The organism is Streptomyces griseus, assembly GCF_900460065.1.
Classification (GTDB): domain Bacteria; phylum Actinomycetota; class Actinomycetes; order Streptomycetales; family Streptomycetaceae; genus Streptomyces; species Streptomyces griseus.
Map to the genome: position 1 here is coordinate 56,945 of NZ_UAVD01000039.1, position 224,246 is coordinate 281,190.

Sequence of the window (224,246 nt, forward strand, 5' to 3'; positions counted from 1 at the left end):
GAGGACGTCGTCGTCGTACGCCGTGCCCGGGGCCTTCATCGAGCGCAGCGCGTCGCCGCTGACCCGGGGCGCCAGGAGTCCTGCCCCGATCAGCCAGTCGGCCTGCTCCGCGCTCTGGCCCAGCGAGAACTGCTTCACCAGTGCGCCGAAGACGTCGGACACCGACTCGTTGAGTGCGCCCGACTGGCCCTCGTAGCGCAGGTTGGCGGTGTGCTGCGTCAGCCCGTGGGCCAGCTCGTGGGCGATCACGTCGACCGCGACGGTGAAGTCGAGGAAGATCTCGCCGTCGCCGTCCCCGAAGACCATCTGCTCGCCGTCGAAGAACGCGTTGTTGTACTCCTCGCCGTAGTGCACGGAGCCGATCAGCGGCAGCCCCTTGCCGTCGATCGAGCTGCGCCCGTACGCCGAGAGGAGCAGGTCGAAGGTGGCGCCGAGGCCGGCGTAGGCACGGTTGACGCTGGCGTCGGAGGTGGGCTTGTCGCCCTCCTCGCGGACCTTGTGGCCGGGCAGGGTGGTGCCGTTCCCGCAGTCGTACAGGATGCGGTGGGGCTTGCTGGGGACCGCGCCCACGCCGTGGACGGCCGGGACGGCGGCGAGGGCCGTCGCCCGGCGGCGGTCACGGCGCAGGCCGTCGGCCGCCAGGGTGCGGCGGGCCGGATCCGCGAGCCGCGCGTCGGCGGACCGGGACAGGTGATCGAGGACGTGGGGCGGAACGATGGTGCAGAAGACGGGGTGGAGATCGCCGTCGGTTCGAAGGTGCATAGAACGACTGTGGCACTCCGTCACGGCGCTGTCACTGGTTGCGACGGTGATTGACGAAATGGAGTGATGAGTCACTGTTTACCCGTCATCGATGCCCGGTCCCGCATACTGATACGGACCGACACCACGGGCCACACTCGGTTACGCTCGTCGCATCATGCGTTTCGGGCTGCTTCTCCTTAGCTGCCGCGGCGAGGGCCTGTAGTCGTAGGCCGACCCCCTCCCCGCGGAGTCTGGTGCTGCAGCGACACAGTCGGCCGATCCCCGCTGGACCGAGGAGCCCTACGCCATGACCACCGTGAATCCTGCCGGTAGCACCGTGAATCCCTCTGCTGATTCCGTCGGCCGCCCCACCCCGATCACCAACGCGACGCAACTCCAGAAGACGTCCGGGATGCCGGTTCACAAGTACCGCGGTTACGAGGCCGTGGACATCGCCGACCGCACCTGGCCCGACAACCGGATCACCGTCGCGCCCCGCTGGCTCTCCACCGATCTGCGCGACGGCAACCAGGCGCTGATCGACCCGATGTCCCCGGCCCGCAAGCGCGAGATGTTCGACCTGCTCGTGAAGATGGGCTACAAGGAGATCGAGGTCGGCTTCCCGTCCTCCGGCGAGACCGACTTCGCGTTCGTACGCTCCATCATCGAAGAGGGCGCGATCCCCGAGGACGTGACGATCTCCGTCCTGACGCAGGCCCGCGAGGAGCTGATCGAGCGCACCGTGGAGTCGCTGGTCGGCGCCCGCCGGGCCACCGTCCACCTGTACAACGCCACCGCCCCCACCTTCCGCCGCGTCGTCTTCCGCGGTTCGCGCGAGGAGGTCAAGCAGATCGCGGTGGACGGCACCCGGCTGGTCATGGAGTACGCCGAGAAGATCCTGGGCCCCGAGACGATCTTCGGCTACCAGTACAGCCCGGAGATCTTCACCGACACCGAGCTGGACTTCGCCCTGGAGGTCTGCGAGGCCGTCTGCGACGTGTGGCAGCCGGAGGAGGGGCGCGAGATCATCCTCAACCTGCCCGCCACCGTGGAGCGTTCGACGCCCTCCACCCACGCGGACCGCTTCGAGTGGATGTCCCGCAACCTGACCCGCCGGGAGTTCGTCTGCCTGTCGGTCCACCCGCACAACGACCGGGGCACCGCCGTCGCCGCCGCCGAGCTGGCCGTCATGGCCGGCGCCGACCGCATCGAGGGCTGCCTGTTCGGCCAGGGCGAGCGCACCGGCAACGTCGACCTGGTCACCCTGGGCATGAACCTCTTCTCCCAGGGCGTCGACCCGCAGATCGACTTCTCGCAGATCGACGAGATCCGTCGCACCAGCGAGTACTGCAACCAGATGGAGATCCACCCGCGCCACCCCTACGCGGGCGATCTGGTCTACACCGCCTTCTCCGGCTCCCACCAGGACGCCATCAAGAAGGGCTTCGACGCCATGGAGGCCGACGCCGCCGCGCAGGGCAGGACGGTCGACGAGATCGAGTGGGCCGTGCCGTACCTGCCGATCGACCCGAAGGACGTGGGCCGCTCCTACGAGGCCGTCATCCGGGTCAACTCCCAGTCCGGCAAGGGCGGTATCGCCTACGTCCTGAAGAACGACCACAAGCTGGACCTGCCGCGCCGGATGCAGATCGAGTTCTCCCGGATCATTCAGGCCAAGACCGACGCCGAGGGCGGCGAGGTCACCCCGGCCCAGATCTGGACCACCTTCCAGGACGAGTACCTGCCGAACACCGGCAACGCCTGGGGGCGCGTCCAGCTCCGCTCCGGCCAGACCACCACCGACACCGACGGCCGGGACACACTGACCGTCGAGGCCACCGTCGACGGCGCGGACACCGTGCTGAGCGGCACGGGCAACGGGCCGATCTCCGCGTTCTTCGAGGCGCTCCAGGCCATCGGCATCGACGCCCGGCTGCTGGACTACACCGAGCACACGATGAGCGAGGGCGCCAGCGCCCAGGCCGCCTCGTACATCGAGTGCGCGATCGACGGCAAGGTCCTGTGGGGCATCGGCATCGACGCCAACACCACCCGCGCCTCGCTCAAGGCGGTCGTCTCCGCCGTCAACCGCGCGGCCCGCTGACCCGTCCGGCCCCCTGCGTCGCCCTCTTCGTACGGACGTCCGGTTCGACCCCGTACGACGGCAATGACGGACCCCGACCGCCCGCTCCGGGTGGTCGGGGTTCGGCCATATCCGGGGGTTGTGACGTCCCAGAGGCTGACGCCGCAACGCGCGTGTGGCTAACATCACGTCCAACACACGGCAATGTTGCCGGAGCGTTACGGAGGTGTGCGACGTGCGGTCAGCCAAAGGACAACGCGCTCTGAGGCCGGTCCTCTGCGGCGTTCGCACCATCTGGAACGCCGTCGGCGACGGCGCCTTCTTCTGCCCCGGCTGCGGGGGAGACCGCAACTACCGCCGGCTCACCGGCCGCCGCCGTCTCACCGTCCTCGGCGTCCCGCTGGTCGGCCGGGGCGAGACCGAGCCCGTCGTCGAGTGCGCCGCCTGCCTCACCCACTACGCCCCCGAGGCGCTGGACCACCCCACCACGACCCGGTTCTCGGCGATGCTCCGCGAGGCCGTCCACACCGTCACCCTGGCCGTCCTCGCCGCCGGGGGCACCACCTCCCGCACGGTCTTGGAGGCCGCCGTCGCCACCGTGCGCGACGCCGGGCTCGACGACTGCACCCAGGAGCAGCTGTACACCGTCGTCGAGGTGCTGGCCGCCGACACCGGGCGGGGCTCCGGTTCCGACCCGGCCGCCGAGGCCTGCGGACCGACCCTCGCCATCGAGCTGCACGAGGTGCTGGCCCCGCTCGCCCCGCACCTGGCCACCGCCGGCCGTGAGTCCGTCCTCCTCCAGGGCGCCCGGATCGCGCTGGCCGACGGGCCCTACTGCGCCGCCGAGCGCCAGGTCCTGACCACGGTCGGCACCGCCCTCCGGCTCCCCGCCGACGACACCGCCCGCCTGCTGGCCGCAGCCGCCCGTACGCCCTCGTAGCGGCCTTCTCCGGGCCGCCCCCGCCCCGGGCGCCGGGTGGGCGACAATGGGCCCATGAGCTTGTTCCGGGACGACGGCATCGTGCTGCGTACGCAGAAACTGGGCGAGGCCGACCGGATCATCACGATCCTGACCCGCGGCCACGGCCGGGTGCGGGCCGTCGCGCGCGGGGTGCGCCGCACCAAGTCCAAGTTCGGCGCCCGCCTGGAGCCCTTCTCCCACGTCGACGTGCAGTTCTTCGCGCGCGGCGGCGAGCTGGTCGGCCGCGGGCTGCCGCTCTGCACCCAGAGCGAGACGATCGCCCCGTACGGCGGCGGGATCGTCGCCGACTACGCCCGCTACACGGCGGGCACCGCGATGCTGGAGACCGCCGAGCGGTTCACCGACCACGAGGGCGAGCCGGCCGTCCAGCAGTACCTGCTGCTCGTCGGCGGTCTGCGCACCCTCGCCCGGGGCGAGCACGCCCCCCATCTGATCCTGGACGCGTTCCTGCTGCGCTCGCTCGCGGTGAACGGCTACGCGCCCAGCTTCGAGGACTGCGCCAAGTGCGGAATGCCCGGTCCCAACCGGTTCTTCTCCGTCGCGGCGGGGGGCGTCATATGCGGTGACTGCCGGGTCCCCGGCAGCGTCGTACCCTCGGCACAGGCCCTGACCCTGCTGAGCGCGCTGCTCAGCGGCGACTGGGCGACGGCGGACGCGTGCGAGGCGCGTCATGTCAGGGAGGGGAGCGGGCTGGTGTCCGCCTATCTGCACTGGCATCTGGAGCGCGGACTGCGCTCGCTGCGGTACGTCGAGAAGTGACGCAGCACGTGGAGAAGTGACGCGGTGCGTCGGGCAGACGACGCGGTGCGTGGAGAAGTGACACAGGGAGACTGAGAAGCTCATGGCAGTACGCGGGATCCTCGGCGGCCGCAACCGGCGCACGTACAAGACCCCCGAGCCGCACCCCACGGGCGCGAGGCCTCCGAAGATCCCCGGCGAGCTGGTGCCCCAGCACGTCGCCGTCGTGATGGACGGCAACGGCCGCTGGGCCAAGGAGCGGGGTCTGCCGCGCACCGAGGGCCACAAGGTCGGTGAGGGCGTCGTCATGGACGTGCTCAAGGGCTGTATCGAGATGGGCGTCAAGAACCTCTCGCTCTACGCCTTCTCCACGGAGAACTGGAAGCGCTCGCCGGACGAGGTGAAGTTCCTGATGAACTTCAACCGCGACGTGATCCGCCGCCGCCGCGACGAGATGGACGAGCTCGGCATCCGCATCCGCTGGGTGGGCCGGATGCCCAAGCTGTGGAAGTCCGTCGTCCAGGAGCTCCAGGTCGCCCAGGAGCAGACCAAGGACAACGACAGGATGACGCTGTACTTCTGCGTCAACTACGGCGGTCGCGCCGAGATCGCCGATGCCGCGCAGCGCATCGCCCAGGACGTGGCGGCGGGGAGGCTCGACCCGTCCAAGGTCAACGAGAAGACCTTCGCGAAGTACACCTACTACCCGGACATGCCGGACGTGGACCTCTTCGTGCGCCCCAGCGGCGAGCAGCGCACCTCGAACTACCTGATCTGGCAGAGCGCGTACGCCGAGATGGTCTTCCAGGACGTTCTGTGGCCGGATTTCGACCGTCGGGACCTGTGGCGTGCCTGCCTGGAGTACGCCCAGCGCGACCGTCGCTTCGGCGGGGCGGAGGCGGTCGAGGCGGCGAAGGCGGCCGAGACGGCGAAGGCGGCCGAGACGGCCGAGGCTGCCGAGAAGTGACGCGGGAGCCGCGCGGAAAGTGGCGGGAAAAGTGACGTGAATGAGGCGGGCCCGGGACGTTGGACACGTCCCGGGCCCGCCTTTCGCGTTCGTTTCGCTCGTTACGCCTTGCTCGCGGCGCACTCCGCGCAGGTGCCGAACACCTCGACGGTGTGCGCGACGTTCACATAGCCGTGCTGGGCGGCGATCATCTCGGCCCACTGCTCGACGGCCGGGCCCTCGACCTCCACCGCCTTGCCGCAGAGCCGGCAGACCAGGTGGTGGTGATGGTCGCCGGTGGAGCACCGCCGGTAGACGGACTCGCCCTCGGCGGTGCGCAGGACGTCGACCTCACCCGCGTCGGCGAGTGACTGCAAGGTCCGGTAGACGGTCGTCAGGCCCACGGAATCGCCGCGGTGCTTGAGGACGTCGTGCAGCTCCTGGGCGCTGCGGAACTCGTCGACCTCGTCGAGCGCCGCCGCCACCGCCGCCCGCTGCCGGGTGGACCGGCCGCGTACCGGCGCTGCGTTCGTGCCACTGATCGGCGCCGTGGCCACAGCTGCCTCCTCGTGTCGCCCGTACATGTGTCGGGCCATTGTGCCAGCCCGACCGGGCGCCACCGGCGAACACGTACGGTACGACTCGGTCACACGCACCGCTGTCACACCCGTACGTCGTCCCGCTCCCGGCGGGCCCCCGGTACTTCCAGGGTGCACTCGGCGCCCTTCGTCTCGCTCGCCCGTGCCCGCCGTCTCGCGAGCGGGGCGGCGAGGGCGGTCAGCGCGACGAACACCGCGATGGCCAGCAGCACGATCGTCGCGCCGGGCGGGACGTCCTGGTAGTACGAGGTCACGGTGCCGGTGAGGGTGACGGCCGTGCCGATCACCACGGCCAGCACGAAGGTGACCTTGAAGGACTTGGTGATCTGCTGGGCGGCTGCCACGGGCACCACCATCAGCGCGCTGACCAGCAGCAGGCCGACGACCCGCATCGCGACGGTCACGGTCACGGCGGCGGTCACCGCGATCAGCAGGTTCAGCACCCGCACCGGCAGCCCGGAGACCCGGGCGAACTCCTCGTCCTGGCTGACGGCGAACAACTGCCGCCGCAGCCCCACCGTGACCAGCACCACGAACGCGGCCAGTACGCAGATCGCGATGACGTCCGACTCGGAGACGGTGGCCAGCGAGCCGAAGAGGTACGAGGTCAGGTTGGCGTTGGAGCCGGTGTCGGACAGGTTGATCAGCATGACGCCGCCCGCCATGCCGCCGTAGAACAGCATCGCCAGGGCGAGGTCGCCGCGCGTGTGCCCGTACCAGCGGATCAGCTCCATCACGACCGCGCCGGCGACGGCGACGGCGGTGGCCATCCAGACGGGGCTGGTGGAGAGCAGGAAGCCGAGGCCGACGCCGGTCATGGCGATGTGCCCGATGCCGTCGCCCATCAGGGCCTGCCGGCGCTGCACCAGGTAGATGCCGATGGCGGGCGCGGTGATGCCGACCAGCACGGCCGCGATGAGCGCCCGCTGCATGAAGGGAGGGTTCAGGAATTCGAAGATCATCAGGTCAGCAGTCCCGTTCGGAGGGGCTCGGCGGCCGCGTGGGGGTGTACGTGGTCGTGGCCGGGCAGCGCGTGCTGGCCGAGCGCCTCGGGCGGCGGCCCGTCGTGCGTCACGCAGCCGTCGCGCAGGACGACGGCCCGGTCGATCAGCGGCTCCAGCGGTCCCAGCTCGTGCAGCACGAGCAGTACGGAGGTGCCGAGCGCCACCTGCTCGCGCAGGGTCGAGGCGAGGATCTCCTGGCTGGCCAGGTCGACCCCGGCCATCGGCTCGTCCATGATCAGCAGTTCCGGCTCGGAGGCCAGGGCGCGGGCGATGAGCACCCGCTGGTGCTGGCCCCCGGACAGGGCGCTCACGGAGTCCTTGGCGCGGTCGGCGAGGCCCACCAGTTCGATGGCCCGTTCCACGGCCGCCCGGTCCGCCTTCCCGGGCCACCGCAGCCCCGTACGGGACAGCCGGCCGGAGGCGACGACCTCGCGGATCGTGGCGGGCACCCCGCCCGCGGCCGTGGTGCGCTGCGGGACGTACCCGATCCGGCCCCACCGGCGGAAGCGGCGCAGCTCGGTGCCGAACAGCTCGACGGTGCCGCCGGTCAGCGGGACCTGCCCGATGACGGACCGCACGGCGGTGGACTTGCCGGAACCGTTGGCGCCCAGCAGCGCGACGACCTCGCCGCGGTGCACCGTCAGGTCCACCCCGCGCAGCACGGGGCGCGCGCCGAGGGTGGCGGTGGCCCCGCGCAGGGCGATGACGGCCTCGTGGCCGGCCACGGGCTCGCGGGTGGTGCTCTCACGCTCCGGCATGAGTGCCTCCGATCCAGGGGTGATGCGGGTGGTACGGGTCACTTCGCGCCGAGCGCCTTCTGCAGCGCGGCGAGGTTGGACTCCATGACCTCGATGTAGTCAGCGCCCCGGGACTTGTCCGTGATTCCCTCCAGCGGGTCCAGGACGCCGGTCCTCAGCCCGGTGTCCTTCGCGAGGGTCTTCGCGGTCCGGTCGCTGGCGAGGGTCTCGAAGAAGACCGTGGTGGCCTTCTCCTTCTCCGCGATGGTGTGGATCTCCTGGATCCGGGCGGGGCTCGGCTCGGCCTCGGGGTCGATGCCCGCGATGCCCTGCTGGGTGAGCCCGTAGCGCTCGGCGAGGTAGCCGAAGGCGGAGTGGGTGGTGATGAAGGTCTTGGTGGCGGTGTTCTTCAGCCCGGTCTCGTACGCCGTGTTCAGCTCGCCCAGCTCGGCGACGAGGGCGTCGGTGTTCTTCTTGTAGTCGGCGGCGTGGTCGGGGTCGGCCTTCTCCAGCGACGTGCCGACGCCCTTGGCGACCTCGGCGTACTTCACCGGGTCCAGCCAGATGTGCGGGTCGGCGCCGCCCTCCTCGCCGTGGTTGTGGCCGTCGCCCTCGGAGTGCTCCTCGTGGGCTTCCTCGCCCTCGTGGCCGTGCTCGTCGCCCTCTTCGCCGTGGTCGTGGCCGCTGACCTCGGAACCGTGGTTCTCCAGCGTGGTGAGGGTCGCGGCGTCGACGGTGTTCTTCACACCGGACTGCTTGATCGCGTCGTCCACGGCGGGCTGGATGCCCTTGAGGTACAGCACGTAGTCGGACTCGCTGATGGAGCCGATCTGGCGGGGGGTGAGCTCCAGGTCGTGGGGTTCCACGCCCGGCTTGGTGAGGCTGGTGACCGCGACGTGCTCGCCGCCGATCTTCTCGGCCAGGAACTGCATCGGGTAGAACGACGCCGTCACCTTCAGCTTGTCGCCGTTGCCCCCGTCCGCTGCGTCGGAGGTGGAGCAGGCCGAGAGAGCGGTCAGGCCGAGGACGACTGCTCCGGCGACGGCGGTGCTGGGTATGAGGCGGCGTACGTTCATGACACTCATTTTCAACTAAAGTGGAAACGATTGTCAACAAGGCGGATGAGATGCCCGGAAGATCACGAGGTGGTGGCACGGGCCGTCCACGGGCGCCCACCGATTTGATTCGAGGGGTGCGCGCGCCGGTAACCTGAGCTATTCGCCGTTCGTCATCGTCGTATGAAGAGAGCACCGTGGCCGCCGACAAGATCGACACCATCGTCAGCCTGAGCAAGCGCCGTGGCTTCGTCTACCCCTGCAGTGAGATCTACGGTGGTCAGCGCGCCGCCTGGGACTACGGGCCGCTGGGCGTCGAGATGAAGGAGAACCTGAAGCGCCAGTGGTGGCGCTACATGGTCACCGCGCGCGAGGACGTGGTCGGTCTCGACTCGTCGGTCATCCTTGCCCCGGACGTCTGGGTCGCCTCCGGACACGTCGCCACCTTCTCGGACCCGCTCACCGAGTGCACCTCCTGTCACAAGCGCTACCGCGCCGACCACCTGGAGGAGGCGTACGAGGAGAAGCACGGCAAGCCGCCGGTCAACGGCCTCGCCGACCTCAACTGCCCCAACTGCGGCAACAAGGGCACCTTCACGGAGCCCAAGGAGTTCTCGGGCCTGCTCTCCACCCACCTCGGCCCGACCCAGGACTCCGGCTCGGTCGCCTACCTGCGCCCCGAGACCGCGCAGGGCATCTTCACCAACTTCGGCCAGGTGCTGCAGACCTCGCGCAAGAAGCCGCCGTTCGGCATCGCGCAGATGGGCAAGTCCTTCCGGAACGAGATCACTCCGGGCAACTTCATCTTCCGGACCCGCGAGTTCGAGCAGATGGAGATGGAGTTCTTCGTCAAGCCGGGCGAGGACGAGGAGTGGCAGCAGTACTGGATGGACCAGCGCTGGAACTGGTACACGGACCTCGGCATGCGCGAGGAGAACATGCGCTGGTTCGAGCACCCGAAGGAGAAGCTCTCCCACTACTCCAAGCGCACCGCCGACATCGAGTACCGCTTCCGCTTCGGCGGCAGCGAGTGGGGCGAGCTGGAGGGCGTGGCCAACCGCACCGACTACGACCTCAAGGCGCACTCCGAGGCGTCGGGCACCGACCTCCAGTTCTACGACCAGGAGGCCAACGAGCGCTGGACGCCGTACGTCATCGAGCCCGCGGCCGGTGTCGGCCGCGCGATGCTGGCGTTCCTCCTCGACGCCTACGTCGAGGACGAGGCCCCCAACGCCAAGGGCGTCATGGAGAAGCGCACCGTGATGCGCCTCGACCACCGCCTGGCCCCGGTCAAGGTCGCGGTGCTGCCGCTCTCCCGCAACCCGCAGCTCTCGCCGAAGGCCAAGGGCCTCGCCGCCGACCTGCGCAAGAACTGGAACATCGAGTTCGACGACGCCGGCGCCATCGGCCGCCGCTACCGCCGTCAGGACGAGATCGGCACCCCGTTCTGCGTCACCGTCGACTTCGACACCCTCGACGACAACGCGGTGACCGTGCGCGAGCGCGACACCATGAAGCAGGAGCGCGTCTCCCTGGACCAGATCCAGGCGTACCTCGGCTCGCGTCTGCTCGGCTGCTGACACCCGCACGTGTGCGTGAGGCCCCCGGTTCCGGGTACGGAACCGGGGGCTTCGTCGTACGGTCCACCGGAGCCCCCGCCGCCGTTCCGGGAGGTACGCGATGCCGTCCATCACCACCAGCAAGGTCAGCAGATGGGACCAGCACGGCCGTGAACACGTCGTGCGGGTGCGGAAGTCGGGCGTGACGCGCCAGCTGAGCTGCTCCACCTGCGCCTGGCGTCGCTCGGCGCAGTTCCTGCCCTGGCTGAAGGCCGAGGAGCACCTGGCCGAGGCCCATCAGGCGACGGTCGACCCGACGGCCTGAGACCCGCGCGGCCGGAGGCCGTGGACGGCTGCCGCCCACGGACGGCCCGTGTTCCGGGGCGGCTGACGCTCCGGGCGGCGGGAAAACCGGGTGCGGGGCGCTCCGGGGGCGCGGTACGGTCTCCGTATGTCTTCGTTCTTCCAGATCTACGAGTGAGAGCGCGGCGGGTGCGCACACCCCGCCGCAGCCCGGGACCGGCGCGACCGGCCCCGATCACGTTCACCTGATTCACTTCACACGTCACATGGGAGAACACCATGGCCAAGAGCCGCAACAACCTCCTCGGTGTCGGCGGACAGCGCAAGAAGCTGTCCCGCGCCGAACAGCAGGGCGCGGGTTCCGCGCGAGGCGCCGACCGCAAGGCCGCCGAGGACAAGAAGCAGGAGCTGGTGCGCAAGATGCGTGAGCGCGCCGAGGCCCAGGCGGCCACGACCGCCGCCGAGCCCGGCGAGCAGGACGCGTCGCCCGCGCAGAGCTGACGCCCGAGTATCGCGCCGTGACAGCGCCGTGGGCCCGGATCATCCGTGATCCGGGCCCACGGCCGTTATCCGGGCCGATCACCCGCCCGTACGTCCGCGCGTCCGCGCGCGGTGCGTCACCGCCGGAACAGATGCGGGTGGCTGCGGGCCAGTTCCCGCGTGATCGCCTCGTCGGTGGGGTCGGTCACCTCCCAGTCGTGCCCCGGCGGATGCCCGGCGAACAGGCCGCAGGCCGCGTCCGCGTTCCGGGGGTCGCGCACCGCGCACCAGGGGAGTGGCAGCAGCCGTACCCGACCGGCCCGCCACCGCGCCCAGACGGCGCTTCCCGGCCGCCCGCCCTCGTCCCACAGCATCGACGCGTGCGCCGCGTCGTGGCCCTCCCCGAGTTCGCAGAGCAGATGCCCGGCCTCCGGGCGGCGACCCGGGGCCGAGAGGGCGAGCACATGCTTGGGGGGCGGCAGTAACGCGACGGCGGTGCACTGGTGCATGGGTACGGGTCACCCTTCGGGGGAGTCGTCCGGTACGAGCCGCTCCGCGACCAGGTCGCCGAGCGGGTCGTCCACGTCCCAGGAGTGGGGCGCGGTGTGGTGGTCGAAGAAGGAGCACTGCCGCACGACGTCGGTGCTGAGCCGACGTAGGAGCGCGGGACACCAGGGCGCCCGGTCGATCCGGTGGGCGCGTTCCGTTCCGTCGCCGGTCCAGAAGAACCACTGGGCCGCCGAGTCGGGCGTCCGGCCCGGTCGGAGGAAGGCGGCGTGTTCGGTGTGGGGGCCGTCGTGCTCGCCGAGTTCGCACAGGACGTACGGCTCCGGATCGCCGGAGTCGTCCACCCCGGCGGAGGGGAGCAGGAGCAGGGCTTCGGGAGGGAGGAGCGTGACGGCGGTGCACTGGAGCAAGGAGTTCAACTCCGGTTCGTTCGGCGGGATTACCGGTCGGCCGGGTGGCCGCGCCACCCGGCGAGCGTGAGGCTCAGCCCGACGGCGGGATCGAGGACGGTGAACAACGCGGGGAACCCCGCCTCCAGGGCCCGTATCGCGTGGTCCTGGTGCGCGCCGTCCGTGGCCCAGCGACGCAACTCCTCGGGCGCGTCCGCGCCGTGGAAGCGGACCGGGAGGACATCGCGGGTCGGCGGCGTCACGGATTCGGCCACGGGGGGCAGCCCGTGGCCGCGGGCCAGCCGGAGCGCCTGCCGCCGGAGCCAGAGGAGGACGAGCCGACGGTTCCGCACGACGACCCCGCCGAGCGAGGCGAACCGCTCCCCGTCGGACAGGGTGACCTCGGCCGCGTAGACCGCCGCGCGCGCCACGCGCACCGGCGGGGTCCGCCGGGCGGCCGGCGCGACGTTCACAGGACCTCGCCCCGGCTACGGGCGTTGAGGCGGGCGGTACGGGCGCGGAGCTGCTCTATCAGGACCGCGGGCCGCACATGGCCGGGCTCGGCCTCCCACTCCGCGCCGCCCCCGACCGGCCGCAGCGACCAGTAGGGGCCGGCGACCCCTCGGAACTCCCCCACGCGGTCGGCGCGGCTGGTGTCGACCAGGAGGGTTCCGAGGGCGGGGACAGGGGTGTTGGAGGGCGTGGGTGTATTCGGGCGTACGTTCTCGCCGTACATCGATCGCTCCTCTCCGTAGCCGTTCGGCTACCGGGGCGATTCAGCGTGACCTAGGGTCGGTCTGTCTTCAACCTGCGCATTTCGCTCAGAGAGTTAGGGCTTCGGCATGGTGAATCGCAAGCAGCTCGACCCCGAAGACCCCGACGTTTCCTTCGGCTTGCAGTTGAGGCAGGCCAGAGACGCGCGGGGCTGGACACAGGATGAGTTAGCCGGACGGATGGGGTGCTCCGGAACCCATATTTCGGCCGTGGAAACTGGTCGGCGCCCTCCGACTCCCCGTTTCGCGAGAAGTGTTGACAGAGCGTTGGGGACCGGCGACAAGTTCGGCCGCATGGTCCAGGCGATGAAGGACCTGACCCTGCTGGAGGGCTTCCCGGAGTACGTGCGCTACGAGGGCCGGGCGGTGGAGATCAGGTTGTACCAAGTCGGGATCGTCCCCGGGCTGTTGCAGACGCCGGAGTACGCGCGGGTCCTGGCCGACAGTGCCGTACGGAGGGGAGCGATCACACCGGAGCAGGCCGACGATCGCGTGTCTTTCCTTGCGGAGCGCCAAGCGGCTCTGGCACGGCCGAATCCGCCCATGCTCTTCGTGACCATGGACGAAAGCTGCATTCGCCGTCCGGTCGGAGGCCCCACTGTCATGAACGCCCAGCTGGAGCAGCTGCTGGAGTTCGCCGAACTGCCCAACACCCTGCTTCAGGTGGCTCCGTACGAGATCGGTGAACAGCGGACGTTCGACCTGCCGGTCAACATTCTGACGCTGCCGGACCGGTCGGTGATCTGCTACGCCGAGTCGCAGACGCTTGGGCATCTAGACCGAGAAAGCTCCTTCGTGCTGCCCATACTGACGGCCTACCATCAACTTCAGGGCGCGTCGCTGTCGCAGACGGCGTCGGTGGCCAAGATCAGCCAGTTGCGAAAGGGCACCCTGTGACGACCGAATCCCCCCGATGGTTCAAGTCCTCGTACAGCAACAACGGCGGCGACTGCATCGAGGTCGCCGCGAATCTCGCCGCCTCGCGCGGCATCGTCCCCGTCCGTGACTCCAAGGTCGCGGGCGGCCCGGTGGTCGCCGTCCCCGCTACCGCCTTCGCGGCGTTCGTCGCGGGCGTTCGCGGTGGGACGTTCGACACCGTCTGAGGAACCGAGCAGCAGGAACCGAGCAACCGGATGCCCCACCGTGTACGGCGCGGTGGGGCATTTGGCGTTCGCGAGAGGGTGGGTCGGGTCAGAGACCCAGTGCCTCCGCAGCCAGGGCGGTGCCCCTGACCCGTGCGTCGATCTTGGCGAAAGCGAGGTCGCGTGAGGTGGAGGCGTCGTCGGCGAAGGGGGCGAAGCCGCAGTCGTCGCAGGTGCCCAGCCGGTCCACCGGGATGTATTGCGCGGCCAGGAGCACCCGGTCACGTACCTGCTCGGGTGTTTCGACCGAAGGGTCGATGGGGTCGGTCACCCCGATGAACACCCGGGCGGTCGGGGGCAGGTGCTCCTGGATGACGGCCAGGACCCGCTCGGGGTCCGCCTCGCTGGCCAGTTGGAGATAGAAGTTGCCCGCCTTGAGCTGGAAGAGCTTGGGCAGCAGCTCCGCGTAGTCGATGTCGAGGCTGTGGGTCGAGTCCTGGTCGCCGCCGGGACAGGTGTGCACCCCGATACGGGTGCGTTCCTCGGGACCGAACCGTCCCAGGACCTCGTTGTTGAGGGCGATGAAGTCGTCCAGCACGGAACCACTGGGGTCGAGCTTCAGCGACAGCCTCCCTTCGGTGAAGTCGAGTTGGACGACGTGCGCGCCGGCGTCCAGACACCCGCGGATGTCGGCCTCCGCCTCGTCGGCGAGATCACGCAGGAAGTCCTCGCGGGAGTATCCGTCGATGGGCGCCGCCGGGTACAGCAGGCTGAGGGCGGACGGGGCGATGACGGCCTGCTTCACCGGTTTGTCGGTGAGCTGCCGCGCGGCGCGCAAGTAGGTCTCGGCCCGTACCTGGTAGCGGAAGGGGCCTTCGGTGATGCAGGGGAGTTGGCGGGTGTGTCCGTCGGCGAACGGGATGAGCACGCCGTCCGGGGACAGCGTGCTCAGGCCGGCCAGCGGGTAGGTGGCGAAGCTGGGCTTGCCCTGTTCGCCGTCGACCAGGACGGGGCTGCCCGTCCCTTCCAACTGCGCCAGGGTGTCGGCGACGGCCTGTTCCTGCCGCTTGGCGAGGTCGCTGTCGTCCAACTGGCCGCTCGCGTGGGCGGTGAGGGCTTGGCCGAGCGCGGAGGAACGCGGAAGGCTGCCGATGGGCTCCGTGGGGATGGTCATGCTCGGTAGCGTAGGGAAGCTTTGGTTCCGATATCGGCAGAACCCTGGATGTCCCACCTCACGGGCGACTTGGGCGAAAACAGGGATGACTGACGAAGTGTCAGAGGACACTCGGGGGCCCGGGTGCGTCGAACCGGTCCTCGGTCCGTGCCGACCGCAACGTGATGCGGGTGACCTGTCCGCCCGCCGTGCTGATCTCGATCGTGGCGAAGGGGTGCCCGCCCGGGGCGATCACGTACATCGGCCTGCCGTCGACGGTGAGGCGGCAGGCCGCCCGGATGCGATCGCGGAACTGCGCGGTCTCGGCGGCGATGTCGGCCGCGCCGGTCACGGTGGTGCGACCGCCCCGAGGCAGGAGCGCCGCCTCGGCGTCACGGACGCAGTCCGGTGCGAGCAGCGCGATCATTCCGCTCGTGTCCCCGGTCCGTGCCGCCGCCATGAAGGCGTCCACGATCTCCTGGTCCGCCCGGCCCGCCTCCTCGGCCTCCGGTCGGCCGGGGGCCAGACGCCGGCGTGCTCGGCTGGCGTGCTGCTTGGCGTTGGGCACGGTCGTGCCCAGTACCTCCGCGATCCGGTCGAACGGTGTGGAGAACAGGTCGTGCAGCACATACGCGACCCGTTGGGGCGGGGTCAGCCGGTCCAGCAGGACCATCAGCGCCCGGGAGACGTCCTCGGCGCGGAGGAACGCCTCGTCCGCGGCCGGGTCCGTCGCCGGGACGGCGTCCGCGAGCAACGGCGCTTCGTCGCGCCGGCGTCGGGCACGCAGTTCGTCCAGGCAGACCCGGGCCGTGACGGTCGTGAGCCAGGCCGGCGGGTTCTCGATCGCCGCGGAGCTGCGGGTGGTGGCGGCCCGTACCCATGCGCTCTGGACGGCGTCCTGCGCGTCCTGGGCCGAGCCCAGCATGCGGTGGGCGACCGACAGCAGCCGTGGTCGGGCGGTCTCGAACTCCTCGGCCGTGATCGGCATGGGTGTCACCTTCCGGGGCGGGCGGACGTCAGGACGGGTGGTCGACCCCTTTTCCCGTACGCCTTCCAGCCCGCGCCTTCCCGCGCGGCTCCCGAGGAGATGAGAATGCCATGTGCCGACAGCCGGTGAGGACATGACCACCGTACTGCTCATCGCCACCCTGCTCTGCGCCGTCGCGAACGCGTCCGACGCGGTCGCGAACTACGTCCGGGCGCCCTTCGTGCTGGCCAACTCCGCGGAGGTACGTGTTCCGCCGAGGGCGTTGCCGTATCTGGCGACGCTCAAACTCGCGGGTGCGGCGGGCCTCGTCGTCGGTCTGCTGGGTGTCCACCGGCTGGGCCTGGCGGCGGCGGTCGGCCTGACCGCGTTCTTCGTCGGAGCGGTGGTGGTCCACGTCCGGACGCACGTCCTCCACAACATCGCCTTCCCGGGGGTCTACCTGCTGCTCGCCGTCGCCAGCACCGGCTTCTTCGCGGGCGGCGGGTGAGGACCGCCGCCCCCCGGTGCGTGCCTTCGCACCGGAGGGCGGTCGCCTTCGCCGCACCCGGGCGGACGGGGCAGGCGCGGGACGACCCCCGTGGCTCCGGCACGTACGGGTGATCGCCGCGTGACCTGACGGGACGGTCCGCGTTCATCAGCCATGCGAAAGATCATCACGTGCGGCCTGCTGGCCGCCGCAGCCCTGTCCGCCTCCACCGCCGCGCCCGCCTTCGCCGACAACGACAGCAACTTCGGCAGTGGCGTCAACGCGGCGAACAACTGGAACTTCACGGCCGCGGACGTGTGCGTCCAGGAACTCGCCGTGGTCCCCGCCCTGTCCGACTGGACCGGCAACCACCGGAACAACTGCAGCAACGGCAATGTCATCGACCACTCCGGCACCGCGGCGCGGCCCGGCCACTGAACCGCCGGCCGGGGAAACACCGGATGACGGGCCCGTGCGGCGGTCGCGCGGGCCCTTCGCCGGTTTCGAGCCGCGCCCCGGGGGCAACCGGCCGCCATGGACACCAACGCGCACACCGAAGAAGTGGCCCCGACCCAGGGGGACGAGCACCACGTCCTCCTCAGCGCCGACACCAACGGTGACGGCAAGCCCGATGTGTGGATGACGGACACCACCGGTGACGGGAGAGCGGACCTCTACCAGTTCGACACCACCGGCGACGGCGTGATCGATGTGACGGTGGTCGAGGGGGCGGACGAGCCGGGCACGGACCGGCTCGTCATCGAGGGCGACGGCGGCCACCCCCAGCAGGCCTGAGGCCACGACGTTGCCGTGCGGGGGAAAGGCGGGGGCATGACCACTTCGGCCGGAGAAGCACACGACGGTGCGGGACGCTGGAGCCTGGCCGGACCCCTCCTCGCCGTCCTGCTGGTGGCGGCGGTGGGGGGCTTCCTGGCGGGGGCGGTCCCCGGCGAGGGCGAGACGGACGTGCCGCGGGGGCTGTTCCTCGCCGCGGCCTTCGTCCTGATCGGCGCGGGCACGTACGCCGGAAGCTGGTGGTGGCACCGGCGCCGGGCGGCGAAGTTCGGGATCAGCGCGCGCCGCTACCTGCGGGTGGGCCGTCTGATCCGGCGCGGCCAGGCGCCGGACGATCCCGCCGAGCGCGCGGCCGCGATCGACATCACCGTACGCACGCGGCGTGCGCTGGGCTCCTCCTCACGCCGGTGGGTGTGGTGGCTCCTGGGAGGGGGTGCGCTGCTGTGGTTCGTCAGCGCCGTGTTCCTCGTCGTCGACGGCAACTACGGACGTGCCTCCTACAACCTCGTCATGGCGTGCCTGCTCCTCGTCAACCCGCTGACCATGCGCCGTCGCCGCCGCCGGATGGAGGCCGCGGAGCGGGCCCTGGGCATCGCCCCACCCACCTGACGCCGCCCCGCACCCCGGCCCCGGTCCGCCATCGCGGCGCTCCGCGTCGCGTGGCCCGGGCCGAGGCCGCCGCCGCACCTCAAGGCGGCCTCCCGCTACCCGCCCGGGCGGCGTCGTCCCTTCGGGCGGTAGGTCCGGCCGAAGCTGCGCGGACTGTCCGGGTAGATGTCGACCAGCTCCCAGTCGACCCGGCGACCGCCCGGGACATCGAGGATCCGGGTTCCCATGTGCCCTCCTCCTGGGCCGACCCGGCACGGGACGCCGGCGAGGGCCGCTTCGGTGACCCCGCAGTCTAGATCCCGTGAGCGGTGAGGTGAGGCCGAGGAGCTCCGTGACGGCCGGGGTACGGGTGTTCTCCGACCGTCCGGCCCGCCGGGGGACGAGCCCGGGAACGGCCCGCCGGGGAGCCGGTGGCCGGAGTCAGCCGTGACGGCCCGTCACCTGTCGTATCCAGCCCGCGTGGGCGGGCGCGCTGCTGTAGAGCCCCGGCCCCTCGCTGCAGCGCACACCCGGCGCGCCGGGACCCGAGGTGACGCCCATGAGCTCCCAGCGTCCCTTCCGGTCCCGCTGGAGCTGCGGGCCGCCCGAGTCGCCGTTGCACGCCATGGCCCCGGGCACCTGGCTGAGGGTGCACAGGCGCGTGCTGTTCGCGTAGCCCGGCGCGCAGTCCGCCACCGCCCCCCGGCGGGTGGCGAGTTCCTGGAGCCGGTCGGGGAAGGCCCAGGGCGCTTCGGGCGCGTCGTCGGTCCTGCCGAAGCCCAGGATCCGGGTCGGGGTGCCGGGCGGCCCCGGACGGTCCGCCACCCGGACGGGCTTCTCCGCGACCGGGCGGTTCAGACGGATCAGGGCCATGTCGTCGCGGTTGGGGCCGCTGTTCTCGCCGTTCCGGTAGCCGGGGTGGGACACCGTCCTCGCGACGGACCGGACCGTGCCCCCGGTGTTCTTCCACTCGCTGCCGATGCGGACGGTGCCGTCCAGCGTGACGAGCCTCGGGTCCACACAGTGGGCGGCCGTGAGCACCCATCGCGGGTCGATCAACGACCCCCCGCAGACGCCCTTGAACGTCGGGTCGTCCGCACCCGTCACCGGGATCGACACCATGAACGCGTAACTCCGTGGGGAATCCTCCCCGTTGACGATCGCTCCGGCGCTCCCGGTCATCGTGGCGGCGCACGCCGCCCCGGCGAGGACGACTGCGGCGGCGCGCGCCACCGTACGGCGTGAGGACGTCAAGCGGAACACGGGTTCTCCGATCGGCTGAGCGGGTTCGACCTGCTCAGCGTCCGTGATCAGGAGAAACGGGTCCATCCGGTCAGCAGGTCCGTCCGAGGTGGTGCCCACCGCACCGTGCGGGTGGGGAGCCCCCCCGGCGAGGTGGGGCGTTCACGCCCGGTGTCCCGTCCGGACGGTCCGAACCGTCGGCGTGGGTGGGCCGCCCGATCGTCCGGGCGCGCCAGTGGCGGGCGGCCCGCTGCGCGCCTCGTGACGCGCCCGGCCCTCTATCCTGCGGGGGTGATCCGACCGATCGAACTCGTCATATTCGACTGCGACGGCGTGCTCGTCGACAGCGAACGCATCGCGGTGCGCGTGGACGCCGTCGTCCTGGCCCGGATGGGGTGGGAACTCACCGAAGCCGAGATCATCGACCGGTTCATGGGCCGATCCCACCGGTCGATGACGCGGCAGATGGAGGAACACCTCGGCCGCAGCCTGCCGGCCGACTGGGAGGAGGAGTTCGAGCCCCTCTACCGCGATGCGCTCGCCGCCGAACTCGCGCCCGTCGACGGCATCGTCGAGGCACTCGACGCGCTCACGCACCTCTCCACCTGCGTGGCGTCCAGCGGGAGCCACGACAAGATGCGCTTCACCCTGGGGATCACCGATCTCCACCCGCGCTTCGAGGGACGCATCTACAGCGCCACCGAGGTCGAGCACGGCAAACCGGCCCCGGACCTGTTCCTCCACGCCGCGCGACGGATGGGGGTCGCGCCCGAGGCGTGTGCCGTGGTCGAGGACAGCCAGTACGGCCTTCAGGCAGCCCGGGCCGCGGGCATGCGCGCATTCGCCTACGACGGGGGAATGACCCCCGCGGCCCGGCTCGAAGGGCCCGGCACCGTCGTCTTCGACGACATGCGCAGACTGCCCGGTCTCCTCGCGGATCAGTGACCAGCACCTGATCGCTCGGCGCCGTCCTCCCCAGGAGCGGACAGCTCCACGATCACCAACGTGCCCCGGCCCCCGGGGCGGACCGCGTGTGCGGCCCCCGCCGGCTTGCCGCCGGGACCGGGGCCGGGGCGAAGCCGCCCCCGCCGTCCCCGGCCGCCACCGGGGGCGCGTCTCCGCCACGCGACGGGCGACCGCATCTGACGCCGTGCGCCGAGCCGTCAGGAATCGCGGGACAGCCCTTCAGCGTGCTTCGGCGCGGAGATAGCGGGTCAGGATCAGCCGCAGGGTGGGGAGTTGCTCGGCGGGCTTGAACGCCGGGTCGGTGGCGGCGCCGGTGTAGAGCGAGGCGATCAGGGTCACGACCCAGGAAGCCGTGGCGTCGGGGTCCAGCTCCGGATCGATCAGGCCGGCCGCGGCCGCCCTGCGGAGGAGGACGGCGACCGTCTTCTGCTCGTCGGCGGTGTCGCGGCTCAGCGCCGCCTCGACCTCCGGGTCCCGGTACGCCTGGACCATGGCCTCCATCACCAGGGCGGGGGCCAGCGGCTCCCGCGCCGGCGCCGCGAGCAGGTCGACGACCTCCAGCAGGGCGCTCCACGGGTCCTCGGCGACCTCCGCCGCCGCCATCCGCGCCGCCTTGTCGCTGTTCTCGTCCTCGAAGACGGCGAGGAAGATCGCCCGCTTGTTGGCGAAGTAGTGGAACAGATTCCCCGCGCTCATCCCGGCGGCCCCGCAGATCTCCGCCGTGGTGGTGCGCTCGAAGCCCTTCGTGGCGAACAACCGCGCCGCCGCGTCCACGATGTGCTGCCGCCGGGCCCTGTGCCGGGCCGGGTTGACCGTCCTCATGTCGTCGTCACCTCTCCGGCGTGCCGCCCTGTTCCTGGTGTGCCCCCATGGTGTCTCACTCAATAATAGACCGAGCACTCGGTTTATGATTTCATTCGGGCTCACCTGACCCGAAGGAGCACCGATGACGGCTGATCAGGCGCCCATACCGGCGCGCACCCGGATCGGAGCGGCGGTCGGACTGCTGCTCCTGTCGCCGATCTGTGCCGAGTACCTGATCGGCTACGACCAGATCATCAGCAACCCGCTGGACATGCTGACCGGGCTGCTGGTGCTCGGCCCGCTGTACGGCACGGTCGCGGTGCTGATCCGTGAGGCCGCTCGGCGGACCGGGCGCGGGTGGCCGACGATGCTGCTGCTGAGCGCGGCGTTCGGACTGGTCCAGGCGGGCGTGGTCGACCAGAGCCTGTTCAACCCGGACTTCGTGGACGAGGCTTCCTGGGACGACGACCGGTTGCCCACCTTCGTCGCCGGACTCGGGGTCAGCGTCAAACACGTGGTGGGCTTCGTCGGCGGCCACGTCATCTGGAGCTTCTGCGCACCGATCGGCGTCGTGGAGTCCTGTGTCCCGCGCATCGCGGACCGGCCGTGGCTGGGGCGGGCCGGCATCACCGTGATGGTCGTCCTGTACGGGCTGGGCGCGCTGGTCATCTTCAAGGAGCACAGCAAGCACTTCCTGGCGACGCCCGCGCAGTTCGGCACCGTCGCCCTGTTCGCTCTCGGACTCGCCGTGGCCGCCTTCGCGCTGCCGCGGCGGCGTCCCGGCGGGGGCGACGGCAGTGGGGGCCGGGGGAGCGGGGGCCGGGTGCCGCCGCCGTGGGCGGTCGGCTGCGGGGCCGTGGTGCTCATGGGCGCGCACCAACTCTCTTCGCCGGGCTGGGGCGGGGTCGCGCTCAACGTCGCGGCGTGGGCCCTGGCGGGCGGCGCGCTCCTGTGGTGGTCGGGACGCCAGGACTGGGGACCCGTGCACGTCCTCGCCGTGTGCGGTGCGGCCCTGGTGGTCAACGCGGCCCTGTCCTTCGTCGTCGAGCCGCTCGGCGACGCGTCTCCCGTGCTCAAGTACGGGGCCAACGCCGTGCTCATGATCGTCGTTTTGCTCCTGCTCGGGTGGGCCCGGCGACGGGTGCGGTCCACCGCCGCTCCCCGGCCGCTCGAAGGGGCCCGTTCGGCCTGAGGCGGAAGGGGCCCCTTCGGCCTGAGGCGGGGGCGGCGTCAGACTGGGGGCCGGCCCGCTTCCGGCTCCGCCCGGCGGGCCTCCTCGCTCCTCTCGCCGTCAGGAATCGCCGTGTCCCACCCCTCCGCCGCCCCTCGGGCGGGCAGTGCCGCTCCGCCCGCCGGAGCGCACCGCTTCAGCTCCGTCATCAGCCGCATCGCGGAGGAGATGGGCGCACTCGCCGACCACGGCACTCCCGCCGACTACATCCCGATGCTCGCCGGCGCCGACCCCCGGCGCTTCGGCATGGCCGTCGCCGAGCCCGACGGAACCGTCTACGGCGTCGGTGACTGGCGGCAGCCGTTCTCGACCCAGTCCATATCCAAGGTGTTCGCCCTGGCCCTGGCCCTCTCCCTGGACGGCGAGCGGATATGGCGGGGAGTGGGCCGGGAGCCCTCGGGCAACCCGTTCAACTCCCTGGTGCAGTTGGAGTACGAGAACGGCATCCCCCGCAACCCCTTCATCAACGCCGGCGCCCTGGTGGTGACCGACCGGCTGCAGGCACTGACCGGGGACGCCGCAGGCCGGGTGCGGGAGCTGCTGCGCTCGGAGAGCGGCAACCCCGCCATCGACTTCGTGCCGGAGGTCGCCGCCTCCGAGGCGGCCTTCGGCGACCGCAACGCCGCGCTGGCCCACTTCATGGCCTCCTACGACAACATCACGCTCCCGGTCCCCGAACTGCTCGCCGCCTACTTCCGCCAGTGCTCGATCGAGGCGTCCTGCGCGGACCTGGCCCTCTCGGCGGGGTTCCTCGCCCGGGGCGGGACCCTGGCCGACGGGTCCGCGCTGCTGACCCGCAGCCAGGCGAAGCAGGTCAACGCGGTCATGCTCACCTGCGGGACGTACGACGCGGCCGGAGAGTTCGCCTACCGGGTGGGGCTGCCGGGCAAGAGCGGGGTCGGCGGGGGGATCATCGCGATCGTGCCCGGCGAGTGCACCCTGTGCGTATGGAGCCCGGGGCTCGACCGGCGCGGCAACTCGGTGGCGGGCGTGTCGGCGCTCGCCCGCTTCACCACGCTGACCGGGCTGTCCGTCTTCTGACGCGGCCGGGCTACCGGTCGTCCGGCCCGGTCCAGAACTGGCGCGGCGCGAAGCCCTCGCGCCGCAGCCAGTGCTCCGTGTAGACGATCCGCTCGGCCTCGACCACGACGAGGGGGCCCGACGGAGGTTCGTCGAGCGAACGCGACCGCTCCACATGGTCGGACTGCCAGCGGAAGGCCGGCCAGTAGTGCGCGAAGTCGGGGTCGTCCTCGGACAGCACGCGAGCCCGCCCGAAGATCTGGGCCCCCCGGCTGCTGGCCTGCCCGACCAGCGGTGCGAAGACGCCCACCGACACCCGGGGGTCGGCGGCGAGGTTCCGCATCTTCGGGGAACCGGCCGCCGTGCTGAACAGGATCGCGAAGCCGAGGGGGAAGTACCGCACGGGTGTCGCGAGGGGCCCGTCCGGGCCGGCGGTCGCGAGCACGCACATGTTCTGCGTCGACAGCAGGTTGAGGATGCGTTCCTCCAGCCGCTCGCGATCGAGCCGCTTCTCGGGCGAGGGGCCGGCCAGCCACGGGTTGGTCACAGGCATGGTCGAGTCTCCCACGCCCCGCCGCCCGCGGTGCGGGCGCCTGGGCCCTGCGGCTCCCAACCGCCCGCGGGGCGTCATGACGTGAGGGCGACGAGGTGGTAGAGCGGGTCCGGGCGGGGCACGTCCTGGTCCGGCAGCGCGGCGAGCCGCCGGCACACGTCGGCCACCTCGTCCCGGGGCGCGTGGGTGCACCAGGAGATGCTGCCCGCCTCGATCACCTCGCGCCAGCTCCGGGGGCTGCGGCCCTGCCCCGTGCCGGGGAACCGCGTCCGACCGGCGGCCTCCAGTCCCCGTTCCGCCGCCAGCCGGAGCAACCGGTCGGACCGGTCGGGCACCCGGGGCGCGTACCGGCGGCGCAGGTCGGCCGTGACCTCGGCGATGTCGCTGTCCTCGGCGAAGTACGCGTCGTTCTTGTCGACGGTGGTGACCAGCACCCCACCGGGGCGCAGCACCCGGACCGCCTCGGACAGCACGGGCACGGGGTCCGGCAGCAGGTGCAGCAGCCAGACGATCACCACGGCGTCCACCGCGTCCGAGGCGAAGGGCAGCCGTGCGCCGTCGCCCCGCACGACGCCGCCCGGCACCCGCCGCGCGGCGAGGCCCAGCATCCCGGGCGAACGGTCCACGCCCAGCACCGTCCGCCCAGGACGCCGGAGCCGCTCCGTCACGATGCCCGTGCCGCACGCGAGATCCAGGACCGTGCAAGGCCCGTGCGGCAGGAGCCGCTCCAGCGCCTCCGCCGCCGCCCGGGCCCTCGGTTCACCACCCCGCGACGCGTCGTAGTGCCGGGCCTCGTCGTCGTAGTCGAGCACGTTCGTCCCCTGTTCCCTGCCGGCCGTGGTGTGGGCACCCTAGGGCCTGCCGCCCGCTCAGACGATCAGCACCCGGCGGCCCCGCGTGTGCCCCGCCCGGCTGTCGATGTGCGCGGCGGCGGCCTCGGCGAGCGGGTAGGACTTCTCCACCGGGATGTGCAGCCTGCCGCGTGAGATCAGCGCCACCGCCTCGGCCAGCGCGTCCGGCACGCTCCCCGCCACGCCGGAGAAGCGGACGCCGAACTCCGGTGCGCCCAGGTCCGCGATGGTGACCACCTTCCGCGGGTCGCCGGTCAGTTCGACCAGTTCGCCGAGCACGCCCGAGCCCGCCAGATCGAGCGCGGCGTCGACGCGGCCGAGCTGCCGCACCCGCTCGACCCAGCCCTCGCCGTACGTCGTGGCGAGCGCGCCCAGGCCGCGGAGGTACTCCAGGTTGGCGGCGCCCGCCGTGCCGATGACCGTGACGCCCCGGTCGCGGGCGATCTGGAGCACCGCCGAACCGACGCCGCCGGACGCGCCGTTGACCAGCAGCGTCTCACCGGGGCGGACCCCGACCTCCCGGATGACGCGGAGCGCGGTCTCCACCACGGACGGGTAGCCCGCCGCCTCCTCGAACGTCAGGCCCTGCGGCATCCGGGCCCACGCCGACAGCACGGCGAACTCCGCGTACGTGTCGGAGCCCTCGCCGAACACGTGGTCGCCGATCGCTACTCCCTCGACGCCCTCGCCCACCTCGTCCACCACTCCGGCGGCGTCGAGGCCCACCCCTGACGGCAGTTCGACCGGATGCGCTCCCAGGACCTGGCCCTCACGGATGCGCCAGTCGACCGGGTTCACTCCGGCCGCGCGGACGCGGACGCGTATCCGGCCCGGGCCCGCGTGGGGCTCCTCGGCGGCGATGAGGCGCAGGACATCCGGGCCGCCGAACGCGGCGAAGCTCACTTTCTTCATGCGGCAGACCGTAGCACTAACGGTTAGCTTTATGTATCTGTTGTTGTTTTGTATTTGGTAGCGTTCGCGCATGAACGAGCCCGCCGGGCGCCGCGAGCGCAAGAAGGCCGCGACCCGCCAGAAGATCGCCGACACCGCCTTGCGACTCTTCCTGGAACGCGGCTACGGCGCCGTGGGCATCCGTGACGTGGCGGCCGAGGCGGACGTGGCCGTCACCACGCTGTTCTCCCACTTCGCCTCGAAAGAGGCGTTGGTGTTCGAGCAGGACCAGGGCTTCGAGCAGGGCCTCGTCCGGGCGGTCGCCGACCGGACTCCGGACGATCCGCTGATTCCCGCGCTGCGCCGCGAGATCCACGCCCAGGTACGCCACTGCGCGGCGCCGGGGGCCGCCCCGGTCCGGAACATGATCGACTCCTCGCCGTCCCTGCGGGAGTACGAGGAGTCGATGCGCCTGCGCCACGCCGAGTCGCTGGCCGCCGCCATCGCGGCCGATCTCGGCGTACCGGAGACGTCCACGGCCTGCCGGACGATCGCGAGGTTCGCGACCGACGCCTACGCGCTGGCCCGCGAGGCGGCCGATCCGCAGGCCGCCGTGGACGAGATCTTCCGGATGATCGAGGCGGCCTGGGAGGCCTCCCGCCTCGGCTGAGACGCGGTCGGGGCACGGCGGCCCGGCTCAGAAGTCTTGTTCAAAGGCCGGGCGCTCAGAGGCCGGGCCCAGGTGTTCGGGCTGAGGCGCCCGAGCGGCGAGCCCGCCGCGAGGGCCGTGCCAGTCGAGGCACAGGACGGTCGCGTCGTCCTTCGGCGGCCGGCCGCCGAAGGCGTCGGCCACCGCGGCGACCAGGGTGCGGACGACCTCGCGCGGACGCTCGGCCGAGGTCCGCAGCAGGAGGCCGGGCAGGTCGACCGTCTCCGCTTCGCGCTCCTGCATGCCGTCGGTGAACAACAGGAGCCGGTCACCCGGGCGCAGGTCGATGTCCTGCACCTCGTAGGAGCCCTGCGCGGTGAAGCCGAACGGCATGTTGACGGCCAGACCCACCTCCTCGACCGCGCCCCCGCGCAGCCGGAGCGGCCCCGGGTGCCCCGCGTTGACCAACTGCGCGCCGCTTCCGTCGAGCGCGATACGGAGCAACTGGCCCGTGGCGTAGGCGTGGCGCCCGTGGTCGAGGAGGGCCTGATGCATGTGCCGGGCCTGGTCGGCGAGGTCCGCTCCGGCGCGGCGGGCGCCGCGGGAGGCGTTCACCACCAGGGTGGCGGTCAGGGAGGCGTCGACGTCGTGGCCCATGGCGTCGGTGACGGACAGGTGCAGGGTGTCGTTGTCGAGGCTGTAGTCGTAGGTGTCCCCGGCGATGTCGGAGGCCGGGACCAGTGCGCCGGCGAGGGAGAACTCGGCCGCGTCGCAGGACGGGGCGGAGGGAAGGAGCTGCCGCTGGATCTCCGCCGCCAGGCTCACCGTCGTGGTGCGGTTCCCCCAGTGGTAGAGGTCGGTGAAGCGGCGGTCGGTGACGATGATGTACGCCAGCGCGTGCGCGGCCTCCTCGACCTGTTCCAGCACGCTCTCGGTCACGACGTCGAGGAACAGCTCCAGCACACCGATGGTGTCGCCGCGGTTGGTGACCGGCGCGAGCACGCGCTGCCCGAGCCCGTCCTCCTCCGCCAGCACCGTCCTCTGGGCGCGCAGGACCTTGTCGTAGACGCCGCTCCCGGCCAGCGGCACGCGCCCGGTCCGGTGCTCCTGGCGGGTGCCGGCCGGGTCCGCGCCCGCCCGGCGGTCGTCGGCCGTGTCGTTGACCCGCAGGAGGCGGCTGCCCACCACGTCGACGAAGAGGAACGACACGTACCGCGCCCCGAACCGGGTGCGCAGATTCTGGGCCACGACATCGATCGAGTGCACCGGGGCCGCGCTCTCCGCCGCCGCCAGCACCTCGGCCAGTCCCATCCGGTCACGTCTCATCTCAGCCTCCCCGAGTGTGAGACTGCTTCTGCCCGCTGACGTCTTTCTCATGGGCCCGGTCGAGCAATCCTGCGGTGGCGGGGACCGAATCCGACCGGGCGCCCGGCGTGGTCTCCCCGTAGGTCCTGTCGCCGGACTGCCGACCGCGGCACCCGGACCGACGGACCGAGGGGCCGCACCGCACGGAGCCGTACCCCGGCGCGCGGCCGAACAGCCGTGTACGCAACGGAGTTCGGGGCACCCGATCGACAGGCCGGTCCGCTTCGGGACCGGACTCGGCGCGATCGTCCCGAAGGAGCGACAGATGGCTACGCAGTACGACAACCAGACGACCGGTCAAGGGCATCACGGTACGCCGCGGCGAGGCGCCGAAGGCAACGTCTTCAGCATCATCGCGATGGTGCTCGGCGTGATCGGGCTGATATTCCTGCCGATCGTCTTCGCCCTGGGCGGGCTGGTCATGGCCATCATCGCCAAGACCGTCCGGCACGAGCGGCTCGCCACGGTCGCCATCGTGATCAGCGCCGTCGGACTGGTCGGCGGAATGGTCCTCGGCGCCATCTTCGCCAGCATGTGAGCGAGCCGGGCGGGCCGGGAGCCCGAGGCGGATCCCGCCTCGGGCTCCCGGCCCGCCCGGTGCCCCACGAGGGCGTCGGAGGAGCTCGCCGCCCCGCCTTTTTGCAGGCGGGCGCCGTTCTCCGGACACGGTCGAGCGCGCTGCCGCTCCCGTCGCGCCGGTGTGAGGCGGTCACCTCTTCGGCGTACGCGACAATGGAGCCATGACCACGCTCGCCCCCGCCCTCCCGCACCTCAGCATCGGCCCGCACACCGTGCGGCCGCCGGTCGTGCTGGCCCCGATGGCCGGCATCACCAACGCCCCGTTCCGGACGCTGTGCCGGGAGTTCTCCGGCGGCAAGGGGCTGTTCGTCAGCGAGATGATCACCACGCGAGCGCTGGTCGAGCGCAACGAGAAGACCATGCAGCTCATCCACTTCGACGCGACCGAGACCCCGCGCTCGATCCAGCTGTACGGAGTGGACCCGGTCACCGTCGGCAAGGCCGTCCGGATGATCGTCGACGAGGACCTGGCCGACCACATCGACCTGAACTTCGGCTGCCCGGTCCCCAAGGTCACCCGCAAGGGCGGCGGCTCCGCGCTCCCGTACAAGCGGCCCCTGCTGCGGGCCATCCTCAGGGAAGCCGTGTCCAACGCCGGGGACCTCCCCGTCACCATCAAGATGCGCAAGGGCATCGACGACGACCACCTCACCTTCCTCGACGCCGGCCGCATCGCCGTCGAGGAAGGCGTCACCGCCGTCGCCCTGCACGGGCGCACCACCGCCCAGCACTACGGGGGCACCGCCGACTGGGACGCCATCGCCCGGCTCAAGGAGCACGTCCCGGAGATCCCCGTGCTCGGCAACGGCGACATCTGGTGCGCGGACGACGCCCTGCGGATGATGCGCGAGACCGGCTGCGACGGGGTCGTCGTCGGGCGCGGCTGCCTGGGGCGGCCGTGGATCTTCGCCGACCTCGTGAACGCCATGGAGGGCCGCGAGGCCCGGCACGCGCCCGCCCTGCGCGAGGTCGCGGACGTCATGGTGCGCCACGCGACGCTGCTGGGGGAGTGGATCGGCGACGAGGCCCGCGGCGTGATCGACTTCCGCAAGCACGTGGCCTGGTATCTCAAGGGCTTCGCGGTCGGCTCGGAGATGCGCAAGAAGCTGGCGGTCACCTCCTCGCTGGAGGAGCTGAGCGGCCAACTGCACGAGCTGGACCTCGACCAGCCCTGGCCGGACGGCGCCGACGGGCCGCGCGGCCGTACCTCGGGCAACAACCGGGTCGTCCTGCCGGACGGCTGGCTGAAGGACCCGTACGACTGCGCGGGCATCAGCGCCGACGCGGAGCTGGACACCTCCGGCGGCTGATCCCGGCCCGGGCCCCCGCGGACCCGGTCCACCGGGCCCCGTGCCCGGACCGACCCGCCCTCGTACGCCACCTCACCCCCTCATGACCACGTCCGGCGCGGCGTGGCGCTCCGGCATGGGCCGGGACCGGCCGGTGGTGGCAGCCCGCGCGGGGGCGGCCCTTCGCCCGTAGCCTGGAAGAGGCCGCCCCGGGGTGCTCAGCGACTGCCCGAGGCGTCCGGATCCTGAAATCCGGGGTCCGAAGCGGGCGTGATTCGCGCCACCCTTGATCGGGGTTGCGCTCAGATGAGCACTTTCAAGGTGGCTGCACTTCTGGAAGGCGTGGCACTCAGTGCCACCTCGCCGCGTTCGACAAGTGAACTCACCTGGTGGATGACCCGCTCATGTGAGCGTGTGGGGTCAAGTTTCGGCCATGCCGCATTCAGGAGGTGAAGGCGGAGCGTCAGATGCTTCGGCCGGGCGAGCCTTTCGATCTGCTGGCGGACGGGTGGTTGCGGCCGTATGACGACCAAGTGGACGTACCCATCCACCTTCGATCTGGGTATGTTCCTCGCCGTCAGGGCAGCCACCGCGTCCTCGAGGAGTCGAGACCCGTGTCGGAAAACAAAGATCCCCAGAAGTTCGTCTACGACTTCACCGAGGGCAACAAGGATCTGAAGGATCTTCTGGGCGGCAAGGGTGCGAACCTCGCCGAGATGACCAACCTCGGGTTGCCCGTCCCTCCGGGCTTCACGATCACCACCGAGGCCTGCAAGGTCTACCTGGACAGCGGCGACGCGCCGACCGCCCTGCGCGACGAGGTGAGTGCGCACCTCCAGGCGCTGGAGGAGCGCATGGGCAAGCGGCTCGGCCAGACCGACGACCCGCTGCTGGTCTCCGTCCGCTCCGGCGCCAAGTTCTCCATGCCGGGCATGATGGACACGGTCCTGAACATCGGCCTCTCCGACGACTCGGTGGCCGGTCTCGCCACCCAGTCGGGCGACGAGCGCTTCGCCTGGGACTCCTACCGCCGGCTCATCCAGATGTTCGGCAAGACCGTCCTCGGGGTCGACGGCGACCTCTTCGAGGAGGCGCTGGAGGCGGCCAAGCACGCCAAGAACGTCACGGTCGACACCGACCTCGCCGCCGCCGACCTCAAGAAGCTCGTCAAGCAGTTCAAGAAGATCGTCGAGTCCGAGGCCGGACGCGCGTTCCCGCAGGACGCCCGCGAGCAGATGGACCTGGCCATAAACGCGGTCTTCGACTCGTGGAACACCGACCGGGCCAAGCTCTACCGCCGCCAGGAGCGCATCCCCGGCGACCTCGGCACGGCCGTCAACGTCTGCTCGATGGTCTTCGGCAACCTGGGCCCCGACTCCGGTACCGGCGTCGCCTTCACCCGCGACCCGGCCAGCGGCCACCAGGGCGTCTACGGCGACTACCTCCAGAACGCGCAGGGCGAGGACGTCGTCGCCGGTATCCGCAACACGGTGCCGCTCGCCGACCTGGAGTCGATCGACAAGAAGTCGTACGACCAGCTCATGCAGATCATGGAGACCCTGGAGAACCACTACAAGGACCTCTGCGACATCGAGTTCACCATCGAGCGCGGCCGGCTCTGGATGCTCCAGACCCGGGTCGGCAAGCGCACCGCCGGCGCCGCCTTCCGCATCGCCACCCAGCTCGTGGACCAGGGCCTGATCGACGAGGCCGAGGCCCTCCAGCGCGTCAACGGCGCCCAGCTCGCCCAGCTGATGTTCCCGCGCTTCGACGACGAGGCGAAGACCGAGCTGCTCGGCCGGGGCATCGCCGCGTCCCCGGGCGCCGCCGTCGGCAAGGCCGTCTTCGACTCGTACACCGCGATCAAGTGGTCCCGCTCCGGCGAGAAGGTCATCCTGATCCGCCGCGAGACCAACCCCGACGACCTCGAAGGCATGATCGCCGCCGAGGGCATCCTCACCTCGCGCGGCGGCAAGACCTCGCACGCGGCGGTCGTGGCGCGCGGCATGGGCAAGACCTGTGTCTGCGGCGCCGAGGACCTGGAGGTCGACACCAAGCGCCGCCGGATGACGGTCGGCGGCATCGTGATCGAGGAGGGCGACCTCGTCTCGATCGACGGCTCCACCGGAAAGGTCTACCGGGGCGAGGTGCCCGTCGTGCCGTCCCCGGTCGTCGAGTACTTCGAGGGCCGGATGCACGCCGGGGCCGACGACGCCGACGAACTGGTCGCCGCCGTGCACCGGATCATGGCGTACGCGGACCGGGTGCGCCGGCTGCGCGTGCGGGCCAACGCCGACAACGCCGAGGACGCCCTGCGCGCCCGTCGCTTCGGCGCCCAGGGCATCGGCCTGTGCCGCACCGAGCACATGTTCCTCGGCGAGCGCCGCGAGATGGTCGAGAAGCTGATCCTCGCGGACACCGACGACGAGCGCGAGAGCGCGCTGGCCGCGCTGCTCCCGCTCCAGAAGGCCGACTTCATCGAGCTGTTCGAGTCGATGGACGGACTGCCGGTCACCGTACGGCTGCTGGACCCGCCGCTGCACGAGTTCCTGCCGGACATCACCGAACTGTCGGTGCGCGTCGCGCTCGCCGAGTCCCGCAAGGACGCCAACGAGAACGACCTGCGGCTCCTCCAGGCCGTGCACAAGCTGCACGAGCAGAACCCGATGCTGGGCCTGCGCGGCGTGCGCCTGGGCCTCGTCATCCCCGGCCTGTTCGCCATGCAGGTGCGGGCCATCGCCGAGGCCGCCGCCCACCGCAAGAACGCCAAGGGCGACCCGCGCGCCGAGATCATGATCCCGCTCGTCGGGACGGTCCAGGAGCTGGAGATCGTCCGCGAGGAGGCCGACCGGGTCATCGAGGAGGTCCAGGCGGCCACCGGCACCGACCTCAAGCTGACCATCGGCACCATGATCGAGCTGCCGCGCGCCGCGCTGACGGCGGGCCAGATCGCCGAGGCCGCGCAGTTCTTCTCCTTCGGCACGAACGACCTGACGCAGACGGTGTGGGGCTTCTCCCGCGACGACGTGGAGGCCTCGTTCTTCACCGCGTACCTGGAGAAGGGCATCTTCGGGGTCTCCCCGTTCGAGACGATCGACAAGGACGGCGTCGGCGCGCTGGTCCGCAGCGCCGCCGAGGCAGGCCGGGCCACCCGCCCGGACCTCAAGCTCGGTGTCTGCGGCGAGCACGGCGGCGACCCCGAGTCCGTGCACTTCTTCCACGAGGTGGGCCTGGACTACGTGTCCTGCTCGCCGTTCCGGATCCCGGTCGCCCGTCTTGAGGCCGGCCGGGCCGCAGCCGAGTCCCGGGGCAGTGACAGCCGCTGACCCGGACTCACCGGGTCGGGGCCGCAGGGACGGCCCGGACCCACCGGTCGGGGCTGCGCGAACAGCCTCCGGCCTCCTGGGCAGGGCTGCACGAACAGCCCTGCCCACCGACCAGGGCCTCGAAGGCCCCGCCGAGAAGCGGCGGCACCCTGTGCGGGGGTGCCGCCGCTTCGCCGTGCGCCGACGACCGGACGTGACCGGCTGACCGGGCCCACCGGCCCACCGCCGTGCGACGGCCGACCGGACGTGACCGGCTGACGGGGCCCACCTGCTGACCGGATGTGCCCGACGGTACGCAAGTGGCGTGTGCGGAAATGACCGGCGATACCGGGAAGTCGTCAGAACCGTGCACCGAATGCCGCGCGAGGAATGTGGCGCAGAGCACATTGCGTCGTTTAATGCGCAAAGAAATTCGGGTGACCGGCCGGGGACCGGGGTGCGGTCCATGGATCCCCACCCATGGACCGCACCCGGCTTACCCCCGTCGGGTACGGAGCCGCACCGTCGCCCACCGCCGCCGAACACACAAAGCCCCCCACGGCCTTCACGTGCTCATCCGGTGGGCACCGGATGCGTACCCGACGCCGTACAGCTTTTCGGGTGGAGCGGAGCGGGGCGAGACCTTTCACTTCTGGCCGAAACCCCGTGGTGACCTCCTGTGACGGTCCGCATACCCTTTGGTGGGGGCAATTGCGGATGCAACAGGTGGGGGAGTAGTGCTGCGTATCCATGTGTCCAGGCTGGACCTTTCGCGGGTGCGGATGGCCACGAGGCCGGACGCGCTCTGGGAAACCATTCTCAGTTTTCACCGGATCAGGGACCGGCGCGCTTCGACGGTGTTCGGTAAATGGCGTTCGGAATCCCGGGCGCGGTTGAATGGTGAAGCACAGCTGCTGGCGGCGGTCGTCCCGCCCCGCGGCTATTTCCCGGATTTCCTGACGCCCTCCCAGGAGGGCGCCGAACCTTTCGGGCTCGACGTCGGAATGGAGGCGCTGCGCGACACCCCCGCCGACCGGGTCCACGCGGAGCTGGAGCTGCTGGCGGCCGGGCGGATACGGCAGCGGGCCGGCCTCTCCGCCGGCCCGCGTCAGGGGGACCCCGGAGCGGGGAGAGCGAGCGCGGCGCTGCCCGCCGCACTCATGGAGGGCCGTGCCGAGCCGCTCGCCCGGCTCATCGGAGCCCTCCGCAGCTACCACCGCGCGGCCGTGGAGCCCTACTGGCCGCACATCCGGGCCAGCATCGAGGCGGACCGGGCCGTCCGCGGCCGGGCCCTGCTGGACGGCGGGACGGACGGGCTCCTGGCCGCGCTGCCGCCGATGATCCGGTGGCGTTCGCCCGTACTGGAGGCGGACTACCCGTTCGACCGCGACCTCCACCTGGACGGGCGCGGGCTGCTGCTCCAGCCGTCCTTCTTCTGCCGGGGCACTCCCGTGGTCTACCGCGACCCGTCGCTCCCACCGGTGCTCGTCTACCCGGTGGCCAACCCCGGAGCCCCGGTCTTCGCCGAGCCGGGGCCCTGGCTCGGCCGGCTCGTCGGACACACCCGCTCCGCCGTCCTCTCCTCCATCGGCAGCGGCTGCACCACCAGCGAACTGGCCCGCCGGGCCGGAGTGTCGCTGGCCTCCGCGAGCCAGCACGCCTCCGTGCTGCGCGAGGCGGGCCTGGTCCTGACGCTGCGCCACGGCAGCTCGGTCCTGCACACACTGACCCCGCTCGGCGGCTCCCTGCTGCGCGGCGGCGCCCCGCTCGCCCTGCCCGGCGGAGCCTGACGGGTCCGCGTGGTCCCGGCGGCCCCGACGGAGTGGCCCCCGCGGACCCGAAAGACCCCTGTCCGAGAGCCGCTGTCCGAGGGCCGTTGTCAGTGGGCCGTGCAAATCTTCTGCCGTACGCCGATGAGTTCCGCGCGGCCCCGCCGTCTCAACCATCGACAGCGCCGGACGGACCACCGCGGGCGCCACGGGACAGAGGAAGAGGAAACGACCATGGCTCAGATGATCTTCGTGAACCTGCCGGTGAAGGACCTGGAGACGACCGTGGGTTTCTTCGGGAAGCTCGGCTTCACGACCAACCCGGCGTTCAGCGACGACAGGACCGCGTGTCTGGTCATCAGCGACACGATCTTCGCCATGCTGATGACGGAGGAGCGCTTCAAGGACTTCACCAAGAAGGACGTCGTCGACGCGTCGAAGGCGACCGAGGTCATCCTGGCCCTCAGCGCCGACAGCCGCGAGAAGGTCGACGAGATCGCCGACGCGGCGCTGGCCTCGGGCGGGTTCCCCGCGGGCGAGACGCAGGACATGGGCTTCATGTACGGCCGCTCGTTCCAGGACCCCGACCACCACATCTGGGAGGTCATGTGGATGGACGAGGCCGCCGCCCAGGGCTGAGCGGTCCGGCCCGCAAGGGCGTGCGCCGGGGGCACGGGGGAGCCCCGGCGCACGCGGGCGTCCGCGTCAGCCGCGGAACGGCCCCTTCACCTCGTACGTGATGCCGCCGGATGAGCTGCCGCTCGTCCCGCGCTGCGAGGAGAAGTAGAGGCGGCTGCCGTCCGGGGAGAACGCGGGACCGGTGATCTCCGAGCCGGACTGGCCGGTGATCCGCAGGAACGGGGCCACCGTGTCGTCCGGCGTGATCAGGCAGATCTCCATGTTCCCGCCGTCCTCCGCGATGTAGAGGTCGCCGGAAGCCGACCGGGTGACGTTGTCCACCCCGGTCAGCGGGGCGGAGCCGCCCGTCACCAGCGAGTCGTCGTAGGCGAGCGAGATCGACGAGGTGGTGGCGTCGTACGCCCACACCCGGTTGTCGCCCTTGGTGGTGAACCAGCAGGTGCCCGCCGCGTAGAAGCAGCCCTCGCCGCCGTTGAACACCTTCGCCCCGGACACCTGGTGCCGGGTCTGGGTGGAGGAGGCAGCCGGATCCGGTACGTTCGCCCAGCTCACCGGTCCGGAGGTGCCGGAACCCGCGACCAGCACCTGCAACGTACCGCTCGACAGATTCCCCCAGGTCGTGGGCCGGAAGCGGTAGAAGCGGCCGTCGCTCTCGTCCTCGGTGAGATAGACGTAGCCGTGGTCCGGGTCGGCCGCCGCGGCCTCGTGCTTGAAGCGGCCCATCGCCGGGCGCCGCACCGCCGCGTTCACGCCCCACGGGTCGGTCTCGTAGACGTACCCCCGGGTGACCTCCTCGCAGGACAGCCAGGTCTTCCACGGGGTCGCGCCGCCCGCGCAGTTGTTGTTCGTGTCGCCCAGGATCCGGTACGCGGCGGTCACCGTCCCCGAGGAGTCGAACCGCACCGCGCTCGCGCCGCCCCCGCTGCTCGGGGACACCTCGGCGTTGGAGACGTAGATCCAGCCCGAGCCGTCGGCGTACGTAGCCCCGCCGTCGGGTGCGCTGTGCCAGCGGTAGGAGGTGCCGGGCACGGTCTGCCCGGAGCGGGCGACGATGCGGCTGGTGAAGCCGCTGGGCAACTGGATGCCGTTGCCGTTGGCCGCCTGGAGCGCGCCGTACGGGCCGGGGGCCGGCTGGGCCGGGTCGGCGAAGGCGGCGCCCCGCCACAGCGTGCCGCCGAAGGCGGCCGCCGAGCTGCCGATCACCGCGGTGCGCAAGAAGGTCCGACGTTCCACGATCACTCCACGGATGAGTGTGGGCCCGCCGCCCCGGACGGGTCGGCGGGTCGCGCGTCAGGACTGTAGGAGACCGGAGTTGACGGAGCGTCAAGCCTGGGTGAACGGTCGGCGGAGGAGTTGTACGGGCCGTGCCCCGCGCCCCGCACCCCGAGGCCCGTCAGTCCGCCCGTACGGCGAACACCGGCACCGCCGCCCCCTCGTCGTCCAGGCACACGCCCGTCGCCAGGTCGAAGCGCTGCTTCAGCAGCGGCGAGGCCACGAACGGCCGCCCGCCCGCCGAGCCGAGCAGGCCGCGCGAGAGGACGTACGCCCCGGTGAACGGGTCCCGGTTGCCGATCGCGTACACCCGGCCCGCCCGGTCCGTGAAGACGGCCGCCTGGTCCCCGTCCGGCAGCAGCACCGCCACCCCCCGCCCGGGGGTCAGCAGGGCCCGGTCGCAGACCGACAGCCAGTCCTCCCCGTGGGCGAGCCGGACGCGTCCGGTACCGGTGCCCCGCCCTGTCGTGAACGTCGCGGTGGTCATCAGGACGCGGTCCCTTCGAGGGTGCGGACGGCGAGCACGGGTCCCGCGAGCAACTCCAGATCCGGCTTGATCTGGTCCCGCTCCGGAACGAACCTCACCGAGGGGTCGGGGGCGTCGGGGGCGTTGACGAAGGTGACGAAGCGCCGCAGCCGGTCCGGGTCGTTGATGGTCTCCGCCCACTCGTCGCGGTAGCCGGCCACGTGGTCGGCCATCAGCCGCTCCAACTCCTCGCAGAGCCCCAGCGAGTCGTGGACCACCACGTCCCGGACGTGCTCCAGGCCGCCGTCGATCCGCTCCAGCCAGGCCGAGGTGCGCTCCAGCCGGTCGGCGGTGCGGATGTAGAACATCAGGAACCGGTCGATCAGCCGCACCAGTTCGGCATCCGAGAGATCCTGGGCCAGCAGGTCCGCGTGGCGCGGCGTGGCCCCGCCGTTCCCGCCGACGTACAGATTCCAGCCCTGGGCGGTGGCGATGATCCCGAAGTCCTTGCCCCGGGCCTCCGCGCACTCGCGGGCGCACCCGGAGACCGCCGACTTCAGCTTGTGCGGGGAGCGCAGACCCCGGTAGCGCAGCTCCAGGCCGATCGCCATCCTCACCGAGTCCTGCACGCCGTAGCGGCACCAGGTCCGCCCCACACAGGACTTGACCGTGCGCAGCGACTTCCCGTACGCGTGCCCCGACTCGAAGCCCGCGTCCACGAGACGGGTCCAGATCAGGGGGAGCTGGTCGACCCGGGCGCCGAAGAGGTCGATGCGCTGGCCGCCGGTGATCTTCGTGTAGAGGCCGAAGTCGCGGGCCACCTCGCCGATGACGATGAGCTTCTCCGGGGTGATCTCACCGCCCGGGATGCGCGGCACGACCGAGTACGACCCGTTGCGCTGGAGGTTGGCCAGGAAGTGGTCGTTGGTGTCCTGGAGCGCCGCCTGTTCACCGTCCAGCACATAGCCGCTCGCGCCGACCGTGGGCGCCAGCGAGGCGATGACCGAGCCGACCGTCGGCTTGCAGACCTCACACCCGTCCCCGCCGCGCGCCTCCTCGCGGCCGTGCGAGTCGAGCAACTCCGCGAACGAGGTGACCTCCAGGGTGCGGACGATCTCGTACAGCTCGCTGCGGCTGTACGGGAAGCAGCCGCACAGCCCCGCGTCCGCCGGCGGCGGCATCAGCTGCCCGATCACCTTCAGGCAACTGCCGCAGCCCGTGCCGGCCTTGGTGCACTTCTTCACCTCGGGCAGCGCGGTGTGCTCGCAGATCGCGCCCTTGGTCACGTTGTGGCAGGAGCAGATCACCGCCTCGTCCGGCAGCGCGGAGGGGCCGAGCGCCACCGGCCCGCCGCCCGACCCGGCCGGCAGCACCAGCTGCTCGGGGGCGACCGGCAGCACCGCGCCCGTCATCGGCCGCAGCGTGCCGTACTGGTCCGCGTCCCCGACCAGCACCCCGCCCAGCAGCGTCCCGTCCCGGCCGATCACCAGCTTCTTGTAGACCCCCGCCCGGGCGTCGGAGTACACGACGTCGAGCGCCCCCTCGGCGCTCCCGTGCGCGTCGCCGAACGAGGCCACGTCCACCCCGAGCAGCTTCAGCTTCGTCGACAGGTCCGCCCCCGTGAACGCGGACCGGCCGCCCGCGATCACCTCGGCCGCCGCCCGCGCCATCTCGTAGCCCGGCGCGACCAGCCCGTACACCCGGCCGTCGGCGGCCAGCGCGCACTCGCCGATCGCGAACACCGCCGGGTCCGACGTCCGGCACTCCTCGTCCACGACGATCCCGCCACGCTCCCCGACCGCGAGGCCGCACTCCCGGGCCAACTGGTCCCGGGGCCGCACGCCCGCCGAGAAGACCACCAGATCGACGGCGAGCGAGGACCCGTCGGAGAGCGCCATCCCCGTCACCGCCCCGTCCCCGCCCACGGTGACCTCCTGCGTGGCGACCCCCGTGTGCACGGTCAGCCCCAGGTCCTGGACCGTCCGCAGCAGCGCCGCGCCCCCGCCCTCGTCCACCTGGACCGGCATCAGGCGGGGAGCGAACTCCACCACATGGGTGGCGAGCCCGAGCCCCTTCAGCGCCCCGGCCGCCTCCAGACCGAGCAGCCCCCCGCCGACCACCGCACCGGTGGCCGCGCCCTTCGCGTACTCCTCGATCGCGAGCAGGTCCTCGATGGTCCGGTAGACGAAGCAGCCCCGGGCGCCCTTCCCCGGCACCGGCGGCACGAAGGGGTACGACCCCGTCGCCAGCACCAGCGTGTCGTAGGCGAACACCGCCCCGGACCGCGCCGTCACCGTCCGCCCCGCCCGGTCGACGCCCGTCGCCGGGTCGCCGAGGTGCAGCTCGATGCCGTGCCGGTCCATGAAGTCCGCCTCCACCAGGGAGAGGTCCTCGGGGCTCTGACCGGCGAAGTACGAGGTGAGCCGCACCCGGTCGTAGGCGGGGCGGGGCTCCTCGCAGAGCACGACCACGCGGGCGGCGCCGGCCGCCGGGGTCAGCCCGCGGTCGGCGAGGGCCTCCAGGAACCGCTGGCCGACCATGCCGTGCCCGACGACCACGATGGTCGGAACGGCGCTGTGCGCGTGGGCGTTCCGGGTGGCTTCCCGGGCGGCGGCCGTGGTGGCGCTCGGGTCGAACGTGGGCTCCGGCATCTCAGTGGCCTCCGTCGGTTGTCCTCATGCCCCGAGCGTGTGCGGCAGGTGTTACCCGGCCGCATCCCGCCTGTTTCCCGGGCGGAACCTTGCGCTCAGCGACGGCGCGGGGGCCCTGTGAGGCCCGGGAGGAAGGGCCGGAGCCAGGAGGAAGGGGCAGGCGGAAGAGGCCCGGCGACAGGCGTCTAATGTCGGGTCGTGCCTGACATAACCCTGACCACGCTGGTGCTCCTCTGCCTCGCCGCTGCCGCCGCGGGCTGGATCGACGCGGTGGTGGGCGGCGGCGGACTGCTGCTCCTGCCCGCACTGCTGCTCGGCCTGCCGAACGTCCCGGCGGCCCATGTGCTCGGCACCAACAAGGCCGTCGCGATCGTGGGCACCTCGGGCGCGGCCGTCACCTTCCTGCGCAAAGCCCCGGTACGGGTGGGACTCGCGGTGCGGGTCGGGCTGATGGCGCTCGCCGGGTCGATGGCCGGGGCGTTCTTCGCCGCCGGGATCAGCAGCGAGGTGCTCCGCCCGGTGATCATGGTCGTGCTGCTGGGGGTCGCGGCCTTCGTGCTGCTGCGCCCGTCCTTCGGCACGGCCCCGGCCGACGACGGCGCCGCACGGCCGATGGCCCGGTCCCGGATCGTCACGGCGATCGTGCTGGTCGGCGGCGGGATCGGCTTCTACGACGGGCTGTTCGGGCCGGGCACCGGCACCTTCCTGGTGCTGGCCCTGAGCGCCGTGCTCCACCTGGACCTGGTGACCGCGTCGGCCACCGCGAAGATCGTCAACGTGTGCACCAACGCGGGGGCGCTGGCCATGTTCGCGTACCAGGGCACCGTGCTGTGGCAGCTCGCGGCCGTGATGGCGGTCTTCAACCTGGCGGGCGGGATGATCGGGGCCAGGATGGCGCTGAGCCGGGGCAGCGGCTTCGTCCGGGCGGTACTGCTGACCGTGGTGTTCTCGCTGGTCGCCAAGTTGGGCTTCGACCAGTGGAACGCGTGAGGGCGACAGGGGCTCTCAGCGCACCTCGGTGAGGTGTGCGTACGCCACCACGTTGCCCTGGTAGCCGGTCTCCTTCGAGAAGCCGCCGCCGCAGGTGATCAGCCGGAGCGACGCGTGCGGCGAGTCGCCATAGACCCGCTGGTCGGGGAAGTCGTCGTTGTCGTAGACCTCGATGGCGTCGATCGAGAACACGGCCGTGCGCCGGTCCCTGCGGTCCACCTCGACCCGGGTCCCCTTGGTCAGGGCGCCCAGGGCGTAGAAGACGGACGGGCCGTCCGCGTTGTCCACGTGCCCGGCGACGATCGCGGTGCCGCGCGCGCCGGGCGGGACGCCGCCCTCGTACCAGCCCGCGAGGTTGGGGTCCTCGTCCGGCGGTACGTCGAGGCTGCCGTCGGCGGCCAGGCCCAGCCCGGTCATCGGCGCGTCGACCTCGATGCTCGGGATGCGGATGCGGACCGGCTCGGAGGGGTTCATCGGCTCGGCGACCGGGGAGCCGGGCTGGAGCTGGGGCCCGGCGGCGAAGGCCTGGGCGCTGGAGGGCTGCGGCGGGATCAGCTGGCCGCCGGGGCCGTTCTGGACGAGCCAGATGCCGCACAGCACGGCGATGCCCACCAGCCAGCCCTTGGCCTTCTGCGCGCTCGGTGACACGGCGTCGTCCTCGGTCGTGGTCCGGGGCGGGCGGGACGCGCTCGGGGACGCGCCCCGCCCGGTCAGGGGGGAAGCGGGGGCTCAGCTTCCGTCAGCACCTGCGGAGCGGGCGGGGTCTCAGCTTCCGCCGGCGCCCTCGGTGCGGCGGCGCAGCAGCCACAGTCCGCCGACGGCGGCCAGGCCGATCACGCCGACGCCGAGCGCGACCTGCGTGGAGTTCGGTTCGACGCTGCCGCCGACCCCGGTCCGCACATGGCCGGACGGGCGGTCGTGGATGGGCTTCTCGTGCTTGCCGCCGCCGATCACTTCCAGATCGCCGACCGCGTCCTTGCCGTTGTCGCAGGAGACGATGATCTCGTAGGTGCCGGGCCGGGTGTCGTGCGGCACGGTGAACGTGCCGACCACGACCTCCTTGTGGGTGCCGGGGCGCATCTCGAAGTCCCCGGCGTCCAGGGAGTTCGCGTCGCCGATGCCCGAGCCCTTCTTGCCGCAGGCGGTGGTGTTCACGGTGACAGTGGCACCGGGTGCCGCGGTCGACGGGGTGATCTCCAGCCGGCCGAAGTCGCCCGCGTACGCGGACGGAGCGGCGGCGGTGAGACCGAACGCGATGACGGTGAACGCGGCACCCACGGTGCCGGTCACGAGGCGGGCAGGACTGCGCATGGGGATCCTCCGGGCAGACGGCGCGAGCGGGTGTGTCCTGCCCCGAGCCAACGGGGGCCGGGCCCGCCACGCCTTCTGACGCGGGGTCAGCTTTCACCCGTACGGACCGGCGCGGCACTCTTGCCGGAATGGATCACCGCAGGTCGTGGCGGTGCGGCTGGGCCGTTCGGTCCGTGCTGGCGGTCCGGGTGCCGATCGGGTGAGGCGTGGAGGTGGAGTGTGATGTAGGTCACATGAATGACCTCGTGGGCCCCGGGCACACGTATGACACCCCCACGGGACGGATCCCCGCCCCCCACGGCACCCGCCCTCTTCGGTTCACCCCCCCCTTGAACCGGAGGGGGCGGTGTCGGATCCGCCTCCGGCGGCCCCCGAAGCCCGGAAGCTGCCGTCCCCTCGGCCCTGCGGCCTCTCGATCCTTCGGCCTGATCGAGCCCGATCGGCGTTAGCGACGCTCGTGATCAATGCAGGAACTAGGCCCTGTCTGCTTCGCCCGTGGCGCTCCAGGTGATGTGCGGCGGACGCACCCGGGCGCACAGGGGTTGCCCCTTGGGGTCGGTCAGCCCGAGCCGCCCGGTGAGGTGCCCGGTGCGGGCGGCGGCTTCGAGGACGGCCGGGTCGATGTCGTCGAACATCAGTTTGGCGCGGCGGAACATGGTGAAGACCCCGGCTTCGTCCACCGTGCCCCACGACAGGTAGACGAACCGGCCGCCCAGCCGGTTCTGGACGTACGGCCCCGACACCTCGATCCCGTCCGCCGTCGCCCTGGCCGTGCAGTCGAGCACCCACGAGGCGGAGGGGGCGTCCCCGGGGTGCGGGTCGAGCAGTTCGCCCGGCCGGTCCTTGCGCTGGACGCCGACGTGGATGTTCGCGTAGCCGGGGAAGTCGCTGTCCGGTCCGCAGTCGCGCCCGGGGAGGGCCGACGCCTCGATATGGATCTGCATGCCCCCATGGTCCGCCACAGTCGCAGCCGTCGTCCCGTCCTCCCGTGCGGGGAGTCTCACACGGTGTCCTCCGGGGCGCCGTCGTACACCGCGCCCAACTCCCTCATCAGCTCGTCGTCGACGGCGAACGCGGTGTCGTCGATCCGTCGCACCGGGGCGAGGCCCTGCGAGTTGCAGACGAAGGCGGCGGGATAGCGGCCCACCCCGTCCGGGCCCTCCAGTGTCACCGGGCGCCGCTCCGACGGCCGTCCGGCCCGCTCCAGCTCCTGCTCCAGCAGTGTCATCGTGATGCCGGCGAGCGCCGGCGCGTCGGGCCACACCACCGAACCGCCGTCCCAGAAGCCGATGTTGGTGATCGCGCCCTCGGTCACCACGCCGCCCGGCGCGGTCAGCAACGCCTCGTCGAACCCCGCCCGTCCCGCCAGGATCCCGTAGTACGTCTGTCCGAACTCGCCCGGCCGCTTGATGTGCGGTGCCGTGCGCGCGTACGGCACCGACATCAGAGCCCGCGCCCCGGCCGGCCGCGCGGCGGGCTCCCGGACCGTCACCATCAGGGTCGTGCGGCTCGCGCCGGGCGGCAGATAGCCGTTCACCCGCACCGAGGCGTCGCGCAGCCCCGCCCCGTCCAGGGCGTGCCGGATCAGCTCCCGCACCCGGTCGCCGTCGAGCGGCAGGTCGAACAGTTCCCGGTTCGCGGCGTCCAGCCGGGCGAGATGGAGGCCGAGGCCCCGCACCCTGCCGTCCCGCACCTGCAGGGCGGTGAAGTGGCCGTAGCCGTACAGCACGGGAATCCGCAGGTCCTCCTCGGTGGCCGGGCGGCCGTCGAACTCGATGTGGGGGAGGGGCGTGTCCGGTCGGTGCGTCGTCATGCGGCCACCGTAGGCGGGCCGCCCGGGCGCCCGGGGGCGGGTCCTACCGGCCCGGGGGCCGCCCGGCCCGGGGGCCGGCCTGGCCCGGGCCGACCCGGGCGGCTCCGACCGTGCGCGCTTGACCTCAACCATGGTTGAGGGAGAAAGCTCGACGTCATGGACATCACAGCCGTATCCACGTCATCCACCCTGCCCGCAGCCGAGACCGCCCCCCTCAAGGTGGCCGTCATCCTCGGCAGCAACCGGGACGGCCGCTTCGGCCCCGTCGTCGCCGACTGGTTCCTGGCCCGCGCGGCGAAGCACCCCGGCATCGCGACCGACCTGATCGACGTCGCCGAGGCCGATCTGCCGACCGCGATCACCTTCAGCCCCCGGCCCGAGGAGGCGGCCCGGCTCGGCGCGGTCTCCGCCCGGCTCGCGGCGGCCGACGCCTTCGTCGTCCTCACCCCCGAGTACAACCACTCGTTCCCCGCACCGCTGAAAACGCTCATCGACTGGCACAGCGCCGAATGGCAGGCCAAACCCGTCGCCTTCGTCGGCTACGGCGGCATCTCCGGCGGGCTGCGGGCCGTCGAACAGCTCCGGCAGGTCTTCGCCGAACTGCACGCCGTCACCGTCCGCGACACCGTGTCCTTCCACAACGCCGGCGCCCTCTTCGACGACGAGGGGCGCCATCTGGACCCGGAGCCCGCCGACGCGGCGGCCAAGACCCTGCTGGACCAACTGGTGTGGTGGGGCACCGCCCTGCGCGACGCCCGGAATCTCCGTCCGTACGGCGCCTGACCCGCCGTGGGCCGACAATCGCATCGAAGGCCCACGGGCGAGGAGCCCGCCGTACTCCGAGGAGACCGACGATGACAGCGCCGCCGGCATGGCTGACCGTACTGACCACGACCGACAGCGAGGACAAGGCCGACGCCCTGGCCCGGTCGGCGGTGGAGGCCAGGCTGGCGGCCTGCGCGCAGATCTCCGCCCCCGTCACCTCCGTCTACCGGTGGCGCAACGCCATCGAGACGACCGAGGAGTGGCAGGTGGTCTTCAAGACGACGGCGGAACGCTACGACGAACTGGAGGAGCACATCCAGCGGGAGCACGACTACGACACGCCGGAGATCATCGCCCTGCCGGTGGTCCGGGGCAGTGCCCGCTACCTCGGCTGGGTGACGGCGGAGACGGCCCCTCCGGCAGCCCTGTGACGGCGGCGGTCATGACCACCTCCGACCCGGGCGGTGGCCCCGGCGCCGCCGAACTGCCCTTCTTCGTGTACGGGACGCTGCTGCCGGGCGAACCCAACCACGACCTGTTCCTCCGGGGCCGCACGGCGGGGGAGCGGCCGGCCGTGCTGCCCAGGGCCCTCCTCTACGAAGGCCCCGGCTACCCGTACGCCATCGAGGGCCACGGCCGCGTCCACGGCATGCTGCTCGTCGCCGCGCCCGGGGTGTACGGGGAACTGCTCGGGCTGCTGGACCATCTGGAGGAGTACCTCGGCCCCGGCCACCCGCGCAACCTGTACGAACGGGTCGTCCGCGAGGTCGAGCTGCCGGCGCGGGGGGCGGCGGAGCCGGCGGAGCCGGGGGAGCCTCTAGCGCCCAGGGAGTCCGGGCCGGGGGAGCATCTAGCGCCCCGGGAGGCCGGGGAGTCCGCAGCGGCGGGGCAGCCCGGAGCGCCCGTGCGGGCCTGGGTCTACCTCGCCGCGACCGCCGTCACCCGCTCGCTGCGGACCGGCGGCGTCCTCATCCCCGAGGGGCGGTGGACCACCGGACGCGCGCCGGGCGGCTCCTAGGCCCTGTCGCCATACTGCCGCCGGGCTCACCCGCCGGGCGCGTGCCGGGCGACGGGTTCCGCGCTCGGGGCGGGCCCGTTCAGCGCGTCCCCGCCGCCAGCGCCTCGCTCACGCCCCGCTCCTCCGGCCCCAGGAAACGCGGGTCGGGCCGGAGCAGGGCGTCCAGCGCGGCCTTGCCCGAGGCCGCCAGCTCCCGGGCGCCGCCGTAGTACCAGGTGGCGTCCCGCGGCTCGTCGACCCCGACGCCGTACGCGTCGATCCCGGCCGACCGGCACAGGGTGACCGCCCGGTGGATGTGGAAGCCCTGGCTCACCAGCACCGCCCGGTCGACCCCGAAGATCTTCTTGGCCCGGACGCAGGAGTCCCAGGAGTCGAAACCGGCGTAGTCGCTCACGATCCGCTCGTCCGGCACCCCGCGCCCGGTGAGATAGGTGCGCATCGCGTCCGGCTCGTCGTACTCCACCCGGCTGTTGTCCCCCGTGACCAGGACGACCTTCACCTTCCCCGTGCGGTACAGCTCGGCCGCCGCGTCCAGCCGGTGCGCGAGGTACGGGGTGGGCCGGCCCTTCCACAGCCCGGCGCCGAACACCACGGCGACCTCCCGCGCCGGGGCCTCGGCCGTCGTGCCCACCCGGTCGCCGGCCTCAAGACGCATCCAGGTCGCGGGCACCAGGGCCAGCACACAGGCGGCCACCACCCCCTGCACCAGCCGCCGTTGCACCCGCCGGGTGCGCGGCAGCCGCAGGGCGAACCGCCCCGGCGCCCGCAGGCGCAACCGCTCCGGCAGCCGCAGGGCGAACCGGCCCGGCGACAGCGGGTCGTCGGGCCGTGCCGACTGCCGCCCGGCGGACCGCGGCGACAGCCGGAGCCCCTTCGGCCACCGCCCGCGCGGGGCCGGTCTCTCCCGCGCCGCCCCGTTCCCGCCGTTCTCTCCGCGCACCAGAACCCCCCTGTCGTTCCTCTGTCCGTCGCGCGTCCGCGCCACCCGCCCCCACCCCACCTGACGACCGGGATGACGCAAAGGTTCGCCGGACGCCCCGGTTTGTGGCGTCCGACACCGCCGAGGGAGCGGACCGCGCCCGCCGTACGCACACCGTCCCCGCCCCCACCGTGAGGCGGTGGAAAACGCCCGTGACCCCGCGCGCAACGGCCCGGCAACCTCCGCCCGGCACCATCGGTCCATGACGGAGCAGCCCCTCGAACAGCCCCACCGGCCGCCGGCGGCGGCGGGCGACGGCACCGCGCACCTGTCCGCCCGTGTCACCGACCGGCTCGGCCTCGCCCCCCGCATCGGCGCCGGCGGGCCCGTCCGCCGCACCCGGCACTCCGACCGCCCCGCGACGGGGCGGCGCGGAGCCGCCGCCGCCCCGTCCCTGGTCGCCGTGGCGCACGGCAGCCGCGACCCGGAGGCCCTGCGCACCGTGCTGGCCCTCCTCGACCGGGTGCGCGACCTGCGCCCCGGCCTCGACGTCCGGCTCGGCCACATCGAGCTGAACGCGCCGCTGCTCCCGGACACCCTGGACGGGCTGCGCGGGGCCGACGCCGTCCTCGTACCGCTGCTCCTGGGGCGCGGCCACCACGTCAAGCACGACCTGCCCGCGGCGACGGCAGCCGCCCCCGGCGTACGCACCCGGATCGCCGCGCCGCTGGGCCCCCACCCCCTGCTCGTCGAGGCGCTGTACGGGCGGCTCGTCGAGGCCGGCTGGGACGTCGCCGACCAGGACGGCCGCCACGCCGCCGTGGTCCTCGCCGCCGCCGGATCCCGCGACCCCGACTCCGCCCGGGACACCCGGCACACCGCCCGCGTGCTCGGCGAACGCCTCGGCGTGCCCGTCGTCCCCGCGTACGCCTCCGCCGCCACGCCCACCGTCCCGGCCGCCCTGCGCGCGCTCGCCGCCCGGGGCCGCCACCGGACCTTCGTCGCCTCGTACTTCACCGCCCCCGGCCGCTTCGCGAGCACCTGCGCCGACGCCGTACCGCACCGGGCGGCCGGCCCGCTCGGCGCCCACCCGGCGATGGCCCGCCTCGTCCTGCACCGCTACGACCGGGCGCGGTCCGCCCCCCTGGGCGGCCCGGCCTCCGCCGACGCCGTGAGCTTGCTCGCTTCCGCCTGACATCCCGGCCCGCTCACGCCCGCTGTCCGTCCAGGTCGCTACTGTCGGGACCATGGACGGCACACAGGGCGCACACGGGGCAGAACCGGCACACGGCACGCACGGCGCACGAAGCGCACCGAGCGGTACGGGCGCGAGCCCCTACGGCCCCGCCGACACCGAGCGCTTCGACACCGAGGAGGACAAGCGGCCCGGCCGCACCGCCTTCCAGCGGGACCGCGCCCGGGTCCTGCACTCCGCCGCCCTCCGCAGGCTCGCCGGGAAGACCCAGGTCGTCACCCCCGGCACCCGCTCCCACCAGTGGGACGCCAGCCCCCGCACCCGGCTCACCCACTCCCTGGAGTGCGCCCAGGTCGGCCGCGAGCTCGGCGCGGTCCTCGGCTGCGACCCCGACCTGGTGGAGACGGCCTGCCTCTCGCACGACATGGGCCACCCGCCGTTCGGCCACAACGGCGAACAGGCCCTCAACGACTTCGCCTCCGACTGCGGCGGCTTCGAGGGCAACGCCCAGTCGCTGCGCCTGCTGACCCGCCTGGAGCCCAAGCGCTTCGTCCACGACCCGCGCACCGGCGAGCTGGTCAGCGTCGGCCTCAACCTCACCCGGGCCGCCCTCGACGCCGCCACCAAATACCCCTGGCCGCGCGGCGCCCACCCCACCGACCCGCACTCGGTGAAGTTCGGGGTGTACGCCGACGACCTCCCGGTCTTCGCCTGGGCCCGCGAGGGAGCCCCCGAGGACCGCACCTGCTTCGAGGCCCAGGTCATGGACTGGTCCGACGACGTGGCCTACAGCGTCCACGACTTCGAGGACGGGCTGCACGCCGGGCACATCGACCCCAACTGCCTCTACGCCGAGCCGGAGCGCGAGGAGATCTGGGCGGTCGCCATCGGCCGCTACGTCCCCGCGGGCACCGACCCCCAGGAGCTGTCGGAGGCCCTGGACCGGCTGATCGACCAGGACTGGTGGCCGCACGGCTACGACGGCTCCGCCGTCGCCCAGGCCCGCCTGAAGGACGCCACCAGCCAGCTCATCGGCCGCTTCTGCACCGAGGCCGAGACCGCCACCCGCGCGGTGTACGGCCCCGGCCGCCTCGGCCGGTACGGCGCCGAACTGGTCGTCCCGCGCGCGGTGCGCCACGAGTGCGCGGTGCTCAAGGCGGTCGCCGACCGGTACGTCATGCAGCGCGCCGAGCAGGAGGCCATCCGCGCCGACCAGCGCGTCGTCATCGCCGAACTGGCCGCCGCCCTCACCGCCCGCGCCCCCGAAGGCCTGGAACCGCACTTCCGCGCCCTGTTCGACCAGGCGCCCGACGACCACGCCCGCAAGCGGGTCCTCGTCGACCAGATCGCCGCCCTCACCGACGCCTCCGCACGATCCCTGCACGCCGCGCTCACCGCCCGCCGCGGCTGACCGGCAGACTGGAAGGGGCCGGACATCTGACCACTGGGTGTGACCTGTCCGGGGCACACCCTCTTTCGCCATCACGCTGCGTGCGGGACGCTCGCAGCTGGGGGCGCCGCGCAGCACAGCACTGAGGAGGCATCAAGTGGTCGACGCACACCAGACGTTCGTCATCGTCGGAGCAGGACTCGCAGGGGCGAAGGCGGCCGAGACACTGCGCGCCGAAGGGTTCACCGGCCGGGTGATCCTCATCGGCGACGAGCGCGACCACCCCTACGAACGGCCGCCGCTCTCCAAGGGCTACCTGGACGGCAAGGCCGAGCGCGACAGCGTCTTCACCCACGAACGCGCCTGGTACGCGGGCGCCGACATCGAACTCCACCTCGGCCAGCCGGTCACCGCGCTCGACCGGTACGCCAGGACCGTGCAGCTCGGCGACAACACCGTCATCCACTACGACAAGCTGCTCCTGGCCACCGGCTCCGAACCGCGCCGCCTGGACGTCCCCGGCACCGACCTGGCCGGCGTCCACCACCTGCGCCGCCTCGCCCACGCCGACCGGCTGCGCAACGTGCTCGCGGCCCTCGGCCGCGACAACGGCCACCTGGTCATCGCCGGAGCCGGCTGGATCGGCCTGGAGGTCGCCGCCGCCGCCCGCGGCTACGGCGCCGAGGTCACCGTCGTCGAGGCCGAGCCCACCCCGCTGCACCAGGTCATCGGCCCCGAGCTGGGCCAGATCTTCACCGAGCTGCACAGCTCGCACGGCGTCCGCTTCCACTTCGGCGCCCGCCTCACCGAGATCACCGGCCAGGACGGCATGGTGTTCGCCGTCCGCACCGACGACGGCGAGGAGCACCCGGCCCACGACGTGCTCGCCGCGATCGGCGCCGCCCCGCGCTCCGCCCTCGCCGAGGCCGCCGGGCTGGAGATGGCCGACCGCGCCCGCGGCGGCGGCATCGCCGTGGACGCCTCCCTGCGCACCTCCGACCCGCACATCTACGCCGCCGGGGACGTCGCCGCCGCCGCCCACCCGCTGCTCGGCACCCGGCTGCGCGTCGAGCACTGGGCCAACGCCCTGAACGGCGGACCGGCCGCCGCCCGCGCCATGCTCGGCCAGGACGTGAGTTACGACCGCGTCCCGTACTTCTTCTCCGACCAGTACGACCTGGGCCTCGAATACTCCGGCTGGGCCCCGCCCGGCTCCTACGACGAGGTGATCATCCGGGGCGACGCCGGGAAGCGGGAGTTCATCGCGTTCTGGCTGAAGGACCGCCGCGTCCTCGCCGGGATGAACGTCAATGTGTGGGACGTCACCGAAACGATCCAGGAGCTCATCCGCGCACGCCGGCAGCACGACCCGGAGGCCCTCGCCGACCCGACGGTCCCGCTGGACTCCCTGCTCTGAGACGTACGGCCGGGGCACGGGCCACGCCGCCCGCACCCCGGCCGCCCGCCCTCCGGGGCCCGGGCTGTCCGAGCCCACCCGTAGACTTCACACGTGGCGGGCAGGATCAATGACGACGACGTGAAGGCGGTACGGGACGCGGTCCCGATCGACGCCGTCGTGTCCGAGTACCTCCAGCTGCGCAACGCGGGCGGCGGGAATCTCAAGGGCCTCTGCCCCTTCCACGACGAGAAGTCCCCCTCCTTCCAGGTCAGCCCCGGCAAGGGCCTGTTCCACTGCTTCGGCTGCCAGGAGGGCGGCGACACGATCGCCTTCGTGATGAAGATCGACCACCTCTCCTTCTCGGAGACGGTCGAGCGCCTCGCCGCCAAGGCGGGCATCACCCTGCGCTACGAGGAGGGCGGCTACAACCCCTCCCACCAGCGCGGCGAACGCATCCGGCTGATCGAGGCCCACCAGGCCGCCGCCGAGTTCTACGTCCGCGCGCTGGAGAGCCCCGAGGCCGAGATCGGCCGCGCGTTCCTCGCCGAGCGCGGCTTCGACCAGGACGCCGCCGCCCACTTCCGCGTCGGCTACAGCCCGGCCGGCTGGGACCACCTCACCCGCTATCTGCGCGGCAAGGGCTTCAGCGACAAGGAGCTGATCACCTCCGGCCTCTCCCAGGACGGCCGGCGCGGCCCCATCGACCGCTTCCGCGGCCGGCTCATGTGGCCCATCAGCGACACCGCGGGCGACATCGTCGGCTTCGGCGCCCGCAAGCTCCGCGACGACGACAACGGCCCGAAGTACCTGAACACCCCCGAGACCCCGATCTACAAGAAGTCCCAGGTGCTGTACGGCATCGACCTGGCCAAGAAGGACATCGCCAAGGCCAGCCGCGCCGTCGTCGTCGAGGGCTACACCGACGTCATGGCCTGCCACCTCGCCGGGGTCACCACCGCCATCGCCACCTGCGGCACCGCCTTCGGCAACGACCACATCAAGATCCTGCGCCGCCTCCTCATGGACAACGGCAGCGCCCGCGTCATCTTCACCTTCGACGGCGACGCGGCCGGCCAGAAGGCCGCCCTGCGCGCCTTCGAGGACGACCAGAAGTTCGCCGCCGAGACCTACATCGCCATCGCCCCGGACGGCATGGACCCCTGCGACCTGCGGCTCGCCAAGGGCGACGACTCCGTGCGCGACCTGGTCGAGCCGCGCACCCCGCTCTTCGAGTTCGCCCTGCGCCAGATCGTCGGCCGGTACGACCTGGAGACCCCGGCCGGCCGCGCCGCCGCCCTCGACGAGGCCGCCGCCGTCGTCGCCAAGATCAAGACGAGCAGTGTGCAGCGCGAGGTGGCCGTCCAGCTCGCCGGACTCGTCGGCATCCTCGACCAGGAGTTCGTCGTCCACCGCGTCGCCCAGCTCGCCCACTGGGCCCGCAGCAAGGGCGGCGACCACGGGGACCGCGGCGGCCGGGGCGGACCCCAGGGCCGGGGCTCGCGCGGCGGCGCCCCGCAGCAGCCCGCGCCCGCGCCCGCCCCCGGCTTCTCCGGCCCCGCGCTCAACCTCCGCAGCCCCGCCCACCGCACCGAACGCGAACTGCTCAAACTCGCCCTCCAGAAGCCCGCCCTGGTCTCCCCGGCCTTCGACGCCTACGGCGTGGACGAGTTCACCGCCCCGCCCTACGCCGCCGTGCGCCAGTGCATCGAGGAGGCCGGCGGCGCCGAACAGGGGATCGCCGACAACCGCGAGTATCTGGTCGCCGTCATGGACGCCGCCCCCGACAACACCGTCCGCAACCTCGTCACCGAGCTCGCCGTCGAGGTCTTCCACGGCCGGATCATCGACGAGACGTACGCGGGCATGCAGCTCGTCCACGTCCGGCTGCGCGCCGTGGACCGCCGCATCGACGACGTCCAGGGCAGCCTCGTCCGCCTCGGCAGCCACGTGGCCCCCCAGGACCTGGCCGCCGCGCAGAACGAGGTCTGGGTCCTCCAGCAGTACGCCCAGACCCTGCGCGCCCACGGCGCCGCCGCGCTGTGAGGCCCCACCGATCCACCGGGCCGGTAACCGCCCGGTGACGGACCGGAACCAGAAAGTCCCCGCACGCCCCTCGTGACAGTCGTGTGTCGTACCCCACACTGGGGAATGTCTGAGTCATCGGAGCACGCCGGCCCGCAGGGGAGCATCTCGGGGCCGGACCGGCCTCCACCCCCCTGTCATCCGGCAGCGATCACCTGGAGGTCGCCCCCGTGCAGACCCGGACCGTGACGACCACGACCGAGACCATCGCGGCCATCCCGGCGCAGAGCAGGTCCCTGCACCACCCGGAGACCACCGCCGGCCCGCCCGGACACGCACCCGAGGCAGTCATGGTGGAAGCCACGCACCTCCCCGACCCGCCGGAGCCGCGGAACCGGGCGGACTCCGGCGGCGCCACCTCCGACCTCTTCCGGCAGTATCTGCGCGAGATCGGCCGCATCCCGCTGCTCACCGCCGCCGAGGAGGTCGAACTCGCCCGCCGCGTCGAGGCCGGCCTCTTCGCCGAGGAACGCCTCGCGGGCACCCCGGACCTCGACTCCCGCCTCGCCGGCGACCTGGACCGGCTGGTCGTGATGGGCCGCACGGCCAAACGCCGCCTCATCGAGGCCAACCTCCGCCTCGTCGTCTCCGTCGCCAAGCGCTACGTCGGCCGCGGCCTGACCATGCTCGACCTGGTCCAGGAGGGGAACCTCGGACTGATCCGGGCCGTGGAGAAGTTCGACTACGCCCGGGGCTACAAGTTCTCCACGTACGCGACCTGGTGGATCCGCCAGGCCATGTCCCGCGCCCTGGCCGACCAGGCCCGCACCATCCGCGTCCCCGTCCACGTCGTGGAACTGATCAACCGCGTGGTGCGGGTCCAGCGCCGCCTCCTCCAGGAACGCGGCGTCGAACCGACCGCCGAGGACATCGCCGTCGACCTCGACCTGACACCCGAGCGGGTCACCGACATACTCCGCCTGGCCCAGGAGCCCGTCTCCCTGCACGCCCCCGTCGGCGAGGAGGACGACGTCTCCTTCGGCGACCTCATCGAGGACGGCGACGCCGCCTCGCCCGTCGAGTCCGCCGCCTTCCTCCTGCTGCGCGAACACCTGGAGGCGGTGCTCTCCACCCTCGGCGAGCGCGAGCGCAAGGTCGTGCAACTGCGGTACGGCCTGGAGGACGGGCGGCCCCGCACCCTGGAGGAGATCGGCCGGATCTTCGGCGTGACGCGCGAACGCATCCGCCAGATCGAGTCCAAGACCCTCAGCAGGCTGCGGGACCACGCCTTCGCCGACCAACTCCGCGGCTACCTCGACTGATCCGGACGCTCCCCAGAACCTAGTCCACCTCGGCCAGCGCCTCCGCGAACTGGGCCGCGTACAGCCGGGCGTAGGCGCCCCCGGCCGTCAACAGCTCCTCGTGCGTCCCCTGTTCGACGATCGACCCGTTCTCCATCACCAGGATCACGTCCGCGTCCCGGATCGTGGAGAGCCGGTGCGCGATCACGAACGACGTACGCCCGTGGGCGAGGCGCGCCATCGCCTTCTGGATCAGCACCTCGGTCCGGGTGTCCACCGAGCTGGTCGCCTCGTCGAGGACCAGGATCACCGGATCGGACAGGAACGCCCGAGCGATGGTGATCAGCTGCTTCTCGCCCGCGCTGACCCCGGACCCCTCGTCGTCGATCACCGAGTCGTACCCGTCGGGCAGCGTCCGGACGAACCGGTCCGCGTGCGCCGCCCGGGCCGCCTCCTCGATCTCCTCCCGGGTGACCTCGCGCGAAGCGCCGTACGCGATGTTCTCCGCGATCGTGCCGCCGAACAGCCAGGTGTCCTGGAGCACCATGCCGATGGAGGACCGCAGATCGTCCCGCGACATCTTCGCCACGTCGACGCCGTCGAGCGCGATCCGCCCACCGGTCACCTCGTAGAACCGCATCAGCAGGTTGACCAGCGTCGTCTTGCCGGCCCCGGTCGGACCGACGATCGCGACGGTCTGCCCCGGCTCCACACTCAGCGACAGATCCTCGATCAGCGGCTTCTCCGGCTCGTAGCGGAAGGCCACCTTCTCCAGCGAGACCCGGCCCTCCAACCGCTCCGGCCGCTCCCCGTGCTCCGGATCCGCGTCCTGCTCCCCGGCGTCCAGCAGCTCGAAGACCCGCTCCGCCGAAGCGATGCCCGACTGCACCAGATTGGCCATCGACGCGACCTGCGTCAACGGCATCGAGAACTGCCGCGAGTACTGGATGAACGCCTGCACATCGCCGATCGACAGCGTGCCCGAGGCGACCCGGAGCCCGCCGACCACCGCGACCAGCACATAGTTGATGTTCGAGATGAAGAACATCAGCGGCTGCATGAGCCCGCTGGCGAACTGGGCCTTGAACCCCGCCTCGTACAGCGCCTCGTTCTGCTCGGCGAAGTCCCGCGCGGACTCCTCCTGCCGGCCGAAGACCTTCACCAGGGTGTGCCCGGTGTACATCTCCTCGATGTGGGCGTTGAGCGTCCCCGTCACCCGCCACTGCTGCACGAACTGCGGCTGCGACCGCTTGCCGACCTGCGTCGCCACGACCACCGACAGCGGCACCGTCACCAGCGCGACCAGGGCCAGCAGCGGCGAGATCCAGAACATCACGACCAGCACGCCGACGATCGTCAGCAGCGAGTTGATGAGCTGCCCCAACGTCTGCTGGAGGGTCTGCGAGATGTTGTCGATGTCGTTCGTCGCCCGGCTCAGCACGTCACCGCGCTTGGCCCGGTCGAAGTACGACAGCGGCAGCCGCGCCAGCTTCGTCTGGAGGTCCTCACGCAGCTGGAACACGATCCGGTTGATGATCCGGATGGACAGCCGCGTCGCCACCAGCATCAGCAGCCCGGCCCCGACGTAGACCAGCAGGGCCACCAGCAGGACGTTCCCCACCGCGCCGAAGTCGATGCCCTCGCCCGGGGTGAAGTCCACCCCCGACAGCATGTCGGCCATCGACCCCCGGCCGTCCTCCCGCAGCCCCTCGATCGCCTGCGCCTTCGTCGTCCCCTCGGGCATCCCGCGGCCGACGACACCGCCGAAGATCAGGTCGGTCGCCATGCCGAGGATCTTCGGCCCGGCCACCGAGAGCGCGACGCTCACCGCCACCGCGCCCAGCATCAGCCACAGCGAGGCCTTCTCCCGGCCGAACCGCCTCAGCAGCCGCTTGCTCGACCCCTTGAAATCCATCGACCGGTCGGTGGGCGCGCCCCCGGCCATCATCCGTCCGCCCGGACCGGCCATTACGCGGCCTCCGCTTCCGTCAGCTGGGAGAGCACGATCTCCCGGTACGTTTCATTGCCGTCCATCAGCTCGTGATGGGTGCCGGTCCCCACGACCCGGCCCTCGTCCAGCACCAGGATCCGGTCCGCGTCGCGGATGGTCGCCACCCGCTGCGCCACGATCACCACGGTCGCCCCGGCGGTCTCCCGCCCCAGCGCGGCCCGCAGCGCGGCGTCCGTCGCGTAGTCCAGCGCGGAGAACGAGTCGTCGAACAGATAGATCTCCGGGCGCTGCACCAGCGTCCGGGCGATGGCCAGCCGCTGTCGCTGCCCGCCGGACACGTTGGTGCCGCCCTGGGCGATCGGCGCGTCGAGCCCGTGCTCCAGCGCCTCGACGAACTCCTTCGCCTGCGCCACCTCCAGCGCGTGCCACAACTCCTCGTCGGTGGCGTCCGGATTCCCGTACCGCAGGTTCGTCGCCACGGTCCCCGAGAAGAGGTACGGCTTCTGCGGCACCAGCGACACCGTCCTCGCCAGCAGCGCCGGATCCAGCGTCCGCACGTCCTCGCCGTCGACCAGCACCGCGCCGTCCGTCGCATCGAACAGCCGGGGTACGAGCCCGAGCAGCGTGGACTTCCCGCTGCCCGTCGACCCGATCACCGCGGTCGTCTCCCCGGGCCGCGCCACCAGATCCACCGCCCGCAGCACCGGCTCCTCCGCACCCGGGTAGCGGAACTCCGCGCCCCGCACCTCCAGATGCCCGTGCCGCCGCAGCTCGGTCACCGGAGCGACGGGCGGCACGACACTCGACTCGGTCCCGAGGACCTCCTCGACGCGCTCCGCGCACACCTCGGCGCGCGGCACCATCATGAACATGAACGTGGCCATCATCACGGCCATCACGATCTGCATCAGGTAGGCGAGGAACGCGGTCAGCGCACCGATCTGCATCCCGCCGCTGTCGATCCGGTGCGCGCCGAACCACACCACCGCGATCGACGACAGGTTGACCACCGTCATCACGGTCGGGAACATCAGCGCCATCAGCCGGCCGGTCGCCACCGACACATCGGTCAGCTCGGTGTTCGCCCCCCGGAAGCGCTTCTCCTCGTACCGGTCCCGGACGAAGGCGCGGATGACCCGGTTGCCGGTGATCTGCTCGCGCAGCACCCGGTTCACGCCGTCCAGCCGCTCCTGCATGGTGCGGAACAGCGGACCCATCTTCCGCACGATGAGGCCGACCGAGACACCGAGCACCGGCACGACCGCCAGCAGCACGGCGGAGAGCGGCACATCCAGGCCGAGCGCCATGATGATGCCGCCGACGCACATGATCGGGGCCGACACCATCAGGGTGAACGCCAGCAGCACCAGCATCTGGATCTGCTGGACGTCGTTGGTGGTCCGGGTGATCAGCGAGGGCGCCCCGAAGCGCCCCAGCTCACGGGCCGAGAAGGACTGCACCCGGTCGAAGACGGCGGCCCGCACGTCGCGGCCGAGGGCGGAGGCGGTCCGGGCCCCGTAGTACACGGCGCCCACGTTGCAGAGAACCTGGACGACACTGACGGCGATCATGAAACCGCCGAACTCCAGGATGTAACCGGTGTCGCCCGCGACGACACCGTTGTCGATGATGTCGGCGTTGAGGCTGGGCAGATACAGCGTGGCGCAGGTCTGGAGGAGCTGGAGGAGCACCAGCAGCACGATGGGTTTCTTGTACGGGCCCAGATGGGCCCGCAGGAGTTTTATGAGCACGCGGATCTCTCGGAATCGGCGGAAGGCAGCAGCGCCCCAGTTTCGCGTACGCCGTACTCCGCGGGCGAACCCTTTTCGCCAAGCCCAGGTCAAACCTGGAGCGCGCGCGGGAGCCCCCCGCACTCCGGAATCACGGACTCACTCCGGGTGCGCGCCGCCGAAGGCCCCGGGGTGGATCTGGTCCCGGGTCGCCGCGTACTGCTGACGCACCGCACCGCCGACCGCCAGCTCGTCCCCGGGCTCCAGCACCTGGGCCGCGGCCCCCTGCCAGGCCGGGGGAGTACGCGGATCGAGGGAGCCCTGCGAGACCCCCAGCGCCCACGCCGCCTGCCGGGCCGCGCCGATCGCCGCGTACTGGGCGGGCTGCGGCACCACGACCTGGGTGCCGAACACCGCCGGAGCCAGGGCCTGCACGGCGGGCAGCTCGGCGGCGGCGCCGAGCAGGAAGACGCGCCGCACCTCCACCCCCCGCCCCCGCAGTACGTCGAGGGCGTCGGCCAGCGAGCACAGCATCCCCTCGAACGCAGCCCGCGCCAGATGCTCCGGCTTCATCGACTCGCGCCGCAGCCCGCTCAGGGTCCCCGCGGTGTGCGGCAGCTGGGGGGTGCGCTCACCCTCCAGATACGGCAGCAGCACCAGTCCGGAGGCCCCCGGCGTCGACTTCAGCGCCAGCGCGGACAGCTCCTCCAGCCCCTCCACGCCCAGCATCTCGGCGGTCCCGCGCAGCGCGCGCACGGCGTTGGAGAGGTGGACGACCGGCAGATGCATCCCGGTGGCGTCGGCGAACGAGGTGATCATGCCGTTCTGATCGGCGAGCGCCTCGTGGTGCACGGCCATCACGGACCCGGAGGCCCCCAGCGACACCACCGCGTCGCCCACCGCGACCCCGAGCCCGAAGGCCGCGGCCATGGTCTCGCCGGTGCCCGCGGAGATCAGGAGCCCCTCGGGCGTCATCCCGGCGGAGTCGGCGGGCCCGAGGACCTCGGGCAGCGCGGCGGAGTGCCCGAGGGCGATCTCCACCAGATCGGGCCGGTAGGAGGCGGACCCGGCCGACCAGTACCCGGTGCCCGAGGCCGCGCCCCGGTCCGTGGTCCGCCGGGCGGGCCGGCCCAGCAACTGCCACACGAGCCAGTCGTGCGGCTGGAGCACCGCGGCCACCCGCTGGGCGTTCTCCGGCTCGGTCCGCGCCAGCCAGCGCAGCTTCGCCACCGGCTGCGCTGCCCCGGGCACGGCCCCGACGGCTTCCGCCCAGGCCCCCCGCCCGCCGAGCGCGTCGACGAGATCGGCCGCGGCGACCTGGGCCCGCCGGTCGTTGCCGAGCAGGGCCGGACGCACGAGGTTGCCCTGCTGGTCCAGCGGCACCAGCCCGTGCTGCTGCGCCGAGACCCCGATGGCCTGCACGCCTTCGAGCAGCCCGCCGGAGGCCGCCTCGCCGAGCGAGAGCAGCCAGGCCTGCGGATCGACCTCGGTGGCCTTGGCCTCGACCGGATGGGCGGCGTACCCCTCCCGGAGCACGGCGCCCGAGTCCGTGTCACAGACCACGATGTGTGTGTAGGCGGAAGAACTGTCCAACCCCGCGACTATGCCCATGGGGAGATTCTGCCGCACCCCGCGACTTACCGGTAACCGCCGCCGTGGGCGAGGCGCCCCGGCCCGTGACCGCGTCCGCGTGGCCCCGTCGCGTACCGGACGGGACCACGCGGACACGGCCGTGGGCCGCGGACACGGCCTCAGGTATTGGTGGTCCCCCAGTCGTCCTCGAAGCCGTTCTGGCTGCTGCGGTCCCGCAGCGACCGGACCCGCTCGGCGACGGACGCGGGCACCTTGTCCCCGACCTTGTCGCTGACCGAGTGGTACGCCTTGCCCGCGATGTCCCGCCCGCTGTGGGCGGCGCTCTCGGCGGCGTTGCGCACGGCGGGGTTCTCCGTGAACTGCCGGGCCGACTTCTTCAACTGCTCGTAACGCTCGCGCCCGGCTCGCGTGCCGAGCACGTAACCGAGGGCCACTCCGGCGATGAACGTGAGCCGGTACCGCATGGCTGCCACCCTTCCTACGCTTGGTGCGACGTGTGCAGCCCGCCTACCCGCGAGCACCCGAGATCACCCCGGGCGATACCGATTGGCGGAGCACCCCCCTGCTTGCGCTAATGTATGTGTCGCAGCGAACGCGCGCCGCCCGGCAGCCGCCAGGCAGGTAAGATTTCGCAGCGACGCAGCAATCCCCTGTAGCTCAATTGGCAGAGCAGCCGGCTGTTAACCGGCAGGTTACTGGTTCGAGTCCAGTCGGGGGAGCGCGATCCCCTGTAGCTCAATTGGCAGAGCATTCGGCTGTTAACCGGAGGGTTACTGGTTCGAGTCCAGTCGGGGGAGCGGTACGGAAGAGGACCCTTCGGGGTCCTTTTTCGCGTGCCCGGCCGACACCTCCCCGGGGGCTCCGAGGGGGCCCCGGAGTGACTCTTTCGGGTCTTCTTGATCTCCCCCGCAACCGGGCAGCACGCAGCGCCGTCCTCAAGATCAGGTGAAGTCGGCCATCCGAAGCGAGAGATCGTATGACCGGCTATGCTGCGGCAGACGGTGCGCACACTTGTACGCGCCACGCCGAAACGGGGCGGTAGCTCAGCCGGTTAGAGCAGCGGACTCATAATCCGTCGGCCGTGGGTTCGAGTCCCACCCGCCCCACCGTTGCGGTGACTGGCAGGAACGTTCCTACCAGCATCGAAGCGCCCCGACCGGTGATGACCGGGTCGGGGCGCTTCGGCGTTTCGGGCCTCCCGCGCGAGAGGTGCGCGAGCGGCGGTGCCGGAGACCCCGAACGGCCGTCACGGGCGGCAACGAACGACTCGGCTCATCGGTCCGGGGCCAGGACGCGGGACCCACCGGCCGGCATCACGTGACCGGAGATCCTCGACCGCACCCCCCGATGCCGTCCCTCGACGAAGGGGACGATCCGGCGTACCGAGGAGTTCCCCGGCAGCCGCACGGCCACACCCGGCGCGCACGGTGAGTCGTCGTCGAGGACCGACACCCTTCGGCGGCGCGCGGCGAGTGTCGGGGGAATTGCCGGACCCGGTCTCCGGGGCGCGCCGATTGCGTAGAATTTGGTTCTTCGGTAGTGCGGCTGATCATCGGGGGCGGGACCTTGGCCGGAACACCTCAGTTGCTCTTCATTCACGGCATCGGCTCGGCGCGGACCACGGACGTGGAGTTGCGGGAATGGTCCACGTCCCTGGCGAACGGTGCCCGGGCGGCGGGCCACGCCGACCTGGTCTCGGGGCTGACCAAGTCCTGGGCCGCGGAGACCCGTTTCGCCAACTACAGCGACCTCTTCTACACGGCGGGCGCCCAAGGGGCCGGCGGCGACCTGGCCGAGGAGGACTGGCCCCTGCTGCTGAGCCTCCTGGACGAGATGGCCCAAGAGCTCCAACATCAGGCGGAGTTGGCCGGCGACCTCCGGTCCACGCGGGTCATCACGAGCGCGCGCGCTCAGATCCGGGCCGCGATCGATCCGGACACGGCCCAGGCCCAAGGAGTGTTCGCGGTGGCGCGGCGGGCGGGCAACGCGCTGACGACCCTTCTCCAGCTCCCCGGCCTGCGGCAGGCGGCGCAGTGGGCCAGCGGAGTCCAGTTGCTGCCGGTCCTCTCGCAGGTGGGCCGGTACCTGGCTCGCAAGGAGCCCGACGGCACGGGGCTCGGTCTCGACGCCCGCATCCGTGAGCGCGTCCTCTCCGGTCTCGACCCCTCCCGGCCGCTGATCGTGGTCTCGCACTCGCTCGGGACGGTCGTCGCGTACGAGGCGCTGCACTCGTACGGGGGCCGCGTCCCGCTGTGGATCACTCTGGGATCGCCTCTCGCCATGGGTGCTCTGGTGCTTCAGCGGCTGGTACCTCGACCGCCGCGGACGCCGCCCGGGGTGGAGAGCTGGCTCAACTTCTGGGACCGCGACGACATCGTGGTGGCACGGCCCCGCGTGGAACGCTGGATGGAGCCCAACGCCGCGGGTGTGGTGCCGGTGACCGAACGCGCGGACACGAACGGGCTCTGGACCCACACGGCGACGAAGTACCTCGCGCACAAAGCGGTCGCGGGGCCTGTCGCCGAGATCCTGAAGAAGCTCTGACGGGCGCCGCAGTGGCCCGTCACGCGATCGTGGTCGCCTCCCAGTGCGCCGAGATGCCTCACCTCGCGAACCTGGAGTCGGCCGCCAAAGGCCTCCGCTCCGTTCTGACCGATCCGGACCTGGGCGGGGCCCAGCAGGATGACGCGGACTCGCTCCTGCTGGACCCGCAGACGCCCGAGGACGTAGTACGTGCCGTCCTCGCGGCGGCCGGCCGCGCCCGGCGGGACGGCGGAGTGCTGATCGTGGCCCTGCTCGGCCACGGGTTCACCGCCCCGCAACTGCGCTTCATGGTCCGCGGTTCCACACAGGCCTCCGCGGCATCGGCCGTGGACGTCCCCGGGCTCCTCGGGGAGGTGGCCAACGAGACCGATGGAGTCATCGCGCTCGTCGACACCTGCCACGCCGGCGCCGCCCCTCCCTCTCCCGACGTTCTGGCCAACGGGGTCAGGGCCGGGCAGCTCCGGCTCGCCGTCGTCATGGCCGCGGCGAGCGGCCAGGACGCGTACGGGATGAACCTCTCCCTCGCCCTGGCCGCGGTACTGCGGCGCGGGCTGGACGACCGGGGCCCGCACCTTCTGGTGGACGACGACTTGATGAGCACCGTCCGCGCGGAGGTGTTGCGCCAAGGCAGCGGCCAGTCCATCGGCCGCTCCGTCTTCGACCAGTCCGACTTCGCCGAAGGCCCGCTCTGGCTGGCCCACAACGCGCGCGCCTCGCACGCCACCGGTGCCGAACTCGGACCGGTGGCCGTCAGCCTGCTGAACGAGGCCACCCAGGAGTGGTCCAACAAGCCGGCCCGCTGGAGCCACCTCTCCCTGACGGCCCTCCTCGACTCCGGCGGTACCGATCAGACACCGGCCCAGAGGATCCGGGTCGAGGAGATCAAGGCCGAATTGCAGGAGTGCAAGAAGACCGTCCGCTTCCTCCGGGAGCAGCTGCCCGAGGCGATGCACACGGAGGTGCTCCGCAAGGCGGCCAGGAGGGCGGGCTTTCCCGCGTCTCTGGTCAGCGATCCCCAACTGCGCGATCTGGTCGAGTACGCGATCCTCGAAGGCAGTCCCTATGTGCGCTCCGCGCACTCCTCGCTCGGGAGGCTGGTCGCCGCACTCCTGGTCGAGTCCGGCGTCGCGGCTCCGCCGGAACTGGACCAATGGATCGCCACCCACAGGGACGTCGTGTCGTTCAAGGACTCCCACAAGGAATTCCAGCAGGCTGACCAGTCCGCCCGCACCCGTCTCGTGCTGGGCATCCCCTCCATCCCGGAGAAACAGGACAAGGGCGGTGACCGCCCGGCCGAATGGCCGAGGCAGTTGCACGCATGGGTGCTCCAGGGCGGCAAGACCCTGGGATCCAGCGAATTCGACGCCCCCAGCCGCGACGAAGCCGGAATGACCGCCGCCATCAAGGAGGCGATCGCCTGGGCCCGCGGCTGTCTTCCCGCGGGCGAACGCCCGCAGCACGTGGACGTCGCCGCCTGCGGGCGGGCACTGGCACGGTGGCACCCGGAACAGGCCCCGACCGGACTGCAGAGGCTGGGGATCGCGCACCGGGTCACGCTGCGGTGGAACAGTTCGATCGTGCGGAACAACTCCGCCGATTCGGGGGCCCTTGAGGTGAACGACCTCGCGGAGCAGGTGCTCGACGCGCTCGACGCGGGCGGCGCGGAGCTCTCCTGGCTGGGGCCGGCCGACATGGCGGACCTGGACGATCTGGTGGACCGGCTGGCCTCCGAACCCCCTCGCCCTCTGGCGCTGGAGCAGCGTCCCGCCGGGTGCGACGAAAAGCTGAGTGCCCTTGCCGCCTACGCCCCTATCCTGATCTGGCCCCAGGGAACCGACGACACCCCCGGAGAGTTCCGGGCCATTGTGGACGGGCTGTGGAACAAGATCCAGAACGAGCAGGAGTGGCATGCCGGCCGTGTGATCAAGCGCGTCGAAGGCGTGCCGGCCGGCTTGTCTGAGGTGCGCAGGGTGTGGCACGACCGCCAATGGCTCGCGTTCTGCCGATTGTTCGAAACACGCCTGAGCAGCCCCGAAGAGGAGACCGCATGACCTGGAGTCCGTACTACCGGGGCGACGGCATCGCGCGCGAGCCGGAGCTTCCACCGCCGCCGCCCTGGCGCACGCCGGGGCAGGACGTGCCCGCGACAGTGCCGTACCGGCCCGACTCCGGACTGGTCGACGCCATCAACGCGGCGCTCCTGCTGCACCGCCCCCTTCTGCTCACCGGACCGGCCGGCTCCGGAAAGTCCACGCTGATCAAACACGTCGCCCATGAAGTGGGTCTCGGACGCGAGCTCCACTGGCACATCACGTCGCGCAGCACCCTGTCCGACGCGCTGTACCGTTACGACGCTCTCGGCCGTATCCACGCGCAGAACCTGCGCAGAGCGGCGGGAAACCCGGACGCCAAGTCGATCAGGCAGAGCCGGCGACAACGCGGTGACGACATCGCGCCCTTCCTCAGGCTCGGTCCCCTGGGAACCGCCTTCGCGGCGGTCGACCGGCCACGCGCCCTGCTGATCGACGAGATCGACAAGAGCGACCTCGACCTGCCGAGCGACCTCCTGGACATCCTGGAGCGCGGACGGTTCGAGATTCCCGAACTCTCCCGCCACCACCGGAAACGCGTGTCGGTGCGGCTGCACGAGGACACCGCGACCGTGGACGTGGTGGACGGCGTCGTCTCCTGCACCCTCTTCCCCCTGATCGTCATGACCAGCAACGGCGAACGCGACTTCCCGCCGCCCTTCCGCCGGCGGTGCATCCGGTACTCGATGCCCGTACTGACGGAGGAGAGTCTCACCGGGATCGTCAACGCCCATCTGCATCCCGCCGGCGAGGAGGAAGCAGAGCTGACGACGGACGTCCGGGAGCTGATCTCCGGATTCGCCGGACGGCTGGCCAACGGGGAGCACCTGGCCGTCGACCAGCTCCTCAACGCGGTCCACCTCATCAAGCAGCCCATCCACGAACAGCAGAGGAAGGAGCTGACCGAGCTCCTGCTCCAGGGCTTGGGCCGTGACTGAACTGCCGGAGCAGCTCAAGCGGCTCGGCGCGCTCGCCGGCCGGCTCGGCATGACGGCCGAGGAACTGGCGGACGCCGTACTGCTTGCCGCGGCGGGCTACAAACGGGATGCCGCCGCATCCGTGTTACCGGAGGACGACGCCGGCCCCGAAAGCGGGCTCCCGGGGCCCCAGCACCAGGATGCCCAGGAGAAAGCCGTCCCCCCGCGCGAGCAGACGGCAACGGGCGGACATCAGGTTTCCGCCTATGGCCCGGCCGGAGGAGGCACCACACAGCCGGGCGTGCGACTGACCCTGGGGCAAGCCGCGGCACTGCCTCAGGCCCTTGCCATCGGCCGGGCGCTGCGACCGCTACGGCGTCGCTGGCAGCACGGGCACCGGACCGATCTGCACATCGACGCGACCGTCGAGGACTACGCACGCACAGGTCTGCTCGTGCCCCACCTCGTGCCGATGCCGGAACGATGGCTGGACGTCACCGTCGTTCTGGACCGGAGCAGCAGCATGGGCGTCTGGGACCCGGCGGTGGACGGACTGAACAAGATCCTGCGCTCCCTCGGCGCGCTCCGTACGCTGAACACCTGGCATCTCACCTGGAGCGGCACCGACCCGGTTCTGCGCGACCAGCGCGGCGCGCTGGTCCCCGTCGGCGAGGCCGGGCGTCGTGAGGGGCAGCCGGGCCGGCGGCTCGTGCTGGTCGTCAGCGACTGCGCCGCACCGGGGTGGCGCGGCGCAACCCTGTGGAAACACCTTCACGGTTGGAGCCGGACGACAAGTCTCGCCCTCTTCAACCCGCTCCCGCCCCGGCTTTGGCACCGGACCGGCCTGGACCTGCCGCTCACGGTCACGACAGCTCCGGAGCCAGTGGCTCCCAGCGGCAGCTGGGAGTACGCACCGGGGCCACCACGTCGCTGGCGCCGGGACAGTGGCATCCGCTCCTGGCACGCCGTCCCCGTTCTCGGTACCGACCCGGAAGAACTCCGGCGGTGGGCCCGGGCGTTGATGCGCAGCGATCCGGAAGGCTGCACGGCGGTCCTGATCCCCGACACGGGCCGGCCGCCACGACGAGCACCTCGTCGGACCCCCGCCGCACGCGCGGTCGCGCCCGCTCCCGACCCGGGCGCGAGGGCTGAGGCCTTTCTGCGGACCGCCCGGACGCCGGCCACTCGACTGGCCGTCCATGCCGCGGCCCTCGACACCTTCACGCTCCCGATCCTCCACGCGCTGCGGGAACAGGCGGTCCCCGAGGCTCGCCTGGACGATCTCGCCGAGCTCCTCACGGCCGATCTCTGCACCGTCCGGCGCAACCCGGAAGCAGATGACTTCTACACCTTCCGGCCCAAAGCCCTGGCCCACCTCCGCCAGAGCCTGACCCGCCAGACCGCATGGCGAACCCACCAGGCCCTCACCCGGCACATCGCGAGCCGCCCCTGGACACCGGACGGCCTCACCGCCGTCCTGCACACCGCCACGGGCGCCCCTCTGCCCACGGCTCTGGTTCCCTTCGCGGAGGCGGCGGACTCGGTGCTTCGGCAACTGGGCGTCGTTATTCCGACGGCATCCGAACCGCCGACGGCATCCGAACCGCCGACGGCATCCGAACCGTCGACGGCATCCGAACCGTCGGCATCCGCACCGTCGACGGCATCCGCGGAGCCGCCGTCCTCCGCTCCTTCGCCGTCCTCCGCAGCGCCTCCGTCCTCCAGTCCTGCCCCGACCGAACCGGCTCCCGATGTCGTCGACGATCTGCTGGAGCGTCTGGAGCGCGCGCTGGAGGTGCCCCCGCAGGACTGGCTGGTCAAGATCCACCTTCTGGAGTCACTCGCCGCTGACTGCGCCCGGCTCCTGGGAGAACGCCACCCCGACACGCTGGCGGTGCGCTCCGGTCTCGCGACGTCGTACGACCGGGCGGGTCGGGTCAGGGAGGCCATGGCCCTGCGCGAGTCGGTGCTGGCCCACCATGAGGAGATTCTCGGGGAGCGGCATCCGGATACGCTTTCCGCGCGTGCCAGTGTCGCTGTCTCTTTGTACGGGGTGGGCCGGGTGGAGGAGGCCATCGCCCTGGAGACGCGGGTGCTGGCCGATCGCGAGGAGGTTCTGGGGGAGCGGCATCCCGACACGCTCACCGCGCGTGCCAATCTCGCTTCCTCCTTCTACACGGCGGGCCGGGTGGAGGAGGCCATCGCCCTGGAGACACGGGTGCTCGCCGACAGCGAGGAGGTTCTCGGGGAGCGGCATCCCGATACGCTCTCCGCGCGTGCCAACCTCGCTGCCTCCTTCTACGTGGCGGGTCGGGTCGGGGAGGCCATGGACCTGCGTGAGCGGGTGCTGGCCGACTGCGAGGAGGTTCTGGGGGAGCGGCATCCGGATACGCTTTCCGCGCGTGCCAGTGTCGCTGCCTCTTTGTATGCGGTGGGTCGGGTGGAGGAGGCCATGGCCCTGTACGAGCGGGTGCTGGCCGACTGCGAGGAGGTTCTGGGGGAGCGGCATCCGGATACGCTTTCCGCGCGCGCCAGTCTTGCGACGTCCTACGGCCGGGCGGGTCGGGTAGGGGAGGCCATGGCCCTGCGCGAGGCGGTGCTGGCCGATCGTGAGGAGGTTCTGGGGGAGCGGCACCCGGATACGCTTTCCGCGCGCGCCAACCTCGCTGCCTCCTTCTACGCGGCGGGTCGGGTGGAGGACGCCATCGCCCTGGAGACGCGGGTGCTGGCCGACAGCGAGGAAGTTCTGGGGGAGCGGCATCCCGACACGTTCTCGGCGCGCGCCAGTCTTGCGACGTCCTACAGCCGGGCGGGTCGGGTAGGGGAGGCCATGGCCCTGCGTGAGCGGGTGCTGGCCGACTGCGAGGAGGTTCTCGGGGGGCGGCATCCGGATACGCTTTCCGCGCGGGTCAACCTCGCTGCCTCTTTGTATGTCGTGGGTCGGGTGGAGGAGGCCATCGCCCTGGAGACGCGGGTGCTGGCCGATCGCGAGGAGATTCTCGGAGCGCGTAACCCCGACACCCTTTCCGTGCGTTCCAATCTTGCCTTCTCGTTCCACGCCATCGGCCGGGTGGAGGAGGCCATGGCCCTGCGCGAGGCGGTGCTGGCCGATCGTGAGGAGGTTCTCGGGGGGCGGCATCCGGATACGCTTTCCGCGCGGGTCAACCTCGCTGCCTCTTTGTATGCGGTGGGTCGGCTGGAGGAGGCCGAGGCCCTGCGTGTGCAGGTGCTGGCCGACTGCGAGGAGGTTCTCGGGGAGCGGCATCCCGACACGCTCACAGCGCGTGCCAGTCTCGCAGGCTCTTTGTATGCGGTAGGCCGGGTGGAGGAGGCCATCGTCCTGGAGACGCGGGTGCTGGCCGATCGGGAGGAGGTTCTCGGGGAGCGGCATCCCGACACGCTCACAGCGCGTGCCAGCCTTGCCTTCTCGTTCCACGCGGTGGGTCGGGTGGAGGAGGCCATTGCCCTGCGCGAGCGGGTGCTGGCCGACAGCGAGGAGGTTCTCGGGGGGCGCCACCCCGATACGATCTCCGCGCGTGCCGGCCTCGCCTTCTCGTTCCACGCGGCCGGCCGTACGGAGGCGGCCATGGCCCTGTACGAGCGGGTGCTGGCCGACAGCGAGGAGGTTCTCGGGGAGCGGCATCCCGATACACTCGCCGCCCGCGCCAACCTCGCCGACTCCTACGAGCAGGCAGGCCGCATCGAAGAGGCCGCAGCCCTTCGCGGGCGTGCGTCGATCGACAGCGAGGCCGTCGGCGAGGTGCCGGCCGACAACCCGTCGGCGACGAGCGCGGCGAACGGCCCTGTGGAACCGGAGCCCGGCCCTGGAGAGCGGGCGGCCAGGGACGCGGAGCGTTCCACCTCCGCCGTCCCGGCCCGACGAAGAGGCAGAACCCGCCACGGCCAGTCCCCCTATTTCTTCCTGAGCTACGCGCACACACCAGGAGATGGCCGCTCACGGGACCCGGACTTCTCGGTCGAGCGCTTCTTCCGCGACGTGAGCGGCCATGTGCTGGCCATGACGGATCTGCCCGCCGGCGCTCCCGCCGGATTCATGGACCGGCTGATGGAGCCCGGCGCCATCTGGTCGGAGCAGCTGAGTGAAAGGCTCGCCGATTGCCGGGTCTTCGTTCCCCTGTTCTCACCGCGCTACTTCGCCAGCGAGGTGTGCGGAAGGGAATGGCACGCCTTCGAGCGGCGGGTCGACCACCACCGTGCACGGTCCCATCAGCCTGTGGACGCGATCGTGCCCGCGCTCTGGGTGCCAGTCCCTCCCGGTCAACTGCCGGACGCGGCGTCGCGTTTGCAGTTCGATCATCGACACTTCGGAGAACGCTACGTCAGCGACGGGCTCTACGGTCTGATGAAGTTCGAGGCCTACGCCCAGGAGTACGAGCGTGCGGTGTACGAACTGGCCAAACGCATCGTCATCGTCGCGGAAAACGTACGGCTGGAACCCGGCAGCCCCCTCGACCTGCGCCTGGCGCGCAATGCCTTCGAACGGTCGGACGGTGATCCGGAGGACCGCGGGCCCGTCCGGAGATCGCGGTAGCCGCACCCACGCGTCGCCGTCCGCCCGCAGGGGAGGTGGACGAGGACGGCGCCGCGGGTGCCGTCCTCGTCCGTGGGTTCAGACGACCGTCCTCAAGTGCGGTGCCGCGTGCGGGGTGTCCGTACGCGCGGCACGGGCCCCGGCCTGGGGTGCCGCGTGGGCGTTCGCGTCGATGTCGGCGTCCGTCGACTCGGAGCGGCGGTGTTCGCCCGACCCTGCCTCGGTCTCGAAGGTGCGCAGCAGATCCGCCGCGACGCTCACGGCGATGGTCGCGGGGTCCTTGCCGCCGATGCCGGACAGCCCGATGGGGGTCTTGATCCGGTCGATCGCCGCCTCGTCGTGACCCCCCTCCGTGAGAAGGCGTTTGCGGAACCGGACCCACTTGGCCGCCGACCCGATCAGCCCGATCGAGCCGAGGTGGGGTGTCCGCAGGGCGGCGTCGCAGAGAGCGGCGTCCTCGGCGTGGTCATGGGTCATGATCAGGACGTGGGTGCCCCCCGGCAGCTTTTCGAGCACCTCCTCGGGCAGCAGTGGCGTGTGGTGGACCCGCACCGCCGCCACCGCGTCCGCGAGGACGGCGAGCCGCTCCTCGGCGAGGATGTCCGAGCGGCTGTCGATCAGATGGAGGTCGAGGTCCTGCCGTGCCAGGACGCGCGCCAGCTCCATCCCGACGTGCCCGACGCCGAAGATCGCCACCGCCCGTACCACCGGGAGCGGTTCGAGCAGCACCGAGACCGTGCCGCCGCAGCACTGGACGCCGTGCCGGTTGGTCACCTTGTCGTTCAGGGCGAAGTCCAACAGCTCCGGTTCGGCCGCGGACCCGGCGATCAGCTCCCGGGCCCGGTCGATCGCGACCGCTTCGACGTTGCCGCCACCGATCGAGCCCCAGGCCCCGTTCCGCCCCACGACGAGTTTCGCGCCGGCGTTCCGGGGGGCGTGGCCGCGCACGGTCGCGACGGTCACCAGCACGCCGGGCTCCCGGCGTGCTCGCAGCCGGGCGACCGCGGCGAACCAGGTCATGTCAGGCACCGCTCAGCGCTTCCGCCTCGGCCCGCGTTCCGGCCCCGGCGGTGGACGGCTCGCCGGGGTGGCCGTCGGGGGAGGTGGCGGCGGCCGTACGGCTCGCCTCGACCGCCCAGTACACCGCCTCCGGTGTGGCGGGCGAGGCGAGTTCCACGCTCACCCCGGCGGGCCCGAACGCCGCGGCGGCCTGCCGCAGCGCCTCCCGCACCGAGAAGGCCAGCATCAGCGGAGGCTCGCCCACGGCCTTGGATCCGTAGACCGCGCCCTCCTCGGTGGCGTTCTCCAGCAGCCGTACGTGGAACTCCTGCGGCATCTCCGAGAAGCTGGGCAGCTTGTACGTGCTCGCCGCCTGGGTGAGCAGCCGGCCGCGGCCCGGCCCGTCGCCGGTGTCCCAGCGCATGTCCTCCAGCGTCAGCCAGCCCGCGCCCTGCACGAAACCGCCCTCGACCTGGCCGACGTCGATCATCGGGGAGAGGCTGTCGCCGACGTCGTGCACGATGTCCACCCGCCGCACGCGGTACGCGCCGGTGAAGCCGTCCACCTCCACCTCGGCCGCGGCGGCCCCGTAGGAGAAGTACTTGAAGGGGGAGCCCTGGAACGCCTTCGCGTCCCAGTGGAGCCCCTCCGTCCGGTAGAAGCCCGACGCCGACAACTGCACGCGTTGGAGGTACGCGGTGCGCACCAGGTCGTCCCAGGCCAGTTCCTCGTCGCTGCCGAGGGCACGGGCGACGCCCTCGACGATGCGTACGTCCGAGGCGTTCGCCCCCAGCCGGCCGCCGGCCACCCGGAGCAGCCGCTCGCGGATCTGCTCACAGGCGTTCTTGACCGCGGCGCCGTTGAGGTCGGCCCCCGCGCTGGCCGCGGTGGCGGAGGTGTTGGGCACCTTGTCGGTCCGCGTGGGGGCGAGGCGCACCTTGTGCAGCCCGATGCCCAGCGTCGTCGCCGCCACCTGGAGCATCTTGGTGTGCAGGCCCTGACCCATCTCGGTGCCACCGTGGTTGATGAGGACCGAGCCGTCCTTGTAGACCAGGACGAGTGCGCCGCCCTGGTTGAAGGCGGTGAGGTTGAACGAGATGCCGAACTTGATCCCGGTGACCGCGAGTCCCCGCTTGGTGTTCGGATGTGCCGCGTTGAACGCCGCGATCTCCCGCCGCCGGTCGGCGACGCGGCCGTCGGCGCACACCTGCTGCCAGACGGTCGAGATCCGTTCGGGGTGCGTGACCACCTGCCCGTACGGTGTCGTCCGTCCCTGCCCCGGCCGGTAGAAGTTGCGCTCCCGCAGCTCCATCGGGTCCAGGCCGAGGAGCGGCGCGCACCGGCCCATGATGTCCTCGATCACCAGCATGCCCTGCGGCCCGCCGAAGCCGCGGAAGGCGGTGTTGGAGACCTTGTTGGTCTTCGCGATCCGGCCCGCGACCCGTGCGTGGGGGATCCAGTAGGTGTTGTCGATGTGGCACAGTGCGCGGGCGACCACCGGCTCGGACAGGTCGAGGCTCCAACCGCCGTCCGCGGTCAGGGTGGCGTCCAGCGCCTGGATCCGGCCTTCGGCGTCGAAGCCGATCCGCCACTGGGCGTGGAACCCGTGGCGTTTGCCGGACATCGTCAGGTCCTGGGTGCGGTTGAGCCGGACCCGGACCGGCCGGCCGGTCAGCCGTGCGCCGAGCGCGGCGACGGCCGCGAAGCCGTGCGGCTGCATCTCCTTGCCGCCGAAGCCGCCGCCCATCCGCAGGCACTGCACGGTGACCTCGTGACTGTGCAGGCCGAGCACGTGCGCGACGATCTCCTGGGTCTCGGAGGGGTGCTGGGTGCTGCTCTGGATGAACAACTGCCCGCTCTCGTCGACCAGGGCCAGCGCCGCGTGCGTCTCCAGGTAGAAGTGCTCCTGGTCGGAGAACTGGAACTCGCCCGAGAACACGTGCGCGGAGTCGGCGAAGCCGGCGTCGACGTCCCCGGTGACCATCATGGGGCGGGCGCCGTGGAAGCTTCCGGCCGCGATCGCGTCCCCGAGGGCGATCAGGGAGGGCAGTTCGTCGAGATCGACCTCGACGGCCGCCGCCCCGAGCCGGGCCGCCTCCAGCGTCTCGCCGAGCACCCAGGCGACCGCGTGACCGTGGAACATCACCGTGTCCGGGAACAGCGGTTCGTCGTGCTTCATACCGGCGTCGTTGACCCCGGGCACGTCGGCGCCGGTCAGTACGTGGACCACACCGGGCACGGCGAGCGCGGGCCCGGTGTCCAGCCGGCTGATCCTGCCGTGGGCCTTCATGACCTGGACCGGGTAGGCGTGCAGCACGTCCTTGGTGCGATGGACCAGGTCGTCGGTGTAGAGCGCGGTGCCGGTGACGTGCCCGGCGGCACTCTCGTGCGGCATGGACACGCCGACGACCGGCTTCTCGGGGCGCTGGGAAAGCTGGCTCATGAGGTAACCGCCTCGGTGGTCTGCGCGTACAGCTTCAGCAGGCTCTGGCCGAGCATCGCGGAGCGGTACGCGGCGCTCGCGCGCTGGTCGTTCATCGGCGTGCCCTCCGCCCGCAGCACCCGCGCCGCGGCCCCGGCGGTCTCCGCCGTCCACGGCCTGCCCTCCAGGGCCTCCTCGGTGGCCAGGGCGCGGAGCGGGGTGGCGGCGACGCCGCCCAGACCGATGCGGGCCTTCCGGACGATCCCGTCCTCGACGTCGAGCGCGAAGGCGACCGCCACGCTGGAGATGTCGTCGAAGCGCCGCTTGGCGATCTTGTGGAAGGCCACGACCGGGGACAGCGGCAGCGGGACGCGTACCGCGCGGATCAGCTCGCCGGGACGGCGCACGCTCTGCCGGTAGCCGGTGAAGTACTCCGCGAGCGGCACCTGTCGCTCCCCGTCGGCGTCGGCGAGCACCACCGACGCCTCCAGCGCGAGCAGCACCGGCGGGCTGTCCCCGATGGGGGACCCGGTCCCCAGATTGCCGCCCAGCGTCGCGCCGTTGCGGATGAGCCGCGACGCGAACTGCGGGAACAGCTCCGCCAGCAGCGGAACCCTGCCGTCGAGGCGGCGTTCGATCTCGGTGAGCGTCAGCGCCGCCCCGATCTCGACGGCTCCGGGCCCGAAGCGCAGCTCCCGCAGCTCGGGCAGCCGGTCCACGGCGACCACGCAATCCGCCCTGCGAGAGCGGATGTTGACCTCGACGCCCCAGTCGGTGGAGCCGGCGACCACCACCGCGTCGGGCCGCTCGCGCAGCAACCGCAGCGTCTCGCCCAGGGTGCTCCTCCGCAGGAAGGCCCTGCCGTCACGGACGTACTCGGTGGCGACGGGAGCGGGCGGGGACTGCGCCCGCCGCTGGGCGAGCGGGTCGTCGGCGGTGGGCGCGCCGACGGCGAACGCGGCGTCGCGGATCGGACGGTACCCGGTGCAGCGGCACAGGTTTCCGCTCAACGCGTGCAGATCGAAGCCGTTCGGTCCGTGCTCGGGGTCGGCGCCGTGCCGGGGGCCGTCCTCGGTGCCGGTGCCGGTGCCGGTGCCGTCCTCGGCCGGCTCGGTGTCGGTGTGGGCGCAGCGGTCGGGCCGGTAGTACTCGGCGGCCATGCTGCAGACGAACCCCGGTGTGCAGTAACCGCATTGGGAGCCGCCGCGGACCGCCATCTCCTCCTGCACCGGGTGCAGGGCCCCCGGCGCGCCGGCCGGGCCGGCGGTGGCGAGCCCCTCGGAGGTGACCACCTCCTGTCCGTCGAGCGCCGCGGCCGGGAGCAGGCAGGCGTTGACCGCCACCCAGTCGGTGGGCTCGTTGGTCCCGGGCCGGGCGACCAGCACCGCGCAGGCGCCGCACTCGCCCTCGGCGCAGCCTTCCTTGGTGCCGGTGAGGCCGCGCTCGCGCAGGAAGTCCAGCACCGTGGTGTGGGGCGCGGCCGGAGAGATCGGTGCTTCGGCCCCGTTGACCGTGATGCGCGGCGCTGTCACGACAGGCCCTCGTTCCGGTGCGTGGTCGGTCGATTCATCATCTTCGTCAATGTCGGACAGCTCTCTTGATTCGGATCTCTTCATTCGGACGCGCCACGGGGAGGAGTGAGCGCGAACCGGCGCACGACGGCGATGCGCCGCGAAGGGCGTGACGGAACAGACGGAACAGGGGGAAGCGGTGGTGGGGCGGGAGGCCCGAAACGTGCCACGGAGGGGCACGGGAGAAGGGGGTGCGCTCAGCAGCCGTGCGCGATACGCCCCGGAACCCAGGCGGTGCACTCGGCGAGGCGACCGAGGTCGGAGTAGGTGAACATCAGCTGGTCGCCTCCTTTCGAGGACCGGGGGCCGAGGGCCGGGGGCCCGTGCACGGGATCCGTGCGCCGGGGCCGGAGGCCCGGTCGGCGTTCACGGCAAAGTAGTTGCTGCCGTCAGGGAGGTCAAGAGGCCACCGGGCGCCGAAGCCCGCGCGAGCGGCGTCGCGAGCGGCGTCCTGACCTGACCGTCGAGGCTGTGCTGTCTGCTGTCTGCCGTCTGCCGTCTGCCATGCATGCGCCTGCCGTGGATGCGCGCCTGCCCTACCCAAGCCCGCCGCGCGGTCCTGCCCCCCCGGAGTGCCGCACCCCCACACTCCGCCGGCCCCGTCCCTCGCCCCCGCCCGCCGTCCGAGCCCGCCCTCCGGCCACGCGTCTTGACGACCGTCTCGGGGCTCCCCATACTGACGGCCAAATCGATTTGGCCAAATCGATTTGGCCCTCCGTTCGGGGCCGGATCGCGGCTGATGTCCAAGCGTTCCTCGCGCCCGAAACGCCCGCATGGGAGCACCGACGTGTCCAGTCATCGCCAGCCCGCACCCGGAGCTGAACAACCACCGACGCCACAACCGGCCGTGCCCGGCACCGCGCACCCGGCCGCGCCCGGCACCCCGCCCGACGCCCCCCGCCCCCCTGTGGCCCCAGCCGTGCACCCCGTCGACGAGTCCCGCCCCCCGGGGCGGATCATCCTCTTCGGGATTCAGCACGTCCTCGTCATGGCGGCCACCCCCATCTCGGCGATCTTCCTGATGAGCGCCACCCTCCGGCTCGACGCCGGCCTGACCGTCAACCTGCTCTCCGCGGCGTTCGTGCTCTCCGGCGTCGGGTCGCTGATCCAGTCGCTGGGGCCGTGGAAGTTCGGCCCCCGGCTGCCGTTCGTGATGCTGCCCGGCGGTGCGCCGCTCATCCTGTTCATCGCCATCGCCGAGCAGCACGGTCTGCGTACCGCCACCGGCGCGGTCATTCTCACCGCGGCCTTCTACTTCGTCGTCCTGCCGGTCTTCTCCCGGCTGCTCAGGTTCTTCCCGGCCCTGGTCATCGGCACCATGATCGTCATCGTCGGGGTCAACCTGGTGAAGGTCGGTGCGGTCCTCGTCACCGGCCGGCCCGGCGAGCCGGGATTCGCCGACCCGACGAACCTCGGGCTCGGCATGGCGACCATCGGCTTCACCGTCGTCTTCTACCTGCTGTTCACCGGCATCCTGCGGCAACTCGCCGTCATGCTGGGACTGGTCGCCGGCACGGTGCTGGCCGGGCTCCTCGGCCGCATCGACCTCGGCGGCGCCACCGAAGGCGGCCTGGTGAGCGTGCCGGAGCTGATGCCGTTCGGCTCACCCCAGTTCAGCCTGATCGCCGCACTGCCGCTGATGCTCTACAGCCTGGCCTCCATGGCGGAGGCCACCGGCCAGACGGTCATCAACGCCGAGGCCGTCGGCAAGGAGATCGACACCCGCGCCGACGTCCCCAAGACCGTCCGCGGTGACGCGCTGACCTCCCTCTTCGGCGGGTTCTTCGGGCTGCCGCTGATGGTGACCAGCGGGGAGAACATCGGGATCGTCCGGGTCACCGGCGTCCGCAGCCGTTACGTCACCGCCGCCGCCGGTGCGGTCCTCATCGTCATCGGGTTCCTCGCGCCGGTGACCCGCGCGATCAGCGTCGTCCCGTCCGCGGTGGTCGGCGGCACGGCGATGGTCGTCTTCGCGGTGATCACCGTGCTCGGCGTGCAGATGCTCGGCCGCTCCGACCTCGACCGGCACACCTCCACGTTCATCTGCGCCGTCGCCCTGGCGCTCGGCCTCCTGCCGATCCTCATCCCCGGCGTGTACGCCGCCTTCCCGCCGAACGTCCGCATCCTCCTCGAAAGCGGCGTCGCCGTCGGCGCGTTCGTCGCCGCCGTACTCAACATCCTGTTCCACCACGTCAGGCCGCGCATCGCCGCCCGGCTGACCACCTCACGCACGGAAAGCGACCGATGACCCAGCTCACCCGCGAACTCCTCGACTCCTCCGGCCCGCTCCTCCTCGTCCCCGATGCCGTGCTGCTGCCGGAAGGGGTCGCCGACGACCACGCGGTCGTCGTCGCCGACGGCTCCTTCCGCGCCGTCGGCCCCGCCGGGGAACTGACGCGTACGCACCCGGGGCTCCACGCCGTACGGCTGCCCGGCCATCTCCTGATGCCCGGCTTCGTCGACGCCCACCACCATCTGACCCAGAGCTTCGGTTCCGCGCTCGCCTTCGGTGAGCCGTCGGAGATCTTCCGCAGGGTCTGGGTCCCGCTGGAAGGGGCGCTGGATGAGGAAGCGGCCTACGCCGCGGCCAAACTGGCGGCGTTGGAGGCCCTGCGCGGCGGCTTCACCACCGTCACCGACGCCGGTACGCGTGCCGATGTGGATGTCGAGGTCGTCGCGTCCGCCGCCCGTGACGCCGGAATCCGCTGCGTACTCGGTCTCGTCTGCAACGACATCACCGGCGACCCGGCGTCCACGGCCGGACCCTCCACCGCCGGACCCTCCACCGCCGGAGACTCCACCGCCGGGGAGTCGGCGAGCACGGCCGCCGCCCTCGAAAGGGCCGAGAAGCACCTCGCCCGGTACGCGGGCGATCCGCTGATCCACGCCTCCCTCGCCGTCTCCATTCCCGAAGCGGCCACCGCCCGGACCCTTCACCGCACCGCGCGCCTGGCCGCGGAAGCCGGCGCGATCGTGCAGATCCACGTCAACGAGCACCTGGCCGGCGTCGAACGCTCCCTCGTGCGGCACGGACTGCGCCCACTCGAACACCTGCACAGCATCGGTGCGCTCGGCCCCCAACTGCTGGCCGCCCACGCCACGTTGCTCACCCCGCGCGAACTGACCCTGCTCGCCGACACCGGGACCGCCGTCAGCTACAACCCGGTGGCCAGCGCCTGGAAGGGCAACGCCGTCGCCCCGGCCACCGCCATGGCCGAACGCGGCATCCGCTTCGGGCTCGGCACCGACGGCACCCGCGGCGACGGGTTCCGGCTCACCGACGCGGCCGAGTTCGCCCAGCGGATCGCCTACGGGCTGGCCACCGGGGACTCCTCGTGCGGCGCCGGCTGGACCTGGCTCGAACACGCCACCGCGGGCGGCGCCGACGCGGTCGGCCTCGGCGCCCGCACCGGTACGGTCGCCGAGGGGCTGGCCGCCGACTTCCTTCTCGTCGACCTCGCCACCCCCGAGCTGGCGCTCTCCCGGGACGTGCCGTGGGAGCTGGTGCGCCGCGGCAACCGTGACCAGATCACCGCCGTGTTCGTCGGCGGCGAGCTACGGCTGTGGCGCGGCCGGCCCACCGGCTGGGACGGCCCCGCCCTCGTGCGGCAGGCGGCCGAACTGGCCCGTGCCGCCGTCGAGAAGGCGCCCATCACCCGGGTTCACCCCACGTCCACGGCGGCCCGGCGGGGGAGCGTCGCGCGGTGAGCACGGAAGCACTCGCGGTCCTCGCCGTCACGGTGGCGGTCGCCGCGTTCGTCCAGGGCAGCAGCGGTCTCGGCTTCGCGCTGATCGTCGCGCCCGTGGCCGGGATGCTCGATCCCGGTCTGCTCCCGGTGTTCGTCCTGGCGGCCATGATCCCGCTCAACCTGTACGTCGCCTGGCGTGAGCGCGCCTCGATCGACCTGCGCGGCGCGGGCTGGATCACCGGGGCCCGGCTGGCCGCCACGCCCGCCGGGCTCGCGCTGCTCTGGTTGATCCCGGACCGCAGCATCGGCCTGTTCGTCGGGATCGCCACCGTGCTGGCCGCGGTGGTGAGCCTGGTCGCCCCCGCCTTCACCCCCGGCCGGGCGGCGTACCTCGGGGCGGGCGTGGTGACCGGGCTGACGGAGACCGCGACCGGAGTCGGCGGCCCCCCGCTCGCACTCGTCTACCAGCACCGGCCGCCCGCGGAACTGCGCTCGACCGTCGCCGCCTGCTTCCTGGTCGGCGAAGTGGCCTCGCTGGGGCTGCTGTTCGCGACGGGGGAGGGCGAGCCCGGACACCTGGGTCTCGCGGTGGCGATGCTGCCGGTGATCGCCGTCGGCGCGTGGCTGAGCCGGCTGGTGCACCACCGGCTGGACGCGCGCCGCATGCGGCTGTGCGTACTCGTCTTCGCCCTGGTCTCCGGCCTCGTCCTCATGCTGGGGCTGTGACCCGGAGCGACGAGGCACGCGGAACGATCCGCGGTTCGGGCGCCGCCGCCACCGTGGCGGCGGCGCCCTCACCGCGCAGCCGGCCGAGCAGCAGATCCACGGCGGCTGCCGCCGCGCTGTCCAGGTGGAGGTCCACGGCGGTCAGCGGCGGCTCGCAGGTCCGCGCACGCAGCCCGTCGTACCGGGTGACGACCATGACGTCGCCCGGTACGGAACGCCCGCTGTCCCGGATCGCCCGCACCGCGCCCACCGCGAACGCGTCCACCAGGGCGCAGACCGCGTCGGTCCGGGGGTGCTCAGCCAGCAGGGCGGCACAACTCTCGTACCCGGCCTGTTCGCCGCCCGCCTCCGGGGCGCTCGCCACGACGGGCTCCCAGCCGTACCGCTCGGCGACCCGCTCGTACGCGGCTCGCGCGTCGACCGAGGAGTGGCGCGAGGCGGAGCCGACGATCAGCGCGGGCCGGCGGGCGCCCTGCTCGCGCAGATGCGCGAACAGCAGCTCGGCGACCGGCCCGCCGCGCAGATCGACGTACGGCGACGTGTCGTCCGGCGACACCGGCCGCCCCAGCGACACGTACGGCAGGCCCCGCTCCCTCAACTGCGCCGCAGCGGCGTCGTTCACGTCCGGCTCGACGACGATGGCGCCGTCGATGTCGACGGAGTACAGGGCGGAACCCGACTGCACGGGCGGTACGAGCACCAGGGCGTAGCCGTGCAGCAGCGCGCTCTCCGCGGCGGCGGCGGCGATCTCCATGTAGAACCCGAGCCGCGACGGCCCGCCGGCCACCGCGAACGGCATCGAGGAGGCGAGCGCGATGGCCTTCGCCTCCCCCCGGCGCAGCCGCTGGGCCCGGAGGTTGGGCCGGTATCCGAGCTCGGCGGCGACCCGCTTGATGCGTTCCCTGGTCCGCGGATCGACCTTTCCGATCCCGTTGAGGGCGTGGGAGACCGTCGTACGCGACACCTCGGCGACCCGCGCGACATCGGCGATCGTCGGTGGCCGCGAGCCGGGACCGGAGGTGGGCATCGACGGACACTCCTTGCGGGCTGAGGACGGGGCACCCCATCTTCGCCCACCGGCCTCCCCGAGCGGCGCCCAGCAGCGGAACGGCCGACGGGCCGCCGCCCCCGACGCCCCGGACGTTCCGGCACGGGTACGAGCTGGACGCTCCGGGACTTCCGGCACCGGTACGACCTGAATGCTCCGGACGCTCCCGGACCGGCACCGGCGCCGCCACCCGCTCAAGCCTCCGGAAGCCTCGGCCCCACCACCCCCGCGATGATCGCCTCGACACACGCGAGCCGGGCCGCCGAAGCGGCCTCGCCCTGCACGATGCCGGCGGTGACGCCCCCCCCGCCGCGCTCAGGCGGTGTAGCCACCGTCGACCGCCAATGAGGTGCCGGTGATCCACTGGGCGTCCGGGCCGGCGAGGAAGGCGACGGCCTTCGCGGTGTCCGCCCCCGCGCCCAGCACCTTCGCCGCGGTCCTCAGCCGCTCCTCCTCGGCCTCGTCCGTGCCGTCCGGGTTCATGTCGGTGACGGTGGGCCCGGGGTCCACGATGTTCGCGGTGATCCCCTTGGGCGCCACGTCATGGGCCAGGCCCTTGGTGAAGCCGATCAGCGCCGACTTGCTCATGGCGTACAGCGTGACGTCCGGGACGGGCACGCGGCTGGCCCAGCAGCTGCCGATGCTGATGACGCGGCCGCCGTGCCCCAGGTGGGGGACGGCCGCCTGGGTGGCCAGGAAGACGGCGCGCACGTGGACGGCGAGCGTGCGGTCGATCTCCTCCAGCGTCACGCCCTCGATCGGCCCGTACGGGAAGACCCCGGCGTTGTTCACCAGGATGTCGAGCCCGCCGAGCTCCGCCACGGTCCGCTCCACGGACCCGACGACGGCCGCCGGGTCCGCGCTGTCGGCCCGGATGGCCACGCCCCTGCGCCCGAGGGCCTCGATCGCCGTGACGACCTCCTGGGCCCGGTCGGCCGCGTTCACGTACGTCAGGGCGACATCCGCGCCCTCCTCCGCCAGTCGTAGGGCGGTCGCGGCACCGATGCCGCGGCTTCCCCCCGTCACCAGTGCCACCTTGTCCGCAAGCTGAGGCATCTCGCTCCATCCACGCCGGGGTTGATTTCTGGGTCGAACGATCCAAAAATACTCAACAGGCAGGATGACCGGGGGTCAACCCCCCCCACGAGGAGGCAGGCATGGCCGAGAAAGGCCGACCGCGCGCGTTCGACCGGGCGGCGGCGCTGCGGCGCGCGATGGTGACGTTCTGGGAGCTCGGTTACGAGGGCACGAAGCTCACGGACCTGACCGCCGCCATGGGAATCAACTCCGCCAGCCTGTACAACACCTTCGGTTCGAAGGAGCGGTTGTACCGAGAGGCCGTCGCGCTGTACGACCGCACCGCGGGCTCGGCGACCAACCGCGCGCTGCGCGGGGCGCCGACGGCGCGGGCCGCGGTGGAGGCCATGCTGCGCGGCAACGTCGACACCTTCGCCGACCCGGAGACCCCGAGCGGCTGCATGATCGTGCTGTCGGCCACGAACTGTTCGCACCAGAACAGGAAGGTCGCCGAGCACCTGGCCGAGTGGCGGCGGACCTCGGTCGCCGAGCTGGAGAAACGGCTGGAGCGGGCCGTGGAGGAGGGGGAGTTGGAGCCCGGGACGGACGTCGCGGCGATCGCCGCCTTCTACGCGACCATCCTGCACGGGCTGTCGATAGAGGCCCGCGACGGCGTGCCCCTGGAGCGGCTCCGTTCCACCGTGGACCACGCCGTGGCCCTGTGGGACTCCTTGGTGCGGCAGCCGGCCGGGCGGGGGTGAGGGGCGCGTCCGGCCGCATCAGGGCCGGATGCCCCCTGGCGCGCCGGGCCGGGTCACCCGCGGGCGGCTGTTCCTTCGACCGCCTTGGTGTGGGCGAGGAGCGGTTCCTCGATGGCGTCCGGGTCGTCGACGCCTGCTGCCGGGTACCCCGGGATCAGGGGGTTGGTCTCTCTTCCGGGCCCCGCGGGGCCCGCCGTCACATCCCGGCGGGCCCCGCGAGCGCCCAGGACCTCAGGCGGCCGGGTGCCGGGCCGCCGTCCGTCCGTCGTCAGGTGCCGTGACGCCCGGCAGCCCGGGCGCGGACGCCGACGCGGGCAGGGCCCCGGACCGGGGGCACACGTGGAGGGCCGCCTCCTTGTGCGGCAGCCGTACCGTTCTCACCCAGGACATCCCGGCCCGCTCCATCACCCGGCGGCAGGCCAGGTTGCGTACGTCGGGTTCGGCGGCGACGCGTTCCGCCTCGGGGAAGTGCCGGAACAGGGTCCGCACCAGGTCCGAGACGAACGCCGTGCCCAGCCCGCGACCGGTCAGCGTCCGGTCGACGATCGCCAGGTGGAAACCGAGGTCGTGCCGGCTCCAGGGCTGGAACGAGGCGATGTTGGAGTGCAGCGGCCGGTAGACCTCGATGTAGGCGAACCGCTTGCCCTCGTACGTGACCTGGAACGGCCCGCCCTCCTCGCTCGCGTGCAGGCGGCGCAGCTCCTCGCTCCAGCGCTCCGGGGGCCAGTCCTGGTGCCAGGTCTCCACGAGGTACTCCTGGCCCATCCAGCGGGACAGCAGGCGTCCCTCCTCCGGAGTGCCGCTGAGCGGACGGGCGGCCCAGGGCGGGGGCAGATCCAGTCGGTCGGCGATCACGACTTTCCTCTCTCCTGAAGGTGTGCGTGCTCCCTCAAGGTGTGCGTGCTCCCTCGGCCTCCGTGCCGACCAGCCTTGATCAAGAGGAAGGACCCGTCAAGAAAACGGCCGAATCGGGTGTATAGAGGGGCCAAAAGCCGTTCGTGTAGCGCTTTCCCCGCAGATCTCCCGCCGCACGGCGTGGTGTCCGGCTTTCCGGCGCGCGGTGGCGACTGAGGAGTCCCGGGGCGGGCGGCCGGCCCCGGGGCGGGCGCGGCTAACATCCCCTGTGACCGAAACGACCGAACCGCCTGGCCGCCGCACCCCCATATTCGCCGACCTCACCCCGCTGCGGCTCTCGCCCGACTACCGGCGGCTCTGGTTCGGGAACACCGTCTCCTGGATCGGCCAGGGCATGACGTCGCTGGCGGTCTCGCTCCAGGTCTACGACATCACCGGGTCCGCGTTCTCCGTGGGACTCATCGGGTTCTGCTCACTCGTCCCGCTGGTCGTCTTCGGGCTCTACGGCGGGGCCGTCGCCGACACCTTCGACCGGCGCAGGCTCGGCCTGTTCAGCGCCGCCGGGTCGTTTCTGCTGTCCGTCGTCCTCGTGGCGGCGACGGTCGTCGGCGTCGAACGGGTCGGGCTGCTGTACGCGGTCGTCGCCCTCCAGGCCGTCTGCTTCGCCCTCAACGCACCCGCCCGCTCCTCGATGATCGCCCGGCTGCTCCCGGCCGAGCAGCTGCCCGCCGCCAACGCGCTGAACTCCATCACCACCACGACCGGCATGCTCGTCGGTCCCATGCTGGGGGGCCTGATCGTCGGCTGGTGGGGCTACCGCTCCGCGTACACCGTGGACGCCGTCTGCTTCACCGCCTCCCTGTACGCGATGTGGCGGCTGCCCTCGATGCTGCCCGACCGCAAGGAGGGGGAGACGGGCAAGCGGGCCTCCGTCCTGGACGGGCTGCGGTTCCTCGGGACCCGGCCGAACCTGCGGATGACCTTCTTCACCGACCTGTGCGCGATGGTCCTCGCCCACCCGCGCGCCCTCTTCCCGGTCGTCGCCGTCCTCTGGTACGGGGGTGACGCCCGGACCACCGGGATGCTCGTCGCCGCCCCGGCCCTCGGCGCGCTGCTCGGCGGCGTGTTCTCCGGCTGGCTCGGCCGGATCCGGCGGCACGGGCTCGCGATCCTGCTGGCCGTCGGCTCGTGGGGCGTCGCCATCGCCGTCTTCGGGCTCACCCGCAACCTCTGGCTGGGGCTGCTGTTCCTGGCACTCGCCGGCTGTGCGGACACCGTCTCCATGGTCTTCCGCAACACGATGCTCCAGGCGGCCGTGCCCGACGAGATGCGCGGCCGGCTCCAGGGCGTCTTCATCGTCGTCGTGGCGGGCGGCCCCCGCCTCGGGGACTTCCTGGCGGGCTCGGTGGCCGACCTCGCCACCCCCGCCGTCGCCGTCACCGGGGGCGGCGTCCTGTGCGTGACCGGCGTGGCCCTGCTCGCGCTGAAGTGGCGGGCCTTCGCCCGCTACGACGCCCGCGACCCGCAGCCCTAGCCGACGCCCGCGACCCGCAGCCGTTGCCGTCGCTGTTGCCCGAGCCCGAGCCCCGGTCCGAGCCCGTAACCCTGGCCGACCCGGCCGCCGGCCGCCCCCTCAGCTCACGATCGAGCGGGCGATGCCCAGGTCCACGAGATCCTGCGGGCGCAGCCGCAACTGGTCGGCGGTGGCGCCGGTCTCCGACGGCGGTCGCTTGAGGATCGCGGCGGCCGGTTCCGGGGCGATGACGGAGAAGTAGCTGTCCGCCGTGACATGGGTGTTGTCCGGCGCCGCGAGAGCCAGCGCCCCGCCCGAGCCGCCCTCGCCGATCACCAGGGTGGTCACCGGCACCCGGACCGCCGCGATCGCGGCGAACGTCTCCGCGATGGCCGCGCCCGCCCCGGCCCGTTCCGCCTCGGCGTCGTTGGCCGCGCCCGGGGTGTCGACGAGGGTGAGGACGGGGACTTTGAGCCGGTCCGCGAGCCGGATGGTCCGGGCCGCCGCGCGGTACCCGGCCGGGCGGGTCGGCGTCCCGCACTGTGCGACGTACGCCACGGGGCTGCCGTCCGCGCGCAGCCCGAAGCCGCACAGCAGCCCCGGGTCCGTCGAGCCGCACCGGTCCCCGTGGAGCGGGAGCCTGGCGGCGAAGTAGTCGGCCAGATACGCCTCCGCCCGGGGGCGCCCGGGGGCGCGGGCCGCCGCCACCGCCTCCCGCCCGGTCTCCGGGAGCCGGGCCGCCGACCGTGCGCGGGGCAGCGGTGCGGCGGGGAGCGCGTCGTGCGGGCCGAGCGCGCGCAGCCAGAGCGCCACCGTCCGGGCCAGCTCGCCGGGCGGGACGACCGCGTCCACCTGGCCCGCCGCGAACTGCCCCTCGGCGCTGTACGCGTACGGGTCCGCGTCCGCCGGCCGCACCCGGGACCCGGCGAAGCCCACCTGGGCGCCCGGCAGTGCCAGCACCACGTCGGCGCCCGCCCCCACCGTGGCCCAGCCGCCGCCGGTCGTCGGGTCGCGGACCACCGCGATCTGCGGGAGCCCGGCCGCGCGCAGCCGGGCGGAGGCCGCGGCCACCCGCTGGAGCTGGGTCAGCGCGACCATGCCCTCCTGCATCCGGCTGCCGCCGGTGGCGACGAGCGCGAGCAGGGGCAGGCGGCGGCTCAGGGCCAGTTCGTACGCGGCCGCCAGCCGGTCTCCGGTCTGCCGCCCCAACGAGCCGCCCAGGAAGCCGAATTCGAAGGCGAGGAGCACGCACGCGCGGTCGCCGACGGTCCCGGTGCCGTATACGACGGACTCCTCCTCGCCGGTCCGGGCCGCGGCCCGTTCCCGCGCCGCGTCGTACCCCGCCCAGCCGAGCGGACCGTCCGGCGGCAGGGGGCGCGACGGCGGACGGTGCTCGGTGAAGCCCGCCGCGCCGGTGAGCAGCGCGATCGTCCCCCGGGCCGTCGCCCGGGCGGGGGAGTCAGCCGGCACCGAGCGACCTCTTCATGATCTTGCCCAGGTCGTTGCGGGGCAGGGCGTCCAGGTAGCGCACGGTGCGCGGGCGCTTGTGCGGGGCCAACTGGGCCGCCACATGGTCCGCCAGCTCCTCGGCGGCGGGCGGGGAGCCGGGGTCGGCCGCGACCACCCAGGCCACGACCCGTTCGCCCAGGTCCGGGTCCTCCTCGCCGGTCACGGCCGCCTCCCGCACCCCGGGGTGGGCGAGCAGCACGTTCTCGATCTCGCCCGCGCCGATCTTGTAGCCGCCGCTCTTGATCAGGTCGGTGGCCTTGCGCCCCACGATCGCCACGTACCCGTCCTCGTCGACCGTGCCGACGTCCCCCGTGCGGAACCAGCCGTCCGCCGTGTGCGCGGCGGCGGTGGCGTCGGGCCGGTTGAGGTAGCCGGTGAACAGGTTCGGTCCCCGGACCTGGATCTCGCCGATCGCCCCGGGCTCGCCGAGCACCGTGCCGTCCTCCTCGGCCAGGCGCAGCTCCACCCCGGCGAGCGGCGGACCCACGGTGCCGGGGCGCGGTGCGCCGTCCGCCCGGATCCCCGTGTTCATCAGGGTCTCCGTCATCCCGTACCGCTCGATCACCCGCCGCCCGGTCGCCGCCGCGATGCGCTCGTGGTCGTGCACCGGGAGCGCCGCCGAGCCGGAGACCAGCAGCCGGGCCCCGGCCAGCGCCCCGGCCAGCGCGTCCCGTCCGACGCCCGCCGGGGAGCCGCCCCCGGCCGCCGGGGAGCCGTGTCCGCTTCCGTCCGCCGGGGCGTCCAGCGCCTCCGCGAGCCGGTGGTACATCGTCGGCACCCCGAACAGCATCGTGCCGCCGGAGGCCAGCTCCCGGGCCACGCCCTCCGGCGAGAACCTCCCCAGGTGGCGGACCGAGCCGCCCCGGCGCAGCGGGCCGAGGACGCCCAGGATCAGCCCGTGCACATGGAACAGCGGCAGTGCGTGGACGAGGACGTCGTCGCCGGTCCACCCCCAGGCGTCCTCCAGGGCGTCCAGGGACGCGGCGACGGCCCGGCGGGGCAGCACGGCGCCCTTGGGCGGTCCGGTGGTGCCGGAGGTGTAGACGATCAGGGCGGGGGACTCGGGGTCCTCCCCGGCCGGCGGGGCACCGACCGCCGTGTCCGGGGCGGGAGCGCCCGCCGCCCGCGCGTCCACGGTCACGCGCCGCAGCTCCGCCAGCGCGGGCGGCAGCGCGTCGTCCGCCCCCGCCAGCACGGCAGTGGGCTCACTGTCGGCCAGGATGTGCGCCAACTCGCGTTCCCCGGTACGGGGGTTGAGCGGCACGGCCGGGACTCCGGCCCGCAGCGCCGCCACCACGGCGATCACCGTCTCCGGGGTCGGGGTGGCCCAGACGGCGACCCGGCCCGCGTCCGCGATCCGGGCGGCGAGCGCGTCGGCGGCTCCGGCGAGCCGGCCGTAGGTCAGGGACAGGTCGCCGAAGCGGACGGCCTCCCGGGAGGCCGCCGGGCCGGCGGGGGACTGGAGCGCGGGAAGAAGGAGGGTCACGCCGAGAGCCTAGGGCTTCCGGCCTGTCCCCACCCGGAACCGGATGCCGATGAGGGCAGCGTCACCCCGGGTCGATTTTCGGACAGCCCGTACCGCCCTCCGCATCGCTGCACGGAGCACCCAATCGCAATTTTGACACGACCTTGACAAATTAATTTTGCGTTGCCAGGCTGCAAAAAGCCTCCCCCTAGGGAGAGTTGGAGCGCTCTCTCCAAGAAAAAAGCTGCCTGCGCCGGTGCACCGGCGCAGTCGTCGCACGCCCGCATGCCGTACGCCCCGCGCGCCGGGACCGTACGTCGCAAAGCGCGACAGCGCCTTGCCTGAGGGACCCCACGTACCGTCAGGAAGGAACGACCATGTCACCCGCACCCCCACGGTGGTCCAGATACGCCACCGCGCTCGCCGCACTGCTCGCGGCCACGCTCGCCGTCCCCGCGGCGGGACCGGCCCTCGCCGCCGACCCCGAGGACCGCGCCCCCCGCGTCGCCGCCGACATCCCGGCCGCCGACTACCAGCAGGTCCAACTCGCCCTCGGCGGAGCCGAACTGGGCGAGGCCATGTCGCTCGCCGTGCTGCCGGACCGGTCCGTGCTGCACACCGCCCGTGACGGCACGGTCCGGCTGACCGATGCCGCCGGGTCGACGAAGACCGCCGGGAAGCTCGACGTCTACACCCACGACGAGGAGGGCCTCCAGGGCATCGCCGTCGACCCCGGCTTCTCGACGAACCGCTTCGTCTACCTTTACTACTCGCCGCTCCTGGACACCCCGCCGGGCGACGCCCCCACCACCGGGACCGCCGCCGACTTCGAGGCGTGGAAGGGGCATCTGAACCTCTCCCGGTTCGTCCTCAAGGCCGACGGCACCCTCGACACCGCCAGCGAGAAGGTCGTCCTGGAAGTCGCGAGCGACCGGGGCCAGTGCTGCCACGTCGGCGGCGACATCGACTTCGACGCCGCCGGGAACCTCTACCTCACCACCGGCGACGACACCAACCCCTTCGAGTCGGCCGGCTACGCCCCCATCGACGAACGCACCGACCGCAACCCGCAGTTCGACGCCCAGCGCTCCTCCGGCAACACCAACGACCTGCGCGGCAAGCTGTTGCGGATCAAGCCCACGGCGGACGGCGGCTACACCATCCCGGCGGGCAACCTCTTCGCCCCCGGCACCGCGAAGACCCGCCCCGAGATCTACGCGATGGGCTTCCGCAACCCGTTCCGGATGTCCGTCGACAAGAAGTCCGGAGCCGTCTACATCGGCGACTACGGCCCCGACGCCGGCGGCACCGACCCGGCCCGGGGCCCCAGCGGCCAGGTCGAGTTCAACCGGGTCACCCAGCCCGGCAACTTCGGCTGGCCGTACTGCACGGGCACCAACACGCCCACGGAGACGTACGGCGAGTACACCTTCCCCGGCGGCCCGTCCGCCGGTAAGTACGACTGCGCCTCCGGACCGGCCAACAACTCCTTCCGCAACACCGGACAGGCCACACTGCCCCCGGCCCAGCCCGCCTGGATCCGGTACGCCGGTGACGCGGGCTCCCCGCCGGAGTTCGGCGGCGGCTCCGAGTCCCCGATGGCCGGGCCCGTGTACAACTTCGACGCGAACCTCGACTCGGCCGTGAAGTTCCCCGCCTCCCTCGACGGCCGCTTCTTCGCCACCGAGTACGGCCGCAAGTGGATCAAGCCGGTCGAGGTCGAGGCCGACGGATCGCCCGGGACCATCGACACCTTCCCGTGGACCGGCACCCAGGTCATGGACTCCGCGTTCGGACCCGACGGCGCGCTGTACGTCCTCGACTACGGCACCGGCGCGAACAACCAGGCCCTGTACCGCGTCGAGTACCTCGCGGGCAGCAACCGCTCCCCGGTCGCGAAGGCCGCCGCCGACCGGACCTCCGGGCCCACCCCGCTCGCGGTCTCCTTCTCCTCGGCCGGCAGCGCCGACCCCGAGGGCGGAAACCTCACCTACGCCTGGGACTTCGGCGACGGGGCCACCTCCACCGCCGCCAACCCCAGCCACACCTACACCACCGCCGGCACCTTCAACCCGACCCTGACCGTCACCGACCCCGAAGGGCTCACCGGCACCGCGAGCCTGGTCGTGACCGCGGGCAACAGCGCGCCCACCGTCACGCTCAACACCCCCGCGGACGGCTCGCTGTTCTCCTTCGGCGACTCCGTCCCCTTCACCGTGAGCGTCAGCGACCCCGAGGACGGCGCGATCGACTGCTCCAGGGTCAAGGTCACCTACCTCCTCGGCCACGACAGCCACCGCCACCAGATCACCTCGAAGAACGGCTGCTCCGGCACCATCGACGTCCCCGTCGACGGCGAGCACGACACCGCCGCCAACATCTACGGGGTCTTCGACGCCGAGTACACCGACGCGGGCGGGCTCACCACGCACAGCGACTCCGTCCTCCAGCCCCGCCACCGCCAGGGCGAGCACTTCGCCGCCCAGAACGGCGTCCAGGTCGCCCCGCACGGCCCCGCCGAGGGCGGCGCGACCGTCGGCTACACCGACAACGGCGACTGGGTCTCCTTCAAGCCGTACGTCCTGTCCAACGCCACCTCCATCACCGCACGGGTCGCCTCCGGCGGCGCGGGCGGCACCCTGGAGGTCCGGGCCGGCTCCGCCACCGGCACGCTCCTGTCCACGCTCACCGTCGCCCCGACCGGCGGCTGGGAGAACTTCGTGAACGTCACGGCGGACGTGGACAACGCCCCGCCCGGGACGACGGAGTTGTTCTTCGTCTTCAAGGGCCCGACGGGCCAGGGCAGCCTCTTCGATCTGGACGCCTTCACGTTCGGCACACAGGGAGCGCAGGTGGACCACCGATGAGACGATCCCGCGTCCGCCGCCTCGCCTGCGCCGTGGCCCTCACGCTCGGGGCGGCCTTCCTGAGCCCCGGCGTGCAGAGCGCGGCGGCAGCCGACCCCTACCAGGTCCTGGTCTTCTCCAAGACCGCCGGCTTCCGGCACGACTCCATCCCGGCCGGCATCACCGCCCTCCAACAACTCGGCGCGGCCAACGACTTCACCGTGACCGCCACCGAGGACGCGACCGCGTTCACCCCCGCGAACCTGGCCGCCTACGAAGCCGTCGTCTTCCTCTCCACCACCGGCGACGTCCTGAACGACACCCAGCAGAGCGCCCTCAAGGGGTACGTCGACGGGGGTGGCGGATTCGTCGGCGTCCACGCGGCGGCCGACACCGAGTACGACTGGCCGGAGTACGAGGACCTCGTGGGCGCCTGGTTCCGCAGCCACCCGGCGATCCAGCAGGCCCGCCTCACCACCGAGGACCACGACCACCCGGCGACCGCGCACCTCGACGACACCTGGACGCGGACCGACGAGTGGTACAACTACCGCTCCAACCCCCGCGCGGACGTCCACGTACTCCAGTCCCTGGACGAATCCAGCTACAGCGGCGGCGAGATGGGCGGCGACCACCCCATCACCTGGTGCCACGAACAGCAGGAGGGCCGCTCCTTCTACACCGGGCTCGGCCACACCATCGAGTCCTTCGCCGACCCCGACTTCCGCCGACTCCTGCTCGGCGGCGTCCAGTACGCGGCCGGAGCCGTCGAGGCGGACTGCTCCGCCGGTGATCCCGGACCGGGCCCGGGCGGCGACAGCGCGGAGGCCGAGGCGTACACCTCCTCCTCGGGCGTCCAGAGCGCCGCCCACGGACCGGCGAGCGGCGGAGCCACCCTCGGCTACATCGACCACGGCGACTGGGCGGGCTACTCCTCCCTCGACACCGCCGGGGCCACCGCCTTCACCGCCCGGGTCTCCTCGGCCGGCGCGGGCGGCACGATCGAGGTCCGCTCCGGCTCCGCCACCGGACCGCTCCTCGGCTCCGTCGACGTCGCCCCGACCGGCGGCTGGGAGACCTTCACCGAGGTCACCACCGCCCTGACCGCCGGGACGGGCCCGCTGTTCCTGCGGTTCACCGGGGGAGCCGGCGCCCTCTTCGACGTGGACCGCCTCACGCTGACCCGCACCCCGGCCGCCGAGGACGAGGGCTCGTCCAACGTGCACCTCTTCTACTACCCCTGGTACGGCACCCCCGACGGTCCGGCGGGGAGCTGGCGGCACTGGCAGCAGGGCGGCCACACGCCGCCGGACTCCATCGGCGCGGACCTGTATCCGAAGCTCGGCCCCTACGACTCCGGGGACATCGACCAAGCCGTCGACCAGCACATGAAGTGGGTCCAGCGGTCCGGCGCGGGCGTCATCGTCTACAGCTGGTGGGGGCAAGGGGGGTACGAGGACTCCCTCGCCGGCGACGTCATGGACGCCGCCGCCCGCCACGGCATCGAGGTCGCCTGGCACATCGAGCCCTACGGGGGCCGCACCGCCGAGTCCGTCGTCGACGACATCGCCTATCTGGAGGGGAAGTTCGGCGACCACCCCGCCTTCTACCGGGACGCGGCGAACGGCGACCGCAACGCCTACTACGTCTTCGAGAGCCTGAGGATCCAGGACTGGTCGGCGCTGGACGCCGTCAAGGACACCGCCATCGTCCTCGCCCAGACCACCGACACCAGCAAGGTCGACCACTTCGGCGGGATCTACACCTACGACGGCATCGCCGGGGCCACCGCCCCCGGCTGGAAGAACGCCGGCGACTACGCCAAGGCCAACGGCCTCGTCTGGGCCCCCTCGGTCGCCCCCGGCTACATCGACGACCGGGCCGTCCCCGGCAACACCACCCCCACCCTGGGCCGCGAGGACGGCGCCTCGTACGACCTGGAATGGAACAACGCCCTCAACCCCGCCATCGGCGGCGATCCCACCTGGGTCTCCGTCACCTCGTTCAACGAGTGGCACGAGGGCAGCTCCATCGAACCGGCCTCGTCCAACCCGCCCCCGGGCCACGGCTACGAGACCTTCGACGGCGCCTACGGAAAGACCGGGGAGGCCGCCGAGACGGCCTACCTCGACCGGACCGCCTACTGGGCGGACCGGTTCGAACAGCGGCTGAGGCAGCAGCGCGGGTAGCCTGCCGCACCCATGGACGAACGGCCGCGTTCCGGCGGGAACGCGGCCGTTCTCACGCCCCCGGCGAGCATCACTCCTCGCGCCGGATGGTCCGCATCCGCCCGTACGCGTACACACACCCCGCCAGCGCCAGATCGGACAGCAGCATGAAGCCGATCGCGTAACTGTCCTTGGCGCTGTAGATCGCGCCCATCACCAGCGGCGGCACGAACCCGCCGAGCCCGCCCATCGCCCCGACGATGCCCGTCACGCTGCCCACCTTCGACTGCGGCGTCACCTGCGAGACCAGGGCGAACACACTGCCGCTCGCCGTGCCCAGCCCGGCCGCCATGGCCAGCAGCGCGATCGTGCCGACCGGGTTCAGCGGCGGCTCGAAGGCCTGCACCACCGCCATCAGCGCGGCCAGCAGCAGGGCCGCCGCGGTCACCAGCGCCGGGTGCGCCCGGTCCGACAGCCAGCCGCCGATCGGCCGGAAGACCACGGTGACCAGGGCGAACCCGGCCGCCTTGGTACCTGCCTCGGTCGGGGACATCTCGTACCACGTCTTCAGATACGTCGGCAGGTACACCCCGAACGCCACGATGCCGCCGAAGCCGATCGCGTACAGCGCCGACAGCTCCCAGGTCACCCGCAGCCTCCCGGCCTCGCCGAGCCGGTGCGCCAGCGTGTCCGTGGGGATCTTCCGGCCGGGGTGGTCGCTGACCAGGACGGCCGCCAGCAGCGCGTACACCACCAGCGCCCCCGCCACCACGAGGAACGGCAGGTTGTCGCCGTGCTTCGCGATGCGCGGGGTGAAGTAACCGGACAGCGCCACCCCGCCCATGCCCATCCCGAACACGCCCAGCGCGAAGCCCCGCCTGGCGGGCGGGAACCACGCGTTGACCAGCGGAACACCGATGGCGAACGTCGTCCCGCCGAGCCCTAGCAGGAAGCCGACCGCGATCATCGCCCCGTAGGAGTTCTTCGCCGGGATCAGCAGCAGCACCGGCACGATCGTCAGCGCCGACACGAGCGGGAACATCAGCTTCGCGCCGTACTTGTCCGTCAGCGCCCCCACCGGGATCCGGCCGAGCGACCCCACGATCACCGGCACGGCCACCAGGAAGGACTGCTGGAACGAGCTGAGCCCCAGCCGGTCCTTGTAGTCCCCGGACATCGGAGCGATCAGGTTCCACGCCCAGAAGGTCAGCGCGAAGCCGACCGTCGCCAGGACGAGATTGCGGTACGCGGCCGAGGCGGGCGGGGCCCCCGCCGGGGCCGGCGGCTCGGGGGACTGCTTGACGGAGGTGTCCACACAGGCCAGTCAAGGGCGCGGGGCCCCGCACGGCCCGCCGGACTGCGCCGACCGGGGGACGGCACGCGCCCCCGGCTTCCGGCGGCTTCCCCCCGGCCGATACCGCCGCGAACTGGGACAATCGATCCATGGATCGGCTGGACAGAGAAATCCTCGGCATTCTCCAGGAGGACGCCCGGATCTCCTACCGGGACCTGGGCGCCCGTGTGGGGCTCAGCGCCAACGCGGCGGGCGACCGGGTACGCCGGATGCGCCGCGACGGGGTCATCCGGGGCTTCACCGTCATCGTCGACCCGGCCGCCGACACCCGTTCGGGCCTGGTCGTCTTCATCGATGTGAGCCTGCGCCTCGACACGACGAACGAGGAGTTCGAACGCTCGGTGCTGATGCTGCCCGGAATCACGGAGGTGGTCCACGTGACGGGCGGCCACGACTACCTCGTACGGGCCACCGCCGCCGACCCCGGCGCGCTGGACGCCCTGCTGCGCCGGCTGAAACGGGAGGCGGGCGTCGCCCACTCCAACACCCGGATCGCCCTGCGGGCCGCCCCGAAGCACTGAGCCGCCCCGGCCCCCGGGGCGGACCGGGTCAGACCGGGGCCTGCCAGGTGACCGTCGTCGGACGGCCGTCCTCGCCGCGCCCGTCGTCCGCGACCACCAGCCGCACCCCGCCCCGCCCGTCCGGCAGCCGGACCGTGGCGTCCACCTCCACCTCGATGGCCGACACCCCGGGCCTGCGGTGCGCGGCGGCCAGCGCCCCGCGCAGGGCGGCCAGCAGCTCCCGCCCCGTCTCCTCGCCCACCAGCGCGTCCACCGCCCCGACGAACCGCACCGACGGCGGGAAACCCAGCAGGGCCGCCGCGCCCCCGGTCTCCCGCAGCACCCGGCCCCGGAAGGTGCTCGGGGCCCCGGCCGGCGGCTGCTGGAGCGCGAAGATCGCGGTGCGGACCTCCTGGATGGTGGAGTCCAGCTCGTCCACGGCCCGCCCCAGCAGCTCCCCGGCCTCAACCTCCCCGCCCCGGGCCTCGACCTCCCCGCCCCCGGCCGCCGCCTCCCCGTGGCCGCCGGCCTCCGCCGAGGTCGCCCGGCGTCGGGTCGACTCCAGCATCATCTCGGTGGCGAAAAGCCGCTGGACCACCAGATCGTGCAGATCACGGGCGATCCGGTCACGATCCTCGTACACCGCGAGCTGCTCCCGGTCGGCCTGCGCGTCCGCCAGCACCAGGGCCAGGGCCGCCTGCGAGGCGAACTGGGTCGCCAGCAGCCGGTCCAGCTCCGTGTAGGGCCGCTCGCCGCGCCGCCGGGGCAGTGCGAGCGTGCCGATGAGCCGCCCGCCGCTCTGCAGGGGCAGCATCATGCTCGGCCCGAAGCGGGAGCGCACGCCGGTGGTCATCCGGGGGTCGGTCGCCGAGTCCTCGACGAAGACCGGTTCGCCGCCGAGCAGCTGCACCAGCACCGGGGAACCGGGCTCGATCACCGTGCCGACGATGCCCGCCGGATCGTCCGGCGTGGACGCGGTGACGATCTCCATCCCGCCCTCCTCCGTCGGCTGGAGGATCACCCCGGCCGACGCGCCCGCCAGCACCCGGGCCCGCTCGGCCACCGTCATCAGCGCGTCGGCCGCGTCGGTACCGGTCAGCAGGGCCGTGGTGACGGCCGCCGCTCCCGCGATCCAGCGCTCGCGCTGCCGGGCCGTCCCGTACAGCCGGGCGTTGCCGATCGCGATGCCCGCCTGGGCGGCGAGCACCCGCAGCAGGCCGTGATCCGCCTCGTCGAACGGCCCCGACGGCTTCCCGGCGACGCAGAGCTCCCCGAAGACCTCGGTGTGGACCAGGATCGGCGCCCGCAACGAGTCGCGCGCCGGGGGAGGGCCGGGCACACCGCCTTCCCGGCTCTCCCGGCTCTCCCGGCCCTCCTCGGCCAGGGCGGCCGGCCCCGCGGACGAGTCGTCGGGGAAGAGGCCGGGACGCTGCCGCTCCGCCTCCGTCATCCCGGCGGTGTACAGCGCCTCGACCCGGTCCCGGTCCGGGTCCAGCACCCCGAGCGCCCCGTGGCGGGCCCCGGTGAGAGCGGTGGAGGCGTCCACGATCTGCTGGAGGGTGGAGCCCAGCTCCAGATCGCTGCCGACGTTGAGGACCGCCTCCAGGAGCACCGGCAGCCGCCCGGCCCCGGACGGGTCCGGCCGCCCGGGCTCCGTCATCCGCGCCGTCCGCGCGGGCCGCTCCACCGCCCGGTCCGTACCGACGCGCTCACCCCGCAAGCGGGTTGAGGACCATCGGCTGGATCTTGCCGTCCAGCATCGCGCCCAGACCGAGCACCGAGCAGACGTCGGGACGCTCGGCGATGTGCACCGGCATCCCGGTCGCGTCGCGCAGCATCTGGTCGAGGCCCGGCAGCAGGGCGCTGCCGCCCACCATCATGATCCCCCGGTCCGCGAGGTCGGCCACCAGGTCCGGCGGGCAGTCGCGGAGCACCTTGCCCACCCCGTCGAGCACCGCGGTGAGCGGCGTGTGGATGGCCTGCCGTACGGCGGCGGTGTCGACCTGCACCGACCTGGCCAGGCCGGTCGCCACGTCCCGGCCGTGGATCTCGGTGAGGGCGGGGCCGGTCAGCTGGAGGCCGTTGCCGTGCAGCGCCAGCTGGAGCGGGCGCACGGACTGGCTCGGGAGCAGCAGCTCGTGGTGCTGGCGCAGATGCTGGATGATCGCCTCGTCGATCGCGTTGCCGCCCACCGGGATCCGGACGGCGGTCACGATCGAGCCGAGCGAGAGCACCGCGATCTGGGTGGTGGCGGCCCCGCACACCATGATCATGGTGGCGGTCGGCTGCTCGACCGGCAGCCCGCAGCCCACGGCCGCCGCGATCAGGGTGTCCACCAGCTCGACCCGGCGGGCGCCGAGCCCGACCAGGGTCTCCACGGTCGCGCGCTGGGCCAGCGGATCGGCCTCGTGCGGGGTGCAGGCCGCGGCCCGCAGCCGGGGCTTGCGGCGCAGCTGGCGGCGGAGCTTGTCGCCCAGCAGATGGCGCAGCATCCGCTGGGCCATCTCGATGTCGACGACGGTGCCCCCGGAGACCGGCCGGGCCACCCGGATGTACGCGGGGGTGCGCCCGGTCATCTGCTCGGCGAGCGCGCCGACGGCGATGAGGGAGCCGGTACGGGTGTTGACGGCGGCGACGCTCGGCTCGTCGACGACGAGGCCGAGCCCCTTGACGTACACCCGGGTCCTCGCGGCCCCGAGGTCGACGGCGACATGGCAACGCTGCAACTGCTCAAGGCTGACGGTCACGGCGGTTCTCCCGAGCGCGCGGATGGAGGGGGCACCGGCGGCGGCCGGTCTCTCCCGACAACTCTGGCGCTGTCCGGCCGGTCGCGCGCGTTGGGATGCGCCGTCGGGGGAGCAGGAGCTGACGGCGTCTCAGCTCAGCGGCCCGGAAGCAGCCGCTGGAACAGGCCCCAGGTGAACTCCGTGATCCGCTCCCCGCCGGTGGCCGGATCGGTGACGGCCAGCGACCACCGGGTCGGAGCGCTGCCCTCCATCGGCCGGGCCGGGGGAAAGGCGCGGGCCGCCTCGTCCACGGTGCAGGACCACGGGAGCAGCGCGTCCGGTGAGGTGAGCTCCGGTCCGGCCGCGCCGGGGGCCCGCACCAGCCACGCGTTCCACACGGCCCCGCCGGGCCCGGCCAGCACCTCGAACCGCAGGTCCGGCCAGAGCGGCACGGGCCACAGCAGCGCCTCGCACTCCAGGTCCCCGACCCGGCGCGGCAGGACCGCCTCCGGTTCACCGAGCACCGAGCGGTAGCGCCGCAGCGATCCCCGTCCCCGGGGCGCCCGGACCATGGCCTGCCAGCGGCGGTTGGCCTCCCGCATGTCGGCGATGGAGGCGCTCAGCTCGAGCCGGGCCTCCTCGACCAGGCCGGGCTGGTGGTCGGCCATCCGGCGCAGCAGGACGAGCTGGAACTGGAGGGGGCCGAAGGGGGCGGGAGCGGTCATGCCGCCCATCCTCCCGTGTGTCAGGCGTATCGGACCGGCCGTCACCGGAATCCGATCTTCCTCACAGGATCCTCACCTGTGCGGCTTCCCTGTCCGTTCCGCGCCCGCCTAACCTGCGGGCGCCATGGATTACTGCCACCCGTGCCGACGGCATCTCAACGGAGCCCTGGCCTGCGCCGGGTGCGGTACGCCCGCCGAGGCGCTGGGCCCCTTCGCCGTGCCCGCCCCGGACGTGCGCGACCCGTCGGACGGGGCCGCGCCGCCGGACGGGACGGCCGCGCCCGCCGACCCGGGAACCCCCCGGCGGGCTGCCCGGCGCGGTGCCGGAGACCCGCGCGACCTGCGTACCGGCCGTGTCCGCCCCGGCCGGCGGCGGGCCCGCGGCGGCCACCGTCGGTGCGGCCGGACCGTCCTGTTCGGCGTCCTCGGGCTGCTCCTCGCGGCGGGCGCCCTGAGCCTGGCGGAGTCGGCCAGGGAGCCCGGGCGGGACGACACCGCCGCCGACTTCGTACGCGAGTCCCCGTCCGACCCCTCCGGGCCGCCGCCGCCGTCGCGGGAGCGGCCCGCCGAGGAGCCCCGCGACCCCGTCCCGGTCGGCTCCCGGGCCGGGGCGACCACGGGCCCCGCGACGGACGCCTCGCCGGCCGGTACGCGCCGCGGGAACCCCTCGCGGTCGCCGGGCCCCGAAGCCTCGGCCACCGGCGGACCCACCGCCTCCCCGGACCCCGATGCCGCGGACCCGTCCGGCGTCCCCGACAGCCCGCCCGCCGACCCGCCGGAACCGGACGATCCGCGGGAGTCGACCACCGCGCCCGCACCCCCGCCGCCCCCGGCGGAACCGACGCCCGCCCCCACGCCGTCCCCGACCTGCACCCGCTTCCTGTGGTGGTGCGCGTAGGTACGGCGGTCAGTCGGCCTCGCCCAGCATCCGGCGCAGCAGGTCCCGCAGGAGGGCGCGCTCGGCGTCGGAGAGCCCGGCCAGCGGCTCCCGGGCGAAGTCCAGCGCGTCCCGCAGCTCACGGGCCGTGCGCCGGCCCTTCTCGGTCGCGGCGGCCAGCTTGATCCGCCGGTCGGCCGGATCGGGCCTGCGCTCGACCAGTTCCCGGGTCTCCAGCCGGTCGATGATCCCGGTGACGTTCGACGGCTCGCACTTCAGCCTGAGGGCGATCTTCCGCATCGGCAGGGGCTCCAGCGAGAGCAGCCCGAGCACCCGCGCCTGCGCCCCGGTGAGGGAGTGTTCGGCGGCGGCCCGGTCGTACTCCTCGTGGTAGCGCGCCACGACGGCGCCGATGAGCTCGACGACCTCGAGGGTCAGGGGGTCTGTGCGAGTGGCCATGGGGCACAGCGTACCGATTTACTTGACATCATGAAATATTCAGGAGCATGGTTGTTTCATGTCATGAAGCTTTTCGCGCCGTCGGGCGCGGAGGCACACCCCCTCGTATGACATTGAGGAGAACCCGAGCCCATGTCTGCCGCACTTCCCACGTCCAGCCGTGAATGGCACCTGGTCGCCCGCCCGCACGGCTGGCCCAGGGCCGAGGACTTCGCGCTGCGCGAGGCCGAGGTCGCCGCGCCGGCCGAGGGCCGCGTCCTCGTCCGCAACACCCACTTCTCGGTCGACCCGTACATGCGCGGCCGGATGAACGACGTCAAGTCCTACACCCCGCCCTTCAAGCTCGACCACCCCATGGACGGCGGCGCGGTCGGCGAGGTCATCGCCTCGAACGCCGAGGGCTTCGCCGTCGGCGACCACGTCCTGCACGGCCTCGGCTGGCGCGAGATCGCCGACGTGCCCGCGAAGCACGCCGTCAAGGTCGACCCCGGCCTCGCCCCGCTCTCCGCCTACCTCGGCGTGCTCGGCATGACCGGACTCACCGCCTACGCGGGCCTGTTCGACGTCGCCTCCTTCCAGGAGGGCGACGCGGTCTTCGTCTCCGGCGCGGCCGGCGCCGTCGGCAGCCAGGTCGGCCAGATGGCGAAGCTCAAGGGCGCCTCCCGGGTCATCGGCTCCGCCGGATCCGACGAGAAGGTCAAGCTCCTCACCGAGGAGTACGGCTTCGACGCCGCGTTCAACTACAAGAACGGGCCGGTCCGCGACCAGCTCAGGGAAGCCGCCCCCGACGGCATCGACGTCTACTTCGACAACGTCGGCGGCGAGCACCTGGAAGCCGCGATCTCCTCGTTCAACGTGCACGGCCGCGCCACCATCTGCGGCATGATCGCCCAGTACAACGCGACCGAGCCGACCCCGGGCCCGAGCAACATGGCGCTGATCATCGGCAAGCGGCTGCGCCTGACCGGCATGCTCGTCGGCGACCACGCCGACCTCCAGCCCCAGTTCGTCCGGGAGGTCGCCGGCTGGCTGGCCTCGGGCGAGCTGAAGTACCGGGAGACCACGGTCGAGGGCATCGAGAACGGCTACGACGCGTTCGTCGGACTCCTGCGCGGCGAGAACACCGGGAAGATGATCGTCTCCCTGGTCTGACCCGCTCCCCGCCGGTCGCCCTCACGCGTTAGGCTCGTCCGCAGGCCGCCGCGGTCCGTGGGCGCGAGTCGCGGCGCACCAACAGGAGGAATCCTCACACCATGACCATCCAGAAGATCGACGTCGCCTACACCGCCGTCGCCACCGCCGAGAACGGCCGCGACGGACGGGTCTCCTCCGACGACGGCCTGCTCGACGTCGTCGTCAACCCGCCCAAGGCCATGGGCGGCAGCGGTGCCGGCACCAACCCCGAGCAGCTCTTCGCGGCCGGCTACAGCGCCTGCTTCCAGGGCGCGCTGGGCGTCGTCGCCCGCCAGGAGAAGGCCGACATCTCCGGCTCGACCGTGACGGCTTCGGTCTCCATCGGCAAGACGGAGGCCGGCGGCTTCGGCCTGGAGGTCGCGATCAGCGCCTCCATCCCGAACGTCGACGCCGCCACCGCGCAGGCGCTCATCGAGAAGGCCCACCAGGTCTGCCCGTACTCGAACGCCACCCGCGGCAACATCAAGGTCGAGCTCTCGGTCGCCTGACCGGTCAGCGCTCGCGCGCGAGGGCCGCACCCCACCCGGGGTGCGGCCCTCGCCGTTCCCCGGCACGCCAGTACCCTGGCGCCCATGAGTGATCTCGGGGCGGGCTTCGGCTACTTGATGAAGGGGCAACGCTGGGTTGCCCACCACGGACGCTGGTTCGGATTCGGGCTCCTGCCCGGGCTCGTCACCCTCGTCATCTACGCCGGAGCGCTGGTCGGACTCGGCTACGGGGCCGACGACCTCGTCGGCTGGGCGACCCCGTTCGCCGACGACTGGTCCTCGCCCTGGCAGGGCATCCTGCGCACCGGGCTGACCGCACTCGTCTTCGTCTTCGGCCTGTTCCTCGCGGTCATCACCTTCACCGCCGTCACCCTCCTGGTCGGCCAGCCCTTCTACGAGTCGCTCTCCGAGGAGGTCGACCGCAGCGAGGGCGGCGACGTCCCCGAGTCCGGACTGCCGCTCTGGCGCGAACTGTGGATCTCCGCCCGCGACTCCGTGCGCATCCTGCTGCGCGTCGCCCTGTACGGGATCATCCTCTTCGCCTGCGGTTTCATCCCCGTCGTCGGGCAGACCGTGGTCCCCGCGATCGGCTTCTGCGTCTCCGGCTACTTCCTGGCCGAGGAGCTGACCGCCGTCGCCCTCCAGCGCCGCGGCATGGTCCTGAGGGACCGCCTCGTCCTGCTGCGCGGCCGCCGGATGCTGGTGCTCGGCTTCGGCGTCCCGCTGACCCTGGCCTTCCTCGTCCCGTTCGTCGCGGTGTTCCTGATGCCGGGAGCCGTCGCCGGGGCCACCCTCCTCGCCCGCGACCTGGTGGACCCGGACGCGGCCCCGGACCCGGGCCCCGGGCCCTCCGCCGCCGACAGCGGCGGCGCACCGGCCCCCCGGGCGTGGTCCGCGTGACCGAACTGCTGGCGGTCGCCGCCATCACCGTCCTCGCGGTCGTCTCCCCGGGCGCCGACTTCGCCATGGTCGTGCGCAACAGCTATCTGTACGGGCGCACCACCGGCGTCCTCGCGGCCACCGGCGTCGCCGCGGGCGTCCTGGTCCACGTCACGTACACGATGCTCGGCGTCGGGCTGCTCATCGCCTCCTCCACCGCCCTGTTCACCGCGGTCAAGCTGGCCGGAGCCGCCTATCTGATCTCCATCGGGATCCGCACCTTCCTGGCCCGCGCCGACCTCGACGTCGACCTGACGGACCGGCCGGGGCTCTCCCCGTTCGGGGCCCTGCGCAGCGGCTTCCTGACCAACGCCCTCAACCCGAAGACGACCCTGTTCGTCGTCGCGACCTTCACCCAGGTCGTCGGGCCCGGCACCGCCCTGTGGCAGCAGGCGGGCTACGGCCTGTTCATGTCCGCCGCCCACCTCGGCTGGTTCGCCCTGGTCGCTTTGTTCTTCTCGCACTCCAGGCTGCGCGGGGCGATGCTGCGCCGCCAGAAGGCGCTCAACCGGTCGATCGGCTCGGTCCTGGTCGGCCTCGGCGTCACCCTGGGCCTGGCCCGCTGAGCGGAGCGCGCGGCAGGCGGCCTCAGCGCACCGAGAACGCGTACTCGGTGCGCGAGAGGAACTCCTCGCCCGGCCGGAGCACGGTGGAGGGGAACCCCGGCCGGTTCGGCGAGTCCGGGAAGTGCTGGGTCTCCAGCGCGATCCCGGCGCACGGCCCGAACGGCCGCCCGTCGAAGTGGTCGGCGGTGTAGAGCTGGAGCCCCGGCTCGGTGGTCCGCACGGTCAGCAGCCGCCCGGACCAGGCGTCGTACAGCTCGGCGGCGACCGGACCGAACGGCTCCGCCCCCGCCGTGCCCTGAGCCAGCACGAAGTTCTGGTCGTGGCCCGCGCCCACCGTCCGCATCGCCCGGAAGTCGAACCGGGTCCCGGCCACCGGCAGCAGCTCGCCCGTCGGCACCGACACCGCGTCCACCGGCGTGACCTGCCCCGCCGCGATCCGCAACTGCTGCCCGAGCGCGCTCCCGCTGCCGGCGCCCGCCAGGTTCCAGTAGAGATGGCTCGTCGGGTTCAGCACGGTCGGGGCGTCGGTCACCGCCCGGTAGGCGAGTCGCAGCGCCCCGCCCGGCCCCAGCGTGTACGTCACCGAGAAGTCGAGCCGCCCCGGATACCCCTCGTCCCCGTCCGCCGAGACCAGGGACAGCCGCACCCCGCCCGGGACCGCCTCCGCGTCCCACACCCGCTTGTCGAAGCCCCTGGCCCCGCCGTGCAGATGCGTACCGCCCTCGTTGGCCGTCAGGCGGTGCGTGCGCCCGTCCAGGACGAACGAGGCGCCCCCGATCCGGTTCGCGTACCGCCCGACCACCGCGCCGAAGTAGGGGGCCGGGAACTCCTCGTAACCCGCCACGTCCGGCAGCCCGAGCGCCACGGGAGCGGACGAGCCGTCCCGCCCGGGCGCCTCCACCGACTGCACGATCGCGCCGTAGGTCAGGACCCGCACCCGGACCCCGTCCCGCTCCAGCGTCCACCGGCCGACCGGCGACCCGTCCGCGAGAGCGCCGAAGTCTTCCGTGTACGTGGCCGTGTCCGTGCTGGTCGTCATGGTCACCGACCCTACGCGGGCGGCCGCTCGGCCGTGATGGTGCGGTAGGCGATCTCCGCGAGCCGGGCCTGGCCGTCGCGGCTCGGGTGGAACCAGTCCCACTTGCTGAGCTGCGTCCCGGTGAAGCGGAAGTCGAACACCGCCCCGCCGTCGTACCGGCAGTACCGGTCCTTCGCGCACACCTCCCGCAGCACCCCGTTGTACGCCACCACCCGCTCCCGCACCGCGTCCCGCCGTGCCACGGCGGCCGGACCCAGGTCGTCGGCGTCGGCGAGCATGGACTGACAGATCCCGAGGTCCCAGATCTTCTTGCCCAGCTCGTTCACCCGCCCCGTCGACCAGAGCCGCTTCAGGTCCGGCACGCTGGAGACGTACACCTGGGCCTTCGGGGCGCCGGCCCGCAACTGCCGCATCGACGCCTCGAACGACGCCCGGAAGTCCGCGACCGGCGTCATCAGCCGCACCGAGTCCCGGCACGCGTCGTTCGCGCCCGTCATCACGGTCACCAGCTCCGGCCGCTCCTTCGCCGCCAGCGCCATCTGCTCGGGCAACTGCACCATCCGGGAGCCCGACACCGCGTGGTTCCAGCTGCGCTCCGCCGCCCCGGACGGGCCGAGCAGCCGGACCGCGAGACTGCGCACCGCGTCGTCCGAACCGGTCGCCCACGACACCTCGGGACAGTCGGCCAGCACCGAGCACGCGTCGAAGCCCCGGGTGATCGAGTCCCCGACCGCCGCGACCGACCCGGGCCGGGGGTTCCAGTCCGGAGTGGGGGAGGGGGACGGCGAGGCACTGCGCGAGGCGGCCGGCGCGTTCTGCGACACGCCGCCCTCCGAGCCGCCCCCGGAGCATCCGGCCAGCGCGACGGCGCCGACGAACGAGAGAGCCGTCAGCGCGGCGGCGGCGGTGCGCATCCGTGGGCGTGTCACACGCTCCGGCATCAGTCGGATCCCCTCCGGTCAACCAGTGGCCTATGCCCCTGGACATGCCCCCGGCAACCACACGATCCCCAGGTCGGGGCTGTGCGCGCCCTGCCGGGTGAAACCCGGCGAATCAGAGGCCCGAGACCGACGGTACGTCACACGGACGGCCCCGGCGCACGGTAGCTTTTCCCCGTCGAAGCAGTGGCGTCCCGCCCGCCCGCGCACCACGGGCGGCTCCGGTACATTACGTCACGTCACATACTGTCCCTTTTCAGGAGATTAGCTCCCGATGCTGTTTACTGATGACAACCTCGGGCTCTGGCCGGAAAGAGGCGGTACGGACGCGAGGCCGCTGGGGAAGGCGTACCTCGTCCCACATGGGAGGTTCCGGTGACGACACGTGGAGTCCTGTACGTTCACTCCGCACCGCGCGCGCTGTGCCCACATGTCGAGTGGGCAGTGGCGGGCGTCCTCGGTGTGCGGGTGCAGCTGGACTGGATCAGACAGCCGGCCGCCCCCGGCACCTGGCGGTCCGAATTCTCCTGGAAGGGCCGCGCCGGCACCGCCTCGCAGCTCGCCTCCGCCCTGCGCGGCTGGGACCTGCTGCGCTTCGAGGTGACCGCCGAGCCGTGCCCCACCGCCGAGGGCGAGCGCTACAGCTCCACCCCCGGCCTTGGCATCTTCCACGCCGTCACCGGCATGCACGGCGACATCCTGATCCCCGAGGACCGGCTGCGGGCCGCGCTGGCCCGTTCGGTGCGCGGCGAGAGCGACCTGGAGGCCGAGATCGCCTCGCTGCTCGGCAAGCCGTGGGACGACGAGCTGGAGTCCTTCCGGCACGCGGGCGAGGGCGCGCCGGTGCGCTGGCTGCACCAGGTCGTCTAGCTGCCGGCGAGCAGATCGAGCCCCTCCGGCGATCGAGGCGCGGGGTCCGGGGCGGAGCCCCGAAGAACGACGAAGCCCGCCTCCCGGGTCCCGGGAAGCGGGCTTCACCGCGTCAAGGCAAGGTCACACGGAGCGGAACGCCAGCACCACGTTGTGGCCGCCGAACCCGAACGAGTTGTTGATCGCCGCGATCGGACCCTCCGGCAGCACCCGCGGCTCACCGCGCACGATGTCCGCGTCGATCGCCTCGTCGAGCTCGTCGATGTTGATGGTCGGCGGAGCGATCCGGTGGTGCAGCGCGAGCACGGTCGCGACCGTCTCGATGCCGCCGGCGCCACCCAGCAGGTGACCCGTCATCGACTTCGTCGCGGAGATCGCGACATGGTCGAGGTCGTCGCCCAGCACCTTGCGCAGCGCCTTGATCTCCGCGAGGTCGCCCTGCGGCGTCGACGTGGCGTGCGCGTTGAGGTGGACCACCTCGGACGGCTTGAGGTCGCTGGAGTCCAGCAGGTTCTGCATCGCGGCGGCGATGCCCCGCCCCGAGGGCTCGGGCTGCGCGATGTGGTGGGCGTCGGCCGACAGACCCTGGCCCAGCACCTCGCAGTAGACCCGCGCGCCCCGCTTGGCCGCGTGCTCGGCGGACTCCAGGACGACGACGCCCGCACCCTCGCCGAGGACGAAGCCGTCCCGGCCGGTGTCGTACGGGCGCGAGGCCGTCTCCGGCTCCTCGTTGTTCTTGGACATCGCCATCATGTTGGCGAACGCGGCGATCGGCAGCGGGTGGATCGCCGCCTCGGTGCCACCGGCGACGACCACGTCGGCCCGGCCGGTACGGATCATCTCCACGGCGTACCCGATGGCCTCGGCGCCCGAGGCGCAGGCGGAGACGGGCGTGTGGACACCGGCCTGGGCGTTGACCTCCAGGCCGACGTTGGCCGCGGGGCCGTTGGGCATGAGCATGGGAACGGTGTGCGGGGAGACGCGGCGTACGCCCTTCTCCTTCAGCACGTCGTACTGGTCGAGCAGGGTGGTCACACCGCCGATGCCGGAGGCGATGACCGAGCCCAGGCGCTCGGGGGCGACGCTCTCGTCCTCGCCGGCCTTCGCGGTGAAGCCCGCGTCCGCCCAGGCCTCGCGGGCCGCGATCAGCGCGAACTGCGCCGAGCGGTCCAGCTTGCGGGCCAGCGGGCGGGGGAGCACGTCGCCCGGGTCGACGGCCGCGAGGGCGGCGATCCGGACGGGCAGTTCGGCGAAGCGCTCGCCTTCGAGAGGCTTGACGCCGGACCGGCCGGCCATCAGACCTTCCCAGGTCGATGCGGAGTCGCCACCCAGCGGAGTGGTTGCGCCGATACCGGTGACGACCACGGTGCGATTGGTCGAGTTCACTGGAAAATCTTCTCCACGTGTAGAGGGTCGTGAATCAGCGGCGCCACCGCCGGGTGGCGACACAGCCGGGCTGGGATCAGCCCTGGTGCTTCAGGATGTAGTCGGCGGCGTCGCCGACCGTCTTGAGGTTCTTGACGTCCTCGTCGGGGATCTTGACGTCGAAGCGCTCCTCGGCGGCGACGACGACCTCGACCATGGACAGCGAGTCGACGTCCAGGTCGTCGGTGAAGGACTTGTCCAGCTGGACGTCCTCCTCCGGGATGCCGGCGATCTCGTTGACGATCTCGGCGAGACCCTTGACGATCTCTTCCTGCGTGGCGGCCATCTTGGCGCTCCTTCGGTGGGTTTCTTCGGTGTTCGTGCGTACGGACCCAAAGGTCCGGTGTGCCTAGGGGAGGGTAACGACCGTCGCGGCGTAGACGAGACCCGCCCCGAAGCCGATGACGAGCGCGGTGTCGCCGCTCTTCGCCTGACCGGTCGCCAGGAGCCGCTCCATCGCGAGCGGGATCGAGGCGGCGGACGTGTTGCCGGTGGACTCGACGTCACGGGCGACCGTGACGTGCTCCGGCAGCTTCAGGGTCTTCACCATCGAGTCGATGATCCGCATGTTGGCCTGGTGCGGAATGAAGACGTCCAGGTCCTCCGGGGCGATCCCGGCCGCGTCCAGCGCCTGCTGGGCGACCTTCGCCATCTCGAAGACGGCCCAGCGGAAGACCGCCTGGCCCTCCTGCGTGATGGCCGGGAACTTGACCTCGCCCTTCGAGTCGAGCGGCAGCTTGGAGACGTCGCCGATGTGGAGGTCGTTCCAAGCCACCGTCTGCTTGATGGTCTCGGACTTGTCGCCCTCGGAGCCCCACACGGTCGGGCCGATGGCCGGCTCCTGGGAGGGGCCGACGATGACCGCGCCCGCGCCGTCACCGAACAGGAAGGCCGTCGCGCGGTCCTCCAGGTCGGTCAGGTCGCTGAGCCGCTCCACGCCGATCACGAGGACGTACTCCGCCGAGCCCTCGACGACCATGCCCTTGGCGAGGGTGAGGCCGTAACCGAAGCCCGCGCAGCCGGCCGAGATGTCGAAGGCGGCGGGCTTGCCCGCGCCGATCCGGTGGGCGATCTCGGTCGCGACGGCCGGGGTCTGCTTGAAGTGCGAGACGGTCGAGACGACGACCGCGCCGATCTGCTCGGGGTCGATGCCCGCGTCGGCGATGGCCTTGCCGGACGCCTCGATCGACATCGCGGCCACGGTCTCCTCGTCGGAGGCCCAGTGGCGGGTGACGATGCCGGAGCGGGAGCGGATCCACTCGTCGGACGAGTCGATCGTCTCGAGGATCACCTCGTTCGGCACCACCCGGGTCGGGCGGTAGCCGCCGACCCCGATGATCCGTGCGTACGGGGCGCCCTTGCTGGGCTTGATCTTCGACATGCTCGCTCCTTAGGCGCCTGCGTGCTCGGAGATGAGCGCGCGGGCCGCGTCGAGGTCGTCGGGGGTCTTGAGCGCGAGCGTCCGCACACCGGGCAGCGCGCGCTTGGCGAGTCCGGTCAGCGTGCCGCCGGGGCTCAGCTCGACGAGCGCGGTGACGCCCAGTGACTGGAAGGTCTCCATGCACAGGTCCCAGCGGACCGGGTTGGCGACCTGCCCGACCAGCCGGGCGATGACCTCGGTGCCGGTGGCCACGGTGTGGCCGTCGGCGTTGGAAACGTAGCGCACGGTCGGGTCGGAGACCGTGAGATCGCCGACCGCCGCGCGCAGCTTCTCCACGGCCGGGGCCATGTGGTGCGTGTGGAAGGCGCCGGCCACCTTCAGCGCGACGACGCGGCGCACGCCCTCGGGCTTGTCGGCCTCCAGGGCGGCGATCTGGGCGGCGGTGCCCGCGGCGACGATCTGGCCGCCGCCGTTGACGTTGGCCGGGGTCAGCCCGAGCTTCTCCAGGTGCGGGACCGTCACGTCGGGGTCGCCGCCGAGGAGGGCCGCCATGCCGGTCTCGGTGGCCGCGGCGGCCTCGGCCATGCCGAGCCCCCGGGTGCGCACGAAGCGCAGCGCGGCCTCGTCGTCGATGACGCCCGCGAGCGCGGCGGCGGTGATCTCACCGACGCTGTGGCCCGCGACGACGTCGGGCGACGGGGCGTCCAGGGCGGCTGCCGAGAGCAGCCCGGCGGCGACCAGGAGCGGCTGGGCCACGGCGGTGTCGCGGATCTCGTCCGCGTCGGCTTTCGTGCCGTAGTGGGCAAGGTCGAGCCCGATGGCGTCGGACCAGGCGGCGACGCGGTCGGCGGCACCGGGGAGGTCGAGCCAGGGAGTCAGGAAGCCGGGCGTCTGAGCGCCTTGGCCGGGAGCGACGAGTACGAGCACCCTCACACTCTCTCTTGTGAACGGCTCCGCACGCCCGTGGGGACAGGGACGAAGAACCGTCGGGGTAATTGTCGGGGTCAAACAAAAGTCTAGGACTGGGGATCCGCTGCGGCCAAGCGCCCCAGGATCAGGGCGATCCGCAGCGTGAACGCGGAGCGCACATCGGAAGGGGACCATCCGGTGACGTCGGTCACACGTCGTAGCCGGTAGCGCACGGTGTTGGGGTGCACGAAAAGCATCCGGGCGGCGCCTTCGAGACTGCTCGCCTGTTCGAGATAGACGCTGAGTGTTTCCAGCAGCGCCGAACCGGCCTCTTCCAGCGGTCTGTAGATCTCCTCCACCAGTTGGTCCCGCGCGGCCGGGTCTCCGGCCATCGCCCGCTCCGGGAGGAGATCGTCCGCCAGGACCGGCCGGGGCGCGTCCTGCCACGCCGAGCAGGCCTTCAGCCCGGCGGCGGCGGCCTGTGCGGACCGGGTCGCGGCCAGCAGGTCCGGCACCACGGGGCCCGCGACGACCGGCCCGGCGGCGTACGGCCCGATCAGCCCCTTCGCGACCTGGAGCGGGTTGTCGCTGCCGCCGGCGATCACGACGAGGCGGTTGCCCAGGACCCCGGTGAGGACCTGGAGCTTGGCGTGCCGGGCGGCGCGCCGGATCGCCTCCACGGTCAGCTCGCTGTCCCCGTCGGGCGCGGTGCCGAGGATCACGCACACGTGCTCGGGCGAGTTCCAGCCCAGCGCGGCGGCCCGGGACACCGCCCCCTCGTCGGCCTCCCCGGAGAGCACCGCGTTGACCACGAGGGACTCCAGCCGGGCGTCCCAGGCGCCCCGGGCCTCGGCGGCCTGGGCGTAGACCTGGGCGGTGGCGAAGGCGATCTCGCGCGCGTAGACGAGGAGCGCCTCGCGCAGCACCGACTCGTCGCCGGGGGCGGCCACCTCGTCGATCGCGGCCTCCATGACCTCGATCGTGGTGCGCACCATCTCCACGGTCTGCCGCAGGGTGATGGCCCGGGTCAGTTCGCGCGGCGCGGTGCCGAACACATCGGTCGAAATGGCCTGCGGGGTCTCGGGATGCCGGAACCACTCGGTGAACGCGGCGATACCGGCCTGGGCGACCAGGCCGATCCAGGACCGGTTCTCCGGAGGCATCGCCCGGTACCACGGCAGCGATTCGTCCATGCGGGCAATCGCGTTCGCGGCCAGCCGGCCGGAGGACTGCTCCAGCCGTTTCAGGGTCGCGGCGTGCAGGTGGGCGTCGTGGGCGGGGGGCAGCTCAGGATCGGGTCGGGGCACGAGGACAAGACTGCCTTATCGGGCCGGGGGATCGGAGGGCCGGGGCGACGGTGCCCCGTACCCGCGGGTAGGCGGACGCCCGGCGCGGCCGTCCCGCTCCCGCGTCCGCACACCCGACGCCCGGTCCGCTCCCGCCCGGAGCCGTACGGCAGTTCCCCGGGCTACCGTGGCCGGGTGATTTCCGTACACCGGTCCGACGACCGCTACCGGGGCGGGGACGAGGCCGCCGGGATCGTCACCCGGCACGCCCTCTCCTTCGGCCCCCACTACGACCCGGACAACCTCCGCTTCGGCCCGATCCTGGCCTGCAACGAGGAACACCTCGCCCCCGGCGCCGGGTTCGAGGAGCACCCGCACAGCCATACGGAGATCGTCACCTGGGTCGTCGAGGGCGAGCTGACCCACCGCGACTCGGCCGGCCACTCCACCGTCGTCCGCGCCGGCGACGTGGCCCACCTGAGCGCCGCCTCCGGGGTCCGCCACGTCGAACGCAACGACGGCACGGCCCCGTTGACCTTCCTCCAGATGTGGCTGGCCCCCCTGGAGCCGGGCGGCGCCCCCTCGTACACGGTCGTCCCCGGCATCGCCGACTCCACCCCGTACGCCCTGCCCGGCGCGGGCGCGATGCTCCACGTCCGCCGTCCGGCCGAGGGCGAGCGCACGGCGGTCCCGGACGCGGCGCGCGGTTACCTGCACGTGGTCCGGGGGAGAGTCACGCTCGGCGGCGAGGAACTGGGCCCCGGCGACGCCGCCCGGATCACCGGGGCGGAGGGGCTGGAGGCGGTCGCGCTGGCGGGCCCGGCGGAGCTGCTGGTGTGGGAGCTGGCGGGCTGAGGCGCTAGAGGCCGCGGGCCCGCCAGAGGTCGCGGAGCAGGGCGATCTCGGCCATGTGGTGGATGAGTTCGAGGTTGGCGTTGGCCAGCACGCCGATGTACGGGTCGTCGGGGTCGGAGCCGTACGGATACCGCGAGAGGCCGACCGTGTCGAGCTGCTCGTCGGTGAGCGTGGCGATGCTCGCCCGGTGCCGGTCGATCGTCTCCCAGAAGCGCTCCAGCGCCAGGGCGGCGGAGGGCGTGAAGTCGACCAGGAGGTGCGGGTCTTGCCGCCGCTCGCCGAAGGTCCACTCCCACCGGCCCGCGAAGTCGGAGTGCAGGTGGCCCAGGCGCCACGCGATGGTGGTGATCGGCACGACGTCGGGCTCGGGCTCACCGGTGAACGCGAGGACCTCCTCGACGCGTTCGGCGCTCACGCTCCAGTCCTCGGCGATCTTCGCGACGGACATCCCGTCCGCGGCCTGCCGCGCGACCTCCGCGTACTCGCTCGCCGGGATCTGGGGCGCCCCCTTGTCGATGACCCACGCGCCCGGCCCGTACGCCCGGGGCGTCACCGCCTCCTCCCGACGCCGGACCGACCAGCTCCCGGGGGCCGGTTCCCACAGGTACTCCTCGTCCCCGAGGCCCTTCAGCCGGACCTGGGCCATCTCCCGCGCCTGGTCGAACTGCTCGATCAGCATGCTCAGCCGGTCGGTCCGCCGATGATCCTGGCCGTTCATACGTGGCTCCCTCTCCGTCGCGCCGGGCGGTCCCTGACGCACGGGGGAAGGTAACGGCTCACCTCGCGGGGCGCGACCGAATTCCGCGGCGGTCGCCGACGGCGGGCCGTGTCCCGACCGGTGGCGTTCCGGCCGTGTGCGCCCTGGCGGTGATCGCCCTTCCACCGGCCCTCGTCGGCCGCGCCGCGCTCCGGGAACGGACGGGCCCCGCACCGCCGCGTGCGGGCTCGACCGCGCGCACGGCGGTTGACCCGGCGGCGCGCGGCGGGGCCGGTCCGTCTCACGGCAACGCGCGGGTGAGCCACACCACTTCGCCGTTCTCCTCCGTGGAGACGCGGTCCCGCTCGAACGCGAGCTTCTCCAGGACGCGCAACGACGCGGTGTTCCAGGTGGCGACGGTCGACCAGAGCCTCTTCCGCCCGGTCGCGGCGGCGGCTTCGAGCACCGCGCCGGCCGCCTCGGTGGCATAGCCGTGGCCGTGGGCGCGCCGGAACAGCTCGTACGCGATCTCGGGCTCCTCCAGGGTGGTGCGGCCGATGATCAGCCCGGCGTACCCGATGAAGTCGCCCTCCTCGCGGCGCTCGATGGGCAGCAGGGCGATCCCCGTGGTCTCCGTCGCGGCGAGCAGCTCCCCGATGGACGTCCGGATGCGCTCGACCGGGGGCTTCCCCTTGCCGCGTTCGGCGAGCAGGTCGCTGAAGGCGGCGGCGTCCGATCCGGCCCACGGCCGCAGGACCAGCCGCTCGGTCTCCAGGTGGCAGGGCATGGTCGCGTAGGTGGGCATGGGCCCACTCTGCCACCGTCCCGACCGGTCATCCGGGGCCGGGAACGTCCTTGCGCGCGCGGCCGGCCACCACGGCGACCAGCAGCGTCGGTACGAGCAGGAGCGAGAAGGCGATCGCGTAACCGCCGAGCCTGCTCGTCCCGGCGGCCAGCCCGGCGTTGAGCACGGCGGTGGCGAACGCCAGGACGACGACCTGACCGAGGTTCATGTTGGTCTGCATCGCGCTGGTGGTGTGGCCCAGCCGGTCCGGCGAGCTGTGCGAGAGCGACAGCACCGTGACGCACGGATCGAGCATCCCCATCCCGATCGCCGCCAGCGGCATGGCCGCCATGGCCAGCAGCGGGGACACCCCGGCGAAGCTGCCCGCCACGGCGAAGGCGACGGACACCGCCATGATCAGGCCGCCGACCGTGACGAGCCGGTGCCGGGCGACGTCCTGGAGCAGCTTGCCCTGCGCCCACGACGCGACCGCCCACAGCACGGCGGAGGCCGTGAAGGCCACGCCGACCGTCACCGCCGCCACCCGCCGCTCGGTGATCAGCATCAGCGGCACCAGCGCCTCGACGGTGAAGTACGTACCGGAGGTCAGCCCGCGCAGCAGCACGGCGGTGGGCAGCCCCCGGGCACTGCGCCAGGTGCCCTCGGGCAGCAGGCGGGGCGCGAAGACCACCAGGAGGGCGACGCCGACGGCCACGAACAGCAGATGGCGCGCGTCCCATCCGGAGACGCCGTACTGGCCGAGCGCCGCGCCCAGGCTGAGCATCCCCGCGACCAGCAGCGGCGGCCGGGAGGCGCGTTCCCCGGCGGGCGGGGTCCGGTCACTCTCCGCGGAGGGGGCCTTCCGCAACACCGCGACCAGGGCGACAGCGGGCAGCGCGGTCAGCACGGCCAGGCCGTAGAAGACCGTCCGCCAGGACCACACCTCGGCGACCACGCCGGCGACCGGCGGCCCGACCAGCGAGGGGATGATCCAACTCGCGCTCATCATGGCGAGCATCCGGGGCCGCAGGTACTCCGGATACGACTGGCCGATGGCGGTCGTCACCGAGACCGCCACCATCCCGGCCGCCAGACCGTCGACGAAGCGGCCGGCCACCAGCTGCCAGACGGAGACACTGGACGCCGACACCAGCAGCGTCACCACGGAGAGGACCATGCCCAGCGCCAGCGGACGCCGGGCGCCGGAGCGGTCAGCCCAGTGCCCGCCCAGCACGCCGCCGAGCAGGCTGGCCGCCACGAACCCGCCCGCCACCAAGGGGAACAGGGACACCCCGTCGAGATCCTCGGCCGCCGTCGGCAGCGTCGGCACCACGGCCAGCGCGGCGAAGCCGGTCAGGAACATCACCGTGGCGAAGGTGAGCGTCGCCGCCGCGTACTGACGGGAGAAGATCCCCGGCGGTGGCTCGCCCGTGTCACCGGGCAGAGGTCGGAGGGCCTGTTCGGCAGTCATCGATGTCCCGTTGACGTGGCTCGCCACCCCGAGGCTTGGTCTGGACCACCCGGAGCCAGCGAGAAGCTATGCCGGCGGCCGGCCGGCGGGCAATCGCTTTTCGCCGGCGTGGCACGTCCCGCGTCGGCGGCGTCGCCCGCGGCGCGCACCTGGTCCACCGTCGGCGGCGCACGGATTCGGGCAGCGCGCGACCGCCCGGGTCGGCGCGCGGGCTGCCCGGATCAGCGTCACCGGGGCGGGATGTTCGCCAACTGCCCCAACGGATCCCGGCCCGAGCCGCCACCCGGCGGTGGGGACGGCAACGGGAAGACCGTCGGCGCCGGGGGTCCGACACCGCCGGAGAAGGGCGGCAGCCGGTTCAGGACAGCTCGGCCAGAACCGCGTCCGTGAACGGCGTCCACGCCTCCGCCGCCCACGGGCCGAAGGCCCGGTCCGTCAGCGCGACGCAGGCGACGCCCGCGACCGGGTCGATCCAGAGGAACGTGCCCGACTGGCCGAAGTGGCCGAACGTCGCGGGGGAGGACGTGTTCCCCGTCCAGTGCGGGGACTTGGCGTCGCGGATCTCGAAGCCGAGGCCCCAGTCGTTCGGGCTCTGGTGGCCGTAGCCCGGCAGGACGCCCTTGAGGCCCGGGTGGACGACCGTCTGGGCCTCCAGGACCGTACGCGGGTCGAGGAGGCGGGGGGCCTGGACCTCGGCGGCGAAGCGGACCAGGTCGGCGACGGTGGAGACGCCGTCGCGGGCGGGAGAGCCGTCCAGCGTGGTCGAGGTCATGGCCAGCGGCTCCAGGACGGCCTGGCGCAGATACTCCGCGAACGGGATGCCGGACGCCTTCGCGATGTGGTCGCCCAGCACCTCGAAGCCCGCGTTGGAGTACAGGCGGCGGTTGCCGGGCGGGGCCGTCACCCGGTGCTCGTCGAAGGCCAGGCCGCTGGTGTGGGCGAGGAGGTGGCGCACCGTGGAGCCCTCGGGCCCGGCCGGCTCGTCCAGTTCGACCGCCCCCTCCTCGTACGCCACCAGCGCCGCGTAGGCCGCGAGGGGCTTGGTGACCGAGGCGAGGGGGAAGCGGTGGTCGGCCGGCCCGTGCGTGCCGAGGACCGTGCCGTCCGCCCGGACGACGGCCGCCGCCGCCGTGGTGACCGGCCAGGTGTCGATGATGCGCAGGCTCTCCATGTCCCCGAGCCTAACCGGCGCCGTCAGGTGCGCGGCGGGGTCCCTTCGCTAGGCGTACAGGAGGCGTGCGGGACACGCACCCCGGAGGCCACCGGAGCCGACCGGCCAGGCCCCGCCTCGGCGGCCGGAGGGACACGGGACCGGAGTGGACACGGATTCGATCGCGACCCCGGGGGCACGCTGAACTCCAGGGCCCGTGGGGAGGGGGGAAGAACCCCTCGTCCCGCAACGACTGCCCTTCTTCGACGCCCCCACGGCGGGCGTGGTCGGTGGAGATCGGAGGTGGCGACGTGCTCGATCAAGGAAGTCGACCAGGAGAGGCCGCTGCGGCCTCGGGGCTGTGGATGGCCGTCATGGGCGGGATTCTCCTGCTGGTCGTGGGGGTGGTCGCGGCCCTTGCGGGAATGCGGCCAGGCTTCTGGATCATCCTGGCCGGTGTGATCTGCGTCGTGGGCGCAGGTGCTGCTCTGCGCTTTCGGAAGACGTAGACATCGTCGGACACCACCGTTCGGGTGCGAAAGAGCCGGTGGCCCGCTCACGCGGCCAGCGGTGCCAGTGGTGCCAGCCGGGTCCCCAGGGCCATGATCCGCATCGCCCGCTCCGACGCGTCCGCCAGGAACTCACCGCTCCGGCCGATCGCCTCCACCAGCGTCATCGGCGCGGGCAGGATCGCGCTGTACGCGTCCACGCCCACCGCCCGCACGTCCTGCGCGCCCGGCCCGATCGTCCCGGCCAGCACCAGGACCGGCACCCCGGAGGCGTGCGCCCGCCGGGCGACCTCCGCCGGGATCTTCCCCCGTACGGTCTGGTGGTCCAGCGCCCCCTCGGCCGTGATCACGAAGTCGGCGCGGGCCAGGCGGGCGTCCAGGTCCAGGCCGTCGAGGAGGACGTCGTACCGGGGGAGGAGCCGGGCCCCCACGGCGGCCAGCCCCGCCCCGAGGCCGCCCGACGCGCCCGTGCCGGGAGCCGTGCGCAGGTCGATGGCCGGGGCCCCGGACGTCGGGGCGAAGGCCGGTGCCAGGTCCCGGGTGAGGACGGCGGCCAGCCGCTCCAGGCCCGCCGAAAGCAGCTCGACCTCCGCCGGGGTCGCCCCCTTCTGCGGCCCGAACACCCGGGCCACCCCGCGCTTCCCGCACAGCACGTTGTACGGGTTGCAGGCCACGAGCAGTTCCGTGCGGGCCAGCCTGGGGTCGAGGCCGGACGGGTCGACGCGCTCCAGCTCGTGCAACGCCCCGCCGCCCCGGCGCAGTTCACGGCCGTGCCGGTCGGTCAGCCGGGCCCCGAGCGCCTGGAGGGCGCCCGCGCCGCCGTCGGACGTACCGGAGTCGCCGCAGCCGACGAGGATGCGCCGGGCACCCGCGTCCAGGGCCGCCCGGATCAGCTCGCCGACGCCGTACGTGGTGGTCGCGCCCGGGTGGCGCAGGCCCGGCGGCACGAGCGCGAGGCCCGCTACGGCGGCCATCTCCACGACGGCGGTCAGCGGCCCGGGCCCGCCCAGCAGGGCGAAGTGCGAGGCGACGGGCTCGCCCACCGGGCCCGTCGCGGTGACCGGGACCAGCCGGCCGCCGCCCGCCAGGGCCAGCGCCTCGGCCGTGCCCTCGCCACCGTCCACCAGCGGGATGAGGTCGAGATCGGCGTCCGGGATCACCCGCCGTACGCCGACGGCGATGGCCTCGGCCACCCGGGCGGCCGAGAGGGACTCCTTGAAGCCGCTGGGGGCGATGGCGATGCGGTGGGTGCGGTGGGTCGTACGGGTCATGGCTGGGTCTCCAGGAGGACGGGCACGCCGAGCAACGGCCAGACGGCGAGGGCGAAAACGAGGACGAGGGCCGCGGTGAGCGGGGCGAGGAACGCGGACAGCCGCAGCAGGTCGCGCGGGGTGTAGGTCGGGGTGCCGGGCACGTCGGCGAAGAGTGCGACCGGCTTGGCCGAGGAGGGCAGCGTGTGGCAGAAGCCGGCGGCGGCCGTGGAGGCCAGCGCCGCCGTGACCGGGTTGACCCCGGCCCCGACCGCCGCCGCGACCACCAGCGGGACCAGCACGGAGGACCGGGCGGAGCGCGACTGGAGGGCCAGATGAGCGGCCGTACTGACGACGATCACACCGGTCAGGAACACCCAGGGGGGCGTGGACGCCCCCAGGGGTATCCAGCCCACCAGCCAGTCGGCCGCGCCCGAGTCGGAGAGGGCGACGCCCATCGCCATGGTGGCGGCCATGAACAGCAGCAGTGGCCAGGGCACCGTCCGCAGACCGTCCTTGAAGCGGACGGTTCCCAGCGCCGGGGACGTGGCCACCAGTGCGCCGATCAGCGCGACCACGGCGGGCGACACCCCGTGCAGGGGCTCGCTGCACCACAGCAGGACGACCGTCGCCAGCAGCAGCAGACAACGGGACTCCGCCGGGGTGAACGGTCCCTCGACGGCCGTCTCCGAATGCTCCTGGATCTGCGCCGCCGTGATCGTCACCGGGCCCTTGCGGTCGGCGCGCCGGGTCGTCGTCAACAGCACCAGTTCGGCGGCCAGATGGGAGGAGACGACCGCCAACGGCATCCCCACCACCAGCCATTGCACGAAGCTCAGCTGCTCGCCGGTCTGCTCCCACAGCACCCCGACGGTGATCAGATGTGCCCCCGCGCCGATCAGCGTCGCCACGGCGGAGAGCAGGATGACCGTGGGGAACAGCAGCGCCAGCATCACCACCAGACGGCCGCGCTCGCGCAGGGCGGTCGCCAGCGCCAGGAACACCGGGAGCGCGAGGGCGGCCCGCCCCGACGTGGCCGGCACGGCGAACGCGGTGACGACCAGGCCGGCCGTCGTCAGGTGCACCAGCTGCCGCACGGTCCGGGCCCCGCCGACCAGGAACACGGCGGCCCGGCCGGCCAGACCGGTCCGGGTCACGGCCGCCGCCAGGACGAAGGCGCAGATCAGCAGCCACACCGTCTCGTCGCCCAGGGTGGCGAAGAGGGTCTCACTGCTGATCACCCCCGTGACCGTCAGCGCCAGGCCCGCGCCGAGCGCGATGTAGGCGTCGTCCACCGGCGTGGCGATCCAGGCGGCGGTGGCCAGGGCGAAGACGGCGAGGGAGAGCCGCCCGTCGACGCCGAGGCCGGGGGCGGCGCCGGGAACGGCGAGGAGAGCGCAGAGTCCGAGGACGGCGACGAGGCCGACGGTCTGCCGGAGTGGTAGAGGCACGCTGTACAGCCTCCGAAGGCGGGGTGAGCGCCTGATGAGTGCCTGGTGAAGGCCTTTTCATCGAACGCGTCCCGCTCACCGCGGGGGCCGGGCGGCCCGCCCCCTCGCGGCGGCCCGGGAACGCGAAGGGCCCCGCCCCGGGCACGCGGGGCGAGGCCTTCGTCCGGGGCCGGAGCCGGGACCCGGGGCGCGGGTCAGGGCAGGCGGTAGCCCATGCCCCGGATCGTCTCCAGCCGCTCCGCGCCCAGCTTCCGGCGCAGCGCGCGGACGTAGACGTCCACGATGTTGGAACCGGGATCGAAGTCGTACCCCCACACATGGGAGAGGATCTGCTCGCGCGACAGCACCTGGCCGGGGTGGCGCAGGAACATCTCCAGGAGCACGAACTCGCGCGCCGTCAGGTCCACGGTCCGGTCGTCCGCGCGGGCCCGGCGCGTCCGCAGGTCCAGGGCGAGGCTGCCGCTGCGCAACATGGTGACCTCGGGCGCGCGGGCGGCGGTGCGCTGCCGCAGCCGTACCCGGGCGAGCAGCTCCTCGAAGCGGAACGGCTTCGTCATCCAGTCGTCGGCCCCGCCCTCCAGCCCGGCCACCGTGTCCCGCACCGAGTCGCGGGCGGTGAGCACGATCACCGGCAGTGTGACGCGGGCCTCGCGCAGCTCCCGCAGCACGGTGAAGCCGTCCCGGCCGGGCAGCCCGATGTCGAGGACCATCAGGTCGAACCCGCCGGTCAGGGCGTGGCCCAGCGCCAGGTCGCCGTCCTCGGCGACGACCGTGGTGAAGCCGTTGGCGCGCAGCCCCTTCTGGACGAACGAGGCGATGCGCTCCTCGTCCTCGGCGATCAGGATGCGGTTCATGAGGCGGTCTCCAGCGTGAGTACGAAGGTGGCTCCGCCGCCTTCGGTCCGGCGTAGTTCGACGCGGCCGTGGTGGCCCTCCGCGATGGCTTTGACGATGGCGAGGCCGAGGCCCGCGCCGCTCGTGCGGGTCCCGCGCCGCGACGTGCCCCGGCGGAACCGTTCGAAGATCACCCCGGCGTCCTCCGGCGGAATCCCCGGCCCGTGGTCGGCGACGTACAGCTCGACGCGGTCCTCCTCCAGCCGCGAGCCGATCCGGATGCGCTGGCCGGGCACGGTGTGCTGGACGGCGTTCTGCGCGAGCTGCACCATCGCCTGGGTCATCCGCTGCGGGTCCAGGCGCACTTCGAGGTCCGCGACCCCGTCGAGCTGCCACTCCCGGTCGCCGAGGGTCCGCACCTTCACGTACACGTCGGCGGTCAGCTCCGCGAGCTGTACGGGTTCGGGGGTGACGAAGTCGGGGCGCTCGGCCCCCGCGAGCAGGAGCAGGTCCTCGACGATGCGGCTCATCCGGTCCAGCTCGTCCGTGACCAGCCGCACCGTCTCCTCCCGGTCCGCCGGATCGTCGCCCATCAGCTCCAGGTGGCCCCGGACGATGGTGATCGGGGTGCGCAGCTCGTGCCCGGCGTCGTCGACGAAGACCCGCTGGGCGGCGAACGCCCGCTCCAGCCGGTCGAGCATCGCGTTGAACGTCTCGGCGAGGGCCGCGATGTCGTCCCGGCCCTCCACGGGGATACGCCGCGTGAGGTCCTGCTCGGTCAGCTCCGCCGCCGTCGTCCGGACCAGCCGGACGGGCGCCAGGATGCGCCCGGCGACGGCCCAGCCGATCCCGGTCGTCATCAGCAGCGCCACACCGGACAGGGCGAGCAGCGTCCAGAACGTCTTGTCGGCGACGGCCCGTTCGCGCTCCGGGTGGAAGACGACGACGAACGAGCCCGGCTGCTGCCCGGCGGACGGCCCGACCACGACCTTGGCCCAGCGCACCTCGCCCTGCGGGCGGTCCAGGGTCCCGAAGGAGTCCTTGGAGTCGTGGATCCGGGCGAGCGAGGCGCGGTCCTGCCACAGGGCGGTGTCCGCGGGCAGTTCCCTGATCTGACGGATGACGCCGGGGCGCTTGCCGGGCGGGCCCGTCATGCCCAGCAGTTCCTCGTCGGGGTCCGCGTACTGCCGTTGCAGATAGACGCGGAGCAGCCGGTCCACGGTGGCGAAGCTGCCGCCGGTGTCCGGGTCCACGCCCTGCGGCACGAAGTTCGCGAACTCGCCGGTCTCCTGGGTGAGCAGCTGGCTGATGCGGTGGTCCACGTCCCGCTGGAGGATCGAACGCACGGTGACGGCCACCGCGCCCAGCGCGACCGCCATCACGACGAGCAACCAGAGCATGATCCGAACCCGGGCGGAGATCCTCGGAAGGCTAACCGTCATCACCGAAGTCGTCGTCATCGTCGTCGTCGGCCGCCGAGGGACCGGGGACGACGGAGCTGTCCGGGGTACGGGACGGAGTGGGGGAGCCGCTCGGCGTCGGGGTGTCGGTCGGCGACGTGACCCCGCTCGGCGGCGGCGTGCCGCGCGGGCTCTCCTCCAGTCGGACGGTGGGAGGCACCTTCGGCGCTTCCGAGGTGTCGGTCATGGCATAGCTGGTGGCCGCTATGCCGAGGGGCACGGCGACGACGGCTGCCAGGGCCGCCAGACGAGGTGAGAAAGCCATGTATTCACCCTGACTGTCCCGGACGGTACGAACATGAAGCGAAGATGAACAATCCTTCATCTCCGATGCGCTTCCCGTCCATCTGTGGCAATGCCCGGCCCGGGAGACCCGCCGTTCCCGTCGGATCCCGCGCCCTTCCCGCTTGCTTCGAGTGCACTCGAAGGATTTAGCGTGGAGGGCATGACGGTGATCGACGGAACCTCCCGGAGCACTCCCGCGACCATCGCGGACCCGCCGCCCACACCGGCGGTGGACGCCTGCGCCGCCGCCCCGCGACCGCACCCGCGCCCGGCGGGCAAGGACAGCTACACGATCAGCGAGGTCGTCGCCTTCACCGGACTCACCGCGCACACGCTGCGCTGGTACGAGCGCATCGGGCTCATGCCCCACGTCGACCGCTCGCACACCGGCCAGCGACGCTTCAGCAACTGCGACCTCGACTGGCTGGCCTTCGTCGGCAAGCTGCGGCTGACCGGGATGCCCGTCGCCGACATGGTGCGGTACGCGGAGCTGCTGCGCGAGGGGGAGTCCACCTTCGAGGAACGGCAGGAGCTGCTGGAGGCGACCCGCCGCGATGTGATCACGCGGATCGCGGAGCTCCACGACACCCTCGCCGTCCTCGACCACAAGATCGAGTTCTACGCGGGCGCCCGCCGGGCGCCGGAGAGGCACAGCGCCTGATGACTGTTGACAAGATCGCCACCGTGGAGCTGGGAACGGGCGGACCGCGCATCGGCGTCCAGGGCCTCGGCTGCATGGGCATGAGCGAGTTCTACGGGGACACCGACGAACGCGCCGCCCGCGACACCCTCGACGCCGCCCTGGAGGCCGGCGTCACCCTCCTCGACACCGCCGACGCCTACGGGCGCGGGGCCAACGAGGAGTTCCTCGCCCCGTTCGTCGGGGCCCACCGGGACGAGATCACCCTCGCCACCAAGTTCGCCCTCGTCCGCACCGACGACCCGCACTACCGGGCCGTGCGCAATGACCCGGCGTACATCCGCACCGCCGTCGAGGCGAGCCTGCGCCGGCTGGACACCGACGTCATCGACCTCTACTACATGCACCGCCGGGATCCGGCGGTCCCGTTCGCCGAATCGGTCGGCGCGATGGCGGAGCTGGTCCAGCAGGGCAAGGTCAGGCAGCTCGGGCTGAGCGAGGTGACCGGCCCCGAACTGCGCGAGGCGTACGCCGTGCACCCGATCGCCGCCCTCCAGTCGGAGTGGTCCCTCTTCAGCCGGGACGTCGAGAGGAGCGCCGTCGGCGCGGCGGCCGAGCTGGGCGTCACCCTCGTCCCGTACTCACCGCTCGGCCGGGGCTTCCTCACCGGCTCCTTCACCGACGCGGGCAAGGACCTCGCCGCGGGCGACTTCCGGGCCCGCCAGCCCCGGTTCAACGGCGCGAACGCCCGCGCGAACGCCGCCCTGCTGGAGCCCGTGCACAAGATCGCCGCCGCGCACGGGGTCGGCGCCGGGCAGGTGGCCCTCGCCTGGGTCCAGCAGCGCGCCCAGGTGCACGGGCTGAACGTGGTCCCGATCCCCGGCACCCGTAAGCGCGCCCGCCTCCTGGAGAACGCCGGGGCGACGAGGCTGACGCTGACGGCGGACGAGCTGGCGGTGCTGGAGCCGATCGCGGACCGGGTGGCGGGGGACCGCTACCCGGACATGAGCAGCACGTCGGCGGCGCGGGAGGAGTAGCCCGCGGGCGTACGCGGGGGCGGTGATCGCCCGGTTCATGAAGTTCATGGCGTGTACGACGTTCCTGGGGTGCACGGCGCTCGTGGTGTGCCTGACGTTCGTGGCGTGCTTGACGTGCAGGGCGTGCATGGCCACGGGCGAAGCCCGGACCCGTACGCGGGGAGGACGCCCCTCACGCCAGCCCCAGCGCGAACACCGCGAACCCCGCCGCGAGCACCCCCGCCAGCGCACGGCGGGCGTTCGCGGCGCGGGTGCCCGCCTGCCACGGGGCCTCGAAGCGGCGCGCGTAGCGGGCGATCAGCACCAGCAGCGCCGCGAACACCGGCAGCCAGGCGATCCGCGCGAGGACCCAGCCCACCGTGTCCGGCGCGGTCGTCAGACCCGCCACCGCCGTCCCCGCCCCGGCCAGCGAGGCCGGTACCGCGGCGGCCAGCATCGCGGTCTGGTGCCAGCACAGGATCGTCATCGCCGACAGATTGACCACCACGACCGGCGCCCAGAGCAGCGGCTCGCGCAGCAGCCGCCCGAGCCGGTCGCGCAGCAGGATCGCCGCCCCGCTCTGCGCCGCCGCCAACGCCACGACCAGCAGCGACGGCGGATGCGAGTTCGTCCGTGCCTCGCCCGGCACCCCGACCATCGACGCCGGGTAGTGGAAGGCGAGCAGCAGCACGGCGAACAGCGCCCCGCCGCCGATCAGCAGCAGCCGGGCCCCGCGCCTCCCGATCCGCCCCTCGCCCCAGGACACGCCGAGCTGATACGCGAACAGCCAGCCGGGCAGGACGTTGAGCACGCTCAGCCAGGACGGCATCGCCTCCGCGAACGGCCCGTAGCGCAGGAAGTCCACGACGGCGACCGAGACGAGCAGCGGCAGCGCGGCCCAGCCGCCGAGCTTCCGCGCCAGCGTGACGCAGACCGGGGTGAGGGCCGTGACCACGGTGTACACGCCGACGAACCAGAGCGGCTGGATCACCAGCGTCGACCCCGTACGCAGGGTGTCCCCGGGCACGCCCAGGGAGGACAGCACCGCCAGCAGCACCGCCCACACGGCACTCACCCCGAGCACCGGCCGGCCGAGGCGGGCCAGCCGGCCGCCCAGCCAGGCCGCCGTCGTCGAGGTCCGGCGGCGGAAGGAGAGCACCGAGGCGTACCCCCCGACGAGGAAGAAGATCCCCAGCATCTGGAGCACCCAGCTCGCGGGCGCGAGGCCGGCGAACGTCGAGAGGGGGCTCGCGTTGTGCAGGCCTTCGGCGTCCAGCCGGAACCCGCCGAGCATCCAGTGGCCGAGCGGTACGGCGAGCAGCGCCAGCGCCCGCAGACCGTCGATCGCCCGGTCGCGGTGGGCGGGGGTGGACGAGTCGACCCGGGCCGCGAGCCGCCGGCCGTTCTCCAGCAGGGTGTTCATCGGGCCGCTCCTTCCGGAGCCGGGGCGGTGACCCGCGCCGGAAGGGCGTCCGGGCCCGGGGCGGTGACCCACGCCGGGAGGGTGTCCGGGACCCGAGTGGCTGCCCACGCCGGGAGGGTGTCCGGGACCGGGTCGGCACCTGCCGGGCCCGGTTCCGGCGCGTCCGGTTCTTCCGCGTCCGGCGCGACTTCCGTCGCGTCGCCGCGCGCGATGGCGGCGAAGGCCCGCAGCGAATCCGTCCCGGGCGCGAAGTAACCGGCGTGCCCCCGGGCCTCGTCCGCCGGCACCCGGCGGGCGCCGAAGGCCGGATCGGTCGGGTCGGTCCCGTGGCCGAGGCCCGCGAAGCGCACGTTCGGCACGTCGTCGATCCAGTCGGTCGGGTCCTTCGCCGCCCAGACGCGGGCGCTCGTCCGCAGCCCGCCCACGTCGTCGGCGCGCATACCGGGGGAGCCGAGGACCACCAGGTCGGTGGCGGAGAGGCGGTGTGCGGCCAGACCGCAGACCACCGATCCGTAGCTGTGGCAGAACACCGCCGGCACGGGCAGCCCGTCCGCCGTCAGGCCCTCCGCGAACCGGGCCAGCCGCCCGGCCCCCGCCTCGGCCAGGCCGCCGGTGGCCGCGTCAATGCCGACGCCCACCGGGGTGGTGTATCCGACCCAGGCGATGACGGCGGTCCCCGGGCCGGCCGCCGTGTGCAGGGTCCTGGCCATGCCCTTCGGGGCCCCGTGGCCCGCCACCTTCCGGTCGTAGGTCCCGGCGTCGTTGTCGGACCCGGGCACCACGACCGAGACCCGGTCCGCCGTGCGCAGGTCCCCGAAGACCTCGGCGACCTGGCCGCGTCCGCGCGGGTCGAACGCGATGATCCGGCGGCCGGGGGCGGCGAGCGAGCGGTAGCGGGGGTCGTCCTCGGCCGCCAGCGCGAGGGAGTTGGCGCGGTAGCGCAGTTCGAGGGGCGCCCCGTCGAGATTCCCGACGACGGACGGATGGGTCACGAGCAGGAGTTGCCGCTCGTCCGCGGTCAACCCCGCGAAGAACGCGGCCACTTCGCCGGGCGTGGCACGCCCGGGGTCCGGCAGCCGGTCCCCCAGCGCCCGGTCCGCCCGCCACTGCGCACTGCCCGGCGGCGGCCCGGTCAGCGCCTGCTGCGCATCCCCCGAGACCCAGCCCGCGGTCCCCGCCACCACGCTGGTGGCCAGTGCCAACGCGACCACGGTCCTCGCGTATCGACGCATCGTGCCCTCCCTCTCCGGATCCGCACCGACCGGTGCGACCGGGAGGAAGGTAGGAAGAGGACGGGTGAGGGGGCGTCACACCGGAGGGCCAACTGCGGGGTGATACCGGAGTAGGGGGTGGTCCGGGTGCCGGAGGGGCGACGCCCTCGGGGCAACGCCCTGCGGGCCTACGCCTGCCGGGATCAGGTCATGCGAGCGCCCCGGGGGCCGGGTCCTGCGGGTGTTCACGCCTCGGGGGCAAGGCCCTGGCGGTGTACGCCTCCCGGGATCAGGCCATGCCGGTGCTCCTTGGCGGCAGGGGCCCGCAGGCGTCTACGCCCCCGTGTCCCCCGGCGTCACGAGCCCCGACTCGTACGCGAAGATCACGGCCTGCGCCCGGTCCCGCAGGTCCAGCTTGGCCAGCACCCGCCCGATGTGCGTCTTCACGGTCTGCTCGGCCAGCACCAGCCGGCCCGCGATCTCCTGGTTCGACAGCCCCCGGGCGATCAGCTCCAGCACCTCGCTCTCGCGCGGGGTCAGGCCGTGTCGCCGCAGCGCCTGGCCGCCGCGCGTCGCCCCGGAGGGCCGCTGCGCCGCGAAGTCCGCGATCAGCCGCCGGGTCACCGAGGGCGCGAGCAGCGCGTCCCCGGCCGCGACCACCCGTACCGCCGCGATCAGATCGGCGGGCGGGGCGTCCTTCAGCAGGAACCCGGACGCCCCGGCGCGCAGCGCCTCGTACACGTAGTCGTCCACGTCGAACGTGGTGAGCATCAGCACCTTCGGCCGGTGCACCACCCCCACCGGCGGGTTCAACAGCTCGCGCGCGGCGGCCAGTCCGTCCATCTCCGGCATCCGGACGTCCATCAGCACGACGTCGGGGTGCTGGTTGCGGCTGACGTCGACGCCCTGGCGGCCGTCCGCCGCCTCGCCCACCACGTCGATGTCGCTCTGCGCGGACAGCAGCGCCGCGAAGCCGGCCCGCACCATGGCCTGGTCGTCGACGATGATCACGCGGATGGTCACAGGTCCTCCGAAGGGGGCGGAGCGGAAGGCGAAGCGGACGGAGGCAGCGGCATCCGGGCGGCCACCCGGAACCCGCCGTCGGGCAGCGGCCCGGTGTCCAGCGTGCCGCCGGTCAACCGTACGCGCTCCCGCATCCCCACCAGCCCGTGTCCGGTCCCGGCGGTCTCCAGCGGCGAAGCGGGCTTCGGCGCGGGCCCGTTGACCACCAGCACGTTCAGATGGCCGTCGGCCACCCGGACCGAGACCTGGGTGCGTGCCCCCGGTGCGTGCCGCACGACATTCGCCAGCGCCTCCTGCACGATCCGGTACGCCGACAGATCCACCGCCGGCGGCACCTCGCCCGGCCCCGCGGCCAGCTCCGTGGCCAGCGACAGCTCCACCGGCAGCCCCGCCCGTACCGTCGCCTCCACCAGTTGCTGGAGCCGGTCCAGCCCCGGCTGCGGCGCCCGGTCGCCCTCGGTGCCGTCGCTGCGCAGCACCGACAGCAGCCGCCGCATCTCGCCGAGGGACTCCCGCGCTGCCGCCGCGATCGAGGCGAACTCCTCCCGCGCCGGATCCGGGAGACCGGAGATCCGGTACGGCGCGGAGTCGGCCTGCACCGTGATCACCGACATGTGGTGCGCGACCACGTCGTGCAGCTCCCGGGCGATCCGCGTCCGCTCCTCCAGCAGCGTGCGCTGCGCCCGTTCCGCCTCGCTGATCGTCTCCTGCTCGGCCAGCCGCCGGGTCGCCTCGCTCCGTTCCCGTACGGCACCGCCGATCACCAGGACCACCGCGCCGAGGATCGGCAGCAGCAGGGCGCTGCCGGTGTTGCGCTCCGCCGGTGCGACCAGATGGAGCACCGCCCCGGCCAGGGCCGTCGCCGCCCACACGGCGACCAGCGTCCGCCGCGTCTCGCGCAGGCCGAGGGCCAGCAGCAGGAAGAGGTACGCGACGAGCCCCGGGGCGGTCCACGGCCAGACGTCGTGCCGCCCGTCGGGGTGCGCCAGCAGCACCAGCGCGCCCATGACGTCGGCGGGGAAGATGATCCACCATGCCTGGAGGGGCCGGTGGGCCAGCATCAGCAGGGGGGCGGCCTGGGCCACCCCGAGCGCCCCGGCCAGGGCGCCCGGCACGCCGTACTGCGAGGTCAGGACGGTGATGGTGACCGGGATGAAGGTCGCGGTCAGGGCGAGCACCACGACGTACGGCAGCAGCCGCTGCCACCGCTTCGGGGCCCCTGCCAGCAGCGGGGTGGACGGATGGGACGCGTGGGACAGCCCGTGGGCGAGCTCGCGCAGATTGCGGCGGGCGGCGCTCAGCAGGCCGTCGGCGGGCGGCGGCGGCCCGGCGGGGGAAGTGGACATGGCCCGGTCAGCCTAGGCAGGCCGGGGGCCCGGGGGCGTCATACCGGGGTCGCGACCCGGACGAATCCGCCTCATACCCCGGTACGGGGTTCGCTCCCGGCGGTGGCACGGTCACGAGCTCCTCGCGGCTCGCGGGCGCGGTCGCGGAGCACCGGTGTTCCCGCCCCCGCCCCTGCCCAGGAGCCGTCGCCGGGGCGCGGGGTCACAGCTCCGCGAGCAGCTGGGCCTTCTTCGCGCTGAACTCGGCGTCCGTCACCAGTCCGGCCCGGTGCAGCTCGCCGAGGTGATGTATCCGCTCGGCGATGTCCGCCGGATCGCGCCGCCCGGCGTTCACCAGGACCGGAGCGGAGGCGGGCGCGGGCTGGGTCCGGCGCACGGACTCCAGGACGGCGGCGGCGAAGGGCAGCGACTCGTGCACCGGCCCGTACCCCAGGCCGAACAGCACGGCGGCCGGATCCTGGTCCGCGGTGGCGGACGGCGGCTCGGCGGGCGCGCCCGCGGGCACCCCGTCCTCCGCGTCCCCGCCGCCGGGACCGTGCAGATCGCCCAGGCTGCCGCCGGTGCGGTGGTCGACCGGGGCGGCCGCGCGGGGCACCAGGCGCAGATAGCCGTCCAGCGCCTCGGGCGAGCGCCATACGATTCCAGCCAGTTCGCTCACCCGGAAGTTCTGGTCGCCGGCCTTCCACTTGGCGCTGGAGGCCCCGGTCCAGGACCACCGGAAGGAGATCCGCTCGCCGTCGAAGCTGGCCCGGCCGTCGTACGCCTTGAAGTTCATCGGGGCCTCGGGGGCCGCCACCAGGAACCGGTCGGCGCTCTCCCCGGACGCCGGGTCCAGCAGGGCCCGCAACTCGTCCGCGTAGTACTCGGCGAGCACTTCCCGCTCCGCCGGAAGCACCAGGCGATAGGGGTCGCACCCCTCCTTGAGCTGCCCGGAGGCAGCCTCCACCAGAGGATCGGCACCCGCTCTCGGCACGGCACGCAGAACCACCGTGCCCCGCTTGCCGGGGGTCAGCGTCACCGACGACAACGCCGCATACGGGATGCGGCGCTCCCGCAGGCTCTGAAAGAGCTTCGGTGTGCGGATGCCCCGTTCGAAGCGGATGAGCACGGCGTCGGTGTCGAACTCCCAGGTGGCATGAATTCCGGCCAGCACATCACCCATGTGCCTCATCGTATGCGGCACAGTCGCCCGCGTCCCCCCTCGGAGCAAGTCCCAATTAATCCGCCCGACACCGACCTCTACGCGCGTCAGCCGCTCCGTTGGCCGGAAATACCACTGTGGCAGGCGCTGTCGGCACGTGCGCAGCTGACCGATCCGTACGCTCCGACGCCGATCGCGGCGAAGTTGTCCAGGCTCTCCGTGCCCGGCTCGAAGTAGCCGCTGTGCCCGGCCGCGCCGGCCGCGGAGACGATCCGCGCCCCGAAGGCCGGGTCGACCGGGTCGGCCCCGTGACCGATCCCGCCGAACTCCAGGTGCGGTACGTCCCCGATCCAGTCGTCCCCGTCCCGCGTCGCCCAGATCCGGGCGCCGGTCTCCAACTGCCCGGCGTTGGCGGCCCGCATGCCGGGGCTGCCCGCGACCGCGATGTCGGCCACCCGGTCGTGGGCCCGGTGCGCGGCCACCCCGCACACCACGGAGCCGTAGCTGTGGCAGAACAGCGAGACCTTGGAGGCGCCCGGCAGCGCGGCGACCATCGCGTTCAGCCGGATCGCGCCGTTCGCCGCGAGCCCGCCCAGCGCCGCGTCCATGCCGAGGCCGGCCGGGGCCGTGTAGTCGGCCCACGCGATGACAGCCGTACGGGTGCCCGGGGAGGCCGAGCGCTCCGCCCGGTACAAGGACTTGGCCATGCCCACGGGGGCCCGGTACGCGCGTGTGTCGCGCTCCAGGGTCAGCAGATGGGTGTCGACGCCCGGGACGACGACGGAGACCCGGGCGGCCCGGTCGAGATTCCCGAACACCTCGGCCGCACGGCCCTTCCCGGAGGGATCGAAGGCCAGGATCTGGCGTCGGCCCTCGAGCATCGACCGGAACCGGTCGAGACGGGCCCTGGCCTCACCGCGCCCGTCCGGCGACAGCCTCTCGTCGCGCGCCCGCGTCTTCTCCACGGCCACGGCCTGTTCGAGGGCCACCCGGTTCGCGTGGTAGCGCAGGGTGACCGGAGCACCGTTCAGATTCCCCACCACCGACGGGTGCTCGCCCGCGAGGGCGATCTGCTGTCCCGAGGTGAGCGTGGCGAAGAAGTGGGCCAGCCGGTAGGCGGGAGCGTCGACGTCCGGCAGCGAGCGGCCGGCTATCCGGTCCCGCGCCCAGGAGGCGAGCGCGAGCTCGCGCTCGCCGCGGGGGTGCTGATCACGGACGGCGCTCCAGCCCGTCGTCGCCAGCATCACGAACACCACCGCCACGGCGAGCAGAGCCCGCCATGCGGTCAACGTGGGAGAGGTGTCGAAGGAAGTCACTGCGCCACACCCTAGGAGACGTGCGCCGACCCCCGTGATTCAGGTGAGGTACATCACCCGTCCGCGAAGGATTCATCACCGATCTCTCACACAGGGTCACCATCGCCCCGTGGCCGCGCTACTTCCGACGCCAGTCCCGGGCGAGGGCCGGGGCGAGCTGGTCGAGGTACTCCTCGGTCAGGTCGCGCAGCGCCTCCACGCTCGGGTCGAGCCCGCGGCCCCAGAGCTGGCCGGTCACCCGCATGACCCCGGAGAACGCGGCGACGGCCACCCGCGGCCGGGGGTCCCGTTCCACGTCGAGCCCCTCGCGCTCCGCGATCAGCAGGGCGATCTGGTTCTCCAGGGCGATCCCGCGCCGCATATGGGCGGCGAGCAGGGAAGGGGTCGACTCGATCATCTGGTAGGTCCGCATATGGAGGTCGACGGAGACGACGGCCTCGATCGCCTCGCCGATGCTGTTCCACGCGCACAGCACCGCCCGGCGCATCGCCTCGAAGGGGGCTTCGTCGGCGGGGCGGCGGCGCAGCTCCTCGATGAAGCGCGACTCGACCATCTCCTGCACGGCGAAGGTGGCGTCCTCCTTGCTCGCGAAGTAGCGGAAGAAGGTGCGCTGGGAGACCTGCACGGCGTCGACGATCTCGTCGACGGTGGTGCGCTCGTAACCCTGGGCGGTGAACAGTTCGAGGGAGGCGCGTACCAAGGCGTCCCGCGTGCGCTGTTTCTTGCGTTCACGCAGTCCGGCTCGGGGCTCGACTGTCTGCCCGTCGGTCACGTACCGGTCCCTCTTTTCCCGTGTTTGTCCAGCTCAGCATATCTGTGCGCTACGTGTGAGCTACGTGACAGTTACTGACTTGTGAATTGGTTTGTCAACTGTCAGTAGCTGTCACTAGTCTCGCCGTATGACTAGTCAGACCACCGTCGAGAAGGCGCCGCGGGAGCCCGAAGACAACGCAGTTCCCGCCCCGGTCAAGGGGCTCCGCGGCCACCCCTGGCTGACCCTCTTCGCCGTCGCCATCGGCGTGATGATGGTCGCCCTCGACGGCACCATCGTCGCCATCGCGAACCCCGCGATCCAGAAGGACCTCGGCGCCACGCTCGCCGACGTCCAGTGGATCACCAACGGCTATCTGCTGGCCCTCGCGGTGGCTCTCATCACCGCGGGCAAGCTGGGCGACCGCTTCGGCCACCGGCAGACCTTCCTCATCGGCATCGCGGGCTTCGCCGCCTCGTCCGCCGCCATCGGTTTCTCCAAGGAGATCGGCCTCGTCGTTCTCTTCCGGGTGCTCCAGGGCCTCTTCGGGGCGCTGCTGATGCCGGCCGCGCTCGGTCTGCTGCGCGCCACCTTCCCCGCCGAGAAGCTGAACATGGCGATCGGCATCTGGGGCATGGTCATCGGCGCGTCCACCGCGGGCGGTCCCATCGTCGGCGGTCTGCTGGTCGAGCACGTCAGCTGGCAGTCGGTCTTCTTCATCAACGTGCCGGTCGGCGTCATCGCGCTCGTCTTCGGCCTGGTGATCCTCAAGGACCACCGCGCCGCCAACGCGCCGCGCTCCTTCGACATCCTCGGCATCGTGCTGCTCTCGGGCGCGATGTTCTCCCTCATCTGGGGCATCATCAAGGCCGGTGAGTCCTGGGGCTGGGGCGACGGCCGCACCTGGGCGTGGCTGGGCCTCGCGATCCTCCTCTTCGTCGCGTTCGGGCTCTGGCAGAACAAGGTCAAGGAACCGCTCGTCCCGCTGGGGATGTTCCGTTCCGTCCCGTTGACGGCCGGTGTCGTCCTCATGATGCTGATGGCCTTCGCCTTCATGGGCGGCCTCTTCTTCGTGACGTTCTTCCTCCAGGGCGTCCACGGACTCAGCCCGGTGGACAGCGGTCTGCACCTGCTGCCGCTCACCGCCATGATGATCGTCTCCTCGCCGGTCGCCGGCCTGCTGATCACCAAGTTCGGCCCCCGCGTCCCGCTGGTCGGCGGCATGGTCTGCACGGCCACCGCGATGTTCGGCATGACCACGCTCAGCGAGTCCACCGGCACCTTCGCGATGTCGCTCTGGTTCGCCCTGCTCGGCTGCGGGCTCGCCCCGGTCATGGTCGGCGCCACCGAGGTCATCGTCGGCAACGCGCCCATGGAGCTCTCCGGCGTGGCCGGCGGGCTCCAGCAGGCCGCCATGCAGGTCGGTGGCGCCCTCGGCACCGCCGTCCTCGGAGCGGTCATGTCCTCCAAGGTCAGCGCCGAGTTCGCGGACAACTGGGCGGGCGCTGGCCTGCCCGGCGCCCCCGACCCGAAGCTGGAGGAGGCCGCCGAGTTCGGCATGGTCCCGGCCGAGCAGCTCGCCAAGGCTCCCGGCATGACGCCGGACATCATCGACCGCATCGGCGGCGTCATCCACGACACGTTCATGAGCGGCATGGGCCTGGCCTTCACGGTCGCGGGCATCGTCGCCGTGATCGCCGCCTTCGTCGCCACCCTCACCAAGCGCGGCGAGAACGCCGAGGCGGGTGCCGGAGTCGGCCACATCTGACGCCCGGAGCGGCGCAGACCGTCAACACAGCGCAGGCCGGAGCCCCGCCGAATCCTTTCGGCGGGGCTCTCGCCTATCAGGGTGGAGCACCCCCGGCCGCCCTTCCGCCCCCAGCACCCGGTGACACAGAGTGAGCGGCGGCGGTGAACACCGCCACCGTCGAACGACACCGACCAACCACGGGGGTTGATCCATCATGCGTACGACCGTTCTCGCGGCGGCCGTCCTGGCCGTCACCGCACTCGTTCCCCAGGCCCTGGCCCACGACCGGGCCGCGGCAGCCCCCGAGCGGGCCCCGGGCACCGCCCTCGGGACCTGTGAGGCGGGCAGGCTCTGCCTCTGGAAGAAGCCCGACTTCACCGGGGCCCGCCAGACCTTCGAGCTCTCCGGCGTGGACATCGAGAGCTGCGTCCCGCTGCCGAAGGGCGGCGACGCCCAGTCCCTCGCCAACCGCACCGGGCGGCCCGTCACCACGTACCAGTCCGCCGAGTGCGCGGAGACGGGGGAGTTCGAGACGTACCCCGGCGGCGGCACCTGGACGCCCCGGTCCCCCTACCAGGTAAGGGCCTTCAAGATCTGGGAGAACTGAGCCCGTCCGGCGACCCGCGGCCCGCGACCCGACCGGCGAGTGGCCGACGCCGGTCGGGCCGAGCCCGCCCGCCCCGGAGCACGCCGAAGGGGCGGTGACGCACCAGCGCCACCGCCCCCCCCACACACACGCCGAGGGGCGGCGACGCCACCGCGTCACCGCCCCTCGGGTCAGCCCGTGCCTAGGCGTCGCCGCCCGCCGCGCCGGGATCGGCCGCGGCCACGTCCAGGAGCTCGTAGCGGTCCACCGCCGTCTTCAGGGCCGACCGGTCGACCTTGCCCTCCTTGGCCAGCTCGGTCAGCACCGCCAGCACGATCGACTGCGCGTCGATGTGGAAGAACCGGCGGGCCGCACCACGCGTGTCCGCGAAGCCGAAGCCGTCCGCGCCCAGCGACTGGTAGGCGCCCGGCACCCAGCGCGCGATCTGGTCCGGCACCGAACGCATCCAGTCCGAGACCGCCACGAACGGGCCCTCGGCCCCTTCGAGCTTCTTCGTCACGTACGGGACGCGCTGCTCCTCCTCCGGGTGCAGGAGGTTGTGGCGCTCCACGTCCACCGCCTCGCGGCGCAGCTCGTTCCAGGAGGTCGCCGACCAGACGTCCGCCTTGACGTTCCACTCGTCCGCGAGGATCTTCTGCGCCTCCAGGGCCCAGGGGACCGCCACGCCCGACGCCATGATCTGGGCCGGGATCTCGCCCTTCTCGCCGGTGGCGAAGCGGTGGATGCCCTTGAGGATGCCCTCGACGTCCACGTTCTCGGGCTCGGCCGGGTGCTGGATCGGCTCGTTGTAGACGGTGAGGTAGTAGAAGACGTCCTCGTTCGCCTCGCCGTACATCCGGCGCAGCCCGTCCTTCATGATGTGCGCGATCTCGAACCCGTACGCCGGGTCGTACGCGACACAGCCCGGGTTCGTCGAGGCGAGCAGCTGCGAGTGGCCGTCCGCGTGCTGGAGGCCCTCGCCGGTCAGCGTCGTACGGCCGGCGGTCGCGCCCAGCACGAAGCCGCGCGCGAGCTGGTCGGCCATCTGCCAGAACTGGTCGCCCGTCCGCTGGAAGCCGAACATCGAGTAGAAGACGTACACCGGGATCAGCGGCTCGCCGTGCGTCGCGTAGGCCGAGCCCGCCGCGATCAGCGAGGCCGTGCAGCCCGCCTCGGAGATGCCGTCGTGCAGCATCTGACCCGTCGGGGACTCCTTGTACGCGAGCAGCAGATCGCGGTCCACCGCCTCGTACTGCTGCCCCAGCGGGTTGTAGATCTTCGCACTCGGGAAGAACGCGTCCATGCCGAAGGTGCGGTACTCGTCGGGGGCGATCAGCACGAACCGCTTGCCGATCTCCTTGTCCCGCATGAGGTCCTTCAGGATGCGGACGAACGCCATGGTCGTGGCGATCGACTGCGTTCCGGAACCCTTCTTCGCAGCCGCGTACGTCTTGTCCTCGGGCTGCGGAAGGGGCTTCGCGCGGACCACCCGGGTCGGGACGTAACCGCCCAGACCCTGGCGGCGGTCGTGCATGTACTGGATCTCCTCCGAGTCGCGGCCCGGGTGGTAGTAGGGCGGGTAGCCCTCGTCCAGCTGCTTGTCCGTGATCGGGATGTGCAGGCGGTCCCGGAAGCGCTTGAGGTCCTCGACCGTGAGCTTCTTCATCTGGTGGGTCGCGTTGCGGCCCTCGAAGTTCGGCCCCAGGGTCCAGCCCTTGACCGTCTGCGCCAGGATGACCGTCGGCTGGCCCTTGTGCGCCTTGGCCGCCGCGTAGGCCGCGTAGACCTTGCGGTGGTCGTGGCCGCCGCGGCCCAGGTGCAGGATCTGCTGGTCGGTCATGTCCTTGACCATGTCCCGCAGCCGCGGGTCGTCGCCGAAGAAGTGCTCACGGATGTACGCGCCGGTCTCCGTGGCGTACGTCTGGAACTGGCCGTCCGGCGTGGTGTTCAGCCGGTTGACCAGGATGCCCGTGCGGTCCTGCGCCAGCAGCGGGTCCCAGGAGCGGTCCCAGACCAGCTTGATGACGTTCCAGCCGGCGCCCCGGAACTGCGACTCCAGCTCCTGGATGATCTTGCCGTTGCCGCGCACCGGGCCGTCGAGCCGCTGGAGGTTGCAGTTGACCACGAAGGTCAGGTTGTCCAGGCCCTCCCGGGCCGCGATGGACAGCTGGCCCAGCGACTCCGGCTCGTCCATCTCGCCGTCGCCCAGATAGGCCCACACGTGCGACGTGGACGTGTCGGCGATCCCGCGCGCCTCCATGTAGCGGTTCATCCGCGCCTGGTAGATCGCGCCGAGCGGACCGAGGCCCATCGAGACGGTCGGGAACTCCCAGAAGTCCGGCATCAGCCGCGGGTGCGGATAGCTGGACAGCCCGTTCGGGGCCTTCGACTTCTCCTGGCGGAACGCGTCGAGCTGCGCCTCGCTCAGCCGGTCCAGCAGGAACGCGCGGGCGTAGATCCCCGGGGACGCGTGTCCCTGGAAGAAGATCTGGTCGCCGCCGTCGCCCTGGTCCTTGCCGCGGAAGAAGTGGTTGAAGCCCACGTCGTACAGCGAGGCGGAGGACGCGAACGTGGCGATGTGGCCGCCGACGCCGATCCCGGGACGCTGGGCCCGCGAGACCATCACCGCGGCGTTCCAGCGCGTCGCGTTGAGGATCTTGCGTTCGATCTCCTCGTCGCCGGGGAAGAACGGCTCGTCCTTCGTGGCGATCGTGTTCACGTAGTCCGTGCTGCGCATCTCCGGCACCGCGACGCGCTTCTCCCGCGCGCGTTCGATGAGCCGGAGCATCAGGTAGCGGGCACGCTCTCGGCCGCGCTCGTCGACGGCGGCGTCGAGGGAGTCGAGCCATTCCCGGGTCTCCTCAGGATCGAAATCCGGGACCTGGCTCGGAAGGCCGCCAATGATGATCGGGTTGCGATCGGATCCGGAAGCCACACTGTTCCTTCGCTGTTCGGTGGTGCTCTACGGGGCCTGCTACGGGGAACACGCCCCCGGGACAACTCTGGGTGCGCCGCCTCCATCGTGCTACCGCGAGGGCCCGAACGTCATCTCTACCGTGGGGTAACCCCATGGTGCCGAAACGCGTCCGCGGGGCAGGCGTGTGGGCAGTACGCGACGGGGGTACGGGCAAACCGCAACCTTACGCCCAAGGCGTCCAAGTGTTCCCAAAGGCTGTTCGAATCCGATTGGCGGATCGATACCGCATAAGCTGAGGAAGGACGTAAACGGATGGAGTGACCCGGGGAGACCCCGGGAAGCCGCCGGAGAGACATGCCGGAACTTGCGGCGACGTGGCAGGGAACGTCACCGTATAGGCGGTCTCGCACGCTGGGTACTTGCGCGATTCGCCGAGCCCGTGTGGACTACGGCCAACGCCCCGCGCACGCGCGTGGCTGCAGCATTTTCCGAAGACATGATCAGGAGGCAACCCGTGAGCGCGACCGCGGACCACGCGGAGGAGCGGACCAACCCGGCAGCACGCCTGGGGTTCGAGCCCGGACAAGTGGTCCAGGAGATCGGCTACGACGACGACGTCGAGCTGGAGCTCCGTGAGGGCATTGAGGCCACTACCGGCCAGGAACTCGTCGACGAGGAGTACGACGACGTCGCGGACGTCGTCCTGCTCTGGTTCCGCGACGAGGACGGCGACCTTACGGACGCGCTGGTGGATGCCATTGGTCTGATCGAGGACGGCGGCACGGTCTGGCTGATGACGCCGAAGACCGGCCGTGACGGATACGTCGAACCGAGCGATATCAACGAGGCTGCCCAGACAGCCGGTCTCGCCCAGACCAAGAGCATCAGCGCGGGCAAGGACTGGACGGGCAGCCGTCTGGTCACCCCCAAGGGAGCCAAGGCCAAGCGCTGAACCACGTTCCGCACCACCCCGGGGCCCTCACGGGCGCACACGCGCCCGTGAGGGCCTTCGTGCGTCCACGGGGCCCCTCCCGGCGCCCGGGCACGTCCACCGCCCCTCCGGTGCCGGTCCGCGGGCCCTGCGTAGGGTGGGTGTCACCCGGACGGACCCGGCCCGGGATGCGGATTAGCGGCGAAGGGATACGTGTTCCATGACGATCGAGGTCGGCAGTCAGGCCCCGGACTTCCAGCTCAAGGACAACCACGGCCGGACCGTGCGCCTGTCGGAGTTCCGCGGTGAGAAGAACGTGGTGCTGGTGTTCTACCCGTTCGCCTTCACCGGCGTCTGCACCGGCGAGCTGTGCGCGCTCCGCGACGAGCTGCCCCGCTTCGAGAACGAGGGCACCCAGCTCCTCGCCGTCTCCAACGACTCCATCCACACCCTGCGCGTCTTCGCCGAGCAGGAGGGCCTGGAGTACCCCCTGCTGTCCGACTTCTGGCCGCACGGGGAGACCTCGCGGGCGTACGGCGTCTTCGACGAGGACAAGGGCTGCGCGGTGCGCGGCACCTTCGTCATCGACAAGGCGGGCGTCGTCCGCTGGAGCGTCGTGAACGGCCTCCCGGACGCCCGCGACCTGAACGACTACGTCAAGGCGCTCGAAGCGCTCTGAGGCGATCTCGGGCGATCTCCTGGCGGCGCCCGGCCAAAAGCCTGTTTTGGCCGGGAACCGGTCACTAGGATCCACTCGTTGATCCGATGCCAATGAACGACGGGGACGCCGGCGTCTGCCGGCCCCTGAGAAAACTACTGGAGGACTCGTGGGAGTCAGCCTCAGCAAGGGCGGCAACGTCTCGCTGACCAAGGCCGCGCCCAACCTGACCGCGGTCATCGTCGGTCTGGGCTGGGACGCCCGCACCACCACCGGTGGTGACTTCGACCTCGACGCCAGCGCGCTGCTGGCGAACGCCGAGGGCAAGGTCGCGGCCGACGGCAATTTCGTCTTCTTCAACAACCTCAAGAGCCCCGACGGCTCCGTCGAGCACACCGGTGACAACCTCACCGGTGAGGGCGAGGGCGACGACGAGGTCATCAAGGTGAACCTGGCCGGTGTCCCGGCCGACGTCGACAAGATCGTCTTCCCGGTCTCGATCTACGAGGCCGAGAGCCGCCAGCAGAGCTTCGGCCAGGTCCGCAACGCGTACATCCGCGTGGTCAACCAGGCCGACAACACCGAGCTCGCCCGCTACGACCTGAGCGAGGACGCCTCGACGGAGACCGCGATGGTCTTCGGCGAGCTCTACCGCAACGGCGCGGAGTGGAAGTTCCGCGCCATCGGCCAGGGGTACGCCTCCGGCCTGCGCGGCATCGCCCAGGACTTCGGCGTCAACGTCTGACGTCGCTGGGCCCCGGTCCCCGTCGTCGAACGCCCGCCGCCGCCCGAAGGGGGGCTGCCGGGAGTTCGACGACAGGACCTGGGGGTGGCCGGCCCGATGCGCCGGACACCCCCTGCCGGGCGCTTTCCACGCCCGGCCCCGGGCGTGGAAAGCGCCCGGCAGCGTTTTACTCGACTCGGGGAGGACACACATGGGCGTCACGCTCGCCAAGGGAGGCAACGTCTCCCTCTCCAAGGTCGCACCCAACCTCACCCAGGTGCTGGTCGGGCTCGGCTGGGACGCGCGCTCCACCACGGGAGCCGCCTTCGACCTCGACGCCAGCGCACTGCTGTGCCAGTCGGGCCGCGTGCTCGGTGACGAGTGGTTCATCTTCTACAACAACCTCATGAGCCCCGACGGCTCCGTCGAGCACACCGGCGACAACCTCACCGGGGAGGGCGACGGCGACGACGAGTCCGTCATCGTCCGCCTCGACCAGGTTCCCGCCCACTGCGACAAGATCGTCTTCCCGGTCTCGATCCATGACGCGGACAACCGGGGCCAGGCCTTCGGTCAGGTCAGCAACGCCTTCATCCGGGTGGTCAACCAGGCCGACGGCCAGGAACTGGCCCGCTACGACCTGAGCGAGGACGCCTCGACGGAGACCGCGATGATCTTCGGCGAGCTCTACCGGTACAACGGCGAGTGGAAGTTCCGTGCCGTCGGCCAGGGGTACGCGTCCGGCCTGCGGGGCATCGCTCTAGACTTCGGCGTCAACGTTTCATAGCGCCGTTCGGGCCTTTCGTTTGGATCGTGCCGGACCCCACGTCCGGCACGATCCAAACGAAAGGCCCCAGGCGCCGGGGGATCCCCGACGCATCGCGGGAGCCCCCTCACCCACACCATGAGGTAGCCCGTGCTTCTCAAAACCTTCGGCTGGTCCTTCGCGGTCACCGCGCTCGGCCTGGTCGCAGCCGTCTTCTACGGGGGGTGGCAGGCATTCGGCATCGTCTTGATCCTGTCCGTCCTGGAGATTTCGCTCTCCTTCGACAACGCGGTGATCAACGCCGGAATCCTGAAGAAGATGAACGCCTTCTGGCAGAAGATCTTCCTCACCATCGGCATCCTCATCGCCGTCTTCGGAATGCGGCTGGTCTTCCCCGTCGTGATCGTGGCCGTGAGCGCCCAGCTCGGACCGATCGAGGCCATCGACCTTTCCTTCAACGACCCGGACAGGTACAAGGAACTCGTCACGGACGCCCATCCGTCCATCGCCGCCTTCGGTGGCATGTTCCTGTTGATGATCTTCCTCGACTTCATCTTCGACGAGGACCGTGACATCCACTGGCTGCGCTGGATCGAGCGCCCGCTCGCCAAGCTCGGCAAGGTCGACATGCTGTCGGTCTGCGTCGCGCTGATCGTCCTGCTCATCACCGCCACGACCTTCGCGACCCAGGCCCACCAGCACGGCGGCGGACACGCCGACAAGGCGTCCACGGTCATGCTCTCCGGCATCGCCGGCCTGATCACCTACCTCGTCGTCGGCGGGCTCTCCGGATTCTTCGAGGGCAAGCTGGAAGAGGAGGAGGAGCGCGAGCACGAGGCCGAGGAAGAGGCCAAGGAGAAGGGCAAGCCCGTCACCGGGGTCGCCCTCGCCGGAAAGGCCGCGTTCTTCCTCTTCCTCTACCTGGAAGTCCTGGACGCCTCGTTCTCCTTCGACGGCGTCATCGGCGCCTTCGCCATCACCAACGAGATCGTGCTGATGGCCCTCGGCCTCGGCATCGGCGCCATGTACGTCCGGTCGCTCACCGTCTACCTGGTGCGCGAGGGCACGCTCGACGACTACGTCTACCTGGAGCACGGCGCGCACTACGCGATCGGCGCGCTCTCGATCATCCTGCTGATCACCATCCAGTTCCAGATCAACGAGTTCATCACGGGCTCCGTCGGCGTGATCCTGATCGCGCTCTCCTTCTGGTCCTCGGTCAGGCGCAACCGCGCCCTCGCCGCGGCATCCGACGGGGGCGGCGGCCAGGGAACCACGTCCGAAGTCTCCTCCGGGGTGTGACCCGGTAAGGATTGAGGAACGCTCTCTGCGGGGCGGCCCACACGGCGACGGCTCTCCGGGATCTCCCGGACCCGGCCCGGTGGCCGCCCCGCGGTGATGTCCGGACGCGCGAACAGGTGGGGGTTGGTATGGGATTCTTCGACGGCCTGTGGCCGGGGCGCGCGGCGCAGTTCGACTCGGGCAACTCGACGTCGAGCGCGGTCGTGCTGACCAAACGGAACGCCACGATCTCGCTCAACAAGCAGGGGGCCCTGTCCGGCAACCTCCGGGTCAACCTGTCCTGGCGGATGCGGACCTCGGACATCGAGGGCCGGTCCCGCCAGAGCGGCATGCTGCGGCGCCCCCTCAAGCTTTTCCAGCCCGAGGTGGTCCAGGCGCACACCCAGGGCGTCGTCAACGTCGACCTGGACCTCGGCTGCATGTACGAGCTGATGGACGGCACCAAGGGCGTCGTGCAGCCGCTGGGCAGCCTGATCGGCGACCTCAACGGCCCGCCCTACGTCCGGCTCAGCGGCGACGACCGGTTCGGCGCACCCTCGGGCGAGACGGTCTACGTCAACCTCGACCAGCGCGACCAGATCAAGCGGCTGCTGTTCTTCGTCTACATCTACGACCGGACGCCCGCGTTCGACCGTACGCACGCCAAGATCACGCTCTACCCCGGCAACGGCCCGCGCATCGAGATCGAACTGGACGAGCGTGCGCCCCAGGCCCGCTCCTGCGCGGTGTTCACCGTGGAGAACGTCAAGGACGAGCTGATCGTCCGCCGCGAGGTGAAGTTCGTGTACGGCTTCCAGTCGGAGCTGGACCGGCTGTACGGCTACGGCATGCAATGGGGGCGCGGCTACAAGTCCCGGACCTGAGCCCGGACGGCCGTGCGCCCGAGCACCGGCACGGGCGGCTCAGGACCGGACGAACTGCGGACCTTGTGGAGGCAGCGCGAAATGGGGGTCGGGCGCGTGCGCGGCGGCTGCCGCGGGCTGCGGATAGCCGTACGCGGGCGGCTCGGCGGCAGGCTGCGGATAGCCGTACGCCGGCTGCTGGGCCCCGGCGGCGGCCGGCTGCGCGACCGGCGGCGGATAGCCGTAGGAGGGCTGCCGGTGCTGGACCGTGGCCTGGGAGTCGGGGCCGGGCCCGGGCGGCACGGCCGGTGGCGGCGGCGCGGCGGCCGGGAGGGCCCCCACGCCCGCCGCGGCGGCCGGGTCCTGCGCCCCGCTCCCCGCCTGGTCCCCGTGCGCGGCCTCCGACTCGTCCACCGAGATGCCGAAGGCGGTGGCCAGGCCGATCAGGCCGGTGGGATATCCCTGGCCGACCGCCCGGAACTTCCACCCCTCGCCGCGACGGTAGAGCTCGCCGCAGATGATCGCCGTCTCCTGCCCGGTCTCCGGCCGGACATCGAACACCGCCAGCGGCTCGCCCTCGGCGAACGCGGCGTCGAAGAGGAGTATCCGCAGGTCCAGGACCTGCTCGAAGGCGGCCCCGTCGGAAGAGGCCGCGATGACCACCTGGTCCACCGACGCGTCGAGCGCCCCGAGGTCCGCCTCGACGGTGTCCGTCAGCCCTTCCGGGACACTGCGCTTGGGCAGCCGCCGGACCAGGCCGGAGGGGTGCCGGGGCTGGTTGTAGAAGACGAAGTCCTCGTCGGACCGCACCCGGCCGGACGCACCGAGGAGCAGGGCGGAGGCGTCCACGTCGGGAACCCCGGCGCCCGGGGTCCAGCGCAGCACGGCCCGGACGGCCGCGGCATCGACGGGGACGTTCGAGCCCTTCAGCATCGTGTGCGTCATGACGGTCATCCTGCCTGCTGGGGCCCCGTGCGGACAACGCGGGGGGAGGCACGGCCGAGCTCGGCGGCGGCGCGGACAGGGCGTGAAGATACCGCGACAGGGGGCCGGACAAGGAGCGGGTAACCGGAAATTCATGTACATGGGGAACTGTTGACACCCGTCCGTACGTACTATTACCGGCCATGCGTTGTCCGGCCGGTCAGGCAGTTCGGGGAAAATGATGCGTCACTTCGGGCACATATCGCCCACTGCCCGCGAGGGTCTGTTCTTCAGGGAGCCCCGCACCTTCACCGCGGACTCCCCGGCACGGATGCTGTCCGTCGCCCTGGGAGCCACGCTCTACTCCCCGGCCACCCGGCCGTCGCTCGCCGACGACGTGCTCAAGCAGGCCGCGCGCGGCGTCGTCTCCATGGTGCTGTGCCTGGAGGACTCCATCGACGACGCCGAGGTCATCGGCGCCGAATCCAATCTGATCAGGCAGTTCGCCGAGCTGGCCGCCCGCGACGCGGCAGCGGGACCCGAGGGCCGGACGGAGGGGACCGCCGCGCGGGACCCGCACGGGACCACGGACGCGGCGGGCGCCGATGTGCCGCTGCTCTTTGTCCGCGTACGGGAACCGGCTCAGATCGTCGACCTGGTGCGGCGCCTCGGCGACTCCGTCCGGATGTTGTCCGGTTTCGTACTTCCCAAATTCACCGAGGACCGTGGCAAGCCGTTTCTGGAGGCGCTCGCCGAGGCCGAGTCGGAGTGCGGACGGCGACTCTTCGCCATGCCGGTCCTCGAATCCCCCGAGTTGCTCCATCTGGAGACGCGCGGCGAAATCCTCCGGGGGATCGCCCGCAGCGTCGAGAAGCACCGCGACCGGGTGCTCGCCCTGCGGCTCGGCGTCACCGACTTCTGCTCGGCCTACGGACTGCGCCGCGCGCCCGACATGACGGCGTACGACGTCCATATCGTCGCCTCCGTGATCGCCGACGTGGTCAACGTGCTCGGCCGGGCCGACGGCACCGGCTTCACCATCACCGGACCGGTCTGGGAGTACTTCCGCCGCCAGGAGCGCATGTTCAAGCCCCAGCTGCGCCGCAGCCCCTTCCTGGAGGGCCGGGCCGAGGAACTGCGCACGGCCCTCATCGAGCACGACCTCGACGGACTCCTCCGGGAGATCGAGCTGGACCGCGCCAACGGCCTGCTCGGCAAGACCTGCATCCACCCGTCGCACGTGGCCCCGGTCCACGCACTGTCCGTGGTCAGCCACGAGGAGTACACCGACGCCCAGGACATCCTGAGCCCGGAGCGCGGGGGCGGCGGGGTGCTGCGCTCCGCCTACACGAACAAGATGAACGAAGTGAAGCCCCACCGGGCCTGGGCCGAGCGCACGCTCCAGCGGGCCGAGGTCTTCGGCGTGGCGAGGGAAGACGTCGGCTTCGTGGACCTGCTGGCCGCCGGACTGGCGAACTGAGCGCGCGTCGATGAGCGAGCGCGCGACGAGAGAAGAGACCGAGAACGTGGTGTGGTCGGGCGACTGGGTGGCGGAGCGACTGGGAGTCGCCCTCGAAGGCGACGGAGAGCTCCGGGAACTGCTGGGCCTGGCCCTGCGCCGCAACCCCAAGCGGGCGCATCTGCTGGTGTCCAACGTGCTGGGCAAGCACGTGCCCCAGCGGCCCTCCGTCGTCCACGGGGCCGGGTTCGAGCTGGGGGAGCGCGTACGGGAGCTCCTCGGCGCCCGGGAGGCCCGCCGCGCGGTGGTCCTCGGGTACGCGGAGACGGCCACCGGCCTCGGCCACGCCGTCGCGGACGGCCTGCGGGACGCCCCGTACCTGCACTCCACCCGCCGTCCGGTGGCGGGCGTCCGGCAGGCGGGCGGTTTCGAGGAGGCCCACTCGCACGCCACGTCGCACCTGCTGCTGCCGGAGGACCCCGAGCTGCTGGCCGGGGGAGCGGAGGCGCCCACCCTGGTGCTGGTCGACGACGAGTTCTCCACCGGCAACACCGTCCTGAACACCATCCGCGCACTGCACGCCCTGCACCCGCGCGAGCGGTACGTCATCGTCGCCCTGGTCGACATGCGGTCGGCCGGCGACCGCGACCGGCTGACCGCCTTCGCCGCCGAGATCGGCGCCCGCGTCGACCTGGTGACGCGCGGCGCCGGCACGGTCACCCTGCCGGACGGCGTGCTGGAACGCGGCCAGGCCCTCGTCGCCGCCCAGGAAGCGGAACAGGCGGCGCAGCCGGACCGGGCGGCGCAGAAGGAACAGCCGGCGCAAGCGGAACAGGAAGCGCAAGGGGAACGGGCGGCACGGGCCGGCCGGGCCGGAGGACCGGCGGGGCCCGCCGGGGGTGCGGACACCGCCCCCGTCACCCGGGTCGACCTCGACTGGCCGGCCGGCGTGCCCGACGGAGGCCGGCACGGCTTCACCCCCGCCCACCGGGCGGCGCTGGAAGCGGCGCTCCCGGGCATGGCCCACCGGGTCGCGGCCGCGCTGGGCGACCCCACCGGCCCCCGCCCCCGCCGGATCCTGGTCCTCGGCTTCGAGGAGCTGATGTACGCGCCCCTGCGCCTGGGCACGGCCCTGGAGGAAACGCTGGGCGCGGACACCGAGGTCCGCTACTCCACCACCACCCGCTCGCCCGTCCTGGCCGTCGACGACCCCGGCTACGCGATACGCACCCGCCTCGTCTTCCCGGCCCACGACGCCCCGGCGGACGGCCCCGGCGACCGGTACGCGTACAACGTGGCGGGCGCCGGCTTCGACGCGGTGGTCGCCGTCGTCGACTCCACCGCCGACACCCCCGAACTGCACGCCCCCGAAGGCCTGCTGGCCCGGCTCGCCGAGCACACCGGCCAGGTGCTCCTCGCGGTCGTCCCCTCGTACACCCCCGTCCCCCACCGGCAGGAGCCCGCCGTGCTGCCCGAGCCCCTCCGAGGCCCCGACTTCTCCAGCTACGCCCCCGAGGACGTCGGCTGGCTGCTCCAGGACCTCTCGGACACCGAGCTGGAGGCGCCCACCGAGGAGCGCGAGGAGGCCATCCAGAGCGGCGGCGCGCACTACGCGGAGTCGCTGCCCGTCGAGTACCAGCCGAGCGCCGCCTACCAGGCCCTGTTCACCGCCGCCCTGGAGACCTCCGCCGCGCGCATCGCCCGCGCGGTCGGCACCGTCACCGAGACGGTCCTCGCCGAACGCGGCCCCCGCCCCGTGCTCGTCTCGCTCGCCCGCGCCGGGACCCCGGTCGGCGTGCTGATGCGCCGCTGGGCCCGGCACCGGCACGGCCTGGACCTGCCGCACTACGCCATCTCCATCGTCCGGGGCCGCGGCATCGACGCCACCGCCCTGCGCTGGCTGGCCGCCCACCACGACCCGGCCGACGTGGTGTTCGTCGACGGCTGGACCGGCAAGGGCGCGATCACCCGCGAACTGGCGGCGGCGCTGGAGGAGTTCGAGGCCTCCGGCGGGCCCGCCGGATTCGACCCGGAGATCTCGGTGCTCGCCGACCCGGGCGGCTGCGTGCGGACGTACGGCACCCGCGAGGACTTCCTCATCCCCTCGGCCTGCCTCAACTCCACGGTCTCCGGCCTCATCTCCCGCACGGTGCTCCGCGCCGACCTGGTCGGCCCCGACGACTTCCACGGCGGGAAGTTCTACCGGGAGCTGGCGGACTCCGACGTCTCGGGCCTCTTCCTCGACACGATCGCCGCCCGCTTCGACGAGGTCGCGGGCCGCGTCGAGGAAGAGGCCAAGGAACTCCTCGCCGCCGACCGCGCCCCGACCTGGGAGGGCTGGGCGGCCGTCGAGCGGATCAGCGAGGAGTACGGCATCCACGACGTCAACCTGGTCAAGCCGGGCGTCGGCGAGACCACCCGGGTCCTGCTCCGCCGGGTCCCCTGGAAGATCCTCGCGCAGCGCGGCGCGGGCGCCGACCTGGAGCACATACGGCTGCTCGCACAACAGCGCGGCGTCCCGGTCGAGGAGGTCGACGACCTCCCGTACAGCTGTGTCGGACTGATCCACCCCCGGTACACGCGCGGCGCGACGGGCGCGGACGGCAGGGCGGTGGCGGGCGGCAGCGCCCCGACGGCCGGCGGAGAGCCGGTGAAGGGCGCATGAGCATGACGTCACCGGCTCCCTCCTCGCCGTCACCGGCCTCCCCGGCACGCACCCTGGTGGCGAGCGACCTCGACCGCACACTGATCTACTCGGCGGCCTCGCTCGACCTGTCCATGCCGGACGCGGAGGCCCCCCGGCTGCTCTGCGTCGAGGTCTACGGCCACAAGCCCCTCTCGTACCTGACGGAGACGGCCGCCGCCCTCCTCACCGAGGTGGCGGCCTCCACCGTCTTCGTCCCGACGACCACCCGCACCCGGGAGCAGTACCGGCGCATCCACCTCCCCGGCCCCGCCTCCCGGTACGCGATCTGCGCCAACGGCGGCCACATCCTGGTCGACGGCGTCTCCGACCCCGACTGGCAGCGGCGGGTGGCGGACCGGATCGCGGCCGAGTGCGCCCCGCTCACCGAGATCCGCGCCCACCTCGCCACCACCGCCGACCCGGCCTGGCTCCTCAAGGAACGGGTCGCCGAGGACCTCTTCGCCTACCTCGTCGTCGAACGCTCCCTGCTGCCCGAGGAATGGGTGAGGGAACTGGCTGCCTGGGCCGGGCCGCGCGGCTGGACGGTCTCCCTCCAGGGCCGGAAGATCTACGTGGTCCCGGCGCCGCTCACCAAGAGCGCCGCCATGCACGAGGTCGCCCGCCGCACCGGCGCCACGCGCACACTCGCCGCCGGGGACTCCCTCCTCGACGCGGACCTGCTGCTCGCCGCCGACCTCGGCTGGCGCCCCGGCCACGGCGAACTGGCCGACGAGGGCTGGCGTGCCCCGCACGTGGTGGCCCTGGCGGAACGGGGAGGGGCCGCGGGCGAGGAGATCCTGCGCCGGTTCCTGGCGGCCGCGGCCGTGTGAGTTCGCCTGCGGGCGGGCGCGCCGTGCGCGAGGCTGGGGGCATGACCAAGGGCAACGACACCACGATCACCGCCGAGCTGTACGCGTACATGCTGGCGCACAACCCGCCGCTGGACCCGGTCCAACGGGAGCTGGTGGACACCACGTACGCACGGTTCCCCGACCACGCGGGCATGCAGTCGGCCGAGGAACAGGCCCCGCTGCTCGCCTTCCTCGTCCGGCTGGTCGGCGCCCGGCACGTGGTGGAGGTCGGCACGTTCACCGGCTTCAGCGCCCTGGCGATGGCCCAGGCGCTGCCCGCCGACGGCACGCTGATCGCCTGCGACATCTCGGAGGAGTGGACGGCGTACGGCAAGGAGGCCTGGGAGAAAGCGGGCGTCGCGGACCGGATCGACCTGCGCATCGCCCCGGCCCTGGACACCCTGCGCGCGCTGCCCGCCGAGCCGCACATCGACTTCGCCTACCTGGACGCGGACAAGGGCGGCTACATCGCGTACTGGGAGGAGCTGGTGCCGAGGATGCGGCCGGGCGGGCTGATCGCCACGGACAACGTGCTCTTCCACGGCGGGGTCACGGACCCGGAGGCGACGGGCCCGGCGGCGGCGATCAAGGAGTTCAACGACCACGTGAGCGCGGACGCCCGGATGGACAGCGTCCTGCTGACCGTCTCCGACGGCCTCACCCTGTCCCGCAAGAAGTAGGCCCCGGCGCCGCGTCGCGGGGGCCTCTCCGGGCCGGGCTCAGCCGCAGCAGCCGCCCCCGCAGCAGCCCCCGCCGCCACCGCCACCGCCGCCGGACGGTGCGGGGCCGGACGCCGCTGCTCCGCCCACGGCCACGGCGGACAACAGCTTGACGGTGTCGTCGTGGCCCGCGGGGCAGGCGGCGGGGTCCGAGGACCGCGCCATGGGACGGCTGACTTCGAACGTGTCTCCGCAGGTGCGGCAGCGGAATTCATAGCGAGGCATGGGCTCAGGTTAGGGCCTCCGGGCCGCGGGCCACATCCCCCGGCGGTCCGCCTCAGGCGCCGGTGCCGCGCTCCTCACGGATGTCGGAGACGACCCGGGCCGCGGTCTGCCGAACAGCCTCGGTCTCGGTCAGGAAGTGCCAGTAGTCGGGGTGGCGCCCTTCGAGCCCGGCGATCGCCCGCTCCAGCCGGGCGACGGAGTCGTCGAGCGGCCGTGCGTGCCGGGGGTCGGGCGTGTGCCGGCCCGCCATGGCCAGGCGCTGGGCGTCCCGCACCGCGAACCGGGTCCGCTCGATCTCCTGCTGCGGGTCCTTCGCCACGGCGTTCAACTGCCGCAACCTGTCACCGGCGGCGGAGACCGCCTCGTCCGTGGCGTTGAGCAGGGCACGGACCGTGGACAGCCGGGACGTGGCATCCGCCCAGCGCTGCTCGTCGCGCGCCTTCGCCGCCTCCGCGAGCTTCTCCTCGGCCTGCCGGACGTTGACGGCGGCCTGCTCCGGAACGGGCTGGAGATCCTGCCAGCAGGCGGCCGAGAAGCGCCGCCGCAACTCGCTGAGCACCGGCTCCACCGAACCTGCCCGGGTCGTCAGGGCCTGGGCGCGGGTCCGCAGCGAGACGAGCCTGCGGTCGATCTCGGCGGCCCGCTCGGGCAGCCGCTCCGCCTCGATGCGCACGGCCTCGGCGTCGCGCAGCACCGTGTCGGCCCGCTGGAGGGTCTCCGCGACGCCGTGCGCCCCCGCCCCCTGGTTCAGCTTGGTCAGCTCCGGGGCGAGGGCGGCGAGCCGGGCGGCGAGCTCGTCGGCCCGCAGCCCGGAGGCCCGCACGCTGTCGAGGGCGTTGCTCGCCCCCAGGAGCGCCTGCCGGGCCCGCTCGACGGCGGGGGCGAGCCGGGCCAGCTGCGTCTCCGCGCTGCCCAGCAGCGGCCCGAGCCCCTGGGCGAAGCGGTCCAGCTCGCCCTTGACCCGCACGAGGTCGTCCTTGGCCCGGGTCAGCTCGGTGCGGGCTCTGGAGGCCACGGCGGGCTCCAGATCGTCCCGGTCCAGGTCGTGGCTGTCGACGGCGGTGATGTAGGTGTGACTGACCTCGTCGATGCGCCGGCCGAGCGCGGCGAAGTCCTCGGACGCCTTGCGACCGCGGGCGGAGCCGTCCACGGCGTTGATGGTCTCGATGGAGATCCGGAGATCACGCTGGGCGCTGTCCAGCTCGTAGAACGCCTCGGCGGCGGCGTCCTTCGCGGCCTGCGCGTCGGCCCGCTCGTTCTCCCCGCGGCCACCGAACCACCGGCGCGTACCCCCACCGGCGAAGGCGGCGGGCAGCGCGGCGAGCACGAGGGGCACGGGCAACAGCATCAGCGCCAGGACGTCCCGGACCCCGGAACCACCGAGCCCACCGGGCCGCCGGAACCCGCCGGGGGCGTGCTGCCCCGGTCGGCCCTGCTCCCTCTGGACGGCGGAACTCCCACCCGCTCCTGCCTCCGGCCGCGCGTGTGTCGCCGTCACATCCCTCTCCCGTGCCGATTCGCCCTGCCCGGTACATTGTCCCACCAGGTAAGGACGAACACACGGGTCGGTTAGTTCGCGCTTCGCACCGTGACTTGGCCGTTGTCGCTGCGGGCCTTCACCACATGGGCGCTGCCGCCGTCGCGCGGCACCCCGATCGAGACGTTCCCGTTGTCGGCGGAAGCGTCCACCGCGTACTTCTGCCCGCCCGGCGGCAGGTCGATGGTGATGCCCCCGTTGTCGCTCACGGTGTCCACGAGGGCGGGCACGGACGTGAAGCCGAGCCGGATCTCCCCGTTGTCGGCACGGGCGACCACGGAGGAGGCCGATATCCGGTCCGCCCGCACCTCCCCGTTGTCGGTCTTCAGCTTCAGCGCGCCGCTCGCGTCCCGGACATTGATCCTCCCGTTGTCCGACGAGAGGTCCAGCGCGCGGTCGAAGCCGGTGGCGCTGATCGTCCCGTTGTCCGACGAGGCCGTCACATCGACCCCGCGCGGCACCTTCACCCGGTGCCGGGCCTCGCAGTTGTTGATCAGCGCGTCGCACTTCACCCGGAGCGTGAGGGTGTCGCCCTCCATGTTCCAGACGGGGTCGGGCCCACTGCCCAGCACCACCCACCCGTCGACCTGCCGCTCCACCTCGACCTGCTCCACGTCGGCCGGCACGAGGTCCACGGTGGCGTTGTCGGCGTCGATGGTCAGGGTCTTCCCCGTCAGGGCGAACGACTTGCGCTCGACGGGAGCGTCGTCGACGTCCGTCCCTCCGCACCCGGTGAGAGCCAGGGCCAGCAACGTGACCCCGCCCCCCAGAGCGAGAGCCCGCCCGGGCGCTCCACGGAGCGTGCGGGTCGCTGCGCTCTTCACGATGTCCACGGTGATCGGTCCCCCAGTGCGTGCCGGACGGTGAGGCACCGGACATCGCTGCCGGCGCACTCCAACCGTATGCACCGAGGCCGCCCGACGGGATCCGGACGGCTACCGTCTCGTGGTGGGGTTATCCCCCGCACCGACCGGTTTATGAGCAGGGGCGCCGGTCCATGTAGGCTGTTGCCTCATCCACGGGTGCGTAGCTCAGGGGTAGAGCGCTGCTCTTACAAAGCAGATGTCGGCGGTTCGAAACCGTCCGCGCCCACTCGTACGAAGACCCCCGGCCGATCGCGGCCGGGGGTCTTCGGCATCCAGCCCCGACATCAAGGGCGCGGTCACCCACGGTCGGGCCGGTGCCGCCCCGGCATGCGGTCGAGGAGACTGACGGTCTCGCGCCGCGTGTCCTGCCCGACGTGGGCGGGGATGTTCGTCGCGACCGCGATCTGACTGTGCCCGAGGATCTCCATCACCACACGGGGAGCGGTCCCGGCGGCGGTGAGCAGGGTCGCGCAGCCGTGGCGGGCATCGTGCAGCGGATGAAGCGAAGCCCTGCGGTGCCGGCGACCCGGGTGAGCGACCGATACGGGTCGCGGGCTGATGTCGGCACACCGAAAAGCAGAGGAGAGCTGACGCATCGTCAAGTCCCGTGATGTGAGGGCTTCGGTGTCGGGCGCCTGACGAACCGATGAGTTTTCTGCGCTGCGGCGGTCCTATCGGGAGTAGCAGCACCACAGCAGTGCGGCCCCTACGCGAACCGGAGAGAAACGTGGCAACAGCACGCAAGCAGTCGGACGGAACCGGGGCCCGGGTCGTCTCCGCGGACGGCACCGAGATCGCTTTCGAGCAGTCGGGCCGCGGGCCGGCCGTCGTCCTGGTCGCCTCCGCACTGGCAGACCGCTCGGACACGACGAAACTCGCGGCTCTCCTGGCCCAGCACTTCACTGTGATCAACTACGACCGGCGCGGACGGGGTGCCAGCGGTGACGCCGAGGTCTACGCCCCCGACCGTGAGGTCGAAGACATCGCCGCGTTGGTCGAACACGCCGGCGGTTCGGCGTCGTTGTTCGGCTCGTCCTCCGGAGCGGTTCTCGCCCTGCGCGCGGCCGCGGCGGGGGTCAACGTCGAATGCCTGGCTCTGTACGAGCCGCCGTTCGTTGTCGCCGAAGGCGACGACGGGCCGCCCAGGGATCTCGCGCGGCAGATCACCGCGCTGCTCGCGGAAGGCCGGCGCAGTGACGCGGTCAAGTACTTCATGACCAGGGTGCAGGGCATGCCCGGCATCGCCGTGTTCTTCATGAAGCTCATGCCGAAGATGTGGGCGAACCTCACCGAGCTGGCCGGGACTCTGCCCTATGACATCGCGGTCATGGGCGACACCCAGCAGGGAAAGCCTCTCGACGCGGAGGAGTGGAAAGGTGTGGCCGTACCCACCCGCGTGCTGACCGGTGGCAAGAGCCCGGCCGCGTTCCGGCGCGGCGCCCTCGCCGTCACCGAGATCCTGCCGCAGGCCGACCACCGCACTCTGCCCGGTCTCAACCATGGTGCCGTGGTCATGGCCCCGAAGAAGATCGCCCCGCACATCATCGAGTTCATCAGGGGATGAGCTTTTCGTTCGAGCGGTTCGGCGGCGCTTGGTACTGGCTTCTGGTACTCGGAGCAGCTCCAACTGACCGCCGACCCCCGAACGACCGCAACGCACGGGAGGGACTTCAGCTGTCGAGTTCCGGCCGGGGTCAGTAGAGCCAGCGGTCCAGGAGTCCTGGCCAGAGGAACCCCTCGTAGCCGTCGAAGGCCGCCGGGTCGATTTCCTTCAGCTCCTCGGCCAGCCGGTTCAGCTCGGCGAAAGCCCGGTCTTCCTCCTCCTCCGAGAGGTGCTCCTCGGGCCCGTCCGGTTCGCTGAGAAGCTCTGAGGCTGTGACGCGAGTGCCGTAACGGTGAAGGGCGTCGAGCCACACGCCGACATCCGAGTTGGCGAACCATGCCTCGCCGTCCGGCATGACGAAGTAGACCGCCCCGGTCTCCGGCTCGACGCCGAACGATGACCGCTCGGCCCGATCATCGGGGTCCGCCTGTTCGGTGAGACGGTAGAGCGGGCCCCGGGACGTGGGCAGGGCCGGCTCGGCCTCACTCTGCACCACGACTCGTCGGACGAGGCGCGGTGCCACCGGGATCCCGACCTCGACGAGCTGTGCCTTCGCGGAGCCGGGGATCCGCCAGCCGGCCACATCGTCCCGTCCGGCTCGCGTGACGTGGCCCGGACCGGCCCACGCGGTCAGCTGGTCGTACGTCGCCATCGAACGATCCTCCACCGTCGGCTGCGGTGCTGACCCTATCGAGCCGGTCTCAGGTCACGGCACGGGCGCACGCGCGGGACAGCCCTGGGGCGGTGGCGTTCGGAGCCGTGCGCGCTTACCGGCCCGGCCGGCCGCACCGCTGCTCAGGGGCGGGAATCGGCGTCGCGCGCCTCGGTCATGAGTCTCTGTACTTCCATCACCGTGTCGCGCAGGTCTCCCGGCCGTACGGCCTCGTGCGCGAGCCATTCATCGAGGCGGGGGCGCAGATATCGGACCGTTCCGGGCCCGTGGCGCCGCAGGGCCGAGCGGTTGATCGAGATCTCTTCCTGGATCTCCCGTCGCAGCTCGTCGGTCCAGCCCTGTTCGCGGTCGACGCGCTTCAGCGGTGCCTTCAGGGCGGCCACGGCGCGGTCGAGGGACTCCGGCAGGTCCACGGCTCACCCGTCTCGCGCGAGTCCAACGGTGGCCCATCGTAGGTCCCGTCACCGCGCGCGGTCGCTCACCGCCTCCGCGATCGACAGGCTGTTCTCGTAGAGGTGGTGCCGGGTGATCCGGCCGTTCTCCACGGTGAGGCGCAGCGCGAACGGCCCCTCGAAGGATTTACCCGTCGCCCGCACAGTCCCGGACAGGTGCCCCGTCAGGACGGCGTCCGTGCCGTCGACGAGGAAGGCGTCGACGGAGGCGCGTGCGTCCTCGGGCACGGTGTGCTCCATCAACTCCGTGAACTGGGCCGCGCATTCGGCGGCCGTGGACCGGGGGCGGATCCATGGCACGGTCGGGTTCTCGGCGAGCAGCCAGTCGACCTCGTCGGCGAAGAGTGCCGTGAGCCGTGCGGTGTCTCCGGCCAGCCGGGCGGCGAGGAAGGCCTGCACCACGGCCCTGGTCGTCTCGGCGGGGGAGGACGTGGTGGCGGCCGGGCTCGTCGTGGGGGTGGTGGGTGTCACGGACATGGTGCTCTCCTCGCTGCTGGGGCGGGGCCGGTCGGTGGCTGCTTCCCGCTGATGGGTTTGATCCTGCCGGGGGCGGGCGTTCGCGGTCGATTACGTCGGAGGTAATGCCGGAGGCCGGCCATGGCGGACGGGGGCGGGGTGGGGCCGTGTCGTGGCGCTTCCTCGGGCGCGGGTACCGGGGGCACCTGGACGTTCGCCGTGCGACGAACCGTCCTACCCTGGGCCGGGCGTCGCGGGAGCGGCCGGTTGACGGTGCGTCGTCCATCGGTCCCGCGCCGTGCCGCGGAACGCGGCGGAACGGTGGCTCGGCTGAACGACGTGGTACCAGGGGGTAGTTCATGGGGCGGACGCTGGCCGGGATCCTGGCCGGGGCGGCGCACGGGCGGTTTCCCGACGCCGACGGGAGGACGACCGTGGTCCCCGCGCCGAGTGACCGGGACACGGGGGTGATCGCCTTCACCGCGCACTCCGTCGTGTTCACCGACGAGGATCCCGGGTGGGTCCGTGCCACGCTCGCCGCCCTGGAGTGCGATGCGCTGGCCGCCACCATGCACCCCCGCTTCCTGACGGCCTTTCTGGAGCGCACCGGGCGCGTCACCGACACGATCGACCTCCTGACCGTCGCGGACCCGTTGCCCGGTGGGCCCGCGCTGGAGCTGAGGGAGGTCAGCGATTCCGTGCACCCGCGGGCGACGAGTGCCCGTCGGCGCCGGGACGGGGTGCGGATGTGGGAGGCCGACGGGGGAGTGCTGGTGCTCGGGCGCGGCGTGGCGGGGCGGTGGGAGGTCGCCGTCGAACTGGACGAGGACGCCCGGCACCGGGGCCTCGGCCGCGCCCTCGCCACCGCCGCACGGCACCTCGTACCCCCGGGCGAACCGCTCTGGTCGCAGCAGGCCGCAGGCAACGCGCGCAGCATCCGGGCCTTCCAGGCCGCCGGATTCCGCCCGGTCGGCTCGGAGGTGCTGCTGCTCGACAACGGTCAGGGGCAGGACACCGGGGGAGCGTGAGGGCGGTGACGGGCGCACCGTACGGCGGTCGCGGGCTCCCGCTACTCTGCTCGGCATGATCGACGCACCCGTGAGCCCGACGGACACCGAGGTGGCGGCAGCCGCGGCCCTGGCCGGGGCGGAGGTCGTGCGCGACCGGTACGGGCGGCGGCACTCCCGTATCGACAAGGGCGCCGGGGACTTCGCCACCGACGCCGATGTGGCGGCCGAGGCGGCGATCCTCGACGTCATCCGTACCGCCCGGCCCGGGGACGCGGTGCACGGCGAGGAGGGCGGCCGGTACGGCGAGGCCGGCGCGGTACGCGCGTGGTTGGTGGACCCCTTGTGCGGGACGCTCAACTACGCCACCGGCTCCCCACTGGTCGCCGTCAACGTGGCGTTGCGCAACGGCCCGGCCGCGGTGGCCGACCCGTTCAGCGGCGAGGTCTTCCTGACCGACGGCGAGACCGCATGGGTCCGTCACGGCACGGCAGGGCGGGCCTCCCGTCGTGTCGCGGGGCGGCCGGAGGCGGGCGAGGAGCGGTTGGCGCCGACGGCGGACACCCGGCTGGTGGACGTGAACCTCGATCCTCCCTTCCCGGGCGCCCCCGCCTTCCGCGCCGTCGACCTGCTCGCCCGTCCCGGGTTCGTCGAACGGTTCCGCCCCCGCGTCCTCTCCACGACGCTCGCCCTGGCCTGGGTCGCGGCCGGCCGGAGGGCCGCCTACGTCACCGACGGCGGCGACCTGAGCGGGAGCGTCCACTTCGCCGCCGGGATCGCCCTGTGCCGGGCCGCCGGCTGCGTCGTCACCGGGGTCGACGGCGCTCCCGTCGGGCCGGAGGGCCGCGGCCTCGTCGTGGCCGCGGACGCGGAGACGCACGGGCTGCTGATGTCGTCGATCCGTGAGCGCGGGCGGAGTGCCTGAACCGCCGCACCGCCCGTGCCGGACCGGCGGTGTGCCCGCCGTGCCGCGTTCCCTCAGATGTGCAGCTCGGGCGGGAAGCCGGTCCAGCGGAGTGCGGCGGGCAGGTGGCCGGTGTCGTTGAACAGGAGGAGGGCCGGCGGGCGGCCGGGCGCGTAACGGATGACGGTCAGTGCGGCGTTGGCGTGGTTGATGCCCAGCCAGCGCCACTCCGGGGCGTCCAGCGCGGCCCGGACGAGCCAGGCGGCGAGGAAGTTGTGGGTCACGAGCAGCTCGTGGCGGGGCTCCTCGCCCTCGACCGTTCCCGTGAACCGCGCCAGAGCCTCCCGGGCCAGCCCGGGCCCCGGCTCGCGCTCCGCCGCCGGGAACCCGGCGAGACGGGCGAGCGTCTCGTCGGCCGACTCCGTCGGCAGCTCCTCCCGTCGCGGCAGGTACGGGAGGTAGTCGCCGGCCGGTTCGGAGCGGAGCAGCGGAACTCCCGCGAGCCGCTCACCGATCAGCCGCGCCGTCTGCTCGGCGCGCGGGAGCGGGCCGTGGTGGATCGCCGTGATCGGGGCCCCGCGGAGCCGCTCACCCAGCAGGGCGGCCTGACGGCGGCCCGCGTCGGTGAGCGTGCTCTCGTCGGCGGAGGCCTGCCCGTGCCGGGTGAGGTACAGGTAGCGGGCAGCCGTTGCCGTCATGGGCGGTTCCTCCGTCGCGGTTCATGATCGTACGAACGCCTCCGGAGACGTTCGGGCGTGCTCGGGTGGTTCCGCCGAGGCCGACGGGGGCCCCTCCAGCCCCCGGGGCCGCCGAGGCCCCCAGGGCTGGAGGGGCCCGCGAGGCTGAAGGGCGCCCGCAGGGCTTGGGGGACGCGCCTCCCGGGATGCGCGGGGGCAGTGCTCAAGGCACCGTGGAGGCATGGCCGAGCACCCGCCCGTGATCGTCTATCCGCCTTCCGCGACCGGAGGGCGGCGGGTCACCGTGCACGGCCAGATCGTGGGCCTGGCGCACGGGCGGGGCGAGGTGGCCGCGCTGCTGCGGTCGGCGGGATTCGCCCCGGGGCCCGACAAGGTCGTCGAGTTGGACCGGCCGGGGCTGATCGAATGGCGCGGCGGGGACCTCGACACCTGGGAGTGAGCCGTGAGACGGCCTGGGCGTGACTCGGGACGGCCGGTGAGTGACCCGTGAGGCGGGCCCGGGGGGCGACCCCTTGCTCACGCCACCTGACAGGGCCCCGTGGTCCGACGACCTGGGGGCCCGTGACCCGACGACCGGGGAGGGTCCGGTGACACGACATCTGGGAGCGGCCCCGTGACTCGACACCTGGGAGTGGCCCCGTGACACGACACCTGGGAGTGGCCCCGTGAAGCGGCGTCGGACGGTACGGGACAGCGCCTCGATCGAGCCGCCGCCCGGCTATTACGTCGCCGGGGGCGGGTCCCCCGACGCGGCGCAGCGCGCCCTGATCCTGGACTGGATCGTGAGCCGGCGCATCGCGAGCGGCTGGCGCGTCGAGTCGCGTTCGGAGAGCCAGGTGGTGCTGGTGCGCGGGCAGCCGGTCAACCACGTGCTGCACGCCTTCCTCACCGTCTTCTCCTGCCTGGTGTGGGGGATCGTCTGGGCGGTCCTCGCCCTGGTCAACCGCGTCGAGCGGGTGGCGCTCACCGTCGACGCCCAGGGGCGCGTGGTCACGGTCGGGGCGCCGTGACGTGTCACCCGAACGGGTGCGTCCGGGTGGCCCCGCGCAGGGGCCGGGAGGAGCGTCGGAGCTGATCTGCACGTATGACCAGGGCAGGTCAGGACAGCAGGCGCCCGGCGTCTGTTCCGGCTAAGGAGTCCTCATGTCGCAGCCCAGCACCCCCGCACCAGGTGCCTCGCGCCCCGCCGACCCCCGTCCGGGCGGCGGCTCGGGCAGCCCCTGGGCGGCCGGAGGCACGGTGTTCGCCGGTGTCCTTCTCTTCGTGGACGGCGTCCTCGGCGTGCTGAAGGGCATCGCGGGCATCGCCTCGAACGACGTCTACACACGCATCAACGACTACGTCTTCAAGTTCAGCGTGACCTCGTGGGGCTGGATCCACCTCGTCCTCGGCGTGATCCTCATCCTGGTCGGCTGGGGCATTCTCAGCGGCGCGGCCTGGGCCCGCGCCGCGGGTGTCGTTCTGGCCTCGCTGAACCTCATCGCCAACTTCATGTGGCTCCCGTACACCCCGGTCTGGGCCATCGTCACCATCGCGATCGACGTCTTCGTCATCTGGGCGCTGTGCACCGACCGGTCGAACCCGCGCGACCAGGTGCGGAGCAGCTGAGCGACGGGCGGGCGAACCGGCCTTGCGGCGGGGCGGGCCGCCGCCACGGGTGTCCGTTGTCAGTGGTGCGGTACACACTGGAGTCATGTGCCGCAGCATCAAGACGCTTCGCCCGCCCGCCCTCCCCGAAGAGGCCACCGAGGAGGACATGCGGGCCGCCGCCCTTCAGTACGTACGCAAGGTCTCCGGGTTCCGCGCGCCCGCCGCGCACAACCGGGAGGTGTTCGACCGGGCCGTCGACGAGATCACCGCAGCCACGATGAAGCTGCTCGACGGCCTGGAGATACGGGGCGCGGCCCGGGGCTGAGGCGGCGCGCCGCCCGCAGGCCGACCGCTTCCGGTCAGCCCCTTCGGTCCCTTCAGCCCCTTCCGGTTGCCTCTTCCGGTCAGGGCGCGGCCGGTGCGGGCGCCGCTACCGGTCCCGGCCCGCCGAGGGCGGCCGGTCCGCCGGGAGGAGCGGACTGGGGGGCGAGCGCGGGCGACGGCACGGAAACGACCGGGGTCGCCCGCGGCACCGCGGAGCCGGCCCCGGACGTGGCCCCGGCTCCGGACGCCAGTGCCTCCGTCGTCGACACCGCCCCCGTCGCCGCGGTCGTCGCAGTTCCCGCCCCCGCGGTGACCGTCGCCGCCGCCTCGGGCTCGGCTTCGACCGCCGTCCTGGCCCGCGCCGCCGCCGGCCGCTTCACCAGGAAGGTCGCCAGCGCGCCCGCCACGAACAGGGCCAGCACGGAGACGGCCGTGCCGAACCACGTCGAGCCCAGCCACCGGCCGCCGAAGTAGCCGAGGCCCACGCTGTAGCCCGCCCACGCCAGGCCCGCCAGCGCCGACCAGGGAAGGAAGTCCCGCTTCCTGCGGTGGGCGGCGCCCGCGCAGAGGGAGACCACGGAGCGGCCCGCGGGGGCGAACCTGGCGATGATCACCAGCGCGCCGCCGCCCCGGCTCAGCGCCGCGCCCAGACGTTCTTGCGCGGAGGTGAGCCGCCGTGACCGCGCTATGGCCCGGTCCAGCCGGTCGCCCCCGCGCCAGGCCAGCCGGTAGGCGACGAGATCGCCGAGCACCGAGGCGGTGGCCGCGCAGAGGATCAGTACGACGAGCGAGGGAACCTGCCCCTCGGCGCCGCTGACGGTGGTGGTGCCCGCAGCCGCCGCCGTGGCGGCCGTGATGACGAGCACGCCGCTGGGCAGCAGGGGAAGGAAAACGTCCAGCAGAACGGAGAGGGCGACCACCGCGTAGATCCATGGGCTGCTGGTCAGCGCGCCCACACTCTCTAGCACCGTCTACTACTCCCCGATCGTGTCAACGCCGCGACGTCGCAGGGGAGCGGCATGGGCGGCAGGTTCAGCTGTACAGCGTACGCGTGAGGCTCATCCGGACGCCGCCCAGGGCGGGTGATGTTGTGCAGGTCACGTACACCTGGAGGCCTTGTGCCCGTTAGGCGGGGAGAACGACCGGCACGAGCGAGGAGCAGCACATGACGGCATGGATGGTACGGACGGGACGCGGTCCGGCGCACCCCATTTCGGGGCGGCGGGGGCCCGCGGGACGCGGGGACGGGGCGACATCGCGGGGCCGGGGGGTCGCACGGGCCCCGGGCGTGCTGGCCGGCACGGCGGTCCTGCTGGCGCTGGCCTGCGGCGTCGGGGTCGCCCGGGGAACGGGCGACGGCGGGGCGGCCCCCTCCACCGGCGGTCACGTCGCGCACGGCGGCCACGTCACGCACGGCGCGCACGGGACCCCGGCGGCGGCTCCGGCGCCGGGCGGCGGTGGGGACCCGAGCCGCACGGATGACGCCGTCGCCGTGGGCGGCGGTTCCTGGATGCGGTCCGCGGGGGTGTTCTCCCCGCCCGGTTCCTTCGTCCCGTCCGACGCGTTGACGTACGACACCCGGCTGGTCCCGGCGGGGGCGCGGATCGAGGTCACCCGGTTCACGGATCCGTCCGGCACCCGGGTCGACGCCCGGCTGCGGGGGCTCGTGCCCGGCCGTGCGTACGGCATGCACGTGCACACCTCGCCCTGCGGCGCCGATCCCGCCGCCGCGGGGCCCCACTACCAGCACCGCCCGGCGGCGACGGCGGACCCGGTCAACGAGGTGTGGCTGGACTTCCGGACGGACGAGGAGGGCGACGGGCGGGCGGCGGCCCGGCACGGCTGGGGCTTCCGCGAGGACGGGGCGCGGTCGGTGGTCATCCATGACCGGCAGGGCGGTGCGGGGGAGCGGGCGGCCTGCTTCACGGTGCCGTTCGCGCCCCCCGGGCGGGGGTGACGGGGCCGCGCCCCCCCCGGGCGGGCGACGGCGTACGGCGGTGCCCCGTTCCTCCGCGTCACCGGAGGGCCGGGGCACCGCCGTACGTCCCCGCCGCTCGGTGCCAGGAGGCTGCGGGGGCCGCCGGGACGGCCGGGGCGGACCGGGACGCCCGCCAGCGGGTCGGACCGTGTTCGTCGGTCAGACCGGGACGGCCGGGGTCTTGTCGCGACGGGGCGCGCCCCCGGTGTCGGCCGCCGTGTTCCGCGAACCGAAGAAGCGGTCCAGAGCGATGCTCCCCGGGCCGGTGAAGACCAGCAGCAGGAACGCCCAGCAGAACATCGCCGCGCCCTCACCGCCGTTCTGGAGCGGCAGGAGCGCCTCGGGCTGGTGCACCTTGAAGTACGCGTAGGCCATCGACCCCGAGGCGAGGAAGGCGGCAGCGCGGGTGCCCAGGCCCAGGGCGACCAGGGACCCGCAGACCAGTTGGATCAGGGCGGCGTACCAGCCGGGCCAGGCGCCGGTCTCCGCCTGGTTGCCGCCGAGCACCCCGAAGAGAGTCGCGGCGCCGTGGAAGGCGAAGAGCAGACCGACGACGAAGCGGAAGAGGCTGAGAACGTAGGGCTGGGCCTGGTTCAAGCGGATGAGCATGGGGGGTGTGCTCCTTCGGTCGTGGTGGGGACGTGAACCGATTGAGCGCCACAGGTTAGGGAGGCCTCATCAGTGCTTGCAACTTCAACATTCTGTCGAGTGGCCGGAAATCGCCTCACTCTCAGGGGTGAGTGAACGCTCAAGAACCGCTTCGAGCTGGGCTCCCTGCCTGGTTGCCTTGGCCTGGACCAATGTCAGCGCAGACTTCCGGCCATGCAGCGTGAGCGTCATGAGCTGGTTGCCGAACCAGGGGCCGCCCGCCTTGCCCCAGGTCACCGGCGGCCTCCCGTTACGGCCGTGGCGGGACAGCAGCCGGCCGATCCGCCGGCCCGCCCGGCTCCAGCCGAAACGGAAACCCGTCCGGATCGACCGGGGGATCGAGTTGTGCACGGGTGAGCAGGTCAGCTGAAGGACGCGGGAGGCCGGGGAGCCCCCCGCGCCGGGAGCGGAATCGGCCCCGGGGGCGGAGTCGGACCCGGCGCCGGAGTCCGGCCACCGCGGCTCGGCGATGTACGCATGGTGCACATCGCCCGAGAGGACGCATACCGTCGCCGGGGCGTCCGGGCCGCTCCCCGCCTCCCGCAGCAGCTCCGTGAACCGGTCGAAGGATTGCGGGAAGGCCGCCCAATGTTCCAGGTCGGACGCGCGGCGCAGCTTCTCGCCGACGCGTGCCCAGCGTTGCCCGCGTACGCCCGCGCACAGGGCCGCGTTCCAGCGCTCCACGTCATGGACGAGCGGGGGCAGCAGCCACGGCAGGGAGCTGCCGACGAGCAGATGATCGTACGAAGAGGGGTCATTCAGGACGGCGTCCCGCAGCCAGTCGCCCTCCTCGGCGTCGAGCATCGCCCGTCGCTCCTCGGCCAGGACGCGGGCCGCGCGGGTGTCGACCATCACCAGCCGTACTCGGCCGAAAACACGCCGGTAGCTCCACCGGGTGCGGGCGGGGTCGGCGTCGGTCTCGGCGGCGAAGCGGCGCAGCGTCTCGGTGCCGTCGGGCGAGGCCCTGACCGCCGCGTACACGGGGTCGGCGGCCAGTTCGGCGGGGGAGAGGTTGCCCAGGTGCTGGTGGACCCAGTACGACATGAGCCCGCTGACGATCCGCTCGTGCCACCAGGGCAGGGCGCGCATGTCCCGTTGCCAGGCGGCGCTGGTGTTCCAGTCGTCGATGACGTCGTGATCGTCGAAGATCATGCAGCTCGGGACCGTGGAGAGCAGCCAGCGGACCTCCGCGTCGCGCCACGACTCGTCGTAGAGGTAGGTGTACTCCTCGTAGTCCGCGATCTCCGTGCCCGGCGCCTCGTCCAGGTCCCGGCGGGCGGCCAGCCGGCGCCGGGTCGCCCCGGAGGTCTCGTCCGCGTACACCTGGTCGCCGAGGAGCAGCAGGACGTCGGGGCGCTCGGCCCCCGGGTCCGCGGCGAGGCGGGCGGCGAGGGTCACCAGGGCGTCCGGCCCCGCGGGGTCGTGTCCGCCGCCGGGTGCCGCCGCCCACCGGCACGACCCGAACGCGATCCGCACCGGGTCCGGCTCCGCCCCGGCGGCGTCCCGGGGCGTCGGGGACGGCGTGGTGATGGTGCTCGGCGGCAGGCGGTTGCCGTCGGGCGGCCAGACGCGCCGGGATCCGATGAGCACCTCGTAGGCCGTGGTGGAACCGGGGGTCAGCCCCTCCACGACGACCAGGGCGTAGTGGTGGCCGGCCACCGAGAAGGTGGGCGACGCGCCCGAGGCGCCGTCCGCGCACCGGACCTCCACGGTGCACGGACGGCTCGCCTCGACCCAGACGGTCGCGGTGGCCCCCGAGTCCCAGTCGACGTACCGCAGCAGTGGTCCCAGGCGCAGCCCGGCCATGTGATGTCTCCTCGCGACGCCGTCACGGATGGGGTCCGTAACGTACAGAACGGGGGAGGAGCGTGCACGGGTTCCGGCGGCCGGGGCCGTGCGGCGGGTCGCGGGGTCAGCGGCCGTGCGCCGTGGTCAGCAGCCGTTCAGGGCGGACTGCAGGGCGCTTTTCTCGGCGGAGTCCACGGTCAGGTTGTAGTGCTTCTTGACGTGCACCCAGGCGCGGACGTAGGTGCACTTGTACGAGGAGGCCGGCGGCATCCATGCGGCCGGGTCCTTGTCGCCCTTGGACTGGTTCACGTTGTCGGTGACCGCGATGAGCTGGGGGCGCGTCAGGTCGTTGGCGAACGACTGGCGCTGGGCCGTGGTCCAGCTGCTCGCGCCGGAGCGCCAGGCCTCGGCGAGCGGGACCATGTGGTCGATGTCCACGTCGGACGCGGCGCTCCAGGTGGCGCCGTCGTAGGGCGAGAACCAACTGCCGCTGACCGCGGCGCAGGAGGAGTCCTGCTGGACGTTCGTGCCGTCGCGCTTGAGGACCACCTCGCGGGTGTTGCAGGCTCCCGACTGGGTGATCCAGTGCGGGAACTTGTCGCGGCTGTATCCGCTGGACGAGCCCTCCGCGCCGACGGTGAGCTGGCCGAGGTAGGTGCGTGCGGTCGCCGCGCTGACCGGGGTGGGCATGGCGGCCTGTGCGCTCGGGGCGGTGAACAGGGCGGACGTGGCGGCGAGCGCGGCGGTTGCGGCGACGACGGAGAGGCGACGCGCGTAGACACCGGACATGCGAACTCCCTTGATGTGGGGGGTGCTTGGACGGGCGTGCGAAGGCCCGGCCATCGTGGCGACGCCAGGTTTCCGTGGGGTGGGCGTCAGGTAACAGAGTGGCGACATGTGCACGTCACATCAAGGGGTGTGCAAGGGAGTGCCGGATCGCGGGAGCGCGCGGAACCGTCACGGACGGTTGTTTCGGGTGATGTTGGACGCCCGCCGGGGCTTCGGGGGCGCTCGCGCGGCCGGGCGCGCCCCCGGTGGCGGTCCCGGGGGCGGGCCTATCGTTGCCGCGTGCTGCTTCCGGTCTCGCCCACTCTCGGTGTCGTGCTCGCCGCCCTGCTGGTGCTCGCCGCCGCCGTCGCCGCGTGGGCCTCGCTGGGACGATCGCGCGAGATCCTCGTCGCCGGGGTGCGGGCGGCGGCCCAACTCGCCGCCGTGTCCCTGCTCATCGGCTGGGTGGTCCGCTCCCTGGCGCCGCTGCTCGGGTTCGTGGCGCTGATGTTCGCCGTGGCGGTGTGGACCGCGGGGCGCCGGATCACCGGCAACCGCACCTGGCGCTGGGCCGCCGTGCCGATCGGGGCGGGCGTGCTGCCCGTGGTGGGGGTGCTGCTGCTGACGGGGCTCGTGCCGGTCCGGGGCCTTGCGCTCATCCCGGTGGCGGGCATCCTCATCGGCGGGGCGCTCACCGCGACGGTGCTCGGCGGGCGGCGCGCCCTGGACGAACTCGCGGGCCGGCGCGGGGAGGTGGAGGCGGGCATGGCCCTCGGGCTGCCGGACCGGGACGCCAGGCTGGAGATCGTGCGGCCGGCGGCGTCGGACGCGTTGCTGCCCGGCCTCGACCAGACCAGGACGGTCGGGCTCGTCACCCTGCCGGGGGCGTTCGTGGGCATGCTGCTGGGCGGCGCCTGACCCGTGGAGGCGGGCGCCGTCCAGCTGTTCGTCCTGGTGGCGCTGATGGCCGTCCAGGTGGTCGCCGTCGCGGTGGTCCTGGAGCTGGTCGCGCGCGGGCTGTTGCACCGCGAGTGAGCCCCGCCGCGGAGCGAGGGGCCGGGGCACGGCCGGCAGTCGGGCCGGGGTGGTGGCAGCGGCGGGAGGCGTGGTTCAGGCCGCGTCGATGTGGAGGCGGATCGAGCCGTCCGCGGCCGCCTCCACGCGCACCCGCGTCAGATCCTCGACGTGGACGTCCGGCGCGAGGGCCGCGGCGCGCGGGCCGACGCCCACGACGCGCATGCCCGCCGCCCGGCCCGCCGCGATGCCCGCCTCGGAGTCCTCGAACACGACGCAGTCCGCCGCGTCGAAGCCCAGCTCCGCCGCACCCTTGAGGAAGCCCTCGGGGTCCGGCTTGCTGGCGCCGACCTGCTCGGCGGTGACGCGGACGGCGGGCATCGGCAGCGCGGCGGCGCCCATCCGGGCCGTCGCGAGCGCGGTGTCGGCGGAGGTCACCAGGGCGTGCGGCAGCTCGGCGATCGCGGCCATGAACGCGGGCGCCCCGCCGATCGGCACGACCCCCTCGACGTCGGCGGTCTCCTCGGCCAGCATCACCCGGTTGTCCGCGTGGTTCTCCTCCACCGGGCGGTCCGGGAGCAGGACGGCCATCGTGGCGTACCCCTGACGGCCGTGGACCACCTTGAGCGCGGCCTCGGGGTCCAGCCCGTGCTCGACCGCCCAGCGCCGCCAGCAGCGCTCCACCACCGCGTCGGAGTTGACGAGGGTGCCGTCCATGTCCAACAGGAGGGCGCGAGCGGTGAGGACGGTGGGAGGCATCGGCTGCTCCAGAAGGCGGGGAGGTGTGCGAACAGCCCGGGTGCGCGTGCCGCGGGGCAGGACGTACACGGGCTGTGGGGGACGCGCGGTACGCGGTACCGCGCGACGTGACCAGAGCAACCCCCGCCCGCCGGTCAGGGAGTGCGGGCGGGAGCTACTTTGTTCCATCACGATACAAAAACCGGGGCCGGAACGCCAATCCCTCCGCGCGGCGGTTCCTCCCGGCGCGCTCAGTGCGCCCGGTGGCGCCCGTTCCCGTTCGTCTCCTGCTCCAGCGCCCGCCGGGTGTTCGGCCCGTACACACCGATGGGATCGCCCTGGATCGCCTTGTACGACTGGTAGATCGCCACGGAGTGCGCCACCTGGTCGCTGTAGGAGCTCCCGTCGACCGGCCCCGAGTAGAGCCACTCGCCGACCGTCCGGAGCCGGGTCTGCAACTCGGCGACCTCCGGCCCCCGGTCGCCCGGCCGCAGCGAGGAGGGGGCCAGCGCAGGGGGCGGACCGTCGGGCGGCGCGGCCGACGGGGCGCCGGCGTCCGGGCTGGGCGACGCGCCGGTGGCCGGCGGTGCCGACGCGGTGGCGGTGGCGGTCGGCTCGGGATCCCGGCTCCGCGTCGGCGAGGCGGACGCGGACGGTGACGCGGACGGCGTGGCCGAAGGGGAGTGCGTACGGGGCGGCGCGGCCGAGGCGGAGGGCGACGGGGCCACCGAGGCGGCCGGCTCGTCCTCGGTGTCCGGGACGCTCGTGGTGGCCTCCGGCAGCGCCTCGTTCCCGCCGTCGTCGCCGCCGAACAGGCCGCCGGCGAAGGCCGCGGTGCCGACCACCGCGGCCACCGCCGCCCCAACGGCGAGCGCCCCGAGGGGGCTCCTGCGACGCGGTCGCACGGGGTCGGGGGCGAAGACGGGGGTCGCGCCCGCGGTGCGCCTCCGGCTTCCGTCCGGCACGGTGCCACCGGCGTCCGGCGCGGCGCCCACGCCGCCCTTCGGGCCGTCACCTCCCAGGAACAACGGCATGGTGCTCGCCACCGCCCCCGGATCGGCCGGGTTGCCCGCGGCATCGGGCGCCGCCGGTCCGGTTCCGGTGGCGGTCCCCTCCCACGCGGGGGAGGCCGCGTCGTCCCGCGTGCCGGAGGGCCCCGCACCCTCCCACCCGCCGGTGGCCGCGCCCTCCCGCGTACCGGAGCCGGGGCGGGGCCCCCCGGACCCGTCCCCGCGCGCCCCGGCATGGTCCGTCAGCGTCACGTACGGCCGGATGCGCAGCGGGTCGAAGTCCTCGGCCGCGGCGATCTCCGCCGTACGGGCGGCGCGCTGCTCGTCCTCCGTGAGCCGCGCCGAAGACGCGCCCGCACCGCACCGGCACGGCACCCGGTGCTCCGTGCCGGGCTCCCCGGCCGTCCGTCTCCCGCACCGCGGGCATGCGTGTCCGGTCATGGTGGGTCCCCTCCCCTTGAACTGCCTGCGATTATGCAGCCCGCTCCGGGGAAGCCCAACGGCCCGCCGCGGCTCGGCCCGCCCCCGGCAGGCCATTACGGGGCGAAACGGCCAGGATGGGGGTGTAGTGGATCAGCGAACACGGCGGATCAGTGGATTCAGCGGATCGAGGAGACGCCCATGGCCCAGCAGCTGAGCCCGTCACCCCCGGTGCCCGGTGAGGGACATTCCCACCGGAGCGTCCTGGTGGCGATCGGAGCGCTGCTCCTCGGCATGCTGCTCGCGGCACTCGATCAGACCATCGTCTCCACGGCGCTCCCGACCATCGTCAGTGAGCTCGGCGGCCTCGACCACCTGTCCTGGGTGGTGACCGCCTACCTGCTGGCGGCCACCGCGGCGACCCCGCTGTGGGGCAAGCTCGGCGACCAGTACGGCCGCAAGAGGCTGTTCCAGACCGCGATCGTGATCTTCCTGATCGGCTCCGCGCTCTGCGGCGTCGCCCAGAACATGCCCCAGCTGATCGGCTTCCGGGCCCTCCAGGGACTCGGCGGCGGCGGACTCATGGTGCTGTCGATGGCGATCGTCGGCGACCTCGTCACCCCGCGCGAACGCGGCAAGTACCAGGGCCTCTTCGGCGCGGTCTTCGGCGTGACGAGTGTCCTCGGGCCCCTCCTCGGCGGCTTCTTCACCGAACACCTCAGCTGGCGCTGGGTCTTCTACATCAACCTGCCGATCGGCATCGTCGCCCTGGTCGTCATCGCGGCCGTCCTGCACATCCCGGTCCGCCGCGAGAAGCACACCATCGACTACCTCGGCACCTTCCTCATCGCGGCCGTCGCCACCGCCCTGGTGCTCGTCGCCTCCCTCGGCGGTACGACCTGGGCCTGGAGCTCCCCGCAGATCATCGGGCTCGCGGTGCTCGCCGTCCTGCTGCTCGTCGCCTTCGTCGCCGTCGAGCGGCGCGCGGTCGAACCCGTACTGCCGCTGAAGCTCTTCCGGATCAGGACCTTCGCCCTCGTCGCCGTGATCAGCTTCGTCATCGGCTTCGCCATGTTCGGCGCGATGACCTACCTGCCGACCTTCCTCCAGGTGGTCCACGACATCACCCCGACGATGTCCGGCGTGCACATGCTGCCGATGGTGTTCGGTCTGCTGATCACCTCGACCGGCTCCGGCCAGATCGTCAGCCGCACCGGCCGCTGGAAGGTCTTCCCGATCCTGGGCACCGCGATCACCGCCGTCGGACTGCTGCTGCTCCACCAGCTCGACGAGAACAGCTCGACCTGGCTGATGAGCGCCTTCTTCTTCGTCTTCGGCTCCGGTCTCGGTCTGGTGATGCAGGTCCTCGTCCTGGTCGCCCAGAACTCCGTCTCCTACGAGGACCTCGGCGTCGCCACCTCCGGCGTGACGTTCTTCCGCTCCATCGGCTCCGCGTTCGGCGTGGCGATCTTCGGCACGATCTTCGCCAACCGGCTGACCGGGCAGCTCACGGACGCGCTCGCCGGGCAGCCGCTGCCGCCGGGTGTCGACGCGGGACGGCTGGCCGCCGACCCCCGGGCCATCGGACAGCTGCCCGCCGACCTGCGGCCCGGCGTCCTCGGCGCGTACTCCACCTCCATCACCGACGTCTTCCTGTACGCCGTCCCGGTGGTCCTCCTGGCCTTCGTCCTCGCCTGGTTCCTCCGTGAGGACCGGCTCCGGGGCTCGGTGACCGCCCCCGACTCCAGTCAGACGCTCGCCTCCAACCCCGTCGAGCGCTCCTCGTACGACGAGTGCGCCCGCGCCCTGTCGGTGCTCGCGACCAGGGAGGGCCGCCGGGAGATCTACGAGAAGATCACCGCGCGGGCGGGGTACGACCTGCTGCCCGCCGCCAGCTGGCTGCTCCTGCGGATCAAGCGCCACGGCACCGTCGAGCCGGCCCGGCTGGCCGAGACGGCGCCCGTGCCCCTGCACGTGATCACCGACGCGGCCCGGCAGGTCGAGGAACGCGGGCTGGCCCGCCGGGAGGGCCCGCAGATGATCCTCACCGACACCGGCGCCGAGGCCGTCGTCCGGCTCGCGCAGGCCCGCGAGGACTCCCTCGCCGAACTCCTCGGCGACTGGTGGGGGCCCGAACGCCCCACCGATCTGGTCAGACTCGTCAGCGAACTGACCGCCGAGGTCAGCGGTTCGACCAGGGAGCGCCCCCACTCCCCGGCGCCTCCCCGCGACCACGAGGCCCACCTGCGCCAGGACGAGCGCGAGGCCCAGGAGCGCCGCTTCGAGGAGGACGAGGTCCACGAGGGGCGATCCGACGACCGCGAGGCCCACGGCCGGGGCCCCGACGACCGCGGCGATCACGACAGCCGCCGCCCGCCGGCCTGAGCCCCGGCGCGACGTCCGCGCCCGGGCCCGAGCCCCCGCCGGCGGGCCGGACGCCGCGTCACAGCTCCTTGGCGAACCAGTGCTCCGCGTACTGATTGCGCCGGTGGAACGCCGGTACCTCCCGGTACCCGTGCTTCGCGTACAGCCCGCGCGCCTCGACCAGATCGCCACGGGTGTCCAGGCGCAGCAGCGTTACGCCGTACGCCCTCGCCTCCTCCTCCACCGCGGCCAGCAGCAGCCCGCCGCCGCCCGTGCCCCGGAACGCCGGGCGCACGTACACCCGCGTCAGCTCCGCGGTGCCCGGACCGGCCGCCTCCGTGAGCAGCAGCCCGGCGCAGCCCGCCGCCTCGTTCCCGTACCGGCCGACGACGAACCGCCCGGTCGGCGGTGCGAGGAGGTCCGCCCCGTCGCCGTCGAGCCCGTCGTCGACCTCCGCGGCGGTCGCGGGCCGCCGCCAGTAACGGCCGGCGACCTCGTCGTAGTAGTCACGACGCAGGGCGTACGCGTCGGGGGAGTCGAATCGTTCGGCGGCCACGGTCCAGGTCATGTGCGGCATTCTTGCTGCCGCACGACCGAACGACGACGCGATTTTCCTGTGACGACGCGCTTGACCTGTAGGGGGCAGCAGTGACCGACGTGTCCGCGACCGCGACCGGCTCCACGACCACGACGAGGACCACCGGAGCCGTTCAGCGCCTCGCCGAGCGGTGGATACGGGACGGCCTGGCGGCGGGCGAGGGCCCGGACGGAACGGGGAAGGGCACCGGCTTCGTGTGCTCGCCCGCCGGACTCTGGCTGGCCCTGGCCGCCGTGGCCGCAGGTGCGCGCCGCGCGACCGCGGCCGAACTGCGGTCCCTCCTCGGCACCGCGGACCGGGAGGCCGCGCCGGCCGTCACGGCGCTGTCCCGCGCGCTGGCCGGGACCGGGGCGCTGGGCGTGGCCACCCGGGTCTGGAGCCGGGTGCCGGTCTTTCCCGCGTTCCAGGAGGCGCTGCCGGACGTCCGCTTCGACCCGATGGAGCCGGCGGCCGTCGACGCCTGGGTCCGCGAGGCCACCGGAGGGCTGATCGAACGGCTGCCGCTGGAGATCACCGACGAGACCCTGCTCGCGCTGGTCAACGTCCTGGCGCTGAAGGCCCGCTGGGAGAAGCCGTTCGAGGCCTGGCGGACCGAGGACCTGCCGTTCACCGACGCGGCGGGAAAGGTCGGCACGGTGCCGACCATGGGCAAGGACGTGCCGCCGGCCGACGCCTGGACGGTCGGCGGGGCCCACGTCGTCGAGCTGCGCTGCGCGACGGAACCGGGCGGCGGCACCGGGGCCCGCGTCCGCCTCGTCCTGGGGGAGCCGGGGGCCGGGGCCGGCCGGGTGCTGCCGCTGGGCTGGGCGCCCCGGGCCGCGGGCGCCCCCCTGGACGCCGACCGGGTGACCATCGCGCTGCCGCGCCTCGGCCTGCGCACCCGGGTGCCCGTCACCGAGCACCTGCCCGCCCTCGGCGTACGCCTGGCGACCTCCGACGACGCCGACTTCTCCGGCCTCTCGCCGCGCGCCCTCGCCATCTCCGACGTGGTCCAGGAGGCCGTGCTGAAGATCGCCGAGGAGGGCGTGGAGGCCGCGGCCGTCACGGTGGTCGCCATGGCCCCGGCGGGCGCCGCACCCCGGCCGCGGCGGGTGCACCACATCGCCTTCGACCGCCCCTTCGGCGTCGTCGTACTGGCCGGGACCGAGGACACCCCGCTGTTCGCCGCCTGGCAGGCCGCGGCCCCCACCGACCCGAACGGCTGAGCCCCGCCGGCGGCCCCCGCCATCCCCACGAACGACTTCTTCCGACCGAAGCAGGATGACAGTCAGGCAAAGAGGGGGTTGATTGTGTCTACCTCGTAGGGCAATGCGAGGCTTCATCCGGCATGGCCCCACTCGAAGGGGCGATGCATGGAACGGTGGGAGGGTCGGCGCAGCGTGGTGAATGCGGATCACAGTGTGCGCGGTGACGCGGCGACGGACGCGGGAGGGAGGACCGGACTGATCCGGGCCCTGCTCTGGCTGGTCGTGGCCGTGCTGGCGGTACGGCAGGTGGCGGTGGTGCTCCGGCGGCCACCGGGGGAACGACTCCTCGATCTGGAGACCTGGATCGGGGAGAACGGCGTCCTGCGCGTGACGGGCTCGCTGTACGACGGCGGACGGTTCACCGGCACGCCCTTCGCCGGGCTGGTCCTGAAACCCCTCACCGCTTCGTCCCAGGGCGCCCAGGAGGCCCTGGGCGTCGCGTGGACGGTCGGGTCCCTGCTGCTCGTCGTCGCCCTGGGCCTCGTCGCGGCCCGGGCCCTGCCCTCACCGGTGAGCCGCCGGGCGGCCCTGTTCGCGGCCCCCGTCGCGATCGGGCTGCTCCTGCTGTCGCTGCCGGTCCGCAACGCCCTGCACCTGGGCCAGACCAGCGTCCTGCCCGTCCTGCTGGTGCTCCTGGCCTGCTGCGTCGTCCGGGAGCACCGGGTGGCGGGCGTCCTCGTCGGTCTCGCCGCCGCCTTCCAGCCGGTGCTGCTGGTCTTCGCCGCCCTGCTCTGGCTGACCGGCAGACGGCAGGCGTCGCTGAGCGCGGGCGTGACCTTCGCCCTCGCCACGGCCGCGGCCTGGGCGGCGGCCCCGAAGGACTCGTTGACGTACTGGGTGCACCACTTCGCGGGCGCCGGACTGGGGGAGCGGCCGGACAGCCTCGCCAACCAGTCCCTGCACGGGGCGCTGCTCAGGCTCGGCCTCGAAGGCCCCGTGGAGATCGCCCTGTTCCTGGTGGTCTCCGCCGCCGTCGTGGTCGTCGGCATGCGGCGCGCGGTGCGGTACGCGCAGGACGGGCAACTCCTCCTCGCGGTGGCCGTGACCGGCTGTGTCGCGGTCGCCGTCTCGCCGGCCGCCTGGCAGCACCAACTGCTCTGGGTGCTCCTCGCGGTCGTCGGCAGGGTCGGCAAGCGGGCCTCCGACCGGCTGGTCTGGCCGTCCGTGGTGCTGCTGGTCGTCACCCTGCCGGGCACGATGCTGCTGCCGAACATCGAGGCGCTGTTCCCGGTCCGCGACAACGTGCTGCTCCTCGTGGCGCTCGGCGCTGCCTGCCTCGCCCCGTTCGTGCCGCGCACCTCGCCGTACTGGCAGCACCCGGTCCCCACCGACTACGCCAAGCCGGTCGCGGCGCGCTGGAGACGCGTGCCGCTCCTGCCGTTCTGGCGCCGGGTCCTCACCCGCCCCAACCTGCTGCTGGAACTCCTGCTCATCCGGGTCGTCTACGACGCCTACGCCCAGGTCCGTCTCGCCGCCAGGGCGGGCCGCCCGCTAGCCGAGGAGCACGGCCGGCAGATCCACGCCATCGAGCAGTGGCTGCACATCGACATCGAGCACTGGGTCAACCACACGGTCGTGCAGATCACCTGGCTGCGTGAGTTCTTCGACTACTACTACTCCACGTTCCACTTCATCGTCCCGCTGACGATCCTCGGCGTGCTGTACGCGCGCCGCCCCGCCGACTACCGCTGGGTCCGCTCGTCCATCGGCTTCGCGACCCTGCTCGCGCTCGTCGGCTTCTGGCTCTACCCGCTGGCCCCGCCCCGGCTCATGCCCGGCCTCGGCTTCATCGACACCGTCCACGGGGTGCAGGACTTCGCGAAGCCCGACTACGGGACCCTGACCACCGTCACCAACCAGTACGCGGCGATGCCGTCGCTGCACTTCGGCTGGTCGCTGTGGTGCGGTGTGGTGATCGTGATGCTGGCCCCGAGGCTCTGGATGAAGGCGCTCGGCCTGCTGCACCCGATCTTCACGATCGCCGCGATCGTGGCCACCGCCAACCACTGGGTGCTCGACGCGGCCGGCGGCGCACTCGTCGTGGCGATGGGCTTCGGGCTGACGTATCTGCTGTCGGGGCCGCGGAGGCTGGTCGACGAGGAGCGGGAAGCGCCGGCGGAGCCCGCCGGGCCCCCGCCGGTGGAACCCGCGGCCGGCCGGTCGGAGCCCGTACCGGCCGGGAAAGCGGCCGCGAGCGGCACGTAGGCGCGTCCGGGCGCGCGGGAGCTGCCCAAGGGCCCCCGGGACGGTGAACGTCGCCCCGGGGGCCCTTCGGCAGGGATCGCCGCGTCCCGCCATGGCCCGCCCGCCGCGTCCGCCCCGCCACCCGGACGGGCGCGGCGGGCGGCCGGTGTCAGGCGGCGGCCGTGGTCACCCGGAGCTCCTTGATCCCGTTGAGCCAGGCCGAGCGCAGCCGCCGCGGGTCCTCCAGGAGCCGCAGGTCCGGCAGCACGTCGGCGATGGCGTTGAAGATCAGGTCGATCTCCATCACGGCCAGCGACTTGCCCAGACAGAAGTGCGGGCCGCCGCCGCCGAACCCGAGGTGCGGGTTGGGGTCGCGGGTGATGTCGAACGCCTCCGGAGCGTCGAAGACCTCGGGGTCGTTGTTGGCGGAGGAGTAGAACAGCCCCACCCGCTCGCCCTTCCGGATCCGCTGACCGCCCAGCTCCACGTCCTGGGTGGCGGTGCGCTGGAAGGAGACGACCGGGGTCGCCCAGCGCACGATCTCCTCGGCCGTGGTCTTCGGGCGCTCCCGCTTGTAGAGCTCCCACTGCTCGGGGTGGGTGAGGAAGGCGTGCATGCCGTGGCTGATCGCGTTGCGGGTCGTCTCGTTCCCGGCCACCGCGAGCAGGATCACGAAGAACCCGAACTCGTCGGAGGACAGGTTGCCCTCGCCCTCCGCCGCGACCAACTGGCTCACGATGTCCTGGGCCGGGCACTCCTTGCGGGCCGCCGCCAGGTTCATCGAGTACGCCACGATCTCCATCGCCGCCTCGGCGCCGACCTCCTCGGTGATCGCGTACTCCGGATCGTCGTACGCGGCCATCTTGTTGGACCAGTCGAAGATCTTCGAACGGTCCTCCTGCGGTACGCCGATGAGCTCGGCGATGGCCTGGAGCGGGAGCTCCACCGCGATGTCGGTCACGAAGTCGAAGGAGCCGTGGGCGTCGGCGGACGCCTGGGCGGTCCCGACGATGGAGCGGGCCCGGGAGCGCAGGGCCGCCTCCAGGGAGCGCACCGCGCGCGGGGTGAAACCGCGCTGGACGATCTGGCGGACCCGGGTGTGCTCCGGCGGATCCATGTTCAGCATGATCAGCTTCTGGACGTCGATCTGGTCGCGGCTGATCGTCTCGTTGAAGCGGATGACGGCGGTGTTGGTGTTCGAGGAGAACAGCTCGGGGTGCGTGGAGACGTACTTGACGTCCGCGTGACGGGTGACGGCCCAGTAGCCCTCGTCGCCGAACCCGGAGATGTTGCGGGGCTGGGTGCACCACCAGACCGGCGCGGTCTCCCGCATCAGCGCGAACTCCGGGTGCGGCACGCGGGACTGGAGGAGGTCGGGATCGGTGAAGTCGAACCCGTCGGGCAGATGGGGGCAGCGCATGGGCACCTCTCCACTCCGGAACTGTCGGCGAACCGTCCGACGGTCACGGCCGCGACTGTCTGACGCTCCATCAGAAGTAGCCCGCAAGGTAGTAACGAGTTCTACAAGTGGCAAGAGGCGTGGCCGGATCCACCGCCTCCGGGGCCGGAGCGGCCCCGACGCCGGGCCCGGAACGGCCCGGGGAACGCCGGAGGGGGCGCACGCGCGGTGCGTGCACGCCCCTTGCGCAGCCGGGTCGCCGTCACGAGACTGCTAGCAGAACTAGAACGCGTACTAGTTCCTTCCGTCGGGCGCCGGGACGCCCCCTGCGGAAGCGCGAGGAGAGGACGAGCTCATGGCCGCGGAACCCGTCATCGTCGAAGCCGTACGCACCCCCATCGGCAGGCGCGGAGGCGCACTCGCCAATCTGCACCCCGCCTATCTGCTGGGCGAGACCTACCGTGAACTTCTCGGCCGCACCGGCATCCAGGCCGACTGCGTCGAACAGATCGTCGGCGGCACCGTCACCCACGCCGGTGAGCAGTCCATGAACCCGGCCCGCAACGCCTGGCTGACCGTGGGACTGCCCTACGAGACCGCCGCCACCACCGTCGACTGCCAGTGCGGCTCCTCGCAGCAGGCCTCCCACATGGTCGCCAACATGGTGGCCGCCGGAGTCATCGACGTGGGCATCAGCTGCGGCGTCGAGGCGATGTCCCGGGTGCCGCTCGGCAGCGGCTCCAAGCACGGCCCCGGAAAGCCCTGGCCCGACGAGTGGAACGTCGACCTGCCCAACCAGTTCGAGGCGGCCGAGCGCATCGCCCGCAAGCGCGGTCTGACCCGCGAGCGGGTCGACGCGCTCGGCCTGCTCTCCCAGCAGCGGGCGGCCGCCGCCTGGGCGGAGGAGCGCTTCAAACGCGAGACGTACGCCGTCCAGGTCCCGACCACCGAGGAGGAGCAGGCGGCCGGCCAGGGCATGTGGCGGCTCGTCGACCGGGACGAGGGGCTGCGCGACACCTCGATGGAGGCGCTCGCCGGGCTGAAGGCCGTCATGCCGAGCGCGATCCACACCGCCGGGAACTCCTCGCAGATATCGGACGGGGCCTGCGCGATCATGTGGTCCTCCAAGCGCATGGCGCGGGCCCTGAAGCTCAAGCCCCGGGCCCGGATCGTGGCCCAGGCCCTCGTCGGTTCCGACCCGCACTTCCACCTGGACGGACCGATCGACGCGACCCGGGCGGTGCTCGGCAAGGCGGGCATGAGCCTGCGCGACATCGACCTCGTCGAGATCAACGAGGCGTTCGCGTCGGTGGTGCTGAGCTGGGCGCAGGAGTTCGAGGCGGACCTCGACGGCCTGGAGAAGGTCAACGTCAACGGCGGCGCGATCGCCCTGGGCCACCCGGTCGGAGCCACGGGCGCCCGGCTGATCACCACGGCCCTGCACGAGCTGGAACGCCGGGACAAGGAGTTCGCGCTCATCACGATGTGCGCGGGAGGGGCCCTGGCGACGGGCACGATCATCCAGCGGCTGTGAGCAGGTCCTGTCGTCACACAGCCGCCTGCCCCGCGGGCGACGACGGCAGTTCGACGACAGGGCCTAGGAGGGCCGGTCGGCCGCCTCCGGCTCCCCGAACGCCGCCCGCGCGTCGAACGCGGCGCGGCGCGTGGCCCGGCGCAGCGCCTTCAGCAGCGTCGGGCCGAGCGTCAGGGTCAGCACCACCGTCAGCACCGCCCGCCCCAGGTCCCAGCCCAGCGAGGTCGTCAGGTAGTAGGCGACGAACCGCACCAGGTTCTCGTTCAGCGGGTCGTTCCCGTCGAACGAGATCCCCGAACCGAGACCGGCGATGAGGGGCCAGCCCTGGAGGTTCATCACCGCGCCGTACGCGAACGCCGCCACGCACCCGTACACCGCCAGCATCGCCAACTCGGCCCGCCCGCGCAGCCGGTCGGGCCCCGGCAGCAGACCCGCGCCCATGGTGAACCAGCCCATCGACAGCATCTGGAACGGCATCCACGGCCCGACCCCGCCCGTCAGCAGCGCCGAGGCGAACATGGTCACCGAGCCCAGCACGAAGCCGAAGCCGGGCCCCAGCACCCGGCCGCTCAGCACCATCAGGAAGAACATCGGCTCCAGGCCGGCCGTGCCCGCCCCGAGCGGGCGCAGCGCCGCCCCGACCGCCGCCAGCACCCCGAGCATCGCGACGGCCTTCGCGTCCATCCCGGACTCGGAGATCGTCGCCACCACCACCCCGACGAGCAGCGGCAGCAGCGCCGCGAACAGCCAGGGCGCGTCCCGCGCGTGCGCGAGCCCGGACCCGGTGTCCGCCAGCAGCGGCCACCCGAAGGCGACCACGCCGACGGCCCCGGTCAGCAGCAGCACGGCCACGGACTTCGGCCCGAGCCGCACGGGCCGGGGAGCCCGTTCGGTGACGTCGTCCACCGCCTTCACGCTCCCGCCTCCAGCGCCCCGCGTACCTGGGACACGGTCAGCCACTCCTGCGGGGCGAGGATCTTCGCCGTCTGCGGGGCGAACGCGGGGGAGGAGACCACCACCCGCCCGGTCGGGCCGTCCGCGACGACCTCCCCGTCGGCGAGGATCACCACCCGGTGCGCCAGTTCCGCCGCCAGCTCCACGTCGTGCGTCGCCAGCACGATCGCGTGCCCCTCGGCCGCCAGCCCGCGCAGTACGCCGACCAGGCGGGCCTTCGCCGCGTAGTCCAGACCCCGCGTCGGCTCGTCCAGCAGCAACAGCGGCGGGCGGCCCGTCAGCACCAGCGCCAGGGCGAGCGCGAGCCGCTGCCCCTCGGACAGGTCCCGGGGGTGGGTGTCGTCCCCGACCCCCGGGAGCAGCTCCGACACCAGCGCCCGGCAGGTGCCCTCCGCCGCGCCCGCGTCCCGGTCGGCGGCGGCGCACTCGGCGGCCACCGTGTCCGCGTACAGCAGATCGCGCGGCTCCTGCGGTACGAGGCCGACCCGGCGCACCATCGCGCGCGGGTCCGTCCGGGCCGGGGCCAGACCGCCGACGCGCACGGAGCCCGCGGTGGGCTCGATCATGCCGACGAGGGCCCCGAGCAGCGTGGACTTGCCGGCCCCGTTGCGGCCCATCAGGGCCACCGTCTCGCCCGGGGCCACGGTGAGCGTCACCCGCCGCAGCGCCTCGACCCGGCCGCGCCGCACCCCGAGCCCGTCGACGCGGGTGACGGGATCGGCGACCGGGGCGGCCCGGGCGACGGCCCCGCGGCCCAGGAGTCGGGCGAACCGGCCGGTCCGTGGCCGCGCGGCGACAACCGGAGCGGGCGCACCGGGCATCGCCGACGCCTCCGGGGGCGCGGCCGGCTCCGGGACCGACGCGGCCTCCGGCGGCGACGCGTCCGCCAGCCGCTCCCGCAACCCGCCCGCCCCGCGCCGGGCGTCCCGTACCGACAGGGGCAGCGGGTCCCAGCCCGCCAGCAGGCCCAGCTCGGCCACCGGCGGCCGGACCGGCGACACCCTCATGACCTCGGCGGGCGGCCCCATCACCGGGGGCGCGCCCGGGGCGGGCAGCAGGACGACCTGGTCCGCGTACTGCACCACCCGCTCCAGCCGGTGCTCGGCCATCAGCACGGTCGTGCCCAGGTCGTGCACCAGCCGCTGGAGCACCGCGAGGACCTCCTCGGCCGCCGCCGGGTCCAGCGCCGAGGTCGGCTCGTCCAGCACCAGCACCTTCGGGTGGGGGGTGAGCACCGAACCGATCGCCACCCGCTGCCGCTGGCCGCCCGACAGGGTCGCGATCGGCCGGTCGCGCAGCTCGGCCAGGCCCAGCAGATCGAGCGTCTCCTCGACCCGGCGGCGCATCACGTCCGGGGCGAGCCCCAGCGACTCCATGCCGTACGCGAGCTCGTCCTCGACGGTGTCCGTGACGAAGTGCGCCAGCGGATCCTGGCCCACGGTCCCGACGAGATCGGCCAGTTCACGCGGCTTGTGCGTACGGGTGTCCCGGCCGCCCACGGTGACCCGGCCCGACAGCAGCCCGCCCGTGAAGTGCGGGACGAGCCCCGAGACCGTACCCAGCAAAGTCGACTTGCCGACACCGGAGGGGCCGACGAGCAGCACGAGCTCACCCTCGGGGACCGTGAGGTCGACCCCGGACAGCGTGGGGCGCTCCGTGCCCTCGTACCGCACGGAGACCCGCTCGAACCTGATCACGCCTGCTCCTTGCCGCGTCGCACTGGTCTGTCGGCCGCCCGGTCCGACGGCGGGAGGGGGGCGACCAGCGCGGGCAGCAGCCCGATCAGCACCGCCGCCGCGGGCCACAGCGGCAGCACCGGCGCGGTCAGCGGCACGACACCGGGGCGCATCGCCGCCGGATCCACCGCCCCCGCCCGGATCATCGCCGCCGCGACCGCCGCACCCGAGCCGGCCACCAGCCAGGCCCGTACACCCCACCGGTCCGGCCGGTAGCGGGTGCGCACCGAGCGCCGCCCGCCGAGCCGCAGCCCGGCCATCGCGGCGACCAGACCGGCCAGCAGCAACGGCAGCCCGTACACCGCCCCCTGCGCGGCCAGCAATCCGTACGTGCCGGCGCACACCCCGAGCAGCCCGCCCAGGGTGAGGACGTTCGTCGTGTGCCGGACGGCCGCCGGTACCCGGGCGGTGCGCCCGTACCCCCGCGCGTCCATCGACGCGGCCACCGCCACCGACCGCTCCAGCGCGCCCTCCAGCACCGGCAGCCCGATCTGCGCCACCGCCCGCACGCCGCCGGTCGGCCGTCCCCGCAGCCGGCGCGCGGTGCGCAGCCGGACCACGTCGGCCACCATGTTCGGCGCGAACGTCATCGCGACCACGACGGCGACCCCCGCCTCGTACAGCGCGCCCGGCAGCGACTTCAGCAGCCGTGCCGGATTGGCCAGCGCGTTCGCCGCGCCGACGCAGATCAGCAGGGTGGCCAGCTTCATCCCGTCGTAGAGGGAGAAGACGAGCTGCTCGGCGGTGACCCGGCCGCCGATCCGCACACCCTGCGCCCAGTCGGGCAGCGGCAGTTCGGGCAGGACGAACACCGTGTGGGAGCCGGGGATCGACGAACCGAGGAAGACGGAGAAGACCAGCCGCAGCGCCACCACGAACAGCCCGAGCTTGACGAACGCGCCGTACGAACGGGCCCACGGCGCGTCCGTCCGCCGCGCCGCCACCACATACCCCGCCACCCCGACCAGCAGCCCGAGCACCAGGGGGTTCGTCGTCCGGGACGCGGCGGTGGCGAGCCCCAGCGCCCACAGCCACCACGCCCCGGCGGGCAGCGCGTTGCCGCGGTCCGCCGCGGGGGCGCGCAGGGCACGGCGCAGCGGCCGGGCCGACGCCGGGGCGGGGGCGGCGGTCACCGGCGGCGGCGGGCCTGGACCACGGCGGCGGCGCCCAGCAGCAGGACGGCGCCGATGCCGACGAGGAGCCCGGCGGACGGACCGCCGCCGCTGCCGTCCCCGTCGTCCCGGGCCGCCCCCGAGGCGTCGCCCGGCCGCGCGGACCCGGACGGCTCCGGGGACGAGGACGGCTTCGCGCTGCCGTCCTCGCCGGACACCTGCTCGCCGCAGCCCGACTCCGGGTAGCCCGAGATCGCGCAGAGCATGGCGCTGCTGTCGTACCGCAGCGGTTTCGCCACCGCGGCGAGCGCCTCGGCGCTGCTGGCGTCCGGTGCGACCTGCGCGCACGCCGTGCGCGGGGCGGGCGGCTTCTCCCCGTCGGGGGCGTCCGCCGACGTGCCCGGGTCGATCACCAGCGCCACCCGCTTGCGCCCGTCCTTCGCCGGGGTGTCCGCGCAGATCGCCCCGAAACCGGGGGCGCGGCGCGGCTGCGCGGCATCGCCCGAGTCCTCGCTCACGGCGAACCGGAAGCCCTGGACCGTGCCGTCGTCCGGGCGCAGCAGCGACGGCCCCTGGGTCGCGTACTCCCAGTTCTTGCCGTTGCCCTCCCAGAAGGACCAGTAGCGGTAGCCGGCGGCCTCCGCGCTGCCCGCGCCGAGCAGGACGGCCGATGCGGCGACCAGGGCGGCCAGCAGGGCGACGAGCGGACTCCGTGACCGCGCGAGGACAGGGCTCGGCACCGGTGCGCGCCGCGTACGGTTCACGGCTGCTGCTTCTTCCGGCGCATGCTCAGCAGGAAGCCGATGCCCGCCCCGGCGACCAGACCGATGCCGATCAGCCACCCCAGGCTCAGCCCGCTGTCGTCGCTGTCGGTGCCGCTGGAGGGCTGCGGGCCGGTCGGTGTGGGCGAGGGGAGGGCGGTGGCGGCCGGGGCGGGGCCCATCGTGTTGAGCTGCTTGACGAGGTTGACGCCGCCGAAGCTGCGGGCGTCCGCGCCGGTGGCGTGCGCCGCGAGGATCAGCTGGGCGGTGGCGGCCGGGCCGCTCCGCTTCGCCCAGTCGGTGGCGTTCTTCTGGAGCCAGGCGACGGAGGCCTCGGCCTTGTCCGTGTGCCCGGAGGCGGCGAGCGCGACGACCGCGTCCGCGGTGTTGCCGTAGTCGGGCTGCGGCTCGGTGTCCTCGGCGCCCGGCATCGGGGCCTGCTCCAGGTACGGCGACTTCTTCAGGGTGTCCGCGAGGAAGAAGGAGCCGTTCTGCGCGGTCTGCTCCGGGCTGAGGCCGTCGCCCTTCGTGCAGGCGGGGTCCTTGACCGCGTTGGACGTGCCGGACGCGATGCCCTTGCCCATCAGGCCGAGCACCGAGGCCGCGGTGGCGTCCAGGTTGGCGGCCAGCTCCCCCTTCTTGCCCGGCTGGTAGGCGAACGCGCCGCCGTCCTTCTCCCCGCAGGGGATCGCCAGGGACTGGAGCGCGGTGTACGGGGTGTTGCCGTCGGCCGTGGTGACCTCGTTGATCGGGACGCCGGTCCGGGCGAGCGCGCCGACGACGATCGACGTGGAGTTCGCGTCGGACGGACTGCCCGGGTTGTAGCCCCAGCCGCCGTCCTCGTTCTGTACGGACTTCAGCCAGTCGGCCCCGTTGTTGGCCTCGTCGCGGCGCTGGTTGATCTCGACGAGTGCCTGCACGGCGATGGCCGTGGCGTTGGTGTCCATCACCGTGGACGCGTCGCAGGGCCGGGAGGTGTCGGCCCGGTAGGAGGTGAACGCCCCGCTGTCGCACTGCTGGCCCGCCAGCCAGTCCACCGACTGCGTCGACGGCGTGACGTACTCGATCTTCTGCGCGAGGAAGGCCAGCGACTGCCGCCACACCCCGTCGTACGTGGGGTCCGTGGTGCCGTAGAGCCCGGCCGGCAGCTCCGCCGACGGGGAGGGGCTCGGCGCGGCGACCGCTACGGGCGCGGCCGCGCCCAGGAGCACGGCGGTGGTCGCGAGCGCGGCTGCGCTGCGGCGTACGGTCATGGCTGGCTGGGCCTCTCCTGCGAGGGCCGGACTCCGCGGGCGCACGAGGGCCCCGGGCTCCGGCCCCGTATGCCTCGACGGTGCCGGCCACCGGGGTTCCGGTGGCCCGAGCCGGTCACGCTCCGCGGCGGGCGGTCCGGCTGCCGTCGGGCGGACGGGTCACGGCTGGGGCGCTGCGCCGGATTCGCACCGGCTTCCCCCTGTACGGGCATGATGACGACCTGCCCACTCTACCGGTCCGTAGCCGGGCGCCCGGGGGGCGTGCGCCACGGCGATCGTTCAGGCGGCGATGTACGCCACCGGGGGTCCGCCCGGCACCGCCTCCGCGCGGCCGAGCTTCACGAGCCGCCGCAGATGGGACTCGGCCTCGGAGACGGCGATGGACCGCGAGCCGTGCGGGATCTGCTCCCAGGGCCTGTTCCACTCCATCCGCTCCGCGAGCTGCCACGGGGTGAGCGGCGTGGCGAGCAGGGCGAGGAGACCGGTCAGCCGCTCCTCGTGGTGGTCCAGCAGCTCCCGCACCCGCCCGCCCGCGTCGGTGAACGCGTACTGGTGGGCGGGCAGCACCTCGGCGACCCCGAGCCGGCCGATCCGCTCCAGCGAGGCGAGGTAGTCGCCGAGCGGATCGGTGACCGTCATGTCGTCGGGGTCCTCGTACAGCCCGATGTGCGGGCTGATCCCCGGCAGCAGATGGTCCCCGGAGAACAGCCGCCCGTGCCCCGGCAGGTCCGCCGGATGCCGCTCCTCCAGATGGAGGCAGACGTGGCCGGGGGTGTGCCCCGGGGTCCAGACGGCCCGCAGCCGTCGCCCGGCGAGATCGAGCAGCTCGCCGGGGACGATCTCCCGGTCGGGCAGGGCGGCGCGCAGCCCCGGCAGGGTCCGCATCCGCCCGCCGGCGCGGGCGGCGCGCAACGGGGCGAGGTGGTCCTCCGGCGCTCCGACGGCGGCGAGCTTGCGGGTGAGGTAGTCGAGCCAGGTGCCGGGCTCGGACTCCCGGGTGCGCCGGACGACGGCGGTGTCGGCCTCGTGCATCGCGATCCAGGCCCCGGACGCCTCGCGGACCTGGCCGGAGAGGCCGTGGTGGTCGGGGTGGTGGTGGGTGATGACGACGCCGTGGATGTCGGCGACGGCGGTGCCGAGTGCGGTCAGCCCGGCGGTCAGGGTGTCCCAGGAGGCGGGGTCGTCCCAGCCGGTGTCGATGAGGACGGGCCCCCGGTCGGTGTCGACGAGGTGGACCAGGGTGTGCCCGAGGGGGTTGTCCGGGATGGGCACCTTGATGCTGTGGACGCCTCCGCCGTGGTCGGTCACCTGCGTCACCTGCGTCATGGGGGTCCCATCTCTGCCTGGTCCGGGCGTGCGGGCGCGCCGCACGGTGTCGCACTCCGTCCACTGTAACGAGAACTTGTTCCAGTGGTAGCCCGGGTCTACCGAATCCTCACCCCAAGGGCCGCCCGCGCCGTGGACTACTGGAACAGGAACTGGTATCAGTTCTGACGACTAGTCAGTTGGTGGGGCCGGGCCGCGGGAGGCGACAGCCATGACCGAGCTTGTGGAACACGGACAACTGTTCATCGGCGGGGAGTTCACCGACCCGCTCGGCACCGAGGTCATCGAGGTGATCTCCCCGCACACCGAAGAGGTCATCGGCCGGGTGCCGCACGCCTCCGAGGGCGATGTGGACCGGGCGGTCGCCGCCGCCCGCCGCGCCTTCGACGAGGGGCCCTGGCCGAGGATGGGCCTGGACGAGCGGATCGCGGTGATCACCCGGATCAAGGACGCCTTCGCCGTACGCCACGAGGAGTTCGCGCGCCTGATCAGCGCCCAGAACGGCACCCCGTACAGCGCGAGCGTCATGGTGCAGGCGCTGGCCGCGATGATGGTCTGGGACTCGGCGATCACGGTGGCGCGCGACTTCCCGTACGAGGAGCGGCGCGACGGCGTCCTCGGCCCCCTGCTGGTCCGCCGCGAGCCGGTCGGGGTGGTCGCCGCGGTCGTCCCGTGGAACGTCCCGCAGTTCACGGCCGCCGCGAAACTGGCCCCTGCCCTCCTGGCGGGCTGCACGGCGGTCCTGAAGGTCTCCCCGGAAACCCCCCTGGACGCCTATCTCCTGGCGGAGTTGGCCGAGGAGGCGGGGCTGCCGCCCGGAGTCCTCTCCATCCTCCCGGCCGACCGCGAGGTCAGCGAGTACCTGGTGGGCCACCCGGACGTGGACAAGGTCTCCTTCACCGGCTCGGTCGCCGCCGGCCGCCGCGTCATGGAGGTGGCCTCCCGCAACCTCACCCGCGTCACCCTGGAGTTGGGCGGCAAGTCCGCCGCGGTCATCCTCCCCGACGCCGACCTGGAAGCGGCGGTCGCGGGCATCGTCCCCTTCGCCTGGATGATCAACGGCCAGGCGTGCGTGGCCCAGACGCGCATCCTGGCCCCGAACTCCCGCTACGACGAGATGGCGGAGGCCTTCGCGGCGGCGGCCGGAGCCCTGCGCGTGGGCGACCCCCTCGACCCGACGACCGAACTGGGCCCCCTGGTGGCCCGGCGCCAGCAGCAACGCTCGCTGGACTACATCCGGTTGGGCCAGGAGGAGGGCGCCAAGATCCTCACGGGCGGCAACCGCCCGGCCGCCCGGGAACGCGGCTGGTACGTCGAGCCGACCCTCTTCGGCTCCGTCGACAACTCCATGCGCATCGCCCGCGAGGAGATCTTCGGCCCGGTGATCTGCCTGATCCCGTACGAGGACGAGGACGAGGCCGTCCGCATCGCCGACGACTCCCCGTACGGCCTCAGCGGCAGCGTCTGGACGGCGGACACGGAACGCGGCATCGACGTGGCCCGCCGGGTCCGCACCGGCACCTACAGCGTGAACACGTTCAGCCTCGACATGCTCGGCCCCTTCGGCGGCTACAAGAACTCCGGCCTGGGCCGTGAGTTCGGCCCCGAGGGCTACGGCGAGTTCTTCGAGCACAAGATGATCCACCTGCCCGCCGGCTACCGGGAGGCGTGATGGGCGACCGCTGGCACGTGGAGGTCGACCGCTCGGTCTGCATCGGCTCCGGCATGTGCGTCAACCACGCGGGGGACGCCTTCCACCTGGACTCCGCCCGCCAGTCCCGCCCGACGGACGAGGACTGCGACGCGGGCGAGCACGTCCTCGCGGCGGCGGAGGGCTGCCCGGTGGAGGCGATCACGCTGACGCTGGCGGGGTCGGGGGAGGTGGTCTTTCCGCCGGAGGAGTGAGGGGGCTCCCCGGCGGTCGCGCCCACGCTACGGGGTCAGACCGCCGGTTCGCCCTCCGGCTTCGTGTGAAGCGGGACCGCCGGCGCCCTTCGCAGTGACCGGATCGCCGGGACGCTGAGCATCGCGGCCAGCAGGACGAACGACATCACCGACGAGAAGACCAGCACCTCGTTGGCGCCGAACGCGTCCGCCGCCGGGCCCGCCAGGGCGCGGCCGAGCGGGATGACCATGATGGAGCCCGCGACGTCGTACGCGGAGACGCGGCTCAGGACGGTGAGCGGGATGTGCGACTGGACGCTGGTCGCCCACATCACGCCCCAGAACGCGAAGCCGTAACCCGCGATCACGTGGGCGATCGCCGTGGCCGCGAAGGACCATTCCAGCGCCGGTGCGAGCGGGTTGAGCGCGAAGCAGAGCATGGCGAGCGCACCGGCGACCAACGGGCGCCTCGGGCGGACCCGCATGCCGATCAGGCCGCCGATGATCGTGCCCGCACCGTCCGCCGAGGCGATCCAGCCGTAGCCGCTCGCCCCGTGCTGCTCGATCATCAGCGCCGCGCCCAGCGGCAGCGCGGGGCCGAACACGAACAGGCCGTACACGGACCAGACCGCGATGACGCCCCAGAGCCACTGGCGGGACCGGAACTCCTGCCAGCCCGTCGCGAGCCTGCGCCACATCGGGGCGTCGCCCTCGTCGCGCTCGGTGTGCAGCTTCCGCAGGGGCAGCAGGACCAGGGCGCTGAGTGCGTACGCCGCCGCGATGACCAGGTACGAGCCCGACACCTGCCAGTACGCGACGAGGACGCCCGCCAGGCCGGGGCCGAGCAGCGTGCTCAGGGCCTCGGAGATCCGCAGCAGCGCGTTGGCCTTCTGGATATCCTCCGCGACCCGGGGGACCATGCTCGCCATACCGGGCTGGAACATCGCGGTCGCGGCGCCGCTGAGCGCCATCAGCGCCATGATCTGCCACAGCGGGACGCGGTCGGAGGAGAACAGCAGCGCGCCCAGCGTGATCATGGCGAGCATGCGCACCAGGTCGGCGCAGATCATCATCAGCTGCGGCGTGAACCGGTCCGCCAGCACCCCGCCGAACAGCACCAGCAGGACGATCGGCGTCATCCACGCGGCCAGCGCGTAGCCGACGCCGCTCGCCCCGTGGCCCGCTCCCAGCACGGCCGTGGTGAGGGAGACCATCAGCATGCCGTCGGCCAGCAGCGACGCGCTGCGGGCCGTGAAGAACAGCCGGAACCGGTTCGACCGCCAGGGGCTCGGCAGCGGTTCCTCGTGCTGCTTCCGCGGGAGGGTCGTGTCGTCAACGCTCATGTCGTACCTGCCGGCCTCTGCCGGTTCCTTCCTCGATGATCGGCAGCCGACGCCAGGCGTCGCTCCGGGCCGGTTCGGCCGGCGGGCTCTCGACGAGCACGTAGCGGCGGGGGGCGATGACGCCGGTACCGCCGTGGGCGGGGACCTTCGCCATCAGGGCCCGGTGGGCGTCCGCCGGGGTCAAGGACGTGCCGCCGCCCCGCGCCACGTACGCCGTGAGGCCCGACTCGCGGTCCGCCTCGACATGCACCGGCAGACCGCCCACCGCCGCGGACAGCGCGTCCCGCACGGCCGTCGTGGACACCCAGCAGCCGTCCTCCCGTGCCCAGTCGGGGCCGCGCACGGCGGGCCGGACCCCCGTCACCCCGGTGAGCGAGTCCAGCGGTACGTCCCGTTCGGCGGCGGCCTCCAGCAGCAGCACCAGGCCGCTCAGGAAGCCCTCCGCCTCGTCGGGGGTGAACAGGGCGGGGTCGGCCCACAGCGAGATGTGGAGCCGGGGACTCGTCTCGTACGTGAACGCCAGCATGCGCGTCGGCAGCGCCTGGAACGGGCCCCAGGCCAGCTCCGGTTCGGCCTCCTCGTGCTCCCGGTGCGCGGTGGAGAGGAAGGTGGCGGGCAGCACGCTGACGTCGTTGAAGACGACGTCCCGCGCGAAGTGGCTGCCGCGCTCCCCGGTGACCCGGCCGATCATCTCCCACAGGCGCACGGAGTCGAACTGGCTGTGCTTGTACGCGTTGAGGGCCGCGCCCCACGTCCTGCGGACCAGGGTGTCGAAGGACGGGACCCGCGTGTCCAGGCAGAGCAGCGCGTCCTGGGACAGGGTGGTGACCGACCGGGCGCTCCGGGCGTGGAACCGGTTGGAGGTCGGCACGGCGGTGACGCAGGAGTCCTGGCCCGCCCGGTGGGCCACCAGCGCGCACCAGGCCGCGAGCAGCACGGTGGCCTCCGGGTTCCCGGTGCGCCCGGCCGCTCCCGCGAGCGCTCGCGCGCCCCGCGCGGAGCGGAGCGTGAGCTGCCGGGCCCGGCCGTCCGCGCCCGCCGCGCGCGGCTCGGCGAACATCTCCTGCGGCTCGGTGCGGATGATCCGCTCCCAGTACCGCAGCGAGGCCTCCGACTTCCGCTTCCCGGTGGGGGAGGCCTCCTCGGCGGCCAGGTCGAGCGGGGCGAGGGCGGCCGGGGCGGGGAGTTCCCCTCCGGCCAGCAGGGCGTGGAACTCCTCCCGCAGGACGGCCAGCGCGCTGCCGTCCGTCACCGCGTGACTGGACGCCAGGGCGATGTGGACCGGGACGCCCCGCAGCGTGAGCAGGGAGATCCGCAGAGGGAACTCCCGGTCCAGGGCGAAGCGGCCGGCGCGGGCCGCCCGGGCCGCCGACTCGGCCGACCGCGCGGGCTCCTCGGGGAACTCCGCGTGGTCCAGCACCGTCACCGTGAACGCGCCCTCGGCCGCCACCACCTGCTCGACGGGCGCGGCCCCGGGGGCGTGCGGGAACGTGGTGCGCAGCCCTTCGTGGCGCTCGGCCAGGGTGCGCAGGGCATCGACGACGTCGTCCTCGTCGGCGCCCGGGGGGACCGTCCACACGTCGTGGTTGTTGATGTGCTCGGGGTCGTCCCGCAGGATGCAGCGGATCATGTTGGCCTGGCCCATGGTGAGCGGGCCCCGGCGTTCGTCACCGCCCGCGTAGGAGACGGTGACGGTGCGCGGGGGGTGCGGTTCCATGGGGTCCTCGCCGGCTGCGGAGTTCATCGGTTCACGGCCCCGGCGACCCGGGGGCCCACGTCCGCGCTCGCACGGGTCAACGCCTCCCAGTGGTCCATCAGGAGCGCGAAGTCGGCCATGTCGTCGCGGGCCTCGTCCAGGAGTCGGGTGCGGCGTTCGACGAGGACGTCGGCGACCGTCTTGTAGCGGTCGCCGAGCCGCCGGTAGGCGTCGTCCAGGACATCGAGGCGGTGGGCGCAGAACGCCCGGTCGAGGGCGGTGCTGTCCCGGACGAACCCGGCGATCTCACAGGCCCGGAGGTGGCCCTCGGCGTCGAGCAGCGCGTCACCCGCCGCCGCCGTCCGCGCGTACACGGCGTTGAGGTACGCCTTGGACAGCAGGAACTTCACGAAGCGCAGCTGGTACGCGAGGAATCCCTCGTCCGTACGCCGTTCCGCCGTATGGAAGTTGACGATGTGCCGGTTGTGCTGGACGCCGGGCATCCTGGCGTCGTGAAGGAGGTGGATCAGGACGTAGTCGCTGCCGATGGTGTCGGTGGCGGGCGGCAGCGGGACGCGGCGGTAGACCTCGTGGTCGAGGGCGATGTTGCACATGTCCACCCGCATCGGGCTGACGGGGGCGAGCGTGGTGCGGTCGCCGTCGAAGGCGGAGTCCCCGGCGCCCCGGAAGGACTCGTCGATCAGGTGCCCGCGCCAGATCTCCGGGTATCCCTCGGGGATCGACAGGCCGATCAGTTCGCGGTACGTGTCCGGGTCGAGGTCGCGGATCTCCGCGACGTCCACCGACATCTCCCCGGTGAAGGAGCCGCCGACCAGCGTCACCCGTCGGCTCCCGGACCCCGGCGGCAGTTTGCTCCGGGTCGCCGACTCGCGCACGTCGTTCGCGGGTCGGCCCAGCCAGGCGAGCTCCTGGTGGATCGGGAAGACCGGTGCGCCGGCGAACCGCTGGTAGCGGCTGTCGGAGTCCCGCCGGTGGACGGACGTGCAGCCGAGGGCCTGGGCGACGAGGAACGCCCGGTTGGTGCAGGCGCCGTAGGAGACGCGGGACGGCAGCATCAGCTCCAGCAGCCGGTCCGTCGGGGCTCCGCCGGACCGGTCGATCACCGTGCGCAGGAAGTCCCGCTGCCCGGTCTCGTCGAGGTGGTGGACGGTCACCCCGGGGGACGCGGGCAGCGCGGCCACCGCCCTGCGGTGTTCGGCGAGCACCGGCGCGGGGGAGGAGTCCAGGATCAGGAAGTGCACCTCGACGCCGAACCGCTCCGCCCCGTACGCCGCTTCCTCGCCGACCGCCGCGATGGTGTCGGCGCAGGCCCGGTGGGTGGGCAGGGTCAGACAGACGCGGCGCACGAGGGCTCCCCGCTCTGCGCGGCGGGGGCCGTCTCCTCCACCGGGTCCTGCCACGAGGCGAGCCCCAGCAGCCGGCTGCCCAGCGGGTTCAGCTCGGCCGTCGGGTAGCGCTTCGACTCGGGCAGCACCGGGTCACCGACCAGGGTGCGGTTCCAGCGCGGGGTGCGCAGATGGCGCCAGGACTCCACCCGGGACGTGCGCAGCCGCTCGTGCTCCTCCAGCGCGGGCATCATCGACAGGTACTGCACGGCCCGCACCCCGCTCTCGGAGAGGTTGCGCGCCACGCCGTGGGCCAGCAGCCCGTTCCAGATGAGCAGGTCGCCGGGGCGCAGATCCGGCCGTACGACGGGCAGTTCGTCCCGGTCGATGTCGGGGCGCAGCGGGTCCCGGTCGCCGGGCTGCCCGGTCTTCCAGGTGTCGAACCGCCGGAACAGCTCCGGGCAGCACTGGAAGCCGCCGGTCTCCGGCCGGGTGTCGTTGAGCGCGATGATGCCCTGCACCCGCTGCGGCGGGACGGCGAGCGTCGTGTCGATGTCCCAGTGGAGCTCGATGTCGAAGCCCCGGTCCGTCGGCTCGATCAGGGCCCGGTCGCGGTTGCCCCGGTTGGGCGGGTTGAGGTTGAGCCGGTCCAGGGTGACCCACAGCTCCTCGCAGTCCCATACGTCGACGAAGGCGTCGTACACCCGCTGCGACTGCCGGTTGTCCCAAAGGAGTTGGTGGTGGTACGCCTCCACGAAGCCGTAGATGTGCAGCTGCTGGTCCAGCTCGGAGCGCAGTGGCCGGTCCTCGTACCAGCTCTCCGGCCGGTCCGGGTCCAGGCCCTGGAACTCCCAGGTGAAGTCGAGCAGTCGGCGTGCGACGGGGGCCGGTACCGCTTCCCGGACGATGACGTAGCCGTACGTCTGCCAGTGGGCGAAGTCCTCCTCGGAGAGCACCCGCAGCGGACGCGACTTGTCGAGCTCCCGCAGGGCGGTCTGTGCGAGGTAGGCCTCGCCGTCCGCGCTGAAGTACGGGATGTCCGACGCCGCGCGGTGCAGGCGGGGCCGACGGCGAGGGGCGGGTGTCGTCATGGGGTTCATGGCAGGTCCTTCTCCTTCGCCGGCCGTGCGGCGACCCCGGGGGAGCGGGGTCGCCGCGGACGGCGGGGCGGATGGCAGTGCCGTGGCGGGAGGAGCCGTGACCACGTCGGTCAGCAGGATTGGTCCAGACCGCCCGGGCTGTCAAGTGCCGCCCACATATGGGGATATGGGATGCCGTCCGGTACCGGGCGGCCACGGAATCGATACCTGCCGTTCGGTATTTTTGGTCTAGACAACAGGTGAGCGACAGGCCTAATGTCCAAGGGCGCGGTCGGGTTCGTGACGGGATGTCACCCGTACTTCTGCCCGTACTCCGGTCGGTCACGGACCTGTTCGGGGCCGCCGACGCCACGGCGATGTGGTCCGTACGCCCGAGGGGTGTCCCGATTGCCGGCCCACACCGAGAAGGACGCGTTTCATGAACACATCCAGCATCACGGCCCTGCCGGGTATCACGCTGAGGAGTCCCGGAGCCGGGCTGATCACGCTGGACCCGGTCCGCACCGCACTGCTGCGGGGCCTGGACGACCTGCTGTCCGGCCTCGCCGCGCGGCTCGCCGCCCCCGAGGTGGTGGGTCCGCCCCTGCTGTCCGTCGAGGGGCTGGCGCGGCTCGACTTCTTCCGGAACTTCCCCCATCTCGGCGTCTCCGCGGGGCGGTTCGGCCCGGAAGCGCTCGACGGCCTGGCCTCCGGTGGCTCGCCCCAGGACCTGCCGTTGCACCCGACCGGCCATGTGCTGCCGTCCGCGACCTGCTACGGGCTGCTGCTCTCCCTGGAGGGCGAGGACGTCGGCGAGGACGGGCTGCGGCTCTCCGCGGCCGGCCGCTGCTTCCGCAACGAGACCCACTACGACGGCCTGCGCCGCCTGTGGGGGTTCCACATGCGCGAGGTGGTCTACCTCGGAACCAAGGACGGGGCCACCGAACACCAGGAACGTGGCGGGGAGTTCGTCCAGGAGGTGGCCGGACGGCTCGGCCTCGACCTGACCCGGGCGGCGGCCGACGACCCGTTCTACGACAACGGGGGTTCGCGCGCCCGTCTGATGGCGTTGGACCCGGTGAAGTTCGAGTACAGCGCCCCCGACGGCACGGCCATCGCCTCCGTCAACCGGCACCGCAACTTCTTCGGCGAGCGGCTGGGCATCCGGGCCGGCTCGCACGGTCCCGCGTACAGCTCCTGCGTCGCCTTCGGCATGGAGCGCTGGGTGCACGCGATGATCCTCGCGCACGGCACCGCCGAGCAGGCCCTGGAACGGCTCCGCTCGGCCGGTACCTGATACCGCCTCCGGCCCCGGCTGCCACCCGCCTTCGGTCCCGGCGGTTCTCCGGTCTCCGGGCCGGCCGCGGCCCACCCCGGCTTTCCTTCGGCCCGGCCGCTCTCCGTCCCGCCCGTCACCCGAACAGAAGCAAGAGGAGCGCTTTCTCCCATGGAACGTGTCGTAGCGTGGCTCAACGAGAAGAACCCCGGCCTCGACGGTCCGATCGGCGTGGACGAGGACCTCATCGAGGCCCGTCTCATCGACTCGATGGACTTCCTGGAGTTCATCGACCTCCTGGAGGAGATCTCCGGCGACAGCATCGATCTGCAGGAGGTCACCATCGACGACTTCCGCACCCTCGCCCGCGTCGAGGAGCGCTTCCTCGCCTCCGGCGACCTGGCGGAGGCGCCCGCCGGGTGAGCCCGGCCGGGTGACCCCTCCTCCGGCGGTCCCCGACCTCCCGCCGTCCCGTGCACCGGGCTCGGACGGCGTGATTCCGGCGGACGCCGGCGTCTTCGCCCTGGTGGCCACCACCGCGGAGGTGCTGGCGCATCCGGAGCTCGACGAGCGCCTGCTCGCCCCGTGGGAGCGGCGGCGGCTCGCGGGGATCCGGGTGCCGGGCCGGCGCGACGACGTGGTGGCGGCCCGTCTGCTGCTGCGGCTGTGCGCCTCCCGGGCCACCGGGCTGCCGCCGGACGCGGTGGCGCCGGCCCAGCGCTGCCCCGGATGCGGGCGGGACGGGCACGGCCGGCCGTACCTCCCGGACCACCCCGCGCTGGGCGCGAGTCTCAGCCACGCCGACGGCCTCGTCGCGGCGGCGGTCGGGCCGGGCCCGGTCGGTGTCGACGTGGAACCCCTGACACGCCGCCCGGGCCCGCCGCCCGTGTTGCGCCGGCTGCTGCCGCCGGACGCGGTGGACGCCGCCTGCGCCGCGCCGGACCCCGGCCCGGCGCTGCTGCGGTTGTGGGTCCGCCGGGAGGCGCTGTTCAAGGCCGGGTTCGCGGCCGGGGCGGAGGGCGGGCCCGGGCCCGGCGAGACCAGGCTGACCGAGTGGACGGACCACCGCCGTGCGGCCGTGGTGGCCCTCGCGTACGCCGACGGCCTCCCCGGGCGGCCCCTCAGCCCCGGCCCGGCTCCGCCGTCAGGTCGATGAGCCGGCAGACCGTCTCGATGTCGATCTTCACCTGGGCGATCGAGGCCCGGCCCGACAGCCAGGTGATCAGCGCCGAGTGCCAGGTGTGCTCGATGACCCGGACCGCGGAGAGCTGCTCCGGGGTCGGGTGCTCCAGCCCCATCGCGTCCAGGATGATCGCCGTGGTCAGCCGGGAGACGGTGTCCACCTCGGGGCTCACGCTGCGGTCCGCGAAGGTGAGGGCGCGGACCATGGCGTCCGCGAGGTGCGGTTCGCGCTGGAGGGCACGGAAGGCGCGCATCAGCGTCTCGGCCACCCGCTGGGCCGCGTCCTCGCCCGCCGGCGGGCGCTTGCGGAGGGTCGTGTGCATGTGCTGGAGCTGGTCCTGCATGGTCGCGACCAGCAGATGGATCTTGGACGGAAAGTAGCGGTAGAGGGTGCCCAGGGCGACCCCGGCGGCCTCGGCCACCTCCCGCATCTGCACCGCCTCGAACCCGCCCCGGCTGGCCAGCTGGGCGCTGGCGTGCAGGATGCGGCGGCGACGGGCCTCCTGGCGCTCGGTCAGCGGAGGCGCTGCCGGTCTGGCGTCCGCGGTCATGCTGTCCCCGATCCACGATCCGTGATCCATGGCTTGATCCCGCACCCGGACGGACGAAGCGGCGCGGCCGGGCGCGCACAGCATGCCAGGGCGTCCGTCGTGGCGCGAATCACCTGATCCGGCCCTCGCGCCGACGCTACCTGCCGGTAGATTCGATGCACGTCTGACGATCAAGTAGGCAACTTGTTCCAGCAAGTCTGAAACTTGTTCTAGATTAGCGCGACCGGTTACGCTCCGGCGAACACGCAGTCAGAAGGGGGCCGAGTGTGACCGCTGAGGCCATAGAGACAGGCCCCCGCACGGGCGACGGCAGCTCCACCGGGACCGGCGACCGGCCGTTGCGCATCGCACTCCTCACCTACAAGGGCAATCCGTTCTGCGGCGGCCAGGGCGTGTACGTCCGCCACCTCGGGCGCGAGCTCGCCCGCCTCGGCCACAGCGTCGAGGTCATCGGAGCACAGCCCTACCCGGTGCTCGACGAGGGCGTCCCGCTCACCGAACTGCCCAGCCTCGACCTCTACCGCCAGCCCGACCCCTTCCGCACCCCGAAGCGCGGCGAGTACCGGGACTGGATCGACCTGGCCGAGGTCGCCACCATGTGGACCGGCGGCTTCCCCGAACCGCTCACCTTCAGCCTGCGCGCCCGCCGCCACCTGCTGGCCCGCCGCGGCGAGTTCGACGTGGTCCACGACAACCAGACCCTCGGCTACGGGCTCCTCGGCGACCTCGGGGCCCCGCTGGTCACGACGATCCACCACCCCATCACCGTGGACCGCAGACTCGACCTGGAAGCCGCCGCCACCCGCCGCCGACGCGCCTCCGTGCGCCGCTGGTACGCCTTCACCCGGATGCAGAAGCGGGTCGCCCGCAAGCTGGACACCGTCCTCACCGTCTCCGGCTCCTCCCGCGACGAGATCGTCGAGGACCTCGGCGTACGCGAGGACCGGATCAGCGTCGTCCACATCGGCGCCGACACCGACCTGTGGTCGCCCGACCCCTCCGTGCCCGAGGTCCCGGGCCGCATCGTCACCACCTCCAGCGCCGACGTCCCGCTCAAGGGCCTCGTCCACCTCGTCGACGCGCTCGCCAAGCTCCGCACCGAGAACCCCGCCGCCCACCTCGTCGTGGTCGGCAAGCGCGCCGAGGACGGGCCGGTCGCCCGCGCGATCGAGCGGCACGGGCTCGCGGACGCCGTCGAGTTCGTCAAGGGCATCAGCGACGCCGAGCTGGTCGACCTCGTGCGCGGCGCCCAGGTCTCCTGCGTGCCCTCGCTGTACGAGGGGTTCTCGCTGCCCGCCGCCGAGGCCATGGCCACCGGCACCCCCCTGGTCGCGACCACCGGCGGCGCGATCCCCGAGGTCTCCGGCCGCGACGGGGAGACCTGCCTCGCGGTGGCGCCCGGCGACCCGGACGCATTGGCCGGGGCGCTGGCCCGGCTGCTGGCCGACCCGGAGCTGCGCGCCCGGCTCGGCGCGGCCGGCCGCGAGCGGGTGCTGGCCAACTTCACCTGGGCCCGGGCGGCGGCCGGAACGGCCGAGCTGTACCGTCAGGCGATCATCGCCCGCGGAGCCCGCAGGTGACCGCGCGCCCCCGGGCGACCGCGGACCCGCTCGTCACCACCCGTACCTCCGACCTCGAAGGCAGGCCCCCGTGCTGACCGTCGACTTCACCCGCTTCCCGCTCGCCGCCGGCGACCGAGTGCTCGACCTGGGCTGCGGTGCCGGCCGGCACGCCTTCGAGTGCTACCGGCGCGGAGCGCGGGTCGTCGCGCTCGACCGGAACGCCGAGGAGATCCGCGAGGTCGCCAAGTGGTTCGCCGCGATGAAGGAGGCCGGCGAGGCCCCCGAGGGCGCCACCGCCACCGCGATGGAGGGCGACGCCCTCAACCTGCCGTTCCCCGACGACTCCTTCGACGTCGTGATCATCTCCGAGGTCATGGAGCACATCCCGGACGACAAGGGCGTCCTCGCCGAGATGGTCCGGGTGCTCAGGCCGGGCGGCCGGATAGCGATCACCGTCCCGCGCTACGGCCCCGAGAAGGTCTGCTGGACCCTCTCCGACGCCTACCACGAGGTCGAGGGCGGCCACATCCGCATCTACAAGGCCGACCAGCTCCTCGCCCGGATCCGCGAGGCCGGACTCAAGCCGTACGGCACCCACCACGCCCACGCCCTGCACTCGCCGTACTGGTGGCTCAAGTGCGCCTTCGGCGTGGACAACGACAAGGCGCTGCCGGTGCGGGCGTACCACAAGCTGCTGGTCTGGGACATCATGAAGAAGCCCCTCGCCACCCGGGTCGCGGAACAGCTCCTCAACCCGGTCGTCGGCAAGAGCTTCGTCGCCTACGCCACCAAGCCGCACCTTCCGAAGGCCGAGGCGTGAGCACTCCCGAACAGACCGAGCACCTCGTTCTGCCGGGCGTCCTGACGGCGGCCGAGGCCACCGAGACGGTCGCCGCGATCGCCGCCGTACAGCGGGAGGACGGGGCGCTGCCCTGGTTCCGGGGCCACCACCTCGACCCCTGGGACCACACCGAGGCGGCGATGGCCCTGGACGCGGCCGGCGAACACGAGGCGGCGGCCCGCGCCTACGACTGGCTCGCGCGCAACCAGAACGCCGACGGCTCCTGGTACGCCGCCTACCACGACGGCGATCCGCAGCAGCCGACCGACCGGAGCCTGGAGAGCAACTTCTGCGCGTACGTGGCCGTCGGCGTCTGGCACCACTACCTCGCCACCGGTGACGACGCGTTCGTCGACCGGATGTGGCCCACCGTCTTCGCGGCCGTCGAGTTCGTCCTCGGGCTCCAGCAGCCCGGCGGGCAGATCGGCTGGAAGCGGGAGCCGGACGGCACACCCGTCAACGACGCGCTGCTGACCGGCTCCTCCTCGATCCACCAGGCGCTGCGCTGCGCGCTGGCCATCGCCGAGCGGCGCGAGGAGCCCCAGCCCGACTGGGAGTTGGCGACCGGGGCGCTCGCCCACGCGATCCGCAGCCACCCCGAGCGCTTCCTCGACAAGAACCGCTACTCGATGGACTGGTACTACCCCGTCCTCGGCGGCGCCGTGACCGGGGCCGAGGCCACCGCCCGCATCCAGGAGGGCTGGGACCGTTTCGTCGTCCCCGGCCTCGGGGTGCGCTGCGTCCTGCCCAACCCCTGGGTGACCGGGGGCGAGAGCTGCGAACTCGCCCTGGCCCTCTGGGTGACGGGCGAGTCGGACCGGGCCCTGGAGATCCTCCAGTCCGTCCAGCACCTGCGCACCGAGGGCGGGCTGTACTGGACGGGTTACGTCTTCGAGGGCAACCGGGCCTTCTGGCCCGAGGAGCTCACCACCTGGACGGCGGGCTCCCTGCTGCTCGCGGTGGCCGCGCTCGGGGGGACGAGGCGACCACCGCGGTCTTCGGGGGCGAGCGGCTGCCGGTCGGCCTGGAGCCGGACTGCTGCCGCTGAACACGCCCTGGTGCGGGCCCTGTTCAGCCCCGGCGGAGCCGGCCCGCCACCGCGTGCCCGATGAACAGATAGACCACGGCCGCGAGGCCGTAGCCGGTGACGACGTTCGCCCACGCCTTGTCGAACGTGAACAGGTCGTACGACCAGCCCGCCAGCCAGCGGGCCGCGTCGTGCACCCACTGCACGAAATCGTTGCCGCGGTTGGCGTCCAGCAGGTACATCAGGATCCAGAGGATGATGATGAAGGCCAGAATGTCGGCCACGACGGCTATGACACGAGCCGCTGAACTGCTTCCTGAACGGGTTCTGGGAGACATGGAACTCTGGTTGCCGCTTTACGCAGGGTGAAACCCGTGAGGCTCGCACCGGGTGGCGACCGGTGGGGGTCCGGGCGAGGCCGAGCGGGAGCGCCGACGCGGGTCACACGCTGTGACAAGCCCGGACGGTCGGCCCGGTCGGCCCGGTCGAGTCGGTCCGCCCGGTCAGGACGCCGCGGAGAACGCCGAGGGCGACCCGCTGCTGTCCAGGGCCGTCGCCCCACCCCGCGGGCACCCCTGCCCGCCGGTTCAGCGGAGGTCGTCGCCCGTGCCGTCGTGGTCCCCCTCCCCGCCCTCGGGGGAGAGGGGGTCCGCGCCGGTCAGGGCGAGGACCAGATACGCGCCGTGGGGCGAGTCGTCGTGCTCGTCCTTCGCGTTCAGCACCCCGCCGCCGCCGCCGTCCTCGTCGATCGCGAACTCCGCCGGGTCCAGGCCGAGTCGTCGGGCGAGCGCGCCGACCGGGGCGAGCAGCCGGTCGCGCGCGGTCCCGTCCTCCCGGGTTCCGCCCTCCGCGGGCGGGAGGACCACGAGGAGATCGGCGAGATAACCCCGGCGCAGCCCGTCCGGATCCGCCGCCTCGAACGCCGCCGAGACAGGGCGGAGTTCGGAGACCAGCGGCAGCCAGGCGCGCAGCGCCTCCTCGGCGGTGCGCACCCGGCCCAGGTTCAGCAGGACGCGGCAGACCACGTCGTCGGGGGAGAACCTCATCGGTGGGTCACGTATCCGTTCTTCGCGATGGTTTCGGCACATGGGCGGGGGAAGAGTCCCGCCCTCATTCTCGCTCCGCCGACCGGCGGGCCCGTCGACTCCCGGTCGACCTGCGCCATCAGGGGTGATCGACCCGGGTCCCGCCGGTTAGGGTGCGCGGCATGATCCCTCTTTCCCACGACCGTTACTGCGACGAGATCCTGACCCAGAACGACGCCCTGCGCGCGGTGCTGACCGGCGCCGACCTCACCGCGACCGTCCCCACCTGCCCCGACTGGACCCTGCGGGAGCTGGCCGTGCACGTCGGCGGCGCGCACCGCTGGGTCGGCGAGATCGTCCGCACCCGCGCCGCCGAGGAGGTCCCCGAGGAGACGGTGCCCGGCTTCGAAGGCCCGGACGGCGACGGACCGGCCGCGCTGGACGCCTGGCTCGCCGAGGGGGCCGCGGACACCGTCGCCGCGCTGCGGGAGGCGGGGCCGGACGCCGAAGTGTGGTCCTGGGCGTGGGAGCGGCGTGCCGCCTTCTGGGCGCGGCGCATCACGCACGAGGTGGCGGTGCACCGGGCGGACGCGGCGCTCGCCGCGGGTGTCCCGTACACGGTCGACGCCGACGTGGCCGCCGACACCATCGAGGAATGGCTGCGCATCGTCTCCTTCTCCCAGGACGACGGCGATCCCGAGGCGGCCGAACTGCGCGGCGGAGGACGCTCGTTGCACCTGCACGCCACCGATGTGCCCGGCGCGGAGTGGCTGATCGAGTTCGGCGAGGAGCGCTTCACCTGGCGGCACGCGCACGGCAAGGCCACGGTCGCGCTGCGCGCGCCGCTCACCGATCTGATGCTGGTCTTCAACCGGCGGCTGGAGCCGACGAGCCCCCGGGTCGAGGTGCTCGGTGACGCCGCGCTGCTGGACTTCTGGCTGGCGCGGTCGTCGTTCGGCTGAGCCCCGTAAGCCCGTAACAGGTCCTGGCGTCGAACTGCCGTCGTCGCCCGGAGGGCGGCCCCGCGGGGCAGGCGGCGGTTCGACGACAGGGCCTAGGAGTTGAGCTCCGCCAGGACCCGTAGCGTGTGCGGGTCCGGGGCGGTGACCAGCAGATCCGTCACCGGGCCCGCGCGCCACAGTTCCAGCCGCTCGGCGATGCGGGCGCGCGGCCCGACCAGGGAGATCTCGTCGGCGAACGCGTCGGGCACCGCCCGCACCGCCTCCTCCTTGCGGCCCTGGAGGAACAGCTCCTGGATCCGCCGGGCCTCCTCCTCGAACCCCATGCGGGCCATCAGGTCGGCGTGGAAGTTGCGGGCCGCGTGCCCCATCCCGCCGATGTAGAAGCCGAGCATCGCCTTCACCGGCCACAGTCCCTCGGCCACGTCGTCGCAGACGTGCGCGCGGGCCATGGGCGCGATCATGAAGCCGTCCCGGAGTCCGGCGAGCGAGGCCCCGTAGACGTCCTCGCGCAGCGGCGACCAGTACAGCGGCAGCCAGCCGTCCGCGATCTCCACCGTCTGCGCGATGTTCTTCGGGCCCTCCGCGCCCAGCAGGACGGGGAGCGAGGCCCGCAGCGGATGTGTGATCGGCTTCAGCGGCTTGCCGAGCCCGGTGGCGTCCGGGCCGGTGTACGGGTGGGAGTGGAAGCGGCCCGCCAGTTCCACCGGAGCCCGCCGCGCCAGTACCTGCCGGATCACCTCGACGTACTCGCGGGTCGCGGTCAGCGGGCTGACGGGGAACGGCCGCCCGTACCACCCCTCGACCACCTGCGGCCCGGACAGGCCGAGCCCGAGCAGCATCCGGCCGCCGGAGAGGTGGTCCAGGGTCAGCGCGTGCATGGCCGTCGCGGTGGGGGTGCGGGCCGCCATCTGCGCGATGCCGGTGCCCAGCCGGATCCGGGAGGTGTGGGCGGCGATCCAGGTCAGCGGGGTGAAGGCGTCCGACCCCCAGGCCTCCGCCGTCCACACCGAGTCGTAGCCGAGCCGCTCGGCCTCCTGGACCAGGGGGAGCTGGCCGGGGTCCGGGCCGCGGCCCCAGTATCCGAGCGCGAGTCCGAGCCGCATTCCGTTCCCTCCAGCCGTAGCTGACGAAGTGTCAGACAGAGGTGACCGGGTTGGACTGTACGACAACGGCCCCCCGCCCGGAAGGGCGAGGGGCCGCGAGGTGTGCCGCGGGGTGCGGGGTCAGCCGCGCTGGATGCCCGTGGTGTCCTGGAGGACGCCGCGACGGCCGTCCTGCGTCTGGGCGATGAGGCTCTGGCGGCGCTGCTCCACCGCGAGGTACCAGGTGCCCGGCGCCAGTTCGGCGATCGGGTTCGGCGAACCGTCCTCACCGTACAGCGGGCGGGCCACCGGAACGGCGAACCAGAACGGGGTGAAGTCGCCCGCGGGGGCCGCGCCGCCCTGCGCGGGCTGCTGCGTCTGCGCCGGGTCGCCCTGCGCGGGCCGGCCCTGCTGCTGAGCGGGGTAGCCGTACCCCTGGCTCTGCTGACCACCGTACGGCTGCTGCTGCTGCTGCTGGCCGGCCGGGAAGCCGTAGCCCTGGCTGGGGCCCGCGCCGTACGGGGTCTGCCCGGTTCCCACGCCCTGCGCCGGGGAGGACGGGCTGACGAGCGGGGCCTTGAGCGCGGGGATCATCGGACCGGCGACGGCCCCCGCGACGAGCACGATGGTGGCCAGCAGGCCGAGGATCAGGCCCGCGCCGGCGTTGCTGACGTCGAGGATCGTCCAGAAGGCGGTCCACAGCGCGAAGACGGTGAGCGCCGCACCGAACTGGCCGAGATCGAGGCCGACGACCTTGCGGCCGGGCATCGCACGGCTGACGATCAGCAGCGCCGCGCCGATGACTCCGGCGAGGAAGACGCTCATCAGGAGTCCGAGCGAGTCCCAGGCGTTCGGGCTGTCGAACCGGGAGCAGTCGACGCCCTGCGGGCAGTCGTAGCTGGAGAAGTCGAGGAAAGAGGCGATGAACAGCACGACCGCTGCTCCGATCACCACGCCGTCGCCTCGAGTGAGGGATCGGATATTCACGTGAAGGTCCTTAGTCGGTCGTCTCGTCGGGGCGGTCGTCGCTGCCGCCGGTGCGGCTCATGGCTCGGAAGCGGCTCCCCATCGTACGGATGAATCTATCGTCTGACCGGGCGGGTTGTGCCCGTGCCCGAATCATGAGCGGTTATCCCCCCAATATCACCGCAGAACTACCCCTTCAGGTAGCTGCTAATGCCGTCGGCCATGCCCTGGGCCGCCTTCTGCCGCCAACTCGCGCTGGTGAGCAGGGCCGCGTCCTTCGGGTCACGCATATTGCCGCATTCCACGAACACTTTGGGCACGGTCGACAGATTCAGTCCGCCGAGATCATTACGCGTGTCCAGACCCGTTTTTCCGCCGATGTAATTGGAAGGCTGGCTTCCGGTCGTACGGACGAAGTGTCCGGCGATCCGCGCGCCGAGATCGGCCGAACTCCGCACGATCTTCGAGGTGTCGGCCCCGCCGCCCTTCACCTCGGCGGGCAGGATCACGTGGAAGCCCCGGTTGCCCACGGCCGACCCGTCGGCGTGCACCGAGACCACCGCGTCGGCCTTCGCCTCGTTGCCGATCCGGGCCCGCTCGTCGATGCACGGCCCGAACGGCCGCTCCCCGTCGTGGGTCAGCCGGACCCGGGCGCCCTCGGCCTCCAGCAGGGTGCGCAGCCGGTGGGAGACGTCGAGGGTGAAGCGGGCCTCCGGGTAGCCGTCGTCGGTGGACGTGCCGGTCGTGTCGCACTCCTTGCGGCCGGTGCCGATGTCGACCTTCTCGTTGATCTCCCGGGTGTGATCGCGGTTGCGCGGGTTGTGCCCCGGGTCGATCACCACGGTCCGCCCGGTCAGCGGGCCCTGCGGCAGCGGCTCCGCGGAATCGGAGGCGGAGGCGGTTTTGGACGGCTCCGGCCGCTCCCCGGCCGGAGCCGTCGGGGAGCCGGTGTCCGCGCCGGGCCGGGGCGGGGCCCCGCCGGCCCCGTCGGACTGCGGACCGCCGCCGCATCCGGCGGCGGTCAGGGACACGGCGGCCAGCGCGGCGGCCACGGTCAGGGGCCGGGCGCGGCGGGTGGGGGGAGGGCTGTCGTCGTACGGCACGCGGCGATGCTACCCACCCGTCTCCCGTGAACGGCTCAGATACCGCCGCCCGTGCGGCGCAGCACGCGCAGCGAGTCCGTCACCGACACCTCGGTGAACGCCCCGGAGGCCAGCGCCCGGAGGTGAACCCGGTAAGGGGCCTGCCCGCCGTCGGCCGGATCGGGGAACACGTCGTGGATCACCAGCAGCCCGCCCTCGGCGATGTGCGGGGCCCAGCCCTCGTAGTCGGCGTTCGCGTGCTCGTCGGTGTGCCCGCCGTCGATGAAGACGAGTCCGAGCGGACCGGCCCACACGGCGGCGACCTGCGGGGAGCGCCCGACGAGCGCCACCACGTGGTCCTCCAGGCCCGCCCGGCGCAGGGTGCGGCGGAACGTCGGCAGGGTGTCCATCAGCCCGACCTCCGGGTCGACCACGCTCGGGTCGTGGTACTCCCAGCCGGGCTGCTGCTCCTCGCTGCCCCGGTGGTGGTCGACGGTGAGCGCGGCCACCCCCGCCGACCGCGCGGCGTCCGCGAGCAGGAGGGTGGACCGCCCGCAGTACGTGCCGACCTCCAGCAGCGGCAGCCCGAGCGTGGCGGCCCCGGTGGCGGCGGCGTACAGGGCCAGGCCCTCGTGGACCGGCATGAAGCCCTTGGCGGCCTCGAACGCGGCGAGGACCTCCGGCTCGGGCGAGGCGGCGGACGCGGCGGCGGTCACGGGGTTCCTCCAGGTGGGGCGGGGTGAGTGCACGACGGCGCCCCATCGTGCCGTACGCCCCCGCCGAAGGGATCGGCGGGGGCGTACGCGGGGTGAGCCCGGGTCGGGGCGGGCCCCCGGCAGAGCCGTGCGTCCGGGTCAGCAGCTCTGCCAGAGTCGGGTCATGACGCGGACGCCGAAGCGCAGTCCCTCCAGCGGGACGCGCTCGTCCACGCCGTGGAAGAGGCGGCCGTAGTCCAGGTCGTGCGGGAGCTTCAGGCCCTTGAAGCCGAAGCAGCGGATGCCCAGGTGGGTGAAGGCCTTGGCATCGGTGCCGCCCGGGTTGCAGTACGGGACGGGGTGGCCGTCCGGGTCCTCGGCGCGGACGGCCTCGCACATCGCGTCGACCAGCGGACCGTCGAACGCCGTCTCCATCGCGATGTCGTGGTTGACCCACTCACGGCTGACGGAGGGGAGCAGCAGCCGGTCGATCGTGTCGATCAGTTCCTGCTCGTGCCCGGGGAGGAAGCGGCCGTCGACGCGGGCGGTGGCCTTCCCGGGGATGACGTTGGTCTGGTAGCCCGCGCTGAACATGGTGGGGTTCGCCGAGTTGCGGAGCACCACCTGCATGAAGTCCGCGACCGGGCCGAGCCGGGCGAGGCTCGCCTCGACGTCGTTCTCGTCGAACTCCACGCCGTAGAGCCGGGCGGCCTCCTCCAGCAGGGCGCGGACCGGTTCGATCAGCCGGATCGGGAAGGTCTCGCGGCCGATCCGGGTGAGGGACTCGGCGAGGTCGGTGACCGCGTTCTCGTCGTTGGGGGACGAGCCGTGGCCGGCCCGGCCGTTGGCGGTGAGCTCCATCCAGGCCATGCCGCGCTGGGCGTTCTCGATCGGGTACAGCCGGCGCGTGTCGTCGAGGGCGAAGGAGAAGCCGCCGCCCTCGCCGATCGCCTCGGTGACCCCGGCGAAGAGGCCGGGACGGTGTTCGACCAGCCAGTGGGCGCCGAACTTCCCGCCCGCCTCCTCGTCGGCGAGGAAGGCGAGCACCACGTCGCGGGACGGCCGGGTGCCGGTACGGGCGAAGTGCCGGGCGGTGGCGAGCATGACCGCCACCGTGTCCTTCATGTCGATCGCGCCCCGGCCCCAGAGGTAGCCGTCGCGGATCTCGCCGGAGAACGGCGGGACCTGCCACTCGGAGGCGTCGGCGGGGACGACGTCCAGGTGGCCGTGGACCAGCAGGGCGCCGCGGGCGGCGTCGGACCCGGCGATCCGGGCGATGACGCTGGCCCGGCCGGGGGCGGACTCGACCAGTTCGGACGCGATGCCCACCTCGGCGAGGCGGTCCACCACCCAGTCGGCGGCGGCGCGCTCGTCGCTGGTCGGGTTGGAGGTGTCGAACCGGATCAGTTCGGCGCAGAGGTCGACGACCTCGGTCTGGGCCTGCTCGGAGGCGGGGGTGAGGGTCATGCTGCTCCTGCCGGAGTGGTCGCGCGGGCGGCGGGGGCGGGGCTGCTGCCGTCCTCGTCGTCCAGGGTGGAGGTGCCGTACGGCTTGACCCAGCCCAGCAGGCCGAGGGCGCAGTACAGCAGGAAGGCGACGGCCAGCGAGTTGAGGGCCGGTATGCCGCCGTCGTAGAACTTGCCGACGCAGAACGCCACGACCCAGATGACCAGGGACATCGGCACCCAGGTGGGCGAGGTCGGCGGGAGGGTCTCCGCCGCACGGGTGTCGTCCAGCGGTTTGCGCATCCGCTTCACGACCCAGTACTCGGCGACGATGATGCCGCCGATCGGCGGGATCATCACGCCCAGCAGCGAGAGGAACTCCGTGAAGTGGGTCATGATGCCGACCGCGGACAGGAGCGTGCCGGCGACGCCGAGGACGACGGTGACCACGCCGCGGTGCAGCCGCTTGCGGAAGACCACCTGGAAGAAGTTGACGACGCCGAGCGAGGAGCCGTACAGGTTCCAGTCGTTGATCTTCGCGGTGGACATCAGGACCACCATCACGCCGAAGGCGCCCGAGGTGGAGAGCACGATGTGGGAGACATCGCTCGACTTCACCAGGTGGCCGAGGAGCACACCGACCATGCCGACGATGTACTCGGAGAGGATCATCGAGGAGGCGCTCTGCACGAAGACGTGCGAGCCCTTCTTGTTGTAGCGGGTCATCTCGGGGGAGACGATGGCGCCGGTCATGTAGCCGCCCGCGATGGCGGTGGCGGCGACGGCCAGCGGGATCGCCTCGCCGGGCGGCGGCGAGCTCATCAGCTCGCTGATCGAGTGGTCCTTCAGCGTGGAGATGATCGACCAGGCGACCATGCCGAAGAACAGCGGGGTGACGATCTTGGCGAACAGGGCCATGTACTTGAAGCCGAAGATGACCAGGCCCGTGATGGCGACGCCCGCGATCACGCACCACATCCAGGACGGTCCGCCCACGAGCGCCGAGACGCTGTTGCCGAAGATGGTGTTCTGGACGCCGAACCAGCCGACCAGGCTGACCGCGATGACGAAGCTGACCAGGGCCGAACCGTTGCGGCCGAAGCCCGTCCAGCGGGTGAGCATCGGGGTCGCCAGACCCTCGCGCATACCGGCCAGGCCGATCGCGAAGATCACGATCTCCAGGATCACCGCGCCGAGCGTGAAGGCGAGGAAGGCGTCCCCGAAGGTCATGCCGACGCCGATGGTGGCGCCCAGGGTGAACTGGGAGATCGAGCCGGACTGGGCCAGCCACTGGAGCAGCATGGACCAGAAGCCGAAGCGCTTGTCGCGCGGGACCCGCGAGAGCGAGTAGTCGTCGCTGCCGATGCTCTTGACCTCGGGGGCCGTGGCGTCGGCCCGGTGGGCGGATGCCATCAGGACTCCTGGGGGGTGCGGCCGAGGGTCTGGAGGTGAGCCAGCGACCCGTAGCGGTTGACGAGGTTGTCGAACTCCACGGCGTCGTGGAAGTCCAGGTGCCCGGCGCCGAAGGCCTTGGCGACCTCCACGGCGTAGCGGGCGGCGGACGCGATGTCGCTCTCGTGACTCGCGCCCGTCTGGCAGCCCGGTACCGCGGCGGCCGAGGTGACCGCGAGACCGACGACCGGAGCGGCGGTCGCGGTGGCGGGCTGGAGGATCGAATTGATGTGGTGTGCACCGTTACCGTACGGCGTGATGTCCTGGGTGGTCACCGGGTATGTGACCAACGGCTCACCGGTCACCACGGCCAGCAGCTCGCCGAGCTGCTCGCTGACCCGGAGCACCCAGCCCTCCTTGACGGTGGGCGACAGGGCCAGGCCCTTGTGGTTGATGATCCGGTTGCCCTTGGTGGTGTCGATGGAGAGCACGGCCTCCATGTCGGCGGTCACCTCGTGCCGGTTCATCGTGGCGATGTCCACGGGCGAGCCCATGAACGGCACCGGGTCGTGCGGCTCGGTCGGCGCGTCGGGGCAGATGTGGGTGGCGACGATCACGTCACCGGGCAGCACATCGCCGCGTCGGCGCATGTCGAGCAGCTTGGCCGCCGTGGCGATGGCGGAGGCCGCGCCGTCGGCGTCGGAGACCAGACCGGTCACCTCGGGCCGGGCGCCGAGGCCGCCGAGCCGGCCCACCACGCCGAGGGTGCGGGCGCTGCCGCCCGCCGTCCGGCCGCGGGAGCCGGGGATGCGGACGAGCACGAAGTCCGTCGAGCCCTGCTCGCCCGTGACGGTGGTGACCTGCGCGGACGAGCCCTCGGCCCCCGCTGCGGCGTCGAGGTACTCGACGACCGTCTTGCCATTGACCTGGGGATCGTCCAGAAGCTCGACGATGTCCAGTACGTACTTCAACATGGGGGCTTTCTCCTGATCCTGACACCCGCCCGGCGCTCGACGGGGGGAGCGCGGGGCGGGGTGCTGAGGCAACATTCGGGATCAGATAGCGTTGAGCGCAACTGTTTCCCGCTATTTGCAATTCTGGTCTGAATGGTGAGATGACGATGGCCGAATTCGATCTGGACCGGCGGACGCCCGCCGGGGCGCTGCAAACCGTCGACCGGGCCCTCCTGGTGCTGCTCGCCTTCGAGCGCACCCGGCCCGACTGGGGCGTCACCGAGGTCGCCGAGGAGTTCGGCTGGGACACCTCCGCCGCCCAGCGGCTGCTCGCCACCCTGGCGGGCCGGGGCTTCCTGGTCTCCGATCCGGCCACCCGCCGCTACCGCATCGGCCCCGCCGTGCTGCGGCTCGGCCGGCTCTGGGAGCGCTCGGGCTCGCTGGAGCTGCTGGCCGGTCCGGTCCTGGAGGAGCTGCGCCGGACCACCGGCGACACGGTCCTGTTCTGCCTGCCGGACAGCTTCCACATGCGCTGCGTGGCCGCCGAGGAGGGCGAGACCGGACCGCTGCGCTACTACCCGCTGGTGGGGGAGCTCTACCCGGCGCACGCGGGGGCGACGAGCAAGTCGTACTACGCCTATCTGCCCGACGAGCAGCGCCACCGGCTGTTCCGGGGCCGCCCCATGGCGCGCTTCACCGACCGCACCGTCACCGAACCTGACCTGCTGGAGCGGGAGTTCATCAAGATCCGGGCCCAGGGATACGCCTGGACGGTCGGCGAGTACGACACCGGGATCGCCACCGTCGCCGTGCCGGTGTTCCTGGGCCGCGAGCCGTACGGAAGCCTCAGCCTCGGTGGCGGGGAGGACCGGTTCCGGGGGGCGCCCGAGGACCGGCTCGACGCCCTGCGCCACGCGGCCCAGCTGCTGGAACAGCGCCTCACCCACCCGCCGCAGCGGCCGAAGCCCCGCGCCCGCCGGCCCCGCACCACCTGACCGACCCGATCCGCCCGACGTACCCGACGCACCTCCCACGCACCCGAGGAACCCCGTGAATCTGCTTCTCCTCTCCAACTCCACCCAGTTCGGCTGCGGTTACCTGGAACACGCCCTGGACACCGTCACCGCGTTCCTCCCCGCGAACGCCCGGCTCGCCTTCGTCCCCTACGCGCTCGCCGATCACGCCGCGTACACCACCCGGGTCCGCGAGGCCCTGGAGCCCTCCGGGATCACCGTGCGCGGCGTCCACGAGAACGCCGATCCGGTCGCCGAACTCGCCGCTTCCGACGCCGTGTTCATCGGCGGCGGCAACTCCTTCCGGCTGCTCGCCGCCCTCTGCCGGACCGGGCTGCGCGAGGCCGTGCGCGACGCGGTACGGGACGGGCTGCCCTACATGGGCGCGAGCGCCGGGACCAACATGGCCGCACCGACCCTGCGCACCTCCAACGACATGCCCATCGTGCAGCCGCCGTCCTTCGCGACGCTGGGCCTGGTCCCGTTCCAGATCAACCCGCACTACCTGGACCCGGACCCGGCCAGCACCCACAAGGGCGAGACCCGCGAGGAGCGGCTCACCGAGTTCCTGGAGGAGAACGACGTGCCCGTGCTCGGGCTGCGCGAGGGCTCCTGGCTCCGCGTCGACGGGGACCGGGCCCACGTCCAGGGCGCCCGCCCCGCCCGGCTGTTCCGCCGTGCGGCCGAGCCTCAGGAGCTCGCGCCGGGGTCCGACGTCTCCCGGCTGCTCGCGACGGTGCCGCGGTTCGACGCCCCGGTGCGCTGACCGCGCTCACCGGGCTCGGCCGCCCGGGCGGCCCGCGCGTCGCCCGCGCTGCTCGCCAGGAGCACCGGGTGCGCGGAGGGCCGCCGGGACGGCAGGAAGGCCGCCAGCACCAGACCGATCAGCACCGCCCCCATGGCGATCAGGAACGAGATCCGGAAGCCCTCCATGGACGGCACCCGGACCGAGCCCGCCGTCACGGAGGTGTCGGCCAGCACCATGCCGATGACGGCGCTCGACACGGAGGTGCCGATGGACCGCATCAGGGTGTTGAGGCCGTTGGCCGCGCCGGTCTCCGACGGGTCGACGGCCCCGATGATCAGGGCGGGCAGCGAGGAGTAGGCGAGGCCGATCCCGGCGCCGAGCACCACCGCGATCAGCACGGTCTGCCAGGCGGCGGAGAGCAGCCCGAGCCCGGCCCCGTAACCGACCGCGATGACCAGCATGCCGAGCATCAGCGTGGTCCTGGGGCCGCGGCGGGCCGAGATCCGGGCGTACAACGGGGCGACGAACATCATCGTCACGCCGAGCGGGGCCACGCAGAGCCCGGCGACCACCATGGACTGCCCGAGGCCGTAGCCGGTGGACGTGGGCAGCTGGAGCAGTTGCGGCAGGACCAGGGAGACCGCGTAGAAGGCGACCCCGACCATGATCGAGGCGAGGTTGGTGAGGAGCACCTCGCGGCGGGCGGTGGTGCGCAGGTCGACGAGCGGCGCCGGGGTGCGCAGTTCGAACAGTCCCCACAGCACGAGGACGACCACGGCCGCGCCGAGGAGCCCGAGGGTCGGGGCCGAGGTCCAGCCCCAGTCGCCGCCCTTGGTGACCGGCAGCAGGAGCAGCACCAGGCCGAGCGAGAGCCCGAGCGCGCCGATCACGTCGAAGGTGCCGGGCGCGCGCAGCGGCGGCTCGGGGACCAGCGTGTACGTGAGCGCCATCGCGAGCAGCCCGAGCCCGGCCGAGCCGAGGAACAGCGCGTGCCAGTCCGCGTGCTGGGCGACCAGCGCGGCGGCGGGCAGCGCGAGGCCGCCGCCCACCCCGATCGAGGAGCTCATCAGGGCCATCGCCGAGCCGAGCCTCTCGCGCGGCAGCTCGTCCCGCATGATGCCGATGCCGAGCGGGATCGCGCCCATGGCGAAGCCCTGGAGGGCGCGGCCGGTGATCATCACGACCAGGTCGTCGGTGGACGCGCAGATCAGCGAGCCGACCACCATCACGGCGAGCGAGACGAGCAGCATCCGCCGCTTGCCGTGGAGGTCGCCGAGCCGCCCCATGATCGGGGTCGAGACGGCGCCCGCGAGCAGGGTGGCGGTCATCACCCAGGTGGCGTTGGCCGGGGTGGTGTCCAGCAGGACCGGCAGATCCTTGATGACCGGGACGAGCAGGGTCTGCATGACCGCGACGGTGATGCCCGCGAAGGCGAGGACGGACACGACGGGGCCGGAGCGCGCCTTCCCCGGCCGCGAGAGCCCCTCGGTGGGCCGTATCTGTCGCGTCCTTCGCATGCGTGGGGCCTCCGGGTGGCGTGATCACCCGGGCTCCCCCCAAGTGTGTGCATGGTGAACACTTCTCGGCGGCGCCTTATTCCGGCCCGGACCCACCGGTGCTCCGGTGCGGATCCACCGGCGTTCCGGTCCGGATCCACCAGCCTCCTGACCTTCCGTCAGATTGAAACGTGTTCTACTCTTGCGCCGTTCCAACGGCCCCGACCGGCGAGGACACGCATGGCCACAGGCCCAGGCACAGGCATACGCACCGGCACCGGCATCGGAATCACCGAGGAGCACCGCGCGCTGGCCCACTCCGTACGGGGCCGGCTGGCCGGCGCCGCCCCACCCGGCGAGGTGCGCGCACTCCTCGACGCGGGCGGCCCCGCCGCCCCCGGCGCACGCCCCGCCCACTGGAAGGCGCTCGCCGCCCAGGGGCTCACCGGGATCCATCTGCCCGAGGCGTACGGAGGAGGCGGCGGCGGCCTCCTCGACCTCGCCGTCGTCCTGGAGGAGGCCGCGTACGCCTCGCTGCCCGGACCGTATCTCGCGACCGTGCTCACCTCGGCCGTGCTGCGCCACGCGGTGGCCGCCGGGGCCGGGGAACAGGCCCGGCCGCTCCGGGAACTCGCCGCCGGAGACCGCACCGCCGCCCTGGCCCTCGCCCCCGGCACCCTCACCGCCACCCCCGCCGAGGGCGGCCACCGGCTCGACGGCACCGCCCCGCCCGTCCTGACCGCCGAGGCGGCCGACCTGCTCCTGCTGCCCGCCGCCACCCCCGACGGCGAGCGCTGGTTCCTCGTGGACGCCGGGACCGAGGGCCTCGCCGTGCGCCCGCACCGCAGCGCCGACCCGACCCGGCCCACCGCCGAGGTGCGCGCCGACACCGTGCACGTACCGGCACCCCGGGCGCTGCCCCTGGACTCCGCGCTCGTCCGCGACCTGGCCGCCGTCCTCCTCGCCGCCGACGCCTGCGGGACCGCCGCCCGGAGCCTGGACACCGCCGTCGGACACGCCACCGTGCGCGAGCAGTTCGGCCGGCCCATCGGGGCGTTCCAGGCCGTCAAGCACCTCTGCGCCGACATGCTCGTGCGCATCGAACAGGCCCGCGCCCTCACCTGGGACGCGGCCCGCGCCGCCGACGAATCCGCCCGCGCCGCCGAGGAGGGCGCCGAGGGAGCCGACGGCACGGGCGCCGGGGCGCGCGGGCTCACCGCCGCGCTCGCCGCCGCCACCGCGCCCGAGGCCGCCTACACCTGCGCCAAGGACACCATCCAGATCCTCGGCGGCATCGGCTTCACCTGGGAGCACGACGCCCACCTCCAGCTGCGCCGGGCCGTCCTCGCCCGTCAGCTCCTCGGCACCGCCGACGCCCACCGGCTGCGCGCCGCCCGCCTCGCCGAGGCCGGAGCCCGCCGCGAACTCGCCCTGGAACTCCCCGCCGAGGCCGCCCGGCACCGTGCCGAGGCCCGCCCCCACCTCGCCGCCGCCCGGGGCCTGACGCCCCGCGACGCCCGGCGGGCCCTCGCCCCCACCGGCTACGCGGCCCCGCACCTCCCCGCCCCGTACGGGCTGGGCGCGGGCCCCGTACGACAGCTCGCCATCCAGCAGGAGGCCAGGGACCAGGGCATCCGGCTCAGCGCTCTCTCCATCGCCACCTGGGTGGTGCCGTCCCTCCTCGCGTACGGCACCGACGAACAGCGGGAGCGCTATCTGCCGGCCACCCTGCGCGGCGACCTCCAGTGGTGCCAGCTGTTCTCGGAACCCGGCGCCGGATCCGACCTCGCCGCGCTCCGCACCCGCGCGGTACGGACCGACGAGGGGTGGCGGATCACCGGGCAGAAGGTCTGGACGAGCGCCGCCCGCACCGCCGACCACGGCATCCTGCTGGCCCGCACCGACCCGGACGCCCCCAAGCACCGCGGGCTCACCTACTTCCTGGTCGACATGAGGAACGTCGAAGGCGTCGACATCCGCCCGCTCCGGGAGATCACCGGCGAGGCCCTCTTCAACGAGGTGTACTTCGACGACGTCCTGCTGCCCGCCGACGCCGTCGTCGGCGAGGTCGGCGGCGGCTGGCGGGTCGCCCGCGACACCCTGGGCAACGAACGCGTCCACATGGCCGACCAGATGACCTTCGACAGCGGGCTCGAAGCCCTGATCGCCCGCTCCGCCGGGCTCGACGACACGACCCGCGCCCGGATCGGCGCACTCGCCGCCGAGGCCCACGCCCTCGCCTGCGTCGGACTGCGCGGCACGCTCCAGCAGGTCGCCGGCCGGGAACCGGGCGCCGGGGCCTCGGTCCGCAAGCTCGTCCAGACCCTCCACCAGCAGAAGGTCGCCGAACTCACCCTCGAACTCCTCGGCCCCGACGGCGCGGTGGACGAACCGGCGGCCGGCGAGCGGGCCCTCCACGGCTTCCTGATGTCCCGCTGCCTGACCATCGCGGGCGGCACCACCCAGATCCAGCTCAACGTCGTCGCCGAACGGATCCTCGGCCTCCCCCGGGACTGACCGCACCGAACGCGAACCGGGGACCGACCGCACCGGACAAGAAGGAGTCGCACCATGAAGGCGTACATCGTCGGCGTCGGCATGACGAGGTTCGAGAAGCCCGAGACCCGCGACTGGCAGTACTGGGACATGGTCCGCGAGGCGGGCACCGCCGCGCTGGCGGACGCCGGGGTCCGCTACGACCAGGTCGAACAGGTCCCCGTCGGCTACTGCTTCCAGGCCTCCACCGCCGGCCAGCGGGCCGTCTACGAACTGGGCCTGACCGGCGTCCCCGTCTACAACGTCAACAACAACTGCGCCACCGGCTCCACCGCCCTGATGCTGGCCCGGCAGTTCGTCGAGGGCGGCGGCAGCGACTGCGTCCTCGCCGTCGGCTTCGAGAAGATGTCCCGCGGCTCGCTGGGCGCCGGCGCCGGCGGCGCCGGCGACTTCGCGACCTCGCCGGTCGCCCGGCACTACGGGATCATGGCCGCCGCCCACGGCTTCGAGGCGTCCCCGCCCACCGCCCAGATCTTCGGCAACGCGGCCCGGGAGCACATGGAGCGGTACGGGACGACGCCCGAGCAGCTCGCGGCGGTCGGGGCCAAGAACCACCGCCACTCGGTGCACAACCCGTACGCCCAGTTCCAGGACCCGTACACGGTCGAGGAGATCCTCGCCGCCCGCACCGTCCACCGCCCCCTCACCAAACTCCAGTGCTCGCCCACCTCCGACGGGGCGGCGGCGGCCGTGGTCGTCTCCGAGCGGTTCGTCGAACGGCACGGCCTCGGGGAGCGGGCGGTGGAGATCGCCGCCCAGGCCATGACCACCGACACCGAGACGTCCTTCGCCTCCGGCAGCTGCATCGACGCGGTCGGCGCCCCGATGACCCGGGCCGCCGCCCAGCAGGTCTACACGGCCTCCGGCCTCGGCCCGGACGACCTCGACGTCATCGAGCTGCACGACTGCTTCTCCGTCAACGAACTCCTCACCTACGAGGCGCTCGGCCTGTGCGGCGAGGGGGAGTCCGGCGAACTCGTCGAGTCCGGGGCGACCACCTACGGCGGGCGGTGGGTCGTGAACCCGTCCGGCGGTCTGATCTCCAAGGGCCACCCGCTGGGCGCCACCGGCATCGCCCAGGCCGCCGAGCTGACCTGGCACCTGCGCGACGAGGCCGGCGCCCGCCAGGTCCCCGGCGCACGCACCGCCCTCGCCCACAACATCGGCCTCGGCGGAGCGGCGGTCCTCACGCTGCTGCGCCGCGGCTGAGGGGCCCGGAGCGGCCGAGCACCGGAACCGTACGCCGCGACGGCCGCGACCTCACGGGGCCGGCCGCGCGGGTCGCCGTCGCGCCGCCGCCGGGAGACCCGGACGCGCCGGACGCCGGCCCGCGCCGCACCACCGGCAGGGCGTCAGCCCTCCGCGTCCCGGTCGTCCTCCGCGGTCGTCGTGCGGGCCGAGGCCGCCCGCCGCAGATGGCGGTGGCGGGTGGGCGGCTGGTTGCCCAGCTCCTCGCCGACCATGACGCGCACCGCGTCGCGCATCCCGTGCAGGCCCTCGCTCCGCCCCGGGCCGGCGCCGGGATCGGTGCGCAGCTCCCGCAGCAGGGACCAGCACAGGAAGAGCATCACCACGACGAAGGGCAGGGCCACCAGGATCGTCGCGCTCTGGAGGGACTCCAGCCCGCCGGCCACCAGCAGCGCCGCCGCGACCGCCGCCATGAGGAGGCCCCAGGTGACGACGAGCCAGCGCCGGGGGTGCAGGGCGCCCCTGCTGGTCAGCGACCCCATGACCAGCGAGGCGGAGTCCGCGCTGGTGACGAAGTACATCATGATCAGGATCATCGCGACCCAGGCCGTCACCGTGCTGACCGGCAGGGCGTCGAGCATCGCGAACAGGGTGGCCTCCGTCCCCTCCTTCGCCTTCTCGGCCATGTCGACGACGCCCGTCTCGGCGAGGCGGATCCCGGTTCCGCCGAGCACCACGAACCACAGGGCGGTCGCCCCGCTCGGCACGAGCAGCACGGCGAGGAGGAACTCGCGGATCGTGCGGCCCCTGGAGATGCGGGCGATGAAGGTGCCGACGAAGGGCGCCCAGGACAGCCACCAGGCCCAGTAGAAGATCGTCCAGGCGCCCAGCCAGCTCTGGTCGCCGAAGGCGCCGGTGCGCGAGGCCATGGGGAGGAGCTGGTCCAGGTAGCCGCCGACCGAGGACGGCAGCACGTCCAGCAGATAGACGGTCGGGCCCGCGACGAAGACGAAGACCATGAGGACCGCCGCGACGACGAGGTTGATGGAGCTGAGCCACTTCACCCCGCCGTGCAGGCCCGTGAACGCGGAGATCACGAAGGCGGCGCTGAGCACGGCGATGACGACCAGCTCCACGCCGGTGCTCTGGCCGACGCCCGCCGTCAGATCGAGACCGATGGCGATCTGCAGAGCGCCGAGCCCCAGGCTGGTCGCGGTGCCGAAGACCGTGGCGAAGACGGCGAGCAGGTCCAGGATCTTCCCGAAGGCGCCGTTGGCCCGGCGGTCGCCGATGAGGGGCACGAAGACGGCGCTCAACCGGTTGCCCCGGCCCTTGCGGAAGCTCGCGTAGCCCAGCGCGAGGCCCACGATCCCGTAGATCGCCCACGGAGTCAGGGTCCAGTGGAAGAAGGAGTACTCCATGGCGGCGCTCGCGGCGCCCGCCGTCTGCGGCTCGGCCCCGCTGGAGGGCGGCGGGCTCAGGTAGTGCGCGACGGGCTCCCCGACGCCGTAGAAGATCAGCCCGATGCCCATGCCGGCGCTGAACATCATCGCGATCCAGGAGAAGTTCGAGAACTCCGGAGGGGAATCGTCCCGGCTGAGCCGGATCCGGCCGTAGCGGCTGAAGGCGATCACCAGGCACAGGATCAGGAAGACGTCGGCGGCGATGACGAACAGCCACGCGAAGTTGTCCAGCACCCAGGGGAGGGCCGCGTCCGACGCGCTCTCGAAGGTGTCCTTGCCCAGGGCGGCCCACAGGACGATCCCGATGACGCCCAGCGCGCCGATCGTCACCACCACCCGGTCGGGTGAGGAGTCCGTCCCGGGACCCGCGTCGGGATCCGCGGGGCCGGGAGACGGCTGGCCAGGGGGCTCGTGGGCGTTCTCCGTACTCATAGCGCACCACTATGCGGGGAGTATGCGGTGATGTGGGGGATATGCCACGCCGACGGCCGGCGTCCGGGACGTGACCCCCGATACCTGATGTACGGGCCGTCGGCCGCCTGCGACCATGACGTTCATGCCTGACGTCTCCGCGCCCGCCTCCGCCCCGCCGGCCACCTCCCGAATACGCCCCAGCACCTGGGCCGTCGTCCTCGCCGCCTGCACCGGCCAGTTCCTCGTCGTCCTCGACGTCTCCGTCGTCAACGTCGCCCTGCCCTCCATGCGGGCCGACCTGGGGCTGAGCGCCGGAGGCCTCCAGTGGGTCGTCAACGCCTACTCGATCGCGTTCGCCGGTTTCATGCTCCTGGGCGGGCGGGCCGCCGACATCTACGGGCGCAAGCTGATGTTCCTCGTCGGGCTCGGCGTCTTCACCGCCGCATCCCTCGCGGGCGGCCTCGCCCAGGAGGGCTGGCAACTCCTCGCCGCCCGGGCCGCGCAGGGCCTCGGCGCCGCCGTCCTGGCCCCCGCCACCCTCACCATCCTCACCGCGGCGGTGCCCGAGGGGCCGGCCCGGACGAAGGCGATCGGCACCTGGATGGCGGTCGGCGCCGGCGGCGGCGCGGCCGGCGGGCTCATCGGCGGGGTCCTCACCGACGCCCTCTCCTGGCGCTGGGTCCTCCTGATCAACGTGCCCATCGGCGCGATCGTCCTGGTCGCCGCCGCCCTGCGGATCACCGAGGGCCGTGCGGGCGACCGCCGCCGCATCGACTTCCTGGGGGCCGTCCTGGTCACCGCGGGCCTCGCCGCCGTCGCCTACGGCATCGTCCAGACCGAGGTCGAGGGCTGGACGGCCGCCGCGACCCTCGTGCCGCTGCTCTCCGGGATCGCGCTGCTGGCCGCCTTCGTCCTGGTCGAGGCGCGGACCGCCGTCCCGCTGATCCCGCTGCGCGTGTTCTCCGTACGGGCCGTGTCCTCGGCCAACGTGTCGATGCTGCTCATGGGGTCGGCCACCTTCTCCATGTGGTACTTCATGACCGTGTACGCCCAGAACGTCCTGGGCTACACGCCGTTGCAGGCCGGGCTCGCGCTGATGCCGACCTCGGCCGCCGTCATCATCGGCTCCAAGCTGGCCCCCCGCCTCATGGTGCGCACCGGGGCCAAGAGCCTCGCCGTCGCCGGGGTCCTGATCACTGCCGCGGGCTTCGGCTGGCAGTCCACGATGGGCGTGGAGGGCTCCTATCTCACCGCGATCTGTCTGCCCGGCGTCCTGATGATGGCCGGGGCCGGTCTCGCCTCCACCCCGCTCGCCACCCTCGCCACCTCCGGCGCGGACCCGGGGGACGCCGGACTCGTCTCCGGCCTGGTCAACACCTCCCGCACGATGGGCGGTGCGCTGGGCCTCTCGGTGCTCTCCACGGTCGCCGCCGCGCGCACCGCGGGTTCCGGCGACCCGGCCGAGGTGACCGCCGGATACGCGCTGGCCTTCCGCACGGCGACCGGGGTCCTGCTGGCCGGGGTGGTCGTGATGCTGGTCTGGCTGCCGAACCACCGCAGGCCCCGCCCGCCGGCGGACCTTCCGGTCGAGGCCCCGACCGCCGGGTGACCCGGATGCCTTCGCGGTGATCTGACGAAGCGTCAGTGGTCTTCCCAACTTCCGTGCCCTGCGTTATACATGGGCCATCGGCTAGAACGCGTTCTAGAAGGGTGCGTCCTGTCGATCACCGCACGACCTCGGTGCGGCCGGCGGTGCGGACGGCCGCGCCGAGGTCTTCCGGCCGACCGGACAGCCGAGGACGCCAAGGACACCGAGGACACCGAGGACACCAAGGACCATCAAGGAGCTGCTCCGTCATGCCCATTGATGCCCGGGCCGCGCTCGCCGCCGAACCCCGCCGAGCCGAGATCGGCTGGAACCACAAGGACGTCCAGCTCTACCACCTGGGTCTCGGCGCGGGCAGCCCCGCCACCGACCCCGACGAACTGCGCTACACCCTGGAGTCCCGGCTCCAGGTGCTGCCGAGCTTCGCCACCGTCGCGGGCGCCGGCACGGCCGCTCTCGGCGGGATGGGGGCGCCCGGGATCGACGTGGACCTCGCCGCCGTCCTGCACGGCGGCCAGACCGTCACCGTGCACCGGCCGATCCCCGTGACCGGCCGGGCCGAACAGACGTCGAAGGTCGCGGCGGTGTACGACAAGGGCAAGGCCGCCGTCATCGTGCTGCGTACCGAGGCGGGCGACGAGGACGGTCCGCTCTGGACCAACGACGCCCAGATCTTCGTCCGGGGGGAGGGCGGCTTCGGCGGTGAGCGCGGGCCGTCCGACCGCCTCGCCCCGCCGGACCGCGACCCGGACCGCACGGTCGAACGCCCGATCCGCGAGGACCAGGCGCTGCTCTACCGGCTCTCCGGGGACTGGAACCCGCTCCACGCGGACCCCGCCTTCGCCGAGCTGGCCGGCTTCGACCGGCCGATCCTGCACGGGCTGTGCACGTACGGCATGACCCTCAAGGCCGTCACCGACACCCTGCTGGACGGTGACGTCTCCCGTGTCACCGCCTACCGCACCCGCTTCGCCGGAGTGGTCTTCCCCGGCGAGACCCTCCGTATCCGGATGTGGGCGGCCGGGGAGGGGCGCGTCCAGGTGACGGTCACCGCCGCCGAGCGGGACGACGCACCGGTCCTCGCGGACACGCTCGTCGAACACTCCTGAACCCAGCAGCACTCATTCTTGGCAGCACGATCCGAGGGGAGCCGTACCCATGCGCGCAGCCGTACTGCACGAGACAGGCCAGGAGAAGCTCGAAGTCCTCGACGACATCGAGGCGGTGGGCTTCGGCCCGGGAAGGGTCAGGCTCCGCATCCGCGCCACCGGCCTCTGCCACTCGGACGTCTCCGCGATGAGCGGCGTCCTCCCGCAGCCCGCCCCCTTCATCCCCGGCCACGAGGGCGCGGGCGAGGTCCTCGACGTCGGCGACGGGGTGACCGGGCTGAGCGCCGGCGACCGGGTCCTCGTCTGCTGGCTGCCCGCCTGCGGGGACTGCCCGTCCTGCAAACGCGGCCAGACCCAGCTGTGCCTCGCCGGTTTCATGAACGCGGGCACTCCGAACTTCAAGCGCTCCGGCGGCGACGTCTTCGGCTTCGCGGGCACCGGCACCTTCACCGAGGAGGTCGTCGTCGGCGCGGGCTGCGCGGTGCCGATCCCCGACGACGTGCCGTTCGAGATCGCCGCCCTGATCGGCTGCGGGGTCACCACCGGCCTCGGCGCGGCCATCAACACGGCCAAGGTGGAGGCCGGTTCGTCGGTCGCGGTGATCGGCTGCGGCGGCGTCGGCATCTCCACGATCCAGGGCGCCCGGGTCCAGGGCGCGGCGCAGATCGTCGCCGTCGACCCGGTCGCCTCCCGGCGCGAGGCCGCCCTCCGCTTCGGCGCGACGGAGGCCGTCGCCCCCGACGGGCTGGCCGACGCCAAGCAGCGGATCACCGGCGGCGAGGGCTTCGACTACGTCTTCGAGGTCGTCGGCAAGTCCGCCACCGCCCGCACCGCCTACGAGAACACCCGCCGCGGCGGCACCCTGTGCGTCGTCGGGGCCGGGGCCATGGACGACACCTTCCAGGTCAACATGTTCGAGCTGTTCTTCGACGAGAAGCGCATCCTGCCCTCCATGTACGGCGGCGGGGACGTCCTGCGCTCGTACGAACGGGCCATCGCGCTCTGGCGGGCGGGCCGCATCGACCTGGAGTCGATGATCACCCACCGGGTCCGGCTGGACGGGATCAACGACGCCCTGGACCAGATGCGCACGGGCGAGTCGCTCCGTACCTGCATCGAGATCTGAACGCGGTGACCGGCCAACGACGTTGAGGATTCCCATGTCATTCCCCCTTCCGCTGGACGGACTGTCCGCGATCGTCACCGGCGCGGGCCGCGGCCTCGGCCGGGCCGAAGCCCTCGAACTGGCCCGCCTCGGCGCGGCCGTCGTCGTCAACGACTACGGGCAGCCCGGCCGCGACGGCTCCGGCGAGGCCTCCGCCGCCCCCGCCGAGGAGGTCGCCGCCGAGATCCGCGCGGCCGGCGGGCGGGCCGTCGCCCACCTCGGCGACGTCTCCGACCACGAACAGGCCCGCGCCCTGGTCGCGTTGGCGGCCGACACCTATGGCCGGCTCGACATCCTGGTCAACAACGCGGGCATCCTGCGCGACCGGATGGTCTTCTCGATGACCGAGGAGGAATGGGACGCGGTCGTCCGCGTCCACCTCAAGGGCCACTTCAACACCACGCACTTCGCCGCCGCCCACTGGCGCGCCCGCTCCAAGGAGACCGGCGGGCCGGTCTACGGGCGGATCGTCAACACCTCGTCCGAGGCGTTCCTCGCGGGCTCGGCGGGACAGCCCAACTACGCGGCGGCCAAGGGCGGCATCGTCGGCCTCACCACCTCCACGGCGCTCGCCCTGGCCAAGTACGGCGTCACCGCCAACGCCATCTGCCCCCGCGCCCGGACCCGGATGACCGAGGACGTGTTCGCCGGCTTCCAGGAACCGGCCGACGGCGCCCTCGACCCGCTGGCGCCCGAGCACGTGTCCCCGCTCGTCGGCTATCTCGCCTCACCGGCGGCGTCCGGGGTCAACGGTCAACTACTGGTCGTGCACGGGGGGATGGTCGCCGTCGTCGAACGGCCGCGGGTGGCCGCACAGTTCGACGCGGCGAAGGAGACCTTCACCTTCGCGGAGCTGGACGGGCTGCTCACCCCGTACTACGCGGACCGCCCGCCGAACGAGACCTTCGCCGCCGCCGAGGTCCTCGGGCTGAAGCGGCGGTAGCGGGGAGGGCCGCACTCGGGAGGGCCCGGACGGCTGTCCGCCGTCCAGGCCCTCCCGCCCCGCTGGAACGCTTCCGCCGAGCGGCTCTCAGGCCGCCCTGGACTCCTCGTCGGCGGGCCGGCGGTGGCGACCGTGCGGCTGCGCCGACGTGTTCTCCGCCGACGCACCCCCTCGGTGCTTTCCGGAACCGCCGGTCCCGGCCCCCTCGTCCGCCCCGGTCGGGCGCTGCTGGTTCGTGTCGGTCCGCGCTTCGGACATGTGGGAAGTCACCCCGTTGTGATCGCTTGTTCGTGTCGCGCCTACATGTGGTGCCGCAAGCCCCGCCGCCGCCATCCGACGTGGTCACCGTCGGTACCCGCCCGATACGGCCGCGTAGCCCGGGGCCCCGATCTTAATCAGATCGAGCGACCCGGTGCAGAGGTGCCTGCCCCAACGGAACGGGCTTACACACGGCGGGAGCGGAGACGGCGGCGGACGACGGCGTTCCGTCCTCCGGGTCGCCCGGACGGCCGGTCCCGGAAGAGGGTTCCACGTCCGGCGGCGCTTCCAGCATCGCCACGCCGCAGGACGTCGCCCCGTTCGCGTACGGGAGGCGCAGCACTCCGTCCCGGCTCCAGTACCCGGCCCCCGCCGCCCAGCCCAGCGGGGCGGCGAACTGGTGCAGCCGGCGTCCCGCCGGACGCCACACGCCCAGCCAGCTGCCCGCTGCCCCGTCGATCCGCAGCGCCACCGCGCAGCTCTCCGGCATCAGCATCTGGCCCGGCTGTACCGCGAACGGCGTCACCGCCGCGTCCGCGAGGCGCAGGCACTCCGGGAACCTGACCGGCAGGCAGCTCCCCAGCACCCCCCAGCCGAGCCGGTCGTGGCCCGGGGCGTCCGAGCGGATCAGCAGCAGCCCGCTGTCGGCGTCCGCGAGCAGCAGCCGGTCGTCGCTGTCCGGCGCGATCTGGAGCAGCGGCGTCACCTCGGCCCCCCGCCCCAGGTCGACGGCGACCGCCTTGACCGGTCCGCCGCCCGGCGCCCGCCGGTCCAGCGCCAGTATCCGGCCCGCCCCGTCCAGCCAGGCCCCGCCCGAACAGCGCCCGGGGATCCGTGCGACCTCCTCGGGCCCGAAGGCCCCGCCCGCCACCAGCCAGAGCGACGTGTGGTGGTCGCCGGCCGACAGCGCGTAGACGCACCGCCCGTCCGGCGACGGCGGCAGCAGGGTCATCTCGGCGGACTCGACCGTGCCCAGCAGGAGTTCGCCGGTGCCGGGCCCGGTCGGGTAGAGCAGCGAGAACATCTGCCGGTCCGCGACCCGCCGCCGGAGCAGCACCCGTCCGTCGGCCAGCGGAGCCACCTGGGTGTCCGGTTCCTCGGGCTGGTCGAGGGGGAGAGGCACCGCGTACGGCTCGGGCCCGTCCAGCGTCCACCGCTCCGGATACCAGGCGCGCTCGCCCGGCGGGCCGGGAGCCGCGGTGAGCCGGGCGCCGTAGGCCCCGTCCGCGGTGAGCGTGAAGGCGCCGGGAAGCGGCGCGTCACCGGCCGGCCCCGGGGGGCGGCCCGCGGCGGGCGACACCTCCGGGCGGCCCGCGTTGGCGGTGGCCCCGGGTCGGCCGGGAGCGTTCGCCCCGGTGGGTCTCACGGGGTCGCCGGACCCCTCCGGTTCGGGTTCCGCTCCGCGTTCCCGCGGGCCGGATCCGGCCCGGGAATCCTCCGGGGCGGGTTCCGTTCCGGATTCCGCTTCGGGTTCCGCCGTCGCGGCGGCCCCGGCGGACCCGCCCTCGATGGCACAGGCAGTCATGGACTCGTCACCTCCGGCTACGAAAGCTAGTTTTCGCACTTCCAGCCGGACAACACGAGCCACCTGACTTCACACATAAGGGTGGTGATGCCCGGATTCTCCTGAAGGGGAGGGGGCGGGTGTGCTGGTCACGGTGGCCGCGTCTATGGTTAGGCGGCCCTAACCGAGAGCCCGTGCCGACGCACGTACGCGGACCATCTGGAGCAAGCGATGTCCCTTCGACCCCGCGGTACCGCCGCTGTAGCCCTGGCCGTGGCGGTCGCCCTCTCCCTGTCCGCCTGCGGGAGCGGTGACGGCGGGGGCGCGGCGAAGTCCGACGCGGACGGCGGCAAGAAGGCCGCCGTCGCCACCGGCGGCAAGGACTTCGCGGACGCGGCGAAGAAGACCGCGGCCTACGGCACCGACGCCGAGGCCGGCGAGTTCCCCCGTACGGTCACCCACGCCATGGGGAAGACCGAGATCAAGGCCGCGCCCGAGCGCGTGGTCGTGCTGGACGTGGGCGAGTTCGACAACGTGGTGTCGCTGGGCCTGAAGCCGGTCGGCTACGCCCCCAGCGAGGGCGACGCGGCCATCCCCTCGTACCTGGAGAAGGGCGCGGGCGAGCCGAAGAGCGTCGGTACGATCAACAGTCTCAACCTCGAAGCCATCGCGGGCCTCAAGCCCGACCTCATCCTCGGCAGCCAGCTGCGCGCCGCGGACAAGTACGACGAGCTGTCGAAGATCGCCCCCACCGTGTTCTCCATCCGCCCGGGCTTCACCTGGAAGGAGAACTACCTCCTCAACGCCCAGGCCCTGGACCGCACCGAGCAGGCCGAGTCGGCGCTCACCGCGTACGAGGAGAAGGCGAAGAAGCTCGGCGACGACATCGGCCCCGACAAGCCGACCGTCTCCATGGTCCGCTACATGCCCGACCGTCTCCGCCTCTACGCCAAGGCCTCCTTCATCGGCACGATCCTCCAGGACGTCGGACTGCCGCGCCCGAAGAACCAGCAGATCGACGACCTCGCCGCCGAGATCAGCCCGGAGCGGATCGACGAGGCGGACGCCGACTGGATCTTCACCGGCGTCTACGGCGACCCGAAGGCCACCCAGCGCGACACCGCCCGCTCCAACGCCCTGTGGAAGAACCTGAAGGCCGTCAAGGAGGGCCGGGCCAAGGACGTCTCCGACGAGACCTGGTACCTGGGCCTCGGCGTCACCTCGGCCGGCCTGGTCCTCGACGACCTCCGCGCCGACCTGGTGAAGTAGCCGGCCCCGGCCCGGCGCGGTGAAGTCGCGGCGCGTGCCCCGGCCCGGCGCGGCGAAGTCCCGGCACGCGCCCCGGGGCCGACGCGGTGAAGTAACGATTCGTGTCCGGCCGCCGGTCCTGGCCCACAGGTCCGGCGGCCAGGGGCGACGGGCCACCCCGGACAGGTAGCCTTTCCCCCGTGCCCCGTCTGTCTGAAGTCATCGCCGCCCTCGACGCCCTCTGGCCCCCCGAGCGGGCCGAGGGATGGGACGCGGTCGGCACGGTCTGCGGCGATCCGGACGCGGAGATCGACCGGGTGCTGTTCGCCGTCGACCCGGTCCGCGAGATCGCCGACGAGGCCCGGGAGCTCGGCGCCCAGCTGATCGTCACCCACCACCCGCTCTATCTCCGCGGGACGACGACGGTCGCCGCCGACACCTTCAAGGGCCGGGTCGTCCACACCCTCATCAAGCACGACATCGCCCTCCACGTCGCGCACACCAACGCCGACACCGCGGACCCCGGCGTCTCCGACGCCCTGGCCGGCGCGCTCGACCTGCGGATCACCGGGCCCCTCGTCCCCGATCCCACCGACCCCGAGGGCCGGCGCGGACTCGGCCGGATCTGCGAACTGGACCGCCCCGAGACCCTGGCCGCCTTCGCCGCCCGCGCCGCCGCCCGGCTCCCCGCCACCGCGCAGGGCATCCGGCTGGCCGGCGACCCGGAGGCGTATCTGCGCACCGTCGCCGTCAGCGGCGGCTCCGGCGACAGCCTCTTCGACGCCGTGCGCGCCGCGGGCGTCGACGCCTTCCTCACCGCCGACCTGCGCCACCACCCGGCCTCCGAGGCCGTGCAGCACTCGCCGCTCGGCCTCGTCGACGCCGCGCACTGGGCCACCGAGTGGCCCTGGTGCGAGCAGGCGGCGGCCCAGCTCGACGCGCTTTCCGACCGCCACGGATGGGACCTGCGGGTCCATGTCTCGAAGCAGGTCACCGACCCCTGGACCACCCACCATTCCTCTGGAGCCCCCAACTGAACGCCGCGCCCGCCGACCAGATCCGACTTCTCGACGTCCAGGCCCTCGACCTCCGTCTCGCCCAGCTCTCCCACAAGCGCACCTCGCTGCCGGAGCACGCCGAGATCGAGCAGCTCAGCGGCGACCTCGCCCAGCTGCGTGACCTGCTGGTCGCCTCCACCACCGAGGAGAGCGACACCACCCGCGAGCAGACCAAGGCCGAGCAGGACGTCGACCAGGTGCGCCAGCGCGCCGTCCGCGACCAGCAGCGCCTGGACTCCGGCGCGGTCTCCTCGCCCAAGGACCTGGAGAGCCTCCAGCGCGAGATCGTCTCGCTCGCCAAGCGCCAGGGAGACCTGGAGGACGTCGTCCTGGAGATCATGGAGCGCCGCGAGAGCGCCCAGGAGCGGGTCGCCGAGCTGACCGAGCGGGTCGCCGCCGTGCAGGCCAAGGTCGACGACGCCACGGCCCGCCGCGACGCCGCCACCGCCGAGCTGGACGCCGAGGCCGCCACGGTGACCAAGGACCGCCAGGTCGTCGCCGAGGTCATCCCCGCCGACCTGCTGAAGCTGTACGACAAGCTCCGCGCCCAGCAGGGCGGGGTCGGCGCCGCCCGGCTCTACCAGCGCCGCTGCGAGGGCTGCCGCCTGGAGCTGAACATGGCCGAGGTCGGCGACGTGCGCGCCGCGTCCCCCGAGACCGTCCTGCGCTGCGAGAACTGCCACCGGATCCTGGTCCGCACCTCGGAGTCGGGCCTGTAATGAGCGGCGTCCGCCAGGTGGTGGTCGAGGCCGACGGCGGCTCCCGGGGCAACCCGGGGCCCGCCGGCTACGGCGCGGTCGTCATCGACCCCGCCACCGGCGAACCCCTCGCCGAGGCCGCCGAGTACATCGGCGTCGCGACGAACAACGTCGCCGAGTACCGGGGCCTGATCGCCGGACTGACGGCCGCGAAGGCG

Annotated in this window: 203 protein-coding genes, 4 tRNA genes and 3 pseudogenes (2 of these 210 running past the window's edge); 102 read left to right on the forward strand and 108 right to left on the reverse strand. The window is 72.7% G+C overall.

What is annotated here, in order from left to right:
* Positions 1-762, reverse strand: partial view of a M4 family metallopeptidase gene (locus tag DTB53_RS28390; RefSeq protein ID WP_003969274.1) — the 5' portion only. 315 nt of this gene lie to the left of the window's left edge; the window shows 762 of its 1,077 coding nt (coding positions 1-762); the start codon lies at positions 760-762; its stop codon lies off the left edge, out of view.
* 289 nt (positions 763-1,051) lie between these two features.
* Between DTB53_RS28390 and leuA the strand changes: the two genes are divergently transcribed.
* The 4 genes from leuA to DTB53_RS28410 all read left to right on the forward strand — a co-directional run bounded on the left by leuA (position 1,052) and on the right by DTB53_RS28410 (position 5,514).
* Positions 1,052-2,848: a 2-isopropylmalate synthase gene (gene leuA / locus DTB53_RS28395; RefSeq protein ID WP_003969275.1), complete on the forward strand. Its 1,797-nt coding sequence runs from the start codon at positions 1,052-1,054 to the stop codon at positions 2,846-2,848.
* A 214-nt stretch (positions 2,849-3,062) separates the two neighbouring features.
* Positions 3,063-3,767, forward strand: a complete 705-nt coding sequence (locus DTB53_RS28400) for a TerB family tellurite resistance protein (protein WP_042498767.1) — start codon at positions 3,063-3,065, stop codon at positions 3,765-3,767.
* A gap of 54 nt (positions 3,768-3,821) precedes the next feature.
* A complete protein-coding gene (gene recO / locus DTB53_RS28405) occupies positions 3,822-4,568 on the forward strand; it encodes a DNA repair protein RecO (RefSeq protein WP_003969277.1) in 747 nt (248 codons plus the stop codon).
* Positions 4,569-4,650: 82 nt separating this feature from the next.
* On the forward strand, positions 4,651-5,514 hold the full coding sequence (locus tag DTB53_RS28410; protein WP_012381023.1) for an isoprenyl transferase: 864 nt from the start codon (positions 4,651-4,653) through the stop codon (positions 5,512-5,514).
* A 101-nt stretch (positions 5,515-5,615) separates the two neighbouring features.
* Here the strand turns inward: DTB53_RS28410 and DTB53_RS28415 are convergent, their stop codons facing one another.
* The 4 genes from DTB53_RS28415 to DTB53_RS28430 all read right to left on the reverse strand — a co-directional run bounded on the left by DTB53_RS28415 (position 5,616) and on the right by DTB53_RS28430 (position 8,909).
* Entirely contained in the window at positions 5,616-6,050 is a 435-nt protein-coding gene (locus tag DTB53_RS28415; protein WP_003969280.1) for a Fur family transcriptional regulator, read from the reverse strand.
* A gap of 104 nt (positions 6,051-6,154) precedes the next feature.
* Complete coding sequence (locus tag DTB53_RS28420) at positions 6,155-7,054, reverse strand: metal ABC transporter permease (protein WP_003969281.1); 900 nt, start codon at positions 7,052-7,054, stop codon at positions 6,155-6,157.
* The gene (locus tag DTB53_RS28425; RefSeq protein ID WP_042497223.1) at positions 7,054-7,854 is read right to left on the reverse strand and encodes a metal ABC transporter ATP-binding protein; all 801 of its coding nucleotides are present in this window, start codon (positions 7,852-7,854) and stop codon (positions 7,054-7,056) included. Before DTB53_RS28425 ends, DTB53_RS28420 begins: the two co-directional genes overlap by 1 nt.
* Before the next feature lie 38 nt (positions 7,855-7,892).
* Positions 7,893-8,909 carry a metal ABC transporter substrate-binding protein gene (locus tag DTB53_RS28430; RefSeq protein WP_012381025.1) on the reverse strand — a complete coding sequence of 339 codons (1,017 nt, stop codon included), beginning with the start codon at positions 8,907-8,909 and terminating at the stop codon, positions 7,893-7,895.
* 176 nt (positions 8,910-9,085) lie between these two features.
* Between DTB53_RS28430 and DTB53_RS28435 the strand changes: the two genes are divergently transcribed.
* The 3 genes from DTB53_RS28435 (at position 9,086) to DTB53_RS28445 (ending at position 11,251) form a co-directional block, all read left to right on the forward strand.
* Positions 9,086-10,468 carry a glycine--tRNA ligase gene (locus tag DTB53_RS28435; RefSeq protein ID WP_003969284.1) on the forward strand — a complete coding sequence of 461 codons (1,383 nt, stop codon included), beginning with the start codon at positions 9,086-9,088 and terminating at the stop codon, positions 10,466-10,468.
* A 100-nt stretch (positions 10,469-10,568) separates the two neighbouring features.
* Complete coding sequence (locus DTB53_RS28440; RefSeq protein ID WP_003969285.1) at positions 10,569-10,772, forward strand: hypothetical protein; 204 nt, start codon at positions 10,569-10,571, stop codon at positions 10,770-10,772.
* A 257-nt stretch (positions 10,773-11,029) separates the two neighbouring features.
* Positions 11,030-11,251: a DUF6243 family protein gene (locus DTB53_RS28445; RefSeq protein ID WP_012381026.1), complete on the forward strand. Its 222-nt coding sequence runs from the start codon at positions 11,030-11,032 to the stop codon at positions 11,249-11,251.
* Positions 11,252-11,367: 116 nt separating this feature from the next.
* On the opposite strand, the gene DTB53_RS28450 is transcribed toward DTB53_RS28445, so the two are convergent.
* Genes DTB53_RS28450 through DTB53_RS28465 form a run of 4 tightly spaced genes read right to left on the reverse strand, consistent with a single transcriptional unit; the run spans position 11,368 to position 12,862 of the window.
* Positions 11,368-11,739 carry a hypothetical protein gene (locus tag DTB53_RS28450; RefSeq protein ID WP_012381027.1) on the reverse strand — a complete coding sequence of 124 codons (372 nt, stop codon included), beginning with the start codon at positions 11,737-11,739 and terminating at the stop codon, positions 11,368-11,370.
* A gap of 9 nt (positions 11,740-11,748) precedes the next feature.
* On the reverse strand, positions 11,749-12,156 hold the full coding sequence (locus DTB53_RS28455) for a hypothetical protein (protein WP_012381028.1): 408 nt from the start codon (positions 12,154-12,156) through the stop codon (positions 11,749-11,751).
* Between the two features lie 20 nt (positions 12,157-12,176).
* Positions 12,177-12,599 carry a hypothetical protein gene (locus DTB53_RS28460; protein WP_012381029.1) on the reverse strand — a complete coding sequence of 141 codons (423 nt, stop codon included), beginning with the start codon at positions 12,597-12,599 and terminating at the stop codon, positions 12,177-12,179.
* Positions 12,596-12,862: a hypothetical protein gene (locus DTB53_RS28465; protein ID WP_012381030.1), complete on the reverse strand. Its 267-nt coding sequence runs from the start codon at positions 12,860-12,862 to the stop codon at positions 12,596-12,598. The genes DTB53_RS28460 and DTB53_RS28465 overlap by 4 nt, the downstream gene beginning before the upstream one ends.
* A gap of 106 nt (positions 12,863-12,968) precedes the next feature.
* Between DTB53_RS28465 and DTB53_RS28470 the strand changes: the two genes are divergently transcribed.
* Complete coding sequence (locus DTB53_RS28470; protein WP_012381031.1) at positions 12,969-13,796, forward strand: helix-turn-helix domain-containing protein; 828 nt, start codon at positions 12,969-12,971, stop codon at positions 13,794-13,796.
* A complete protein-coding gene (locus tag DTB53_RS28475) occupies positions 13,793-14,002 on the forward strand; it encodes a DUF397 domain-containing protein (RefSeq protein ID WP_012381032.1) in 210 nt (69 codons plus the stop codon). Before DTB53_RS28470 ends, DTB53_RS28475 begins: the two co-directional genes overlap by 4 nt.
* Positions 14,003-14,090: 88 nt before the next feature.
* Here DTB53_RS28475 and DTB53_RS28480 read toward each other — a convergent pair whose 3' ends face one another.
* Together DTB53_RS28480 and DTB53_RS28485 are read right to left on the reverse strand one after the other, a co-directional pair.
* On the reverse strand, positions 14,091-15,155 hold the full coding sequence (locus DTB53_RS28480) for a cobalamin-independent methionine synthase II family protein (RefSeq protein WP_012381033.1): 1,065 nt from the start codon (positions 15,153-15,155) through the stop codon (positions 14,091-14,093).
* 100 nt (positions 15,156-15,255) lie between these two features.
* Complete coding sequence (locus tag DTB53_RS28485) at positions 15,256-16,122, reverse strand: sigma-70 family RNA polymerase sigma factor (RefSeq protein ID WP_012381034.1); 867 nt, start codon at positions 16,120-16,122, stop codon at positions 15,256-15,258.
* Between the two features lie 133 nt (positions 16,123-16,255).
* Here DTB53_RS28485 and DTB53_RS28490 point away from each other — a divergent pair, with 133 nt between their 5' ends.
* The 4 genes from DTB53_RS28490 to DTB53_RS28505 all read left to right on the forward strand — a co-directional run bounded on the left by DTB53_RS28490 (position 16,256) and on the right by DTB53_RS28505 (position 17,992).
* A complete protein-coding gene (locus tag DTB53_RS28490) occupies positions 16,256-16,609 on the forward strand; it encodes a DoxX family protein (RefSeq protein ID WP_012381035.1) in 354 nt (117 codons plus the stop codon).
* Positions 16,610-16,762: 153 nt separating this feature from the next.
* Positions 16,763-17,026 (forward strand): hypothetical protein, encoded by a 264-nt coding sequence (locus DTB53_RS28495; RefSeq protein ID WP_003969298.1) that lies wholly within the window; start codon positions 16,763-16,765, stop codon positions 17,024-17,026.
* 96 nt (positions 17,027-17,122) lie between these two features.
* Complete coding sequence (locus DTB53_RS28500) at positions 17,123-17,383, forward strand: hypothetical protein (protein WP_003969299.1); 261 nt, start codon at positions 17,123-17,125, stop codon at positions 17,381-17,383.
* A 36-nt stretch (positions 17,384-17,419) separates the two neighbouring features.
* On the forward strand, positions 17,420-17,992 hold the full coding sequence (locus DTB53_RS28505; protein ID WP_042497227.1) for a hypothetical protein: 573 nt from the start codon (positions 17,420-17,422) through the stop codon (positions 17,990-17,992).
* Between the two features lie 95 nt (positions 17,993-18,087).
* Here DTB53_RS28505 and DTB53_RS37600 read toward each other — a convergent pair whose 3' ends face one another.
* Positions 18,088-18,219 (reverse strand): hypothetical protein, encoded by a 132-nt coding sequence (locus tag DTB53_RS37600; protein ID WP_012381037.1) that lies wholly within the window; start codon positions 18,217-18,219, stop codon positions 18,088-18,090.
* Positions 18,220-18,412: 193 nt separating this feature from the next.
* Complete coding sequence (locus DTB53_RS28515) at positions 18,413-19,300, reverse strand: S1 family peptidase (protein WP_012381038.1); 888 nt, start codon at positions 19,298-19,300, stop codon at positions 18,413-18,415.
* A 204-nt stretch (positions 19,301-19,504) separates the two neighbouring features.
* Between DTB53_RS28515 and DTB53_RS28520 the strand changes: the two genes are divergently transcribed.
* Entirely contained in the window at positions 19,505-20,158 is a 654-nt protein-coding gene (locus DTB53_RS28520) for an HAD family hydrolase (RefSeq protein WP_012381039.1), read from the forward strand.
* A gap of 240 nt (positions 20,159-20,398) precedes the next feature.
* Here DTB53_RS28520 and DTB53_RS28530 read toward each other — a convergent pair whose 3' ends face one another.
* A complete protein-coding gene (locus tag DTB53_RS28530; protein WP_003969303.1) occupies positions 20,399-21,001 on the reverse strand; it encodes a TetR/AcrR family transcriptional regulator in 603 nt (200 codons plus the stop codon).
* A gap of 124 nt (positions 21,002-21,125) precedes the next feature.
* Here DTB53_RS28530 and DTB53_RS28535 point away from each other — a divergent pair, with 124 nt between their 5' ends.
* Both DTB53_RS28535 and DTB53_RS28540 read left to right on the forward strand, forming a co-directional pair.
* Complete coding sequence (locus DTB53_RS28535) at positions 21,126-22,175, forward strand: AF_0692 family protein (protein ID WP_012381040.1); 1,050 nt, start codon at positions 21,126-21,128, stop codon at positions 22,173-22,175.
* A 111-nt stretch (positions 22,176-22,286) separates the two neighbouring features.
* Positions 22,287-23,255, forward strand: coding sequence for a glutaminase (locus tag DTB53_RS28540; protein WP_003969305.1), 969 nt, complete (start codon positions 22,287-22,289; stop codon positions 23,253-23,255).
* A 10-nt stretch (positions 23,256-23,265) separates the two neighbouring features.
* Here DTB53_RS28540 and DTB53_RS28545 read toward each other — a convergent pair whose 3' ends face one another.
* From DTB53_RS28545 to DTB53_RS28555, 3 genes are all read right to left on the reverse strand, one after another.
* Complete coding sequence (locus DTB53_RS28545; protein WP_042497230.1) at positions 23,266-23,787, reverse strand: pyridoxamine 5'-phosphate oxidase family protein; 522 nt, start codon at positions 23,785-23,787, stop codon at positions 23,266-23,268.
* Between the two features lie 74 nt (positions 23,788-23,861).
* Positions 23,862-24,599: a class I SAM-dependent methyltransferase gene (locus DTB53_RS28550; protein ID WP_012381042.1), complete on the reverse strand. Its 738-nt coding sequence runs from the start codon at positions 24,597-24,599 to the stop codon at positions 23,862-23,864.
* Positions 24,600-24,656: 57 nt separating this feature from the next.
* Positions 24,657-25,550, reverse strand: coding sequence for an NADP-dependent oxidoreductase (locus DTB53_RS28555; protein ID WP_012381043.1), 894 nt, complete (start codon positions 25,548-25,550; stop codon positions 24,657-24,659).
* A 70-nt stretch (positions 25,551-25,620) separates the two neighbouring features.
* Here DTB53_RS28555 and DTB53_RS28560 point away from each other — a divergent pair, with 70 nt between their 5' ends.
* Positions 25,621-26,199 carry a TetR/AcrR family transcriptional regulator gene (locus DTB53_RS28560; RefSeq protein ID WP_012381044.1) on the forward strand — a complete coding sequence of 193 codons (579 nt, stop codon included), beginning with the start codon at positions 25,621-25,623 and terminating at the stop codon, positions 26,197-26,199.
* A gap of 27 nt (positions 26,200-26,226) precedes the next feature.
* On the opposite strand, the gene DTB53_RS28565 is transcribed toward DTB53_RS28560, so the two are convergent.
* Positions 26,227-27,504 carry a PP2C family protein-serine/threonine phosphatase gene (locus DTB53_RS28565; protein WP_042497233.1) on the reverse strand — a complete coding sequence of 426 codons (1,278 nt, stop codon included), beginning with the start codon at positions 27,502-27,504 and terminating at the stop codon, positions 26,227-26,229.
* Between the two features lie 304 nt (positions 27,505-27,808).
* Here DTB53_RS28565 and DTB53_RS28570 point away from each other — a divergent pair, with 304 nt between their 5' ends.
* From DTB53_RS28570 to DTB53_RS28590, 5 genes are all read left to right on the forward strand, one after another.
* Positions 27,809-28,081 carry a hypothetical protein gene (locus DTB53_RS28570; RefSeq protein ID WP_003969310.1) on the forward strand — a complete coding sequence of 91 codons (273 nt, stop codon included), beginning with the start codon at positions 27,809-27,811 and terminating at the stop codon, positions 28,079-28,081.
* A gap of 202 nt (positions 28,082-28,283) precedes the next feature.
* The gene (gene dusB, locus DTB53_RS28575) at positions 28,284-29,432 is read left to right on the forward strand and encodes a tRNA dihydrouridine synthase DusB (RefSeq protein WP_012381046.1); all 1,149 of its coding nucleotides are present in this window, start codon (positions 28,284-28,286) and stop codon (positions 29,430-29,432) included.
* A 593-nt stretch (positions 29,433-30,025) separates the two neighbouring features.
* Positions 30,026-32,737 (forward strand): pyruvate, phosphate dikinase, encoded by a 2,712-nt coding sequence (gene ppdK / locus DTB53_RS28580; protein WP_003969312.1) that lies wholly within the window; start codon positions 30,026-30,028, stop codon positions 32,735-32,737.
* 716 nt (positions 32,738-33,453) lie between these two features.
* Positions 33,454-34,506 (forward strand): ArsR/SmtB family transcription factor, encoded by a 1,053-nt coding sequence (locus DTB53_RS28585; protein WP_003969313.1) that lies wholly within the window; start codon positions 33,454-33,456, stop codon positions 34,504-34,506.
* A gap of 213 nt (positions 34,507-34,719) precedes the next feature.
* Positions 34,720-35,124 carry a VOC family protein gene (locus tag DTB53_RS28590; RefSeq protein ID WP_042497236.1) on the forward strand — a complete coding sequence of 135 codons (405 nt, stop codon included), beginning with the start codon at positions 34,720-34,722 and terminating at the stop codon, positions 35,122-35,124.
* Between the two features lie 66 nt (positions 35,125-35,190).
* On the opposite strand, the gene DTB53_RS28595 is transcribed toward DTB53_RS28590, so the two are convergent.
* The 3 genes from DTB53_RS28595 to nirB form a co-directional block, all read right to left on the reverse strand.
* A complete protein-coding gene (locus DTB53_RS28595; protein ID WP_003969315.1) occupies positions 35,191-36,357 on the reverse strand; it encodes an alkaline phosphatase PhoX in 1,167 nt (388 codons plus the stop codon).
* A 160-nt stretch (positions 36,358-36,517) separates the two neighbouring features.
* On the reverse strand, positions 36,518-36,883 hold the full coding sequence (gene nirD, locus DTB53_RS28600) for a nitrite reductase small subunit NirD (RefSeq protein ID WP_012381049.1): 366 nt from the start codon (positions 36,881-36,883) through the stop codon (positions 36,518-36,520).
* Complete coding sequence (gene nirB, locus DTB53_RS28605; RefSeq protein ID WP_012381050.1) at positions 36,883-39,513, reverse strand: nitrite reductase large subunit NirB; 2,631 nt, start codon at positions 39,511-39,513, stop codon at positions 36,883-36,885. The genes nirD and nirB overlap by 1 nt, the downstream gene beginning before the upstream one ends.
* Before the next feature lie 198 nt (positions 39,514-39,711).
* Here nirB and DTB53_RS28610 point away from each other — a divergent pair, with 198 nt between their 5' ends.
* Positions 39,712-40,503 (forward strand): TSUP family transporter, encoded by a 792-nt coding sequence (locus DTB53_RS28610; RefSeq protein WP_012381051.1) that lies wholly within the window; start codon positions 39,712-39,714, stop codon positions 40,501-40,503.
* A gap of 15 nt (positions 40,504-40,518) precedes the next feature.
* Here the strand turns inward: DTB53_RS28610 and DTB53_RS28615 are convergent, their stop codons facing one another.
* The 4 genes from DTB53_RS28615 to DTB53_RS28630 all read right to left on the reverse strand — a co-directional run bounded on the left by DTB53_RS28615 (position 40,519) and on the right by DTB53_RS28630 (position 43,627).
* Positions 40,519-41,151 (reverse strand): class F sortase, encoded by a 633-nt coding sequence (locus DTB53_RS28615; protein ID WP_012381052.1) that lies wholly within the window; start codon positions 41,149-41,151, stop codon positions 40,519-40,521.
* A 117-nt stretch (positions 41,152-41,268) separates the two neighbouring features.
* Positions 41,269-41,814 carry a GVDTG sorting domain-containing protein gene (locus tag DTB53_RS28620; protein WP_003969320.1) on the reverse strand — a complete coding sequence of 182 codons (546 nt, stop codon included), beginning with the start codon at positions 41,812-41,814 and terminating at the stop codon, positions 41,269-41,271.
* 473 nt (positions 41,815-42,287) lie between these two features.
* Complete coding sequence (locus DTB53_RS28625; RefSeq protein ID WP_042497239.1) at positions 42,288-42,758, reverse strand: DUF5990 family protein; 471 nt, start codon at positions 42,756-42,758, stop codon at positions 42,288-42,290.
* A gap of 56 nt (positions 42,759-42,814) precedes the next feature.
* The gene (locus DTB53_RS28630) at positions 42,815-43,627 is read right to left on the reverse strand and encodes an aminotransferase class IV family protein (protein WP_012381054.1); all 813 of its coding nucleotides are present in this window, start codon (positions 43,625-43,627) and stop codon (positions 42,815-42,817) included.
* A gap of 156 nt (positions 43,628-43,783) precedes the next feature.
* On the opposite strand from DTB53_RS28630, the gene DTB53_RS28635 reads away from it, so the two are divergent.
* From DTB53_RS28635 to DTB53_RS28645, 3 genes are all read left to right on the forward strand, one after another.
* Positions 43,784-44,410 carry an NADPH-dependent FMN reductase gene (locus DTB53_RS28635; RefSeq protein ID WP_012381055.1) on the forward strand — a complete coding sequence of 209 codons (627 nt, stop codon included), beginning with the start codon at positions 43,784-43,786 and terminating at the stop codon, positions 44,408-44,410.
* A 71-nt stretch (positions 44,411-44,481) separates the two neighbouring features.
* Entirely contained in the window at positions 44,482-44,823 is a 342-nt protein-coding gene (cutA, locus tag DTB53_RS28640; protein WP_003969324.1) for a divalent-cation tolerance protein CutA, read from the forward strand.
* A gap of 11 nt (positions 44,824-44,834) precedes the next feature.
* Positions 44,835-45,410: a gamma-glutamylcyclotransferase family protein gene (locus tag DTB53_RS28645; RefSeq protein WP_042498778.1), complete on the forward strand. Its 576-nt coding sequence runs from the start codon at positions 44,835-44,837 to the stop codon at positions 45,408-45,410.
* A 79-nt stretch (positions 45,411-45,489) separates the two neighbouring features.
* Here DTB53_RS28645 and DTB53_RS28650 read toward each other — a convergent pair whose 3' ends face one another.
* On the reverse strand, positions 45,490-46,350 hold the full coding sequence (locus DTB53_RS28650) for a SanA/YdcF family protein (RefSeq protein ID WP_012381057.1): 861 nt from the start codon (positions 46,348-46,350) through the stop codon (positions 45,490-45,492).
* 241 nt (positions 46,351-46,591) lie between these two features.
* Here DTB53_RS28650 and DTB53_RS28655 point away from each other — a divergent pair, with 241 nt between their 5' ends.
* The 5 genes from DTB53_RS28655 (at position 46,592) to DTB53_RS28675 (ending at position 53,657) form a co-directional block, all read left to right on the forward strand.
* Positions 46,592-47,524 carry a sirohydrochlorin chelatase gene (locus DTB53_RS28655; protein WP_012381058.1) on the forward strand — a complete coding sequence of 311 codons (933 nt, stop codon included), beginning with the start codon at positions 46,592-46,594 and terminating at the stop codon, positions 47,522-47,524.
* Positions 47,525-47,576: 52 nt separating this feature from the next.
* Positions 47,577-48,935: a deoxyguanosinetriphosphate triphosphohydrolase gene (locus DTB53_RS28660; RefSeq protein WP_069455867.1), complete on the forward strand. Its 1,359-nt coding sequence runs from the start codon at positions 47,577-47,579 to the stop codon at positions 48,933-48,935.
* 136 nt (positions 48,936-49,071) lie between these two features.
* Positions 49,072-50,331 (forward strand): NAD(P)/FAD-dependent oxidoreductase, encoded by a 1,260-nt coding sequence (locus DTB53_RS28665; protein ID WP_003969329.1) that lies wholly within the window; start codon positions 49,072-49,074, stop codon positions 50,329-50,331.
* 93 nt (positions 50,332-50,424) lie between these two features.
* Positions 50,425-52,356, forward strand: coding sequence for a DNA primase (dnaG, locus tag DTB53_RS28670; protein WP_012381060.1), 1,932 nt, complete (start codon positions 50,425-50,427; stop codon positions 52,354-52,356).
* Between the two features lie 209 nt (positions 52,357-52,565).
* A complete protein-coding gene (locus tag DTB53_RS28675) occupies positions 52,566-53,657 on the forward strand; it encodes an RNA polymerase sigma factor (protein WP_003969331.1) in 1,092 nt (363 codons plus the stop codon).
* 19 nt (positions 53,658-53,676) lie between these two features.
* On the opposite strand, the gene DTB53_RS28680 is transcribed toward DTB53_RS28675, so the two are convergent.
* The 4 genes from DTB53_RS28680 to DTB53_RS28695 all read right to left on the reverse strand — a co-directional run bounded on the left by DTB53_RS28680 (position 53,677) and on the right by DTB53_RS28695 (position 59,374).
* Complete coding sequence (locus DTB53_RS28680) at positions 53,677-55,605, reverse strand: ABC transporter ATP-binding protein (RefSeq protein ID WP_012381061.1); 1,929 nt, start codon at positions 55,603-55,605, stop codon at positions 53,677-53,679.
* Positions 55,605-57,338 carry an ABC transporter ATP-binding protein gene (locus DTB53_RS28685; protein WP_003969333.1) on the reverse strand — a complete coding sequence of 578 codons (1,734 nt, stop codon included), beginning with the start codon at positions 57,336-57,338 and terminating at the stop codon, positions 55,605-55,607. The genes DTB53_RS28680 and DTB53_RS28685 overlap by 1 nt, the downstream gene beginning before the upstream one ends.
* 138 nt (positions 57,339-57,476) lie before the next feature.
* On the reverse strand, positions 57,477-58,928 hold the full coding sequence (locus DTB53_RS28690) for an FGGY family carbohydrate kinase (protein WP_003969334.1): 1,452 nt from the start codon (positions 58,926-58,928) through the stop codon (positions 57,477-57,479).
* Between the two features lie 140 nt (positions 58,929-59,068).
* Positions 59,069-59,374 carry a hypothetical protein gene (locus DTB53_RS28695; protein WP_003969335.1) on the reverse strand — a complete coding sequence of 102 codons (306 nt, stop codon included), beginning with the start codon at positions 59,372-59,374 and terminating at the stop codon, positions 59,069-59,071.
* A gap of 182 nt (positions 59,375-59,556) precedes the next feature.
* On the opposite strand from DTB53_RS28695, the gene DTB53_RS28700 reads away from it, so the two are divergent.
* The 7 genes from DTB53_RS28700 to DTB53_RS28730 all read left to right on the forward strand — a co-directional run bounded on the left by DTB53_RS28700 (position 59,557) and on the right by DTB53_RS28730 (position 69,013).
* Positions 59,557-59,629: transfer RNA gene (locus DTB53_RS28700), tRNA-Asn, on the forward strand.
* Between the two features lie 5 nt (positions 59,630-59,634).
* Positions 59,635-59,707 (forward strand) — tRNA-Asn (locus DTB53_RS28705).
* A gap of 235 nt (positions 59,708-59,942) precedes the next feature.
* A tRNA-Ile gene (locus tag DTB53_RS28710) sits at positions 59,943-60,016 on the forward strand.
* Between the two features lie 478 nt (positions 60,017-60,494).
* Positions 60,495-61,454 carry a hypothetical protein gene (locus DTB53_RS28715; protein WP_237528414.1) on the forward strand — a complete coding sequence of 320 codons (960 nt, stop codon included), beginning with the start codon at positions 60,495-60,497 and terminating at the stop codon, positions 61,452-61,454.
* A gap of 11 nt (positions 61,455-61,465) precedes the next feature.
* A complete protein-coding gene (locus tag DTB53_RS28720; protein WP_012381062.1) occupies positions 61,466-63,505 on the forward strand; it encodes a vWA-MoxR associated conflict system protein in 2,040 nt (679 codons plus the stop codon).
* The gene (locus tag DTB53_RS28725) at positions 63,502-64,482 is read left to right on the forward strand and encodes an AAA family ATPase (RefSeq protein ID WP_012381063.1); all 981 of its coding nucleotides are present in this window, start codon (positions 63,502-63,504) and stop codon (positions 64,480-64,482) included. The genes DTB53_RS28720 and DTB53_RS28725 overlap by 4 nt, the downstream gene beginning before the upstream one ends.
* Complete coding sequence (locus DTB53_RS28730; RefSeq protein ID WP_012381064.1) at positions 64,475-69,013, forward strand: TIR-like protein FxsC; 4,539 nt, start codon at positions 64,475-64,477, stop codon at positions 69,011-69,013. The genes DTB53_RS28725 and DTB53_RS28730 overlap by 8 nt, the downstream gene beginning before the upstream one ends.
* A gap of 78 nt (positions 69,014-69,091) precedes the next feature.
* Here DTB53_RS28730 and xdhC read toward each other — a convergent pair whose 3' ends face one another.
* From xdhC to DTB53_RS28745, 3 genes are read right to left on the reverse strand one after another with little or no spacing between them, the layout of a single operon-like run.
* Complete coding sequence (xdhC, locus tag DTB53_RS28735) at positions 69,092-70,033, reverse strand: xanthine dehydrogenase accessory protein XdhC (RefSeq protein WP_012381065.1); 942 nt, start codon at positions 70,031-70,033, stop codon at positions 69,092-69,094.
* 1 nt (position 70,034) lies between these two features.
* Positions 70,035-72,455 (reverse strand): xanthine dehydrogenase molybdopterin binding subunit, encoded by a 2,421-nt coding sequence (xdhB, locus tag DTB53_RS28740; RefSeq protein WP_012381066.1) that lies wholly within the window; start codon positions 72,453-72,455, stop codon positions 70,035-70,037.
* Positions 72,452-73,966, reverse strand: a complete 1,515-nt coding sequence (locus DTB53_RS28745) for a xanthine dehydrogenase small subunit (protein WP_012381067.1) — start codon at positions 73,964-73,966, stop codon at positions 72,452-72,454. Before DTB53_RS28745 ends, xdhB begins: the two co-directional genes overlap by 4 nt.
* 826 nt (positions 73,967-74,792) lie before the next feature.
* On the opposite strand from DTB53_RS28745, the gene DTB53_RS28760 reads away from it, so the two are divergent.
* Genes DTB53_RS28760 through DTB53_RS28770 form a run of 3 tightly spaced genes read left to right on the forward strand, consistent with a single transcriptional unit; the run spans position 74,793 to position 78,420 of the window.
* Positions 74,793-76,253: a uracil-xanthine permease family protein gene (locus tag DTB53_RS28760; protein WP_277816364.1), complete on the forward strand. Its 1,461-nt coding sequence runs from the start codon at positions 74,793-74,795 to the stop codon at positions 76,251-76,253.
* Entirely contained in the window at positions 76,250-77,713 is a 1,464-nt protein-coding gene (locus DTB53_RS28765; RefSeq protein WP_012381069.1) for an amidohydrolase family protein, read from the forward strand. Before DTB53_RS28760 ends, DTB53_RS28765 begins: the two co-directional genes overlap by 4 nt.
* Positions 77,710-78,420 (forward strand): sulfite exporter TauE/SafE family protein, encoded by a 711-nt coding sequence (locus tag DTB53_RS28770; RefSeq protein WP_003969348.1) that lies wholly within the window; start codon positions 77,710-77,712, stop codon positions 78,418-78,420. The genes DTB53_RS28765 and DTB53_RS28770 overlap by 4 nt, the downstream gene beginning before the upstream one ends.
* Here DTB53_RS28770 and DTB53_RS28775 read toward each other — a convergent pair.
* Positions 78,404-79,447, reverse strand: coding sequence for a LacI family DNA-binding transcriptional regulator (locus tag DTB53_RS28775; RefSeq protein WP_012381070.1), 1,044 nt, complete (start codon positions 79,445-79,447; stop codon positions 78,404-78,406). The genes DTB53_RS28770 and DTB53_RS28775 overlap by 17 nt on opposite strands.
* A 336-nt stretch (positions 79,448-79,783) precedes the next feature.
* Complete coding sequence (locus DTB53_RS28785) at positions 79,784-80,524, reverse strand: SDR family NAD(P)-dependent oxidoreductase (protein WP_012381071.1); 741 nt, start codon at positions 80,522-80,524, stop codon at positions 79,784-79,786.
* Between the two features lie 101 nt (positions 80,525-80,625).
* On the opposite strand from DTB53_RS28785, the gene DTB53_RS28790 reads away from it, so the two are divergent.
* Positions 80,626-81,246, forward strand: a complete 621-nt coding sequence (locus tag DTB53_RS28790; protein ID WP_012381072.1) for a TetR/AcrR family transcriptional regulator — start codon at positions 80,626-80,628, stop codon at positions 81,244-81,246.
* A gap of 231 nt (positions 81,247-81,477) precedes the next feature.
* Here DTB53_RS28790 and DTB53_RS28795 read toward each other — a convergent pair whose 3' ends face one another.
* Positions 81,478-82,101, reverse strand: a complete 624-nt coding sequence (locus DTB53_RS28795) for a GNAT family N-acetyltransferase (protein ID WP_012381073.1) — start codon at positions 82,099-82,101, stop codon at positions 81,478-81,480.
* A gap of 268 nt (positions 82,102-82,369) precedes the next feature.
* Between DTB53_RS28795 and DTB53_RS28800 the strand changes: the two genes are divergently transcribed.
* Complete coding sequence (locus DTB53_RS28800; RefSeq protein ID WP_003969354.1) at positions 82,370-83,635, forward strand: MFS transporter; 1,266 nt, start codon at positions 82,370-82,372, stop codon at positions 83,633-83,635.
* 99 nt (positions 83,636-83,734) lie between these two features.
* Here the strand turns inward: DTB53_RS28800 and DTB53_RS28805 are convergent, their stop codons facing one another.
* Both DTB53_RS28805 and DTB53_RS28810 read right to left on the reverse strand, forming a co-directional pair.
* On the reverse strand, positions 83,735-85,084 hold the full coding sequence (locus tag DTB53_RS28805) for a carboxyl transferase domain-containing protein (protein ID WP_012381074.1): 1,350 nt from the start codon (positions 85,082-85,084) through the stop codon (positions 83,735-83,737).
* On the reverse strand, positions 85,074-86,609 hold the full coding sequence (locus DTB53_RS28810; protein WP_012381075.1) for an acyl-CoA synthetase: 1,536 nt from the start codon (positions 86,607-86,609) through the stop codon (positions 85,074-85,076). Before DTB53_RS28810 ends, DTB53_RS28805 begins: the two co-directional genes overlap by 11 nt.
* A gap of 356 nt (positions 86,610-86,965) precedes the next feature.
* On the opposite strand from DTB53_RS28810, the gene DTB53_RS28815 reads away from it, so the two are divergent.
* Together DTB53_RS28815 and DTB53_RS28820 are read left to right on the forward strand one after the other, a co-directional pair.
* On the forward strand, positions 86,966-89,455 hold the full coding sequence (locus DTB53_RS28815; protein ID WP_012381076.1) for a PQQ-dependent sugar dehydrogenase: 2,490 nt from the start codon (positions 86,966-86,968) through the stop codon (positions 89,453-89,455).
* On the forward strand, positions 89,452-91,623 hold the full coding sequence (locus DTB53_RS28820) for a glycoside hydrolase family 99 protein (RefSeq protein WP_012381077.1): 2,172 nt from the start codon (positions 89,452-89,454) through the stop codon (positions 91,621-91,623). The genes DTB53_RS28815 and DTB53_RS28820 overlap by 4 nt, the downstream gene beginning before the upstream one ends.
* Before the next feature lie 70 nt (positions 91,624-91,693).
* On the opposite strand, the gene DTB53_RS28825 is transcribed toward DTB53_RS28820, so the two are convergent.
* Positions 91,694-92,917, reverse strand: coding sequence for an MFS transporter (locus DTB53_RS28825; protein WP_003969360.1), 1,224 nt, complete (start codon positions 92,915-92,917; stop codon positions 91,694-91,696).
* Positions 92,918-93,045: 128 nt separating this feature from the next.
* Here DTB53_RS28825 and DTB53_RS28830 point away from each other — a divergent pair, with 128 nt between their 5' ends.
* Positions 93,046-93,477, forward strand: coding sequence for an Lrp/AsnC family transcriptional regulator (locus tag DTB53_RS28830; protein ID WP_003969362.1), 432 nt, complete (start codon positions 93,046-93,048; stop codon positions 93,475-93,477).
* A 28-nt stretch (positions 93,478-93,505) separates the two neighbouring features.
* Here the strand turns inward: DTB53_RS28830 and DTB53_RS28835 are convergent, their stop codons facing one another.
* The 3 genes from DTB53_RS28835 to DTB53_RS28845 form a co-directional block, all read right to left on the reverse strand.
* Complete coding sequence (locus DTB53_RS28835; RefSeq protein WP_012381078.1) at positions 93,506-95,116, reverse strand: sensor histidine kinase; 1,611 nt, start codon at positions 95,114-95,116, stop codon at positions 93,506-93,508.
* A 49-nt stretch (positions 95,117-95,165) separates the two neighbouring features.
* Positions 95,166-96,203 (reverse strand): rod shape-determining protein, encoded by a 1,038-nt coding sequence (locus DTB53_RS28840; protein ID WP_003969364.1) that lies wholly within the window; start codon positions 96,201-96,203, stop codon positions 95,166-95,168.
* Between the two features lie 134 nt (positions 96,204-96,337).
* Entirely contained in the window at positions 96,338-96,907 is a 570-nt protein-coding gene (locus DTB53_RS28845; RefSeq protein ID WP_042497245.1) for a hypothetical protein, read from the reverse strand.
* 124 nt (positions 96,908-97,031) lie between these two features.
* Between DTB53_RS28845 and DTB53_RS28850 the strand changes: the two genes are divergently transcribed.
* Positions 97,032-97,805, forward strand: coding sequence for an SCO2400 family protein (locus tag DTB53_RS28850; protein ID WP_012381080.1), 774 nt, complete (start codon positions 97,032-97,034; stop codon positions 97,803-97,805).
* A gap of 9 nt (positions 97,806-97,814) precedes the next feature.
* Here the strand turns inward: DTB53_RS28850 and DTB53_RS28855 are convergent, their stop codons facing one another.
* Positions 97,815-98,243: a MarR family winged helix-turn-helix transcriptional regulator gene (locus tag DTB53_RS28855; RefSeq protein ID WP_003969367.1), complete on the reverse strand. Its 429-nt coding sequence runs from the start codon at positions 98,241-98,243 to the stop codon at positions 97,815-97,817.
* 132 nt (positions 98,244-98,375) lie between these two features.
* Between DTB53_RS28855 and DTB53_RS28860 the strand changes: the two genes are divergently transcribed.
* From DTB53_RS28860 to DTB53_RS28875, 4 genes are all read left to right on the forward strand, one after another.
* A complete protein-coding gene (locus tag DTB53_RS28860; protein WP_003969368.1) occupies positions 98,376-99,395 on the forward strand; it encodes an NADP-dependent oxidoreductase in 1,020 nt (339 codons plus the stop codon).
* 101 nt (positions 99,396-99,496) lie between these two features.
* Positions 99,497-99,925 carry an organic hydroperoxide resistance protein gene (locus DTB53_RS28865; RefSeq protein ID WP_003969369.1) on the forward strand — a complete coding sequence of 143 codons (429 nt, stop codon included), beginning with the start codon at positions 99,497-99,499 and terminating at the stop codon, positions 99,923-99,925.
* An 84-nt stretch (positions 99,926-100,009) separates the two neighbouring features.
* Positions 100,010-100,825 carry an EI24 domain-containing protein gene (locus DTB53_RS28870; protein WP_003969370.1) on the forward strand — a complete coding sequence of 272 codons (816 nt, stop codon included), beginning with the start codon at positions 100,010-100,012 and terminating at the stop codon, positions 100,823-100,825.
* Entirely contained in the window at positions 100,822-101,430 is a 609-nt protein-coding gene (locus DTB53_RS28875) for a LysE family transporter (RefSeq protein ID WP_012381081.1), read from the forward strand. The genes DTB53_RS28870 and DTB53_RS28875 overlap by 4 nt, the downstream gene beginning before the upstream one ends.
* Before the next feature lie 22 nt (positions 101,431-101,452).
* Here DTB53_RS28875 and DTB53_RS28880 read toward each other — a convergent pair whose 3' ends face one another.
* Positions 101,453-102,469 (reverse strand): aldose epimerase family protein, encoded by a 1,017-nt coding sequence (locus tag DTB53_RS28880; RefSeq protein WP_012381082.1) that lies wholly within the window; start codon positions 102,467-102,469, stop codon positions 101,453-101,455.
* Positions 102,470-102,480: 11 nt separating this feature from the next.
* Positions 102,481-103,383 (reverse strand): SGNH/GDSL hydrolase family protein, encoded by a 903-nt coding sequence (locus tag DTB53_RS28885; protein ID WP_012381083.1) that lies wholly within the window; start codon positions 103,381-103,383, stop codon positions 102,481-102,483.
* Between the two features lie 399 nt (positions 103,384-103,782).
* Here DTB53_RS28885 and DTB53_RS28890 point away from each other — a divergent pair, with 399 nt between their 5' ends.
* On the forward strand, positions 103,783-104,277 hold the full coding sequence (locus DTB53_RS28890) for a DUF3145 domain-containing protein (RefSeq protein ID WP_003969374.1): 495 nt from the start codon (positions 103,783-103,785) through the stop codon (positions 104,275-104,277).
* A gap of 123 nt (positions 104,278-104,400) precedes the next feature.
* On the opposite strand, the gene fabF is transcribed toward DTB53_RS28890, so the two are convergent.
* The 5 genes from fabF to DTB53_RS28915 form a co-directional block, all read right to left on the reverse strand.
* Positions 104,401-105,663 carry a beta-ketoacyl-ACP synthase II gene (gene fabF, locus DTB53_RS28895; RefSeq protein WP_012381084.1) on the reverse strand — a complete coding sequence of 421 codons (1,263 nt, stop codon included), beginning with the start codon at positions 105,661-105,663 and terminating at the stop codon, positions 104,401-104,403.
* A gap of 76 nt (positions 105,664-105,739) precedes the next feature.
* Complete coding sequence (locus tag DTB53_RS28900) at positions 105,740-105,988, reverse strand: acyl carrier protein (protein WP_003969376.1); 249 nt, start codon at positions 105,986-105,988, stop codon at positions 105,740-105,742.
* Between the two features lie 63 nt (positions 105,989-106,051).
* Positions 106,052-107,083 (reverse strand): ketoacyl-ACP synthase III, encoded by a 1,032-nt coding sequence (locus DTB53_RS28905; protein ID WP_003969377.1) that lies wholly within the window; start codon positions 107,081-107,083, stop codon positions 106,052-106,054.
* A 9-nt stretch (positions 107,084-107,092) separates the two neighbouring features.
* Positions 107,093-108,010 (reverse strand): ACP S-malonyltransferase, encoded by a 918-nt coding sequence (locus tag DTB53_RS28910; protein ID WP_012381085.1) that lies wholly within the window; start codon positions 108,008-108,010, stop codon positions 107,093-107,095.
* 89 nt (positions 108,011-108,099) lie between these two features.
* A complete protein-coding gene (locus DTB53_RS28915; protein ID WP_003969379.1) occupies positions 108,100-109,299 on the reverse strand; it encodes a PucR family transcriptional regulator in 1,200 nt (399 codons plus the stop codon).
* A gap of 174 nt (positions 109,300-109,473) precedes the next feature.
* On the opposite strand from DTB53_RS28915, the gene DTB53_RS28920 reads away from it, so the two are divergent.
* Positions 109,474-110,133, forward strand: a complete 660-nt coding sequence (locus DTB53_RS28920) for a pirin family protein (RefSeq protein ID WP_012381086.1) — start codon at positions 109,474-109,476, stop codon at positions 110,131-110,133.
* A gap of 4 nt (positions 110,134-110,137) precedes the next feature.
* On the opposite strand, the gene DTB53_RS28925 is transcribed toward DTB53_RS28920, so the two are convergent.
* The 9 genes from DTB53_RS28925 to DTB53_RS28965 all read right to left on the reverse strand — a co-directional run bounded on the left by DTB53_RS28925 (position 110,138) and on the right by DTB53_RS28965 (position 120,003).
* A complete protein-coding gene (locus DTB53_RS28925; RefSeq protein WP_012381087.1) occupies positions 110,138-110,851 on the reverse strand; it encodes a DinB family protein in 714 nt (237 codons plus the stop codon).
* A gap of 280 nt (positions 110,852-111,131) precedes the next feature.
* Entirely contained in the window at positions 111,132-111,635 is a 504-nt protein-coding gene (locus DTB53_RS28930; RefSeq protein WP_012381088.1) for a GNAT family N-acetyltransferase, read from the reverse strand.
* A gap of 28 nt (positions 111,636-111,663) precedes the next feature.
* Entirely contained in the window at positions 111,664-113,085 is a 1,422-nt protein-coding gene (locus DTB53_RS28935) for an MFS transporter (RefSeq protein ID WP_012381089.1), read from the reverse strand.
* Between the two features lie 358 nt (positions 113,086-113,443).
* The gene (locus DTB53_RS28940) at positions 113,444-114,256 is read right to left on the reverse strand and encodes a serine hydrolase domain-containing protein (protein ID WP_012381090.1); all 813 of its coding nucleotides are present in this window, start codon (positions 114,254-114,256) and stop codon (positions 113,444-113,446) included.
* 535 nt (positions 114,257-114,791) lie between these two features.
* Positions 114,792-116,015 (reverse strand): glycerate kinase family protein, encoded by a 1,224-nt coding sequence (locus DTB53_RS28945; protein WP_012381091.1) that lies wholly within the window; start codon positions 116,013-116,015, stop codon positions 114,792-114,794.
* Positions 116,012-117,445: an SLC13 family permease gene (locus DTB53_RS28950; RefSeq protein ID WP_003969384.1), complete on the reverse strand. Its 1,434-nt coding sequence runs from the start codon at positions 117,443-117,445 to the stop codon at positions 116,012-116,014. Before DTB53_RS28950 ends, DTB53_RS28945 begins: the two co-directional genes overlap by 4 nt.
* A 194-nt stretch (positions 117,446-117,639) precedes the next feature.
* Positions 117,640-118,299 (reverse strand): response regulator transcription factor, encoded by a 660-nt coding sequence (locus DTB53_RS28955; protein ID WP_003969385.1) that lies wholly within the window; start codon positions 118,297-118,299, stop codon positions 117,640-117,642.
* Positions 118,296-119,738: a sensor histidine kinase gene (locus tag DTB53_RS28960; RefSeq protein ID WP_012381092.1), complete on the reverse strand. Its 1,443-nt coding sequence runs from the start codon at positions 119,736-119,738 to the stop codon at positions 118,296-118,298. Before DTB53_RS28960 ends, DTB53_RS28955 begins: the two co-directional genes overlap by 4 nt.
* Positions 119,710-120,003: a hypothetical protein gene (locus tag DTB53_RS28965; protein WP_042497251.1), complete on the reverse strand. Its 294-nt coding sequence runs from the start codon at positions 120,001-120,003 to the stop codon at positions 119,710-119,712. Before DTB53_RS28965 ends, DTB53_RS28960 begins: the two co-directional genes overlap by 29 nt.
* A 180-nt stretch (positions 120,004-120,183) precedes the next feature.
* Here DTB53_RS28965 and DTB53_RS28970 point away from each other — a divergent pair, with 180 nt between their 5' ends.
* On the forward strand, positions 120,184-120,684 hold the full coding sequence (locus DTB53_RS28970; protein ID WP_012381093.1) for a MerR family transcriptional regulator: 501 nt from the start codon (positions 120,184-120,186) through the stop codon (positions 120,682-120,684).
* The gene (locus DTB53_RS28975) at positions 120,684-121,700 is read left to right on the forward strand and encodes an aldo/keto reductase (RefSeq protein WP_012381094.1); all 1,017 of its coding nucleotides are present in this window, start codon (positions 120,684-120,686) and stop codon (positions 121,698-121,700) included. Before DTB53_RS28970 ends, DTB53_RS28975 begins: the two co-directional genes overlap by 1 nt.
* A gap of 172 nt (positions 121,701-121,872) precedes the next feature.
* On the opposite strand, the gene DTB53_RS28980 is transcribed toward DTB53_RS28975, so the two are convergent.
* The 7 genes from DTB53_RS28980 to DTB53_RS29010 all read right to left on the reverse strand — a co-directional run bounded on the left by DTB53_RS28980 (position 121,873) and on the right by DTB53_RS29010 (position 129,911).
* Entirely contained in the window at positions 121,873-123,102 is a 1,230-nt protein-coding gene (locus DTB53_RS28980; RefSeq protein WP_003969390.1) for an acyltransferase family protein, read from the reverse strand.
* On the reverse strand, positions 123,099-124,334 hold the full coding sequence (locus DTB53_RS28985) for an alpha/beta hydrolase (RefSeq protein ID WP_012381095.1): 1,236 nt from the start codon (positions 124,332-124,334) through the stop codon (positions 123,099-123,101). The genes DTB53_RS28980 and DTB53_RS28985 overlap by 4 nt, the downstream gene beginning before the upstream one ends.
* A gap of 312 nt (positions 124,335-124,646) precedes the next feature.
* A complete protein-coding gene (locus DTB53_RS28990) occupies positions 124,647-125,336 on the reverse strand; it encodes a response regulator (protein ID WP_003969392.1) in 690 nt (229 codons plus the stop codon).
* Complete coding sequence (locus DTB53_RS28995) at positions 125,333-126,682, reverse strand: sensor histidine kinase (protein ID WP_012381096.1); 1,350 nt, start codon at positions 126,680-126,682, stop codon at positions 125,333-125,335. Before DTB53_RS28995 ends, DTB53_RS28990 begins: the two co-directional genes overlap by 4 nt.
* 202 nt (positions 126,683-126,884) lie before the next feature.
* Positions 126,885-127,844: a DUF4429 domain-containing protein gene (locus tag DTB53_RS29000; protein ID WP_012381097.1), complete on the reverse strand. Its 960-nt coding sequence runs from the start codon at positions 127,842-127,844 to the stop codon at positions 126,885-126,887.
* Positions 127,845-127,930: 86 nt separating this feature from the next.
* A complete protein-coding gene (locus DTB53_RS29005; protein WP_012381098.1) occupies positions 127,931-129,139 on the reverse strand; it encodes an alpha/beta hydrolase in 1,209 nt (402 codons plus the stop codon).
* 118 nt (positions 129,140-129,257) lie between these two features.
* Complete coding sequence (locus DTB53_RS29010; RefSeq protein ID WP_012381099.1) at positions 129,258-129,911, reverse strand: TetR family transcriptional regulator; 654 nt, start codon at positions 129,909-129,911, stop codon at positions 129,258-129,260.
* 250 nt (positions 129,912-130,161) lie between these two features.
* On the opposite strand from DTB53_RS29010, the gene DTB53_RS29015 reads away from it, so the two are divergent.
* Both DTB53_RS29015 and DTB53_RS29020 read left to right on the forward strand, forming a co-directional pair.
* The gene (locus tag DTB53_RS29015) at positions 130,162-131,658 is read left to right on the forward strand and encodes an MFS transporter (protein WP_370454237.1); all 1,497 of its coding nucleotides are present in this window, start codon (positions 130,162-130,164) and stop codon (positions 131,656-131,658) included.
* Positions 131,659-131,854: 196 nt separating this feature from the next.
* Positions 131,855-132,247, forward strand: coding sequence for a peptidase inhibitor family I36 protein (locus tag DTB53_RS29020; protein WP_012381100.1), 393 nt, complete (start codon positions 131,855-131,857; stop codon positions 132,245-132,247).
* Between the two features lie 181 nt (positions 132,248-132,428).
* Here DTB53_RS29020 and aceE read toward each other — a convergent pair whose 3' ends face one another.
* Positions 132,429-135,161 (reverse strand): pyruvate dehydrogenase (acetyl-transferring), homodimeric type, encoded by a 2,733-nt coding sequence (gene aceE, locus DTB53_RS29025; RefSeq protein ID WP_003969399.1) that lies wholly within the window; start codon positions 135,159-135,161, stop codon positions 132,429-132,431.
* A gap of 496 nt (positions 135,162-135,657) precedes the next feature.
* Here aceE and DTB53_RS29030 point away from each other — a divergent pair, with 496 nt between their 5' ends.
* From DTB53_RS29030 to DTB53_RS29055, 6 genes are all read left to right on the forward strand, one after another.
* Positions 135,658-136,095: a DUF3052 domain-containing protein gene (locus DTB53_RS29030; RefSeq protein WP_003969400.1), complete on the forward strand. Its 438-nt coding sequence runs from the start codon at positions 135,658-135,660 to the stop codon at positions 136,093-136,095.
* A gap of 199 nt (positions 136,096-136,294) precedes the next feature.
* Positions 136,295-136,753 carry a peroxiredoxin gene (locus tag DTB53_RS29035; protein WP_003969401.1) on the forward strand — a complete coding sequence of 153 codons (459 nt, stop codon included), beginning with the start codon at positions 136,295-136,297 and terminating at the stop codon, positions 136,751-136,753.
* A gap of 148 nt (positions 136,754-136,901) precedes the next feature.
* Entirely contained in the window at positions 136,902-137,477 is a 576-nt protein-coding gene (locus DTB53_RS29040) for a TerD family protein (RefSeq protein WP_003969402.1), read from the forward strand.
* Between the two features lie 190 nt (positions 137,478-137,667).
* Positions 137,668-138,243: a TerD family protein gene (locus tag DTB53_RS29045; RefSeq protein WP_012381102.1), complete on the forward strand. Its 576-nt coding sequence runs from the start codon at positions 137,668-137,670 to the stop codon at positions 138,241-138,243.
* Positions 138,244-138,372: 129 nt separating this feature from the next.
* On the forward strand, positions 138,373-139,524 hold the full coding sequence (locus DTB53_RS29050; protein WP_003969404.1) for a DUF475 domain-containing protein: 1,152 nt from the start codon (positions 138,373-138,375) through the stop codon (positions 139,522-139,524).
* Positions 139,525-139,652: 128 nt separating this feature from the next.
* The gene (locus DTB53_RS29055) at positions 139,653-140,387 is read left to right on the forward strand and encodes a TerD family protein (protein ID WP_012381103.1); all 735 of its coding nucleotides are present in this window, start codon (positions 139,653-139,655) and stop codon (positions 140,385-140,387) included.
* 39 nt (positions 140,388-140,426) lie between these two features.
* Here the strand turns inward: DTB53_RS29055 and DTB53_RS29060 are convergent, their stop codons facing one another.
* Positions 140,427-141,311, reverse strand: coding sequence for a TerD family protein (locus tag DTB53_RS29060; RefSeq protein WP_012381104.1), 885 nt, complete (start codon positions 141,309-141,311; stop codon positions 140,427-140,429).
* 220 nt (positions 141,312-141,531) lie between these two features.
* Between DTB53_RS29060 and DTB53_RS29065 the strand changes: the two genes are divergently transcribed.
* From DTB53_RS29065 to DTB53_RS29080, 4 genes are read left to right on the forward strand one after another with little or no spacing between them, the layout of a single operon-like run.
* Entirely contained in the window at positions 141,532-142,770 is a 1,239-nt protein-coding gene (locus DTB53_RS29065) for an HpcH/HpaI aldolase/citrate lyase family protein (RefSeq protein ID WP_003969407.1), read from the forward strand.
* A 10-nt stretch (positions 142,771-142,780) separates the two neighbouring features.
* On the forward strand, positions 142,781-145,414 hold the full coding sequence (locus DTB53_RS29070) for a phosphoribosyltransferase (protein ID WP_012381105.1): 2,634 nt from the start codon (positions 142,781-142,783) through the stop codon (positions 145,412-145,414).
* Entirely contained in the window at positions 145,411-146,265 is an 855-nt protein-coding gene (locus tag DTB53_RS29075) for an HAD family hydrolase (protein ID WP_042497258.1), read from the forward strand. Before DTB53_RS29070 ends, DTB53_RS29075 begins: the two co-directional genes overlap by 4 nt.
* Positions 146,266-146,306: 41 nt before the next feature.
* Positions 146,307-146,966 carry an O-methyltransferase gene (locus DTB53_RS29080; RefSeq protein WP_003969410.1) on the forward strand — a complete coding sequence of 220 codons (660 nt, stop codon included), beginning with the start codon at positions 146,307-146,309 and terminating at the stop codon, positions 146,964-146,966.
* 39 nt (positions 146,967-147,005) lie between these two features.
* Here the strand turns inward: DTB53_RS29080 and DTB53_RS29085 are convergent, their stop codons facing one another.
* From DTB53_RS29085 to DTB53_RS29095, 3 genes are all read right to left on the reverse strand, one after another.
* Positions 147,006-147,230 (reverse strand): FmdB family zinc ribbon protein, encoded by a 225-nt coding sequence (locus DTB53_RS29085; protein ID WP_012381107.1) that lies wholly within the window; start codon positions 147,228-147,230, stop codon positions 147,006-147,008.
* A gap of 52 nt (positions 147,231-147,282) precedes the next feature.
* Positions 147,283-148,728 carry a coiled-coil domain-containing protein gene (locus DTB53_RS29090; protein WP_078562771.1) on the reverse strand — a complete coding sequence of 482 codons (1,446 nt, stop codon included), beginning with the start codon at positions 148,726-148,728 and terminating at the stop codon, positions 147,283-147,285.
* 71 nt (positions 148,729-148,799) lie between these two features.
* Positions 148,800-149,600, reverse strand: a complete 801-nt coding sequence (locus tag DTB53_RS29095; RefSeq protein WP_042497260.1) for a DUF4097 family beta strand repeat-containing protein — start codon at positions 149,598-149,600, stop codon at positions 148,800-148,802.
* Between the two features lie 187 nt (positions 149,601-149,787).
* On the opposite strand from DTB53_RS29095, the gene DTB53_RS29100 reads away from it, so the two are divergent.
* Positions 149,788-149,859, forward strand: a tRNA-Val gene (locus DTB53_RS29100).
* 70 nt (positions 149,860-149,929) lie between these two features.
* Here DTB53_RS29100 and DTB53_RS37605 read toward each other — a convergent pair.
* A pseudogene (locus tag DTB53_RS37605) lies at positions 149,930-150,204 on the reverse strand (tyrosine-type recombinase/integrase); the annotation flags it as partial.
* A 156-nt stretch (positions 150,205-150,360) separates the two neighbouring features.
* Here DTB53_RS37605 and DTB53_RS29110 point away from each other — a divergent pair.
* Positions 150,361-151,197, forward strand: coding sequence for an alpha/beta fold hydrolase (locus DTB53_RS29110; protein WP_012381111.1), 837 nt, complete (start codon positions 150,361-150,363; stop codon positions 151,195-151,197).
* A 130-nt stretch (positions 151,198-151,327) separates the two neighbouring features.
* On the opposite strand, the gene DTB53_RS29115 is transcribed toward DTB53_RS29110, so the two are convergent.
* The 3 genes from DTB53_RS29115 to DTB53_RS29125 form a co-directional block, all read right to left on the reverse strand.
* Complete coding sequence (locus DTB53_RS29115; protein ID WP_012381112.1) at positions 151,328-151,888, reverse strand: SUKH-4 family immunity protein; 561 nt, start codon at positions 151,886-151,888, stop codon at positions 151,328-151,330.
* 143 nt (positions 151,889-152,031) lie between these two features.
* Entirely contained in the window at positions 152,032-152,322 is a 291-nt protein-coding gene (locus tag DTB53_RS29120; protein WP_012381113.1) for a hypothetical protein, read from the reverse strand.
* A gap of 48 nt (positions 152,323-152,370) precedes the next feature.
* Positions 152,371-152,838: a nuclear transport factor 2 family protein gene (locus tag DTB53_RS29125; RefSeq protein ID WP_030700737.1), complete on the reverse strand. Its 468-nt coding sequence runs from the start codon at positions 152,836-152,838 to the stop codon at positions 152,371-152,373.
* Positions 152,839-153,176: 338 nt separating this feature from the next.
* Here DTB53_RS29125 and DTB53_RS29130 point away from each other — a divergent pair, with 338 nt between their 5' ends.
* Complete coding sequence (locus DTB53_RS29130; protein ID WP_012381115.1) at positions 153,177-153,845, forward strand: GNAT family N-acetyltransferase; 669 nt, start codon at positions 153,177-153,179, stop codon at positions 153,843-153,845.
* A 55-nt stretch (positions 153,846-153,900) separates the two neighbouring features.
* Positions 153,901-154,749, forward strand: coding sequence for an inositol monophosphatase family protein (locus DTB53_RS29135; protein WP_012381116.1), 849 nt, complete (start codon positions 153,901-153,903; stop codon positions 154,747-154,749).
* Positions 154,750-154,802: 53 nt separating this feature from the next.
* Here the strand turns inward: DTB53_RS29135 and DTB53_RS29140 are convergent, their stop codons facing one another.
* Positions 154,803-155,426, reverse strand: a complete 624-nt coding sequence (locus DTB53_RS29140; RefSeq protein ID WP_012381117.1) for a histidine phosphatase family protein — start codon at positions 155,424-155,426, stop codon at positions 154,803-154,805.
* Between the two features lie 220 nt (positions 155,427-155,646).
* Here DTB53_RS29140 and DTB53_RS29145 point away from each other — a divergent pair, with 220 nt between their 5' ends.
* The 4 genes from DTB53_RS29145 (at position 155,647) to DTB53_RS29160 (ending at position 157,341) form a co-directional block, all read left to right on the forward strand.
* Complete coding sequence (locus DTB53_RS29145; protein ID WP_003969420.1) at positions 155,647-155,865, forward strand: hypothetical protein; 219 nt, start codon at positions 155,647-155,649, stop codon at positions 155,863-155,865.
* A gap of 226 nt (positions 155,866-156,091) precedes the next feature.
* The gene (locus DTB53_RS29150; protein ID WP_012381118.1) at positions 156,092-156,436 is read left to right on the forward strand and encodes a DUF8108 domain-containing protein; all 345 of its coding nucleotides are present in this window, start codon (positions 156,092-156,094) and stop codon (positions 156,434-156,436) included.
* A 133-nt stretch (positions 156,437-156,569) separates the two neighbouring features.
* Entirely contained in the window at positions 156,570-157,034 is a 465-nt protein-coding gene (locus tag DTB53_RS29155; RefSeq protein ID WP_003969422.1) for a DUF7144 family membrane protein, read from the forward strand.
* 85 nt (positions 157,035-157,119) lie between these two features.
* Positions 157,120-157,341, forward strand: coding sequence for a DUF2277 domain-containing protein (locus tag DTB53_RS29160; RefSeq protein WP_007459290.1), 222 nt, complete (start codon positions 157,120-157,122; stop codon positions 157,339-157,341).
* Between the two features lie 79 nt (positions 157,342-157,420).
* On the opposite strand, the gene DTB53_RS29165 is transcribed toward DTB53_RS29160, so the two are convergent.
* A complete protein-coding gene (locus DTB53_RS29165) occupies positions 157,421-158,308 on the reverse strand; it encodes a DedA family protein (RefSeq protein ID WP_012381119.1) in 888 nt (295 codons plus the stop codon).
* Between the two features lie 197 nt (positions 158,309-158,505).
* Here DTB53_RS29165 and DTB53_RS29170 point away from each other — a divergent pair, with 197 nt between their 5' ends.
* Positions 158,506-159,297: a superoxide dismutase family protein gene (locus DTB53_RS29170; protein ID WP_042497266.1), complete on the forward strand. Its 792-nt coding sequence runs from the start codon at positions 158,506-158,508 to the stop codon at positions 159,295-159,297.
* 180 nt (positions 159,298-159,477) lie between these two features.
* On the opposite strand, the gene DTB53_RS29175 is transcribed toward DTB53_RS29170, so the two are convergent.
* From DTB53_RS29175 to DTB53_RS29185, 3 genes are all read right to left on the reverse strand, one after another.
* Positions 159,478-159,927: a DoxX family protein gene (locus tag DTB53_RS29175; RefSeq protein WP_003969427.1), complete on the reverse strand. Its 450-nt coding sequence runs from the start codon at positions 159,925-159,927 to the stop codon at positions 159,478-159,480.
* Between the two features lie 84 nt (positions 159,928-160,011).
* The gene (locus tag DTB53_RS29180) at positions 160,012-161,772 is read right to left on the reverse strand and encodes an alkaline phosphatase D family protein (RefSeq protein ID WP_012381121.1); all 1,761 of its coding nucleotides are present in this window, start codon (positions 161,770-161,772) and stop codon (positions 160,012-160,014) included.
* Positions 161,773-161,898: 126 nt separating this feature from the next.
* Positions 161,899-162,543 (reverse strand): HNH endonuclease family protein, encoded by a 645-nt coding sequence (locus DTB53_RS29185; RefSeq protein WP_003969429.1) that lies wholly within the window; start codon positions 162,541-162,543, stop codon positions 161,899-161,901.
* Between the two features lie 279 nt (positions 162,544-162,822).
* Here DTB53_RS29185 and DTB53_RS29190 point away from each other — a divergent pair.
* Positions 162,823-163,557: pseudogene (locus tag DTB53_RS29190) on the forward strand (ABC transporter permease).
* A gap of 75 nt (positions 163,558-163,632) precedes the next feature.
* On the opposite strand, the gene DTB53_RS29195 reads toward DTB53_RS29190, so the two are convergent.
* Both DTB53_RS29195 and DTB53_RS29200 read right to left on the reverse strand, forming a co-directional pair.
* Complete coding sequence (locus DTB53_RS29195) at positions 163,633-164,295, reverse strand: HAD-IA family hydrolase (protein ID WP_012381123.1); 663 nt, start codon at positions 164,293-164,295, stop codon at positions 163,633-163,635.
* Positions 164,296-164,525: 230 nt separating this feature from the next.
* A complete protein-coding gene (locus DTB53_RS29200; RefSeq protein WP_078562772.1) occupies positions 164,526-165,725 on the reverse strand; it encodes a peptidoglycan-binding domain-containing protein in 1,200 nt (399 codons plus the stop codon).
* A gap of 180 nt (positions 165,726-165,905) precedes the next feature.
* On the opposite strand from DTB53_RS29200, the gene DTB53_RS29205 reads away from it, so the two are divergent.
* Positions 165,906-168,089, forward strand: coding sequence for an MDR family MFS transporter (locus DTB53_RS29205; RefSeq protein ID WP_012381125.1), 2,184 nt, complete (start codon positions 165,906-165,908; stop codon positions 168,087-168,089).
* Between the two features lie 58 nt (positions 168,090-168,147).
* Here the strand turns inward: DTB53_RS29205 and DTB53_RS29210 are convergent, their stop codons facing one another.
* Positions 168,148-168,636 carry a GNAT family N-acetyltransferase gene (locus DTB53_RS29210; RefSeq protein ID WP_042498782.1) on the reverse strand — a complete coding sequence of 163 codons (489 nt, stop codon included), beginning with the start codon at positions 168,634-168,636 and terminating at the stop codon, positions 168,148-168,150.
* A gap of 80 nt (positions 168,637-168,716) precedes the next feature.
* Here DTB53_RS29210 and DTB53_RS29215 point away from each other — a divergent pair, with 80 nt between their 5' ends.
* Together DTB53_RS29215 and DTB53_RS29220 are read left to right on the forward strand one after the other, a co-directional pair.
* Positions 168,717-169,871, forward strand: a complete 1,155-nt coding sequence (locus DTB53_RS29215) for a serpin family protein (protein WP_012381127.1) — start codon at positions 168,717-168,719, stop codon at positions 169,869-169,871.
* 147 nt (positions 169,872-170,018) lie between these two features.
* Positions 170,019-172,118 carry a bifunctional glycosyltransferase 87/phosphatase PAP2 family protein gene (locus tag DTB53_RS29220; RefSeq protein WP_012381128.1) on the forward strand — a complete coding sequence of 700 codons (2,100 nt, stop codon included), beginning with the start codon at positions 170,019-170,021 and terminating at the stop codon, positions 172,116-172,118.
* Between the two features lie 148 nt (positions 172,119-172,266).
* On the opposite strand, the gene DTB53_RS29225 is transcribed toward DTB53_RS29220, so the two are convergent.
* The gene (locus tag DTB53_RS29225) at positions 172,267-173,517 is read right to left on the reverse strand and encodes a cytochrome P450 (protein WP_003969437.1); all 1,251 of its coding nucleotides are present in this window, start codon (positions 173,515-173,517) and stop codon (positions 172,267-172,269) included.
* Positions 173,518-173,851: 334 nt separating this feature from the next.
* On the opposite strand from DTB53_RS29225, the gene DTB53_RS29230 reads away from it, so the two are divergent.
* Positions 173,852-175,030, forward strand: a complete 1,179-nt coding sequence (locus DTB53_RS29230; RefSeq protein ID WP_012381129.1) for a steroid 3-ketoacyl-CoA thiolase — start codon at positions 173,852-173,854, stop codon at positions 175,028-175,030.
* A 63-nt stretch (positions 175,031-175,093) separates the two neighbouring features.
* On the opposite strand, the gene DTB53_RS29235 is transcribed toward DTB53_RS29230, so the two are convergent.
* The 6 genes from DTB53_RS29235 to DTB53_RS29260 all read right to left on the reverse strand — a co-directional run bounded on the left by DTB53_RS29235 (position 175,094) and on the right by DTB53_RS29260 (position 182,172).
* The gene (locus tag DTB53_RS29235; RefSeq protein WP_003969439.1) at positions 175,094-175,945 is read right to left on the reverse strand and encodes an ECF transporter S component; all 852 of its coding nucleotides are present in this window, start codon (positions 175,943-175,945) and stop codon (positions 175,094-175,096) included.
* Positions 175,942-177,681: an ABC transporter ATP-binding protein gene (locus DTB53_RS29240; protein ID WP_012381130.1), complete on the reverse strand. Its 1,740-nt coding sequence runs from the start codon at positions 177,679-177,681 to the stop codon at positions 175,942-175,944. The genes DTB53_RS29235 and DTB53_RS29240 overlap by 4 nt, the downstream gene beginning before the upstream one ends.
* Positions 177,678-178,853, reverse strand: a complete 1,176-nt coding sequence (locus DTB53_RS29245) for an energy-coupling factor transporter transmembrane component T (protein ID WP_012381131.1) — start codon at positions 178,851-178,853, stop codon at positions 177,678-177,680. The genes DTB53_RS29240 and DTB53_RS29245 overlap by 4 nt, the downstream gene beginning before the upstream one ends.
* Complete coding sequence (locus DTB53_RS37615; protein ID WP_012381132.1) at positions 178,850-179,596, reverse strand: SCO2322 family protein; 747 nt, start codon at positions 179,594-179,596, stop codon at positions 178,850-178,852. Before DTB53_RS37615 ends, DTB53_RS29245 begins: the two co-directional genes overlap by 4 nt.
* Positions 179,593-180,846 carry an SCO2321 family membrane protein gene (locus DTB53_RS29255; protein WP_003969443.1) on the reverse strand — a complete coding sequence of 418 codons (1,254 nt, stop codon included), beginning with the start codon at positions 180,844-180,846 and terminating at the stop codon, positions 179,593-179,595. Before DTB53_RS29255 ends, DTB53_RS37615 begins: the two co-directional genes overlap by 4 nt.
* Positions 180,847-181,125: 279 nt before the next feature.
* Positions 181,126-182,172 (reverse strand): Strvi_7410 family MBL fold metallo-hydrolase, encoded by a 1,047-nt coding sequence (locus tag DTB53_RS29260; RefSeq protein ID WP_042497274.1) that lies wholly within the window; start codon positions 182,170-182,172, stop codon positions 181,126-181,128.
* 211 nt (positions 182,173-182,383) lie between these two features.
* Between DTB53_RS29260 and DTB53_RS29265 the strand changes: the two genes are divergently transcribed.
* Positions 182,384-183,844: an aldehyde dehydrogenase gene (locus tag DTB53_RS29265; protein ID WP_012381134.1), complete on the forward strand. Its 1,461-nt coding sequence runs from the start codon at positions 182,384-182,386 to the stop codon at positions 183,842-183,844.
* Positions 183,844-184,077: a ferredoxin gene (locus DTB53_RS29270; protein ID WP_003969446.1), complete on the forward strand. Its 234-nt coding sequence runs from the start codon at positions 183,844-183,846 to the stop codon at positions 184,075-184,077. Before DTB53_RS29265 ends, DTB53_RS29270 begins: the two co-directional genes overlap by 1 nt.
* Before the next feature lie 35 nt (positions 184,078-184,112).
* Here DTB53_RS29270 and DTB53_RS29275 read toward each other — a convergent pair whose 3' ends face one another.
* Genes DTB53_RS29275 through DTB53_RS29290 form a run of 4 tightly spaced genes read right to left on the reverse strand, consistent with a single transcriptional unit; the run spans position 184,113 to position 189,541 of the window.
* Positions 184,113-185,399 carry an MFS transporter gene (locus tag DTB53_RS29275; protein WP_012381136.1) on the reverse strand — a complete coding sequence of 429 codons (1,287 nt, stop codon included), beginning with the start codon at positions 185,397-185,399 and terminating at the stop codon, positions 184,113-184,115.
* The gene (locus tag DTB53_RS29280; RefSeq protein ID WP_012381137.1) at positions 185,389-187,143 is read right to left on the reverse strand and encodes a condensation domain-containing protein; all 1,755 of its coding nucleotides are present in this window, start codon (positions 187,141-187,143) and stop codon (positions 185,389-185,391) included. The genes DTB53_RS29275 and DTB53_RS29280 overlap by 11 nt, the downstream gene beginning before the upstream one ends.
* The gene (locus DTB53_RS29285) at positions 187,140-188,462 is read right to left on the reverse strand and encodes a DUF6271 family protein (RefSeq protein ID WP_042497278.1); all 1,323 of its coding nucleotides are present in this window, start codon (positions 188,460-188,462) and stop codon (positions 187,140-187,142) included. Before DTB53_RS29285 ends, DTB53_RS29280 begins: the two co-directional genes overlap by 4 nt.
* The gene (locus tag DTB53_RS29290) at positions 188,444-189,541 is read right to left on the reverse strand and encodes a phytanoyl-CoA dioxygenase family protein (RefSeq protein ID WP_012381139.1); all 1,098 of its coding nucleotides are present in this window, start codon (positions 189,539-189,541) and stop codon (positions 188,444-188,446) included. Before DTB53_RS29290 ends, DTB53_RS29285 begins: the two co-directional genes overlap by 19 nt.
* 418 nt (positions 189,542-189,959) lie before the next feature.
* Between DTB53_RS29290 and DTB53_RS29295 the strand changes: the two genes are divergently transcribed.
* The 3 genes from DTB53_RS29295 (at position 189,960) to DTB53_RS29305 (ending at position 191,952) form a co-directional block, all read left to right on the forward strand.
* Positions 189,960-190,817 carry a class-II aminoacyl-tRNA synthetase family protein gene (locus tag DTB53_RS29295; RefSeq protein ID WP_012381140.1) on the forward strand — a complete coding sequence of 286 codons (858 nt, stop codon included), beginning with the start codon at positions 189,960-189,962 and terminating at the stop codon, positions 190,815-190,817.
* 150 nt (positions 190,818-190,967) lie between these two features.
* On the forward strand, positions 190,968-191,219 hold the full coding sequence (locus DTB53_RS29300; protein WP_003969454.1) for a hypothetical protein: 252 nt from the start codon (positions 190,968-190,970) through the stop codon (positions 191,217-191,219).
* Between the two features lie 10 nt (positions 191,220-191,229).
* Positions 191,230-191,952, forward strand: coding sequence for a 4'-phosphopantetheinyl transferase family protein (locus DTB53_RS29305; protein WP_012381141.1), 723 nt, complete (start codon positions 191,230-191,232; stop codon positions 191,950-191,952).
* Here DTB53_RS29305 and DTB53_RS29310 read toward each other — a convergent pair.
* Entirely contained in the window at positions 191,918-192,529 is a 612-nt protein-coding gene (locus DTB53_RS29310) for a TetR family transcriptional regulator (RefSeq protein WP_030700765.1), read from the reverse strand. The two genes, DTB53_RS29305 and DTB53_RS29310, sit on opposite strands and share 35 nt — an antisense overlap.
* 266 nt (positions 192,530-192,795) lie before the next feature.
* Here DTB53_RS29310 and DTB53_RS29315 point away from each other — a divergent pair, with 266 nt between their 5' ends.
* The 3 genes and pseudogenes from DTB53_RS29315 to DTB53_RS29325 all read left to right on the forward strand — a co-directional run bounded on the left by DTB53_RS29315 (position 192,796) and on the right by DTB53_RS29325 (position 195,980).
* Positions 192,796-194,109 (forward strand): glycosyltransferase family 4 protein, encoded by a 1,314-nt coding sequence (locus DTB53_RS29315; protein WP_012381143.1) that lies wholly within the window; start codon positions 192,796-192,798, stop codon positions 194,107-194,109.
* 70 nt (positions 194,110-194,179) lie between these two features.
* The gene (locus DTB53_RS29320) at positions 194,180-194,911 is read left to right on the forward strand and encodes a class I SAM-dependent methyltransferase (RefSeq protein ID WP_012381144.1); all 732 of its coding nucleotides are present in this window, start codon (positions 194,180-194,182) and stop codon (positions 194,909-194,911) included.
* Positions 194,908-195,980 (forward strand): annotated as a pseudogene (locus tag DTB53_RS29325) (prenyltransferase/squalene oxidase repeat-containing protein). The gene DTB53_RS29320 and the pseudogene DTB53_RS29325 overlap by 4 nt, the downstream one beginning before the upstream one ends.
* Positions 195,981-196,003: 23 nt before the next feature.
* Here the strand turns inward: DTB53_RS29325 and DTB53_RS29330 are convergent.
* Positions 196,004-196,297, reverse strand: a complete 294-nt coding sequence (locus DTB53_RS29330) for a hypothetical protein (protein ID WP_012381145.1) — start codon at positions 196,295-196,297, stop codon at positions 196,004-196,006.
* A 249-nt stretch (positions 196,298-196,546) separates the two neighbouring features.
* Positions 196,547-197,005, reverse strand: a complete 459-nt coding sequence (locus tag DTB53_RS29335; protein WP_042497282.1) for a hypothetical protein — start codon at positions 197,003-197,005, stop codon at positions 196,547-196,549.
* A 161-nt stretch (positions 197,006-197,166) separates the two neighbouring features.
* Here DTB53_RS29335 and DTB53_RS29340 point away from each other — a divergent pair, with 161 nt between their 5' ends.
* Complete coding sequence (locus tag DTB53_RS29340; protein WP_003969462.1) at positions 197,167-197,946, forward strand: maleylpyruvate isomerase family mycothiol-dependent enzyme; 780 nt, start codon at positions 197,167-197,169, stop codon at positions 197,944-197,946.
* A gap of 92 nt (positions 197,947-198,038) precedes the next feature.
* Here DTB53_RS29340 and DTB53_RS29345 read toward each other — a convergent pair whose 3' ends face one another.
* From DTB53_RS29345 to DTB53_RS29375, 7 genes are all read right to left on the reverse strand, one after another.
* Positions 198,039-199,049, reverse strand: coding sequence for an LLM class F420-dependent oxidoreductase (locus DTB53_RS29345; RefSeq protein WP_012381147.1), 1,011 nt, complete (start codon positions 199,047-199,049; stop codon positions 198,039-198,041).
* Positions 199,050-199,169: 120 nt separating this feature from the next.
* Complete coding sequence (locus DTB53_RS29350) at positions 199,170-200,015, reverse strand: DUF5336 domain-containing protein (RefSeq protein ID WP_012381148.1); 846 nt, start codon at positions 200,013-200,015, stop codon at positions 199,170-199,172.
* A 167-nt stretch (positions 200,016-200,182) separates the two neighbouring features.
* A complete protein-coding gene (locus DTB53_RS29355) occupies positions 200,183-201,097 on the reverse strand; it encodes an N-acetylmuramoyl-L-alanine amidase (RefSeq protein ID WP_012381149.1) in 915 nt (304 codons plus the stop codon).
* A 35-nt stretch (positions 201,098-201,132) separates the two neighbouring features.
* Positions 201,133-201,720, reverse strand: coding sequence for a class I SAM-dependent methyltransferase (locus DTB53_RS29360; RefSeq protein WP_202463512.1), 588 nt, complete (start codon positions 201,718-201,720; stop codon positions 201,133-201,135).
* 210 nt (positions 201,721-201,930) lie between these two features.
* Positions 201,931-203,238 carry a M20/M25/M40 family metallo-hydrolase gene (locus tag DTB53_RS29365; RefSeq protein WP_012381151.1) on the reverse strand — a complete coding sequence of 436 codons (1,308 nt, stop codon included), beginning with the start codon at positions 203,236-203,238 and terminating at the stop codon, positions 201,931-201,933.
* Positions 203,235-204,629: a cytosine permease gene (locus tag DTB53_RS29370; protein ID WP_003969468.1), complete on the reverse strand. Its 1,395-nt coding sequence runs from the start codon at positions 204,627-204,629 to the stop codon at positions 203,235-203,237. The genes DTB53_RS29365 and DTB53_RS29370 overlap by 4 nt, the downstream gene beginning before the upstream one ends.
* The gene (locus DTB53_RS29375; protein WP_012381152.1) at positions 204,629-205,582 is read right to left on the reverse strand and encodes a DUF1177 domain-containing protein; all 954 of its coding nucleotides are present in this window, start codon (positions 205,580-205,582) and stop codon (positions 204,629-204,631) included. The genes DTB53_RS29370 and DTB53_RS29375 overlap by 1 nt, the downstream gene beginning before the upstream one ends.
* A 146-nt stretch (positions 205,583-205,728) precedes the next feature.
* Between DTB53_RS29375 and DTB53_RS29380 the strand changes: the two genes are divergently transcribed.
* Together DTB53_RS29380 and pepE are read left to right on the forward strand one after the other, a co-directional pair.
* Positions 205,729-206,556: an IclR family transcriptional regulator gene (locus DTB53_RS29380; protein ID WP_003969470.1), complete on the forward strand. Its 828-nt coding sequence runs from the start codon at positions 205,729-205,731 to the stop codon at positions 206,554-206,556.
* Between the two features lie 55 nt (positions 206,557-206,611).
* Complete coding sequence (pepE, locus tag DTB53_RS29385) at positions 206,612-207,340, forward strand: dipeptidase PepE (protein ID WP_012381154.1); 729 nt, start codon at positions 206,612-206,614, stop codon at positions 207,338-207,340.
* On the opposite strand, the gene DTB53_RS29390 is transcribed toward pepE, so the two are convergent.
* Positions 207,265-208,839: an MFS transporter gene (locus DTB53_RS29390; RefSeq protein ID WP_012381155.1), complete on the reverse strand. Its 1,575-nt coding sequence runs from the start codon at positions 208,837-208,839 to the stop codon at positions 207,265-207,267. The genes pepE and DTB53_RS29390 overlap by 76 nt on opposite strands.
* A gap of 219 nt (positions 208,840-209,058) precedes the next feature.
* Here DTB53_RS29390 and DTB53_RS29395 point away from each other — a divergent pair, with 219 nt between their 5' ends.
* Positions 209,059-211,335, forward strand: coding sequence for an acyl-CoA dehydrogenase family protein (locus tag DTB53_RS29395; RefSeq protein WP_012381156.1), 2,277 nt, complete (start codon positions 209,059-209,061; stop codon positions 211,333-211,335).
* A gap of 54 nt (positions 211,336-211,389) precedes the next feature.
* Positions 211,390-212,583 carry a lipid-transfer protein gene (locus DTB53_RS29400; RefSeq protein ID WP_012381157.1) on the forward strand — a complete coding sequence of 398 codons (1,194 nt, stop codon included), beginning with the start codon at positions 211,390-211,392 and terminating at the stop codon, positions 212,581-212,583.
* A 143-nt stretch (positions 212,584-212,726) separates the two neighbouring features.
* Here DTB53_RS29400 and DTB53_RS29405 read toward each other — a convergent pair whose 3' ends face one another.
* A complete protein-coding gene (locus DTB53_RS29405) occupies positions 212,727-214,457 on the reverse strand; it encodes a BCCT family transporter (RefSeq protein WP_012381158.1) in 1,731 nt (576 codons plus the stop codon).
* Between the two features lie 115 nt (positions 214,458-214,572).
* Between DTB53_RS29405 and DTB53_RS29410 the strand changes: the two genes are divergently transcribed.
* From DTB53_RS29410 to DTB53_RS29425, 4 genes are all read left to right on the forward strand, one after another.
* Complete coding sequence (locus DTB53_RS29410; RefSeq protein ID WP_012381159.1) at positions 214,573-216,048, forward strand: MFS transporter; 1,476 nt, start codon at positions 214,573-214,575, stop codon at positions 216,046-216,048.
* 248 nt (positions 216,049-216,296) lie between these two features.
* Positions 216,297-217,154: an enoyl-CoA hydratase ChsH3 gene (chsH3, locus tag DTB53_RS29415; RefSeq protein WP_012381160.1), complete on the forward strand. Its 858-nt coding sequence runs from the start codon at positions 216,297-216,299 to the stop codon at positions 217,152-217,154.
* A 49-nt stretch (positions 217,155-217,203) separates the two neighbouring features.
* Entirely contained in the window at positions 217,204-218,280 is a 1,077-nt protein-coding gene (locus DTB53_RS29420) for a Zn-dependent alcohol dehydrogenase (RefSeq protein WP_012381161.1), read from the forward strand.
* 34 nt (positions 218,281-218,314) lie between these two features.
* Positions 218,315-219,262: a 3-oxoacyl-ACP reductase gene (locus DTB53_RS29425; RefSeq protein WP_012381162.1), complete on the forward strand. Its 948-nt coding sequence runs from the start codon at positions 218,315-218,317 to the stop codon at positions 219,260-219,262.
* Positions 219,263-219,349: 87 nt separating this feature from the next.
* Here the strand turns inward: DTB53_RS29425 and DTB53_RS36990 are convergent, their stop codons facing one another.
* Both DTB53_RS36990 and DTB53_RS29430 read right to left on the reverse strand, forming a co-directional pair.
* A complete protein-coding gene (locus DTB53_RS36990) occupies positions 219,350-219,520 on the reverse strand; it encodes a hypothetical protein (RefSeq protein WP_172595304.1) in 171 nt (56 codons plus the stop codon).
* 133 nt (positions 219,521-219,653) lie between these two features.
* Positions 219,654-221,045: a hypothetical protein gene (locus DTB53_RS29430; RefSeq protein ID WP_042497291.1), complete on the reverse strand. Its 1,392-nt coding sequence runs from the start codon at positions 221,043-221,045 to the stop codon at positions 219,654-219,656.
* A 210-nt stretch (positions 221,046-221,255) separates the two neighbouring features.
* Here DTB53_RS29430 and DTB53_RS29435 point away from each other — a divergent pair, with 210 nt between their 5' ends.
* The 4 genes from DTB53_RS29435 to DTB53_RS29450 all read left to right on the forward strand — a co-directional run.
* Entirely contained in the window at positions 221,256-222,293 is a 1,038-nt protein-coding gene (locus tag DTB53_RS29435; RefSeq protein ID WP_012381164.1) for an ABC transporter substrate-binding protein, read from the forward strand.
* Positions 222,294-222,472: 179 nt separating this feature from the next.
* Positions 222,473-223,309 carry a Nif3-like dinuclear metal center hexameric protein gene (locus DTB53_RS29440; protein ID WP_012381165.1) on the forward strand — a complete coding sequence of 279 codons (837 nt, stop codon included), beginning with the start codon at positions 222,473-222,475 and terminating at the stop codon, positions 223,307-223,309.
* A complete protein-coding gene (locus DTB53_RS29445; RefSeq protein ID WP_012381166.1) occupies positions 223,306-224,049 on the forward strand; it encodes a zinc ribbon domain-containing protein in 744 nt (247 codons plus the stop codon). Before DTB53_RS29440 ends, DTB53_RS29445 begins: the two co-directional genes overlap by 4 nt.
* Positions 224,049-224,246, forward strand: partial view of a bifunctional RNase H/acid phosphatase gene (locus DTB53_RS29450; RefSeq protein WP_012381167.1) — the beginning only. 1,128 nt of this gene lie beyond the right edge of the window; the window shows 198 of its 1,326 coding nt (coding positions 1-198); the start codon lies at positions 224,049-224,051; its stop codon lies off the right edge, out of view. The genes DTB53_RS29445 and DTB53_RS29450 overlap by 1 nt, the downstream gene beginning before the upstream one ends.

What these genes read in the sequence shown, in the direction of transcription:
- DTB53_RS28425 (WP_042497223.1), bottom strand. Translation starts at nt 7,854, where the DNA reads ATGCCGGAGCGTGAGAGCACCACCCGCGAGCCCGTGGCCGGCCACGAG.
- DTB53_RS29275 (WP_012381136.1), bottom strand. Translation starts at nt 185,399, where the DNA reads ATGAGCGTTGACGACACGACCCTCCCGCGGAAGCAGCACGAGGAACCG.
- DTB53_RS28855 (WP_003969367.1), bottom strand. Translation starts at nt 98,243, where the DNA reads ATGGCCACTCGCACAGACCCCCTGACCCTCGAGGTCGTCGAGCTCATC.
- DTB53_RS29115 (WP_012381112.1), bottom strand. Translation starts at nt 151,888, where the DNA reads ATGGCGACGTACGACCAGCTGACCGCGTGGGCCGGTCCGGGCCACGTC.
- DTB53_RS29140 (WP_012381117.1), bottom strand. Translation starts at nt 155,426, where the DNA reads ATGACGGCAACGGCTGCCCGCTACCTGTACCTCACCCGGCACGGGCAG.
- DTB53_RS28570 (WP_003969310.1), top strand. Translation starts at nt 27,809, where the DNA reads ATGGCTACGCAGTACGACAACCAGACGACCGGTCAAGGGCATCACGGT.
- DTB53_RS28980 (WP_003969390.1), bottom strand. Translation starts at nt 123,102, where the DNA reads ATGAACACCCTGCTGGAGAACGGCCGGCGGCTCGCGGCCCGGGTCGAC.
- DTB53_RS28635 (WP_012381055.1), top strand. Translation starts at nt 43,784, where the DNA reads ATGGACATCACAGCCGTATCCACGTCATCCACCCTGCCCGCAGCCGAG.
- DTB53_RS28695 (WP_003969335.1), bottom strand. Translation starts at nt 59,374, where the DNA reads ATGCGGTACCGGCTCACGTTCATCGCCGGAGTGGCCCTCGGTTACGTG.
- DTB53_RS29425 (WP_012381162.1), top strand. Translation starts at nt 218,315, where the DNA reads ATGTCATTCCCCCTTCCGCTGGACGGACTGTCCGCGATCGTCACCGGC.
- DTB53_RS29160 (WP_007459290.1), top strand. Translation starts at nt 157,120, where the DNA reads ATGTGCCGCAGCATCAAGACGCTTCGCCCGCCCGCCCTCCCCGAAGAG.
- DTB53_RS28590 (WP_042497236.1), top strand. Translation starts at nt 34,720, where the DNA reads ATGGCTCAGATGATCTTCGTGAACCTGCCGGTGAAGGACCTGGAGACG.
- DTB53_RS28925 (WP_012381087.1), bottom strand. Translation starts at nt 110,851, where the DNA reads ATGAACGGCCAGGATCATCGGCGGACCGACCGGCTGAGCATGCTGATC.
- DTB53_RS28555 (WP_012381043.1), bottom strand. Translation starts at nt 25,550, where the DNA reads ATGAAGAAAGTGAGCTTCGCCGCGTTCGGCGGCCCGGATGTCCTGCGC.
- DTB53_RS29230 (WP_012381129.1), top strand. Translation starts at nt 173,852, where the DNA reads ATGGCCGCGGAACCCGTCATCGTCGAAGCCGTACGCACCCCCATCGGC.
- DTB53_RS29175 (WP_003969427.1), bottom strand. Translation starts at nt 159,927, where the DNA reads ATGCTCATCCGCTTGAACCAGGCCCAGCCCTACGTTCTCAGCCTCTTC.
- DTB53_RS28500 (WP_003969299.1), top strand. Translation starts at nt 17,123, where the DNA reads ATGGACACCAACGCGCACACCGAAGAAGTGGCCCCGACCCAGGGGGAC.
- DTB53_RS28515 (WP_012381038.1), bottom strand. Translation starts at nt 19,300, where the DNA reads ATGGACCCGTTTCTCCTGATCACGGACGCTGAGCAGGTCGAACCCGCT.
- DTB53_RS29270 (WP_003969446.1), top strand. Translation starts at nt 183,844, where the DNA reads ATGGGCGACCGCTGGCACGTGGAGGTCGACCGCTCGGTCTGCATCGGC.
- DTB53_RS28865 (WP_003969369.1), top strand. Translation starts at nt 99,497, where the DNA reads ATGACCATCCAGAAGATCGACGTCGCCTACACCGCCGTCGCCACCGCC.
- DTB53_RS28535 (WP_012381040.1), top strand. Translation starts at nt 21,126, where the DNA reads ATGACGGCTGATCAGGCGCCCATACCGGCGCGCACCCGGATCGGAGCG.
- DTB53_RS28645 (WP_042498778.1), top strand. Translation starts at nt 44,835, where the DNA reads ATGACCACCTCCGACCCGGGCGGTGGCCCCGGCGCCGCCGAACTGCCC.
- DTB53_RS29185 (WP_003969429.1), bottom strand. Translation starts at nt 162,543, where the DNA reads ATGTCCGGTGTCTACGCGCGTCGCCTCTCCGTCGTCGCCGCAACCGCC.
- DTB53_RS28655 (WP_012381058.1), top strand. Translation starts at nt 46,592, where the DNA reads ATGACGGAGCAGCCCCTCGAACAGCCCCACCGGCCGCCGGCGGCGGCG.
- DTB53_RS28420 (WP_003969281.1), bottom strand. Translation starts at nt 7,054, where the DNA reads ATGATCTTCGAATTCCTGAACCCTCCCTTCATGCAGCGGGCGCTCATC.
- DTB53_RS28880 (WP_012381082.1), bottom strand. Translation starts at nt 102,469, where the DNA reads ATGACGACCAGCACGGACACGGCCACGTACACGGAAGACTTCGGCGCT.
- nirB (WP_012381050.1), bottom strand. Translation starts at nt 39,513, where the DNA reads ATGCCGGAGCCCACGTTCGACCCGAGCGCCACCACGGCCGCCGCCCGG.
- DTB53_RS29130 (WP_012381115.1), top strand. Translation starts at nt 153,177, where the DNA reads ATGGGGCGGACGCTGGCCGGGATCCTGGCCGGGGCGGCGCACGGGCGG.
- DTB53_RS29085 (WP_012381107.1), bottom strand. Translation starts at nt 147,230, where the DNA reads ATGCCTCGCTATGAATTCCGCTGCCGCACCTGCGGAGACACGTTCGAA.
- DTB53_RS29035 (WP_003969401.1), top strand. Translation starts at nt 136,295, where the DNA reads ATGACGATCGAGGTCGGCAGTCAGGCCCCGGACTTCCAGCTCAAGGAC.
- DTB53_RS29145 (WP_003969420.1), top strand. Translation starts at nt 155,647, where the DNA reads ATGGCCGAGCACCCGCCCGTGATCGTCTATCCGCCTTCCGCGACCGGA.
- DTB53_RS29435 (WP_012381164.1), top strand. Translation starts at nt 221,256, where the DNA reads ATGTCCCTTCGACCCCGCGGTACCGCCGCTGTAGCCCTGGCCGTGGCG.
- DTB53_RS29335 (WP_042497282.1), bottom strand. Translation starts at nt 197,005, where the DNA reads ATGAGGTTCTCCCCCGACGACGTGGTCTGCCGCGTCCTGCTGAACCTG.
- DTB53_RS28495 (WP_003969298.1), top strand. Translation starts at nt 16,763, where the DNA reads ATGCGAAAGATCATCACGTGCGGCCTGCTGGCCGCCGCAGCCCTGTCC.
- DTB53_RS29295 (WP_012381140.1), top strand. Translation starts at nt 189,960, where the DNA reads ATGAACACATCCAGCATCACGGCCCTGCCGGGTATCACGCTGAGGAGT.
- DTB53_RS29205 (WP_012381125.1), top strand. Translation starts at nt 165,906, where the DNA reads ATGGCCCAGCAGCTGAGCCCGTCACCCCCGGTGCCCGGTGAGGGACAT.
- DTB53_RS28820 (WP_012381077.1), top strand. Translation starts at nt 89,452, where the DNA reads ATGAGACGATCCCGCGTCCGCCGCCTCGCCTGCGCCGTGGCCCTCACG.
- xdhB (WP_012381066.1), bottom strand. Translation starts at nt 72,455, where the DNA reads ATGAGCCAGCTTTCCCAGCGCCCCGAGAAGCCGGTCGTCGGCGTGTCC.
- DTB53_RS29080 (WP_003969410.1), top strand. Translation starts at nt 146,307, where the DNA reads ATGACCAAGGGCAACGACACCACGATCACCGCCGAGCTGTACGCGTAC.
- DTB53_RS29360 (WP_202463512.1), bottom strand. Translation starts at nt 201,720, where the DNA reads ATGCCGGTCCACGAGGGCCTGGCCCTGTACGCCGCCGCCACCGGGGCC.
- DTB53_RS28505 (WP_042497227.1), top strand. Translation starts at nt 17,420, where the DNA reads ATGACCACTTCGGCCGGAGAAGCACACGACGGTGCGGGACGCTGGAGC.
- DTB53_RS29000 (WP_012381097.1), bottom strand. Translation starts at nt 127,844, where the DNA reads ATGGGTGATGTGCTGGCCGGAATTCATGCCACCTGGGAGTTCGACACC.
- DTB53_RS28410 (WP_012381023.1), top strand. Translation starts at nt 4,651, where the DNA reads ATGGCAGTACGCGGGATCCTCGGCGGCCGCAACCGGCGCACGTACAAG.
- DTB53_RS28450 (WP_012381027.1), bottom strand. Translation starts at nt 11,739, where the DNA reads ATGCACCAGTGCACCGCCGTCGCGTTACTGCCGCCCCCCAAGCATGTG.
- DTB53_RS29430 (WP_042497291.1), bottom strand. Translation starts at nt 221,045, where the DNA reads ATGACTGCCTGTGCCATCGAGGGCGGGTCCGCCGGGGCCGCCGCGACG.
- DTB53_RS28465 (WP_012381030.1), bottom strand. Translation starts at nt 12,862, where the DNA reads ATGTACGGCGAGAACGTACGCCCGAATACACCCACGCCCTCCAACACC.
- DTB53_RS29210 (WP_042498782.1), bottom strand. Translation starts at nt 168,636, where the DNA reads ATGACCTGGACCGTGGCCGCCGAACGATTCGACTCCCCCGACGCGTAC.
- DTB53_RS28930 (WP_012381088.1), bottom strand. Translation starts at nt 111,635, where the DNA reads ATGCCCACCTACGCGACCATGCCCTGCCACCTGGAGACCGAGCGGCTG.
- DTB53_RS28850 (WP_012381080.1), top strand. Translation starts at nt 97,032, where the DNA reads ATGGATTACTGCCACCCGTGCCGACGGCATCTCAACGGAGCCCTGGCC.
- DTB53_RS28765 (WP_012381069.1), top strand. Translation starts at nt 76,250, where the DNA reads ATGACCCAGCTCACCCGCGAACTCCTCGACTCCTCCGGCCCGCTCCTC.
- DTB53_RS28630 (WP_012381054.1), bottom strand. Translation starts at nt 43,627, where the DNA reads ATGACGACGCACCGACCGGACACGCCCCTCCCCCACATCGAGTTCGAC.
- DTB53_RS28445 (WP_012381026.1), top strand. Translation starts at nt 11,030, where the DNA reads ATGGCCAAGAGCCGCAACAACCTCCTCGGTGTCGGCGGACAGCGCAAG.
- DTB53_RS28545 (WP_042497230.1), bottom strand. Translation starts at nt 23,787, where the DNA reads ATGCCTGTGACCAACCCGTGGCTGGCCGGCCCCTCGCCCGAGAAGCGG.
- DTB53_RS28945 (WP_012381091.1), bottom strand. Translation starts at nt 116,015, where the DNA reads ATGACCCGTACGACCCACCGCACCCACCGCATCGCCATCGCCCCCAGC.
- DTB53_RS28660 (WP_069455867.1), top strand. Translation starts at nt 47,577, where the DNA reads ATGGACGGCACACAGGGCGCACACGGGGCAGAACCGGCACACGGCACG.
- DTB53_RS28785 (WP_012381071.1), bottom strand. Translation starts at nt 80,524, where the DNA reads ATGCCTCAGCTTGCGGACAAGGTGGCACTGGTGACGGGGGGAAGCCGC.
- leuA (WP_003969275.1), top strand. Translation starts at nt 1,052, where the DNA reads ATGACCACCGTGAATCCTGCCGGTAGCACCGTGAATCCCTCTGCTGAT.
- DTB53_RS28940 (WP_012381090.1), bottom strand. Translation starts at nt 114,256, where the DNA reads ATGGAGAGCCTGCGCATCATCGACACCTGGCCGGTCACCACGGCGGCG.
- DTB53_RS29380 (WP_003969470.1), top strand. Translation starts at nt 205,729, where the DNA reads ATGGCCGAATTCGATCTGGACCGGCGGACGCCCGCCGGGGCGCTGCAA.
- DTB53_RS28965 (WP_042497251.1), bottom strand. Translation starts at nt 120,003, where the DNA reads ATGGCTTTCTCACCTCGTCTGGCGGCCCTGGCAGCCGTCGTCGCCGTG.
- DTB53_RS29225 (WP_003969437.1), bottom strand. Translation starts at nt 173,517, where the DNA reads ATGCGCTGCCCCCATCTGCCCGACGGGTTCGACTTCACCGATCCCGAC.
- DTB53_RS29180 (WP_012381121.1), bottom strand. Translation starts at nt 161,772, where the DNA reads ATGGCCGGGCTGCGCCTGGGACCACTGCTGCGGTACGTCGACTGGGAC.
- DTB53_RS29065 (WP_003969407.1), top strand. Translation starts at nt 141,532, where the DNA reads ATGCGTCACTTCGGGCACATATCGCCCACTGCCCGCGAGGGTCTGTTC.
- DTB53_RS29370 (WP_003969468.1), bottom strand. Translation starts at nt 204,629, where the DNA reads ATGGCATCCGCCCACCGGGCCGACGCCACGGCCCCCGAGGTCAAGAGC.
- DTB53_RS29395 (WP_012381156.1), top strand. Translation starts at nt 209,059, where the DNA reads ATGGCCACAGGCCCAGGCACAGGCATACGCACCGGCACCGGCATCGGA.
- DTB53_RS28885 (WP_012381083.1), bottom strand. Translation starts at nt 103,383, where the DNA reads ATGCGCACCGCCGCCGCCGCGCTGACGGCTCTCTCGTTCGTCGGCGCC.
- DTB53_RS29400 (WP_012381157.1), top strand. Translation starts at nt 211,390, where the DNA reads ATGAAGGCGTACATCGTCGGCGTCGGCATGACGAGGTTCGAGAAGCCC.
- nirD (WP_012381049.1), bottom strand. Translation starts at nt 36,883, where the DNA reads ATGACCACCGCGACGTTCACGACAGGGCGGGGCACCGGTACCGGACGC.
- DTB53_RS29195 (WP_012381123.1), bottom strand. Translation starts at nt 164,295, where the DNA reads ATGCCTCCCACCGTCCTCACCGCTCGCGCCCTCCTGTTGGACATGGAC.
- DTB53_RS37600 (WP_012381037.1), bottom strand. Translation starts at nt 18,219, where the DNA reads ATGGGAACCCGGATCCTCGATGTCCCGGGCGGTCGCCGGGTCGACTGG.
- DTB53_RS28560 (WP_012381044.1), top strand. Translation starts at nt 25,621, where the DNA reads ATGAACGAGCCCGCCGGGCGCCGCGAGCGCAAGAAGGCCGCGACCCGC.
- DTB53_RS29135 (WP_012381116.1), top strand. Translation starts at nt 153,901, where the DNA reads ATGATCGACGCACCCGTGAGCCCGACGGACACCGAGGTGGCGGCAGCC.
- DTB53_RS29330 (WP_012381145.1), bottom strand. Translation starts at nt 196,297, where the DNA reads ATGTCTCCCAGAACCCGTTCAGGAAGCAGTTCAGCGGCTCGTGTCATA.
- DTB53_RS28690 (WP_003969334.1), bottom strand. Translation starts at nt 58,928, where the DNA reads ATGGGCATAGTCGCGGGGTTGGACAGTTCTTCCGCCTACACACACATC.
- DTB53_RS28860 (WP_003969368.1), top strand. Translation starts at nt 98,376, where the DNA reads ATGTCTGCCGCACTTCCCACGTCCAGCCGTGAATGGCACCTGGTCGCC.
- DTB53_RS28440 (WP_003969285.1), top strand. Translation starts at nt 10,569, where the DNA reads ATGCCGTCCATCACCACCAGCAAGGTCAGCAGATGGGACCAGCACGGC.
- DTB53_RS29280 (WP_012381137.1), bottom strand. Translation starts at nt 187,143, where the DNA reads ATGAACTCCGCAGCCGGCGAGGACCCCATGGAACCGCACCCCCCGCGC.
- DTB53_RS29015 (WP_370454237.1), top strand. Translation starts at nt 130,162, where the DNA reads ATGATGGTCGCCCTCGACGGCACCATCGTCGCCATCGCGAACCCCGCG.
- DTB53_RS28970 (WP_012381093.1), top strand. Translation starts at nt 120,184, where the DNA reads ATGACGGTGATCGACGGAACCTCCCGGAGCACTCCCGCGACCATCGCG.
- dusB (WP_012381046.1), top strand. Translation starts at nt 28,284, where the DNA reads ATGACCACGCTCGCCCCCGCCCTCCCGCACCTCAGCATCGGCCCGCAC.
- DTB53_RS29055 (WP_012381103.1), top strand. Translation starts at nt 139,653, where the DNA reads ATGGGATTCTTCGACGGCCTGTGGCCGGGGCGCGCGGCGCAGTTCGAC.
- DTB53_RS28900 (WP_003969376.1), bottom strand. Translation starts at nt 105,988, where the DNA reads ATGGCCGCCACGCAGGAAGAGATCGTCAAGGGTCTCGCCGAGATCGTC.
- DTB53_RS29020 (WP_012381100.1), top strand. Translation starts at nt 131,855, where the DNA reads ATGCGTACGACCGTTCTCGCGGCGGCCGTCCTGGCCGTCACCGCACTC.
- DTB53_RS28620 (WP_003969320.1), bottom strand. Translation starts at nt 41,814, where the DNA reads ATGCGCAGTCCTGCCCGCCTCGTGACCGGCACCGTGGGTGCCGCGTTC.
- DTB53_RS29310 (WP_030700765.1), bottom strand. Translation starts at nt 192,529, where the DNA reads ATGACCGCGGACGCCAGACCGGCAGCGCCTCCGCTGACCGAGCGCCAG.
- DTB53_RS29340 (WP_003969462.1), top strand. Translation starts at nt 197,167, where the DNA reads ATGATCCCTCTTTCCCACGACCGTTACTGCGACGAGATCCTGACCCAG.
- DTB53_RS29390 (WP_012381155.1), bottom strand. Translation starts at nt 208,839, where the DNA reads ATGCGAAGGACGCGACAGATACGGCCCACCGAGGGGCTCTCGCGGCCG.
- cutA (WP_003969324.1), top strand. Translation starts at nt 44,482, where the DNA reads ATGACAGCGCCGCCGGCATGGCTGACCGTACTGACCACGACCGACAGC.
- DTB53_RS28430 (WP_012381025.1), bottom strand. Translation starts at nt 8,909, where the DNA reads ATGAACGTACGCCGCCTCATACCCAGCACCGCCGTCGCCGGAGCAGTC.
- DTB53_RS28565 (WP_042497233.1), bottom strand. Translation starts at nt 27,504, where the DNA reads ATGAGACGTGACCGGATGGGACTGGCCGAGGTGCTGGCGGCGGCGGAG.
- DTB53_RS29265 (WP_012381134.1), top strand. Translation starts at nt 182,384, where the DNA reads ATGACCGAGCTTGTGGAACACGGACAACTGTTCATCGGCGGGGAGTTC.
- DTB53_RS29045 (WP_012381102.1), top strand. Translation starts at nt 137,668, where the DNA reads ATGGGCGTCACGCTCGCCAAGGGAGGCAACGTCTCCCTCTCCAAGGTC.
- DTB53_RS29070 (WP_012381105.1), top strand. Translation starts at nt 142,781, where the DNA reads ATGAGCGAGCGCGCGACGAGAGAAGAGACCGAGAACGTGGTGTGGTCG.
- DTB53_RS29075 (WP_042497258.1), top strand. Translation starts at nt 145,411, where the DNA reads ATGAGCATGACGTCACCGGCTCCCTCCTCGCCGTCACCGGCCTCCCCG.
- DTB53_RS28775 (WP_012381070.1), bottom strand. Translation starts at nt 79,447, where the DNA reads ATGCCCACCTCCGGTCCCGGCTCGCGGCCACCGACGATCGCCGATGTC.
- DTB53_RS28935 (WP_012381089.1), bottom strand. Translation starts at nt 113,085, where the DNA reads ATGACTGCCGAACAGGCCCTCCGACCTCTGCCCGGTGACACGGGCGAG.
- DTB53_RS28815 (WP_012381076.1), top strand. Translation starts at nt 86,966, where the DNA reads ATGTCACCCGCACCCCCACGGTGGTCCAGATACGCCACCGCGCTCGCC.
- DTB53_RS28975 (WP_012381094.1), top strand. Translation starts at nt 120,684, where the DNA reads ATGACTGTTGACAAGATCGCCACCGTGGAGCTGGGAACGGGCGGACCG.
- DTB53_RS28835 (WP_012381078.1), bottom strand. Translation starts at nt 95,116, where the DNA reads ATGACGGAGCCCGGGCGGCCGGACCCGTCCGGGGCCGGGCGGCTGCCG.
- DTB53_RS29300 (WP_003969454.1), top strand. Translation starts at nt 190,968, where the DNA reads ATGGAACGTGTCGTAGCGTGGCTCAACGAGAAGAACCCCGGCCTCGAC.
- DTB53_RS28790 (WP_012381072.1), top strand. Translation starts at nt 80,626, where the DNA reads ATGGCCGAGAAAGGCCGACCGCGCGCGTTCGACCGGGCGGCGGCGCTG.
- chsH3 (WP_012381160.1), top strand. Translation starts at nt 216,297, where the DNA reads ATGCCCATTGATGCCCGGGCCGCGCTCGCCGCCGAACCCCGCCGAGCC.
- DTB53_RS28490 (WP_012381035.1), top strand. Translation starts at nt 16,256, where the DNA reads ATGACCACCGTACTGCTCATCGCCACCCTGCTCTGCGCCGTCGCGAAC.
- DTB53_RS28725 (WP_012381063.1), top strand. Translation starts at nt 63,502, where the DNA reads ATGACCTGGAGTCCGTACTACCGGGGCGACGGCATCGCGCGCGAGCCG.
- DTB53_RS28985 (WP_012381095.1), bottom strand. Translation starts at nt 124,334, where the DNA reads ATGCGTCGATACGCGAGGACCGTGGTCGCGTTGGCACTGGCCACCAGC.
- DTB53_RS28995 (WP_012381096.1), bottom strand. Translation starts at nt 126,682, where the DNA reads ATGTCCACTTCCCCCGCCGGGCCGCCGCCGCCCGCCGACGGCCTGCTG.
- DTB53_RS28485 (WP_012381034.1), bottom strand. Translation starts at nt 16,122, where the DNA reads ATGCCGATCACGGCCGAGGAGTTCGAGACCGCCCGACCACGGCTGCTG.
- DTB53_RS28905 (WP_003969377.1), bottom strand. Translation starts at nt 107,083, where the DNA reads ATGTCGAAGATCAAGCCCAGCAAGGGCGCCCCGTACGCACGGATCATC.
- DTB53_RS29260 (WP_042497274.1), bottom strand. Translation starts at nt 182,172, where the DNA reads ATGACGCAGGTGACGCAGGTGACCGACCACGGCGGAGGCGTCCACAGC.
- DTB53_RS29170 (WP_042497266.1), top strand. Translation starts at nt 158,506, where the DNA reads ATGACGGCATGGATGGTACGGACGGGACGCGGTCCGGCGCACCCCATT.
- DTB53_RS29220 (WP_012381128.1), top strand. Translation starts at nt 170,019, where the DNA reads ATGGAACGGTGGGAGGGTCGGCGCAGCGTGGTGAATGCGGATCACAGT.
- xdhC (WP_012381065.1), bottom strand. Translation starts at nt 70,033, where the DNA reads ATGACCTGGTTCGCCGCGGTCGCCCGGCTGCGAGCACGCCGGGAGCCC.
- DTB53_RS28480 (WP_012381033.1), bottom strand. Translation starts at nt 15,155, where the DNA reads ATGACCATCCCCACGGAGCCCATCGGCAGCCTTCCGCGTTCCTCCGCG.
- DTB53_RS29155 (WP_003969422.1), top strand. Translation starts at nt 156,570, where the DNA reads ATGTCGCAGCCCAGCACCCCCGCACCAGGTGCCTCGCGCCCCGCCGAC.
- DTB53_RS28960 (WP_012381092.1), bottom strand. Translation starts at nt 119,738, where the DNA reads ATGACGACGACTTCGGTGATGACGGTTAGCCTTCCGAGGATCTCCGCC.
- DTB53_RS29255 (WP_003969443.1), bottom strand. Translation starts at nt 180,846, where the DNA reads ATGACCGTACGCCGCAGCGCAGCCGCGCTCGCGACCACCGCCGTGCTC.
- DTB53_RS29410 (WP_012381159.1), top strand. Translation starts at nt 214,573, where the DNA reads ATGACGTTCATGCCTGACGTCTCCGCGCCCGCCTCCGCCCCGCCGGCC.
- recO (WP_003969277.1), top strand. Translation starts at nt 3,822, where the DNA reads ATGAGCTTGTTCCGGGACGACGGCATCGTGCTGCGTACGCAGAAACTG.
- DTB53_RS28870 (WP_003969370.1), top strand. Translation starts at nt 100,010, where the DNA reads ATGAGTGATCTCGGGGCGGGCTTCGGCTACTTGATGAAGGGGCAACGC.
- DTB53_RS29290 (WP_012381139.1), bottom strand. Translation starts at nt 189,541, where the DNA reads ATGAACCCCATGACGACACCCGCCCCTCGCCGTCGGCCCCGCCTGCAC.
- DTB53_RS28830 (WP_003969362.1), top strand. Translation starts at nt 93,046, where the DNA reads ATGGATCGGCTGGACAGAGAAATCCTCGGCATTCTCCAGGAGGACGCC.
- DTB53_RS28530 (WP_003969303.1), bottom strand. Translation starts at nt 21,001, where the DNA reads ATGAGGACGGTCAACCCGGCCCGGCACAGGGCCCGGCGGCAGCACATC.
- DTB53_RS29200 (WP_078562772.1), bottom strand. Translation starts at nt 165,725, where the DNA reads ATGACCGGACACGCATGCCCGCGGTGCGGGAGACGGACGGCCGGGGAG.
- DTB53_RS28625 (WP_042497239.1), bottom strand. Translation starts at nt 42,758, where the DNA reads ATGCAGATCCATATCGAGGCGTCGGCCCTCCCCGGGCGCGACTGCGGA.
- DTB53_RS29125 (WP_030700737.1), bottom strand. Translation starts at nt 152,838, where the DNA reads ATGTCCGTGACACCCACCACCCCCACGACGAGCCCGGCCGCCACCACG.
- DTB53_RS28845 (WP_042497245.1), bottom strand. Translation starts at nt 96,907, where the DNA reads ATGACCGCTCCCGCCCCCTTCGGCCCCCTCCAGTTCCAGCTCGTCCTG.
- DTB53_RS29060 (WP_012381104.1), bottom strand. Translation starts at nt 141,311, where the DNA reads ATGACGCACACGATGCTGAAGGGCTCGAACGTCCCCGTCGATGCCGCG.
- DTB53_RS29405 (WP_012381158.1), bottom strand. Translation starts at nt 214,457, where the DNA reads ATGAGTACGGAGAACGCCCACGAGCCCCCTGGCCAGCCGTCTCCCGGC.
- DTB53_RS28955 (WP_003969385.1), bottom strand. Translation starts at nt 118,299, where the DNA reads ATGAACCGCATCCTGATCGCCGAGGACGAGGAGCGCATCGCCTCGTTC.
- DTB53_RS29365 (WP_012381151.1), bottom strand. Translation starts at nt 203,238, where the DNA reads ATGACCCTCACCCCCGCCTCCGAGCAGGCCCAGACCGAGGTCGTCGAC.
- DTB53_RS36990 (WP_172595304.1), bottom strand. Translation starts at nt 219,520, where the DNA reads ATGTCCGAAGCGCGGACCGACACGAACCAGCAGCGCCCGACCGGGGCG.
- DTB53_RS29345 (WP_012381147.1), bottom strand. Translation starts at nt 199,049, where the DNA reads ATGCGGCTCGGACTCGCGCTCGGATACTGGGGCCGCGGCCCGGACCCC.
- DTB53_RS29420 (WP_012381161.1), top strand. Translation starts at nt 217,204, where the DNA reads ATGCGCGCAGCCGTACTGCACGAGACAGGCCAGGAGAAGCTCGAAGTC.
- DTB53_RS28470 (WP_012381031.1), top strand. Translation starts at nt 12,969, where the DNA reads ATGGTGAATCGCAAGCAGCTCGACCCCGAAGACCCCGACGTTTCCTTC.
- DTB53_RS28680 (WP_012381061.1), bottom strand. Translation starts at nt 55,605, where the DNA reads ATGGCCGGTCCGGGCGGACGGATGATGGCCGGGGGCGCGCCCACCGAC.
- DTB53_RS29375 (WP_012381152.1), bottom strand. Translation starts at nt 205,582, where the DNA reads ATGTTGAAGTACGTACTGGACATCGTCGAGCTTCTGGACGATCCCCAG.